Consider the following 230,686-nt stretch of genomic DNA (forward strand, 5'->3'; position numbering starts at 1 on the left):
TTATTGGTGCCGATACATTTGAATATCAAGTTTGTGATGGCGGAAACCCAGTGGCCTGTGATACGGCGATCGTCTACATCGAGGTGCTCCCAATAGGTAGCCCAGTTAACGATGCGCCGATAGCCAATGCCGATACGAATACCACGGAGACCGATATCCCGGTAAGCGGAAACGTACTTGTCAACGACTTTGATCCGGACGGCGATCCGATCACAGTAACGGGCAATACAAACCCGGCAAACGGTACGGTTGTAGTGAACCCTGACGGAACTTACACCTATACGCCAAACGCAGGATTTGAAGGCCAGGATACCTTTGAATATACAATTTGTGATAGCGGCACCCCGCCCTTATGCGATACGGCGGTAGTTACCATCCAGGTAATACCGAACGCCGGTAATATTACCGTTGCCAATGACGATGCTTACTTCGGGTATTTGAACGCTCCTATTGCGGGCAATGTACTGGACAACGATTCAGACCCAGAAGGGGACGCCCAGACAGTTGATGCCATCAGTCCGATTAGCGGACCATCAAATGGTACCTTGGTGATCAACGCCGATGGAACCTTTACCTATACTCCAAACACAGGTTATAGCGGCACGGACCAATTTGTATACGGAATCCTAGATAATGGTGCACCGGTAGCTTCAGATGTTGCCACGGTTTACATCAGCATCGATCCAAGTATAAATGGCGGTAACGAAATACTGGCCATCGAGGACATCAACGATACCTTTATGAACCTACCGGTAGGAGGCGATGTATCCACAAACGACCAGAACCCGGACGGTCCAGCGGGCACGGAAGTGTTCACGTTGGTAAACGGTCCAACCAATGGAACAGTAGTATTTAATGCCGATGGTACCTATACCTACACACCAGCTTTAGATTTTATTGGTGCCGATACATTTGAATATCAAGTTTGTGATGGCGGAAACCCAGTGGCCTGTGATACGGCGATGGTCTACATCGAGGTGCTCCCAATAGGTAGCCCAGTTAACGATGCGCCGATAGCCAATGCCGATACGAATACCACGGAGACCGATATCCCGGTAAGCGGAAACGTACTTGTCAACGACTTTGATCCGGACGGCGATCCGATCACAGTAACGGGCAACACAAACCCGGCAAACGGTACGGTAGTAATGAACCCTGACGGAACTTACACCTATACGCCAAACGCAGGATTTGAAGGCCAGGATACCTTTGAATACACCATTTGTGACAACGGCACCCCGGCACTATGCGATACGGCGGTAGTTACCATCCAGGTAATACCGAACGCCGGCAATATTACCGTTGCCAATGACGATGCTTACTTCGGGTATTTGGATGCAGAGATTACGGGCAATGTACTGGACAACGATTCAGACCCAGAAGGGGACGCCCAGACAGTCGATGCCATCAGTCCGATTAGCGGACCATCAAATGGTGCCTTAGTGATCAATGCCGATGGTACGTTTACCTATACTCCAAACACAGGTTATAGCGGAACGGACCAGTTTGTATACGGAATCCTAGATAATGGTGCACCGGTGGCTTCAGATGTTGCCACGGTTTACATCAGCATCGATCCAAGTATAAATGGCGGTAACGAAATACTGGCCATCGAGGACATCAACGATACCTTTATGAACCTACCGGTAGGAGGCGATGTATCCACAAACGACCAGAACCCGGACGGTCCAGCGGGCACGGAAGTGTTCACGTTGGTTAACGGTCCAACCAATGGTACAGTAGTATTTAATGCCGATGGTACCTATACCTACACACCAGCTTTAGATTTTGTTGGAGCCGATACATTTGAATATCAGATATGTGATGGCGGAAACCCAGTGGCCTGTGATACGGCGATGGTCTACATCGAGGTGCTCCCAATAGGTAGCCCAGTTAACGATGCGCCGATAGCCAATGCCGATACGAATACCACGGAGACCGATATCCCGGTAAGCGGAAACGTACTTGTCAACGACTTTGATCCGGACGGCGATCCGATCACCGTAACGGGCAATACAAACCCGGCAAACGGTACGGTTGTAGTGAACCCTGACGGAACTTACACCTATACGCCAAACGCAGGATTTGAAGGCCAGGATACCTTTGAATATACAATTTGTGATAGCGGCACCCCGCCCTTATGCGATACGGCGGTAGTTACCATCCAGGTAATACCGAACGCCGGTAATATTACCGTTGCCAATGACGATGCTTACTTCGGGTATTTGAACGCTCCTATTGCGGGCAATGTACTGGACAACGATTCAGACCCAGAAGGGGACGCCCAGACAGTTGATGCCATCAGTCCGATTAGCGGACCATCAAATGGTACCTTGGTGATCAACGCCGATGGTACGTTTACCTATACTCCAAACACAGGTTATAGCGGCACGGACCAATTTGTATACGGAATCCTAGATAATGGTGCACCGGTAGCTTCAGATGTTGCCACGGTTTACATCAGCATCGATCCAAGTATAAATGGCGGTAACGAAATACTGGCCATCGAGGACATCAACGATACCTTTATGAACCTACCGGTAGGAGGCGATGTATCCACAAACGACCAGAACCCGGACGGTCCAGCGGGCACGGAAGTGTTCACGTTGGTTAACGGTCCAACCAATGGAACAGTAGTATTTAATGCCGATGGTACCTATACCTACACACCAGCTTTAGATTTTATTGGTGCCGATACATTTGAATATCAAGTTTGTGATGGCGGAAACCCAGTGGCCTGTGATACGGCGATCGTCTACATCGAGGTGCTCCCAATAGGTAGCCCAGTTAACGATGCGCCGATAGCCAATGCCGATACGAATACCACGGAGACCGATATCCCGGTAAGCGGAAACGTACTTGTCAACGACTTTGATCCGGACGGCGATCCGATCACAGTAACGGGCAACACAAACCCGGCAAACGGTACGGTAGTAATGAACCCTGACGGAACTTACACCTATACGCCAAACGCAGGATTTGAAGGCCAGGATACCTTTGAATACACCATTTGTGACAACGGCACCCCGGCACTATGCGATACGGCGGTAGTTACCATCCAGGTAATACCGAACGCCGGCAATATTACCGTTGCCAATGACGATGCTTACTTCGGGTATTTGGATGCAGAGATTACGGGCAATGTACTGGACAACGATTCAGACCCAGAAGGGGACGCCCAGACAGTCGATGCCATCAGTCCGATTAGCGGACCATCAAATGGTGCCTTAGTGATCAATGCCGATGGTACGTTTACCTATACTCCAAACACAGGTTATAGCGGAACGGACCAGTTTGTATACGGAATCCTAGATAATGGTGCACCGGTGGCTTCAGATGTTGCCACGGTTTACATCAGCATCGATCCAAGTATAAATGGCGGTAACGAAATACTGGCCATCGAGGACATCAACGATACCTTTATGAACCTACCGGTAGGAGGCGATGTATCCACAAACGACCTGAACCCGGACGGTCCAGCGGGCACGGAAGTGTTCACGTTGGTAAATGGTCCAACCAATGGAACAGTAGTATTTAATGCCGATGGTACCTATACCTACACACCAGCTTTAGATTTTGTTGGTGCCGATACATTTGAATATCAAGTTTGCGATGGCGGTAACCCAATAGCGTGTGATACGGCCTTCGTTTACATTGAAGTATTGAATACCACATCGGGCAACGATGCACCGATTGCTAATGCGGATACCAATTTAACGGAAGTCGATATCCCGGTAAGCGGAAACGTACTTGTCAACGACTTTGATCCGGACGGCGATCCGATCACAGTAACGGGCAACACAAACCCAGCCAACGGTATGGTAGTAATGAACCCTGACGGAACTTACACTTATACGCCAAACGCAGGATTTGAAGGCCAGGATACCTTTGAATACACCATTTGTGACAACGGCACCCCGCCCTTATGCGATACAGCGGTAGTTACCATCCAGGTAATACCGAACGCCGGCAATATTACCGTTGCCAATGACGATGCGTACTTCGGTATGCCGAATACGGACATTACGGGCAATGTACTGGACAACGATTCAGACCCAGAAGGGGACAACCAATTTGTTGATGTTGCAATAACACCGATAAGCGGTCCGACCAACGGAGTCTTGACGATCAATGCCGATGGTACCTTTACCTATTCACCAAATACAGATTACGGTGGTCCAGATCAGTTTGTGTATGGAATATTTGATGATGGCGCACCAGTTGCTACGGATATTGCAACCGTGTATATCAGCATTGATCCAAATAATGGTGCCAATGAGATATTTGCTATCGATGATATTAACAACACTCTAATGAATTTACCAGTAGGTGGGGATGTATCCACCAACGACCTGAACCCGGACGGTCCAGCAGGAACGGAAGTGTTTTCATTAGTTAATGGTCCAACCAGTGGTACAGTAGTATTTAATGCCGATGGTACATACATTTATTCACCGGCACTAAATTTCGTTGGAACAGATAACTTTGAGTATCAAGTGTGCGATGGTGGAAACCCAATAGCCTGTGATACGGCAATCGTTACAATTGAAGTTGTTAGACCAACAGTAGATAATGATCCGCCAGTTGCTAATAATGATACTAATATAACTTTAGTAGATGTTCCCGTAAGCGGAAATGCTCTTGTAAACGATTTCGATCCAGATGGCGATCCTATATCAGTAACCGCTAATACCAATCCAACCAATGGTACGGTTGTAATGAATCCTGACGGAACTTACACCTATACTCCTAATGCTGGTTTTATTGGAGTTGATACTTTTGAGTACACCATTTGCGATAATGGCACCCCGGCACTTTGTGATACCGCAATAGTTACCATTTATATTATAGATTCTAATGTAAATATCACGGTGGCGAATGACGATGCCTATAATGGCGAATTAAACACAATTATTTCTGGCAATGTACTAGATAATGATACTGATCCGGAAGGAGATAATCAAACAGTAGACGTTACAATTAGTCCAATTAGCGGACCATCAAATGGTACGTTGGTTATTAATGCTGATGGTAGTTTCCAATATACGCCAACAACAGATTTTATAGGAACCGATCAATTTGTATATGGTATTTTCGACGATGGTAGTCCAGTGGCAACAGACAGAGCAACAGTTTATCTACTTGTACAGAAAACACCTGCTCCTGCAATAGCAGTAGTGAAAACGGGCGTTGTTAACGACGAAAATCAAGATGGTTGTGCAAATGTTGATGAAACTATTTCTTATACATTCACGGTTACAAATGAAGGTAACGTTCCTTTAAGTGCGATCGCAATTACAGATCCGCTATTGGAAGCGCCAAATCCAGTTGTTCCTATTGTTTTAGTTTCAGGCGATGACGGTGATGGAATACTTCAAGAAACTGAAACTTGGATATTTGAAGCAGATTATGCACTTACACAAGCAGATATTGATGCAGGACAAGTAATAAACCAAGCTACAGTACAAGGAACCGATCCAGACTTAACAGTAGTAAGCGATCTTTCTGACGACGATAGCGTACTTGAAGACGATCCAACAGTAACTGTAGTGTGCCAAAACCCAGTAATTGCTCTTATAAAAACGGGAGTACTTAATGACACTAATGGTGATGGTTGTGCAAATGTTGATGAAACTATTGATTATAGTTTCAAAGTATTCAACCTTGGAAATGTGACTTTGACAAACGTTACAATAACCGATCAATTAGTTAGCGTAGTAGGAGGGCCAATTACTATGGCACCTAATACTACAGATGAAACAACTTTTACCGCATCATATACAATTACACAAATTGATATAGATGCCGGATTTGTTGAGAATCAAGCTACCGTAACAGGTACTGATCCGTTAGGAAATACTGTAAGCGATCTATCTGATGATGATAGTGAGTTTGAGGATGATCCAACTGTTACCGTGCTTTGTCAGGATCCTTCAATTGCTTTAATTAAAGCTGGGGTTCCAAACGACGAAAATGGTAATGGATGTGCAGACCTTGGAGAAACAATCTCGTATAACTTCAGTGTTAAAAATACTGGAAACGTTGTATTGACAAATGTTTTAATAGTTGACCCAATGGTAGCTGTAGTTGGAGGACCAATTACTCTAGCCGCTGGAGAAGAGGATACTACCACTTTCACAGCAGTTTATACTATAACGCAAACCGATATAGATACAGGGTCTATTGAAAACCAAGCTACTGCAGAAGGAACTGCACCAAATGGCGACCAAGTATTTGATCAGTCTGACGATGACAGTTATCTTGAGAACGATCCAACAATAACAGTTGTGTGCAACAACTTGTCAATTGGTCTTGAAAAAACCGGTGTATTCAATGATGAAAACGATAATGGCTCATCAGATGTGGGTGAATCAATTTCATACGAATTCACGGTAACCAATACAGGAACGGTAACAATCTACAATATCACAATTGCAGATCCATTACCTGGTATTGAAATTACAGGTGGACCAATAACCCAATTGTTGCCCGGTGAAGTAGATAGTACTACATTTACTGCAACCTATTACATTACTGAAGATGATATAGAAAATGGCGAGGTGGTAAACCAAGCTACCGTTACTGGAGAGGATATAAATGGTAATATTGTTGAAGATGATTCTGATGACCCAACAGATTTAACTAATAATGATAACAATGGAGATGGTGAACCAGATGATCCAACAGTTGTAACACTTCCTTTAGTAGAATCAGTTACCTTTGAAATATTTAACGGTATTACTCCTAATGGAGACGGATTTAATGATTTCTTCCTAATACAAGGAATAAAAGATTATCCTAAAAATAATGTGAAGATTTTCAACAGATGGGGTGTACTAGTATTCGAAACAGATGGCTACGGAGGTTCTACAGATTCTGAGAACGTTTTCAAAGGAGTTTCTGAAGGACGTGTAACTATAGAAGCAAACAAGGAATTACCAACCGGTACCTACTTCTATATTCTTACCTTCCCAGAAGATAATCCTGGTCAGGCGAAATACAATGGATATTTATATATTAACAGATAGAGAAATCAAAAATTTTCCTGGGAGGAATTTCCCTCCCAGGATTAAAAATACATAACTATGAAACACAGTTATCTAACACTACTAATTTTGATTTTACTTGGCACGTTTTCAAGTAAAGCGCAGCAAGACCCACAGTACACTCAATATATGTACAATACGCAGGTGGTAAACCCTGCATATGCAGGAAATCGTGAAGTCTTAAGTTTTGGTTTACTCTATAGAACCCAATGGGTAAATTTTGGAGATGGAGCACCAAATACAGGAACATTTACTGTAAATTCACCTGTGGCCGATAATATGGGGCTAGGTCTATCTGTTGTGAACGATCGTATAGGTCCAGCAATTGAAACCAATTTTAACATAGATTATTCATATAGTATAAATACTTCAGCAGATGCCAAATTATCATTCGGTCTTAAAGCTGGTTTAGACATTCTGGATGTAGATTTTTCAAAACTGAATATATACGACCCCAATGACCCCTATTTTCAAGAAAATAATATAGACAATAAACTACAACCCCAAATAGGAGCTGGTGTATATTATAATACCGAAAGATTTTATGCTGGACTTTCAGTACCAAATTTTTTAACAACAAAACATTTTGACACCGGCAGTATTGAAAATACCCAAGTTGAAACTACCGCCGCCGAACGCATGCACTACTTTCTAATTGCAGGTTATGTATTTGATATTAGCGACGACTTAAAGTTTAAACCTGCAGCGCTCGTAAAACTTGTTAGTGGGTCGCCCCTACAAGCCGATTTATCTGCAAACTTTTTATTGTACGATAAACTTACTTTAGGAGCTGCCTATAGATGGAGCGCAGCAATGAGTGGGCTAGTTGGTTTTCAGGCCACAGAGAATATATTTATAGGTTTTGGATATGATTACCAAACAACCGATATAGAAGCTTATAGCGATGGATCTTACGAAATTATGTTTCGCTTTGAATTATTCAACAGACCAGAGCGCGTATTAACTCCAAGATTCTTCTAAAATTATAAAGACTATGAATACATTATTACGCAACATATTTATTTTCGCTTTAATTTTGCTCACCTCCGGTAGCGCTATTTCTCAAAAAAAGGATATTCAAAAAGCAAACAAAAAATTTGATAGATATGCGTATATAGATGCGCGTGAAATCTACTTAAAAGTAGTTGAGGATGGCTACGAATCTGCGCAAATTTTTCAAAATTTAGGAGATACCTATTATTTTAATAGTGAATACGGCAACGCAGCAAAGTGGTATCTTAAACTCGTAAATAAATATCCAGATGAAGCACAACCAGAGTATTTTTACAAAGCTGCGCAATCACTTAAGAGTTTGGGTAGGTACCAAGAAGCAGATGCATTATTACAAGACTATATAGCAAAAGGAGGAACTACCTTTATAGTAAAAACATACAATGACGATCCGGAATACTTAAAAAGTATAGTTTTTGATTCCAAGGAAATAGATATTGAAAAAGTTGCGGTTAATTCGCCAACTTCAGACTTTGGACCAGCATTCTATATGAATAATAGAATAATATATGCCTCAGCAGGAGAAAATGTAATCCCTAAATTTGACGACTGGACCGAAGAACCATATTTAGACCTCTTTATTGCAGATAGAGGCTCCGATGGCCAGTTGAGGAATTCCGTGCGTGTTGGGGGTGATGTAAACTCCGAATATAACGAATCAACACCATTTTTTACGAAAGATGGAAATACAATGTTTTTTACAAGAAATAGAATTATAGAAGGAAAAAAAGACTTCGATAAATCTAATAAGTTTAAAACCCTCCGACTAACCATCTTTAAAGCTACAAGAGCTGGCGAAAACACATGGAGAAATATAATAGAATTGCCATTTAACAGTGAGTCCTATTCTGTAGCACATCCCACCCTGAGTCCCGATGAAAAAAGATTATACTTTGCTTCTGATATGCCCGGAACCCTCGGAATGTCTGATATTTGGTATGTAGATATTCTTGGGAACGATACTTATGGCCCCCCAGTAAATATGGGTCCAGAAATAAATACCGGAGGGAGAGATTCGTTTCCGTTCATTAGCGACAATAACAACCTGTATTTTGCGAGCGACGGTCGTTCGGGAATGGGCGGATATGACGTATTTGTAGTATCTCTCGATGACTCAGGAAAAGCAGTCGGAACTGCGCAACATTTAGGGCCGCCAACCAATAGTGCTAAAGACGATTTCGGTTTTATTATAAACGAAAAGGAGCGGATTGCCTATTTATCTTCTAATAGAGGTGGAAATAGAGGTAGTGCCGATGACGATATCTATTTGCTCAAAGAAGGTTGTAGCATTACCGTAAAAGGTATTGTGTTTGACGTAGACACAAATGAACCATTGGCAGATGCTCAGGTTAGTTTATTAGATAATTTTAATCAATTGGTAAGCCAAACTACCTCAGGAACTGATGGAAGTTATAAATTTATTGCCGGATGTGGAATACAATATATTGTTAGAGGTATCAAGGAAGATTACACACCCTATGAAACATCTATAAAAACACCTTTCATAACAGGTACTGTGGATGTGCCAATTCCACTAAAACGTATTGGCTGTCCGCCAAACGATCTAAATTGTATCTTAGATTTACAGCCAATTTATTTTGATTTTGACAAATCTAATATCAGACCGGATGCCGAAATTGAATTGGCTAAAATACTGGCTGCTTTAAAACAATATGATCAACTAAAAATAAATATTGAGTCGCATACAGATTCACGCGGTAACGACAATTATAACCTTGCACTCTCTGAAAGACGTGCGCAATCCACACTTAAGTGGCTTGTTAAAAAAGGAATTGATAAGAGCAGACTTACTGCTAAAGGATTTGGTGAATCACGACTTATTAATAAATGTTCTAATGGCGTAAAATGTACGGCCGAAGAACACCAATTAAACAGAAGATCTATGTTCATCATACAAGATTGATGTCTGTATTGTAAATAATTAAGGCGTACCCTTAAATCTCCCCGATTTACAACTATAAACCTTTGTAAAAGCGCTACTTATTGCTATAAGTTAGTTGCCATTACATAAATGCCGCTATCCTAAAAAGATAGAGCGGCTTGCTCCCTAGTAATAAGGAATTTAATGTAAAACGTTTTTAAAAACTGCAGTTAATGACTTCACTTAAACAAATATGGTTAATTGGTTTTTTGTTGTTTGCAAATGCTGTGCTTTCGCAAGAAGTGAAAATAGCAAAAGCAAATGAGCAGTTTGATAAATACGGCTATATCAACGCAAGAAAAATCTATCTTAGAGTTGTTGAAAATGGCTACTCATCGGCAGAAATATATAAGAAACTAGGCGATACCTATTATTATAATAGTGATTATGTAAATGCTGAAAAATGGTATTATAAACTTCTTAAAGAATTTCCTGATGCGATAGAAACCGACTATTACTACAGAATTGCCCAAACATTAAAAAGTTCAGGAAAATATCAGGAATCTGAAGCTGTAATGAATATTTTCTTTACTAAAGGTGGCGAAGAAAAGAATATTAAAAAGTTTGATAACGATCCTGAATATTTGCAGAGTTTAGGGGTTCATCCTTTTAAATATGTAATAAATAAAGTTGCCGTAAATACAAAGTTATCTGACTTTAGTCCTATCTATTATAAAGATAAAATAGTTTTTTCCTCCACTGCGAGAAATCGAGATGATTTCAAAAAACACAATTGGAGCAATATGCCATTTTTAGATTTATATGTTGCCGAAATTGATAGCGATGGAGGCCTTTCAAACTCAAGACATCTTGATGGAGACGTAAATACTAAATTTCACGAATCAACACCTGTTTTTACAAAGGACGGTAAAACAATGTACTTTACCAGAAACAACTACCTCGAAGGTAAAAAGGGATTTGATAAAGGCAGGGTTATTAAATTAAAAATACTAAGAGCCGATCTAAAAGTAGGTAAAGACGGTAGTGAGTACTGGGGCGATATAACCGATTTACCATTTAACAGTAATAGTTTTAACAACGCACATCCCGCGTTGAGTCCAGACGGAAAACGCCTCTATTTTGCGTCAGATATGCCAGGTAGCTACGGACGTTCAGATCTTTATCGGGTAGATATAAAGAAGGAAAAGGATAGTACAATTACCTATGGCGTACCAGTAAACCTCGGCCCGGAAGTAAATACAAGATCTCGAGAAACCTTTCCGTTTATTAGTGAAAACAACACTTTGTATTTTGCAAGTGATGGCCATTTTGGTCAAGGTGGGCTAGACATTTATGTGGCAACATTAGATACAGATGGAAGCTTAAAACAAGTTTCCAATTTTGGACCGCCTATTAATACCAAAATGGATGACTTTGGTCTCATAATTAAAGAATCTCAAGGAAGTGGTTATTATACATCAAATGCCGCGGGTGGTCGCGGCGCTATTGACGACGATATCTATTATTTCTACGAAAAATGTGTAATGACCATTAATGGAATCGTAACTGATATTGATACCCAAGAACTTCTCCCAGGCTCCGAGGTGTCATTGCTCAATGCCGATAACATCGAAATTGAACGAGTAACCGTCGGTGAAGATGCTGCCTTCAGTTTTACAACTGAATGCGATACCAGATATATTATTAGAGCAACAAAAAAACTGTATTTTCCAAAAGAAGAAGTTGTCGAAACACCGGACCAGGGGGGTGTAATAGATTTAAATATTCAATTAAAATTGAAAGATCCGTGCCCACCAAACGATCTAGGATGTATTTTAGAACTTCAGCCTATTTATTTTGATTACGACGAAGACTACATACGCCCAGATGCCGAAATTGAATTGGCCAAAATACTGTATGCTATGGAGCTGTATCCTGAACTCGTAATTCATATTGAATCGCATACCGATTCAAGAGGAAGAGATAGTTACAATATGAAACTTTCAGAAAGAAGAGCGCAATCTACTTTAAATTGGATCGTAGAAAAAGGTATAGATGAGTCGCGCTTGACCGCGAAAGGATATGGAGAAACTATGTTAATAAACAACTGCGGAAATGATGCCGAATGTACCGAAGAAGAACATCAATTAAATAGAAGATCAATGTTTATAATACAGGATTAGGCTAACCAAGTTATATTCCTAAAAAGCGTTCAATACGTACTATTGAGCGCTTTTTGCTTTTAATACAGCCGCCCTTTTCGTATTTTTGAACCAAAAGATTTTTAATATGATTGAAGAACAAGTTATCCTGGTGAATGAAAAAGATGAGCAGTTGGGACTTATGCCCAAACAAGAGGCACATGAAAAAGGTGTTCTTCATCGCGCGTTTTCCGTTTTTATTTTTAATCATAAAAATGAATTATTATTACAACAACGCGCATTTCATAAATATCATACGCCAGGACTGTGGACAAATACTTGCTGCAGTCATCAGCGCCACAACGAATCATCGCTGGCAGCAGGGAAAAGGCGCCTTTTTGAAGAAATGGGCTTTACTACCGAATTAAAAGAGACCACAACCTTTATTTATAAGGCACCATTTGATAATGGACTTACAGAACACGAATTAGATCATATATTAGTTGGCAGCTTTAACGGAACACCTGAAATAAATCCTGAAGAAGTTGCAGCCTGGAAATGGATGGATCTCGAAGCTGTAAAAACAGATATAGCGCAAAATCCAAACATATATACGGCTTGGTTTAAAATTATTTTCGACAAATTTTACCAACATTTAAAAGTATGAGCCTAACCGTATATAGAAAAGCACATTTTAATGCGGCGCATCGCCTTTTTAGAGAAGAATGGGATGATGCCAAAAATCTTGAAGTTTTTGGAAAATGCAGCAATCCAAATTATCACGGCCATAATTATGAATTAGAAGTGGGCATTTCTGGCGAAATCGATCCTAAAACCGGCTTTTTAATAGATTTAAAAATCTTGCGGGATATTATAAAGGAAGAAGTGGAAGACCCATTCGATCATAAAAATTTAAATCTTGAAGTCCAGGAATTTAAAAACCTTAATCCCACTGTAGAAAACATTGCAGTTGTAATTTGGAAAAAAATTAGAACTCGAATCGATTCGAAATACGGTATTTCAATAAAACTTTACGAAACTCCACGTAACTTCGTTGTTTATAACGGTAATTAATGATTACAATTTCAACATTATATCCTTTAAAATTTTACCCTATACTGAAGGAAAAAGTATGGGGCGGTACGAAATTGTACGAACTTTTCCATAAAAATTCAAAAGATAATGTAGGGGAGAGCTGGGAGATATCTGGTGTTGAAAATAATATTTCAGAAATTGCAAACGGACCCTTTAAAGGCAAAACTTTAAATTGGTTGTTAGAAAACTATAAAGAAAAATTGGTTGGTGAAAAAGTATATTCAGATTTTGAAAATCAATTTCCATTGCTCTTTAAGTTTATTGATGCTTCCGAAAACCTCTCTGTGCAAGTACATCCCGACGATGCATTAGCTAAGCAACGACACAATTCCTTCGGAAAAACCGAAATGTGGTACATTCTGAATGTTGAAAAAGGAGGTGAACTTATTCTTGGTTTCAACCAAAAAATGGATAAGCAAAAGTATTTAAAATCGCTTTCCGAAAATAAAATTCCGGAAATTCTTAATTCTGAAACCGTTAAAAAAGGTGATGCGTTTATTTTAAATCCAGGTACGGTACACGCCATTGGTGCAGGGGTGTTACTGGCCGAAATTCAACAAACATCAGATATTACCTACCGAATTTACGATTGGGATAGACCAGATACTAACGGCCAAATGCGCCAATTACATACCGATTTAGCATTGGATGCTATCAATTTTAATCCGCCAAAATCAAGAATGACTTACGGACAAGCGAAAAATACTCCTGTGCATATTGGCACTACAGATTTCTTTGTTGTAAATAAACTCGTGCTGTCCAAAAGTTATCGTAAAGACCTAAAATCAATTGCCTCCTTTACGGTTTATATGTGTTTAGAAGGCAGCACAATAATTGAAACAGATGGCTATTCGGAAAAATTAAAAAAAGGTGAAACCATACTTATTCCTGCACAAATAGCTGAAATAAAATTTATTACCAATTCAGCTAGCTTTTTGGAGGTGTACATTCCGTAAATCTTCGTACCTTTGCCCGATTTAAAAAATATTGAAGTAAATAGATACAACAAATAATAAAGAAGAAAATGGCAAACGTAAGAAATTTAAAAAAAGATATTAATTATGTTTTAGGCGATATTATTGAAGCAGTTTATATTTGGGAATTAACCAATGCAGACAAGGATAATAAAAAAGCTGAAGCAATTATTGATGAAGCAATTACAACTTTTGATGAGCTTATTGCTAAGGTAAATCAAAAAGATGTGGAAAATAAAAAGAAACATTTCAAGGAGGTAAATGCCGAACTTGAAACACGTGGTAGAGAAATGATAAACAAAATTAACGCGTTATAAAATAGAATCACTTTTTTTACGCATTTCAATAAAAGACTCCAATTCCTTACCGTATTTGGAGTCTTTTATTTTAGGTGAAAGCGATTGATATACAGTGTCTAAATATTTAAGATTAGAACTGTATGCTTCACTTAAAATTAAATAGGGCGCAACCTCATAATCGCTGTGATTCATTGCAAAATTTATAGTGGTAAAATATTTACTCTTTATTAATGATTGCTGCTTTCTATTTAAATCCATTTCCAGAGAATCATTATTATTGTTGCCTTTTTTAAAGCGTTCTGAAATATATTCAAGATTCTTCGCTACATAACGCTGTCTTAATTTTTCAAACTCTCTAAAAATACTGTCATTGGCCGAACCTTTTACTATGGCTGCGCTACCAAAATTCTTTAAATTAGTTTGAATATGCATCGGATGGTTTTCTGCAAAAAATGCAATCCGATCATCCCGCAAAGTTCCATCTTTTAGTCTAACGTATAAATAATACATTTCTGGACTTACAATTTTTTCTGAAAATGCAAAATCTGAAGACCCATCAACAATCATCGAATCTACGGTAACCAAGAGCGTGTCATCAAATTTTTGAAGCAACAACGTGCCCTTTTTTAAGCCTTTTACTGTCCCCGTCAGATTCATTTTGTCAGAATCTGTTGAGCAACTAATAAAGCTTATAAAAAATATTAAAATAGTAAATAGGTAACGCATGTTAACTTTTTTAAACGGAATGCAAAGATGATATTTTTTTTTAAATATTTATGCACCCGAAGCTAATTGCATTAACACAGTGCATATAATTGCAGCAACGGTGCCAATAGCGTACCCAAAAACGGCTAATAGTACTCCAACCGTCGCCAATGAAGGGTGAAAAGCAGAAGCAACAATTGGTGCCGAAGCTGCTCCTCCAACGTTTGCTTGGCTCCCCACCGCCAAAAAGAAATACGGGGCACGAATCATTTTTGCAACTAAAATCATTAAGCCCGCATGTACGGCCATCCATACCAAACCAATTACGATTAACCACATATTTTCAAAAATTAGGGTTAAATCCATCTTCATTCCAATGCTGGCTACTAAAATATAAATAAATACACTGCCAAATTTGCTGGCGCCAGCACCTTCATATGCTTTTGCTTTTGTAAATGATAGTAGAACCCCAATTATAGTAGTTATTGTTATCATCCAAAAGAAACTGGAATCGAGAAAAGTAAATATATTTCGGGTTATTCCTTTAGGTATTTGATTTACAATAGAGGTGAAAAAGCCACTTAAATAATCGGCTCCAAAATGTGCAAAACTCACCGTTCCAAAGGCAATGGCTGCCAATATCATCAAATCCGTTAGAGTTGGATTTCTATCTACTTTTTTAGCATATTCTGAAACTTTATCCTTCAAACCATCTATTGCAGAAGTATCTGCCTTTAGCCATTTATCAATCTTTGCAGATTTTCCAATTCCGAAGAGAATAATTGCCATCCAGATATTTGCCACTACAATATCTACAAATACCATCCCTCCGTATAATTTTTGGTTGTAGCCGTAAATTTCAAGCATTGCAGTTTGGTTGGCACCACCGCCAATCCAACTACCTGCTAATGTTGAGAGTCCGCGCCAAACAGCGTCGGCACCTTCGCCACCTACTGCTTCTGGATGTATAGAGCCAACAATCAATACAGCCAAAGGCCCGCCAAGTACAATCCCGATGGTTCCCGCAAAAAACATAATAAGAGCCTTCGGACCCAGATTCAAAACGCCTTTTAAATCTATGCTTAGAGTCATTAACACCAAGGCAGCAGGTAATAAATACCGGCTGGACATATAGTATAAACTTGTACTGCCAGTAGTAGCTTCGCCAGTATCTGCGACGGTGGTCCATTCTGGCGAAATAACGCCCGCAGTAGTCAATAATGCAGGGAGGAAATAAGCCATAAATAACGCAGGAACAATACCGTAGAATTTATTCCAAAATCCTTCTTTGCGCGAAGACGTGTAAAAAATAAAGCCCAAGGCTAGCATTAATATTCCAAAAACTATCGTGTCATTGGTAAAAAGGGGAGTGGTATCCTTTAAAATTTCGGCAGTAGTATCTTGCATTTTTGATGGTTTTGCTGCAAAATACAATTATTTTTTAATTTCAATTATTTTTTAATAAAATCGCTAATAATACTAATTAATTTAGGCATTACCGGCAGGTTATAAATATTATACGACTTGCTGTTCTCCAGGTCGTTACCTTCAATTTCTTTAAAGATATGGTTCATCTTGGGAATAATTTCATATTTGGCATCGGGCTTAGCAGTCTTTAGTAATTCTGCTTCCGAAAGTTGAACCTGAATATCTTTTTCACCATTAATAAGTAAAACGGGAATCTTCAATTTTTGAATTTCTATTTTGGGATTGTACTGCATCCAAGTATAAATAAAAGGCTGAATTTCCTTTCGAAAAATTGAAGCCAATCCAGGACTGTAATTAGACGCCACACCATTGGCCCGAAGATCATCGAATGAAGAACGGGCATTATCAACCAAGCCTGGTGCTTGCTCCGCTAGTTGCGCTACAATTACGTCATCAATTTCCTGCCCCGCACCAGCTATAGAAATAAATCCGGCAGCGCCATTTTGTGCAGCTATCATTCCTACGAGCGACCCTTGACCGTGCCCAATGATATATATTTTTGAAAATCGTGGATCTTTTTTGAAATATTCAAGAATGGCAATTGCATCAGTAATAAAATCGTCAAATTGAATGTTTCTTTCGTTTAGCGCCCGGCTCTTCATTTGTTTTACAATTCTTTTATCGTATCTAAACGAAGCAATTTGGTTTTGGTAAAGGCCTTCGGCTAAATATTTTAAAGCATTGTTTACCATCATTTGTTGGTTTCCGTTTCTATCCGTGGGACCGCTATCACCAACAATAATAGCTAATACCGGTTCTTCAATATTTTCAGGAACCATTAACGTTCCATCAATAAGAGGTGTAATGCTAAGATTTTCGGTATGGTATTTATTAGTTTGGGCATTAACTATTCCTATAAAAAGAAGGAAAAAAAATAAACAATGTTTCATTTTAATGGGTGTTTTTACACGTTGGTATCATGCGTTTCTTTAACAAATAAATTCACTTAATATTGCTTTTCAGTTTTATTAAATTATAGTATTTGGGGCTATTTTACAGGTTTTTAAAAGTAGTGAAATGCATCAAATAAAAATTATTTTCTTTTTTTAATCGGCAGGAATCACTTTTGAATTTATGGATGCTATCTTTGCTGCGATTGAAATTGAAATATATAACGACATTTAAATATGAAAAAAACAGTTTTAGTTTTGTTGGTAGTATTATTTTCGAACGGACTTTTTGCCTCGGAAGATTGGGGGAAAACAGGTCATCGCGCGGTGGGTGAAATTGCCGATGATTACTTGAGTAGAAAAGCCGAAAAGGAAATTTTAAAATTGTTGGATGGCCATTCGTTGGCATTTGTTGCAAATTATGGCGATGATATAAAAAGCGACCGTAATTTTGATATGTACCGTCCTTGGCACTATGTAAGCTTTCCTTTTGGTGAAAAATACGAAACCTATCCTAAAAGTGAAAAAGGCGATATTATTCAAGGCATAAAAAAATGTGTTACTGTTTTAAAAGATAAAAACAGCTCTAAAGAAGACAAGGTTTTTTATCTTAAAATGTTAGTACATTTTATGGGAGACCTTCATCAACCATTGCATATTGGTTTGGCCGAAGATAAGGGCGGAAACGATTTTCAGGTTCGTTGGTTTAAGGATGGTACAAATTTACATACGGTATGGGATTCAAAAATGATTGATTTTTACGATATGTCTTATAGCGAATTAGCCAAGAATACAGATGTGCTTTCAAAGCAACAAATAGAAGCCGTTAAGAAGGGTACCGTTATAGATTGGATGTACGAAAGTCGGGAAATTTGCGAAAATATCTATCAAAACACCGAAGTGGGTGAAAAGCTAGGATACAATTATATGTATAAATATATGGATGTGTTGCGTTTTCAGCTTCAGAAAGGCGGGATACGATTGGCAACAGTTTTAAACGAAATTTTTAATTAATTTATAAAGTTGTTTTTACTACGTATATAAATACGCCCAGTACATGAGCCCAAGTTGTAGTGGCAATCTAAGAATAAGCAACCATTTTGGAAGTTTTATCGCGGCCTTTTCATTTTGAAGCATATAAATATGCACGGGAATAAACGCAAATAGCATTACAATAATACCCCAAGCGGCCTCAATTTGTGTGTTTTTATTAAGCAACATAAATCCGAGTATCATTTCAATAATACCGCTCAGCACTACGATTGTACCATGTGCAGGAATGTAAGGTGGCAAGACGCGTTCGTAGAGTTTAGGTTTTCGAAAGTGATTCATTCCGGCAAGCACTAAAAGTACGCCCAGTAAATATTGATGCCAAGGTAACATAGCTTAATTTTAATTTTTAAAAGTAATCTTTTTGAAACTTTTACCAACCTAGATATTCTTAAAAAGTGAAAGCCTTTCTATTTTTTAGAAAGGCTTTCTTTTTTAATTACTTATTTATGATAAAAATTAGTCTTTAATCAAGCGCTTAACAGTGCTTGCTTTTTCACCAATAATCTGTACCATATAAACGCCAGCCGCGAGCGATGAAACATCTACCGCTTTTTCACCCTGCATAGTGCGAAGGTCTATCTGGTTTACTAATTTTCCGTTTACATCGTAGATCATCATTTTCTCTAGTGAAATGTTGGTCTTGTTTACAAGGTTTACAACATGGCTCGCTGGGTTTGGATATAATGCCACGCCAGCTTCTAAAGTGTTTTGATTTACACCAAGAACAGATTCAACTGTAAGCTCAAAGTCACAGCTGGAGGTGTTTCCGTACTCATCGGTAGCGGTAAAGCTAACAGTGTAAACACCGTCTGGCAATGCCGTTCCTGGAGCAGGATCTTGTGTAGTATCCGTTACGGGATCAGTACAGTTATCGTCAGCGATCGCTTCGCCAGTTGCAAAGTAATCCGGTACAATATAGAAAATGTTGCCTGGTCCTGGATCTACTGTTTGGTCTGCAGGGCAAGTAAGCACCGGAGCCAATTTGTCAACCACGTGAACTTCGGCCACACAAGAGGCAAGGTTACCGCTTGTATCGCTTACAAATACAGTTACCATAACTGGGGTTCCTATATCTGCGCAAGTTACGGTTGGCACATCTACTGCAATAGTAGCAATGCCACAAGCTTCGTTTATATCAGAAAGCAAACTATAAGGATCGATAGTGGTCGTACCATCTGGTCCTAGTTCAATTTCTACAACGTTACCCGTGCTAACACCTTCGTAATCTATTTGGAAGTTATCTACACCGGCACCCCAGGCCCAGCCGCCTTCATCGTCGTAAGTAAAACGAACTTGGAAGTCAGCGTTCATATAAGCGGCCATATCTAAGGCTCCTGAATTGGTCGGATCGGTATCTACATCTACAAATAGTATTTGTTGCCAAGCTGCGCCATCGTATACTTCTACAGTTAAAGTACCATCACCTGCAAATTCCTGCAAGGCATAATCAAAAGAGATAGATGCCGTTACAGCTGCAGAGATATCATAAACTGGAGAAACAAGTGTTACGAGGTTTACTTCACCACTACCTGCCGCATCATCATCAAAGATCGCTGCGTTTGTAGGGAAATCGCCTCCTATTGGCATATCGCCCGACCCGAAGGCCCAGTCTGCAGAACCGCTGGTTACCACAGTAGTCCAACCCGTTGGTATGGTAGCATCTTCAAAATCTGTTAATTCTGAAGTAATGTTTGCAACCCCGCAAGTAATAACTGGCGCTATGTTATCTATAACATTTACTACCGCCATACAGGTAGAAGCGTTTCCACTGGCATCGGTTACGGTTACTTCAATGATGTTCTCGCCCAAATCTGCGCAAGTGAAATCTAATCCAGAGCCTGCACCGGTAGTATAGTGGATGGTTCCGTTAAAAACACGAGGTGCAAATATAGGAGTTGTGAAAGGTGTGTTGGAGGCAGCACCTAAACTCATTGACATATCGGCATTGGAATAATTTTGATTGCTTCCATCACCATTGGTGTAATAGTGTGAATGTCCGCCATCGAGAACTAAAGCCATTCCGTAAGTAGTGTTTGCACTCAACATCAAAGGAGTTGCCAAAACAGCATTTGAAGGTGCATCTAAGCCGGCTCCTGTTCCTGTTGCGGTTGCGGCTACAGCTCCCCAAGCACCAGGATTGGACTCATTACCTACATATGTGCCCACAAGCGTATAAATATCTAAAGTAAACCCTCCCGGATCGGCTGTATTTATATCAATTTCGCTCACTTCCAAATCGGCTGCTCCAACAGTGATGTCAAAATAAACCGCTCCTCCTGGAGATCCATTATTTCCAGAAGCAAATAGAGAGGTCAATGATCCTGCTGTTCCACCGCCGGTACCACCAGCGGTAATTGTGTATCCACAAGCTTCGTTTACTCCGGTAACAAGATCGTTAGGGCTAATTGAAGCCACACCGTTTACATCAAGGAAAACATCCAATCCACCGCCAGCGGCAGCTTCATAGGTCAATAGGAAGTTGTCTACACCAGCTCCCCAAGCCCAATCGTCTTCATCATCATAAGTATATCGCACTTGGAAGGCTGCATTTACAAACGCAGAAACATCTATATCGCCCGTGTTAACAGGATCGGTATCTACATCTACAAATAATATCTGTTGCCAAGCAGCTCCATCCCATACTTCAGCTTCAAATGTTCCTGAACCTGCAAAATCCTGCAATGAATAATCAAAAGATAGTTGCACGTTGCTTGCCCCGGTAAGATCGTATGCGGGAGAAAGAAGTCGCGCAAGGTTTGCCGGGCCACTACCTGCTGCATCGTCATCAAAAATAGCGGCGTTTGTTGGGAAATCTGCCCCTCCTGGCATATCACCGCTTCCGAATGTCCAATCTTGGCCTCCGGACTCAATTACGGTAGTCCATCCTGTTGGGATGGTAGCGCCTTCAAAGTCTTCAGATTCTGAAAAAATTCCAAATCCGCCAACACAGAATACCTCTGGTGCAGTTACATCTTGAACGGTAACGGTTGAGGTACATGTAGCGGTATTGCCAGCTGCATCGGTAACGGTCATCGTTACGGTATTTGCGCCAACCATTGAACAGTCAAACGAAGATACGTCTAATGTCATAGCTGTTATGGCGCAGTTATCGGTAGATCCGTTATCTAGATCGGCAGGAGTGATTGTTGCCATACCGGTTGTTGGGTCAAGGTCTATTGTAATATCCTGGCAAACTGCCACAGGATCTTCATCGTCAAGTACAGTAACCATAAAATCGCACGTTTCAGTATTGCCATCGCTATCGGTAACCGAAAGTGTAACCATAGTATCACCTACTGGAAAAACACTTCCGCTTGCAGGTGTAGCAACAATATCGCCAGAGATGTTGCCATCTTCATCGTCAAATGCAACACCCGCAAAGTTTACTACAGCGCCACAGGTTCCAGGGTCATTGTTAGCCGTAATGTTTGCAGGACACACTATGGTTGGTGGATTGCCTACCATAGTTATTTCTGTGAAATTAATACAGTAACTTAAAAGATTTCCTGAGTCGCCGCCAGAATCATCACAGATACTAAGCGTCCAATTTCCATTTATCGGTTCTCCAGCAAATGTGGCGGCAAAAGTACCGCCTTCAGCTTGAAACGTACCTGTAAAAGGAGCGGATCCTGTAGTTATACTGGGAGCGCCGTCCATAAATACAGTATTGGTATAATTGTCTCCACTGCCTCCATTATCGCTCGATAGATCCAGAGTGGTTCCATTAGGAGAAATCAGTGTAATATCTAAGTCAGAGTCCCAAGAATGGGTTAAATTTATCTCTACTGTGTCTAAGGTGTAATCTCCTGATCCTGTACCTATATTACCTGTTGCCGTAACAGCAGCAGGTGAGGTTGTGGGGCCACCAACGCATGGAAAGCCACCAGTACCAGTAACGGGAATAGGTTGTGGATTACCGGTTCCGCAAGCTGAAATTGGGCCACCGGCCGGCATGTCGCATTTAATAACGCCGCCATTGGGCGCAAAGCTAAACTGCACACTACAATTTGCTGCTGAACTGGTATTGGTAATTACCACTTCAAACCAACCTGGTTCTACTGTTACAGAGAATGGTTGTGTGTTTGAAGAACCCACATCTCCCAAATAATTCGTGCCTTGGTTCGCCGGATCGTATGGAGTTGTACTTCCACCTCCAGGTTCTTGGAAAACTAGCGCATGACCATTGGTAAGGCAGGGACTCGCGCCACTATTTGGGTCAAAATTGATGGTTATACAGGTAGGAGCCACATCAGAATTATAAAAACGAATAGCAGTGTAATTAAAAGTTGTTGCCGTGTTGAAATCGCCGGGATATACTTTTGATGGACAGGCACTGGCTACAGCATCTCTAAAGATTCTGCCCAATTGAGTTCCAGATCGTACAAAAAAACCAGATGGCTCTGCCGAGAGTCCAATTTGAGTTTCTATCGGACTGGTCAGATCGTTACAGTCACCTTGTGCAAAGGAACTGGTGTTAAACATAATAAGTAGTAAGAAGCTAAGAGCAGCGCTTACAAGATAATTTTTCTTCATAATTAATAATTATTTATAGTTAGACACATAAAAGTATGTTAATTAATTGAATTTATTACTATAATAACCAGATAATTATGCATAATTAAAAAAATTTAATCCAAAGGGTGAGTTATTAGTAATTCACAGAAACAAAAAAAGCCGCTAATGTATTATCATTAACGGCTTTTTAAATAATCTTGAAATATTCTTATTTAATCATCTCATAACTTCGTTTAATAAACGCTGTAAGCTCTTCACCTTTTAACAAATTTTTACTCAGTCTGGCCAAATCCAGAGCCTGATTCACCAAGCGCTCTTTTTTCTTTTCAGTTTTTGTATTTAAGATTTCGCCTACCAATTCGTGATTGGTGTTTACAATCAAATTATACATTTCAGGGAAACCGCCCATTCCAAACATACCGCCACCACCGGTTTTTTGCATATCCTTCATCCTTCGCATAAATTCTGGCTCGGTGATAATAAACGGATTTGCATTGCTGTCCATAGCCTCTAATTGTACGCTGAACTTTTCCTTCGGAATAACCCCGTCAAGGAATGTTTTTAAACTTTCCTTTTCTTCATCAGATAGTTTTGAAATCTGCTCATCGTCTTTTTTGATAAGGTTTTCAACGTGGTCGCTATCTACGCGTACAAACGAAAGTTTCTCTTCCTTACTTTCTACTTTTTGAAGTAGGTGCGCTACTATAGGCGAATCCAGAAGTAATACTTCGTATCCTTTTTCTTTGGCTGCTTCAATGTAGCTGTGCTGTTCTTCTTTATTTGAAGCATACAGAATAACGAGATTACCATCTTTATCGGTCTGCGCATCTTTTATCTTTTCCTTCAATTCTGAAAAAGTGAAATACGTATCGTTTACCGTTGGGTACAGTGCAAAATCCTGCGCTTTATCAAAGAATTTATCTTCGGTAAGCATTCCGTATTCAATAACTATTTTTATGTCGTTCCATTTCTTTTCAAAACCTTCGCGGTCATTGTTAAAAAGGCTTTTCAGCTTATCTGCAACTTTGCGGGTAATGTAGCTCGAAATCTTTTTTACCGCCCCATCGGCCTGTAAATAACTTCGCGAAACGTTTAACGGTATATCCGGACTGTCAATTACTCCGCGTAACATCGTTAAAAATTCAGGAACAATTCCCTCCACATTATCGGTTACAAAAACCTGGTTTTGGTAGAGCTGTATTTTATCCTTTTGAATGCTCATATCGTTGGTCATCTTCGGGAAATAAAGGATTCCCGTAAGATTGAAAGGATAATCAACATTTAGGTGAATGTGGAATAGTGGCTCCTCGAATTGCATGGGATACAATTCTCTGTAAAATGAATTATAATCCTTATCTTCCAATTCAGTGGGCTGCTTGGTCCACGCTGGGTTAGGATTGTTGATAATATTATCAACTTCCTGAGTAGGCGCTTCGTCTTCTTCTTTTGCACCTTCAGGTTTTGGAAGGGTTTCCGTTTTGGTTCCGAATTTAATCGGGATAGGCATAAACTTGTTGTACTTCACCAATAATTCACTGATGCGGTTTTCCTCCAAAAATTCGGTAGAATCATCGGCAATATGCAGAATTATCTCGGTCCCTCTTTCCTTTTTATCGGCTTTCTCAATAGTAAATTCCGGCGAACCATCGCACGCCCAATGCACTGCGGGCTCGTCTTTATAACTCTTTGTAATGATTTCTACTTTTTTGGCTACCATAAAAGCCGAATAAAAACCAAGTCCAAAATGCCCGATAATCCCGGCGTCCTTTCCGTTTTTGTCTTTGTATTTTTCAATGAATTCCTCGGCGCCAGAAAAAGCAATTTCGTTGATGTATTTTTCAACTTCTTCCTTGGTCATCCCAATTCCCTGATCTATTATGCGAAGCTGTTTCTTCTTTTTGTCCAACTTTACTTCAATCATCGGATTGCCGTATTCTACCCCTTCGGCTTCGCCAATATTGGCCAAATGCTTCAGTTTTAGGGTTGCGTCGGTAGCGTTCGAAATTAATTCACGCAGAAATATTTCGTGATCGCTGTACAAAAATTTCTTGATCAGTGGGAAAATATTGTCCACCGATACATTAATAGTTCCTTTGCTCATTTTTCTATTATTTATTACTTATTATTATTAATTTGTGAAACAAAACCTAATAGTCAAATAAAATACCAATGCCGAAATTTCTGCCACGTTGTCACTTCCCACTAAAACTTCCTACCAAACTTTAACACAACATTCTGTTTAAGTTTTACTTAATAAGGTTAAACAAGTGTTATCTTTGTATTTGTGTAACGACCTATTCCACACTTTTAAATAAATTATATTATGACGGCAACGAACAATTCTGAAAATACAGACAAAACAACTTCGAAAAAAAATGCTAGAGCTGAAAAGATTATTACGGCATATATGCAGGCGGTATTAACGAAGGAAAAGCCACCCCTCAGCGTTTTCAAATTCTGCAAGGAAAATAATTTTACCGAAGCAGAATTTTATAAAAACTTCGGTTCCTTTGAAGCCCTACAATCCGAAATATGGACTTCATTTTATGATGAAACAATTCGTCAAGCTAATAGAGATGAAGGGTACGAAACGTACAGCAATAAAGAAAAAATGCTCACCTTTTTCTACACCTTTTTTGAACTTCTCACCCTTAATAGAAGTTACATACTCGTTACCTTACGCGAGCATCAAAATATGATGAAAAACCTAGGCCAATTGAAAGAATTGCGTAAAAAAATAAAGCATTTTGCTTCACATTTAATTCGCGAAAATAACGAAGATAAAAAGCTGAAAATTTTAAAACAATCGGTAACCGTATTTTCTGAAGGCGCTTGGATACAAACCCTTTTTCTATTGAAATATTGGATGGATGATAATTCCGCAGGTTTTGAAAACACAGATATCGCAATCGAGAAATCGGTACGTGCCATTTTTGATGTTTTCGATACCCAACCATTGGAAAGTGTGCTTGATTTTGGAAAGTTTTTATGGAAAGAAAAAATGGCCTAATGAAGACGATAGATAAAATTCCCACTAATAAAATTCAACGCGCGTCAAAACTAATGACTACCGGCGTAAAAGTAGGCGGTAATTATTTAAAGTATTACGGTAAAAAACTCGTTAATTCCGAAACCACTAAAGACGAATTAAACGAAAGCAATGCCGAAGATATTTACGACGGGCTAAAAAACCTAAAAGGCAGCGCACTAAAAGTAGCGCAAATGCTTAGTATGGAAAAAAACATCATGCCAAAAGCCTATGTGGAAAAGTTTTCCTTGGCGCAATTTCAGGTGCCGCCACTTTCGGCACCCTTGGTGCGCAAGACTTTTAAGAAATATTTTGGCGATACCCCCGAAAGTCTCTATGATACCTTTAATGCAGAATCTGTTGCTGCGGCTAGTATTGGCCAGGTTCACAAAGCTACAAAAGATGGTAAAAACTTGGCGGTGAAAATCCAGTATCCGGGAGTTGCCGAAAGTATAAGTAGCGATTTGGCAATGGTAAAGCCAGTTGCAATGAAAATGTTTAATATAAAAGGTAAGGATGGTGATAAATACTTTAAGGAAATGGAGGGTAAATTGCTGGAAGAAACCGATTATCTGTTGGAAGTAGAACAGAGCAAGGAAATTACAAATGCTTGTAAAAACATTCCCAATCTAAAGTTTCCCAATTATTACAAAGAACTTTCCGGCGAACGTATTATTACCATGGACTGGATGACCGGACAGCATCTTTCGGAATTTACTAGTACAAATACCAATAAAGAAAAGGCAGATAAAGTAGGGCAGACGCTGTGGGATTTTTATATGTTCCAAATGCACCAATTAAAGCGCGTGCACGCCGATCCGCACCCCGGAAATTTTTTAGTAGACGAAGAGGCAAACCTCATTGCGATAGATTTTGGCTGTGTTAAAACCGTTCCCGAAGAATTCTACCTGCCGTATTTTGAATTGGCCAAACCTGAAAATATAAACAAACCTGAAATTTTCTTGGAGAAGATGTATGCTTTGGAAATTTTAAAGGAGGAAGACTCGCCTGAGGAAACCAAATTTTTTTCAGAATTGTTTCACGAAATGCTCAGTCTTTTCACACAACCATTCCATAGTGAAACGTTCAACTTTGCCGATGAGGAATTCTTTGGAAAAATTGCCGAGTTGAGCAATAGATATTCAAAAGATACTGAAATTAGAAAGATGAACGGCAATCGTGGTTCCAAACATTTCTTATATATAAATAGAACTTTTTTCGGACTTTATAATTTAATAAACGATTTGGGAGCGAAGGTGGCAATAAATAATTATAAAAATTACCTGTAAACTTTAACAAAACTTTGTTTAATCCTTTAACAATTACACTAAACAAAGTGTGGTATCTTTACAGAGAATAATCGAATATTAAATTGCTATGAAAAAGTAAAAATATTCTATTATTTAATTGGTTAGGTTGTTTAAGAAGGGCGCATCTTTTGCGCCCTTTTTTTAATGTTAAAAGTTATTGCTTTATTTCTTCCGAAACATTTACGGAACTTTCCATTTTGTTCTTCACGTATTTGTCTAACCATTGGTCCTGTTCCCACAAAACATGTAGTACGCTTTCTTTCGCGCTGTACCCGTGACTTTCTTTTGGCAACATTACCAGTCTGGCTGTTGCTCCCAAGCCTTTTAACGCATTAAAATAGCGCTCGCTTTGCAGCGGATAGGTTCCCGAGTTATTATCTGCTTCACCGTGAATTAGTAATAATGGCGTTTTCATTTTATCGGCATGCATAAATGGCGACATGATGTAATACGTTTCGGGAGAATCCCAATAGCTTCGCTCTTCACTCTGAAAACCAAATGGCGTGAGTGTGCGGTTATAGGCACCGCTACGTGCAATTCCCGCTGCAAACAAATTGGAATGGCTCAATAAATTTGCAACCATAAACGCGCCGTAGGAATGTCCGCCAACGCCCACGCGGTTTCTGTCTATATAACCCATTTTGTCAACGGCATCAATCGCTGCTTTGGCATTGCCCACCAATTGGGTTCTAAAAGTATCGTTTGGTTCTTCATCGCCTTCGCCCACAATTGGAAAGGCTGCATCGTCTAAAACCACATAGCCTTGCGTTACCCAATAAATTGGCGAACCGTAATACGGATAAATAAATTCATTGGGGTTTGTGGTATTTTGCGACGCACTGGCTTTGTCTTTAAATTCACGCGGATACGCCCAAAGAATCATTGGCATTTTTTCTTTCTTTTCTACGTTATAACCTATTGGTAGGTATAAGGTTCCCTCAAGTTCCAAACCGTCATCTCGTTTGTAGGTAATTACTTCTTTATGAACATTTTGAATACTCTTAAAAGGATTTTCAAATGAAGTTACAGGCGTTAAATCATTTTTCTTTTTAATATTTCTGAAGTAATAATTAGGATACTCATTCTGCGATTCTATACGAACCAGAATTTTCCCTTTCTTCATATCGATTGCAGCATTTAGATTTTCAAGCTTATCGGTGTATTCAGATTTGTAGATGCGTTTGGTTTTTTGGGTTTTTAAGTTGAATTCATCTATAAAAGGAAATTGTCCCTCGTCCGAAAAACCATCGCCCATAAGAAAGGCATTGCCTTCAACCAATTCTAGAACACGCTCATCAAAATTGTTTCGGGTGGTTACAAAATTTCCGGGATCATTGTACCGGTCCTGATAATTTCTGTCAAAAATAATCTTCGGCGTTTCCGAAACATTTGATGGATTAAAAATATACGATTTTGTATTACGATCATTCCACCAATAATCTGAAGCAATGGCGAGCTTATCATTCCCCCAAATAATTCCGGAATAACGATTTTTTGTTTTTAGCAACAAGTTGCCCTTTCCGTTAAAGGGAGCTGGCAATTCATATACGGCATCGCGAAAATCTACTTTTACTTCCGGATCACCTTTATCCAAGGCTTCGGCCCAGTAAATGGTTGCAGGTTTATCTGCGCGCCAATTCATTCTTCGCTTTCCCATTCGGGTTGCCATAAAACCTTTTGGTTCTACTTCGTTTAGCGGTACGTCGTTTACTTTTTGAATCAGTTTGCCTTCGTTATTATAAATATTGGTTTCAAAAGGAAAACGGCTATAAGGCACGATATAGGAAAATGGTCTTTTAATTGTTGAAACCATGATATAATTGCCGTCGGGCGAAAAATCAAGTTCGTCGTACATGGCTGTCGGAAGAAAATCTTCAACCTTGCCCGCAGTAGAAATCTTCTTTATTTCCGAACGTGCCAATTGCTCAAAGTTGTATTCGTCGTTCGGGCTGCTTAGCAAATCCTGATAGGTTCTGTTTTGCGCCTTTTCGCCATCGCTTACTGTAATGGTTGGGCCATCGGGCACGGCTTCATCGGTGTTTATTAATTGCTTTCTATCGTTGGGGATAACGTTTACAAGTAGCGCACTGCCATCTTTAAACCAATTAATAGGGTTGCCCATATTTGCATTTATCTTTAACGTACTAAGCTGTTTGGCGGTAGCGTTTTCAATATCTGCCAACCAAAGTTGTACACCATCATCTACTGTATTTAAAAATGCGACCATTTTTTGGTCTGGTGAAATAGTAAAACTGGAAAGTCTAGGGTTTTCGGGAAAGCCCGATACTTTCCGAGCGTCTTTTTCCGAAGCTTTTTTTACTTTTATATTATTGTAAAACCTGGTACGGCTACCAATATTTGTTTTGGGGTTTATTCGCAATCCGCCTAGGCGCAATTCTGGTTCCGATAGTTCGGCAATAGATTTGTAGGCATCGCGATAAAAAAGCACTACATTTTCACCATTGCTGTCAATCCAAACCGAAGGTGCCAAGGGCGCATCTACAAGTTCAAGAATTTCTTTTGGGGGTTTCTGGTAGGTGAGTTTTTCCTGTGCTATAAAGTTGGCACACGTAAAAAGGAATACGATAATCGCAATGGTTTTTTTCATGATAAAATTTTTAAGAGCTAAAGATATTCAAAATAAATAGAAATAATTTGTTATGCGCGCATACTATATAAACTGTAATTTGTTTCCTTAAAAAGCGGTATATGTTTATCTTTCCAAACTATTTTAAACTGAAATAAATGTACACTTCAAAAATTACTGGTTTGGGATCTTACGTGCCCGAAAATGTGGTTACCAACGACGATCTTTCAAAATTAATGGATACCAATGATGCGTGGATTCAAGAACGCACGGGTATAAAGGAACGCAGGCATATTAAAAAAGGCGATGGCAATTCTACTTCGGTAATGGCCGTAAAAGCTTCTACTATTGCTTTGGAACGCGCCCAACTGCAGCCAAACGATATAGATATGATTGTGTTTGCCACTCTAAGCCCAGATATGTATTTTCCGGGCGGTGGAGTAGAAGTACAGGAAATGATGGGGATGCGCACCATTCCAGCTTTAGACGTCCGCAACCAATGTAGTGGTTTTGTATATGCCCTGTCGGTGGCCGATCAATTTGTGAAAACGGGAATGTATAAAAATGTCTTGGTGATTGGAAGTGAAAACCATAGTGGTGGCTTAGATTTTTCAACACGTGGCCGCAACGTTTCGGTAATTTTTGGCGACGGTGCCGGAGCTGCTGTAGTTTCAAGAAATGAAACGGGAAAAGGTGGAATTCTTTCTACCCATCTTCACAGCGAAGGGCAATATAAAAACGAACTTTCACTAAAGGGTCCGAGTACCGAATATTGGGTGCCACAGATTATTGAAGAAAACCCACAAGAAAACATACCCTATTACCCAGTGATGAATGGCCAGTTTGTTTTTAAACACGCCATTGTTCGTTTTGCCGAAGTAATCCAGGAAGGCTTGGAAGCAAATAAGCTTGCGGTACAAGATATTGATATGTTAATACCGCATCAGGCCAATCTTCGTATTTCGCAATTTATTCAACACAAATTAAAATTGAATGACGAACAAGTTTTTAATAACATCCAGAAATACGGAAATACTACTGCAGCTTCAATTCCTATTGCTTTAACCGAAGCTTGGGAACAAGGAAAAATCAAGGAAGGCAATTTGGTGGTCTTAGCAGCTTTTGGGAGCGGATTTACTTGGGGAAGTGCTATTATTAGATGGTAATATTGCTTCGGCAGAAAAAATAAAAAAGCCTTTCAGCAAAACTGAAAGGCTTTTGTTTTACCCAAAAAATAGGTATAATTTTTTAAAGGCTAATTCAAATAAATTATAAAATGAAATTTTAGGTATTGTATTATAATAGACGAAATGATATTGCCAATAGTTTCACCCCGAATGGCTTTTTAACAAAATAATAACGGACTAGAAAATTCCTCCGCCTCCAGACGAGGTGTTGTCGTCTCTGTTTTTTCTGCCCTTGGCGCGGTAATTACTTCCTCCGAATCTATAGGCCAATCCTACATAAATGGTATTGCTTTCATTTTTAAATTCCCCGCTCTGTGGATAGGGTGTATTTCCACTAAAAGCAAACTTCATGGAATTAAAAACATCATTATAATTTATACTAAAAGTTCCGCGGCCTTCCCATAAACTATATCGCGCGCCCAAATTCACAAAATAGAGGGGTTCAGATTCAAACTGAATTCCCTTGTTTTTTGCTCGGTAAAGTCCAAAGCCCGATAAAGTAAGGTTTTTGGTAACCGTAAAATTATTCGACATTCTAACATTCCAGGCAACGTTATCTGTTTCTACAACTTGTGTTATTATATCGTCCACAGTTGGAGTTCCCGTAGCGTTTTCAAAAGTTTCGGTAATACCTTTTTGAGTTTGTTTGTATAGCTCAAAACTGGTGTTAAAACTCCACCATTTTGTGGGTTTGTAGTTTGAAGAAAGTTCAATTCCGTATAAATCGGTACTGCTGAAATTTTGAAAGGTAAGAATAGACCTATCTAAATTTGTGCGATCTATGAGTATTGCACGGTTTATTTCGTTATCCACCAATCGGTAGAACAATCCGCCAGTGAAACTTCCCATTTCAAAATTACGGGTGTAATTGGCCTCTATTGAATTGGTAAACTGAGGCTCCAAGTTTATATTTCCGAAAGAAGAAATTAAGGGTGTACTAAACTCACGAATGGGATTTACCTGATCAAGTCCCGGACGATCTACCCTACGGCTGTAACTAAGTTGGTACTGATTTTTTTCGCTGGGAGAATACGTTACAAAAGCACTGGGATACACCTGAAAATAATCATTAGTGAAGGCACGCACTTTGTTGGTATCGGCTTTTACGCTAACGTTTTCCACTCGTGCACCTAGCTGGTATGACCATTTTTCATAGGTTTTTCCAAAAGTGGCATAAAGTGAATAGATGTCGCGAAGGTATTCAAAGCGCGTTGACGGCGTATCTGTTAACTCGCCATTGGCATTGTAACTTTTGCCGTTGGAGGCATAATCTATGGTGGTTTCAAAAAGCCGTGCCTCGACCCCTGCTTCAATTTTTATACTTTCTGAAATTGGATTTACATAATCAAGATTCACGGTTAGTTGATTGCGGTCCGTTTCATCATTGTCCGAAAAATTTTCTAAAGGTGAAGCTCCGCGAAATTTATATTTTCCGATGGTTTCATTTGAAAATATATTATAATCTGCTTCTAGCTCAAGACTGTGATCCGCTTTTTCAAAATTTACTTTATAGTCGAAATTATATTGTGATGATACATTTTCATTGGCAAAATAGAATAATTGTTGTTGGTTGAGAGATGGTTGATCCAAATAAAAAATTGTGGAACTTCCGTCGCCTTTTCCTTCGTATAAATTTTGATTGGTAAAGAAGGATATCGTGTTTTTGTCATTTAAATAATAATCCATTCCCACTTTAAAAAGGTTGGATTTACTATCGTCCAAAAAATGTATCACTTCTTTTGAGTTGTTCAGGGAACGTGTAATGAGTCCGTCATTCTCGTTTTTGGAAACATTATTACTAAGGTTGGCATAGAAATTAAATTTTCCATTTCTGTAATTCATATCCAAACCCGCATTGAATTTTGCGTTTTCCCTATACGTTAGCCCAACAGAAGCATTCCCGTTAAAACCCACGTTCACATTTTTATGAAGAATAATATTAATTAGACCGCTCATGCCCTCAGGATTGTATTTTGCCGAAGGATTGGTAATAAGTTCAATTTGCTTTATGGATGACGACGGAATCTGCTTTAGCAATTGCGCTACTGGAATGTTTGAAAGTTTGCCATCTACCATGACCCGCACATTTTGGTTGCCCCGCATAGAAAGTTCGCCTGTTTGTTGGTCAATACTCACGGTGGGCAGGTTATTCATAATATCTGAAGCAGTAGGCCCAGCGGTTGAAAGATCCTTGCCCACGTTTATTACTTTTTTGTCTAACCGTTGTTCAATAGTAGATCTTTCGGCCACGATATTTACCTCGTCCAGCGAAGCAATGTCTTCCTCCAGCAATATATTGCCAAGATAAATAGATTCATTTCCTTTCGTGATGTTAATTTCGGTTGTAAAAACTTTATAGCCAATATATTGAATCATTACTTGGCATTGGCCTTCCGGTATTTTGTGGATTTCAAATTTACCGGTATCATCGGTTACTGCGCCGGTAATTATTTCGCCCTTTAAATTTTTTACTACAACAGTAACGTAGGGAAGGGGTTGGTTTAAAATTTTGTCTGTTACACTGCCATAAATGTGGCCGCGTTTTTCCGTTGGGTCGTTAACGGCATGGACCGCACCGAATACGACGAATGCAATTAATACTAAAATGTTTTTCATTTGTGTGATTGATTGATGTTATTGATTGATTTATTAAAAAATAAGACAGTATTTTCCATTAGATAGTATCTTGTATAACATACTAACTTTGCAAATGTTACCGCGCTTATATATACAAGACGATTTAATTTTTTTTCTGTTACACTTAAAGTGAAGAAATTTTAAAAAAAACAAACCCGAAGCGAGCGCCCCGGGTTTGAATCTTTACTGCTATTATTAACACTAACCATCAACGTAAAAATTTCGCAGTAAAGAATTAATCTACTATATAGACGTTGAAAAAGGCAAATTGTTTCAAAACAATTTCATTTTAACGAACTTTTATGACTTCTTGGAAAGAAGAATTGTATTTTTCATAAAAAACATTTAAGATGAAGAAAACATTAGTACTCGGCGCCAGCCTTAATCCCAGCCGTTATTCAAACCTCGCCATTAACAGATTGGTAAATCACGGACATCCTGTTGAAGCTATAGGCTTAAAAAAGGGTATAGTAGCCGGGATTGCCATTGCCACAGAAAAAGTAGCGTTTAAGGATATTAACACCGTTACACTCTATTTAAACCCCAAACGGCAGGCGGAATATTATGAATATATTATTTCATTAAAGCCCGAACGCGTAATTTTTAACCCTGGAACTGAAAATCCGGAATTTTACGAAGTCCTCAAAAAAAATAATATTAAAAATGAAGTTGCCTGTACTTTAGTTCTTTTGGGTACGGATCAATATTAAGCCGAAAAAGGTTAGGGCGCCGTTTAGAATAAGTATAAAAAAACCAAATTCAAAATTTAAATATGCTGCGCTCATTGCACTTATGGCATATCCTATAAAAGGCGTTGCAATGGCAATAAGTGGTACAAACTTATCTTTAACATTCCACTTTGTAAATAGGCCATAGGCATATAGCCCGAGTAGCGGACCGTATGTATAACCCGCGTACACAAATAGCTTGGATATTACAGAATCATCAGCAATAACATATTTAAATATAATGATTACCAAAATTAAAAGAAGCGAAAATAAAATATGAATTCGCTTGCGCATAATAACCTGTTTCCTTTCGTCGTATTTTTTTTCAATATCCATAATATCAATACTAAACGAGGTTGTTAAAGCAGTTAAAGCGCTATCGGCACTACTGTATGCTGCGGCAACCAATCCTAAGAGAAACAAAATGGCCACGCCAATTCCAAAACGCGTTTCCTGGGCGGCGAGCGTCGGAAAAAGCTGGTCTTTGTGGGCGTCTATTCCATTTTGCTGTGCGTAAACAGTTAGAAGCAATCCCAATGTTAAAAAAACAAAATTTACGATTGTAAGCACAATCGTAAACCAAAACATGTTTTTTTGTGCATCCTTTAAATTGCGGCAGGTGAGGTTTTTTTGCATCATATCTTGGTCTAATCCCGTCATTACAATGGCTATAAATGCACCGCTTATAAACTGCTTTACAAAATGATCGCCCGATTTCCAATCGTCAAAAAAGAAAATCTGGCTCATATCGCTATCTGCAATAAAAGTAAAAAGATTACCGCCGGACAATCCTAAATCGGTTGCCACATAATATACCGCCACCCCCACGGCAACTAACATAAAGAGCGTTTGCAGCGTATCAGTCCAAACAATTGTTTTTATCCCGCTCTTAAAGGTATATAGCCAAATAAGCAGGATTGTAATGGTAACGGTTATCCAAAAAGGAATATTTAAATCGTCAAATATTAAACTTTGCAACACTACTGCAACCAAGTATAATCTAAAGCTTGCGCCAACAACTCTTGAAAGCAAAAAGAAACTGGCACCTGTTTTATACGAAGCATTTCCAAATCGTCCTTCTAAATACGTATAAATAGAAGTAAGATTTAAACGATAATACAGCGGAAGTAATACCGTGCCAATAACTGCATAGCCTACAACATACCCCAACACTACTTGAAAATAACTAAATTTTGAAGCTTCTACCCAGCCCGGAACTGAGATAAATGTTACCCCGCTCAGCGAGGCACCAATCATACCAAAAGCTACCAAATACCATGGCGATTGTTTCCCAGCTTTAAAGAAATCTGCATTGCTGCCACCCTTATTTGTAAAATAGGAAATAAGTATTAAAACTATAAAGTAACCAAGAATAAGGAGCAGAATATGTAGCGGTTGCATGGAATGTTAGTTGTAATTTTTTAGGTTTGCTTTTCGGCGTAAAAATACAAAGTTTGATTTCCCCACCATTTTTATTTTTAATACTTTTGGAAACTTTGAAAAAAATTACTCGTAACACCTTAAAAATTAATTATATGCGGTTTAAATTACTTCTTCTTACGGTATTGCTTTTTGGTTCTTTTACCAGTCAAGCGCAAGAATACCTTCACATGATTGACGCAGGTACCTATAAAGTACAGGATATTATTGACAGTGCCGAAACCTACTTCGCCGATAAAGACAAAGGCAGAGGATCTGGCTACAAACAATTTAAGCGCTGGGAATACAACGCCTTGCGAAGAGTCAAGGAAAATGGATTTCTCCCTACTACACAAGAGCGTTTAGACGAATTACAGCAATGGAACGCATATTTAAATGAAACTTCAGCAAATAGAGGTGTTCTTACCGATAACTGGGAAGAATTAGGTCCTGATTATATGAATGCAACCTCAAGCTGGAATCCGGGCGTAGGTAGAATTACTGGGCTCGCAATAGATTTGGCCGATGCAAACCATATGATAGTTGGTGCGAATACCGGCGGGGTGTGGAAAACTACAGATGGCGCCCAAACATGGACGCCCCTATGCGATTATTTCTCTAATCTTTCGGTCTATTCGGTAGCTATAGACCCTGCAGATTCCAATACTTATTTCTTTGGATCAACCAATGGAAATATTTTTAAATCTACAGATGCCGGGGCCACATGGACACTCTTAGGAACCATTGGCAACAGTATTGTAAACAAGATATTAATTCATCCTACAAATTCCGATATAATGTTTGCTACCGCAGACAATGCAGGTATTTATCGTTCTGTTAATGGTGGTGTTACTTGGATAAAACCCGCTACAGATAACAGAGGCTACGATGTAGAATTTAAACCCGGCGACCTATCGGTGGTTTACGCCTCCGGAAGCGGTTTTCATAAATCTACAGACGGTGGGGCTACTTTTACAACTATAAGTGGTTTCTCTAGTGGCGCAAAAATGATTGGTGTTTCTGATGCAGATCCAAGTGTGGTATATGTTTTAGAAGCTGCCGGCGGTAAATTTGGAGGATTTTATACCTCTAGCGATAGTGGCGATAATTTTACGAAACTTAATCACGGCGGACTCAATTTCTTTGGTTATAGCACCAGTGGAAATGATAATAGCGGGCAGGCTCCTCGAGACATGGCTATTGCAGTAAACCCAACAGATGTAAACGAAGTTCATATTGCGGGTATTCTTACTTGGCGATCTATGAATGGAGGCGTTAATTTTTCCTGTACTTCAGATTGGATTCCTGGAAACGCCGCTTCACAAAATATAGGATATTGCCACGCCGATGTAGATGATCTTCAATTTTATGGTACCGCATTATTCGCAGTTACCGATGGTGGCGTTTTTAAAGCCGCTAATACGGTAACGGTTACTGCCAATTACTACGAAGATTTAACCGAAGGTCTTGGAATCCGTCAATTTTATAAAATAGGTGTTTCTCAAACAGCAGACGTAATTGTATCCGGAGGTTCTCAAGATAACGGTACTTCGGCATATACCGCAGTAAATGGTTGGAAAGACTGGTTGGGTGCCGATGGAATGGAATCGTTTATAGATAAATCTAATAGTAATCTGTATTACGGTACTACCCAAGGAGGGCAATTGTACCGTACAAGTAATGGCGGTAATACATATACGGGGCTTAACGAACCGGGAAGCGGTTCTGGAAACTGGGTTACACCCTTTGAACAAGACCCTATTGACGACAATGTAATTTATGTGGGCTATAATGTGGTGTATAAATCTATCAATTTTGGTTCAAGCTGGACGGCGGTTTCCCAAAACCTCGGCGCTAATTTAAATAACTTAAAAATTGCACAATCTAACAATCAGGTAATGTATGCTTCTCGTGCTGCATTTATATACAAAACTACCGACGGTGGAGCAACAAATTGGACGCAGATTACCAGTCCGGGAGGTTCAATAAATGCAATTGCTATACATCCAACCAATCCAGATAAGGTAGCAGTAGCAGTAGCTTCCGGAAATAAGGTTATGGTTTCGGACGACGGCGGAAATACTTGGACAAGCTATAAAAAGAATCTTCCAAACTTTAGTGCTTTTGCCTTGGTGTGGGATAATAACGGAGAAGATGGCCTGTACTTGGGTATGGATTACGGAATATATTATATAGATAACACCTTTACAGATTGGCAACCCTATAGCAATTTATTGCCAAATGTTTACGTAAACGAACTGGAAATTAACAAAGTAGATGGCAAAATATACGCAGGAACTTACGGAAGAGGCTTATGGGCATCCCCATTGGTTGCTGGCACTGCAGGAGTTGAAGACAGAATTTCTGCAAATAGCGTATCCCTGTACCCAAATCCAGCTTCGGCACAGTTTACCATCGCATTGCCAAAGGCTTTAAATGCTGAAGTACGCGTTTTTGATATTTCAGGAAAACTACTTATTTATCAAGCTGAAACGTTAATTTCATCAAAACATTCGGTTGATGTTTCGGCACTGTCAACGGGAACTTATTTTGTTCGAATTAACAGTGAAGAGGGTACCGTTACCAAAAAACTTCTTATAAAATAAACATCATTTTTATATTAGAAATGCTTCGGGAAAAACATCTTTTTCCGAAGCATTTTTTTTATAACTTCGCAGCAGGAATTAGGCTATGGAATTTTCTTCAAAACTTCTTGAAAATGCAGTAAACGAAATGTCTCAACTTCCCGGTATCGGTAAACGGACCGCCTTGCGTTTAGTACTGCACTTACTAAAACAACCCAACGAGCAATCGCAAAAATTGGCCAGTAGTTTGGTTAAAATGCGGGAGGAAATTAATTTTTGCAAAAACTGCCACAATATTAGCGACTCAAAACTGTGCGAAATTTGCGCTAACCCTCGCCGCGATGAACAATTAGTTTGCGTGGTGGAAGACATTCGCGATGTTATGGCTATTGAAAACACCAGTCAGTACCGCGGACATTATCACGTTTTGGGTGGCAAAATTTCACCAATGGACGGGGTGGGCCCGGGCGATTTAACCATTCCATCGCTAGTTGAAAGAGTAAAATCAGGAAAAGTTCGCGAACTTATTTTTGCTTTAAGCTCAACGATGGAAGGCGATACCACCAACTTCTATATTTATAAACAAATAGAACCTTATAATATTGCCACTACAACCATTGCACGCGGAATTGCCGTGGGCGATGAACTTGAATATGCAGATGAAGTAACCTTAGGAAGAAGTATCTTGCATAGAATCCCTTTTGAATCCTCACTAAAAAACACCTAAGATTGAAACTTTCTGTTGTTATTCTCAATTATAATGTTCGTTATTTTTTAGAACAATGCATTCGTTCGGTTAAAATAGCCACCGCAAATTTGCACTCCGAAATTATTGTTATAGACAATGATTCTGAAGATGATAGTTGCCAAATGGTGAAAACGTTGTTTCCAGAGGTAATCTTAATTGAAAATAGCGAAAACGTTGGTTTTAGTAAAGCGAACAACCAAGCTGTGGCTGTAGCACAAGGCGAATACATTTGTATTTTAAATCCAGATACTGCAGTGTCTGAAGATACTTTTATCAATACATTAAAATACGCCGAAAGCATTACTAATATTGGGGCTTTGGGAGTATATTTAATGGATGGCACGGGAAATTATCTTCCCGAGAGCAAACGCAATCTGCCCACCCCAAAAGTCTCCCTTTTAAAACTTACAGGCTTTCCCCAAAAATATTACGCCAAACAGCTTTCCGAAACTGAACAGGGCGAAGTAGGCGTATTGGTAGGCGCTTTTATGCTTATTAAAAAGAATATTTACGATGAGGTGGGAGGCTTTGACGAAGATTATTTTATGTACGGTGAAGACATAGATTTGTCTTATAAAATTACCAAAGCGGGTTATAAAAATCACTATCTCGGAAACACCACCGTCTTACACTACAAAGGCGAAAGCACCAAAATAGACGATGCGTATTTTAAACGCTTTTATGGTGCTATGCAGATTTTTTACAGGAAGCATTTTAATAAAAATTTTCTGTTAGAGGGTTCCGTAGCAGCAGGTGTGGCCTTGGCAAAAACCGTCAGAAAGTTTTCCCCAGTAGCTAAAACCAAACCGCTTCCAACCTTGGAGCGAAATTATTTTTTTACTGAAAATATCGAGCTATTGGAAAAACTTTCAGCCAGCACTGTAACCGTTTTTCAGATGGTTTCAAAAAACATGCATCCGCGTATTGAGCTCGAAAACAGCTTGTTGGTTTTTGATGTTGACTATATTTCATACCGTGAAATTTTCAAAATCATGAAACAGTTAAAAGGAAAGAACAACCTTTTTCGTATTCGGCCAGCTGGATGTAATTTTATAATAGGTAGCGACCAAAGCGACGAAAAGGGCGGGGTAGTACTTTTTTAAGAAAATTGAAACCTTAATCGAGCAAATTTTAACTAATTTTGCAACGTTTTTAAAATAGGCACGCGGGTGCGTCCAAAATAAAACATTGAAAAAATATTATGGCAAAATTTGAATTGAAATTGCCCAAAATGGGCGAAAGTGTTGCAGAAGCAACCTTAACCAACTGGCTAAAGGAAGTAGGAGATACTATAGAGGCAGATGAGGCAGTGCTTGAAATTGCAACCGATAAGGTAGATAGTGAAGTGCCAAGTGAGGTAGATGGGGTTTTAGTTGAAAAGCTCTTTAACGTTGATGATGTGGTACAGGTAGGCCAGACCATCGCCATAATTGAAACCGAAGGTGGCAGCGCCAAAACAGATACGCCTGCTGCAGAAACCAAGCCTTCTCCAGAAGTAGTTAACCAAGTTGAAAAACAAGTAGAAACTGCTAAAGAAACGGTAAAAGCCCCGATTGAAAATACAGGCGATCGCTTTTATTCTCCTTTGGTAAAAAATATTGCATCAGCCGAAGGGATTTCGCAGGATGAACTTGATGCAATCTCCGGTACCGGAAAAGACGGACGGGTAACCAAAGACGATATTTTAGCATATGTAAAAAATAGATCTGCAGTAAAAACAGAGGCAGAACCGTCTAAAACTACGGAAACGCAAAAGCAGGAGCCTGCAAAACCAAAAACTCCGGTATCTGTTAATGGTAACGATGAAGTTGTTGAAATGACTAGAATGGGCAAACTTATAGCCCATCATATGATAGAAAGTACCCAAACTTCAGCTCACGTACAATCCTTTGTAGAGTGCGATGTAACCAATGTTTGGAATTGGAGAAATAAAGTAAAAGGCGCATTTGCTAAGCGCGAGGGTGAAAACCTAACTTTTACACCTATATTCATGGAAGCAGTGGCAAAAGCCCTAAAAGACTTTCCGATGATGAATATTGCAGTAGATGGCAACAACATCATAAAGCGAAAAAATATAAACTTAGGAATGGCGGCAGCGCTTCCTGACGGAAATTTAATTGTACCTGTAATTAAAAATGCAGATCAGTTAAATTTACTCGGTATGAGCAAAGCCGTAAACGATCTCGCTAATCGCGCTCGCGAAAATAAATTAAAGCCAGACGATATTCAAGGAGGTACCTATACTGTTACAAATGTGGGAACTTTTGGTAGCATTATGGGCACACCAATTATAAACCAGCCGCAAGTGGGTATTTTGGCCCTGGGCACTATTAGAAAAGTGCCGGCGGTAATTGAAACCCCGGAAGGCGATTTTATTGGTATTCGATATAAAATGTTTCTATCGCACAGTTATGACCATCGCGTTGTAAATGGTGCTTTAGGCGGACAATTTGTAAAACGCGTAGCCGATTATTTAGAAGACTGGGACCTTAATAGAGAAATTTAATATACTGTAAAATACTGTGTAAGGGGGTTTTGTTGTCAAAATCCCCTTTTTGGTTTTTATCTTTTTTCTAAGGTTTAATAAGCGGTATATTTACCTTTTTTTAAAATACAATAATGGAGCTCAACTTAAAAAAACCAATCTGCTTTTTCGATCTTGAAACTACGGGAATTAACGTAGCTTCCGATAGAATAGTAGAAATAGCCATCTTAAAAATTTACCCAAACGGAAATAAGGAAAGCCACACCTGGCGCGTAAATCCTGAAATGCCAATTCCCGCAGAATCTTCAGCAATACATGGCATTACAGATAAAATGGTGGCAAATGAACCCACATTTAAAGAGCTTGCACCAAAAGTTTATGCCCTGATTAAAGATAGCGATTTGGGCGGGTTTAATTCCAATCGTTTTGATATCCCACTGTTGGCCGAAGAACTGCTGCGCTCCGAAATAGATTTTGATATGAAAAAAGCACTATCTGTAGATGTGCAGACCATCTTTCATAAAATGGAGAAACGCACGTTAGAAGCGGCTTATAAATACTACTGCAATAAAGATTTAACCGATGCCCATAGTGCGGCTGCCGATACCCACGCAACCTATGAAGTATTAAAGGCACAACTGGAAAAATACGACGAGCTAAAAAATGATATCGGTTTTTTGGCAGACTTTAGTTCGCATCGGAATCACGCAGACTTTGCTGGCTTTATTAGTTATAACGACGATGGCGTTGAGGTTTTTTCCTTCGGAAAATACAAGGGAAACTTGGTTACCGAAGTTTTGGAAAAAGATTCCGGATATTTTGGGTGGCTGTTAAATGCAGACTTCCCCTTGTACACAAAACAGGTTTTAACCCGTATTAGATTGAATACCTTAAATACAAAATTTTAGCAGCTATATGAAAATAATCTGCATTGGTCGCAATTACGCCGATCATATAAAAGAGCTCGATAACGCCAAACCCACCGAGCCAATTATCTTTTTAAAACCCGATACGGCAATATTATTAAAGAAGCAGCCGTTCTTTATTCCAGATTTTTCAGACAACGTGCAGCACGAAGTAGAATTGCTAGTGCGAATCAATAAAATTGGAAAACATATCGATAAAAAATTCGCGCATAAATACTATGACGAAATTGGATTGGGTATAGATTTTACAGCCAGAGACTTACAGCTTCAATTAAAGGAAAAAGGTCTGCCGTGGGAAAAAGCCAAAGCATTTGACGGCGCTGCGGTTATTGGAAATTTTATAAAAAAAGAAAAATTTAACGACCTGAATAACATTGATTTTAGCCTGGAACGCAACGGAATAACGGTTCAAAAGGGCAATTCTATGTTAATGATGTGGAAAATTGATGCGTTAATCGAATATATTTCGAAATATTTTACCTTAAAAATTGGAGACGTTATCTTTACAGGAACTCCCGCTGGAGTAGGTAAGGTTGAAGCAAACGATGTATTGACGGGATATATAAGTGAAACAGAAATGTTTTCAATAAAAGTAAAATAGTATGACAAAATATTATGAAAGAGAGAATCTAAACGAAATCGCCGATGGCGATCCAGATTTTTTACAGGTATTGGCACAGACATTTTTAGATGAAATCCCACCGGATTTATATTCTATGAAAGAAGCCATCGAAAATGAAAATAGGGATTTAGCCTATCAATTTGCACACAAAATGAAGCCGAATATTGAGATGTTCGGCATAGATGCGCTTAAGGATATTACAAGCATTGAAGCTTGGTCTAAAACATCTAAAAATAAAGCCAGTGTAATTCCGCATTTAGAAAACGTGCTAACTACATTAGATAATGTTTTTGAGGAGTTGAAGAAAGACTTCGATTTATAACATGCTTGCAGAAATTATTACCATAGGCGATGAAATTCTCATCGGTCAAATTATTGATACCAATTCGGCCTATATTTCAAAAGAGCTGAATAAAATAGGGGTAAAGGTCTATCAAATTACTTCGGTTCAAGACGACCGTCACCATATTCTACAGGCTTTTGAGGACGCCAAAAAACACGCCGATCTCGTAATAATTACGGGCGGTTTAGGCCCCACCAAAGACGATATTACCAAACAAACTTTCTGCGATTTTTTTAATGATGTTTTAGTCGAAGATAAACGCGTTATTGAAAACGTGGCACAACTTTTCAAGAAATATCAGCTCAACAAACCCTTGCCGGCCAATTTTCAACAAGCAATGGTTCCGTCTAAAGCTACCATTTTAATGAATGCGTTTGGTACGGCACCCGGAATGTGGATGGAGAAAGACGATGTGGTTTTTGTTTCCTTGCCCGGAGTGCCCTACGAAATGAAACACCTAATGCAGCAAGAGGTTTTGCCACGTATTATTAAGCGTTTTAACAGGCCACATATTTACCACAAAACCCTTTTAACCTATGGTTTGGGCGAAAGTGCCATTGCAGAGCGCATCGCCGCGTGGGAAAACAATCTGCCCGAAACAATTAAGCTCGCCTATCTGCCCTCCTTAGGGAAAGTGCGATTGCGACTTTCTTCTACAGGAAACGATGAAGTTGCGCTAAAGGAAACCGTAGATTCCCAAATGGAGGTTTTAAGCCAAATGCTTTCAGATATTGCCGTGGGGTTTGAGAATGAAACTTCCATGGTAGAATTAATCGGAAAAATTTTAACTGAAAAAGGAATGAGTTACAGTGTTGCCGAAAGTTGTACTGGAGGTAGAATTGCTTCTGAAATAATTCAGTCTGCCGGAGCATCCAATGCATTTATGGGCGGCATAATTCCTTATGATACTAATTTAAAAACCAAGATTCTGGGGGTTCCGAAAAACATAATTGAAACGTATAATGTGGTTAGTATCCCAGTGGCCGAAGAAATGGCAAAGCGATGTTGTGTGCTTTTTGAATCGGATTACGCAATTGCAACTACAGGAATTGCGGGCCCAACCAAAGGCGATGGTAATGATGAAGTAGGCACGGTATGTATTGCTATTGCTGCGCCTAGCGGAATTACCTCAGAAAAATTCAGTTTTGGGCAGGACCGTTTTCGCGTTATAGAAAAGACCACCAATAAAGCTTTGGAGATGCTCCTAAAAGAAATTTTAAAAAACTAAATTTCTTTTGTTGTACATCCCAAAAGAATTACTTAAATTTGCACCCTGTTTTAAAAATAACTTAAAAAGGTTAAGGAATGTCAAGAGTTTGTGAACTTACCGGAAAGAAAGCGATGGTTGGAAATAACGTGTCGCACGCAATGAATAAAACCAAACGTAAGTTTGATGTAAACTTGCTAAAAAAGCGCTTTTATATCCCAGAGGAGGACAAGTGGGTTACCCTTCGTGTTTCGGCTTCTGCTATAAAAGACATCAATAAAAAAGGTATTTCTGCGGTTATGAAAGAAGCTCGCGAAAAAGGCTTTTTAACAAAATAATTGCAATAATCAATAAAGTCTGTTACAATGGCTAAAAAAGGAAATAGAGTACAAGTAATTTTGGAGTGCACTGAGCACAAGGAATCTGGACAACCAGGAACTTCTCGTTACATCACGACCAAAAACAAAAAGAATACACCGGACAGAATGGAGTTGAAGAAATTCAACCCTATTTTAAAGAAAATGACGGTTCATAAAGAGATTAAATAATATAAGTCATGGCAAAGAAATCAGTAGCATCGTTACAAACAGGATCAAAGCGTTTAACCAAAGCAATTAAAATGGTTAAGTCGCCAAAATCGGGGGCATATACATTTACTGAAGCTATTATGGCTCCAGAATTGGTAAACGACTGGTTGAACAAAAAGTAACCAGTTTAAAATATTGAAGAAAAGCCACTTTTTTGCGAAGGTGGCTTTTCGTATTTTTACCATCTCAAAAAAATAACTTTGTCAAAAGCTTAAAACTTTTTTCAAAGTTGACGAACCGACAACAGTTAACCGATAACCGAACCATGAGTCTATTCAAAAAAATATTTTCGAAAGAGAAAAAAGAAACGCTCGATAAAGGACTTGAAAAAACAAAGACTTCCTTTTTTGATAAACTGAGCAAAGCAGTTGCCGGAAAAAGCAAGGTTGATGACGATGTTTTAGACAACCTTGAAGAAGTTCTTGTGTCTAGTGATGTGGGCGTAAATACAACACTTAAGATAATTGATAGAATTGAAGCGCGCGTAGCCCAAGATAAATACTTGGGAACAGATGAGCTCAATAAGATTTTGCGCGAGGAGATTGCAGGTCTTCTAAGCGAAATAGATTCCGGAAACGCTACAGATTTTGAAATTCCAGCAAATAAAAAACCATATGTTATTATGGTAGTTGGTGTAAATGGGGTAGGGAAAACAACCACTATTGGCAAACTGGCATATCAATTTAAAAAAGCTGGAAAGAAAGTGGTATTGGGTGCAGCAGATACCTTTCGCGCCGCCGCCATTGACCAATTACAAATTTGGGCCGATAGAACCGATGTCGAAATTGTAAAACAAAGTATGGGCAGTGATCCTGCAAGCGTAGCTTTTGATACCCTCCAAAGTGCGGTAACCCAAAATGCCGACGTGGTGATTATAGATACTGCCGGACGTCTTCACAACAAGGTTAATCTAATGAACGAGCTTACAAAGGTAAAACGGGTAATGCAAAAAGTAGTTCCGGATGCACCGCACGATGTGTTGTTGGTCTTGGATGGTTCTACAGGTCAAAACGCGTTTGAACAAGCAAAACAATTTACTGCTGCCACCGAAGTAACTTCCCTTGCCGTTACAAAACTTGACGGTACAGCCAAAGGCGGTGTAGTAATAGGAATTAGCGATCAATTTAAAATTCCTGTAAAATATATTGGCGTAGGTGAAGGCATGGAAGATCTGCAGGTTTTTAATAAATTTGAATTTGTAGATTCATTCTTTAAGTAGATGGAAGAAAAGGCAAATAATAAACCCAGCAAAATTTATCAGTATATTTTGCTCGCCTTGGTTGGCTATATCGGAATTCTTACCGGGTATCATACATTCAAAATTATTCAGTATTTTTTTAAATCGGTGCCAAATCCGTTAATGCCTTTAGATTTATATAAATACATAGCTTTTCCGTATTTATCTTTTATTCCTTTTCTTTTGGGATTGCTGATTTTAGGTCTCTATTTTGCAAGAAGGAAATATTTCAAAAAAAAACACGTAATTCTGTACGTAATACTAATTCTTGTTTTCCATCTTTCACAAACCAGCCTGCTCGAATTGTTTGACGGTTTTAATCCGTACGGTGGATAAAATAGTTTAAATCGAAACATAAAAAAAACCTACAAGGTTTTGGAAACCTTGCAGGTTATTTGACTTTATTCTTTATACGAAAACGTGGCTTATTTAGTCCTACGTCTTTCAGCGCAGCAGTCTTACGTCTTTTTGAAAGCGTTTCCTCCGTGACTAAAACAAAACCACGAATCCACAAATATTTTTTAAGTATCATTCGTGAATTCGTGGCTAAAATTAAACGCTACAGTCTTTTTACCCGAATTGTTTGACGGTCTTAATCCGTACGATGGATAAAATAGTTTAAATCGAAACATAAAAAAAACCTACAAGGTTTTGGAAACCTTGCAGGATATTTGACTTTATTCTTTATACGAAAACGTGGCTTTTTTAGTCTTAAGTCCTACGTCTTTCAGCGCAGCAGTCTTGCGTCTTTTTGAAAACGTTTCCTCGGTGACTAAAACAAAACCACGAATTCACAAATATTTATTGAGTATCATTCGTGAATTCGTGGCTAAAATTAGAGGCTAAAGTTCTAGCTTCTTTTTAAAGAGTTTCCTTCAACCAATTAAAAAACTCGCGTTGCCATACTAAAGCATTTTGCGGTTGCAACACCCAGTGATTTTCTTCGGGAAGATAGAGGAGCTTACTTTTTATACCTTGCAATTGTGCAGCCTGAAAAGCCCCTAAACCTTGTTCAATAGGAACGCGGTAATCCTTGCCTCCTTGAATAATCATAATTGGGGTGTCCCATTTATCAACATATGTTATTGGGTTAAATTCATTAAAAGCTTTTTGCGCAATGGCATTGTCTTTTTCCCAATAGGCACCACCCATATCGTAGTTTACAAAAAATAATTCTTCGGTTGTTCCGTACATGGCGCGCGTGTCAAAAACTCCGTCGTGGGCGATAAAAGTTTTAAAACGACCTTCGTGATTTCCAGCCAGCCAAAAAACAGAATATCCGCCAAAACTAGCTCCTATTGCACCTAAACGATCTTTATCTACATAGGGTTCTTTAGCAACATCATCAATCGCATCGAGGTAATCCTGCATAGCGCCACCGCCCCAGTCGCCGCTAATTGCTTCATTCCATTCCACGCCGTGACCTGGCATTCCGCGACGGTTTGGCGCTACAATAATATACCCCTGAGATGCCATAAGTTGAAAATTCCAACGTGTGGAATAAAACTGCGACAGCGCCGATTGTGGCCCGCCCTGTGCGTAAAGCAAGGTTGGGTACTTTTTATTTTTGTCGAAATTTGGCGGAAGAATAACCCAAACCAGCATTTGCTTACCATCTTTTGTAGTTACCATTCTCTTCTCAACCGTAGGTAAGGTTAACTTTCCGTAGAACTCGGTATTTACTTGTGTAAGTTGCTTAAAGGTGTTGCTCTTTAAATTGAAAGAGAATATTTCGGTTGCGTGATTCATATCGGTGCGAGTAACAATTAACTGCCCATCTATTTCTGCAACAATCCCAGTTACATCAAACTGCCCCTTTGATAGTTGTTCAACAAGCGGCATTTTTCGAGTCTTCCCAGGATAATCAACCTTAAAAATTTGTTTGGTTCCGTCAACTGGAGCGGTAAAATAAATATCCTTGTTGTTTTTAGCCCAGGTAAATCCGTTTACCGTGCCATCCCATTGAGCGGTTAAGTTTTGTTTTACGCCGTTTTCCAGTACAACAATATCGTTTTTATCGGCTTCATAACCATCGGTTTTCATTTGAAGCCACGCCAAAGTACCATTTTCTGAAAAAGCTGGCTGCGTATCGTATCCTTTGTTTTCTTCGGTTATATTTTCAGTTTGTTTACTAGCAAGGTTATACTTGTAAATGTCTGTATTAGTACTAACCGCATAGTCGGTTCCAGCTAACTTTTTACTTACGTAATAAATGTTTTCGCCTTTTGGCCCCCAGATATAATCCTCATCACCGCCAAATGGTGCTTGTGGTGTGTAGTACGGTTGTTGTGGCGTAATATCGGTTTCGGCACCTGTGTTTACATCTTTGTAAAAAACGTGGCTGTAACTACCGTCGTTGTATTTATCCCAGTGGCGATAATCCAACGAAGTATAAACGTACGCATCGCTTTTGGGAAGGTCGCTGTAAATATCCTTCGCCATTACATCTTTTACGTGTACCTCTTTGTCTATTAAAAGAAAGTTGCCATCGGGCGAAAGGTTTTTATCGGCTACTTTGGCTTCTTCTTTTGTAACTTCGGCAAAATTGCCACCCGAAACGCGCATTGCGTAATACTTAGAGTCGAAACTGTTTTCCGGTATATTTGGCGTGGTTACTTTATAAAAAAGCACTTCGCCGTTTTCAGAAATTCCAATCGGACTTACTTTTTTCACCTGCCATAAAAGCTCGGGAGTCATTGTGTTTTGCGCAAACAAAAAGCCAGCACAAAGAAAGGCCAGCAGGAAAGTTATTTTTTTCATCTGAATAAAATTATTGAATTTTTAACGAGTGTAAAGTTACTTAAAATAGTTGGTAGCGTAAATGAGATTTAGTAATTGTGAATAGGGTGGTTTTTTAATGGTATCTTTGCACCCCGATAATAAAAATTTTATATGCGTACCAAATCCCTTAAAAAGAATAAGATAAATGTTGTAACCCTCGGTTGCTCTAAAAATGTGTATGATAGCGAGGTGCTTATGGGCCAATTGCGAGCCAGTAAAAAAGAGGTGGTTCACGAAGAAGAGGGCAATATTGTAGTTATTAATACCTGCGGTTTTATTGCCAATGCAAAGGAAGAAAGTATAAACACCATTCTGGAATACGTTCAAAAAAAGGAAGAAGGAACGGTTGATAAAGTTTTTGTAACAGGCTGTCTTTCGGAACGGTATAAACCCGATCTTCAAAAGGAAATCCCCAATGTAGATGAGTATTTTGGCACCACTGAACTTCCAGGTTTACTAAAAGCTTTGGGCGCAGATTACAAACACGAATTAATTGGCGAGCGAATTACAACCACCCCTAAAAATTACGCCTACTTTAAAATAGCCGAAGGCTGCGACCGGCCGTGCTCGTTTTGTGCAATCCCGATTATGCGCGGAAAGCATAAAAGCACCCCAATGGAAGATTTGGTAACCGAAGCCGAGAAACTCACTGCAAAAGGGGTAAAGGAATTGATTTTAATAGCCCAAGATTTAACATACTACGGGTTAGATTTATACAAAAAACGAAACCTGGCAGAGTTACTTCAGAAATTGGTAAAAGTTGAAGGTATTAAATGGATACGTCTTCATTACGCATTCCCAACGGGCTTTCCGATGGATGTTTTGGAGGTAATGCGCAACGAACCAAAGGTGTGTAATTATATAGATATTCCACTGCAGCATATTTCAGATTCAATATTGAAATCCATGCGCCGTGGAACTACAAAAGCAAAAACCACTAAACTCTTACAAGATTTTAGAGCTGCCGTCCCGGAAATGGCAATCAGAACTACGCTAATTGTTGGGTATCCCGGCGAAACGGAAGAAGATTTTCAAACCCTAAAACACTGGGTTAAAGATATGCGTTTTGAACGCTTGGGTTGCTTTACCTACAGCCACGAAGAAAATACACACGCCTACAATCTCGAAGACGATGTGCCGGAAGAAGTAAAAATAGACCGCGCCAACCAGATTATGGAAATTCAATCACAAATTTCTTGGGAATTGAACCAGCAAAAAATTGGTAAGGAATTTAAAGTAGTGATAGACCGTAAAGAAGGTGGCTATTTTGTAGGTAGAACCGAATTTGATAGCCCCGACGTAGATAACGAAGTTTTAATAAATGCCGAAGACGACTATCTGCGAACAGGCGAATTTTTCAACGTAAAAATTACCGCCGCGGAAGATTTCGACCTTTATGCTGAAGTTGTTTAATTGGTAACCCTGAGCAGCTTGTCCTAAACGTAGACAACCGGTAGCTGTTAATTACAAGGAAAAATCACGCCTCGGGAAGTATATTTCAAAAAAAGTAACTTTTTACAAATATGCTGTTGAATTGTTATCTTTGAAAGAAACTCGCTATTATGAGAAACTCCCAACGTTTTACATTTCCGAAAACGGTCCTCTTCGGGATAACTACGCTGTATGTAGTGTTAATGCTGGCAACCTATTTTCTGTATTATAAAGAACCCACCGTAATTTGTGCACAGCGTATGTTGACTGCGCAAACCATTGCCTTGCTTTTTCAAGTGGTGCTTAATTATATAAATTATCACGCAAAAAATAAAATCGTAATTCTGGGCACTTTGTTCGTTAGTGCAATGATTATTTTTGGAGCCATTACTGCCTTTTTTAACCTTACAATTATGTGCGAATTTTATGGATTTTAAAAAAATCTAAATACGTTAACCTGAACGCTACAATTTTGAAAAAACTGCTCATCATCGGTCACACTTTTCCGGAGCCCAGCACAACAGCTGCAGGTAGCCGAATGATGCAGTTGTTACAGTTATTTGAAGCTGAACAGTATGAGATAACCTTTGCGAGTACAGCTTCGGTTTCGGGACATACTGCTAAACTGGAATTACGAAACATTTCGGTAAAAAACATTCTTTTAAACGATCCTTCTTTTGATGAATTTATAAAAAACCTAAATCCTGAAATCGTACTTTTTGATCGATATATTTCTGAAGAACAATTTGGTTGGCGCATTTCAGAAAACTGTCCGAATTGCCTTAAAATTCTCGACACCGAAGATTTACATTTTCTAAGGAAGGCGAGGGAAGAAGCAATAAAAGCAAACCTTTCGGTTTCTGATGCAAATTTATTTTCAAATTTGGCCAAGCGGGAATTGGCGAGTATTTTACGTTGCGATCTGTCGCTAATTATTTCAGAATATGAAATGGAGCTGCTTCAAAATACCTTTAAAATTTCCGGTGAAATACTTCACTATTTACCTTTTTTAATTGAATCGGTTTCCGAAGAAATACAGACTTCTTCATTTAAAGAACGCCAAAATTTTATTGCGATTGGCAATTTATTGCACGCGCCGAATGTAGATTCGGTTTTGCAGTTAAAGCAAATCTGGCCCGAAATTAAAAAGCAACTTCCAAAGGCAGAGCTGCATATTTATGGGGCATATGCTTCGCAACAAATTCTTCAATTAAATAATAAAAAAGAAGGTTTTATTATCAAAGGCTGGGCTAATAACTTGGAAACAACACTGCAAATGTATCGCTTGCAATTGGCGCCCTTACGTTTTGGCGCCGGCCTTAAAGGCAAATTGCTCGATGCAATGCGTTTTGGGTTGCCCTCTGTAACCACAAAAATTGGAGCAGAGGCCATGGGAGGAAAATATCCTTTTGGTGGCGCAATTACTGATGAACAAACCAATTTTATCACGCAAGCTATACACTTGTATTCTGATGAAAATACATGGCAGGAAGCCCAGAAAAATGGGTTTGGAATAATTAAAAACCGTTTTCGAAAAAATCTTTTTTCCAAACAATTTATGTCGCGTATAAATGAGCTTCTGGCTAGGCTCGATGCACATCGGCAGCATAATTTTACAGGACAAATTTTACAGCACCATACGCTACAAAGTACAAAGTATTTGAGCAAGTGGATTGAGTCTAAAAGCGTGATTGCACACAATGCGTCGCCAGTTTGTTTTGCCAATTCCGATGAGGTGCGCGAAGATTACAAGCAGTAGTTTTTCTGAAATTTTAATTAGTTTTGCTTTTTTATCCCCTCAATATGAAAGACAATTCTAATCGTAAACTCGAAGAAACAGCCGTAGAGCGCAAAGCCCTTTTTGATAAAATAAATAACTTTTCCGAAGCATTTTTAGAAGGTCTTCCCGAGCGAAAGGCTTTTCATTATAATACGCATCAAACCACCGACGCCGATTCATTTTTTAATATAAATTCTGAAAAAACTTCTTTAGACAATATCTTAAGTTTTTTTGAGGAACGGGTTTTAAACGTTGGACTAAACCCCACTTCCGGGGGGCATTTGGGCTATATTCCCGGAGGAGGAATATACAGTGCCGCCGTTGCAGATTATCTGGCCGCCGTTACCAATAGATATGCTGGCGAGTTTTATGCCTCGCCCGGTGCCGTACGGATGGAAGATGCGCTAATAGATTGGGCTGGCAAATTAATGGGATTTACGGAAGATTTTGGCGGTAATTTGACTTCTGGTGGGAGCCTAGCCAACCTTATTGCGCTCCATACTGCCAAACACCACAAAAAAGTAATTGGTACTGCCATAGCTAAAAACGTGGTTTATTGCACAGCACAATCACACCACAGTATTTATAAAGCATTAAAAATTATTGGGCTGGAAGACTGTATTGTTCGCGAAATTGCTTTGGATGATAATTTTAGAATTTCGGTAAAAGCGTTCGAAAATCAATTAAAAGCTGACGGTGCAATGGGGCTAAAACCTTTTTTGCTCATTGCAAACGCCGGCTCTACAGATGTTGGTGCCGTAGATCCGTTGGAGGCATTGGGGAAACTTGCAAAAAACTACAATCTCTGGTTTCACGTTGATGGAGCGTACGGGGCATTTTTTATGCTAACGGCTTCTGGCAGGGCAAAATTAAAAGGTATTGAAATGGCCGATTCCATTATACTTGATCCGCATAAAGGTATGTTTCTACCCTATGGTTCGGGAATCGTGTTGGTAAAGAATAAAAAGCATCTCGCGGCCGCTCATAGCTATACCGCCAATTATATGCGCGATGCCTATATTGAGGACCAGTACTCTCCATCTAATTTATCGCCAGAACTGAGTAAACATTACCGCGGCTTACGTATGTGGTTGCCATTAAAATTATACGGAGAGCAGATCTTTACCGATTATTTAAACGAAAAATTGCAATTAACTACATACCTGTCGGATGAATTGTTAGCCCTAGGTTATAAATTAGTCTGCAAACCAGATTTAAGCGTTGTAGCTTTTAGATTGGCTTTAAAGAAATACGATAACGACACGCAAAATAAAAGGGTTTTAGACTATATTCAAAAAGACGGACGTATTTTCATTTCTTCCACAATTCTTGATGATAAACTCACTTTGCGCGCTGCAATTTTATCTTTTAGAACCCATAAAAAAGATATTGACCTTTTCTTAAAGCTTCTTAAGGAAGCAAAGCAAAACTTGATGAAATAACGCGGAAGGCGCTGTGCAAATAATCGCAGCAAATATTAAATATAACTACTCCTTTGTAACCTAATTTAATAAAACTCATCCAAAATGTGAACAGAAAACAATTGGATATGGGTTTTATCTTTCCGTATAGAGTAAAAGTTTTAAGCGTTGAAACTATAAATAACAACGTAATTCTTTTAAAAATTGAAAAGCCTTTTAGATTTGAATTCCAACTCGGACAAGTAGTTGACTTAAGTATTTTTAAACCCGGATTTGAACTTTCGGTAGCTTCGTTTACAATCGCCAATACGCCTTCGGAAAATCATTTGGCTTTTATAATTAAAGTGTATCCGCGAAAGGGACTTACCGAAGCGATTTCAAAATTAAAACCGGATGAAATAGTTCAAATTTCTACCCCTTGGAATTCGTACGCATACAAGGGTAGTGGAACTTTTATAGCGGCAGGCGCGGGAATAACGGCCTTTTTGCCAATTTTTGAAACCATTGAAGACAAAGGTATAGATGTAAAGCAGGAACACAGTTTAATCTATGCAGACAAAAGTAAAAGCGATGTTTTATACTACAATAAATTAAAAAAAACCTTTAATAATAAACTGTCTGTTATTTTAAGTAGGGCAAAATCTAGAAATCTTTCTTTTGGGAAAATTGACGAAGATTATCTTTCAAAATTAATCAGCAGTACAGAACAATATTTTTATATCTGTGGCCCCCGAAGTTTTGAAAAGGAAGTTAAAACGCATTTGGTTACCATTGGCGTTAAAAAACGAAATATTCAAACAGGTTACAACCTATAATACGTGTGATAGGTTTTATTTTAATTTAGAATTATTGTCTTTTTAACAACTTCAACCTTCTTGGTGGTAATACTTCAATATTGCTCTTTCAATATTTAACATAACTAAAAAATGATCTGGATTTTTTTGTAACCGGATTCAATTTTATGAATCTAAAACTAAAGAATCGAAACCTCGAAATTGATTTTTCGAAATAGGGAGAGATTATTAATTCACAAATAAAACCTAAAGATTATGAGAAAAAAAATTATGATTTATATGTTGCTGCTCGGCGTATTTACGTCGCTGGGCTTATACAGTTGTAGCAATGATGACGATGGCGATACCGGTAGGTTGGCACCTGGAGAAGGCAGTTTAAACCTACCTCCCTTAGATGCCCAATTGGTACAGGAAGGGCAAGATATATTCCGTTACGACACTTTTGGCGATGAAACGTTTTGGACAGATGTGTTACAGATGAATGAAGTTGTAGAAGCTGCCGTAAGTCCGAATACCGCATTGGCAGTAGGGTTAAAAGTAGATGCCGAAGCATTGCCACCTGCCGTTGTTGAAGCCATCCAAAATGGACAAGTTGATTTGGACGATCCACAAACTACGCTCGTGCTTTTACAGCTTAATGCCGTGGTTGGGGTGCAAGGTGAAGTAAGCGAAAATGCCGATGGCTCTTTAAAGCTAGATAGAATGGGAATAACCTGTGCATTATGCCATTCCACAGTAGATGATTCTTTTGCTCCGGGAATAGGAAGCCGATTAGATGGTTGGGCAAATCGTGATTTAGATCCCGGGCTCATTATATCATTATCACCAGCCTTAGATCAACAAACAAAAGATGTTTACGCCTCTTGGGGTCCGGGTATATATGATCCCAGATATAGTAACGATGGGTTAAATAACCCTGTTGTAATTCCGCCAGCTTATGGTTTATATGGTTTGCCAAAGGCAATTTTTACCGGCGATGGTGATGTTGAACACGAACCAGCAGGACCAGTGGCGTACTGGAATAGATACGTGGCGGTAACGCAAATGCGTGGCCATGGGTATTTTGCAGACCCACGTCTTAACTTAGAAGTAGATCACAGAGAAGGCGATGATTTAGTTACAGACAAACTCCCTGCTTTACAGGCCTATCAGTTTTCAATTTCCGCACCAACGCCACCAGCAGGTTCGTTTGATGTTGCTGCCGCTGCACGTGGTAAAGAACTATTTTCTGGAAAAGCGCAGTGTGCGAGCTGCCACAACGGACCATTATTTACAGATGTTGTAGATGGTGGAAAACTTCATCCTCAAAGTGCATCGGTAGCGGTAGATAAAGATTATGTTAAACGATCGGCTACCAAAAAATGGAGAGTTAGCCCGTTAAAAGGATTGTGGCAACATCCACCGTATTTTCACGATGGTTCTGCCGCAACCTTAGGTGATGTGGTTACTAGATATAATGAAGTAAATAATCTCGCCTTAACCGGTTCTGAAAAGGATGACCTTACTGAATATTTGAAATCGTTATAAGAAATTAATAGTCTAAAGGTTGAAACACACTTAGAATTTTCAGATCCACTTTTTTTATATGCATCTCTTTTAGAGGAGTCTATCCCCAGTTAAACTGACCTCTAAAGAGATGCATTTTTAGTAAATGAACTAATGATTGTTCAACTTATTATCGTGTTTTTAAAATCCAAAATTAGCAATCACTTTATATCAAAATATATGTAAAACGATGACCAAAAAGAAAGGCGTCATTGAAGATCAATCTAAAAGTACAAATATGAAACTTAATAGAATTCTTTATATAATTCTGGTTTTGATATTATTTACAAGCTGCAAAAGTAAATTGATATATCAAAGTATCGACTTTGAAAACAATTATAAATTCAATTCTGAAATTCAAGAAGAACTTGTTAAAGATACCGTGGCCTGGAAATATCAAATTTCAGCAGGAGAATATGCAATCAATGGAGATTATAAAAATGCATTAGAACAATGGGATGTCGCATTTCTAGGAAGTGCTAAAACACTTTCTCAAAAGCAAATCGATTCAATTATTGCCAAATACAAAATTGTACCAGCAATAAATTATATTGTTGAACGAGCAAAATCAAACCAAGTTGTCATAATAAATGAAGCACATTATAATTCGTCTCATCGCGCCTTTACTGAAAAACTACTTCAAAAATTATATGAAATTGGGTACACAAATCTCGGACTTGAAGCCTTAACCAACGGCGAAAATGTAGATTCCCTACTCAATAAAAGAGGCTACCCAATTCAAGAAAGTGGCTATTACACCAAAGACCCAAAATTTGGAAATTTAGTTAGAACCGCTCTAAAAAATGGCTATACTGTTTTTCCCTACGAACGAACGTCTACGTCAAACGGAAAAGAAAGAGAAATTGAACAAGCAGAAAACATAAAAAGTATTATTGATAAAAATCCCAATGAGAAATATATTATCCATTGTGGTTTTGGTCACGTATTAGAAGGAGATGTTCAAAATTGGGAAAAGGCTATGGCAGGAAGACTGTATGAATTTACAGGAATAAATCCACTGACAATTAACCAAACCAAGTATAGTGAAAGAAGCAAATCAGAATTAAATAATCCATTATTAGAAGTTTTGAATTTAAGTGAAGCCTCTGTACTACTCGACGAAAACGGCAAACCACTAAAATATACCAAAGAAGAAAGTTATACCGATATAGCAGTCTTTCATCCAATTACGAACTATTTAAATGACAGGCCAAACTGGCTATTTGATTCAGATAATAAAGAAATCAAGATTGATTTAAAGGATGTAAACATTTCATTTCCGGTGATGGTTTTGGCTTATTTTAAAGATGAGGATACTACTAAAGCTGTTCCTACAGATATTATTGAAATTCAAAATAAAAATGCTCTTGGACATCTCGCTCTAAAAAGTGGAACCTATGTTATTGTAGTCACTAATAAAATGCGAAGATCATTAAAGTTTGAATTGAAAGTGAAATAAATATTTCAGTCTAAAACGAAAACAAAATGCACATCCCCAATTATTTTAAAAACGAAAATTTAGAAGAGGTTAAAAACTTCCTGATTCAAAATAGTTTTGGGATTTTGATAAACCGGACGGAGGAAAGATTGACCGGAACCCATATTCCAATGGAAATCGATAAAAATGAATATGGAGAAGATGTACTGGTGGGGCATGTTTCAAAAGCGAATCCGCAATGGGAAAATTTTAATGACAAAGAGGAAATACTAGCAATTTTTAACGGGCCACACGCCTACGTTTCTTCTTCTTGGTACGAAAAAGAAAATGTTCCTACTTGGAATTATATTGCAGTACACGTTTACGGGGAAATCAGAATTATTGAAGGCGATGAATTATTAGATTCTTTAAGGAAATTAGTAAACAAGCACGAAAGGAATTCTGAAAATCCAGTTTCTGTAGAAAACATGTCAAGTGAAACGCTTAAACAAATAAATGGAATCGTTGGGTTTAGTATAAAAATAAATGAAATTCAAGCCGCCTATAAACTTTCGCAAAACAGAAACCAAACTGATTATCACACTATCATTGAAAAGCTCGAAAAAAATGGAAACCCTATTTCAGATGAAGTTGTGACTGAAATGAAAAAAAAATCAATTAACTGTAAATTAAGGCGATGAACTATTTAATAAAACAAGCAAAATTTATTCCTTTATTATTCTTTGTTCCAGTCACTATAGCCGGGTTTTTAGTCCCAGGTTACAGCATGATAAAACAACAAGGAAGCGAAATTACATTGACAACCTATAAAACCGCAATTTTTATTTTAGAAAGCGGGGCGCTTTTGTCGGGCTTATCCGGTATTTTATTGGCTTTGGGAATTATGCTTAAATACAAGAGGTTCTATCTCTCAAGCGTAATATTAATTGTATTTAGTATTTCCATGATGTCTAATGGATTGTTCCCTATGGGTAGTCCAATGCACGGATTTTATGGAATTGGTCTTTCACTTATGTTATTGCCATTTATTAGTTGTTATGAATTAAAAAATGAAATGGTAAGAAAGACCTTTTTTAAGATATCTATAATTTCTGGCTTTGTAATGTTCATATATTTCTGGTCAACGATCGTTGGTTTGGACCCTCAAGATTATCAGGGGTTAACACAAAGAATAGCAGCCATATTTATGTTTGGATGGATTGCATATTTGGCATACGAATTAGAGAAAAGCGTTTCGATGTAACTTAGATATTGCATAGAACGAGTCATTGGAAATTCAAGCCGCCTATAAACTTTCCCAAAACAGAAACCAACCTGATTATCACACTATCATAAAAAAGCTCGAAAGCACAGGATATCCTAACCCAAAAGGAGTAACTGAAGAAATGAAAAAAAAAATCAAATAACTATAATTTTAAAATCAAAAACTGTAACCAATTTAAAATTTTTATTGCCTTATCTATAAAATAATGAAAGAAATAAATCGAAGTATCAGACCACATTTTTTAATACTTTTTATGCTTTTTGCATTTTCTTGCAAGACAGGAATACATTCTACATTTCAAAACACAAGCAAATTCCAAGAAGAACATCCCAACTTTTCATCAAAATTTGAAAACCAAGTAAAAGACATCTACAAAGAAAAAGAATTGTATGGAGATTTTATTTTTGCTGTAGTTGATGAAAATGGATTGGCTTATTCATTTGCTCTCAACAGAGATATTCTAAATGGAAAAGTATCATCTCTTGACAATAATTCCCCTATTTATATTGCATCTAGCACAAAAGCATTTACAGGAACGCTACTCAAAATATTAGAACAGAAAAAGATACTCGATTTAAACAAATCACTTAATGATTACCTGCCACAACTTGATTACAGTGACAGTATAGACACAAAGAAAATCACAATTAAAAGCCTTTTAAATCACACTCACGGCACATTTAGCACAAGTATGACGTGGAAAACAGCTTTTTTGGGTTATAGCGGTAAAAATGAAGAATTAATCAACGATTTAAATACAGACTTTCTTTATGACCCATCAGGTAAATTTCGATATTCGAATGTTGGACCAATTATCGCAGCTATGGTCGTAGAAAATGTTGTAGGAAAAACCTGGAAAACAGAAATGAAAGACTATATTTTTAGACCATTAAAAATGGAAAACACTAGTGCGAATGTTAGTGATTACAACTTAAAAAACATTCGTCCATCACTTACCATTTCCGAAGAAAGAGGGATTATTGAAAAAGGTTTTTATAAAAAAGACATTACAATGCACGCAGCAGGCGGTATAATTTCAACTATAAATGACCTTTCAAAATGGTTAAGTGTAAATATTAGAGAAGACAAGATTTTGCTGAATAAAAATTCTTGGTCAGAACTTCACACTTCTACCACACCTCAAGACAAAGAGTATTTCAATTACAATCGCACTGGTTACAGTTTAGGTTGGGATATTGCTGAATATCAGAAAGAAAAGATATTAACACGTTTTGGAAACTTGGCGGGAATAAGTTTTCATATGTCATTTATGCCGAATAAAAAAATTGGAATTATTGCATTTTCAAATGATAACAGAGCATATCTATTGCCTCATCTAATGGCAGATTATGCTTACAATATAATAAATGGATTATCAGCAGACAGTATTTTCAAGAGTGAGAAACCAAAATTTGAAAAAGGTTTTGAAAGGGAGAATGAAATTTCATATCCTAAAGATTCACAACTTTTAACAGAAAGTAAGGTTGCGGACAAAATATTGGGTACCTATCAAAATACAGAAAATTGGCCAGCCATTTCCATTGACAAAAAAGATAATCATTACATTTTAAAGTGGGGAATTTTGGATGGAAACATCTATAAAAAAGAAGAAGGTAGTTACTTTAGTAATTTAGGTGTGCTAACAAGAGATTTTGAAATAAAAAATGATTCCCTTGTAAGTGGATCGCTAATTTTCAAAAAATCGGAGGAATAAAAACTGCATACAATTACTTCAACTACAGATTTAATAGACCCTTCAAAATAAATCTTGTAACCTTTTACTGCTAAAATCATCAAATATGAGGAACTTGACTTTCGCAGTCTTAAAACTCTATCCATTTTATTACCTCCTGTTTGCCATAGCCTTTAGGTTGTATTAATAGAGAAATGATGATCGCGAAAGTAATAAATTCGCATCGCGCTTAACGGATAAACAACTGCTCTTTTACATATTACGAGACACATATAAATTCGATGCTCACAAAACAAATTAACAAATGTCAAGTTTAAAAAAAATTCTATTCTCCACCCGTACCATGACGGTTCTTTTGCTGCTATATGGCATTTCCATGGCTGTGGCAACTTTTGTGGAAAATGATTTTGACACGCCCACCGCGAAAACACTAGTTTACAATGCAACTTGGTTCGAAATTTTAATGCTTTGGCTGATACTCTTATTTGTTGCAAATATTAAAACCTACAACCTTACAAGACGAGAAAAATGGCCAATACTGGTATTTCACTTGGCGTTTATTTTTATGTTTATTGGTGGCGCAATTACACGCTACGTCAGTTTTGAAGGGCAAATGCCGATAAAGGAAGGACAGACCACCAACGAAATTATCAGCGACCTCACTTATTTCAAACTCAATGTAAGTGATGGAAGTAAAATGCGGATTTATGACAAGAACTCATATATGATGTCTTATTTTAATTCCAAAGACACCAAATGGCCATTCAAAAGAACATTTGAACAAAATTATCGGTTTGACGACAAGGTTATTTCTTTAAAAACCCTAAACTATATTCCACTAGCCAAAGACTCGCTTCAAATAACCGAATCGGGAAAGAAGATGCTCAACATCGTAACCATAGGGGAAGGTGGTAGAGTGAATAATTATATTCCCGAAGGTGAAATCAAAAATATTGATGGTACAATGTTCAGTTTTAACAAACCGGATCAAGATGCGGTTCAACTAATGGAAAAGAATAGCGTTTTAATGCTTACCCTCCCAACAGATGGGCGATACATGTCTATGGAAGGGCAGCAAAAGGGCGTAGTAACTGATGCTACATTATTGGCGCAACAATCGGGAAATATTAAAGCGAATAAAACGGATACGCTGAATCACAGAACACTTTACACGGTAAGCAACACTAATTTTATTATTCCCGAAAGTGCTTTTAACGGAAAAATAGTTTATTACAAAGGCGACAAAAACAATCCGATGGACAAAAATCTTTTGGAAGTTATTCAGGTAGAATTAAAATCGGGCAATGAAATTGATACGCTATTGATAAAAGGTGGAAAAGGCGTTACCGAACTAAACAAAACTTTAAAAATTAATGGGCTAGATGTTTCTTTAGGATTTGGGTCGAAGATACTTAAAACGGAATTTGAATTGCGTTGCGACGACTTTCTTTTAGAGCGTTATCCAGGTTCAAATAATCCCTCATCTTATGAAAGTAAGATAACGGTAATTGATAAGGGATCAGAGAATCAGCACCATGTATTTATGAATAACGTTATGGATTATCGTGGATATCGGTTTTTTCAAGCGAGTTATTTTCCAGATGAAAGCGGCACAATTCTGTCTGTAAACGCCGATTGGTGGGGAACAAGAGTAACCTATTTTGGATATTTCCTTTTATTTTTAGGAATGTTTTTTACACTTTTTTGGAAAGGCACTCATTTCTGGAGTTTAAATAATACACTAAAGAAAATGCATAAAAAAAATAGCTCCCTTCTGTTTTTTTTATTCTTCTTCGGAATAGGTCTTGCTACAACGCCTAGCTTTTCACAGGATTACACAGGGAAAATTGCAGATACTACGTTGCAGCCGAAACAAAAAATTGGTCCCGATGCTCAATTTGCATCCCGTGAAGCATTAGGTTCTAATCGAATAATTAATTTAAAACATGCAGAAAAATTTGGACGTCTTTTAGTGCAGGATTTTCAAGGACGAATTAAGCCTGTTAATACCCATTCGTTAGAGTTGCTCAGAAAAATCTACAAAAAGGACACTTATAAAAAACACAAGATCACTATAACTCCTGAACAATGGTTTATTTCTATGCAAATAGATCCGGGATTTTGGGCAAATGAACCTATTATAAAAGTAGGTTTAAAAGGAGGAGAAAAGCTCTTAAGAGAAACCGGAGCCAATGCGGCGGGATATACCACATATACCAATCTCGTAAATCCAAGTACAGGGGTTTATAAATTAGACGCACAAAATAACGCATCTTTTAGCAAACGAAAGGCCGACCAATCTAAATATGACAAGGCGGTGATAGCGGTTACGGAACGCTTTAATATTTTTAGTAACATCGCATTTGGGTATTACACCAATATTATTCCTGTAAAAAACGATCCACGACAAACTTGGAGAAGCTGGATTTATAGTACGGAGGAAAACGCCGTTACCATAGACGAAAACGCCTATAGCCTATTAACCCCCTATTTTGAAGGTGTAAAAAAAGGTTTAAAATCCGGCAATTGGAGTAAAGCCAATAACAGTATTGAAACTATAAGCAAATTTCAGCAAGTTTGGGGAAAAGCTATTGTACCGTCGCCATCAAAAGTTAATTTGGAAATTATTTACAATCGTATAAATATATTTTTTTGGCTGATGATAGGGTACAGCATTTTAGGTGTATTTATGATTATACTCGGATTTGCTGAGGTATTTTCTTCGGAAACAAAATATAATAATTTTATTCGCCTCTTAACCAAAATACTGCTGGGAATAATGGTTTTTGCCTTGACCATTCAAGTGATTGCCTTAAGCATTCGCTGGTATCTTTCCGGGCATGCTCCTTGGAGCAACGGTTATGAGGCGATTGTATTTATTTCGGCAATTGGAGTGCTTTCTGGCTTGCTTCTCTATAGAAATAGAAATGCTTTTATACCTGCCGCTGGAGCTTTGGTAGCCATGATAATGATGGGATTTGCCCACGGCGGATCTATGTTAGATCCTCAAATTACCCCGCTGGAACCAGTGTTAAAATCGTACTGGCTTATGGTTCACGTGGGTATCATTACCTCCAGTTATGGCTTCTTTGGACTCTCGGCCGTATTAAGCGCCATTGCCTTAACACTATTGAGCGCTAAACCTACCCAAAAAATTAAACGTGCGATAAAAGAATTAACTATTGTGAATGAAATGGCTTTGACCGTGGGAATTTTTGCCCTCGCTGTAGGTACTTTTTTAGGCGGAATGTGGGCAAACGAGAGCTGGGGACGATATTGGAGCTGGGATCCCAAAGAAACGTGGGCTTTTATTTCGGTTATATTTTATGCCGTGGTTCTCCATTTGCGATTAGTTCCAAAACTTAGGGGAAAACTCATCTTTAATGTTGCGAGCCTTTGGGCTATATGGTCTATTATATTTACTTATTTCGGAGTGAATTACTATCTGTCCGGATTACATTCATATGCTGCTGGCGACCCCATGCCAATTCCGGCTTGGATTTATAGTACGGCTGCGGGGATGCTCATATTATCTTTAGTGGCTTATTTCAGAAATAAAGCAAATACGAAAACAAAAATCAGTAAAGCACCACGGAAAAGCTTAGGGTAAATAAATCAAAGAATTAAAACAATAGAATATGAACACTTCATTTAAAATTTGGAAGAAAAATAGAGAGCAATTGTTGGCATACTTCAACAATTATTCCTTGGAACAATTAAATAAGATTCCGTCGGGGTTCAGTAATAATTTAATTTGGAATATCGGACATGTAATTGTTGTACAACAAGCGCTAGTTTATAAAGGTTCGGGTTTAGAAGGTTACGTTTCGGAAGAATTATTCAAATTATATATGCCAGGAACAAAACCCACGGGAAATACGTCACAACAGGAAGTTGATGATCTTAAAGGGCTCTTAATGCTTCTTTTAGAAAAAACAGAAGCTGATTTTCGGAATGGAAAATTTGTAACCTATAATGAAAGAAAGGTTGGTGAAGGATTTATTTTGTCATCATTTGAAGATGCACACCAATTCAATAATTATCACGAAGGGATGCACTTCGGATATATGATGAACATAAGAAAATTTGTGTAACCTATTTCCGATTGAGGTTGGGTTGTAAATACGCGAAAGGACTATTTAAACGCGAGTTAAAATTTTAAGCACTTAAACCCCAACCTTTGGTAAAAACTTGATAAGACGAATGCAACCAGTATAGATGCGGACTTCATTTTTTTTCGTTACAAACAATTGTAGAAACTATTTTTGAATCGAATTCAAAAACCTATTTTTCATTTTATTCTTCGCAAATTTTCCACCAAAAAAAGTGGTTGAGGTTATACTGTTGTTGTCTTTAACCCCGCGCGAAGCTACACATAAGTGATTGGCTTCAATATAAATGGCAATATCGTCAGTTTGTAAAAGCTCCTTAAATTTTTCACCAATTTCCATAGTAAGTCGCTCTTGTATTTGGGGTTTACTGGCAACAAATTGTACGATCCTATTAATTTTTGACAATCCTATTACCCGGTCCTTTGGAATATATGCCACGGCGGCTTTTCCAAAAAAAGGTACAAAATGATGCTCGCAATAAGAGTAAATTGTGATATGATCTACCAAGATCATTTCTTTATAATCGCTGGTGTTCTCAAAAAAAGAAACCTTTGGAGAATTGTTTTTATCCAATCCTTTAAAAACATCATTCACATACATTTTTGCCACCCTTTCTGGGGTTTTTTGCAAGCTTGGGTCAGCTAGGTCTAAACCCAACGTCTCCATTATTTTACCGAAATGGTATTTTATGGATTCCATTTTTTCTTTATTGCTGTCATCCTGAACGTCAATACATATTTTATTGTTCGGAAAGAATGCTGTTTCGATATTTTTTTCTCCGTTGATTTTCATGTCTTTACTATAATGTTCTATTGGTTTTTGTGAATTCTAAAAGTTAGCCCGTGCTGGTAACTTTTAGATGAAAACCCATGAAAAAGGTTACAAAACTGTAACCGAAATAGGCTATTAGCATCTAAATTAAAACAACCTCTTATGAAACTTAAAAACGTAGATCAAAAGGAACCTACAGAAGCATTGATAATAGAGAAAATTCTCGACGGACAAATTGAACTTTTTGAAATTTTAATGAGACGTTACAACGAATTGCTATATAGAACCATTAGAAGCTATATAAGTACAGAAAGCGATGCGGAAGACACTATGCAAGATACTTACATCAAGGCATTTCAGAAACTGTATCAGTTTAAAAATGAAGCAAAATTTTCAACTTGGCTCATCCGAATAGGAATAAACGAAGCACTGCAAAGAAAGCGTAAAGCGCAAAAACTTAGAACTATTGCCATACAGCAAGAAGACAGAGTGCTACAGATTGAAGATCGCACAATTATGGATCCTGAACGCAAAACTATGTATAAAGAATCGTCACATTTTATGGAAAAAGCGATAGATACGCTGCCCGAAAAATACAAAATCGTGTATATGCTAAAAGAAGTGGAAGGCATTGGTATTTCAGAAATTTCCAGCAGCTTAGATCTTACCAACAGCAACGTTAAGGTGCGCTTACACCGAGCCCGTATCATGCTTCGCGATTCAATATTGTCGCTTACAGATCATACCACTGTTTTTGATTTTGGCAATTCAAAATGCGATAAGATTGTTGCCAATGTAATGGACTATATTTTTAACCTGAATCCGCAACATTAAAAGGACATTGTTAATAGCTACATACTTTTAATGAAAGAAGATATTATGGAGTCCGAGGATTCTGTATTGCATAAATCGAAATAAAATCATCATAAAATTATAGTAGTTACCTAATAAACATATAAGGCTATGAGTTTATTTTCCGATGAATTAAAACGTGTTATTATTTTTGGTTTCCTTATTGTCAACATTGTTAGCTATAGTCAGAAGACTTATACTGGAACTGTTTTAGATCAAAATGGACAGCCATTATCAGGAGTGGAAATTATGTTGGAAAAACACTCTTCTAAAGGAACTATAAGCGATTTCCACGGGAATTTTAAAATTAATTTAGAATCTGAAACCCTTGTTAAAATAACGCATTTAGGATATAAACCTGTACGCTTAACTCTTTCCAAAAAATTTACTACCATTATCCTTGAATTGGATTCCGAACTTTTGAATGAAGTTGTTATTTCTGCAAGCCGCGAGCAGCAAAATAGGCGCGATATTCCAGCTGCTATCAGCGTGCTAAGTCCAACTACTATTGAAAACACTAAAGCGGTAGAGCTGGAGCAGCTTGTTAATCAGGTGCCCGGGGTCTTTATGTCTGCATCTACCGTGGCGAGCAATGAAGAACATATGATGGCCGTTCGTTCACCAATTACTACCAAGGCGCTTTTTCTTTATTTGGAAGATGGTATTCCCATTAGGATAACGGCAGTATTTAACCACAATGCATTATTGGAAATGAACGGAACATCTTTCCAAAAAATAGAAGTTTTAAAAGGACCTTCATCTAGTATATATGGCAGCGATGCCATTGGAGGCAGTTTTAATTTTATAACGAAATCCCCAACTAAGGATTTCCGTTCAAGTGTAGGTTTTGAAATCAATGATATGGGCCTTAAACGTTACGAGCTCGAAATGTCTCAATACACCACTGAAGACTTTGGGTTTTATATTGGGGGACATTATGTAGAAAGAAAAAACGGACCAATGGCGCACAGCGATTATGAAAAATTTGCGCTCACCTTTAAAACGGTCCATCACGTTAGTAAGACAACATCTTGGAGCAATGTTATTGATTTAATCGATTATCGCTCAGATTCCAATGGCGATTTGAGTACTGTAGATTATGAAAATGGAAACTATGAAAGCGATCAGACTTTTACCGAAAGAGTAGCTAAAAGTTTTCGCTTCAGAAGTACGCTCACTAAAACATGGTCTTCAAAAAATAAAACAAACTTCAACTTTATATTTAGAAATAATGTACTTGGCCAAATACCCTTCTATCGGATAACGCAATTTAAAGATGATGGCCAGTTAACTGGTGAAGCAATAGGTGAAATAAACTCAGATCGGTTTAGGAGCATAGTTGGCTTGATACAGCATAAATTGGATTTCGATTTTAAAGAATCTACCCTTATTATCGGAGCGTCCTTGGATTTTACCCCGCAGGAATACACTGCTAACCCAATTGATATAATTGTGGACACAGAAACTGGACAGAACTTAGATTATCAATTAAACCCAGACAAGTTTATATTGAATTATACCGCTGATATTAACAATTTTGCGGGTTATTTGCAATACGAAATCTCCCCAGTAAACGCTTTAAAAATAACTACAGCTTTACGTTACGATAAGTTTGAATACAATTACAACAATCTAATTGAAAGCAGCGCTGGAGCAAAGGACACCTATTCAACATACAATCATTTTTCCCCGAAATTTGGTGTAAACTATAATATCTCTAATGCCTTTGGCACATACGCCAGCTACTCAAACGGATTTACACCACCCCAAGCATCAGATCTTTACCGCAATAATTTTGTGGAAACGGGAGGTAATGTTTTTAAACTTAAACCGAGTACATACCACAATTTTGAAGTTGGAGGATATTATCAACCAAGCGTTAAGTTTAAATTTGATTTGTCGTTATACCTTTTAAATGGTGAGAATACATTGGTTAGTTTACGGGATGACAGCGACAATTTTTTTAACGCTAATATAGGGTCAACCCAATCGATGGGAATTGAATACGGTTTTAAATATCAATTTCTCCCTCAGTTTTCTATAGCACATAATGGTAGTTTCGCCTCCCATCGCTACATTGATTTTTTTGATCGTGGCGTAAACTATTCGCACACTGACATGGCCGCTGCACCAAAAATCTTAGGTCAATCTCGCCTGAATTACACCCCAACATACTTTAAAGGATTTTCAATTGGGCTGGAATACGAAGTTGTTGGTGGCTACAATACCAGTTTTGAAGGACAGGCAATTACAAATCAAAATTTACCGACCACTGCAACCTATCCCGGTCATCACGTTTTTAATTTGACTGCCTTGTTCAGAACTAAAAAAATTGAGCTATGGGGGCATTTATTAAATGTTTTTGACACTCTTTATGCAGTCCGCTCAAGCTATAATGTATTTCGGAAGGAGAACACATTTACAGTAGGTAGTCCGCGTGCCTTTCACTTTGGTATTAAATATCATTTTTAACGTTGGGCTTAATAAAAATGAGGTTTAACCACCTTGAAATTTTTTATGAAAAAGAACCTTAAATTACACCAATGGTTGATGAAATGGCATTTTATTTCAGGAGTAATTATTCTCCCATTTGTCTTGATACTATCAGTTACCGGATTTATATATCTTTTCAAGAATACCTATGAAAGCCCACAGATTAGTGATTATCGGAACTTAGATGTAAAAAATGAGCGCCTCACTTTTCAGGAGCAATGGGAAATTGCCGGAAGAAATAGTAGTGTTAAACCACATTCCGTAATTCTTTCTGGTAAAACAGATGAAGCAACTGAATTTATTTCAGGAAAATTCGCAAATGTGTCTCATCTATTTGTTAATCCATATAATGGAGCCATCACTGGTGAATTTATCGAAAATGAAAGCCCAATGGGGGAAGTTCGTAATATGCACGGATCGTTGTTTCTGGGTGTTTGGGGTGGCAGAATTATAGAGCTTGTTGGCTGCTGGTTATTCGTAATGCTGCTAACGGGAATTTACATTTGGTGGCCAGTTAAGAAATGGAGTGTATTTGGTTTTTTTATTCCGAGAATAAAGCGAGGGAGGCGTACGTTTTTCAGGGATATTCATGCAATTTCAGGTTTTTGGATTTCAATCTTACTCGTAATGATTCTGGCTGGAGGATTACCTTGGACGGAAGTTTTCGGAAATAATTTTAAAAAGCTCCAAAAAATCACGAACACGGGTTATCCTGCTACTTGGGACGGACAAGGACTGCAATCGTGGCCTACTAAAAATGCAATGTCGCTTGATGAAATGATTCTAGTTGCAAAAAAATACCCGCTACTAGGAACAGTGAGTTTGCGTTTTCCCAAAGGTAAAGATGGAATATTTAGTGTTTCAAATACATATTACAAGAATCTAAACGCCCAAAAAGTTATCCATTTTGATCAGTATTCTGGCAGGGTGCTAGCCCTCCATAAATGGTCGGATGTGGGATTTTTAATGCGAGGTAGAATGTGGTTAATGGCCTTCCATCAAGGTCAACTAGGAGCTTGGAACTTTCTACTTATTGCTTGTACCGCTTCCCTGTTGTTTATTATGAGTCTTGCGGCTATCATTTCATATCTATTGCGAAAACCGAAGGGAAAGCTACAGGTTCCTAATGTGCCTTCCAATTTCCACCCTGGGAAATATATTTTCTTAAGTATTGTAATTTTAGGGCTTATACTCCCTTTATTTGGATTGAGCGTATTGCTAATTGCCTTACTTAGCAGATTGCCATTAAGAAAAAAACAAGCTAAAAATTCTTGATTTCTTTTGGGTGCATTCATAAATATACTTAAACTTTGGTCGTGGTAATCGGTATTAAATACGATGTGTGAAAGCTTAAAGCTAAATGACTAAAATTATTATTTCTAAAAATTTTATGATGCTATATTATTTATACTGCAAAAATTAAACATTGTCAATTATAAGTAATTTAGAAGTTTAAAGGACAATTGCGGCTTATGAAATATATTTCAGACAATATTTTCTATAATTTTTCACATAAAAACTAAGGCTACAATTAAGAATGCCATTATCTTTAGGGTTTTTCAAAATAATATGAGGCAAACCCTTTTTGAATTTATTGTGAAACTGGGAGCTTTCCTAAGACACACCTTTAGGAAAGATAATCCAAAGCTTCCGTATATTCTTATAGTGTTGGCAGCGTTAATTTTAGTAATTGCTGGAACGAGTATTTTTATTGAATTAACCGAAACATTAAAGGAAGAGGAATTAGATCTTTTTGATCAACAAATTGCAGAATTTGTAATTTCATTTCGTTCAGATACACTAACTAAGTACTTTGTTTTTATAACGAATATAGGTGATTTATACGGCTATATTATAATGCTTATACTTGCAATTATAGCCTCCGTTTTATACTTTAAAAACTGGAAGTATATTCTTCAAACTGTTTTTGTTTTACTGTTGGCTTCAATCTCTAATGTAATGTTAAAGCGCTTGGTAGATCGAGCACGCCCAGGTGGTGAACATTTGGTGGTTGTAGAAACCTTGAGCTACCCCAGTGGGCACGCTATGAGCGCCATGGCCTTTTATGGTTTTTTAATTTATTTATTCTCCAGATTTAAAATAAATAGATGGCTTAAATACCTTATTATCGCCGTATTGATAACCATGATTTTAAGCATAGGCCTTAGCCGAATTTATCTCGGCGTCCATTTTCCCTCCGACGTTGCCGGTGGATATATTGCAGGGTTAATTTGGGTGTTTTTCTGTATTTTGCTTTTTAATCTCGCCGAAGTATTTAGAAGAGATCCAAAAGTGTAATCTGTAAATACGTCTCTAAAAATTAAACCCTCCCCGTAGGATTCCCGTGCCTACTAAAACCTTCAATATTTTGTCTAAAATACACGTTCAGATAGTAAGGGTTCCTTAGCTTTGTACTGCAAGAGGGGAGGGCTTATATTATTTTAGTCATAGCTATTCTAGCAAGGCTTAACCACAACGTCAATAGATTTTTGAGATAGCATTACAATGATCAAAAAACGAATATTACAATTATTAGGCTTAGGCGTTTTTGGAATGCTGCTGTTAATCTTCATTTCAAATTATACCATTGCGAAAACAACCGAAAACAAAACATTTTCGAATGTTTCAACTATACAAAAAAATAGAGTTGGGCTATTATTGGGTACAGCCAAATACTACAAAGAAGGTGGGATAAACCTATATTTTCAATATAGAATTGATGCCGCTGTGGCATTGTATAACAACAACAAAATTGATTTTATTTTGGTGAGTGGCGATAATAGAACGCTAAACTATAATGAACCTATAACCTTTAAAAAGGAATTAATTAAACGGGGAATCCCCGAAGAGATAATTTTTTTAGACTATGCAGGTTTCCGAACTTTAGACTCTGTAGTGCGCGCCAATGCAATTTTTGGACAAACCGAAATCACCATTATTTCGCAACAGTTTCACAATGAAAGAGCTATTTATATTGCCGAAAAAAAAGGAATCAACGCCATTGGGTTTAATGCCCGGGATGTTGATGGTGCTAATGGCATCAAGGTAAAATTGCGCGAATACTTTGCGCGAACTAAAGCTTTTTTAGATATAATATTTCACGTTGAACCTAAATTTTACGGAGAATCCATTGAAATTAAAAGAGTAAAAAAAGTAGATACAATACTAAAAGTAGATAGTCTTGAAATAAAGCAAGCTGAAAATGAACTTTAAGTATATAGACGAACAGACGTTCGCACATATTAATTATGCCGAAAAACGATTGGAAATTGCCGAATATGAATATTGCACTTTTAACAATTGTAATTTTTCAAACAGTTTGCTCTCCGAAATCAAGTTTTCGGAATGTGAGTTTATTCAGTGCAATTTCAGCAATGCTAATTTGGCAAACGCTTCTTTTCAGGATGTAAAGTTTGCAAATTGCAAAATGCTCGGTTTGCAATTTGAAGCATGCAGTCAATTTGGTTTCGCCGCAACTTTTCAGAGCTGCCAATTAGATCATTCAATTTTCTTTAAAGTGAAATTGAACAGAAGCAACTTCTTAAATTCGCAATTAAAAGGGGTAGATTTTAGCGAAGCAGATTTAAAAAAATCGAAACTCATTGGCTGTAACTTGCAAGATGCAACTTTTCAAAATACAATTCTGGAGTTGGCAGATTTCCGAAACGCGACTAATTATTCCATAGATCCCGAACAAAACCGAATAAAAGCAGCAAAATTTTCGATGCCAGATGTTGTAGGGCTTTTGGATAAATATCTGCTTAAAATTGAAAACTGATTTTTTCGAAACTACTTTTTACAGAAAAATTTTAATTGCCCTTAAAATCCTACTTCTTTCTAAAACACTGAGTTTTTATAGTGAAACTGATTTCCATTTTTAAGAACTTTAGTACCCGCGGCCGTATAAAACCATAAATATAGTTTGATTTCATTTCGGCATCTATCGCTTTGTTTCCTCGATTATCAGAAACTGAATATTGCGTACTTGTAAATTCAAATAAATCGCTAAGATTTAATACGCTTTGTAGCTTTAAAATTGTAAAGACTAATTAGAATGATTATCTTTGTAACTAACTAATTTTAACGCATATGGCAGCGATTTACTTTCTAAATACCAAAAAAAATCCTTCGGGGTTAGCGCTGTCATTATCTTATCTGCACGACGATATTTTTTTAAAAAATTCCAAAGAGTTTATTGATTAATCCCTGTTTCGACTCAGAACAGGGCTACTCATTATTATTCTTAAAATTTAATCTGTTTTCTTCTTAACACTACTGTACCATTTACAAAAAGCAGCTCAATATATTGTGCGCTATTTTGAATGATTGAGTCACAACTACGCAGTATGGAGAAGAGAATTTAAAAAAATATACTATGTCAAAAAATGTAATTTTAACAACCGGAATATACGACATGATTAAAGATCATGTTCGACGAAATAAAGTAACCAAACAAGAAGAAGAACTTTTAGTTCTAGAATTAAAAGACGCCGAACAGGTTTATAGACGAGACCTGCCAAATGATATTGTTACAGTTAATCGACGTGTAAAAATTAAAGATCATACGGTAAACAAAGAAAAGGAATATATGTTTGTGTCCTCTAATAAAGCAAATAATAAAAAAGGGAAAACGTCTATTTTATGCGATGTTGCCGTTGCCACAGTTGGGAGGCAGGTAGGCGATATAATAAATTGGCCCTTTAAGGATGGAGAAAGAAAACTGGAAATTTTAAAGGTTGAAAATATTTAACCTTCAAGAAAAAGGGCCTTTGCTGTAAAAATGCATAGGCCCTTTTTTAATTGCTTACTTGGCCACGCGGCTAAAAATACACAACTTCATTAGCCTTTACTTTCTAATAAACCGCTGTGATTTTGAATGGTTGTTGTCGTAAATTTTTAAAATATACTTTCCCGTTGCCAAATTTGAAACGTCAATAGTATTTAAATCTACTTTGGCAGCCATTACTTTTTTCCCTTGAACATCATAAATCGTAAATGCTGGATTTGTAAAATGGTTTAAATCACCGAGGTTTAAAATATCTTGGGTTGGATTGGGATATAGAATAAGAGGGTTCGCCAAGTTTTCGTTTAAACCTAAAACTGTAGATCCTTCCACCACAGAAAGCACCTGATCTACTGCAACATCTTCTAGAATATCCACAATTCCCGATGGCCATGAAATGGTTATATTGCTAATGGTTGTATTTGTTCCCAAACCAAAATGGGTATTCAGGGTGCTCATATATTTAAAACCTTCACCACTTCGCACTTCTCGAATTTGCGTCCCCATATCCGATGAAATTGTTACACGGGCGCCAATACCGTTTATATTGCTCTCTACTCCTATAGTGTTTATGGTTATCCAATGGTTTGCGTTAGCGTTGTTGTAGTAAACGTTGCCACCCGTAAACGAGTCGATAAAGCCGTCGTTGTTTAAATCGCCAAAAGATCCGTTGTTATTTGGAAGCGCTAACGGGACTAACGTAAAGGTTAGATCGCCATTGTTTAAAAGTATATTTCCATTGGAAGCGATATCTACATACCCATCGTTATTAAAATCGTAACTACAGTTTTCAATTCCTGTAATCGTTAAAGCGTGTATTCCTGTAGTAGCAGAAATATCGGTAAACGTACCGTCGCCATTATTTCTATTTATTTTATGGGTAAAATTACTGTCGCTACTTCCTACGAAAACATCTAAAAAGCCGTCGTTGTCAAAATCGGCCCACGTAGCAGACCAAGTTTGCATCTCGTCTTTTAATCCAGTAGCATCACCCACTTCAATAAAGTTGCCAGCACCATCGTTTTGATAAATTTGATTTTCACTTCTTTCATTTACATCTCCATTTACGTTGCATTTTGCAATAAACACATCCATATCGCCATCGTTGTCATAATCTATCCAAACAGAACCGTAATTTCCTCCCGTGGGATAATCACCAATATCTCCTTGGTGAAAGGTGAACGTTCCGTCACCGTTGTTAATATAGTAAACACTCGGCGCCACGTCGTGACAAACAAATGCGTCTAAATGCCCGTCGTTATTAATATCAACAAAATTAGAACGCTGCGAGAAAACATATTCCGGAAACGATATTTCTTCATAGGAGGTCCCGTTATTCTTAGCCTTCATAAATGTAACGCCATTTGCACCACCGTAAAGTAAATCGGCAAATCCGTTCTTGTCAAAATCTGCGGCAGCAAGACTCCACGAAGGGGTGTTGGCAACAGGGGGAGTAGCTATATTTGTTTCTATAAAACTACCGTCTGTTTGCTGATAGTGAATTTGAATATTGGTAGCAGTCACCGAAACCAAATCGTCTAGAAAATCGCCATTCATATCAACGGCGGCTCGTTCAGCACCCGTGGTTGAAATTGGAACAGCAGTAAATGATACCTGTGCATTTACGGCTCCGGTTAAAGCGAAGAATAATAATAGCATAATAATTTTTTTCATCTAAAATAATATTTAATGGTTAGTCGCAAGGTTCTGTGAGTGAGTTTATCCATTCTTCTAACACTGGCAGAAATGCTTCATCCGCCAGCGAACGCCCAATCATGGGCATGGCATATTCCTCTAAGGTAGTTGCTACCCTAAAATACAATATTGAGTTACTAGCATCGCCCGGGGTTATAAGTTTTGCACCGTCGTATCCCGGAACTTGAAGATCCGGATCTGTACATACACCTAAGTTGTCGTGATCGTGACTTTCTCTAAACGCCAATCGCAACGACCGTGCTCCGCAATGTCCTCCAACAATATGGCAGTGGGCGCAATTCATATCAAAATACGAGCGCACTCGGGTTTCCAAACTTTGGGAGATATCCTTCCAACTCGGTACGGTTTCAATTGTAGTGGGCAGATTGGTATTTGAAAGGTATCCTATTTCCTTCCATTTTTCAAGTTGATTTTCAATCCCGTCTGCATATTCATAAATAGCATTTAAATTTTGGGGTTTTGGACCAATAGGAAAAATTATATCGTTGAATTTATGGCAAATAAAACATTCCAAATCTGAAGGTATTCGGTAATTAACCCACTTGGTTTCTCCGTTTTCTACCCACTCTACCGGCACATTAAAACCATAACCTGTGGTGTTGAGGAAAGCTTCCTCTTGAGCCTCATCCCAAATATAATTTGCAAAAATCCAACCGTCATCCTTTTTAATTAATACTCGGGTTTCTATATTTTTTGTGGTATTATCGGGTAAAACATTTTCGTAATAGAAGGTTTTTATCAACGCACTACCCGTTGGAAAATCTAAAACATCGCCATCGCTAACATAAGTAGCCTGTACATTATAGGGCATCCAAACAAAACGTTTTTTATGAGCGTAATCTGAAAACAAAGCATTTATTGGTTCATAAGGCAAAACACCATAAACAGGAGATAATTCGGCTAAGTTTCCTTCAAAAAAATTATAATCAGAAAGTTTATCAAAAGGAACCGTACTAATATCAAAGTTTACTGGCGAAAACGGCAAAACCTGTATGGTAACTGTGGCTGTGGCGCAACTCTGACCGGTAGGATCGCAAACTGTATATTCAAAAGAAACCTCACCTTCAAAAGTTTCGTCGGGGGTGTATTGCAGGGTGTCGTCCAAAATTGTTGCGGGGGTGCCATTGTTGTTGATTATTACTAGTCCACTTTGAGGTGCAGTAAGTGAAATTTCACCATCCTTTGGAATATTGCTGTCGTTGTTTAACATGGCAATCGTTACTGAAGAATTTTGAAAAACTTCCCCAATATCTGCGTTGGCAGTAATATTTAAAGGAATGTAATCTGAATTTTCATCATCCTTACAGGCATTAAAAATCACGAGTAAAAAAAGGAATATACTAATTCGAAAGACATCAAATTTCATAAACGGTTTGGGGTAAATTATTAGTAATAGATAATTGTAAAAAAAAATAAACTTAAGAAAATTTTATGATTTATGGATACAATTGTTAATATTTTGAGAAATTAAAGAAAACGCAAACTAAGTCATCTTATGTGTAATTTGGAAATATCGGGTATTACGCCAGCAAACGTTGTAAAATTGTTTATGCCTTTGGCAACAATTTTGATAAAGAGCCATTGATTTGCGTTTACGTTTATAGCACGGTTTATAATGCATACCGCTCACCGCTATTTTTCGTACTTTTGTAACCTATTGAAAAAGAAAATATGAACTTTAAAATTGCCTCAGAATTTAAGCCTACGGGCGATCAACCCACGGCTATAAAATCCTTGGTGGACGGCCTTGTTTCAGGCGAACAATATCAAACCCTTCTGGGGGTTACCGGCTCTGGAAAAACTTTTACTGTGGCCAATGTGGTGCAGGAGGTGCAAAAGCCTACCTTGGTTTTAGCTCACAATAAAACGCTGGCAGCACAATTGTATACAGAGTTTAAAAATCTATTTCCCGAAAATGCGGTGGAGTATTTTGTGTCGTATTACGATTACTATCAACCTGAAGCTTTTATTCCGAGTAGTGGTACTTATATTGAAAAGGATCTTTCAATTAACGAGGAAATTGAAAAAATGCGTCTTAGTACAACTTCTTCCTTGCTTTCGGGTAGGAGGGATGTTATTGTGGTTTCTTCTGTTTCCTGCCTATACGGTATCGGAAACCCTGTTGAATTTCAAAAAAACGTAATTAAGTTAGAAAAGGGACAAACTATTTCGCGAACCAAATTATTACATCGGTTGGTTCAGAGCCTCTATTCACGGACAGAAGCAGAGTTTAATCACGGTCGTTTTCGCATAAAAGGCGACACGGTAGATGTGTATCCAGGGTATGCAGACGACGCTTTCAGAATTCATTTTTTTGGAGATGAAATAGAAGAAATTGAAGTGTTTGATCCACTTAATAATAATATAAAGGCTAAATACGACCGACTCAATATTTATCCGGCAAATATGTTTGTAACCTCCCCCGATGTGCTGCAAGGGGCGATACGCAATATTCAAGATGACTTGGTTTTACAGATAGAATATTTTAAAGAAATAGGAAAGCATCTGGAGGCAAAACGTCTTGAAGAACGTACCAATTTTGATCTCGAAATGATTCGTGAACTAGGCTACTGTAGCGGTATTGAAAACTATTCGCGCTATCTGGATCAACGCTTGCCGGGTACACGTCCGTTTTGCTTATTGGATTATTTTCCGAACGATTATTTAATGGTTGTTGATGAAAGCCACGTGTCCATTCCACAGGTTAGCGCTATGTACGGCGGTGACCGTTCGCGAAAGGAAAACTTGGTAGATTACGGGTTCCGATTGCCCGCAGCAATGGATAACCGACCGCTAAAATTTGAAGAATTTGAAGCCTTGCAAAACCAAGTTATCTATGTAAGTGCAACCCCCGCAGATTACGAATTGGAAAAAAGCGGCGGAGTGTACGTAGAACAAATAATAAGACCAACAGGATTGCTGGATCCTCCGATTGAAGTGCGCCCAAGTTTAAATCAAATTGACGATTTATTGGAAGAAATACAGCTTCGAATTGAAAAAGACGAACGTATTTTGGTTACTACCTTAACCAAGAGAATGGCGGAAGAATTGACAAAGTATTTAGAAAGAGTGCAAATTAGAACGCGTTATATTCACAGTGACGTAGATACGCTAGAACGTGTGGAAATTATGCAGGATCTGCGGCTCGGATTATTTGATGTTTTGGTCGGGGTGAATTTATTGCGCGAAGGATTGGATTTACCCGAGGTTTCATTGGTTGCAATTCTGGATGCCGATAAAGAAGGATTTTTAAGAAGCAACCGTTCGTTAACCCAAACAGTAGGCCGTGCAGCGCGGAATTTAAACGGAAAAGCAATTATGTACGCCGATAAAATTACCGCGAGCATGCAGGCTACAATTGATGGCACCCAATACCGAAGAGAAAAACAGATTGCCTATAATAAAGAACACGGAATTACACCAACGGCGATTAAAAAATCTTTTGAAAACTCCCTGACAAAAGCCAAACAAGCTGCCTACACCTTTGAAACTGCCGAAACGCTAGCTGCAGAATCTGAAGTAGAATACCTTACGCAAGCACAGATTGAGAAAAAAATACGCGATACCCGCAAAGCGATGGAAAATGCTGCTAAAGAGCTTGATTTTATGATGGCCGCAAAACTTCGGGATAAAATAAAAACATATCAAAAACAATTGGAAACACTTTAAAATCATATCTAAAGAACCCAAACTTTACAATGCTCTTAACGTCTTTCATAAAACCTATTTTGTACTTTTCCCTTTCTATGGCTACAGCACAAAGCATTAATTTAGAGAATAAAATTATTCCTGCAGATATTAAAAGCGAAGTAATTGAGGCATTAACCTTTTATCCGGAACTCTACGATACCGCAATTGAATTTAAGTATAAAACAAACATTAAAAAATCTACCATGCAGGCGCAGCCTCGGTTTACAAGTTTTTTTAAAAGTAAGGAAAACAGAGAGTACATTATTTTAATTAGCCGAAGCATTCAAATAGAAGGTGAAATCTTTACAATGGATGATATTCCATCTGATGTTAAAGTTGGGTGGCTTGGTCACGAACTCGGACATTTAATGGATTACAGTGCACGCACAAATTTTGGAATGATCATTTTCGGAATAAAATATCTTTTCTCTTCTGCCCATATCAAGGAAGTGGAACGCACTGCAGATACCTATGCGATTGCCCACGGTATGGGCGATTATATTTTAAAAACTAAAAATTTTATATTAGATAACGCCAATCTATCCGAAAAATACAAAGAGCGAATTCGAAGATTATATATTTCCCCAGAAGAAGTAATGGAGCTCATCAATGAAAACAAAGTTGAGGACGATCCCGAAATAGTTGGTAAAGACGATTAGTTATACATAATAGTTAATCATTGCAAAAGGCTGCGACTCCATTCAGGATACCCAAATTTACTAATCGGCAATTCGTAATGGGTTAATTTGCAGTTTTTTCTTGGTCTTACCCAATTTGCGTTTTTACAAAATCTTCCCAAGTGGCAAATTTTTCTTCATCCATTACTTTTTCCATCTTTACTTGGCCGCCTTTCTTTTTGTTCTTGGCATTCCATTCGTGAAATATTTCGGGATTTATTGTAGTAACCTTAACGCCCTTTAATGCTTTGGAACGAGCGACGGAATAATTTTTATTCGCTTCTTTTAATGCACTATCCAAAGCTTCGGCTATTTTTTCTGCGCTAATTTTAGTTTCCGTGCCCAAATACCAATGGTGGTAAAATGCATCGTTAATTTTTACGGCGGCTAATGTGAATTCTGGGATTTCAATATCAAATTTTTCTTCCATTTCTCGTAAGGCTACCTCCATTTTATTCACTGAAAGCTGCGACCCCACTACATTTAAAAAGAATTTTGTACGTCCGGTAATTTTAATTTCGGCTTTTTCAACATCTGTAAAAGCTATAGTATCACCAATTAAATAGCGCCAGGCGCCAGATACCGTACTAATTATTAAAACATAATCTACTCCGGTTTCAACTTCAGAAAGGGTAAGAGCGGGAGCATCCTGCCAAAGCGATCCGTCTTCATTAATATATTCTGGTTTAAAGGGCACAAATTCAAAGTAAATTCCATTGTCGGTAACTAATTTCATTGAAGTGGTTCCAGGTCTATTTTGAAATGCTAAAAATCCCTCCGAAGCCAAATACGTATCAATTACAGTAATGGGATGCGCCAATAATTGATTGAAACTCTTTTCGTACGGCTGAAATGCAACGCCTCCCGAAGTATAAACCTGCAAGTTTGGCCAGATTTCGTGTATGTTCTTTGCATTGTGATAATCAATTACTTCTTTCATCATTAACTCCATCCACGAGGGAATACCGCTTAACGCACCAATATCCCAATTGCGAGCGTTTTTCGCAATAGTTGCAACCTTTTGGTCCCAGTCATCCATTTGTGCAATTTCCTCGCCCGGTTTGTAATATCCGCGGAACCAAAACGGAATGTTGCTAGCGCTTATTCCGCTAATTTCACCTTCCAAAAATTGATCCTGTTCCTCCAAATCTGTGCTGCTGCCGAGCATCATTATTTCCTTTTCAAAAAAATCTGAAGGAATTTCAAAATTCGTCAAAGCCCCAACTTGCTTTATACCCGTTGTGCGAATTGCTTCAATCATTTCGGTTGTAACGGGTATTTTTTTTGAAGTTTTACCTGTGGTGCCGCTGCTTCGTGCAAAATACTTGGGAGTTCCCGGCCAGCTAATATCTTTAAGTCCTTTCTGGGTTTTGCACCACCAGGCGCCTTCCATTTGGTGATAATCAAAATAAGGCACGTTACCGGCAAATGCTTCCTGCAAATCTTCGGATTCCAGAATTTTTTCGAAACCGTAATATTTTCCGAAAGCAGTGTCTTTTGCTTTTTCCAAAAGATTTTTTAAAACTTCGCGCTGGGATTCCACAGGAGATTTTTCAGAAATAATTGCCCCGCGAAGGTCTATTGCCGTTTTGATGATTGAACCGAGTATTGCCATTTTTTAAATTTGGTGGAAACTACAATAATTTGGAAAATTTGATGAAATAATTAATTCAAATTTAACCTTTTCCTTATGCGCTTCAATAATGGTATCTTTGCAAAAAAGAAGTGATGCACCACCCAGATTCTGTACGTTTAAATAAGGCAATAAGCGATAGTGGATACTGCTCCCGACGAGAGGCCGATACCCTAATTGATAACGGTAGAGTAACCATAAATGGCGAAAAAACTGGACTTGGCGATCGTGTAATGCCCGGAGATGAGGTACGCGTAGATGGAAAACTAATTACTAAAAATGATACCGAAGTTTTTATAATGTTGAATAAGCCCGTCGGGATAACCTGTACAACAGATACAAGATTTGACGATAATGTAATAGACTTTGTAAACCATCCCGAACGCATTTTTCCGGTGGGAAGATTAGATAAGCCCAGTGAAGGTTTGCTTTTATTGACCAATGATGGCGATATAGTAAACAAAATACTACGCGCCGGAAACGCACACGAAAAGGAATATATTGTAAAAGTAGATAGACCCGTTACCGATGAATTTATAGTACGAATGGGCGCCGGAATACCAATTTTAGACACCGTAACCAAGCGTTGTAAAGTTGAAAGGATTAGCAGATTCGAGTTCCGTATTTTTTTGGTACAAGGACTAAACAGGCAAATACGAAGAATGTGCGAATACTTAGGTTACGAGGTAGTTGCATTACAGCGAATAAGGATTATGAATTTGGTTTTAGGAAATTTACCCGTTGGCCAATGGCGCGATCTTACGGCAACGGAACTAAAAACTTTAAAGGAGGCCGTAAAGGATAGCGACGGACAACCAAAGATTTATAAAAAGGAAGATCGCCAAAAAGCTGCGGAAACAATAAAACCGGAAGTGAAACGCCGCGAAGAGCGCAAATTAAAGCGCGAACAAAGAAGTACGGGCGGTAGAAGAAGGCGAGGCCCAAATTAAGCCCATGAAAAAACCGCGCACCGATTGAGTAGCACGCGGTCAATTCAACTAACTAACCAAATTAAATTTCAATTATGAAATCTCAACCATTTTCTTAAATGCTTTCTTTTCTTCCAATTTTGGAAGCGTAATTTTTAAAACGCCATTTTCGTATTTGGCTTGAATATCTTCTATCTTAATCGTTTCTGGAAGCGTAAAAGAACGCTCAAAATTACTGTAATTAAACTCCCGTCTCGTATATCGAGTTTCGGTATCAGTCTCTTCCTTTGTTTCTATTGTCTTTGAAGAAACTTTTAGTGTATCTTCCTCAGCCTCAATAGTAAAGTTTTCTTTTTGAAAACCTGGAACAGCAATTTCTAGTACAAAATTCGTCAAATTTTCAATGATATTTACCGCGGGAATGCTAAATGTTTCATAATTATTATTAAAAACATCCAGTTTATTGTCAAAAAGTAAATTATCTAATATTCCGGGCAACCAAACGCCATCTTTATTAACTGTTTTCATAGTTATATTATTGTTTTTAATTTGTTATTTTTTTAATTCTTTTTTCAATAACAATTCCAAATATTTAAAAGCGACATTCTGACTGTAAATATGTAAAAAATCTGACGATGTGTCATTAACAATGAGGGCGAATGCAACATTAATTCATTTTTAAGAAATAGAGAACTTGGTTTCAGTACTTTTAAACCACTAATTGTTCCATTTTATGAAAAAGATCTTCGTTCGCATTTTCGACTTTTTTAATACGGTAGAAAGTAAAATTGCATTTTATCCAACCTTGCTGGCAATTACTGGATTTTTTGTTGCCGCCTTAATGATGTATTTGGAAGGGCAGGGCATTTCGAAAGAAATAATGGATGTGTTGCCTTTGTTGATGGTAGAGGATGGCGATACGGCCTTGTCGGTGCTGAGTGCCTGTCTTGGAGGGTTAATTTCGCTAATGGTCTTTAGCTTCTCCATGGTGATGTTACTGCTGAGCCAGGCGTCTAGTAATTACTCACCACGCCTGCTTCCGGGGCTAATTAGCGATAAACGCCATCAGTTTATTTTGGGGATTTATTTGGCGACAATTCTATATAATATTTTTACGCTATTTTCCATCGAGCCCAGTGAAGATAAATACACCCTTCCTGGATTTTCAGTGCTATTGGGTATTGTTATGACCATTATTTGTTTGGTGGCGTTTATTTATTTTATTCATAATATTTCACAGAGCATACAGATAAATAATATTCTAGATACCATTTTTGAAAGTGCCGAAATACGACTTAAAAAACTGATTAAATCGGAAGAAGACCAAAATAAAACCTTTCCCGATACTTCAAAATGGCATGCATATCCTGCCGGAAGTAGTGGCTATTTTCAAAATCTTTCAATAAATAATATCTTGCAAATTTGTGAAGAAGAAAAAACTAAGATATACATTACTATTCCCAAAGGATTATTTGTACTAAAAAACGCTACTTTCTTAAAATCTGAAAAACCTTTGGACGATAAGGTTGTAAAAGCATTTGTGTCGAATATTAGTTTTGCGCGCGGCGAATTAATTGAAGACAATTACACCTTGGCCTTTAAACAAATTACCGAAATAGCGGTTAAGGCAATGTCTCCGGGAATAAACGATCCGGGGACCGCTATTAACGCCATAGATTATTTAACAGATTTGTTTGCGCTGCGAATGCAAAAACAAGACAACGGAATTATTGTACACAACAAGAAAACAAACCTAAGGGTTGCCGTAGTAACTTTTAAAGAATTGCTCTTTAACGTAATGGCATCACTGCGGACGTATTGTAAGCACGACCCAATTATGGTTTCAAAATTATTGTGGATGCTAAAATATTTGCAAAACCAACCCGCGGCCGAAGTAAATTATCATACACAGGTTAGTGAAGAAATGGAAACCCTCTTAAAACAAGCCAAAGATTCCCTGGAAAGTGAAACGGATGTGGCGGCAATCGAAAAAATATACAAAGCCTAGTTGTAGTAAATTTTAAAAATGTTTAATAATTCTTCGGCGGGAAGCGTTTGTTCTTTAGACTGCTCCATTTTTCTTAATATTTGATCTGCTACTACAGGGCGAATGCCCATTTTAAGTCCGAAATTCTTTAGGGCTACCAATTCGGTGTGATGGGTTTCATTATCAATTTTCATCACCAAAATTAGTTTGTAAAAATGGGTGATACGTTCCACTTCGCTGTAAACGGCTTGAGATGGCGCTGGATCTTCAATAAGGTTGATTAATTCCTTATCCGAAATATTCATTCTCGTTGCCATTTTCTGGATAAATTGAATTTCAGAATTTTTAATTTTTCCATCTACCTTAATCATTTGTATTAAATCACTAAGAAGAGCTCGATCTTTATTCTCCATAATTTTTTAATTCAAAAAAAAGCCCTTGCAGTTGCGAAGGGCTTTTTACTTTATACTGCTCTTTTTTTTTAAGAAAGTACTGCCTTCACTTTATCGGCAGCTTCCTGAAATTCAATGGCACTTTGAACGTCTAAGCCACTGCTGTCTATTAATTCTTTTGCAATATCGGCATTGGTGCCTTGCAGGCGCACAATAATAGGTACGTTTATGGTTCCCATATTTTTATAGGCATCAACAATTCCTTGGGCCACACGATCGCAACGAACAATCCCGCCGAAGATATTTACTAAAATTGCCTTTACATTCGGATCTTTTAAAATAAGTTTAAAAGCTGCTTCAACGCGTTCGGCATTTGCGGTACCGCCCACGTCAAGGAAGTTTGCGGGTTCGCCACCAGCTTGCTTTATAAGGTCCATCGTGGCCATTGCAAGTCCGGCTCCATTTACCATACAACCAACGTTTCCGTCAAGGTCAACGTAGTTTAAGCCTTTTTCTTGAGCCTCAACCTCTACAGCATTTTCTTCGCGAATGTCGCGCATAGCCATATAATCTTTATGACGGTAAAGCGCATTGTCGTCTAGACTCACCTTCGCATCAACGGCAATTATTCTATCGTCGCTTGTTTTTAAAACTGGATTGATTTCAAACAAAGACGAGTCAGACTCGCTATAAGCTTTGTAAAGCGCGCTAACAAATTTTGTCATTTCTTTAAACGCTTTTCCGCTCAACCCAAGGTTAAAAGCTACTCTTCGGGCTTGAAAACCTAAAAGGCCTACGGCTGGATCAATTTCTTCGGTAAAAATTAAATGAGGCGTTTCTTCGGCAACTGTTTCAATATCCATTCCCCCTTCGGTAGAATACATAATCATGTTTCTTCCAGTGGAACGGTTTAAAAGAACGCTCATATAATATTCTTCCGGCTCATTGTCGCCGGGATAATAAACATCTTCGGCAATTAGTACCTGATGTACTTTTTTACCTTCGGCAGAAGTTTGCGGCGTTACAAGGTTCATTCCAATTATATCGCCGGCAATAGTTTCAACTTCTTGCAAGTTTTTTGCAAGCTTTACACCGCCACCTTTTCCACGGCCACCAGCGTGAACTTGTGCCTTTATAACGTGCCAGCCCGTTCCGGTATCTTTTGTAAGTTTTTTTGCGGCTTCCACAGCTTCTTTCGGAGTTGTTGCCACGATACCGCGCTGTATTTCAACGCCAAAACTGTTTAAAATTTCTTTTCCCTGATATTCGTGTAAATTCATAGTATCGGTTTTGTACTTGTTTATGGAATGCAAAAATAACAAATGTGATAGGATTGCGCTAATGTTTTTTAAGGCATTAATTCACAACCTTCAGAATGCTTTTTTAAAATTGAAAAATTATGGAAGTATTCGCTAAATATTAAAGGGTTCATCACTATTTTTACGCCCTAATTTTTAAAAATTTATTCTTTAACAATGAAAAATCAAGACCTTTTGGCAATTGCCCAAGAATTCGGAAGCCCTGTTTATGTTTATGACGCCGCAAAAATTGAAAAGCAGTATAAACGTTTAACCAGCGCTTTTGAAAAGGTGGAACGTTTAAAGATAAATTATGCCGTTAAGGCGCTCTCAAATATTTCAGTATTAAAGTTGCTCATTAATATGGGGAGTGGTCTAGATACTGTTTCAATTCAAGAAGTGATGCTTGGTTTGGAAGCTGGTGCAAAACCTGAGGACATTATTTACACACCCAACGGAATTTCGCTCGAAGAAATTGAAAAAGCGGCGCAACTGGGCGTGCAGATTAATATTGACAATCTTTCCATATTAGAACAATTTGGAACCAACCACCCGCAAACACCTGTGTGTATTCGTATAAACCCTCACGTAATGGCTGGTGGAAATGCAAATATTTCGGTAGGGCATATTGATAGTAAATTTGGAATTTCAATCCATCAGATGCCGCTCTTAAAAAGAATTGTTGAAAATACCGGAATGAACATCAACGGAATCCATATGCACACCGGTAGCGATATTTTAGATATTGATGTTTTTCTTTACGCCTCGGAAATACTTTTTAATGCGGCCGAAAATTTTGATAATTTAGAATTTATCGACTTCGGAAGTGGTTTTAAAGTACCTTATAAAGAAGGCGATATTGAAACAAATGTAGAAGAATTGGGTGAAAAGCTGAGCAAACGATTTAACGATTTTTGTAAAAAATACGGAAAAAATCTAACCCTCGCTTTTGAGCCAGGCAAGTTTTTAGTTAGCGAGGCAGGACAATTTTTGGTGAAAGTAAACGTGATAAAACAAACTACTTCTACCGTATTTGCGCAAGTTGATAGCGGATTTAACCATTTAATCCGGCCAATGTTATACGGCTCACAACACGAAATAGTAAATATTTCCAGACCGAAAGGTAGAGATCGCTTTTATACAGTAACAGGTTATATTTGCGAAACCGATACCTTTGCCAACAATCGCCGTATTCCAGAAATACAGGAAGGCGATATACTTTCATTTCATAACGCCGGTGCGTACTGCTTCACTATGGCCAGCAATTATAATTCTAGATATCGCCCCTCAGAAATACTTTGGTATAATGAAAAAGCACACCTGATACGAAAAAGAGAAACTTTTGATGATATTTTAAAAAATCAAATTGCAATTGAATTATGAGCCACTCGAGCAAAAAGAATTGAGTAATTGGCACAGAAAGCGTTAAATTTTGGAGATTTTTGTATTTATTTTCAATCAAAAAATAAATATTCTAAAAAAGCTTATATGTAAATAAAAACCCTATCTTTGCCGCTTATATTAATTATTTATTTAAATACAATGAACAAAGGAACAGTAAAATTCTTCAACGACACCAAAGGTTTTGGTTTTATCACTGAAGAAGGAACCAACAAAGAACATTTTGTACACATTTCAGGCCTAATCGACGAAGTTCGCGAAGGTGACGAAGTAGAATTTGATCTTCAAGAAGGTAAAAAAGGATTGAACGCGGTTAACGTAAAAGTACTTTAATACACACAATTTTTTTAAGTCAAAGCCTCCCAATCGGGAGGCTTTTTTTATGGATTCATTTTAAGGAAATGTTTTTTTTAAAATTTATTACTCATAACACATTGATTGTTAATATTTTGTTATAAATTTATACAACTAACAAAATAATTTCTTAATTATGAAAAAATTAACACTTCTCTTATTAGTGTTAAGCGCGATGCCTATTCAACTTTGCGCACAACACAAAAATCCCGAAAAAGAAAAGGAAGTAGCTCAATACGCTACAGAGTCTTCAACCATTTCGCTAAATCAACTTATTAAACAAAAAAGTAATACGTATGTTATTACGCAAGAACACGTAAGCCTCTTAAGTGGTATACGCCACGTTTATTTACGTCAGGCTATTAACGGTGTGGAAGTATTCGGTACCGAATCTAGTGTACATTTAGATAAAACCGGAAAAGTTCTGATGGAGCACAATTCCTTTTTAAATGATGTAAAGGCTACACTTAAAGGTAGCTCGCAAGGAATTTCAGCAAGACAGGCTATTACTTCTGTAGCCGGCCAAATGGGTTATAAGATTTCAAACCTACAAGAATTGCAAAATAAAGGTGGAAAAAATAAAGCCGCCGTATTTAATAAAGCTGGAATATCATTGGTAGAAATACCGGTAAAATTAATGTACTATTATAGAGAAGGAGCTGGCACCCAACTAATTTGGGAACTTTCTATCGCAGAAACAACGTCAACCGATTGGTGGAATTTCCGCGTAGATGCTTCAACCGGAAAAATAATAGATAAAAATAATTGGACCGTTTCCTGTAACATTATGGATAAACATAATGAGCATTATCACGGTGAAAACGCAGTAAATTATACTACATTAATTGGTCCGATTACCGAAATTGAGGCCAGTTATATTTACGATGAAACACCTAAAAACCTAATCTCGGAAGTACCCGAAGCACTCGCGAGCGGATACCGGGTTTACGCAATGCCTGTTGAGTCTCCTAATCACGGTGCACGTTCCATGCAAGTTGATCCTGATGACGCGGTAGCTTCTCCTTTTGGATGGCACGATACAGATGGGGTAGCGGGACCAGAATTTACAGTTACCACAGGTAATAATGTAGATGCTCATAAGGGTATAGATCGCCCCGACGGAACAGCAGCATTAAACTTCGACTTTCCAATAGATTTAACACAAAACCCAGCTTTAAATACAGCGCCATATATAACTAACTTGTTTTATTGGAACAACATTATGCACGATGTACTGTATCAATATGGGTTTGATGAGGCTAGTGGAAACTTTCAGGAAAACAACTACTTACGCGGAGGGCTAGGATCAGACAGTGTAAATGCCAACGCTCAAGCGCCGGGTAACTGTAACGCTAATTTTGGTACGCCGGTAGATGGTTCTAACCCTACAATGAATATGTTTTTATGTAGCAATTCAACTCCAGCCCACGATGGCTCGTTAGATGCAGGCGTGGTAACTCACGAATATGGCCATGGTGTTTCTAACAGACTAACCGGTGGTGGTGGTAACGTTAGTTGTTTAAATAACGCAGAGCAAATGGGTGAAGGTTGGAGCGACTTTTACGGCTTGTTATTAACTATTGAACCTGGCGATACAGGTACAGATGCCCGTGGTGTAGGAACCTATTTATTAGGTCAACCAACAACTGGACCGGGTGTAAGAACCCAACGCTATAGTACCGATTTTGCTGTTAACAATCATACTTACGATGATATAAAAACCATGGCAATACCTCATGGTGTTGGTGAAGTTTGGGCAACGATGCTTTGGGATATGACTTGGGGCATTATAGCAACAGTTCCTTTTGATCCCGATGTTTATTATGGTAATGGAGGAAATAATGTGGCATTGGCCATTGTTACCGAAGGTTTAAAACTACAACCTTGCAGTCCTGGGTTTGTTGATGGTCGTGATGCTATTTTAGCTGCAGACCAAGCCTTATATGGCGGTGCCCATGTCTGCGCTATTTGGGAAGCTTTTGCAAGAAGAGGTCTAGGCTTTAGTGCGAGTCAAGGTTCATCTAGCAGTACAACGGACGGTACAGAAGCATTCGATTTACCACCAGGTTTTTCAAACTTAGATGTTATTGACGAAGTATGTATGTCCGCAGGAATTCAAACAGGATTAACCGGTGGAAGCCCTACGGGAGGTCATTATACTGGTTCGGGTGTAACAGATGATGGTAACGGTACTACTTTTACCTTCGACCCAACTTTTGGAGGTCCAGGCTTGGTAACTGTTACCTATACCGTAAACGACCCTTGTACTGGCAATCCAACAACACTTACCGATGATATAAATGTAACTAACGATCCACCTGTAATAATATGTAGAGGCTCTGGCGCGATTCCAATGACTGGATCGAGCTCAGATAGTCCTGGCTTGCCGATTCCAGATAATAACCCAACAGGCGTAACCGCGACAATGAATGTTACAGAAAATGTAACTATTACCGATTTAGATGTAGATATAAATATAAGCCACACTTGGGTAGGTGATATAATAGTTACATTAAAATCACCTGCAGGAACAACAGCCACAATTATAGACAGACCGGGAAGAACCACCAGTGGAGCAGGTTGTAGTAGAGATGATATTGATGCTACTTTAGACGATGAAGCTGCGACACCAGTTGAAACCGAATGTGCTACGGCAACGCCAACTATAGATGGGTCCTTTATACCAAACAATCCACTGTCTATTTTCGATGGTGAAAATACGGCTGGTATTTGGGAAGTTACCGTTTCAGACAACGCAGGTGCAGATACCGGAACATTAAATTCTTGGGCTATACATTATGACTATGAAGAATTAGCCCCAGTTTTAGATGTTACATTAGATGCTACTGGGAATGCAACGGTGAACGCAGCCGACTTCCTGTACAGTGTTACCGTAGATTGTGGAGGATATACAGTATTGGCCGGAGCTCCGTTGGGTGCAACCGTTAGTTTTACTTGCGCAGATATTGGTATGAATACCATCCCTGTTGAAGTTACCAATGATAATGGCGCTACTTCAACTTGTTCCGCACTTGTAAATGTAATAGGAGTAGCGGTTCCGAGCACTTTAACCTGTCCAGCAGATATTACCCAAAACAATGATCCTGGCACATGTGGCGCAAATATCACGGTGCCTATGGCAGTATTTGGTGCTGGATGCGGGTCTGGTAGTTGCATTCAAGTTGATGATATTGAAAGTTATACCCTAGGGCCAATTTTAGGTCAAAATGCAAATTGGGAAACTTGGACCCCAGGTACACCATCAGAAAGTGCCGAAGTTTCAACAGACCAAGCCCAAAGCGGAACAAAAAGTGTTAAAATTACTGGAGTTCCCGCCGGAGGACCGGTAGATCAAACCTATAGATTAGGCAATCTAGCCAGTGGAGTTTGGGAAGTAAAATATTCCATGTACATCCCTGTAGGCAATTCAGCATTTACCAACATTCAAAAATCTGAAACTTCAGGTACTGAATGGGCACATCAAATTCAATTTAACTCTGATGGAACAGCAAATTATCAAGTTGAAAATACGCTAAACCCATTTGTTTACCCACAAGGAGGCTGGTTTGAAGTTATGTTTTACATCGATTTAACAAATGATACCTGTGAGTTTTTTATTGATGGAACATCAATTATTACACACCCTTACAGTTCATTTAGTACCGGGATCGGAGGTTTAAGTACTATTGGTTCTATAAATTTTTTCCCTAGAACTAACGAATTTGGAACTGATCCAAATCCAACCGCCACTCCATTGTTTTATATAGACGACCTAAGTTTATGTGTTGTTCCTATTAATGATTATAACAATACAGCAGATGCCAGTGATACATATCCAGTTGGAAGTACAAACGTGGTTTGGACAGCCATAGATCAAGCAGGCGCTAGTTATTCCTGTACTCAAGTAATTACTGTAAATGATGTAGAGGATCCGGTAATTTCTTGTCCAGCCAATGTGATTGTTAATAACGATCTAGGAAGTTGTGGCGCTATAGTTAATTATACTGCGCCTACAGCAACAGATAATTGTGGCGTTGCCAATACTTGCACAACCGAAGATTTTGAAACTTATGTATTGCCAACAGGAACTTCTGAAGTACTACCGGGAGTTACAACTTTAGATGAAAACACCGTTGCAAATGGGCAGGGTCCAGGTCTTGTTCAAGATGGTTGCGTATATCAAGTTCCATCCGGGTATTTTCAATGGAACGCTGCGGGATATTTTGGACAGGTAAATAAAAATATTGTAGGGAATACTACCAATACAATGAACCTTGTATACGATACTCCTGTATACTCAGTTAATTTTAATCTTAGTGCATTTAACGGCTTTGCCGACTCTGCCACGATAGAAGCTTTTGATGCCGGGGGTGTTTCGCTTGGAGTAGTAGGTCCTGTGGCAATTCCGGATGCTACACCCGTTCCGGTTTCTTTTGCTATTCCAGGTATTAAAACTATTACAATTGTCGGATCACGGGGGTGGACTCCGTTGCTTAACGACCATGTATTTTGTTTTAGTAGCGTACTTGTTCCCGTACAGACCGCAGGTTTACCTAGCGGAAGCAATTTCCCAGTAGGAACAACTACAAATACATTTGTTGTTACCGATGGTGCTGGAAATTCAGCAACTTGTAGTTTTGATGTAACAGTAAACGATACCGAAGCGCCAACTGCTAGTTGTGTTGCACCCTTTACTTTACAATTAGATGTTAATGGAGATGCAAGTATTACTGCTGCAGATATTGATGCTGGAAGTACAGATAACTGCGCCATTGCGTCAGTAAGTATCGCGCCGAGCAACTTTACTTGCGCAGATGTAGGACCAAATACAGTAACACTCACCGTAACCGATACTAGCGGAAATGTTTCAACCTGTACAACTATTGTAACAGTTGAAGATAATGTGGCACCAACTGCCGTATGCCAACCATTTACCGCCCAATTAGATGCCACAGGTAATGTAACAATTACTGGCGCCGACGTTGACGGTGGGTCTGCCGATGCCTGTGGAATTGCTTCACTTTCAGTTTCCCCGAACGCATTTACCTGCGCAGATGTTGGACCAAATACGGTAACACTCACCGTAACCGATGTAAACGGCAACGTTTCAACCTGTACAACAACGGTCACCGTTGAAGATAACGTTGCGCCGGTTGCAAACTGTGCTGCTCCGTTCACCCTTCAGTTGGATGCTTCGGGTAATGCAAGTATTACCGTTGGCGACATTGATGCCGGAAGCACCGATGCCTGTGGCATAGCGAGCACCACGATAGACAAATCCACGTTTACCTGCACGGATGTTGGACCAAATACGGTAACACTTACCGTAACCGATGTAAACGGAAACGTGTCAACCTGTACAACAACGGTTACCGTTGAGGATAGCATTGCGCCAACAATTATTTGCCCAGCAGACATTACCGCCAACACAGATGTGGGAGATTGTGCTGCAACGGTAACCTTTGTTACTCCGGTGGCTTTCGATAATTGCGGCATTGCAAGCGTCGTCCAAACAATGGGCGACCCAAGCGGAAGCAGTTTCCCGGTTGGCGTAAACACCATTGAATTCATCGCGACCGATGTAAACGGAAACACCAGCACCTGCAGTTTTACCATTACCGTAACGGATAACGAACCACCCACTATGGTCTGCCAGAATATCACCATTCAACTTGATGCGGCCGGTAACGCAACAATTACCCCGGCAGATGTTGATGGAGGTAGTTCCGATAACTGTGGAATAGCGACTTCATCAGTAAGTCCAAGTACGTTTGATTGTAGCGATGTTGGTACCAACAACGTGACGCTAACGGTGACCGATGTTCACGGAAATACGTCAACCTGTACCGCAATAGTAACCGTTGAGGATGTTACGGCGCCAGTAGCTGTTTGCCAGGACATCACGGTAGCGCTTGATGCGTCGGGCACGGTAACCATCGCAGGAATAGATGTTGACGGTGGAAGCACCGATGCCTGTGGCATTGCGAGCTACGACCTCGACATAGATACTTTTGATTGTTCAAATGTTGGTGACAATATTGTAACATTAACAGTAACCGATGTCAATGGAAACACGTCAACTTGTACCGCTACGGTAACTGTGGAAGACAATACCAGCCCGGTGTTAGTGTGTCAGGACTTCACCCTTGAACTTGGTGCCGATGGTACTGCCGTTCTTGACCCAAGTGATGTGATAGCCTCTAACGATGACGCCTGCGGAATCTTTGCCTCGGCAGTAGATATTACAAACTTTAGCTGTGCCGATATAGGAGCGCCAATTACGGTTCAAGTATTTACGATGGATGTAAACGGCAACCTTGCAACTTGTACAGCGCAAGTTACAGTGGTAGATTTATTAGCGCCGGTTATTACCTGCCCTGCAGATCAGACCGTTGATCCGGGACCTGGCAACATTTTCTATATCCTTCCAGATTACTTTGCAACGGGTGAAGCTACAGCAATAGACAACTGTACAGATCCGGTTACGTTAACCTCTCAGAGTCCGGCGGCAGGAACGCCACTCGCCGATGGTACGTACACCATTACATTTACTGCAGAGGATGCATATGGAAATGTTTCAACTTGTGATTTTGAACTTATCGTAGAAAGTGTATTGGGTGTAGGCGATAACAACGCAAATATTGGAAGCGTGCAAATGTATCCAAACCCAGCTAAAAACACAGTAATGATTGGAAACCCACAAAGCCTTTCTCTCGAAAATTTAAACATATTCGATATTAGAGGAAGAGTAGTGAAAACAATAGACCTAAGGAATATGGGCTCCGAAAAGGCTATTGATATTTCTGAATTAGCTGCGGCAACCTATATTGTAATAATAGAAGGTGAAAACGGCAGAATAACCAAAAGGCTTATAAAGGAGTAAGCGCTTAATTTTAATTTAATGGGAAACCCTTCCGAATTTATTCGGAAGGGTTTTTTAATATGCTTATTTCTCCACGCTTAACAGTGCTTGTAAGAGTTTTAACTTGCTTTAATATTTTTTTTAAGGATATATGATGACATGTTTACTCTTTTTTCGATGTAATACTATAACCAAATTATTAATTCCTGTCAATTATGAAAAATATACTCCTTCTTCTTCTATTCTCTTTCAGTATTTGTACCAATATACAAGCCCAAACCATCACTTGGACAGGCGCAATAGATGCAAATTACAGCAACGTCAATAATTGGAATCCAGCACAAGTGCCAACGGCCGTGAATGATGTTATAATACCTACAGCTAGTAATGTAGATGTAAATATCGACGCCTCCGTGAAGTCTATAACTATTCAAGGTACAGCGGTAGTTAACTTATTCAGTAATTTAACCTTTACTTCTCCTTCCTCTTCAGATACGGGCAGTGTAGTGAACTGGATTAGTTCTAGCATTTCGGGGGGAAGTACTTTTACGAATAATGGAACCTTCAATTTAACCACAACGAGCAATAAAAGCATAGTGGGCTCAACCACTATTAATAATGAAGGAAATTTCAATATTACAACTAGTGGCGATTTGTATATTACAGATGGCATATTCAATAACCAACTCTCGGGTGTAATAGATCTGCAGGAAGCAAATGGAAATATTACCTATTCAGGAGGAGGCAGTCATACATTAAACAATTATGGCCGAATAAAAAGAACAACCAATACGGGCACCGTTTATATTCAAACAGTTCTAAACAATAACAATGGGGTAATAGACGTAGAAATAGGTGACCTTATTTTAAACAGTCTTGTCCAAAATTTAACAGATGGAACTTATAATGTAAATGCCGGAAGTGTTTTACAATGGGGTTCTAACGCTACTTTAGCAGGTACCTTATCGGGAGTATTGGACGGAGAAATTGATTGGATCAATACCGTAACAGTGGCATCTGCTACAACAGCAACTTTTAATTTTACCGGAAATAGTGGTGTAAGCTGGTCTAATGGTGATCTAACTGGAGGTGGGACCTTAATTAATAAAAGTATAATTTTCTTACCCGGCACGAGTAATAAATTTATTTTCGGACTTACAAACCTAAATAATGAAGGTGATTTCAATATTACCGGCAGCGGCGATTTGTATATCACCGATGGGGTTTTTAACAACCAAATTTCCGGAGTTATTGATATGCAGGCAAACGACGGAAATTTTACCTATTCCGGTGCGGGTTCCAGAATATTAAACAATTCGGGGCTTATAAAACGAACTGCTACCACAGGTAATGCTCGAATCAATAATATCTTAAACAATAACGGGGGTACAATACGTGTAGAAACTGGTAACTTAATACTCGATGGTCTTGAAAATTACCTCAATAGCGGCACTTATAATATATTTAATGGAGCTATATTACAATGGGCGTCTAATACGTATTTAACGGGAACACTAACCGGTAATTTGGATGGTGAAATTAGCTGGATATCTAATGTGTTGGTTGCCAATCCAAATTCTGCCACCTTTGATTTTACTGGACCCAATGGTGTAAATTGGTATTCAGGTACCTTAAACGGTGGAGGCACTTTAATAAACAAAAGCCTTGTTTTTCTTACCAGTACTAACAACCGAATAATTACAGGACTAACAATTTTAAATAATGAAGGAGTTTTGGAAATTAAAGACAGTGGAGACTTGTATATTTCGGATGGTATTTTTAACAACCAAAATTCGGGTGTTATTGATTTGCAAGCAGCTGCTGGTAATATTACCTATTCCGGAGGTGCTTCAAGAGTGTTGAACAATGCAGGCCTTATTAAACGAACAACAACCTTGGGAGACGTAAAAATTGGCACCATTTTAAATAATAATAACGGAACCATATCTGTGGAAACTGGAAACTTAATTTTAGAATCGCTCGATAATAATTTAACAGATGGTACATATAATGTAGCTTCGGGAAGTGTTTTTCAGTGGGCGTCTAATACAATTTTGACGGGAACACTATCAGGGGTTTTAAATGGGGAGATAGCTTGGACAAGTTCGGTAACAGTGCCTGCTTCCATCTCAGCTACTTTTAACTTTACAGGAAGTAGTGGTGTACATTGGTCTAACGGAATACTTACAGGAGGTGGCACCCTAATAAATAAGAGTCTTATTTTTCAACAAACCACTAGTAACAAGCAAATTGTTGGACTCACAAATTTAAACAATGAGGGACTTTTCAATATAATGGGTAGTGGAGATTTATACATCTCTGATGGGGTTTTCAACAATCAAACTTCGGGCATTTTAGATTTACAAACAGCTGGGGGTAATATTTATTATTCTGGAGCCGCGTCACGGGTGCTAAATAATTTTGGACTCATAAAAAGAACAACAACCCCTGGAGATGCAAAAATTGGTGTTCTTCTAAATAATAATGACGGCACCTTAACCGTAGAGACTGGTAATTTAATTTTAGAATCGCTAGACAATAATTTATCCGATGGTACATATAATGTAGCTGCCGGAAGCATCTTGCAATGGGCATCAAATACTAATATTGCAGGAACTTTAACAGGTCTCTTAAATGGTGATATTTCTTGGATTAATACGGTAACAATTCCCGTTTCAACTACTGCAATATTTAATTTTTCGGGAACTAATGCGGTAAATTGGAGCTCAGGAAATCTTACAGGGGGTGGAACCTTAATAAACAAAAGTGTTATCTCTAGATCGACAACTAGCAATACTTCCATTCTTGGACTTACAACGATTAACAACGAAGGGAATTTCAATATGACGAGCTCAGGCGATCTTTATATTTCCGATGGTATTTTCAACAATCAGACTACTGGGGTTTTAGATTTTCAAGCAGATGCTGGAAATTTCACCTATAGCGGAGGTGGATCAACAGTCCTCAATAATTACGGCTTGATGAAAAAATCTGGAGGCACTGGATCTACTTATATTTATACCGATACCAAAAACTTTGGCAGTATTGATGTACAGTCTGGTACCTTCGATTTTGCAGATTCCGATCCATTTTCAAATAAAGTGGCTGGAGTCATCAAAGGGGTGGGTACAATAAATATTTCCAACACACCAAATTATACCAATGAAGGTATCTACGCCCCCGGTGCATCTCCCGGGAAATTAACCTTTGTGGGAACATATATCTCTGATGCAACTTCAGTTTTAGATATTGAAATAAACGGTTTAACACAAGTAACAGAATACGATTTGTTGGAAATTGTTGGAACCAATGCAATTTTTAATGGCAGTGTAAACCTTTCCTTAGGATTTGATGCCAGTGTAGGCGATTCGTTTACCATCGCTACGGTGAGTGGAACTATCGCTACTAAAAATTTGCAATCTCCTATTTATGCCGACTTTGGTTGTAAGCAACTTACTTTTAATATTACTTATCCGGGCGATAATGCGGTAGTGCTTACAGTTTCGGAGAAAAAGGATGTTATTCCGCCAGTAGTTATAACTCAGGATATTAGCGTGCAATTAGATGCTTCAGGAAATGTTTCAATAACGCCTTCGCAAATTGATAATGGATCTACCGATAATTGTACACTTCCCGCAAATCTAATTTTTAGTTTAGACCAAACCAGTTTCACTTGTGCCAATTTGGGCAGTAATACAGTTACACTTACAGTAACCGACGAAGCAGGCAATTCTGCTTCTGCGACTGCAATTGTAACGGTAGAAGATAATCTTCAGCCTATTCTGCAAGTTCAAAATATTACCGTACAACTGGATTCTAACGGGGATGCCACAATTACAGCCAACGATATTGATAACGGTACAACTGATAATTGTACAATTACTTCCCTAAGTATCGATATAGACACATTCAATTGCTCAAATATTGGCGCCAATACGGTCAATTTTTCTGCCGAAGATCAAAGTGGAAATATTTCTACAATTTCAGTAACAGTAACTGTAGAAGACAATATTGCGCCAACGGCGGTCTGCCAGAACATTACAGTTCAGTTAGACGCTACAGGAAACGCTACTATCGCAGCAGCCGATGTTGATGGCGGTAGTAGTGATGCCTGTGGCATTGCCACTATGAGTGTTTCTCCAAGCACTTTCACCTGTGCAGATATAGGCCCGAATACGGTTACATTAACCGTAATCGATGTTAACGGCAATTCAAATACATGCACTGCGGTAGTTACTGTAGAAGACAACATTGCGCCTACGGCGGTCTGCCAAAACATTACAGTTCAGTTAGACGCTACAGGAAACGCTACTATCGCTGCAGCGGATGTTGATGGTGGTAGTAGTGATGCCTGTGGCATTGCCTCTATGAGTGTTTCACCAAGCACTTTCACCTGTGCTGATATAGGTCCAAATACGGTTACATTAACCGTAACCGATGTAAACGGCAATACAAATACATGTACTGCAGTGGTTACAGTTGAAGACAATGTTTCACCAACGGTGGTCTGCCAAAACATTACAGTTCAGTTAGACGCTACAGGAAACGCTACTATCGCTGCAGCCGATGTTGATGGTGGTAGTGGTGATGCCTGCGGCATTGCCTCTATGAGTGTTTCACCAAGCGTTTTTACCTGTGCTGATGTAGGTCCAAATACGGTTACATTAACCGTAACCGATATAAACGGCAATTCAAATACATGCACTGCGGTAGTTACTGTAGAAGACAACATTGCGCCAACGGCGGTCTGCCAGAACATTACAGTTCAATTAGACAATACAGGAAACGCTACTATCGCTGCAGCCGATGTTGATGGGGGTAGTAGTGATGCCTGTGGCATTGCTTCTATGAGTGTTTCTCCAAGCACTTTCACCTGCGCCAACATAGGACCCAATACGGTAACACTCACCGTAACCGATGTAAATGGCGACGTTTCAACCTGTACAACAACGGTTACCGTTGCGGATAACGTTGCGCCGGTTGCAACCTGTGCCGCACCGTTCACCCTTCCATTGGATGCTACGGGTAATGCAAGTATAACCGTGGGCGACGTTGACGCCGGAAGTACCGATGCCTGTGGCATTGCGAGCGCTACGATAGATAAATCCACGTTTACCTGCGCGGATGTTGGCTCGAACACTGTTACACTCACCGTAACCGATGTAAACGGCAATGTTTCTACCTGTACTTCAACCGTTACGGTAACCGATCCGCTATCTGCCTGTAATCAATTTCCTGTGGCCGTATGTCAACCCGTAACCGTAAATGCCGATACAAGTTGCCAGGGTACAGCAGTTGCCTCAGACTTTGACGGAGGTTCCACCGACCCCAATGGCGATCCACTTACATTTTCGGTTAGTCCAGCAGGACCCTATCCACTGGGGATTACCAATGTTACCCTATCTGTGAGTGATGGCACCAATACCTCAACCTGTACAACTACTATTGAAGTACTGGATAATACACCCCCGGCAATTGTATGTCCAACTAATATTATTAAGAGTAACGACCCAGGAATCTGCGGTGCGGTAATAATCTATACCACTCCCGTTGGTACCGACAATTGTACCGGTGCCACTACTTCGCAGACCGCTGGCTTGCCTTCAGGCGCTACCTTCCCCATTGGAACAACCACCAACACTTTTGTGGTTACCGATGGAGCCGGACTTCAATCTACGTGTAGTTTTGATGTAACAGTAAACGATACCGAAGCCCCCGTAGCAAACTGCGCTGCACCGTTCACCCTTCAATTGGATGCCAGTGGAAACGCTTCAATTACCGTTGCCGATATTGAAAATGGGAGCACCGACAATTGTGGTATTGCGACTACTTCCATAGATAAGTCAACATTCAGCTGCGCCAACATAGGACCTAATACGGTGACACTCACCGTAACCGATGTAAACGGTAATACTTCAACCTGTACAACAGTTGTAACCGTTGAAGACACCGTAGCCCCAGTAGCAAATTGCGCTGCACCGTTTACAATTCAATTGGATGCAACTGGAAACGCCAGTATCACCGTGGGCGACATTGACGCCGGAAGTACCGATGCCTGTGGCATTGCGAGCGCTACGATAGATAAATCCACGTTTACCTGCGCGGATGTTGGCTCGAACATTGTTACACTCACCGTAACCGATGTAAACGGCAATGTTTCTACCTGTACTTCAACCGTTACGGTAACCGATCCGCTATCTGCCTGTAATCAATTTCCTGTGGCCGTATGTCAACCCGTAACCGTAAATGCCGATACAAGTTGCCAGGGTACAGCAGTTGCCTCAGACTTTGACGGAGGTTCCACCGACCCCAATGGCGATCCACTTACATTTTCGGTTAGTCCAGCAGGACCCTATCCACTGGGGATTACCAATGTTACCCTATCTGTGAGTGATGGTACCAATACCTCAACCTGTACAACTACTATTGAAGTACTGGATAACACACCCCCGGCAATTGTATGTCCAACTAATATTATTAAGAGTAACGACCCAGGAATCTGCGGTGCGGTAATAATCTATACCACTCCCGTTGGTACCGACAATTGTACCGGTGCCACTACTTCGCAGACCGCTGGCTTGCCTTCAGGCGCTACCTTCCCCATTGGAACAACCACCAACACTTTTGTGGTTACCGATGGAGCCGGACTTCAATCTACGTGTAGTTTTGATGTAACAGTAAACGATACCGAAGCCCCCGTAGCAAACTGCGCTGCACCGTTCACCCTTCAATTGGATGCCAGTGGAAACGCTTCAATTACCGTTGCCGATATTGAAAATGGGAGCACCGACAATTGTGGTATTGCGACTACTTCCATAGATAAGTCAACGTTCAGCTGTGCCAACATAGGACCCAATACGGTGACACTCACCGTAACCGATGTAAACGGTAATACTTCAACCTGTACAACAGTTGTAACCGTTGGGGACAACGTTGCGCCGGTTGCAAACTGTGCTGCACCGTTCACCCTTCAGTTGGATGCTTCGGGTAACGCCAGTATCACCGTGGGCGACATTGACGCCGGAAGTACCGATGCCTGTGGCATTGCGAGCGCTACGATAGATAAATCCACGTTTACCTGCGCGGATGTTGGCTCGAACACTGTTACACTCACCGTAACCGATGTAAACGGCAATGTTTCTACCTGTACAACAACGGTTACGGTAACCGATCCGCTATCTGCCTGTAATCAATTTCCTGTGGCCGTATGTCAACCCGTAACCGTAAATGCCGATACAAGTTGCCAGGGTACAGCAGTTGCCTCAGACTTTGACGGAGGTTCCACCGACCCCAATGGCGATCCACTTACATTTTCGGTTAGTCCAGCAGGACCCTATCCACTGGGGATTACCAATGTTACCCTATCTGTGAGTGATGGTACCAATACCTCAACCTGTACAACTACTATTGAAGTACTGGATAACACACCCCCGGCAATTGTATGTCCAACTAATATTATTAAGAGTAACGACCCAGGAATCTGCGGTGCGGTAATAATCTATACCACTCCCGTTGGTACCGACAATTGTACCGGTGCCACTACTTCGCAGACCGCTGGCTTGCCTTCAGGCGCTACCTTCCCCATTGGCACGACCACCAACACTTTTGTGGTTACCGATGGAGCCGGACTTCAATCTACGTGTAGTTTTGATGTAACAGTAAACGATACCGAAGCTCCCGTAGCAAACTGCGCCGCACCGTTCACCCTTCAACTGGATGCCAGTGGAAACGCCTCAATTACCGTTGCCGATATTGAAAATGGCAGCACCGACAATTGTGGTATTGCGACTACTTCCATAGATAAGTCAACGTTCAGCTGCGCCAACATAGGACCTAATACGGTGACACTCACCGTAACCGATGTAAACGGTAATACTTCAACCTGTACAACAGTTGTAACCGTTGAAGACACCGTAGCCCCAGTAGCAAACTGTGCCGCGCCGTTTACCCTTCAATTGGATGCAACAGGAAACGCAAGTATTACCGTTGGCGATATTGACGCTGGAAGCACCGATGCCTGTGGAATCGCAACAACTACAATTGATAAAATGAATTTCACCTGCGCGGATGTAGGTCCGAATACGATTACCTTAACCGTCACCGATGTAAACGGAAATACTTCAACCTGTACAACAACGGTTACTGTTGAAGACAATGTTGCCCCCGTTGCAACCTGTACCGCACCGTTCACCCTTCAGTTAGATGCTTCGGGTAACGCCAGTATCACCGTGGGCGACATTGACGCCGGAAGTACCGATGCCTGTGGCATTGCGAGCGCTACGATAGATAAATCCACGTTTATCTGTGCTGATGTTGGCTCGAACACTGTTACACTCACCGTAACCGATGTAAACGGCAACGTTTCTACCTGTACAACAGTTGTAACAGTTGAAGACAATGTTGCGCCGGTTGCAAACTGTGCTGCACCGTTCACCCTTCAGTTGGATGCTTCGGGTAATGCAAGTATCACCGTGGGCGATATTGACGCCGGAAGCACCGATGCCTGTGGCATAGCAACTACAACAATCGATAAATCCACTTTTACCTGTGCAGATGTAGGTCCGAACACGATTACCTTAACCGTAACCGATGTAAACGGAAATGTTTCAACCTGTACAACAACGGTTACCGTTGAAGACAATGTTGCTCCCGTAGCAAACTGTGCTGCGCCGTTCACCCTTCAATTGGATGCAACAGGAAACGCAAGTATTACCGTTGGCGATATTGACGCCGGAAGCACTGATGCCTGCGGTATCGCAACAACTACAATAGACAAGTCAACATTCACCTGTGCAGATGTAGGTCCAAATACGATTACCTTAACGGTAACCGATGTAAACGGTAATACTTCAACCTGTACAACAGTTGTAACAGTTGAAGACAATGTTGCTCCCGTAGCAAACTGTGCTGCACCATTTACGATTCAATTGGATGCGACAGGAAACGCAAGCATAACCGTTGGTGATATTGACGCCGGAAGTACCGATGCCTGTGGCATAGCGAGCGCTACGATAGATAAATCCACGTTTACCTGCGCGGATGTTGGGCCGAACACTGTTACACTCACCGTAACCGATGTAAATGGCAATGTTTCTACCTGTACAACAGTTGTAACCGTTGAAGACAATGTTGCGCCGGTTGCAAACTGTGCTGCACCGTTCACCCTTCAGTTGGATGCTTCGGGTAATGCAAGTATCACCGTGGGCGACATTGACGCCGGAAGTACCGATGCCTGTGGCATAGCGAGCACTACGATAGATAAATCCACGTTTACTTGTGCTGATGTAGGTCCAAACACGATTACCTTAACCGTAACCGATGTAAACGGAAATACTTTAACCTGTACAACAGTGGTAACCGTTGAAGACAATGTTGCACCAGTAGCAAACTGTGCTGCGCCGTTCACCCTTCAATTGGATGCAACAGGAAACGCAAGTATTACCGTTGGCGATATTGACGCTGGAAGCACTGATGCCTGCGGTATCGCAACAACTACAATAGACAAGTCAACATTCACCTGTGCAGATGTAGGTCCGAATACGATTACCTTAACCGTCACCGATGTAAACGGAAATACTTCAACCTGTACAACAGTTGTAACAGTTGAAGACAATGTTGCCCCCGTTGCAACCTGTACCGCACCGTTCACCCTTCAGTTAGATGCTTCGGGTAACGCCAGTATCACCGTGGGCGACATTGACGCCGGAAGTACCGATGCCTGTGGAATCGCAACAACTACAATTGATAAATCCACATTCACCTGTGCAGATGTAGGTCCGAATACGATTACCTTAACGGTAACCGATGTAAACGGTAATACTTCAACCTGTACAACAGTGGTAACCGTTGAAGACAATGTTGCTCCAGTAGCAAACTGTGCCGCTCCATTTACGATTCAATTGGATGCAACCGGAAACGCCAGCATCACCGTTGGTGATATTGACTCTGGAAGCACCGATGCCTGTGGAATCGCAACAACCACAATAGACAAGTCAACATTCACTTGTGCAGATGTAGGTCCGAACACGATTACCTTAACGGTAACCGATGTAAACGGTAATACTTCAACCTGTACAACAGTGGTAACCGTTGAAGACACCGTAGCCCCAGTAGCAAACTGTGCCGCGCCGTTTACCCTTCAATTGGATGCAACAGGAAACGCCAGCATCACCGTTGGCGATATTGACGCTGGAAGCACCGATGCCTGCGGTATCGCAACAACTACAATAGACAAGTCAACATTCACCTGTGCAGACGTAGGTCCAAACACGATTACCTTAACCGTAACCGATGTAAACGGAAACGTGTCAACCTGTACAACAGTTGTAACCGTAGAAGACAACGTAGCACCAGTAGCAAACTGTGCTGCGCCGTTCACCCTTCAATTGGATGCAACCGGAAACGCAAGCATTACCGTTGGCGATATTGACGCTGGAAGCACCGATGCCTGTGGCATAGCAACGACTACAATTGATAAAATGAATTTCACTTGTGCAGATGTAGGTCCAAACACGATTACCTTAACGGTAACTGATGTAAATGGAAACGTTTCTACTTGTACAACAGTTGTAACAGTTGAAGACAATGTTGCTCCCGTAGCAAACTGTGCCGCACCATTTACGATTCAATTGGATGCAACCGGAAACGCAAGCATCACCGTTGGCGATATTGACGCTGGAAGCACCGATGCCTGCGGTATCGCAACAACCACAATTGATAAATCCACATTCACCTGTGCAGATGTAGGTCCGAACACGATTACCTTAACCGTAACCGATGTAAACGGAAATGTTTCAACCTGTACGACAGTGGTAACCGTTGAAGACAATGTTGCTCCCGTAGCAAACTGTGCTGCGCCGTTCACCCTTCAATTGGATGCAACAGGAAACGCAAGTATTACCGTTGGCGATATTGACGCTGGAAGCACTGATGCCTGCGGTATCGCAACAACTACAATAGACAAGTCAACATTCACTTGTGCAGATGTAGGTCCGAACACGATTACCTTAACCGTAACCGATGTAAACGGAAACGTTTCTACCTGTACAACAGTGGTAACCGTTGAAGACAACGTTGCGCCGGTTGCAACTTGTGCTGCTTCGTTCACCCTTCAATTGGATGCTACCGGAAACGCAAGCATCACCGTTGGCGATATTGACGCTGGAAGCACTGATGCCTGCGGAATCGCAACAACTACAATTGATAAATCCACATTCACCTGTGCAGATGTAGGTCCGAATACGATTACCTTAACGGTAACCGATGTAAACGGTAATGTTTCAACCTGTACAACAGTGGTAACCGTTGAAGACAATGTTGCTCCAGTAGCAAACTGTGCCGCTCCATTTACGATTCAATTGGATGCAACCGGAAACGCCAGCATCACCGTTGGTGATATTGACTCTGGAAGCACCGATGCCTGTGGAATCGCAACAACCACAATAGACAAGTCAACATTCACTTGTGCAGATGTAGGTCCGAACACGATTACCTTAACCGTAACCGATGTAAACGGAAACGTGTCAACCTGTACAACAGTTGTAACCGTTGAAGACAATGTTGCACCAGTAGCAAACTGTGCCGCACCATTTACGATTCAATTGGATGCAACCGGAAACGCCAGCATCACCGTTGGCGATATTGACGCTGGAAGCACCGATGCCTGCGGTATCGCAACAACTACAATAGACAAGTCAACATTCACCTGTGCAGACGTAGGTCCAAACACGATTACCTTAACCGTAACCGATGTAAACGGAAACGTGTCAACCTGTACAACAGTGGTAACTGTTGAAGACAATGTTGCTCCCGTAGCAAACTGTGCCGCACCGTTTACGATTCAATTGGATGCAACAGGAAACGCAAGTATTACCGTTGGCGATATTGACGCTGGAAGCACCGATGCCTGTGGAATCGCAACAACTACAATAGACAAATCAACATTCACCTGTGCAGACGTAGGTCCAAACACGATTACTTTAACGGTAACCGATGTAAATGGAAACGTTTCTACTTGTACAACAGTGGTAACAGTTGAAGATAGCATTGCACCAACAATTATTTGCCCAGCAGACATTACCGCCAACACAGATGCGGGAGATTGTTTTGCAACGGTAACCTTTGTTACCCCGGTAGCATTTGATAATTGCGGCATTGCAAGCGTCGTCCAAACTATGGGCGATCCAAGCGGAAGCGGTTTCCCGGTTGGCGTAAACACCATTGAATTCACCGCGACCGATGTAAATGGAAACACTAGCACCTGCAGCTTCACCATTACGGTGACAGATAACGAACCACCCACTATGGTCTGCCAGAATATCACCATTCAACTTGATGCAGCCGGTAACGCAACAATTACCCCGGCAGATGTTGATGGAGGTAGTTCCGATAACTGTGGAATAGCGACTTCATCAGTAAGTCCAAGTACGTTTGATTGTAGCGATGTTGGTACCAACAACGTGACGCTAACGGTGACCGATGTTCACGGAAATACGTCAACCTGTACCGCAATAGTAACCGTTGAGGATGTTACGGCGCCAGTAGCTGTTTGCCAGGACATCACGGTAGCGCTTGATGCGTCCGGAACTGTAACCATCGCAGGAATAGATGTTGACGGCGGAAGCACCGATGCCTGTGGCATTGCGAGCTACGACCTCGACATAGATACTTTTGATTGTTCAAATGTTGGTGACAACATTGTAACATTAACTGTAACCGATGTAAACGGAAACACGTCAACTTGTACCGCTACGGTAACTGTGGAGGATAATACCAGCCCGGTATTAGTGTGTCAGGACTTTACGCTTGAACTGGGTGCCGATGGTACTGCCGTTCTTGACCCAAGTGATGTGATAGCCTCCAACGACGATGCCTGCGGAATCTTTGCCTCGGCGGTAGATATTACAAACTTTAGCTGTGCAGATATAGGAGCGCCAATTACGGTTCAAGTATTTACAATGGATGTAAACGGCAACCTTGCAACTTGTACAGCGCAAGTTACGGTTGTAGACTTACTAGCGCCGGTTATTACCTGCCCTGCAGATCAAACAGTTGATCCGGGACCTGGAAATATTTTCTATATCCTTCCAGATTACTTTGCAACGGGTGAAGCTACAGCAATAGACAACTGTACAGATCCGATTACCTTAACCTCTCAGAGCCCGGCGGCAGGAACGCCACTATCGGACGGCACTTATACCATTTCGCTTACCGCCACCGATGCCTATGGCAACACCAGCACCTGCGACTTCGAGTTAATCGTTGAGAGCGAACTGGGGGTTGGCGATAATAGCTACGACCTTGGAAGCATTACGATGTATCCGGTACCGGCCAAGAATATTCTAAACATCGGCAATCCGAAGTTATTGGAATTGGAGCGACTGGAAATTTACGATCTAAGAGGTAGATTGGTACAAAGTGCAGACCTTCGAGGTATGGGCAATGTTAAACCAATAAACGTTGACCAACTTGCCGCTGCTTCCTATTATGTGAAGATAAAGGGTAAATACGGACAGACAACCAAACGCCTTTTAAAAGAGTAGTTTTAAAAGTGAATATAGAAAAGAAAACCCTTCCGTTACTAAATGGAAGGGTTTTTTTTAACTAATGCTTTTTTTAATTTTAAAAATTTGCAACCTCTTTTTTTGCTATTTCGAACTCTAAAACCATATCTTTTAAAATTTCTGCTGCTGGTTTTATATCGTGAATAAGTCCAGCAATTTGCCCTATTTCCAATTCGCCCTCTTCCAAATCGCCTTCGAACATGCCACGTTTGGCACGGGCCCGACCTAAATGTTTTATAAGATCTTCTTTGGTAGGATTGGTAGTGTATAGTTGAACCACACTTTCAAAAAATTTATTCTTCAACATTCTAACAGGAGCCAATTCTTTTAATGTTAGTTGGGTGTCGCCCTCCTTAGCATCAACAACCATTTGTTTAAATGCACGGTGCGATGAAGCTTCTTCCGAAGCCACAAACCGACTTCCCACTTGCACTCCGTCTGCGCCCAAAACCATTGCGGCGAGCATTCCACGACCCGTGGCAATTCCCCCTGCGGCAATTAATGGCACCTTTAATTGCTCCTTCACCATTGGTATTAATGTAAAAGTTGTAGTTTCTTCCCGACCGTTGTGGCCACCGGCTTCAAAACCTTCGGCAACGATAGCATCTACACCAGCTTCCTGTGCTTTTAATGCAAATTTTACACTGCTTACCACGTGTACCACCGTAATTCCGTTTTCTTTCAATTTTGAAGTAAACGTTTTTGGGTTTCCTGCGGAAGTAAAAACAATTTTTACACCTTCTTCAATAATTATATCAATAATTTTTTCAATATCGGGGTAGAGCATTGGCACGTTAACGCCAAAAGGTTTATCTGTAGCTTTTTTGCATTTTACAATATGTTCGCGAAGAATTTCTGGATACATTGAACCTGCGCCCAAAAGTCCTAAGCCACCAGCATTTGACGCTGCTGAAGCAAGACGCCAACCGCTGTTCCAAATCATTCCCGCTTGAATTATAGGGTGTTCTATATTAAAAAGCTTGGTAATTCGGTTTTCCACTACTTCTTAATAATTTTGTAACTGGTTGTTTTGTTATCTGAAGTTATAGAGGCAATATACATACCTGAAGCTAGCCCCGAAACATCAACACTGTTTTGTACCGTGGTAATGTTTGTTATAAGAATTTTTTCACCTAACACATTGAAAAGTGCAAATTCTGCACTATCCGAATTTTTTGGAAACGATATATTTATTTGTGTACTAACAGGGTTAGGGTATAAGGCAAAATGTGTATCCTGCATTTCTTCTTCAACACTCAATAAAAGTAAGGCGTTTAGGGCCTCTCCAAAATTTGGAATACCATAACCCAACTTATCGGTAGGGTTGGTGTATCTGCTCGCTGACTCGCGAATGGCCTGAGTAACAACTTCATTTTTTAAATGCGGAACGGCACTCCATAACGAAGCTACTGCTCCTGCCGTAATGGGTGAACTAAAAGAAGTTCCACTGGACGTTGTAACATTTCCGTATTGATCAACTACGGCAGCACTTGAACCTTGGGCTACCACATCGGGTTTAATACGGCCATCAACGGTTGGTCCGTATGAACTAAATCCCGAAGGATTCCCTGAACTGTTTACAGAACCAATAGTAAAACTGCCAGGCGCATCTCCTGGAGTGGCAACATATCCAAAATCGCCCGGTCTGCCATCGTTTCCGGCAGAAGTAACATTTATCATTCCTTTGTCATAAGCGGCGTTGGCTCCTCTGGCAGCAATTGTGGTTTGTCCGTCTAAATCTTGGTAGGTATGATCGTAAGAAGAATTATCAAAATCCTGATACCCTAGGGAAGTATTGGTTACATACACTCCCAAACTATCGGCGCGTTCTAACGCCTCTACCCAATATGCTTCTTCAGCAGGAGTTTCATCGCTGTCTTCGGTAATGTATAAATAGTACGAAGCCCCGGGAGCAGTACCTACAAACTGACCGTTTAATAATCCAGCAGCATCGCTAAAAGTACTAGCGCCGTGACTGCCATTGCCATTCGGATTTTCAACACGTGCAGCAAAATCGTAGTATCCTAATAGCCTGCCTTCATTTCTCAGAGTGGCATATGCCGGATTCGTTAATACACCAGGATATCCATTATCCATAAAAGCAACCAGTATATCTTGCCCAATAAAATCGTTTTCGTGAAGATAATCCACGGCAATCATTTCGGTTTGGTTTGTTGCAGAACCATAATTATACACTACTCTAGACTGTAATTCGTTTTCAACTTCAAATTTGTCCTTTGTAAATTGCTTTCCGCTGGTGGGTCTGTTTAAAGTTTTATCTGCAAATTCAATATCTTCAACAAAAGGAAGATTTAAAAGATTGTTGATGTTGTTTTCCGTCCCGCGAACATAAACCGCATTTAACCATTTAGATTTAGCGAGAACAGTAATTCCGGTAGATGCGTTTATTTCGGCTTTTTGAGTTTCGTTTAAAGGAACATCGCGGTCGTCTATTGGAGTGCCTTGGGCGTATTTTCTATCGAGTGCCGCTTGTGTTAAAATGCTAAGCGGATTTGCCAAGGCCGCAGAAACTACTGCTGGATCCTTCGACTCTAAAAACACCAAGGCGTCTTCTACTTGTGAAAAACAGAGGGTGGTAACAAATACAAATACAAATAGGGATAATTTTTTCATCATAGATTTTTTTTAGGAAATTACTCCGCTTCCCAATAACTCGGCACCTTTATACCAGGCAACAAATTGCCCTTCAGTTATTGCAGATTGCGGGTTTTCAAATATAATATAAAGTCCGGAAACAGTGCGGTGCAATGTGGCTTTTTCTAAAGGTTGCCTATAACGAATGCGTGCATCCACTTCCATTTTTTCGTCTTCAACAAGCTCCAAGTCTTCGCGAACCCAGTGAATTTCTTCTTTTTTTACAAATAGCCCACGTCTGTAAAGACCGGGATGGGATTTGCCTTGCCCCGTGTAAATTACATTTTCATCTACATCTGTTTCTATTACAAATAGTGGCTCTTTGGTTCCGCCAACTGCCAAACCTTTGCGTTGCCCTTTTGTAAAATAGTGCGCTCCATGATGCACTCCCACTTGCTTGCCATCGGTTATGGAATATTTGTGTTTTGAAGATAAATATGCCAGTTCTTCTTCTTCGGAAGAAAAAGTAGGGGCGGCAATTTTATATTCTGAAAAACTAGCGGGAACTTCTACTATAGCACCGTCTTTGGGAGCTAATTTTTGCTGAAGAAATTCAGGCAATCTCACCTTTCCGATAAAACACAACCCTTGCGAATCGCGCTTTTCGGCGGTAATTAACCCTTGCTCAGCTGCAATTTTTCGAACTTCGGGTTTCAATAATTCGCCAATAGGGAAGAGGGTTTTTGCAAGTTGCTCCTGCGAAAGTTGACACAAAAAATACGATTGATCCTTATTCGGATCTTTACCGGCCAATAAATGAAAAATTTCTTTCGTTTTGCCATATTGGTCATTGTGCGAAGTTGAAGTGCCTTTGCGACAATAATGTCCCGTAGCTACAAAATCGGCACCCAAACCAAGCGCGATTTTCATAAAAACGTCAAATTTTATTTCACGATTGCACAACACATCGGGGTTTGGCGTACGGCCCATCTTATACTCTCTAAACATATAATCTACAATACGCTCTTTATAAGCTTCACTTAAATCTACAGTTTGAAAGGGAATGCCCAATTTTTCGGCTACGAGCATGGCGTCATTACTGTCCTCTAACCACGGGCATTCATCAGAAATTGTTACAGTGTCATCATGCCAATTTTTCATAAAAAGACCAATAACATCGTAGCCCTGTTTCTTTAAAAGATAGGCTGCAACGCTGGAATCAACTCCTCCGCTCAGTCCTACAACTACTCGTTTTTTCATAGCAATTAAATGTGTAATCGTTTGCCTTATTGGCTAAAACCCACCGAGGTGCAAAGATAAAAAATACTTTTTGATTATATCTGTCGATCGGGAGGGTGCAAACTTACCGAACAGGCTAATTTTTAGGGTCTTTGGGGTAGGTTTCTTCCAAAATTACTTCCCCGTTTTTGTAATATTTCCAAAGTCCGTGTTTTTTGCCGTCTTTGTAAAAACCTTCAATGAGTACAGCACCCGCAGCGTCGTAATAAGTGGCTGCACCGTGTAATTGGCCGTTGGTGTACTGCAGCTTTTTCAACAATACGCCTGTGGGGGAATAATAATTGTCTGCTCCCTCCTTTATGCCATTAATATATGTGGTTTCTTCAGTAATATTTCCGTTGGGATAATACGTAATTACTTTTCCGTCCAACTTGCCATTTGTGTACTGCTCGCGCGTCATTACATTTTTCGACTTTTCATGATAATAAACCCATTCGCCAATACGGTCCTTATCCCGCATTTGGCCTTCGCTTACCACTTTGCCCTTAATCGTAAAATACTTCACTTCCGCAACATTGTCTTTCCCGGTGAAGTTTTTAATTACCGTGGGCTTGTCTTTGCATTCTTCGCAATAAAACTTAAATGTTCCTACTTCTTTTCCATGCTCAAAAGTACCTTCGTACCGAAGTTGATTTGTGCCTTCATAGTTCTTTTTCCACACGCCATGACGTTTTCCCTGTGCGTCTAATTGATTAATTTCACCTTGTGAAAAACCATCAGTGGAGGTAAGAGCTATTCCGAAGAAAAGAATAAAAAGTAGTTTTTTCATTGTCTTGTTTTATTTCCCTAAAATGTAGAACGCCGTAATACAACTTCTATTTTAATACACCGTGATTATAGATTCTGGCATCCCAATCTTTACCTCTACAAAAAAAGGAGAGAAAGATTGGTTTTATTTTAAGAAAAAGCTGCGAGAGTTGGGGATTTTAAAAAATTCCTACTGCAGCCAAAAGGTTTTATTTTCCTCTTTTTTGCTGCTCAGCCTGTTCCATCATTTCAGCCATTTTACGCTGAAATTTATTCTGTTTTTTAGGCGTGGCTTTTTTCACTTGAATTTTAGCGTGAATTTTATCCTCATCAATAATAAAATTCTTTATCACAAGCATGATACCAATGGTAATCAAGTTTGAAACGAAGTAATACAAGGAAAGCCCACTGGCATAGTTGTTAAAGAATACCAACATAAACAAAGGCGACAAATACATTAGGAATTTCATATTTGGCATCCCCGGCTGTTGCTGCTGCTGCATATTCTGACCCATAGTCATCATCATATAAACAAAGATGGCAATGGAGGCCAAAATTGGAAATAAACTTACGTGGTCTCCGTAAAATGGTATGTGAAATGGCAACTCTGCAATGGTGTCATAACTCGAAAGATCGTCTGCCCAAAGAAAACTTTTCTGCCTTAAATCGAAGGCGGAAGGGAAAAACGTAAACAACGCATAAAACACGGGAATTTGAAGCAAGGCAGGTAAACATCCCTTTAACGGACTCGCGCCGGCAGAGTTTTGAAGCTTCATGGTTTCCTGCTGAATTTTCAGTTTGTTATCCTTGTACTTTGCTTTTATCTCGTCCATTTCAGGCTTTAAAACCTTCATTTTTGCCTGCGCCAAATACTGTTTGTACTGTACGGGTGATAGTAAAAGTTTTATTAAAATGGTTAAAACAATAATGGCTATTCCCGCAGGTAAAAAGTCTGTTAAAAAGCCAAATACAGGAATAATTATATATTTGTTTATCATTCCAAATATTCCCCAACCTAAAGGCATAGCCTCGTCTAAATTGCGATCGTATTTTTTGAAAATCTGATAATCAGACGGTCCAATATACATATTCATATGCTGGGCCAGAGCACCATTCTTAGGCTCTATTAGCATTTTTGCCCCGTATTGTTTGGTGAAAACCGTATCTATTTCTTCGTCTTTCACCAAATCTACCGAAGTAAGTTTTACCTCTTTAAACGGCGTATCGGTAAGCAACATAGAACTGAAGAAATGCTGGCGGAAGTTCATCCACGTTACATCCTTTTCCAACTCGTCATCTTCGCCAGTAGGGGAAAGTTTTGAATGTTTTTCGCCATCGTATTCATACGTTAAACGCGAATAACGGTTTTCGTACGAAATACTTTTCGCATGGCGATACCCCTTCAAATTCCAATCTAAATACATGGGTTGCGAAGTATTTATAACCCCGTCTAAACCTTGGCTGTTGATGCTAAAACCCATCATATATTCGCCCGGGTGCAGTGTATAGCGGTATTCAATAAATCCGTTTTCAGAAGTCTTTAGCTTCATTGAGAGCACTTGGTCCTCTCCATTGTTGCTCAGGGTAGGTTCAAAAAATAAATCTTGGGTATTTAGTGTTCTGTTTTCCGATGAAAACTGAAGGTTTAACGAAGCATTGCCATCCTTTATTAAATAAACGGGAACAGAATCGTACTTGGTAAAATTTTTCAGAAGCGCTTCGGCAATGTACCCGCCTTTATTGCTTACTTCCAAATACAACACATCGTTTTCAAAAACAGTGATATCGTCTGTAGCAGAAGGTAGCGTTCCCGAATATGCAAAGGAACCTAATTTGTTTTTTAACTGCTCGTACGCCAAAGAATCTCCAGGCTTAACAGATTTCATTGTATCGGCGGTTGCTTCAGAGAGCGTAACATCCCCGGCTATTTTTTTGGCTTCGGCTTCTTGCTTGGCAGCCGCTTCGGTTTTGGCTTTTTCAGCTTGAAGCTCGGCTTCGGTGGGTTTGTTCATATAGAGCATCCAGATTAGGATACCACCAATTAATAAAAAGCCTACGAGTGAGTTTAAGTCGAATTTTTTTTGTTCCATCTTTTGTTTCTTCTTTTGAAATATTTCAAAAGTGTATTATCGTTAATTTTATAAGGCAAAACAATAATCCCGCCTATTTTGGCTTTACGCCAAATTGTCTTATTTTTTCTTTAAGGAATGGTCGTGTACAGCTTTTACAAAGGCCACAAAAAGTGGATGTGGATTGGCAACCGTACTTTTGTATTCTGGGTGATATTGTACACCTACAAACCACGGATGACTGGGTATTTCAATAATTTCAACCAAACCGGTATCCGGATTTACTCCCGTGGCCACAAGCCCCGCCGCCTCCAATTGCTCGCGATATTTATCGTTAAATTCATATCTGTGGCGATGCCGCTCTTCAATGGTATTGGCCTTATAAACGTTTCTGGCAATACTTCCTTTTTTTAGATCGCATTTCCAAGCACCCAAACGCATGGTGCCTCCCATGTCTGTTATATTTTTCTGATCCTCCATAATACTAATTACAGGATCTTTGGTTTGTGTGTCCATTTCGGTGCTGTTTGCATCTTTAAGTTTTAAGACATTTCGTGCAAACTCAATTACCGCCATTTGCATTCCCAAACAAATGCCCAAAAAGGGTAAATTGTTTTCACGCGCGTAACGCACCGCAGCAACTTTGCCTTCAATTCCTCGTTCACCAAAGCCGGGAGCCACTAAAATTCCATCGAGTTTAGATAGTTTTTTCCCGATAGTTTTAGCATTTATATGTTCCGAATGAATAAATTCTAACTTTACCTTTACTTCGTTTTCCGCTCCTGCATGAATAAACGATTCTAAAATAGATTTATAACTGTCTTGCAATTCTACATATTTGCCAATTAACCCAATATGTACTTCCCCCTTTGGATTTTTATGTCTCTGTAGAAATTTATTCCACTGCTTTAAATCTGGTTTTTTTGAATTCTTTAAATTTAATTTCTGAAGTGTAACGGTATCCAACCCTTCATCGAGCATCATATTTGGCACATCGTAAATGGTTGAAGCATCTATAGATTGTATAACGGCTTCCTCTTTTACATTACAGAATAACGCCAATTTTCTTCTTAAATCAGAAGAAAGTTCGTGCTCCGTTCGGCAAACTAAAATATCTGCGCGAATTCCGCTTTCCATCAAGGTTTTTACCGAATGCTGTGTGGGTTTTGTTTTTAACTCGCCAGCAGCAGAAAGATAGGGCACAAGGGTTAAATGAATTACCAAGGCATTGTCATCGCCCATTTCCCACTTCATTTGGCGTACCGCTTCTATATAGGGCAACGACTCAATATCGCCCACTGTACCGCCAATTTCGGTGATAATAATATCGTACTCTCCAGTATTTCCTAGTAATTGTACGCGTTCCTTTATTTCGTTTGTAATATGTGGAATTACCTGAACGGTCTTTCCTAAAAATTCGCCTCGGCGTTCCTTTTGGATTACGCTCTGGTAAATTCGCCCCGTAGTTACGTTATTGGCTTGCGATGTATTTACATTCAAAAAACGCTCGTAATGCCCTAAATCTAAATCGGTTTCGGCTCCGTCATCAGTTACATAGCACTCGCCGTGTTCATACGGGTTTAAGGTCCCTGGATCTACATTTATATAAGGATCTAATTTTTGCAGGGTAACACGATATCCTCTGGCCTGAAGTAGCTTCGCCAGCGATGCCGCAATAATTCCTTTCCCTAAAGATGATGAAACCCCGCCCGTAACGAAGATGTATTTTGTAGTATTCATGAGTGCCTGTGCTGAAATGTCTATACGGGATGCAAAGTTACATTTTTATTGTGGAAAGGAGGAAACGATACTAGTTAATTGTTAACAGTTTCTCGAAGTAGTTTTTTTTTACTATAAACTGCCTTTTTGAGCCACCAATAAGGTGTTTGTTCCTTGTACTTTTTTATAATGCTGAAATTGAAAATCACTGCCAAAATTAGTGCTAACCGTTTCAATTGTTTTTGAGGTTTTAGCGAGATTGATACCCGCATTAAATATTAAATAACCCTCAGTTTGCAGTAATTTAGATACATTTATACAAAATTCCTTTCCGAAAAAAATAGGAGGGACCTCCGTGTCAATAAATAAATCGATGATGATTAATTGAAATTGGTCCTTAGAGTTTTTTACAAATTGAAAAGCATCTTCCTCCACAATTTGTAGCTTTTCAGACGCCGAAACTGCAAATTCCGCCTTGGCTATATGTATTATTTGTGGGTCTATTTCAACGGCAACAATATTATTTTTATAGTCAAATGTTTCGCGCAGCGATTTTATAATACTACCGCCACCCATCCCCAGCAACAGTAAACTGTCAACCTTATCTAAATCTACTTTTGTCAGGCCTATTTCTAAGATTTTTTGGAGCGAGCCATACGAGTAATTTGCGTTTTTTGTATCTAAAACTTTTTTACCATTAATATAGGTAACCTCCAAAATGCCATTTATTTCTGAAGAAAAACGACGCGTACTTGGCCAAAGATAGCTGAATAGCTTCTTCATTTTTTAATTAACTTTTGAAGTAATCCCTCCAAGCCATTTAATTTAAGCTCGTACATTTCAGCCATCATCCGTCCCAACTTGCCTTCGGGAAAGCCTTTCTGTTTAAACCACACAAAATAGTATTCGGGAATATTCGCCAAGTAATAACCTTCGTATTTTCCAAAAGGCATTTTGTAATTGGCAAGTTCTACCAAGTGGTTTGGGTCTGGGCTATTTCCAGGATTCATAAGCAGCGAGTTGTTGTGCGATGTACTTTTGCCAAAATGCTTCTTTATCTGCATTTCTGGAATGGTCCGTCTCAGCATCGAACTTGGTTTGCATGGCGCGTCTTTTTTGTTCTACTTGCCTGTAAATAGATTCGATTTCTGACTTAATTTTTTTTGAAAATTTTTTTCCCTCCAAGTTTTTTCGAAGCATACGTGCGTGCAATTCTGAAATATCAAAATGCGCTTGCTCGTGTTGTAAAATGTACTTGTTAACCTTTTCAGGAATAAACCAAGAACTTTCCGGGGTAAAAAAACTAGCTATGGTATAGGTTACATTTACAGCATTGTTTTTAATGGTATAGCTATATTCAAAACTTATCCCAGTATTGGTGCTGGCAACAAAACTAGCGCTTGCAATAGGCTTGCCGCGAAAATCTTCCCAAGTTAGTTTTTGATGTTCCCTCCAAAATATTTTTTCGGGCTTGTGCTGCGGAAAAAGCAACATAGAAAATACAAAAGCCAAAAATAGTTTCATAATCACGATATATCAAAAACAATACCTAGTTGGCCTCTTCAAAATAAGAAGTGTACGAAGCCTACCAATTAAATTTAATTACCTTCTCAATATCCGGATGCAGGCTGTAGAGTACAGGGCAGGTTCTACCTGTGTTTTCAAGTATTTTTCTCGATTTTTCATCTATTCCCTTGGGAAAATCCAAAATCACTTCCACTTTTGAAATACGGCGCGGATTGGCGGCCATGGTTTTTGTTACCATCGCTGTGGTGCCATCCATATTTACGTTTATATCGCGCGCTTTAATGCCCATAACCGTAATCATACAATTTGCAAGGCCCGTAGCCACAGTGTCTGTTGGGGAAAATGCTTCTCCCTTGCCATTATTATCGGTGGGAGCATCGGTAATAAATTTATTGCCCGATTTTAAATGTTCGTTTTCAGTTCGCAGGTTGCCCAAATAGGTTACTTTGGAAGTGCTCATTCTACTATGTCAAATTTAAGTTCGTCGTTGTATTTTAAAATATAGGCAGCTTCATTGTGATAGCCACGACTTTCCGAAGGTTCGTATCTAAACTTGTTTTCAATGTATGTTGTTTCGCTTTCAGGATAAACAGCGTCGTAAATATTGTTATCTGATGCCAAGCGCAGCAACACGTCGTATGTTACATCAAAACCTCGAATGGCGTACCTATTGGGTAAAACCCCATACTTGTTTTTATAACTGATCATAAATGGATTTTTATCCACTTCTGAAATATTCTTATTCACCGATGGAAATGTGAAATTTAGCTTTGCCAAGCGCCTGCTCGATACCTCGTGCCATTCAAAAGCATCGTTTTTATCTAAAGTAAACAATCGCGTTTTATAGTTGGCAGGCATTGCTGCAGCAGCATTTACCGCACTACTAATTAAAACCGGATTTTTTGATTCGAGAATAACCCAGTTTTCGCTGCCCTCCGTAGCGGCAGCAGTAATATCGCTCATTTGCACATAACCACCTCCGCGAGGGGTTACGGTTTTAGCCGATGGTAAGGCCGCTATAATCATATCTCGTTGCTGCGCGTGTTTTGCATCGGAAATTATAATAATATTTTTCCCTGCACTGTGCTGCTTTATATACCGAATCATCGTTTTTTGAAGAATGGCATCTGTTGGTAGGGTCTGGAAAAGATTGTCGTTCATGGCCATTTCCCGATTGCTTAAAGGTGAAAAAACTGGAATCTTTTCGTCTTTTAATAGATCGGAAGCTCGTTCTACATTTTTTTGAAGTAGCGGACCAATTACCGCATCCGCATTTTTAAATTTACCGCTGGAAACAATAGCAGCAACTTTGCTTTCGCTTTTTTCGGTATCATATACGTCCATCGTTACTGAAATGCCGTTGTCTTTGGCAAATTCAGCTGCCATTAAGGCTCCGCTATAAAAATCTAAGGCTACGCGAAGTGTGGGATCTCTTTTTAATAAATCGGTATTATTACTGGTGGAATCGCTCGGATTGCCCATTAATCGAAACGGTAACATTAAGGCAACCGTTTTCATTTTCTTATTCTTGATTCTGTTTTCTAGATTTATTTCTGAAACATCATCTTTGGTAATATCTGTATTTTCCTTGGGAAGTTTTAGGATCATACCTTCTTTTAATCCATCTTTTGCATATGGGTTTGAAGCGATAATTTCTTCCTCCGAAAGTCCAAATTTCACCTTCAGTCTATAAAATCCTTCTTTTGGGTTTACTTCGTAATACTGAAAGTTTTCTTCGTCTATTTCGGCATTTTCAAGTACAATTTTTTCGGGTACAACAAGTGTTGCGCCAACGTTTAATCCTTTTCCTAAATCTGGATTTAAATCCTCGAGTTCGGCAATGCTAATTCCAAATTTTCTGGCAATGCCAAACTTGGTTTCCTTTGCTTTTACAGTATAATGCTTAGTTCCTGGTGCTAAGTCTGTATCTTTTCCTGTAGTTTTAGTCGCCGCCGGAATTAGCAGCCTTTCGCCCTTTTTTAATCCACGGGAATACAATTCCTTATTCAGCTTTTTAATATCGTCCACACTTACGTTGTACATCTGTGCAATACCGTAAAGCGTTTCTTTTCTTTTTACCTTGTGGTCGCGATAATTATTTTTGTTTGTTCCGGAGCTAATTACACTGTTCGACGGAATTATTAACACGCTATTTACCTTGAGTTCACTTCTGGAATCTGGGTTGAGATTATAAATGGTCTCTTCCGAAATATTATATGCTTTGGCAATGCTATAAACCGTTTCGCCTTTTTGGACCGCATGACTTTTGTATTGTTGTTGAGCAGCGGAACCACAACTAACCATAAATAATAAGGTTACTGAAACGTATATTAAACACTTTAACATAGGGATAATCAATTTTTTAAATTTGCCAAACATAGTCTCTAATTTTAGTTATTCCCACTCAATGGTTGCAGGCGGTTTGGAGCTAATATCGTAGACTACTCTATTAACGCCTTTAACCCGATTTATTATATGGTTGCTCACTTCCTGCAAAAATTCATAGGGCAAATCTACCCAGTCTGCGGTCATGCCATCGGTAGATTGCACGGCACGCAGCGCCACTACTTTTTCATATGTACGTTCGTCGCCCATAACACCTACACTATTTATAGGTAATAAAATAGCTCCGGCTTGCCATACCTTGTCGTAGAGTTCCCATTTTTTGAGCCCGTTGATAAAAATTGCATCAACCTCTTGTAATATACGAACTTTTTCGGCCGTAATATCGCCTAAAATTCTAATGGCCAATCCAGGCCCTGGAAAGGGATGTCTTCCCAAAAGTTCTGCATCAATTCCCATTTCCTTTCCAACCCGGCGAACTTCATCTTTAAAAAGCATTCGCAAAGGTTCTACCACCTTCAACTTCATAAAATCGGGGAGTCCCCCAACATTGTGGTGGCTTTTAATTGTAACCGATGGCCCGTTTACCGAAACACTTTCAATAACATCGGGATAGATGGTGCCTTGACCAAGCCAATCTACTCCCGTTAATTGATGTGCTTCGTCGTCAAAGACTTCAATAAAGGCATTGCCAATGGCTTTTCGCTTTCGTTCGGGGTCGCTTTCGTTTCGCAATGCTTCCAAAAAACGCTCGGAGGCATCAACGCCTTTTACATTTAACCCCATGTCTTTATATTGGTGAAGCACGCTTTCAAATTCATTTTTACGAAGCAAACCGTTGTTTACAAAAATACAGTACAAGTTTCCGCCGATAGCTTTGTTCAAAAGAATCGCTGCTACCGTAGAATCTACACCCCCACTTAAACCAAGTACTACTTTGCCATCGCCAATTTGCTCTTTTAAGGTGGCAACCGTAGTTTCTACAAAAGCTGCAGGAGTCCAAGTTTGTGGTACTTCGGCAATGTTTACCAAGAAATTTTCAAGCAAGTGCTTCCCGTGGGTAGTGTGGTAAACCTCTGGATGAAATTGAATGGCATAGGTTTCTTCTCCTTCAATTCTATATGCGGCATTTAGCACATCTACCGTACTCGCCAAACGCACTCCGTTTTCGGGAAGTTTGGCGATGGTATCGCTATGGCTCATCCACACATTAGTGTTTTCTGGAATGCCTTGAAAGAAAGCTTCCCCAGATTTTATCATGGAAAGCTTTGCTCTCCCGTATTCGCGAATGTTTGAAGGCTCCACGCTACCGCCGCTAAAATGAGCCAAATATTGCGCTCCGTAACAAACTGCCAAAAGAGGCTTGTGGCCGCGAATTTTTGAAAGATCGGGGTGTGGTGCATCCTCCGCACGAACGGAAAACGGACTGCCGGAAAGTATTACCGCCTTAAAAGGGTCAAGGCTTTCCGGAATATGATGGTAAGGGTGTATTTCGCAGTAAATGTTCAGCTCCCGCACGCGTCTTGCGATTAATTGGGTGTACTGCGAACCAAAATCTAAAATGAGGACGTTGTTTTGCATAGGCAAAAATACTTTAAATATATAAGTTTGTAAATGGGTTGTGCGGAATTTTTTAATGGCTTTTCAACAGCGGTGTTTTCTGTCAATAATACACGAATAAATTTGAAATAATACTGCCGATTAAACCAAACAGGTTGTTTAAAACCTATTTGGTTTTGCCTTAATTTTGTATATTTATTCATAAAACAATAGTAATTATGAAGACAATCATCGTCCATGCTGTAAGCGATAAAATGAAAAAAATTACAGAATATTTGAAAGAACTAAAAGTTGCTTTTGAAACTGGAGACGAAGATAGTCCATACAACCCTGATTTTGTTGAAAAAATTAAAAAGAGTCGAAAACAGTATAAAGAAAGTAATTATTCAACCGTGGCTCAAGAAGATTTAGAGAAATATATTTAATATCGATTAAACCTAACAGGTCTTAAAGACCTGTTAGGTTTGGTTGTTCGAGCCGCAAAATAGAATAGTGTATGAAGTGAAGGAAAATAGAATTATTGTTCTATCATTAAATGGACATTATTGAATATATTGAAAAAATAGTTGATGAAAGTTCTTACTTCAATTGCTTTCTTAATTTCCTTGGATCCTGTCGAGTGTCGAAGAAAGTGATAATTTCAATTTCATTTAATTCAAAGCGTATTCGGTAATAAAATGTATTTTGTTTAGTAACAACACACTTATATACACCACCAGATTCTTTTGAAAATGGACAACTTTCTGGCTGTAATGCAATCTGTTCTATCTTTTTATTGAGTTTTAATAAAAAATCTTTTTTTACTTTATAACTCCATTTCGATAATAAATAAGTTGTTAGCTCTTCTAATTTAGTTTCGGCAATATCAGAAAAGTAGACATCCATCACGAAATTTTGTCTAAAACTTCTTTATAAGACTTTCTATTGCCTTGGTTTAACTGCTCAATCCCTCTTTTTATCTCTGCTTGTTCCTCTGCATTCAGTTCATTCCAGAAATCTGCCTTTTCATTATTTATAAAATCAGTTAATCTTTGAATAAATGTATCGTTCTCAATATTGAGAATCATTTTTACCAGTTCTATTTTTGAAGTTTTAATATCCATTGTTCGAGCTTTTTTCAAAGTTAAGGAATAAAATTTATTGAGCTAAATAGACCTATAGTTCTTATTACCCTGTTTGGGTTGTTATTACAGTTCCAAAACCGTAAAATTGAAATCCAGCGGATCCAAATTTTCTTTCAATAATGCCAGCAATTCTTCTTCGTATTCCAAGTAAAACTCCGAGAAATTAAGGTGCCGTTCCTGTAACCCCTGCTTCGGAAAAAGTTGGTTTTGAAGGTTTTTTAATCGGTCTAATTCTTCAGAGAATTTCCGTTTTTGGGCTTTTATCAAACGTTTTTCCAGATTGTCTAGCCCGTTTAACTGCTTTTTTTCTTGCGCGCCCACTGCTCCCAAAAAGGAAACATCGGTCTTTTCGGCCAAGGTGTACAAATCTTTAAATTGCTGCTGTAAAAATTCTTTTTGTTTAGAAAAATCTAGGTCTATTGCCGAAACTTTATGCGTGTGCCGCGTAATGAGCTCGTGCTGTTTCAGGAATAATTCCTCAATTTCGGTATTCAGTTTTTTTAATTTTTCAGAAATATGCTTCGGAATTAACAATGCCGAATTACGAAGCAACAGCATAGGGAAAGGAACTTCCACTTTCTGAAAATAATCTTTTAACTGAAACCAATACGCCAGCTCGCCCCCGCCGCCAATGTAACAGAGATTTGGCAAAATAACCTCTTGGTATAAAGGGCGCAGCAATGCATTTGGTGAAAAGCGCTCTGGATTATCGTGGAGTTCCGTTAAAATTTCTTCTTTGGAAAAGGAGATGTCTGTTTCATTTACATAAAACCGTCCCTCTTTTTCTATAATACGCTCTCGGAGATTTTCTTTTATATAAAACAAATTTATTTCGCGCGGATGTACCTGTTCCGGAAAACCTAAGGCGGTTAATTTTTTAGTGGTTTCAGAAATTAATTTAAAGCTGAGGTTTTCGGTTAGTTCCTTTTCGGCATAGGGAATAAATTCTTTTTTAAGTTCCGGATCGTTGCCATCTATTATTACCAACCCGTATTCCCAAAACATTAAATTGGCAAGATGGCGTGTGGCATCGGCAAGATTAGAGTTTTCTTTATATGCCTGCGCAAAATATGCGACCAATTTTTCGGCGTTTTTTCCGGGCCCTAATTTCTTTTTGAGAATTGCCTTTACTTCGTTTAAACCTTCGGTTGAAAGTTCGCCTACAGCCCCCGAGGCATCGCGATTCCATTCTACCTTGCTTCCAAATAGATTAAAATAGTTTATCTCGTCGAAATCGTGATCTTCCGTGGCCATCCAATATATAGGTACAAAATAATGCTTTGGATATTCCTTATTTAACTGTTCGGCCAAATTTATTGTTGAAAAAATTTTATACAAAAAATACAACGGCCCAGTAAATAGATTGAGCTGATGCCCCGTGGTTACAGTAAATGTATCGGGTTCGTACAGCAAATCTATATTGCTTAAAGTGCTTTGTGAAAGATTGTTATAGCCGTACTGAAACATGATGCGTTTGGCCAATGCACGTCGCTGGTCTAGGGATAACTGACTCCTTTTTTCCTCAAATTGGGCTCGAAAGTTTTCCAGCTTTGGAAACCTGTTGTAAAAAGGTGAAATAGTTGGGTTTTCATCCAGATAATCGCAGATTAATTTTGTGAAATAACCTGTTTTTTTATAGGGAAGGGAATGGGTTCGCATAGAAAGTATAAAACGATTAAAACAAAAATACATTTTAATTCAGAATCCTGAATCCTGAATATGGTAAAACTTTAGTAGTTTTAACCCTTTCTTTAAACTGTTTATAATGACGCGTATTTTCAGCATTTTCGTTTTCCTTTTTCCCATTGTATTTTTTGGTCAACTTAAATCTCCATCCGAATTTTTAGGATATGAAATTGGTACCCAGTTTTCTCGCCACGCAAACGTGGTTTCGTATTTTGAACACCTTGCGGCTAATAGTGAAATGGTGCAATATTCAGACTACGGCAAAACAAATGAACGCCGAAGGCTTACGTATGCGGTAATTTCTTCAAAAGAAAACCTAAATAACCTTGAACAAATACGCACCGACAATTTAAAGAAAATTGGGATTATAATCGGCTCGGCTACACCCGAAAAGGCCATTGTTTGGCTTAGTTATAACGTACACGGCAACGAAGCCAGTAGTAGCGAAGCCGCCATGAATACCGCTTATAAGCTAATTACCGAACACGGAGCTTGGCTAGAAAATACGGTGATTATTATGGATCCCAACGTAAATCCCGACGGTCGCGATAGATATGTAAATTGGTACAACCAAGTTAAGGCCAGTCCGTATAATTCGTCGCGCGACGCCGTAGAGCACAATGAGCCCTGGCCCGGCGGACGCCCAAATCATTATTTATTCGATTTAAACCGCGATTGGATGTGGGCAAGCCAAGTAGAAACCCAACAACGGTTAAAAATTTACAACCAATGGATGCCGCATATTCACGTAGATTTTCACGAGCAATTTATTAATAATCCATACTATTTTGCACCGGGTGCAGAACCTTATCACAGTATAATTACACCTTTCCAACGTGAATTTCAAACTAAAATAGGAAAAAACAACGCTAAATATTTCGACGACAACGGCTGGTTGTTCTTTACCCGCGAAAGTTTCGATTTGCTTTACCCAAGTTATGGCGATACCTATCCACTTTTTATGGGTGCCATTGGAATGACGTACGAACAAGCGGGCCACGGTATGGCAGGCCTGGGGATTATCAATGACGAAGCCATTGAACTCACCCTCATTGATCGCGTGGCACACCACACCACTACAGGACTTTCTACCATTGAGGTTGCTTCACAACAAGCGGCTTCGCTAAACGCCGAGTTTGGAAAATTCTTTAAAAATGAAAATTTAAAATATAAAAGCTTTGTGCTTAAAGGCAATCCCGATAACCTAAAGGCATTGACGCATATGCTGGATCGCCACCAAATAAAATACGGTTACGCCACGGGCGGTAAGGTCACTGGCTTCAATTATACCGACAATAAAAAGGGGACTATAGATGCTGCCGGGGCGTTGGTAGTAAGTACAAACCAACCAAAAGGAAAAATGGTACAGGTGCTTTTTGAGCCCAATGCGGCCCTTTCAACTCCCCTCACTTACGATATTACTGCTTGGAGTCTGCCTTATGCGTATGGGTTAGATGCAGTTGCCACAACTAGCTTACTTCCAGCAAATACTGAGGCTCCCGCCATTGCAGCTGTAAATGTTGCTTCCCCAACAGCAGCTGGATATATTGCAAAGTGGAATAGCTTACAAGATGCCGAATTTCTTTCCGCATTGTTACAGCAAAATATTAAGGTGCGTTTTTCAGAAAATGAACTCAGTTTTGGCGGGAATAATTTTGGCCGCGGAAGTTTAATTATTACGCGAAGCGACAATAAAAACAACGCAAATTTTGATAAAACTATTACTGAAATTGCCAACAAAATGGGACGACAATTATATGCTTCACCCACGAGTTTTGCAGATAGATTAACCGATTTTGGCTCGCAATATGTACATTTAATTAAAAATAAAAAGATTGCAATCTTACAGGGCGAAGGTACCTCCTCGCTTAGTTATGGTGCGCTTTGGCACTTTTTTGAAACGCAATTAAAATACCCTATTACAGCTATAAACACTGGCGATATTGGTAAAATACAATGGAGCGATTATGATGTTTTGGTGTTGCCTAACGGAAATTATAATTCTATTTTAAACGATGATGTTTTTAAGAATATAGAAACTTGGATTGCCGATGGAGGAAAGGTAGTGGCTATTGGCAGTGCATTAAAAGTATTTGAAAACAAGGATGGTTTTGAACTAAAAAAGAACGAAACTGAAGAAAGCAAAAAAGAAAGTGATAGTTTGGGAAATATGACTCCTTATGCTCAACGTGAAATGGAAAGCACAAAAAATTTTATTACTGGGAGTATTTACAAAATAGGGTTGGATAATACACACCCTTTGGCATTTGGCTACGGAGATACTTATTATACGCTGAAGCTTGGCAGCGATTCCTATAAATTTTTAAACGATGGTTATAATGTTGGCTATATTAACGAACCCGAAAGTGTGTCGGGCTTTTCTGGAGAAAATGCTAAAAATAAATTAAGCAATTCCATTGTTTTTGCCGAAGCCAAAAAAGGCAGGGGTAGTGTAATTTATATGGTTGACGATGTTTCTTTTCGTTCCTTTTGGCAAAATGGAAAGTTGTTTTTAGCGAATGCTGTCTTCTTCGTAAACGCGGGGAATTTCTAACAATTTCTGAAAGTTGTCGTGTAAATAAAAAAGGACAAAAAGATTTTCATAAAAATCACAAAGAAAATTTCGTGTACTTTGCGCCACCTTAGTATTTTCCGTGGTTAAATTGTTCGAGCCTCAACCAATTCAGTTAAAACTTGCTTAAATACAGCTACGGCTTGCGCTCCTGTAACGGCACTTGTTCTATTAAAAACGAAAGTAGGTACAGAGTTTACGCCTAAATCGCGCCAATAGTTCTCCTTGCTTTTTACCTCTTTCCGTGCATTTTCATCAGCTAATTTTGAGAGTGCCTCATCGGCATTTAAACCTACATCTAGCAATGCTTGTTTTAAAATGGCTCTATCAGACACGTCTTTTTGTTCACTAAAAAAGGCTGTTATAAGTCGTAAATTTAATTCTGTTTGCTTGCCAAAATCTTTGGCATAGCCCAATAAAACGTGCGCATCAAAGGTGTTTCCCATTCGCATTTCCTCATAATAATTAAAGGTAAACCCCAGTTCGGCACCGGCCTTCGCCATAAATTGCTGCGACTCTTTTTGCTGTTCTAAACTAGAACCGTATTTTTCGGCAATATGTTCGTGTACATTTTGGCCTTCATCTGGCATGTTTGGATTTAGCTCAAAGGGTTGCCATTCAATTTCAACCAAATCTTCAATGCCCATTTCAGAAATAGCCTTCTCCAAGCGTTTGTAACCTATAATGCACCACGGACATACTACATCTGAAACGATATCTATTTTTATTTTTCCATCCATATACTTACACTATTTATCAAACTTCAACAATAGCCTTTTGCGAGCTACTTTTTATTAATCCTTCTTTGGCTTTATAGGCTTCACCGAAATATCTTCAGTATTAATTTCTGAAAGAAAGGTGAGCTCATTGGCTTCAAACAGCTCACCAAGGGTTTGCATTTCTACCGACTTCCACGGTTCAATCTTGTAATTTTCGTAATCTACAAAACGCAGCCCATTAATTATTCTTGGATTAACTGCCTTTCTAAAGCGAATGCCACCTTTGCCCGTATAAAATTTATATGCCAAATAATCTACCGTAAAATCTTCTTTGGCAATCCAATACATATACACATCTTCGTGATCGGTTCCGCCTCCATTTTCTGAAAACGTAACTTGAATTTCGTAGTAGTCTTTCCCGTTAATTTTTGATTCCCCAACCAATTTTTTGTTTACCGCAGGATCGTTTAAACCATACGGCAATTGCACAAAATAATGTACCGAATTAACCGAATTGGAATATTTATTAACGGTAGAATCTGCCAAGGAGAGCTTGGTACCGTTCGCATACCGCTCAAAACTATTGTTGGTGAGCACATCGCGAGTTTCGCCCAAAGAATCTACGATGGTGCGCGTAAACTCAAAATCGCCGTTGTTTCTACGACTGCTGTATTTAATATCGCGAAAGCTAAACTGTATTGCTGCAGATTTGTATTTATCTCCCCCCGCATTATCAATGGTTTTATCAACTATTTGTTGGGCGGTGAGTTCTTTTGTTTCCTCTTTGCAGGAACCAAAAATTATTAGGAAACCGATTATTGGAAGGATTCGCATGGCAGGATTTTTATTTCAAAGATACGAATGAAGTTGCTATTTGTTGCGTAGATTATTTACAATTAGAACAATCTGCCTCTCCAACTAAATCGCCATTCTTATCGAACTCATATTTACAGCATTGACTAAATTTTTCTTTTAAAATGTCTTTTGACCGCCGGATGCGCGCCTTTAAATTTGCCAAGCTGATAGCTAAAATTTTTGCGGCTTCGTCCTGCTTTTTTCCTTTAATGTAAACCAATTCAACGCTCTCTTTGTAGATTGTGGGCAGATCGTTTATAAATCTATCAAAACAGCAGTAATCGTCTTTTTTATCCAAAAATATAGTTTCCCTTTCTTTAACGGGCGCTACGTATTTAGATTCATTTTTAAAATAATTTGCAATTTCATTCCGCGCAATTTGGAACACCCACGCTTTTACTTTTTCCTCCTCCTGTATCTGCTTTAGATTTTTGTGAACTTTTAAAAAGGTATTCTGAAAAATATCGCTGGTGCTGGTTTCATTTTTCACTTTTTTTAAAATAAAAAAATATAGTTCCTCGTGAAATTCCCGCCAAATTTTTTCTGTTTCCATATTCAAAAATAAAAACAAAGGTTAGCTTTTACACTAACCTTTGGGAATTTAACAACAACTGCATTTATTGCATTCGCATCTATCACAAGGACACGTATTTGCTGAGCAGTCTGTGCAATTGCATTTGGTGCAATCGCAATTGGTACATTTACAAGTATTCATAATATTGGTTTTTAATGTTTGTATAGTAGACTCAAAAACGGCAAAAAGGATACATTTTTAATACTGTTTTTTTCAATTCAACCAGCCGCTGCGTAAAAATTAGAGCGTTTTTATTACAAAATGTAATATATCACTTGGGTTATAAAGATAGTAAGCGCGCCATCGCTTATTTACAGGGGTATTTCTTATTCTTTCCCTATACTACTATACTCCAAATCCAAAATAATCCGTCCCTTCTTTTGGTCTTCTTCCCGCATCTTTTTACGATCTACTTTTACGTCCTTCCCAGCAAAATTAAGCGGAATGCGTATTTTTTCAATTTCAAAGGAAATGGTAAGATTGGTAGGCAAAATAGCTTTGCTATCGGGATATACCAGTTGTAAGGCATAGGTACCGTCTTTTTTGGTATTGATCTCTGCCCAATCTATTCGTGTGTTTTTCGTGTCTAAATGCAGGGTAGCAACGCTAAAATCTGCTTTGTCGCTAGTAGGCAGGATGGAAACAGCACGTAGATCGGTTTTATTAGAAACTTCACCTCTATCAACAACAATAAAAGGATGTTCAAACAATTCGCGAAACGAAAGGTCTAAACCGCGTTTGGGAATAAGTGTAAAATCTTCGGAAGTAACAACAATAGGTTTGCCTTTTGTAAATATTGCCGCAGCTACTTTATCGGGCATTTGGATAAAGGATATATCTGCGTGCAATTTTATAGTTGCCGAAAAACTTTCAATACCGTCTAGTCTGGCCTTTACCTTTAAAACATCTTCTTCGGCGGTCTGCGCTGTAACTGCTAGACCTGTAGTGATTGCTATTATAACCAATAGTTTTTTCATGCGGTATCATTTTTTTGAAATACAAAAAGCCCTATTCCCACCGTAACTAAAGTATATACCAGCAACAGTGATGTATTAACTAGTATTACTTGCCAGTCAATTGTAAACGTGAAAAAATTCTGCCAGGTATTGTTCAGTTTAAAATATGCTATTTGGTTTAAGAAATCGTTTGGCAGGTCTATCTTCAGCAAGAGCGTAGAAATAATCAAAAACAAGGCAGCTACAATCAAGGTTTTAAAGCTCTCTTTAAACAGCACTGCCAAAGTTAAACTCACCACCGAAAAGAAAACCAAGGATAGCGTCCCAATCAAAAACGCATAACACAACCGTAAAAAAGCTTCGTCCTGTTCAAAAAATGTGAGACCATCGCTATAAACCACTAAATCGCCCGTGCCGAATATAGCATACGAAAATACAAATGAAGTAGCCGCAAGAAAAAGCACTAAAACTACTGTAAAGAGGATGGCGGTTATATATTTTGCCAACAGGTATTTCCACTTTACAACGGGCTGCATAAGTACTGTTTGCAGGGTTTTATCTTCGTATTCGGTAGTGAATAATCCCGAAACTATAATCATACATAACAGCGGCACGTGAAACCAAAAGGAGTTAAGAATAAAATAAATAATTAAGTTGCCGTTGAGTAAATTTCCTTCAAAATAAAAGGTGTCTTTTAAATTCGCCAAGACAATATCTAAAATCTCCGCCCCCTGATAGTAACCGCTTACCAACACCACCGTTTCTATAAAGAGCAGCGCCAAAATTGCGTAGTAGGTGCGACTTTGTTTGCACAATTTGTAAATTTCTAAATACACCAATTGTCTCATACAGCTGTAGCCTTAAAAAGTTGCGCAACGTCTAACCGTGGTGTACAGGATGTAATTGCAATCCCCTGTTCGGACAATTTGAAAATGATCCCGGAAATTTCAGTTGCCGAGGCGGGAATAGTGATACAGTTGGCGTGGGGAGCCGCACTATATTTTTTTAAAAATGAAACTTTTTGAAGGTCATTTCCGCAAAGTGTATAACTCTTTACACATTTGCTCAATATAGCTTGCGTTGGGCCCTGTTGTAATATTTCACCATTGTGTATAACGAATAATTTTGAGCAGAGTGTACTTAATACTTCAACAATGTGCGAGGAAATAAGAATTGCCATTCCGTAATCTTTTGCCAAGCTAACAATCAGTTTTTTTAACGCCTGAATCCCTACGGGGTCGAGACCCGAAAAAGGTTCGTCCAATAGTAAACACGAAGGTTTATTGAGCAAGGCAACAGCAATCCCCAAACGCTGTTTCATTCCCATGGAATAGTTTCGGCTTGGGTCTTCTCTGTCAAGCGATAAACCCACTTGTAATAAAGCTTCGTCAATAGCTTTATTATCTGCCGCAGCATTTTGCATTTTTGCAAAAACCCTTAAATTTTCGCGCGCGCTTAAATACGGATATAAAGAGGGTTTTTCAATAATACCGCCTATTTTTTTTGCTCCTTCACCTTGAAGGGTTATTGTGCCACTATCTGCAGAAACCAACCCCAATAAAATTTTAAACAAGGTAGATTTTCCCGCCCCATTGGCACCTACCAATCCGCAGATCTCTCCGCTATTACAAGCTATACTAACGTTTTGGAGCGCTTGCAGTTTTCCGTAGCTTTTAGATATATTTCGTCCTGAAATCATACAGACTGTGTTTCGGCGAGAAGGTGGTAATTGTATTTTGGTTTGTAGTGATTTTCTAAAAATGTACGCGACCAAAATTTTTTCTTAAAGAGGAAAAATGGCTCTTGTATCATAAAATAGGGGATGTAATGAAACCATTTTACACCACATTCTTTGTATAAATCTTGCACCTGCTGCTTGATCCCCAATTCTTCGGCAGCAGTTTCAGCGGCCATTCGCTGACATTTAGACCCCATATATAACATTGCGATTTTAGGATGAAAGCCGTGTTCAAAAAATTGGTCCTTCGCACGTTTATAATTTTGGTATCGAGACCATCCGTCCATAATTACCAAATAGATATGTACGAATGAAAAGAGAAAAAAACTGGCCCAGAAAATTATTTTAATTGTCGATAACGACGAGACAGCCTTGCTTAATTGTATTCCGTATATCCAGGATTCCAATATAAAAAGCAGTAGAGCACCATACAAAAGCCTCCCAACCCTAAAATAGGAAACTAGGGGATGAGGCTGTTTAGGGATTACATTTATTTTCATTATTGCTAAGATAGGCTATATGCTTTCAAAGTGCAAGTGGATAGAGCGCACACACTAAATACAAAGTTTAAGCCCAAACAATTATTAGTGAATCCTTTTCGAGCGTAGCGAAGGAAAATAAAATTTGTGTATTTAACCAATTAACGAATCCCGATTCCCTAATATTCAACCCCCAAATTCTCAACCCCTACCGAGTTCGCACTCCTAAATAAATAATACGTTCCCTGCACCTCCTGATAAAATTTTAACCCAAGAACGGCTATCGCAGTACCGGCCACATCGGGTAAGTTAACTTGCATTTCAATGGAATTGGCACTGTAGCTTTTATCCAAATACAGCGGCGCACTGCTCTTTAATTGATTTTCAAGGCTGTTAAAATCAAAATGCAAAAGCCCCAAAGTAAGCGCCAAATGTGTGGCGCCTGTCGGAAATTGTACATTCCTCATATCAAAATTACTGATGTTCAAGCTACGTGTTGTAAAGTCAAAATTGCCTGAAGCCGCCAAAGTCTCCATAACGTTACACGAGGGCGTAAATTCAAAATCCTTTAACAATTGTCTGCCCCTGGGGGTTTCCACGCCAGGGCCAACGCCTCTCATTCCTCTGCTGTTGATTCTATCTTGATCCTTTATTCTGGTAAACAATTGTACCATCCGGCCGTGAAGATCCCCGTCTTTTCTCACGCATAAAAAAGGCGCAAGTGCCATTTTAAATGCTTTCTTCGTCTTGCTACACCTCCCGAATTCCGAAGCGTTTTCCATAGTTCGCACCGGCTTCTTCTTCTGATCTTTACTAAAACCGCCTCCCGCTTTTCGCGCTAAGGGTCCTGCATTTTTGGTTTTGTAAAAATTAAGATCTCCAATGGTTCCTTTTAACTTAATAATTCCTACCTGCTTTGCCATAATATAAAGTTTAAATAAGGTAAATATACTACGTAAATATCTAAAAGTCAAGTTTATAGTAAAAATATTGTATTGATACAGTAAGATTATAGTATGTTTATAGTAACTTTATAGTATTTTTATAGTAATTTTATAGTATGTTTATAGTATTTATTAAGTAGAAAATATTCTAGTTATTTACAACAATCTAATTATGTTTAATAGTTAAAAGGTGTTTTATTCTAATAATTGTAAGTTCAAGTACCCGTCTCTTTCCGCTCAAAAGAATTCACAAGGCTAAAACCATACAGACTGTACGCCAGTATCAGTAAAAATGGGGGAAGTGTTTAAGTAATTTACCCTGAGTTTAAGAATTATAGTGATATAATCTAAATCAACAAAAGTAAAATCAAGCCAATAATTAGTATTGTCTTGGTGAAAAGAATTGATTTTAGATAATATGCTAACCCTCTCTCCTGAATCCATTTTTTTACAAGTATAAACCAACTTGTAGCGGCAATAAAAATGGTTATAATGGATAGTTTAAATTCAAAAGTGCCTTTTATAATTTTTGCGTTACTGCCTTGAGTGAAGGTTTTATCAAGAAGCAAAAAAACCCAAGTAAACAAAAGCATAAGCGCAATTACATGAAATATAATTAATGCTATCTTATTTACTTCTGCAGTTTTCATTAAATTTTGGTGAGTTGTTTCATTACTTGTTAGTTGCGGTTAACGCTTCAAAATTCAGCAAACAGATATGCTTTTAAAACTTTAAATCTCCGAATTGTTGTTTTGTAGGGATGAGCTATTGTGCAGCTAACTTAACAATTACAAATTAAACTTTTCTGCGAGTTTGTGGATAATTGGCAAGGATGGGTGTTTAGATATTTGTAAGCAAGCGTGTGCTCACAATTATTTTTAGCCAGTGCTGGTTTTAGGTTTTGCTAAATTTAATTAATGGTTTGATGTTTCCGTCGTCTGCCGCTTGTAATGCAGTAATATATTTTTTTCTCGTGTCATCTACACTTGTCATATTTGAATTATGCCAACTGAAAATATCTTTTTTGAAAATAGATTCAATAATTATATCGGCCATCATTCTTGAGTGCCTACCATTTCCATTTGGAAAGCAATAAATTGAGACAATTCTATGCTTAAACCTAATTGCTATTTCTTCTGGCGAATACGTTTTATTTTTTATCCAGTATTTGGTGTCGTCAATGAGCTTTTTTAATTCTACACCAATTTGACTCCAATGTATTCCAATATTTTTGTCGGTCTTTCTAAATTCTCCTGCCCATTTCCAAACATCGCCATACATTCTTTTATGAAAGTCTTTTATAAATTTTTCAGTTAGTATTTTTTCTGGTTTTAAATTGGCGTGTATAGTCCATTCAACAGCCTTTTCAATGTTTAGCTGTTCAAATTGATCCAATTCTTTTTGCGTGGTTATAGACTTAATCTTAAGGCCTTCCTTTTCTTCTTCATCTAAAGGCGTTTGACTATCCTGGTCTTGCAATTCTAATCCCATAATGATTTTTTCATCTCGCGTTTTATTTCATTCGCCAGTTCTTTAATGGTTTCATTAATATTTTTATCTCCTATTCCTTGGTTTTCTAATTTCATATTTTGATTGGTTCTTAGCACTATTTTCTCAGCCAGTTTCTCAGCTTTTAAACTAATAAGATTATCAATGGTTCCATCTTTAGGGACAAATCCATAAACTAATTTTAAATCTAATGCTTCGCCCACTTCTTTTAATGACTTAATTGAAATAGAACCTTTTGCCTCGCTCTCTTCAATATTCCTAACACCTTGTCTGGTAATTTTAAGCTTGGCGCCAAGTTGCGCCATAGTCATATTAAGGGCAGTCCGAATTGTATTTATCCATCCTTTAGCAGGAACCAAAACCATTTCTGTTTTTTGAAAAGGCTGAAGTTTTTGGTCTAATTGTTCAATTAAAAGTTTCCTCTTATTTCTCATAATTTGTAATGAATTAGGTTTGCAAATTTTCTATAATGTAAACTAATATAATTACAAAAATATAAATAAGTAAAGATATATCCTTACATATTACAGAATAAGTACAGGTGATGGTTTACTTTTTTAGAATTTTTTGATTGTGCAAGGGGGGAATAATGGAGATTGGTTTAGTAATTAGGAAGCCAATTTTGTTGTAACTGTACAGAAATTTCGCAAGTTAAGAATCGTTGTGTACAATCCCGATAGCCCTTTTTTTTCTTAATTCTATGGTGAATTATAAATAACAATGCCCCAAGCAAAAGCGCAATAAATGCACTTCAAAAGCTTAAAAAGTTAGCCCAAACCCCAAATTCAAAATCACTAAAGAGTAACAATTTAATCTTTACCCCACTATCGTTCTAAATGTCAAATTAACCCTCGGAAAATCCACTTTTTTAGTTGGCGGTAAACGGTGTAGCCAGTGCTTTTGGGTGGTGCCAGCCATTATTAAAAGGCTACCGTGTTCTAAATTTATTGAAATTGTTTCCTTCGTCTCTTTGTGTTTAAAAGCAAATTTCCGCTCCGCCCCAAAACTTACTGAGGCAATAGCGCCGTTCTTTTTAAGATCCTTTTCAGCATCACTGTGCCACGTCATGCCCTCTTCGCCAGTGTGGTAAAGGTTTAGTAAACAACTGTTAAATGTTTCACCGCAAACGGATTCAATGTGTTTTTTTAGTTGAAGCAATTCAGGAGTCCACAAATGGGCTGTCTTGGTTACTTTGGAATACGTGTATTCAAATTCGCGTTCGCCATACCAAGCTGCCTTTCGTTTGGTAATAATCTTTTTTCCGAAAATAATTACTTCGTCATTTTTCCAAACAATTGTGTGTAACAATAAGTCGAAATAACGGTTTGCCGCTGCTTCAGTAAAAACCCTGCCGTAGTAATTTACCGTTCCGTCCTTGGGTAGCAAATTGCGATTGATATCCATTTTAAAATTGAACAATTCCATTTCTGTCAAAACTATTATATTTTTCTATTGATGGACAAATAAAATAGCGACTAATTCGGTAAATTCCATAATATATATGCCAGCTATGGATTGCAATGTTTAGCGCATTCCACTATTTCTTACTATTTATGGCCTTCGTTTAAATAATTCAATTACAATATATTATACCGCTATTTTTGGATGGATGTTTTCCACATTTTAAAAGAATTATAGTATCTTAGTTTTTCATTTTAAACTAACAACCAAATACTATGAGTACCATTCTACTTTTAATAGGCGTAATAGTTGTTGCGGGCCTTTTGCTCGTAATTGTTTACAACCGTTTTGTGAAAAACAAAAATATGGTAAAAGACGCCTGGAGCAATATAGACGTGGCCCTAAAACGTCGATACGATTTAATTCCAAACCTTGTTGAAACCGTAAAAGGCTACGCCGCACACGAAAAGTCAACTTTAGAAAACGTAATACAAGCCAGAAATGCAGCAATGGCAGTGCCTTCCGATGAAATAAATGCAAAGATAAAAGCCGAAAACCAATTGCAGCAAACCTTGCGAAGTATTTTTGCTTTAAGCGAAGCATATCCGGACCTAAAGGCAAATGCAGGGTTTATAGACCTACAGCAGAAACTCAACGAAATAGAGGAAAACCTTGAACGCAGCCGCAGATACTACAATGGCACGGTTCGCGAAAACAATACCTATGGCGAAAGTTTCCCCGGAGTACTGTTTGCCGGTATGCTAAACTATCAACACTTCGATTATTTTGAAGTTGACGAGGCTACCCGTGAAAACGTAAAAGTGAGTTTTAACTAAGGCCGTATCTACCTCATACCAGTTTTTGGGGCAAACCCAGTGAACAAAACTTGAAACTATTGCACTATTTTAATAACTGAAAAGGTGACTATAAGTAAAAAGCATAATTGTTATTATCGTAAAACCCTGTTGCTGTTGCTCTTTGCACTACTGCTTTGTTTAAAATCCATCGCACAGGGATTTACGGTAAATCATTGCCAAGTAGATATCTACATTCACGAAGAAGGTTATTTTGATGTAGTTGAAAAATACGATTTAACTTTTTCGGTTTACAAACACGGCATTTACCGAAATATTCAAACCAATTATGAGCTGCTAACAGAAAATGGAACCCAGGAAGAACGCCGTATTAAAATTAGGAACATAAAGGTGCCAAACCATAAGTTTGAAGCCGATTTCGATTTTGTACAAAAGCTTAGTGACAATCTTCAAATAAAAATTGGCGATAAGGATGTAACGGTTATCGGACCGCAACATTACGAAATAAAATACCGGGTTTACAACGCTTTCCTTTTCGAAAAGGAATATATACGGTTTTATTGGAACATTAAAGCTTCGGACTGGAGCGCCGCTTTCGATAAAATAGACTTCTCCATTCACCTTCCCCAAAACGTGGAATTAGGGTTAGATGATATATTTGTATATTCTGGGTTTACAGGTGAAACGGTGGAAAGTTCAAATTTTAATGTAGCCTATAATGATGGCGTGTTTACCGCTAAAAGCATTCCAGAGTTTAAATCCTACAGCGGTCAGAGTGTTACGGTTCTGGTAAACCTACCGTTAAATTCGGTAACGGAAATAAAACCCATGTGGCCTTTTTGGACGCATTACGGGTGGACCCTCATTTTGGGCGTATTACTGCTAGTGTTTTACGCAATTTGGAATAAATACGGGAAAGACGATAGGGTAGTGGCAACCACCAGTTATTTTCCACCAAATGGCATTGATCCGTCTATGGCCGGATTTTTAATTGACGATAGTGAAGATACGCAAGACCTAATTTCATTAATCCCATATTGGGGCTCACGCGGACTTATAACTATGGAGCAGATTCCCAAAAAGGGCTGGTTCGCGAAGGACGATACCAAACTTACCCGACTTAGACCCTTACCCGATGGCGCTCCGGATTATGAAGTAAAAATTTTTAGTGGCCTTTTTGGAAGTGCTTCCAATCACGGAAAGGAAGAAGTACTAATCAGCAGTCTTAAGGATACTTTTTACACTAAAATGGCTAGCGCCAAAACCATGCTAAAACAAAAGGCTCAAAAATATTACGATCCCAAAGCCAAAAAAATTCAAACACGAACCATCATTGGAGTCTTACTAAGTGGGGTAGTGCTATTTATGATATTTCTGTTCTCATGGGGCCTCCTTGAAGCTCTGGCAGTAATTCCTGTTGTTGTTTTCTTATTGTTTATGAGCGTACATTTAGTGAAGAAAAACGCCAAAGGCAACCAAATACTCTCCGAATTAAAAGGGTTTAGAAACTTTATAAAAATAGCCGAAGAAAACAAACTAAAAATGCTGCTTCACGATAGTCCTTCCTATTTTGAAACTACCATGGGCTACGCTCTTGCCTTTGGTTTGTTTGAACAATGGGCAAAGAAGTTTGAGGCACTCAACGTTCAACCGCCAAGTTGGTACACCTCGTCAACGGGTGCTTTTACTATGAATAATTTCTCTAATTCGTTTACTTCTTCTATTTCAGCCGCAAAATCTACCATGGTAAGCTCGCCTTCCAGCAGTAGTTCCGGAGGTGGTGGATCTTCGGGAGGTGGCTTTGGTGGGGGTGGTGGCGGCAGCTGGTAGTTGCGATAGCCTTAAAACACCAAATTAGCACAACAAGACACTCACACGAGCGAACTTTTTATAGTTTTATAAAAAACATCGGTTTTCACCTGTATAAAACATATGGCCATTCCTAATGTTACACCGCAACACTGTATTCGCGCAGCGCATCGTTTAACGAGGTTTTAAGGTTGGTGCTTTCCTTTCGCTGCCCGATAATTAAGGCGCAGGGCACTTGGTATTCCCCAGCGGGAAACTTTTTGGTATAGCTGCCTGGAATAACCACAGAACGCGGCGGCACGGCTCCTTTTAACTCAACCGGGGTTTCTCCCGTAACGTCTATTATTTTTGTTGAAGCCGTAAGCACCACATTGGCGCCTAACACAGCTTCCTTTCCAACGCGAACGCCTTCCACCACAATACAGCGCGAACCAATAAATGCACCATCCTCAATAATAACTGGTGCGGCTTGCAAAGGTTCTAAAACCCCTCCTATGCCCACACCACCGCTGAGGTGTACATTTTTACCAATCTGGGCACAACTGCCCACCGTGGCCCAAGTATCTACCATTGTGCCTTCATCTACATAAGCGCCAATATTTACATAACTCGGCATTAAAATCACTCCGCTCGAAATATAGGCCCCGTGTCGTGCAACCGCATGTGGCACTACGCGAATTCCTTTCGCCTCGTACCCGGATTTTAAAGGAATTTTATCGTGATATTCAAAAATACCAACCTCCATTGTTTTCATCATTTGAATAGGGAAGTAGAGCACAATTGCCTTTTTAACCCATTCGTTTACCAGCCACCCGTCTTCCGAAGGCTCGGCGCAGCGCAATTTGCCTTGGTCGCAGTAATTAACTACTTCACGTATGGCTACAATTGTTTCGGTTTCAGACAAAAGGGAACGATCGTCCCAAGCTTTTTCTATGGTTTTTTGTAATTCTTGCATGGTTATAAGGCTTTTATTATTGGTACATAAGCGTAAGATACGCATCTCCGTTACTATGGGGTAAAACTATTTTTGTGGGATAGTTTTCAATATTGTATTCAAAATTAAACGTTCCAATACCGTCTGCTGATTCAACCGAACTAATATTGTTTTTATTGAAATAGACAATCAGGTTATCGTCATCTCCGGGCGAATAACCCCCAAAATTAGGATGCGAATCTACAGCTTCAAGTTGTTTAATTGTTAACCCATTTGGAAGTTTGTAGTCAAAAACAAATAATGGGTTCAATTTATCGTCAAAAGTATAATTGAATGTACGGTAAGGATCGTTTCTACTGAAACGTTGCGACGCAACGGTTACATTGCCATTTGCATCATATTCAAAGTTTATAAAATTTATAAAATCCTGTACATCGTCATAAAACCTATCTGCAGATACAATATATCCAGCTGCATTTAAATTCATTCTAATGGCGTTAGTTGTACCTTCGTCTATATAAATCGCGTTGTTCCGGTAAGTGAAAGTTTGAGTGTAATCTGAATTATAACCCACGAAATGACGAGTCTTTAAGTTTCCATCGGAATAATACGTATAGGTAGTTTCCCTCGAAGGGAAGGTAGAAGTAGAGTGTATTTTGCTAATTTTAATTAACTCACCTGAATTGTTATAAATGAAATGATGATTATAATCTAGAAAATCTCCAACGTACTCTTTTCTAAGAATAAGGGTGTTGTTGGCATACACTAACGTGTCCGTGGTAGTTTCACCCACCGAAGTAAAAGCAGTAAGATACTGCCGTTCGGCTATTGGATCTTCGTTTTCTTCCTGCGTAATTGGGTCGTCAGTAGAGCTACAGGAAAGGAGTATAAGGCAACTAAGAAGTATATAAATTGGGGACTGCATAGTATATATTTAAGTAAAAGTACAAATATAGCTTCTGTTATTTAATTATAAAATGGAATTTTAGCATACTATTTCTTAATCCCTTATTTTTGCAGTCGGTATGGGACGGATTTTAGCTTTAGATTACGGTAGCAAACGCACTGGCATCGCCATTACAGACGAGTTGCAATTAATTGCTTCTGGTTTAACCACAGTAGCTACTCCTGAATTATTAGATTTTCTGAAAAAGTATTTTACTTCAGAAAAAGTTGAATTAGTTCTGGTAGGGGAGCCAAAACAAAAAGATGGCACTCCTTCCAACATCGAAGATGAAATTCAAAAGTTCTTAAAGAAATTTTCGAATGTTTTTCCCGACCTACAAGTTAAGCGGGTTGATGAACGCTATACCAGTAAAATGGCTTTTCAAACAATGATTGATAGCGGCCTTAAAAAAAAACAACGCCAAAATAAAGCCTTGGTAGACGAAATAAGCGCGACTATTATTTTGCAAGAATATCTTTATAACAAATAGATTGACGATTTTTCAATTCATTGAAGCCAAACAAATAACAATATCAATATACATTAAAAATGATTTTACCCATAATAGCCTACGGCGACCCTGTTTTACGAAAAGAAACCGTAGAAGTAACCCCAGATTATCCCAATCTGGATAAGGTAATCGAAAATATGTTCGAAACCATGTACGAGGCTCACGGCATTGGCCTTGCAGCGCCACAGGTAAATTTGCCAATCCGTTTATTTATAGTAGATGCCACCCCGTTTGAAGAAGACGAAGACCTTTCGGACGAAGAACAAAAATTTGTTTCTACCTTTAAAAGGGTTTTTATAAATGCGCGTATTATTGAAGAATCCGGCGATGAATGGGCTTTTAACGAAGGCTGTTTAAGCATTCCAGACGTGCGCGAAGATGTTTTTCGCCAACCCGATATTGTAATGGAATATCAAGACGAAAACTTCAAAAAACACAAAGAGACTTTTAGCGGTATTGTGGCCCGTATCATTCAGCACGAATACGATCATATTGAGGGAATTCTCTTTACAGACAAGCTTTCCCCCTTGAAAAAGAGATTGATTAAAAGCAAGCTGATCAACATTTCTAAAGGAAAAGTGGGCATAGATTATAAGATGAAATTTCCCAACGCAAAAAAGAAACGTTAACACGCTTGTTTATATTAACCAAACCAAAGATATTTGTATCCATTAAAACATTTTAAAGGTAATTTATGAGCTTAGAAAAAGTGCTTTCCATTTCAGGTAAACCTGGACTTTACAAATTAAAATCACAAACCCGAGCGGGCTTTTTGGCCGAATCGCTATTAGACGGTAAAACAATAAACGTAAGCGGTCGCCACAATGTGAGCCTGCTTTCCGAAATTGCTATTTATACCCTCACCGAAGAAGTGCCGCTTCGCGAAGTTTTCAAGAAAATTTCTGAAAAGGAAAACGGCAAGGAAACCATAAATCACAAAGCCTCCAAAGAGGAATTGGAAGAGTTCTTCTTCGGGGTTATGCCAGACTATGACGAAGATCGCGTATATGCAAGCGATATTAAAAAAGTGGTGCAATGGTATAATATGCTCATCAAAAACGGAATAACAGATTTCTCTGAAGCCGAAGAAAGTGAAGAAGACCAAACCGAAACTGACGAAACTAAAGACACAAAAAAGCCAGCCGCCAAAAAAGCCGCTGCGCCAAAGCCCGCAGCTCCTAAGGCTGCTGCGCCAAAAGCTTCTTCAGCTAAAAAAGGCGGATCTACTAAAAATGCAGCTTCACGCAAAACCTAAAATTTGGTTACTGAACTTTTAGGCTATTAAGTTATACAGTATAAATCCTCAAGTCCTAAATGGATTTGGGGATTTTTTGTTACGTTAAAACTGGGCAAACAAAGTAGTCGTTATTTAGTGGCAAATTATTTACATTGTAACCCACAAATCACGAATTCCAAATTAACCAATCCCGAAGCAAAATGAATTCCCGAAAAGACCAACTAAAAGCATTCGATAGATTATTAACCATTATGGATGAGTTGCGCGAGCAATGCCCGTGGGACAAAAAACAAACCATGGAAACCCTGCGCCATCTAACCATCGAAGAAACCTACGAGTTGGGCGATGCTATCTTGGAAAACAATCTGCAGGAAGTAAAAAAGGAATTGGGCGATGTGCTGTTGCATATTGTTTTTTATGCAAAAATAGGCAGCGAAACAAACCATTTTGATATCGCAGATGTATGCAATACTATTTGCGATAAGTTAATTTCGCGCCACCCACATATTTATAGCGATGTAAAGGTGAAAGATGAAGAAGAAGTAAAACGAAATTGGGAAAACTTAAAGCTAAAAGAAGGAAAAACAAGCGTATTGGAAGGCGTTCCCAAATCGCTTCCGGCCTTGGTAAAAGCCAGCAGAATTCAAGAAAAGGTCGCCGGTGTAGGATTTGACTGGGAAGAACCACAGCAGGTTTTTGAAAAATTACAGGAAGAACTCGGGGAGCTACAACACGAGATAAATGATAATAATCCTGAAAAAATAGAAGCCGAATTTGGCGATGTACTCTTCTCTATGATTAACTACGCCAGATTTCTGAATGTAAATCCTGAAAACGCGCTGGAACGTACCAATAAAAAGTTTATTAATCGCTTTCAATATTTGGAAGGCAAAGCCAAGGAAATGAACAAATCTCTAAAAGATATGACCCTGGCCGAAATGGATATATATTGGAACGAAGCCAAAAAATCAGATACCCCCTCGTCCCCCGCGTAGAGAAGCAGTGCGGTGCGTCTCTACAGGACAACAAAAATATATATTATTCCCGCACCTCTTTTATTTTCGATAATTTAGCCTTCCAAACCTCTAATTGTTCCTTGTGGCGTGCAATGTTATTATGCACTTCCTTTACCAACGGATTGCTTTCATCTACATGATGGAAAAAACCTAAATTGTTTTCCAGCTGTCTAATTTCATCCCGGGTTTCATCAATCTTTTTCGAAATAAAGAAATGCTCGTTTTGTAGTTTTCGTTCGTCTTCGCGATTTACTAACGTATTAAGTTTATTGTCAAATTTAATAAGCTCGGTTTCTTTTTTGCCCAAATCTAGCTTAGAGAATAAACCGTCTAATGTTTTATTAAATTTCTGCTCAATATTTCGCTTGTTATACGGTACGCGGCCTATTTCTTTCCAAGCGGTAATATGTTCCTTAATCGATTTTAAATCGACTTTATGGTCGCCACTCAATTCAAAAGAATTCAGTTTTTCAAGCATTTTTTGCTTAGTTTCAAAATGTGCAACTTCTTCTTTGTTAGCCTCGTTTTTCTGGGCGTGCAATCTGTCAAAATAATGATTGCAGGCTTTTTTAAACTGCTTCCAAATTTTGTCGCTGTCCTTACGCGGTACGTGCCCGATGCTTTTCCAATCGTTCTGAATTTTCTTCATCAATTGGGTGGTGGCGTCAAAATCTTCGCTGTCCTTATTTTCCTCTGCAATTTTTATAAGCTCGCGTTTCTTTTCCAGATTAGCGTATTGCTCCTTTTTCTGGTTTTTATAAAAACTGTTTTTTAAGTGATTAAAGTTTCCGGTGGCATCTTTAAATGCCTTCCAAATTTCCTTGTTGTTTGCGCGTGGTACTCTTCCGGTGTTAAAAAATGTATCCCGAAGTTCCTGAACATTTTTAATGGCATTTTGCCAGCCCTGATGACTCGGTTTTGCTTCTTCCGCAGCCTTCTTTATAGCTTCAATTAGTTCTTTTTTCTTTTCGAGGTTTTCCTCAAAATCCTTTTCCATGGCTGCCAATTGTTCTTGGCGTCTATCGTGGATTACCTTTGTGGCCTCACTAAATTTATCCCAAACTTCGTCGCGATATTCCTTAGCAACGGGACCAATATCTTCCTTCCACATTTTGTGAAGCATCTGCAATTCGCGGAATGCCTTATTTATATCGGCTTCCTGGGTAAGTTCTTCGGCACGGGTAATAAGCTTTAACTTGGCGTCGAGATTGTGTTTAAAATCTAAGTCGCGAAACTCGCGGTTTAAATGCAAAAAGTCGTAAAAATTCTCAACGTGATGATGGTACGTATTCCAAACGGTGTTGTACTTATCTCTGGGAATAGCGCCGGCCAAGTGCCACTTTTCCTGAATTTCCTTAAAGTGCTTATACGTAGTATTTATATTTTCCTCAGCGCCTAAAAGCCCTTTTAATTCCTCAATTAATTCCCAGCGTTTGTCTAGGTTAGATTGAAGATCCTTTTTAAGATTTTTATAGTGGTTGTTGCGCTTCTCTTTATAATCGAAATAAAGCGAATTAAATTCCTTTTTTAAAGGCGTTGTATAATGAAAGTCAATAATGTTTCCGCCGTCTGCTAAAAATTCTTCCTTTTTGCGTTCCAATTCTTCATTAAACTTGCTGTTAAATTCAGAACGGATTTCTTCAACATCGTGCTTTAATTCCTGTATTTTCTTGCTCTTTAAAAGTTTGTCGAACTCTGCCACCAATTCTTTTTCCGAAAGGGTACTGTAGTCTTTTTGAGCAGTTTCCTCGGCATGCTCATCTTCTTCTTCATCTTCAGACGAGGCAACTTCCTCTTCATCTTCCTCTTCCGAAGCTTCAGTTTCCGCAACGGTCGTTTCGGTAGTATCGCTATCTGCAGATTCTATTTTTTCGTTGGTAGTTGGCTCTAAAGTATCTTTTTCAGCAACAGCTTGCTTTTCATCTACCATAGCATTTTCAACAACGGTTCCCTTTTCCAATTTTTCCGCTTCCGTAGTAGTTTTATCAGCAGCGTCATCAGTTTTTAAGCTGTTTTCTGAATTTTCCTCAGAAGGTTTATCCGTTTCCGTTTTTACAGCAGTATCTTCAGTCGTAACTTCTTCTACCGTTTCTTCTTTTGAAGTTGCAGTATCTTCAGTTTCATCTTTTGTTCGCTCAGTGGTTTTGCTGGTTGAAATTTCTTTCTCGTTTTCTTCCTGTGGCAAGTTTTTGTCAGACATTTTTTTCAATGTTTAGGTTCTTTTTTCTTGGAGGGTCAATATACTAACAACTGCGCAATTGGCAAAGCACACAGCGGTTTTTTGAAATTTTTTATACGAATTTTATGAATTCCAGATTTCCCAGGCTTTCTCTGCTTGTAGCTCTAGCATTTTTAAGCCATTGCTGCATTTAGCCCCGTGTTGTTTTCCGCGTTTTAAAAATTCCGTCTCGGCGGGGTTGTAGATTAAATCGAAAAGTAAATGCTCTTTCGTAAGAAATTGATAGGGAATTGCCGGACATTCGCTTACATTCGGAAAAGTGCCCAAGGGCGTGCAATTAACAACTAAGGAGTGATTTTCAATTGTGCTGCGGTCTATTTCAGCATAAGTTAACCTATTTGTGCCCTGCTTTCTGCTTACAAATTTATACGTGAACCCTAACTTTTCCAACGCGTACGCCACGGCTTTGGAAGCCCCGCCCGTTCCTAAAATTAATGCCGTTTTTTGCCGAAGTGGCAAATAAGACTCCAGTGCCTTTTGAAATCCGAAATAATCGGTATTGTAACCCGTTAATCGTTTGTCTGAAGATATTTTAACAGTGTTTACAGCTCCTATTTTTTCTGCTTCAATATGTAAAGCGTTTAAATACGGAAGTATTGCCTGCTTATACGGAATAGTAACGTTTAACCCCTTTAATGATTGGTTTTTCTGCAAAACCTTTGGAAAGAGCTCAATTGTTTTTATATCGAAATTCAAATAAATGTGGGGAAGATCTTCTCTTTCAAATTTTTTGGAAAAATACGTTCTTGAAAATGAATAATCAATATTTCTGCCCAATAACCCAAACTTAGCCATGATGTCTGTTTTTATGATTGTCATACCAATCTAGGCTTAGCACGATTAAAATTCCTATAATTATAAAAACAATGGCATACATGGTTTCTGAATTAAATTCCGAAGGAAAATATCGGGTGTAGCCCACAATTATATCTCTACCATTGGCATCCACTTTTATATTGCCGAAGCTGTCAAAAACGTACTTTTCTTCCTTCCACGGCCAAACCACTCCCAACGAACCGGCAATAAACCCAATAATTACCGCGTACGTGGCTTTTTTAAATCGTTTTAAAACATAGGCCAAAAGGTGTGATAACGAAACTAAACCTACCAACGAACCCAACGAAAATACCGCCAAAACCTCTAGTAATTCAATGCGCTGTGTGTTATAAATCCAGCTAAAATCAAATTGAAATACATCTATAAACGTATCGAATAGGGCATTTACGGAATCTACCAAAAGCAGCACATAATTCCCCAAAAGCATAAGAATAAACGAACCGGAAAGCCCCGGAAGCGTCATCCCCGAAACACTGATTATTCCGCAGAAAAACACAAAAAAGAGATTGTTGTTTTCTTTGGCTGGTTCTAAGAAACTAATTGCAACTCCCGCAATTACCCCGCATAAAAGATAGGCTACGTACTTTCGATTCCAATCCCCAAAATCCTTCGCAATAAAATAAATGGAGCCGATAATCATTCCGAAGAAGGCACTCCAAACGTACAGTTCGTAATGCACTATAAGATAATCCAGAATTTTGGAAACGCTAAAATAGCTAATTACCATTCCTAAAATCAACAACCCCAAAAACTGTCCGTTTATATATTGGTAAAAACTTTTAAAACGGCCTCCCCACAGGAGCTTAAAAGCTTTCTTGTTTATTTTTTGAAGTGAATAAATAAATTCCTCGTAAAATCCAGCCACAAATGCCACTACTCCGCCCGAAACTCCAGGTACCTTATTGGCCGCACCCATCCCGAGCCCTTTTAGGACTAGCCAAGTTTTATCTGAAATGGAGCGATTTTCGTACAATGCGAATGTTTCTTGTTAAGCGTTTATAGCTACTTAATTATTGTATTTTCAATTGCCAATTGTTTCTTTTTTCGTTGCAACCCGTTCCAGTAAAAAGATTGTCAGAAAACCTATTACTGCGAAAATTAACGCGTATAAAATTTGTGGATTGCCATCAAAATTTTGAGGTAGCACACTCCGTTCAATAAATGGAACTTCCTGCCCAGCGTGATTCATTCTGTATTGCAGCACTTCTTTCCACGGCCAGATTTTGTTTAACGCCCCAATCATAAAACCGGTAAGTACCCCCAAAATTAGATTTTTATGATGTTTAAACATCCAGTTTAAGACTTTAGAAAATACTTTTAATCCTAAAATTGCACCCACGGCAAAGATTAATAGTTTCCCCAACGCCCCCATTATTAGCGAGCTGTTTAATGTTGTAACGCCTTCCCCAAATTGGGTTACAATACCAATAACGGTAGTGTATGCGCCCAATAGCAATAAAATAAAAGCGCCCGATATACCGGGAAGTATCATTGCTATAATTGCAATAAATCCTGCAAAAAACAGGAACCAAGTACTATCTGGCGAACCCACAGGATCTGCAATGGTAATTAAATATGATGCCACGGAGGCGAGTAATATTGCCACAATTACACTCCACCGCCAATTACTTATTTGATTGCCCACATATACAATACTGGCGATTACAAGACCGAAGAAAAACGACCAAACCAGTATCGGGTAAACGTCTAATAGATAGGTTATAAGTTTTGCAAGGGAGATTATACTTATAAAAACTCCCGAAAACAAGGCGAGTAAAAAGCCCAGATTGTAATGCTTCCATGCTGTTATAAAACTTTCGCTTTTCCAAATTTTGAAAAAGCCAAGATCTATGTTATGAATGGTTTCAATAAGCTCTTCGTAAATTCCGGAAATAAAGGCGATAGTACCGCCGGAGACACCTGGAACAACATCGGCAGCGCCCATTGCGAGCCCTTTGGCAGTTATTGTTAAATACTGAATAAAATTTCTTTGAGGCATAGGTTTTCTTTACAAATAACCCCAAAAATACAGAAATTAAATCGAAGGATTTTTGTGTTGTTTAATTATTTCCACAACCGATTTCATTTGGATTATCTGCGGGAACAGCTCTTCGATAATCATTAAAAATTCAGGTTCAGATTTCAAGGCATTTTTAAGGTGAAATGCGCCCTTGTCGCTTTCGCTTAGCGTGTAGTACAGTCCAGAAAGACGGTATTCTATCTCGGCGTGCTCGGGGTAAAATTCCAAAGCTTGGTTAAAATTGTTTACCGCTGCTTCAAATTCGCCGAGGTTAATTAATATATCGCCGCGGGTTAACCACGATTCTATTTCGTAATTGCCTAACTCCAATGCTTTTCTAAAACCAACTTCAGCTTCTTCAAAAAGGTTTAACTTGTTGTTTATTTTAGCATAACGCTTCCAATAATGAACGTTTTCACCATCAATGCTTATTGCTTTTTCAATATAATATAACGCTTTTTGAAACTGCTTATTTTTTAAATAGAAATCGGTTATGGCAATCCAGCCCTTGTCTAAGAGCGAATCCTCGGCTACACATTTGGTGTAAAATTGAATCGCCATTTCGGTATTGCCCAATTTTTCGTAACATTTCCCCATTCGCAATAGCGCATAGGAGGTAGGATCGTCTAAGCCCAAAGTAATGCTATAACTATCTACCGCTTCGGTATATCTTTTTAGTTTTTCGAGTACGCGGCCCTTTTCTAGATATGCGCCAATAAAACGGTCGTCGCTAATAATGGCAAAATCGTAGGCGGCAAGCGCTTTTTTATAGTCTTTAAGCTCGTAATACATTTTACCAACTTGGTGCCAAGCAACTTCGCAATACGGATTTTTATTTAAGAAATCGTTTAAATAATTTATGGCAGCTTCGTATTCATCAAGAAATTCAAAACAATAGATTACGTTGTAAAGCGCCGAATAATCTTCTTCGTCTATTTCCAAACACTTTATAAAACATTGTTTTGCGTTTTGGTAATCTTCCAGAAAAAGATGTTCCATTCCCAATAAGGACAAAACATCGGCCTTGTCGTCTGTAATTTCTAAGGCTTGTTCCAAAAGAAGGATTGCCTCTTTGTGCTTATCGCGGCGCGAAAAGATATTTGCTTTTTGAATGTAAATTTCCTCATTGCCCTGCTCTAATAAGTGGAGCTCGTCCAATAATTCATCTGCGATGTCTAATTGGTTTTCAAAAATGTACATTTCAATTCTAAAAAGTTTCAGATTGGTGGAAGATGGATGCTGCTCCAATCCTAATTTGGTGGCTTTTTTAGCTAGTGCAATTTTGCCGTTTTCTAGGTAATGGTGCACTATCTCTTCAAATTCCTCTGAGTCGAAAAATAGAACGCTGTTGGTTTTCAACATGGATTCAAATCTTTCCAGCGAGAAGTTGTTATGCTCGTTTGAACTTAATTGCATACGCACGTTTTAACGGGTTTCTTCTATTTTAAAGATAATAATGTATAAATAAGTTCAATAGTTATGCCGTGTTTCTTGTTAACGTACTTATCAACAAAAACGAAGCTTGTAAAAGCTTATATATAAAGGCTTTATGTGTTTTTTATTGCTGTTTTACCGCGTTTAAAACCTCTGTCAGTATTTTACAGCCTTCCTCAATTTCGTCAATACTGATTGTGAGCGGTGGCGTAATACGGATGGCGCGGCCTTCAAAAAGCAGCCAAAAAAGAACCAATCCGCGATCTTTGCAGGCGAGGATTACTTCGCTGGCAATATCTGCAGTTTCAACCATTGCCGCAAGCATTAAACCTCTTCCACGCACTTCTTTTATCATGGGGTGTTTAAGCAATTTTCTGAAAAGCTTTTCCTTTTGAAGCGTTTGCGCAATAAGATCTGTTTCGGTAATTTCCTGAAGTGTTGCCAAAGCGGCAGCGGCAATTACGGGGTTTCCGCCAAAAGTAGTAATATGCCCCAATTTAGGATTGTCCTGTAGCAAGGCCATTACCGCTCGTGAAGCCGTAAATGCACCAATTGGTAGCCCACCGCCCATTCCTTTTCCCATTACCAATATGTCGGGCGTAATGCCAAAATGTTGAAAAGCAAATAGCTTTCCGGTTCGGCCAAAACCGGGCTGTATTTCATCTAAAATTAAAAGGGTGCCGGTTTTATCACATTGCTGCCGTACTTTTTTTAGAAAATCATTCTTGGGTTCAATAAAACCGGCACCGCCTTGAATGGTTTCCAAAATTATGGCTGCCGTTTTCTCGGTTATCTTTTGGATAGCTGCTTCGCTATTAAAATTTATAGCAAAACAATCTGGCACCAATGGTTTAAATGCATTTTTGCGTTCCTCAAAACCCATCACGCTCATCGAGCCCATAGTATTGCCGTGATATGCGTTGTTTGCGTACAAAATTTGCGTTCTTCCCGTGGCACGGCGCGCGAGCTTTAAAGCGCCCTCAATTGCCTCGGTACCACTGTTTACAAGGTATGTAGTGTCTAAACTCTTTGGGAGATTATCTGCGAGCAACTTTGCAAGGGCCACCGGTTGGTTCTGAATATACTCGCCATAAACCATAACATGCAAATATTTTTCAGCTTGTTCTTTTATTGCCGAAACAACTCGCGGATGGCAATGCCCCAATGTGCAAGCTGAAACGCCCGCAACAAAATCTAAGTGCTTTTTACCGGAAGTGTCATAAATATAACTCCCTACAGCATGCGAAATTTCCAACGCCAACGGATGGGGTGTAGTCTGCGCTTGGTATTTGTAGAAATCGTCTTTCATTTAATTGGGTGTCAGCTTTTGCATAATCGAAGCCTTCTTTGAGATTCTTGACTGGGCTCGAACGGACATTATTAATTAATGTTTGGTATAGAATCATTCCCCTTCTTTTGGATGGAATCCCGTTTCGCTTCGCTTTCCAAAGTTTCGGGTTTGGGATCGTCGGGTCTATTTTGCAAATCTTTCGGACTCAGTTTTGATTCCTCGGGAAGTTCAATTTCATCTTCTGGCAGCTCCTCAAAAAATTCACCTTCATCTTTCGGTAACGGTATTCCAGTTATCTTCGGAAGTACGGGTGCAGGTTTTCCCTTAAATAAATCTTCTACAGCAAATAATCGTTCATCGCCCCGCCATTGAAAGCCCGGAAGCAATCGTGCATTTTCGGGTAGCAGGGAGGGCGGATACACTTTTCCATCAGCTTTTTTTATAAACCTAATTCCGGTAATTTGCTGCTCTTCCAAATACATTTGAATGGAACTGGAAACTGTATTGTTTATACCTACCAATTCGTCTTTGTCGTTTCGCGAATAATAGATTACTTGTGTGTTTTTATTGATATTTACGGTATCTAATTCATTATTTGTGAATAGCCCAATAAGCCGCTCTCCCTTTACTTGATTAAAGCCCATACTGTCCTTTTGCACCAAAAATGCATTGTTGAATACTTTAAGCGTATCGAGTTTATCGGTAATGGTATCTGAAAGTAAATGAATGGTGTCGCCAGTCATTTGGTTTTCGCCGCTCCAAAGTACAGGATTTCGCAAAAGTTTGGTAATTCCGCGTTTTTCATTCACATAAATAGAATCGCATTTTCCACTGGTTGGGTCGTCGCCAGCTTTCCCGGGTTTAAAAAGACGAGCGCGATAAAACCCTCTTAAAATTCTATTGTCCGGCTTACCGGTAACCCGCAAGGTATCTGCATGTACATAAATGGAATCTGTATCGCGTACCGTTATCGCTACAGCGCGTTTGGTAATAAAAACGGAGTCCTTTTCGCGGAAAACTTCTGCGTAATGCCCGCGGATTACACTTTTGTTGATAGTGTCTAACACGCGAATGTTATTGGTGGCAGAAGCAAAATTTTTATTGCGGTCAAAATAAATACTATCGCCGTACAAGGTTCGGTTCTCGTAATCTACTTTTGAATTTTTTACAAAATAACCCGTATCCCCACGCGTGTCGTAATATCCGCGTTCACAGTAAACAGTGCTAGTTTCGCTTACAATTGTGGAAGGGCCGTAAAGATACGCAGCTCCAGACTCCGAATAAAAATCTAATTGATTGCTGTTTACGGTATATTTCGGATTAACAATTTTTACATTTTGAAGGAATTGATATTTTTTACTTTCAGCAAAATACCTACCCGATCTACTTGTTAACACGCTGGCAGTATCCTGTACCGTGCCGCCGGTTCTGTAATAAGCCTGTTGTTTTATTCGGTCAAAATAGAGAGTATCTGTTTTTAATGTGGTTTTTGGCTCGGTTAAAACTACATCGCCAGTAGCGAATGCAAACTGTGTATTTCCGTTGTATTCGGCGTATTTGCTGTTCATAGACACCGTGTCGCCTTGACTTATACGCACGTCGCCATAAGCTTTTACAAAATTACTTTTTAAGTAAACAAACGCTTGGTCGCACCACATTTCTACCCCTTCGTGCACAATATAAACTTGGCCTGTCTCGTCTTTGGTATAAATAGCCGCGTCGGGAAATTCTGGTCGTAATTCCAGATAACCGGATTGTATATCTACCTTTTGTTTTTCCTGGGCAGTAAGGGTGGCTCCATATCCGAAAAGAAGAAAAAAAAGAAAAAAACTATATATCGAATTTACTCTCAAATAATATTATGTTTAAAATCCCAAGTTTCAAATCCCAAATCCCAAATTTCAAATCCCAAGATTTTCATCCTAGCGCAGTCGAAGGGCTAAATCTCAACCTAAAACCTCCAGCTTAATCCCGATGAATAGTCTGTTTTCTATCTGGCCCAACGGAAACTATTTTAATAGGCACTTCCAGTTCTTTTTCCAGGAAATCGATATAATCATTTAAAGCTTGTGGCATTTGTGAAGCGTCAGTCATTTGGGTTAAATCTGCATGCCAGCCTTTCATTTCGGTGTAAACCGGCGTAACATTTTCGGCTTCAATATTATATGGAAAATGATGAATGGTTTCACCATTATAATTATAAGCGGTACATACTTTTAGGGTTTCAAAACCACTTAAAACGTCGCCTTTCATCATTATTAACTGGGTTACTCCATTTACCTGCACCGCATAGCGTAGTGCTACCAAATCTAACCAGCCACAGCGTCTCGGACGCCCTGTGGTTGCGCCAAACTCATTCCCGATACGGCCCATGGATTCGCCAACTTCATCAAAAAGTTCAGTAGGGAAGGGGCCACTACCCACGCGGGTTGTGTATGCTTTAAATATTCCAAAAACTTCCTTTATTTTACCCGGTGCTACCCCTAAGCCTGTACAGGCTCCGGCAGCTGTGGTATTGGATGAGGTAACAAAAGGATAGGTTCCAAAATCTATATCGAGCAACGAACCTTGAGCGCCTTCGGCAAGAATTGTTTTACCTTCCTTTTGTGCTTGATGAAGGTATTCTTCACTATCAATAAATGTTAGGTTTTTTAAGACTTCAACAGCCTTAAAGAATTCGGCTTCAAGATCGGCTAAATCGTACTGCACATCTACATTGTAAAAACCAATCATCGCTTCGTGCTTATCGGCCAAAGCTCTATATTTTTCTTGCCAGTTTTCCAATTCCAGATCGCCTACCCGTATTCCGTTTCTACCTGTTTTGTCCATATAGGTAGGGCCAATTCCCTTTAAAGTAGAGCCTATTTTTGCCTTTCCTTTTGAAGCTTCGGAAGCCGCATCCAACAAGCGGTGAGTGGGTAATATAAGATGTGCTTTTCGCGAAATAAGTAAGCTCTTTTTAAGGTCTAGATTAAATTTCGCGAGATTGTCTAATTCCCTTTTAAAAATTACCGGATCAATTACAACCCCGTTGCCGACCAAATTGATGGTGCCTTCGTGAAAAATTCCACTCGGGATGGTGTGCAACACGTGTTTATGACCGTCAAATTCCAGTGTATGCCCAGCATTTGGTCCGCCCTGAAAACGTGCAATTATATTGTAGTTTTTTGTTAGAACATCGACAATTTTTCCTTTGCCTTCGTCGCCCCATTGTAGTCCAAGTAGTAAGTCTACTGCCATAATTTTTTATTGATTGTTCCCGTCATCGGATGTGGCGGGCGTTTTTTTAGTTCCGTAGAAATATAGTGAATGGTTTGTTATTTCAATATTAAAAACCTCTTCAATTGTTTTTTTGATGCTGTGGATGCGCGGGTCGCAAAACTCAATTACCTCGCCATCTGTAAGGATAACATGATCGTGATTGCGATCAAAATACGACTTTTCGTAATGAGCTTGGTTTTGGCCAAATTGATGCTTGCGTACCAAGCCGCACTCTAATAGTAATTCAATGGTATTGTAAAGCGTGGCACGGCTAACGCGGTAATTTTTATTCTTCATATTTATGTACAGCGACTCAATATCGAAATGGTCGTCGTGGTCGTAAATTTCTTGTAGAATAGCGTAGCGTTCAGGCGTTTTTCGGTGTCCCTTATCTTCGAGAAAACCGGTGAAAACATTCTTTACAATGGCCTGATTTGTTATGTCTGTTTTTGAACTCATAATTAAGTTTGCAAAGTTACTCAAATTTTAGATGTGGCATTGGCGAAATGATAGAAAATGAAAGTCATCCGTGAAATGGACCTAACCTTCACCCGACAACCCACAACCTCCAACCGATAACCGTCAACCCACAACCCACAACCGTCAACCGTCAACCGACAACCGACAACTGACAACCGTCACCCGACAACCGTCACCCGACAATTAAATTCGCGTAACCTTATCAATTCCATTAATTTTTTTAATGTTTTCAACAAGATTGTTTAGTATGGTTTTGTTTTTTACAACTACTACAATTTTACCTGTGAAAACCCCGTCGTTACTGTCAAAATGAACACTCTTCATATCTATGTGCAGGTTGTTCGAAATTACTTTTGTCACTTCGTTTACCAACCCAATGGTATCAATACCGCTTATGGTTAAAACTGCTTTAAATTCGCGTTGGGTGCTGTCAATCCATTTGGCAGGCATAATGCGATAGCTGTAATTGCTCTGTAATTGCAATGCGTTAGGGCAATTGGTTTTATGAATTTTAATACCTTCATTAACGGTTACAAAGCCGAAAACATTATCGCCCGGAATTGGGTTACAACAGTTCGCTATTTTATAATCCAGCTTATCTTCGTTTTTGCCAAAAACAAGTTGGTCAAATTTTTCGGTAATTTCCTCCTTATTAACATCTTCGGGCTTCTCTGGCTTGCGTATCCTATTTTTAAAGAAGCTAATAAATGCATTGCTTCGCGAAGCTGCAAAATCCTTCAGTTTCGGGTTGTCAATAATACCTGCCCCTACGCGGTAGTACAAGTCTAAACTCGTTTTTACCTTAAAGAAAACAACTAGTTGATTTAAGGTGTGTTCGTCTAAATTTATCTTTAAGGATTTTAATTTGCGCGCTAATATTATTTTTCCTTCTTCGGCAAGTTGTTTCTTTTCGTCTTTTAATGAAGATTTAATCTTGGAACGGGCGCGACCCGTAGTGGCATAATTTAGCCAGTTGGCCGTTGGCTTAGAGCTTTCGGAGGTTATAACTTCTACTTGATCGCCGCTTTTAAGTTCGTGGCTTAGCGGCACTAATTTTCCGTTTACTTTTGTGCCACGGGTGTGCATTCCTATTTCGGTGTGAATGTGGAATGCGAAATCCAAACCAGTTGCTCCTTTTGGAAGGGAATACAAATCGCCCTTTGGTGAAAACACGAAGATTTCCTTTGCATAGAGATTCAGTTTAAATTCCTCCACAAAATCCACCGCGCTGATTTCTGAATTCTCTAAGGTTTCCTGTAATTTGTTTAACCAATTTTCAAGACCTCCGTCGTCTTTTTCCTTGTTTTTGTATTTGTAGTGAGCAGCAAAACCTTTTTCGGCAATTTCATTCATTCGTTCACTGCGAATCTGTACTTCTACCCAGCGTCCTTTTGGCCCCATAACGGTAATGTGCAGTGCCTCGTAACCAGTAGATTTGGGTGAGGAAATCCAATCGCGCAAACGAATAGGGTTGGGGCGAAAATGATCTGTAACGATAGAATATATTTTCCAAGCAAAGAACTTTTCGTTTTCGGGGGCGCTTTTATAAATAATCCGAACGGCGAACTTGTCGTAAACCTCGTCAAAACTCACATTTTGAGCCAGCATTTTCCTTCGGATTGAAAAGATAGACTTTGGCCTACCTTTAATTTCGTATTCTAAATTTTCGGCGTCCAAAGTGTTTTTAATCACTTTTGTAAATGCTTCAATATATGCGTCCTGTTCTTCTTTGCTTTCCTTTATTCTTCCTAAAATATCTGCATAAACTTCGGGTTCGGTAAACTTTAAGCCTAAATCCTCCAATTCAGATTTTATGTTATAAAGCCCTATCCGGTGGGCTAGGGGAGCATAAATATAAAGCGTTTCCGAAGCTATTTTTTGCTGTTTATCCCGCGGCATGCTTTCCATGGTTTGCATATTGTGCAACCTATCTGCAATTTTTATGATAATTACGCGAATGTCTTCATTTAACGTAAGAAGCATTTTCCGAAAGTTTTCGGCTTGCATAGAAACATCTTCGGCCATGTTTATATGTGCAATCTTAGTGAGGCCGTCTACAATTCGTGCTACCACCACGCCAAACATTCGTTCTATGTCGTCTAGGTTGTAATCGGTGTCCTCCACCACATCGTGCAAAAGGGCAGCTGCAATAGATGTAGCGTCTAATCCAATCTCCGAAGCAACGATTTTAGCGACCGCAATGGGGTGAAAAATATAAGCCTCGCCACTTTTGCGGCGCTGGTCTTTATGGGCATCTACAGCCAAGTCAAAAGCACTGCGAATCAGTTTTTTATCCTCTTTTGTGAGGGTTCTGTAACTAATTTTCAGCAACTGTTTGTATTGCTTTGCGAGCTCCTTTTTCTCTTCTTCTATTGCGGCTTCTGTCATAAACCTAAATGTACTGATAACTAATTTAATTGGCAAGAAAATTATCGCGACGCCTTAAAATACCCAGATTCGTAAAAGCACGGCTAATTCTTCAACTGAAAAGAGAAATGATAGCGGTACGCATGATTTAATCGTGAGTTATAGGATTGTTTTACCGCTCTAATAGTTTGTTCGAAACTTTATAAGTAGCCGAATATGTAAGCTCAGCCTGCGAAGTTTTAAAAGTTAAATACGCTTTATTATACCATCTTGGGTCGGTGGCTTTTTTCTTAAAATCGGTATGTGCAGCAGTTGTGTGCATTTTATTTTGCTCCCAAGTTTCAATAGTGTAAACGCCAATTCCGAAGTAGGCAACACGCTCAAGAACAATTTTGAAATCGGCTTCAGAAAATCGATGCACATCCACATCGTCGTTGTTCAGGTTTTCTAAATCTACAAAAATGTTCTTTTCTAAAAACTCTGATTGTTCCATATGCTAACGGTTGTGTTGTTTTTATAATTGCTAATTAAATGTAAAACTAGCATTCTTTAAATAAAATAAGAGGTTGAATTAATGGCTTATTCCAAAACAATTTTTTTAACTACCCGATAATTTTCGGACTGAAATATTCCGAAGTAAATTCCTCTTTTTAAACCAGATATGCTAATGTAGTTGGTTGAATTGTTTAAGGGGTTGTTATAAACCATCTTTCCCAATACATCAAATACGGTAAGCTCAATTTTTTCCGCTGGAAGTGCGCTAAATGAAACCGTAAATTGGCCCTTGGAAGGATTGGGAAAAATAACAATATTTTTAGTAAAGTCATTTTCAAAAACACCTAACGGTTCGCGTCCCAACGCAAAATGTAGAGCCGATCCCAAAGCTCCTTTGGTTACTTCAAAAACGTAATTGAGATCCATGTTTTCAATAACATCGTCTGGAGTATGCGGATAAGGCGATTCATTTGCTTCGTATAAACCGGTAATTATTTCACCATTATTTTCAAATGGCACATAGTCTGATCCGTATGCGTTTGAAATTGTAGTTTGCAAACTTGAATAAAGCCCAAAGCAGTTAGCCATTTCTTGAGTGGCCTGCGCAGATGCAGCATTGTTTGAGTTAGGCGCACTTTCGTCGCGTTCGCAAACAATTGTATTGTTGTTCATACCGGCAACACCTCCTACTTCATCTATGTTTAAAACCAATTTTATATCTAGATTTTCTGGTATTACAGTGTTGTTTACATAGTACTCACTGCCAATTAAACCTTCTTCCTCGCCGCTAAAGTGAATAAATTTGATGGAGTATTCGGTATCTACGTTTTTTAGCAGTCTTGCCAATTCTAATAAAAGTACCGTGCCACTGCCATTATCATTGGCACCAGGGCCATTTAGGGTGTCGTAATGGCCGTCTAGTATTAAAAAGGTATTTGGGTAAACGCTCCCTGTTTTTGTAACAATTATATTTGATGTTACCTGGCCGTAAACGGTAAAGGGTTGCGTTTCAATGTCGGTATATCCCAAGGTTTGGTATCTGTTAATTATCCAGTCCTTCGCATTTTCAATAGCATTGGTTCCGGGCTCTTTAACGCCAAAATTGACCAAAGTTGTAAGGTCGTTACTTAAGTTGGCGGCTGATACGTTTTCAGCAATTTCGTTGTAAAAGGAGTTAAAAACCTGTGCCTTGCTAACCGAAATTGAAAAAACCAGAAGACAAAAAGTTAAGCGGAATGCAAATTTCATTTTAAATTATTTTTTGCGAAAGTATTTCTTTTTCAGTTAAAACTGAACCGGGATGTCTGTTTTTCTGGAAGATAATTTAAAATATGCATAAAGTTATACGCCGTTTGCAAACTTTTTTTAAGTTCGCTAATTCTGGATGGCAGCAATTTCACGGTTGCGTTGGGTGCCGGTTACTTTATTTTGGTAAAATAGAAGTCGGTTATATCGCTTAAAAGCAGATGTCCTTCTTCATTTACCGCATAAGACGTGGTTTTAATGTCGCCATTAAAATCTAGGGTTAGGGTGCTGTCATCCATAGTCCATTCAAAAGTCATTGCGCTGGAAATTCCTTGGGTGCTGTTTCCTTCGCGCTGAAATCTAATGCCGCTATTGTTGGAGTGAAAAGTTAATTTGTACTCAAATTCATCGTTAAAATCGCTACGACGCCATTCCCCTATTAAATCTACGGTTTGCTTTTCGTCTTTTGGATCGTCATTACACGCTATTACGGAAATTGCAACAATTATAAGAAGACTTAAGTTAAGTAATTTAAAAATTTTCATGCCGTGTTTTTTCGAAATTACCATACTGCTTTAATGGGTTTTTACTTTTTTTCAAATGTAATCAAAAGACATTGTTTTTTTAGATTTATTTTTAGAATTCAGTATCGCTATGTTATTCTTTTATGAAATATAATTCCAAATATTCCGATATTTCACAAGCTGTGCATAGGTGTTCTTTATAGGAATATTTTCCGTGGAAGTGAGGTTGGGGTCTGCTTTTAAGATTTGGGCGGCATAGCTTCGGGCTATTTTTAATATCTCTGAATCTTTTACAATATCTGCAATGCGAAGGTTTAATACGCCGCTTTGCTGGGTGCCCATAATATCGCCGGGGCCGCGTAGTTTTAAATCTACTTCGGCAATTTCAAATCCGTCGCTGGTACGCACCATGGTGGCCAAACGGGTTTTTGCGTCTGCCGAAAGTTTGTGGCTGGTCATTAAGATACAGTAGCTCTGTTCCGCACCGCGACCCACACGACCACGCAACTGATGCAATTGCGAAAGCCCGAAACGTTCCGCGCTTTCAATAATCATTACACTGGCATTTGGTACATTCACGCCAACTTCAATTACCGTGGTGGCGACCATAATATGGGTTTCGCCTTTTATAAATCGGTTCATTTCGTATTCCTTGTCGGCAGGTTTCATCTGTCCATGCACAATGGATACTTGATACTTCGGCTGTGGAAATTCGCGCACAATACTTTCGTACCCGTCCATCAAATCCTTGTAATCCATTGTTTCGCTTTCCTGTATTAAGGGATACACAATATACACCTGCCGGCCCTTGTTAATTTCATCCTTTATAAAGCGAAAAACCTTTAGTCTATTTGCATCAAAACGGTGTACGGTTTTAATGTCTTTTCTGCCCGGCGGAAGCTCGTCAATTACACTAATATCCAGGTCGCCATAAACGCTCATGGCGAGGGTGCGGGGGATGGGGGTAGCGGTCATAACGAGGATGTGTGGGGGAATAGCCCCAGCCCCTCCAACCTCCACGGAGGGGAGGCTTTTCAAAGCAGTATCTATTTTTTTTAACGAGGCATCGATATTGCCTATTATTTCTTCATTTGTGAACCGTAGTACTTTAAACTTCAGTTCTTTTAAAATTTGCGTTCTTAGTTCATCAGCTTCTTTTTGTTGTGGGTGGTTGTGATAGCCTCCATCTACTTCAATTATCAGCTTTTTTTCGAGACAGACAAAATCGACAATAAACTCATCAATAATATGTTGTCGTCTAAATTTATAATCAAGTTTTTTGGTCCGTAAACAATCCCATAAAATTGCTTCTGCTTGGGTTGGTTGCTTCTTGTTTTTTTGCTGAAGCTCTTTCAGCAAGTTATAAGTAGATGACCTAGCTGTCATGTACTTTTTACGCACCCTAGCTGCTTCCTCCCTCAGGGAGGATTGAGGTGGGCCTCCCTTATGCCATAATTTACTTCTTTGTTCAACTCCAAAACGGTGTTGCTCATCCACAATTGCAAGCCCTAAATTTTTGAATTTCACCTTTTCTTCCAATAGGGCGTGAGTGCCAATTAAGATGTTTAATTCGCCGTTTTCCAATTTTTCATGAATATCTCTTCTCTTTGAAGTTTTAGTTGAACCAGTTAAAAGTTCTATACTGGTATTGAGGTTTTTACATAAATCAATTAAACCGTTATAATGCTGGACTGACAAAATTTCAGTAGGCGCCATTAAACAGGCTTGAAAACCATTGTCAATAGCTATTAACATTGACATGAGCGCTACAATTGTTTTGCCAGAACCCACATCGCCCTGCAAAAGTCTATTCATTTGCGCATGGCTACCCAAATCATTGCGAATTTCTTTAACAACTCGCTTCTGCGCATTGGTTAAATTAAAGGGTAAATGTTCTTTGTAAAAAGTATTAAAATTATGCCCTATTTTATCGAAAGTATGGCCCTTGATTTTTGATTTATGGATGAGGTTTTTCCGAATTAATTGCAGTTGAATATAGAATAATTCTTCAAACTTTAATCGGTATTGTGCCCGTGCTAAATGCGCCTGACTTTTTGGAAAATGTATATTGAAAAGTGCTTCCTTTTTCGACACCAATTTTAGCTGTTCCAAAAGTGTTTTTGCAAGTGTTTCGGCGAAGGCATTTTTGCTCTCTAAAAACAGTTGTTGCATCAATCCGTTTATCACTCTATTTGTAATCCCACTATTGCTTAATTTTTCGGTTGAAGGATAAACGGGCTGCATGGCAGAACGAATGCTTTTTTCATGTGCCTCCAGCAATTCCATTTCGGGATGGGGCATGGAAAAACTACCGTTGAAATAATTGGTCTTTCCGAAAACTACATACGGAACGTTGAGCTTTAAATTGTCGCGAATCCATTTTTGACCACGGAACCAAACCAATTCCATGCTGCCTGTTTCATCAATAAAAGTTGCAACCAATCGCTTTCCTCTTTTCTGTTCCACACTTTTTATGTGGGTAATCTTTCCCACAATTTGCACCTCGGCATTGGTTTGTTGCAATTGACCAATTTTGTAGTATTGCGTTCGGTCCAAATATCTATTCGGAAAAAGATTCAGCAAATCCTGAAAGGTATGAATGCCCAATTCTTTTTTTAGCAAATCGGCCCTATTCGGTCCTACGCCTTTTAAATAATCTATTGGGGTTTGTAAAAAATTATTATTCATAAATTTGGCTTGCAATTTTCTCCAAATAAAATCGCGCTAATTGCAACTAATGTACTTAAAAAGATATATTTGTTAAAACATTGGCTAATTTAAACATTCCAATTCACCCAAAGTCCATCGTAAAAACATAAACTATTTCAGGAAGTCTATTTGGACCTTGCAACTTCCTAAAAATCAAACCTTATTTAAAGATGAAAAAAAACTACTTTCTTTTTGCTTTAACGCTTTTGCTCCAAATGTCGGTATTTGCGGCAGCGCTAAGTACTCCGGAACTAACAACCAGGCTAACGGAAGATTATCCCCTCGAAATGCCCGTTTTAAAACCGTACCCAATTTATATGAATGCATCGGTAGATTTGCCTGATAGCATTTCGGAAGTGATTGTAAACATTAATGGCACAGATTACCCCGCAGTGGCTGAAACAGGGTTTTATTATTATTTATGGACTCCCGCTAATTACGGAGCGCATACAATTGTAATTACCGCGAAAACTACTAACGGCGATGAAGCTACACTAACGCGAAATATTACCGTGAATGAAACTTCAACAACCCAAGTAGTGCGAAGTTTGGAAGATGTAGTAATTGAATTTACCGGTCAAAACGACCGTTGGTACTACGGAATGCACACCTTTCCGCAATTTGTTGGCGCATACAACGATTTAAATGCTTTTTTAGAAGTTGAATGTCCAAATATTTCAGGTGGTTGCGACGACTGGGATCGTTGGGCCTTTATAGATGTAAAGGCACCGGACGGCAATTGGATTCAGCTTATTAGATACATCACACCTTTTGGAGTAGGGTGCAATCACCAATTGAATATTACTGATTATTCGTCTCTGCTGCAAGGTGAAGTAGAAATACGCGTGTTTATTGATACGTGGGGCACTGGTGGCTGGCAGCTTACCTTAGACACAGAATATACCGCTGGCGCGCCTCAATACGCTTACAGCAATGTAGTAGAGGTTTGGGACGACGGTTACGCCTTTGGCGATCCTGCAAACTTGCAACCTGTTGAAACGTTTAGTGTAGCTATTCCTGCGCAGGTTGAAGCTTCGCATTTGCGTGTTTCTAACACGGGTCATGGCTGGGGCGCTAACAATACTGCAAATGCAGCAGAGTTTTTTAATGCATATCACTACTTTGATATTGATGGGGTTGAAACCTTTGAGCAGCATCTTTTTAACTCCTGTAATCCCAATCCGGATAACTGTACGGGCCAGCAGGGAACGTGGCAGTACAACCGTTCGGGATGGTGCCCGGGAGCAATTTCGCCACCACATATTTACGATTTTACACAGTATGCAGGAACTACATTTAATTTAGATTACCGCTTTCACCCATCGTATCAGGATTTTTGTCACCCAAACAATCCCGATTGTGTTTCGGGACAAACTTGCCCCGATTGTAACGATGGCTATAACCCAATTTATTATGTAGATACACACATAATTAACCAAAGTAACAACCCAATGGTTTACGGCAACATTTTGGGTGTGAACAGCATAGACAATACCCAGATTTACGATATTTCTGTATTTCCGAATCCTTCAAATGGAATATTTCACATAAAAACCAAGTATCCTGAAACCATTTCACGATTGACCATTAATACTGTTGATGGCAAATCTGTAAAGGCTTATTACTTTAATTCGGTTGCCGAATTAAACAATTATTCTTTCGATGTTTCTAACTTATCAAGCGGTGTTTACTTCATCAATCTTGAAAATAGTTACGGTACCGGCGTTAAAAGGATTATATTAGAATAGAAATATATTTCACAGACTTTTAAAAAGGTTATTTTTGAATATCAAGAATAACCTTTTTTTATGCTTTATTTTTTGAAATTAAACGCGACTAAGTTGCAGCGAAGATTTTCGGCAATACTATTTCTGCTAGTTCTTGTGTCTGCAACAAACTCAAGATTGCAAGCGCAACAAACAGCGGTTGTAGATTTTTTAAAGATTGATGCTTCCATCGGTACGGATGCTGCTGAAAAGAAAGTTGAAGGAAGATTTCTTGCCACCTTTAAGGTTTTAAAAGAAACAGACTCCATTTTTATGGATGCCGTACAAATTCAATTAAACGATATAAACTCTAAAGATTTCAGTATAACTTCCACAGAAAATAAGGTTTGGTTTATTGGTGATTTTAAAGTAGATAAAACATACAAAGCAGATTTTTGGTACGAAATGAAGCCGAAACAAACGCTGTATTTTTTTGAAGACCAGATTTGGACGCAGGGCCAGGGAAAGTACACTTCGCATTGGTTGCCAAGCATTGACGATGTAAACGATAAAATTGAGTTCGATTTACAACTTTTGGCACCAAGTGATAAAGTGGTAATTGCCAATGGAAAATTAATAGATGTACAAAAAATACACGAAATTAATGCTTGGCGTTTCAATATGAAAAACGCAATGTCCAGTTATTTGGTAGCCTTCGCAATTGGCGATTTCAACAAAAAAGAACTTCTTTCAAACTCTGGAATTCCTATTGAATTATACTTCAATCCGAAAGATTCACTTAAAGTTGAACCAACCTATCGTTACAGCAAACAAATTTTCGACTTTTTAGAAACGGAGATCGGCGTGCATTATCCGTGGCAAAACTACAAGCAAGTACCCGTACGCGATTTTCTGTATGCAGGAATGGAAAACACAACCGCCACCTTTTTTTCCGAAGCATTTATGGTGGATTCCACAGGTTATAGCGATAGAAATTACGTAAACGTAAACGCCCACGAATTGGCGCATCAATGGTTTGGGAATTTGGTGACCGCATCGGCAAACGAGCATCATTGGCTGCAGGAAGGGTTTGCAACCTATTACGCGCTGCTGGCGGAAAGAGACGTTTTTGGCGATGATTATTATTACTGGCAATTGTACCAAACCGCAGAGCAGTTAAAGGCAATGAGCGACGAGGGCAAAGGTGAATCGCTACTAAATCCGAAAGCCAGCTCGCTTACCTTTTATCAAAAAGGGGCGTGGGCACTCCATATTTTAAAAGAATTGATTGGTGAAGAAGCGTTTAAACTAGCTGTAGCAAATTATCTTTTAAAATACCAGTTTACCAACGTTACCACCGAAGATTTTTTGGAGGAAGTGCGCGCTGCTACCTTTGTTGATATTACCCAATGGGAAGAAAATTGGTTGTATCAATCGGCTTTTCAAAGTGAAGATGCCTATCAAGCTTTGTTGAAATCGCCTTTTATAAAAAACTATTTTGAAATTTCTGCGCTTCGGGCAATGCCTATTTCAGCTAAGAAATTGCAGTTAAAAACAGCACTTACCTTTCCAAATGATTTTATTGGGCAGGAAGCCGTGTATCAATTGCTGGACGAACCGCTTTCTGAAACGCTTCCGTTGTATAAAGCTGCTTTTAACAGCAATAATCTATATGTTCGGCAGGCTATTTCACTTTCGCTCCAAACCATTCCGAAGGAGCTTCAAACCGAATACGAAAGTTTGTTAAAAGATGAATCTTATGTTACCAATGAAACGGCACTATATAACTTGTGGATGCAATTTCCCGATAAAAGAGTAGATTATCTTAACCAAACAAAAGGTGTTGAAGGTTTTCAAAATAAAAATATTAGGCAGTTGTGGCTTGCCTTGGCATTGATTACAGAAGGATATGAAACTTTAAAAAAGGAAGAGTTTTTAATTGAATTAAAAAAATATTCCTCCCCAACCTATAGTTTTGAAATTCGTGAAAAAGCATTTAATTATATAAACGAGCTTCAATTGTGGGATTTAGAAACACTTAAAAATTTGGTTGAAGCAACTGTGCACCCCACTTGGCGTTTTGCAAAAACTTCCAAAGAATTGTTGGGGGAGCTGCTTCAAAATGAAAAATATCACAATCAAATTAAAATTTTGGGCAAACAGGTTTCAGAAAAAGCGGCAAATTATTTAAATTCAATGATAAAGGAATGAGAGCGTTGGTAATATCAGGAGGAGGGAGTAAGGGCGCCTTTGCAGGGGGCGTGGCGCAGTATTTAATTCAAAAACTAAATTATAAATACGATCTTTTTGTTGGCACATCTACGGGTAGTTTGCTTATATCGCACTTAGCGCTGGACAAGGTGGAAAAAATAAAAAACGTATATACTTCGGTAAACCAAAAGAGCATTTTTAGCAGTTGCCCATTTGTGGTAAAGAAAGATAAATTTGGCGGAAAACAAATTGGTATTGACCACCTAACGGTACTTCGAAATTTTATTAAAGGCAAAAAGACTTTTGGTGAAAGTTTAAATTTGAGAAAACTGATAGGAAAAACAGTAACCGAAGAAGAATTCAATATTTTAAAGTCTTCTGAGAAAGAAGTAGTTGTAACGGTTTCGAACCTATCGCTAAATCAAGTAGAATACAAATCGGTTAACGATTTTGAATACGCAGATTTTTTAGATTGGATTTGGATTTCTTCAAATTACACCCCTTTTATGAGTCTTGTAAAAAAAGACGGTTGCGAATATGCCGACGGCGGTTTTGGGAGTATGGTGCCAATTGAAGAAGCCATAAATCGCGGAGCTACTGCCATAGATGTAATTATTTTGGAAACGGAGATTACCTACTACAATCGCTTGCCTTCTAAAAATGTGTTTTCGCTCCTCACTAATATGCACAATTATATGGCAGACCGTATTGAAAAACAAAATATTAGAATTGGAAAATTTGTGGCTACTAACAAAGATGTAATAATAAACCTCTATTATACCCCAACGGTATTAACGACCAATTCGTTAATATTCGACAAGAATATGATGACCAAATGGTGGGAGTTGGGCTACCAATACGCCGACCATAAAAACAATGAGTTAAACGAAATACGTACTCTCGACGATTAGTTTGTGGAAAATTATTTAAAAAAGTTCGCTAACTTCTTTTTTTACAAAGGCCATGGCTTTTTGCGAGGGCGAAATTTCCTCCATAAAATGCTGTAATAACCATTCGCGCATTTTATCTACATCGCTGTTTTTTTCATTCATCGCAGCCTGACGGATAATGTGAATTGTCGCGTTTTTAGCAGCATTTATCAAATTCCAACATTCTGGCGTAATATATATTTGTTGGGTTAAATTATGGTCGTATTCCTGTTCAATATTTTTTACCAACAAGCTTTCATAATCGTCCTTTGCATCGGAAAAAGGCTTTACGCGAATTAGCAACTTTTTAGGGTCAATGCGTTCTAAAAATAGGGTTATGCGCTCGTAGGCCTGAAGTCTAAGAGGCAATACTTGCTTTTGGGCTTCTTTCTGAATTAAATACCTTCTTCGGCCTTCTTCATTGGCCGTATGGCCCTTAAAAAAAAAGTAGGCGATTAACCCTACAACAATTGCTGGTAAAAGGTAGACTACATAGCTAATAACTTGGGTTGCTTCTTCCATTTTATTTTTAAATTAGCAACAAACTTAAGTTGTTTGCGGCACTTTGGCAAAACAGTTTACAAAAATATCAATACCTAACTTTGTTTTCTTTCTTCATTGCCTTTACTTCTTTTTTAGCTTCTTTTTCGTGGAAATTACCTCCTAAGAATTCGCATTGAGAAAGTGCCTTCATACTTTCAAAGGGCACCGCGCACTTATGATACATGAACGATTGCGATAAGGTTTTAATTAAGTTTTTATCACCGACGGTCAAATCTACATCGTCCATCGTAAATTGGCAGGGATGTTCGTAGCCGCAGGCGTGGGTCATTTCTAACAATTCCTTACTAAAGTTCTTAAAATAGAAATGTGCCCGCACAGATTTGTCTTCTATATTTATACCGCGCTGTAGCCACTTGTTTTGCGTGGCAACTCCACTGGGGCATTTATTGGTGTGGCACAGCTGCGCTTGAATACAGCCAATGCTCATCATTGCTTCGCGGGCTACATTTATTAAATCTACCCCCATGGAAAATGCCATGGCAGCTTTTGCGGGAAAGCCTAATTTGCCACTTCCTATAAAAACTATTTGTTGGCAGATATCGTGCTTTTTAAAAATTTTATAAATTTCTGCAAAGCCGAAAAGCCACGGAAGCGAAACGTGATCTGCAAAACTTGGTGGCGAGGCTCCGGTACCGCCTTCACCGCCGTCAATAGTTATAAAATCTGGTCCTTTGCCAGTTTCTTTCATAATTTTTGCCAACTGTTCCCATTCGCCTAAACGACCTACAGCCGATTTAATACCAACCGGCAAGCCCGTTGCTTCTGCGATACTCTCTATAAACTCAACCATGCTTTTAACGTCAGTAAAGGCCGAATGGTTTGGCGGAGAAAGCACATCTTTGCCCAAGGGTACGTGCCTAATATCTGCAATTTCCTGTGTAATTTTTGAACCCGGTAAAACGCCTCCTTTACCAGGTTTTGCACCTTGTGAAAGTTTTACTTCAATGGCTCGTACTTGTGGATTGCTATTGACGAGTTTTACTATTTTTTCCATGGAAAAATTTCCATCTTCATCACGTACACCAAAGTATCCAGTTCCAAAATGGAAAACAACATCGGCCCCAGTTTTATGATAGGGAGAAAGTCCGCCCTCACCTGTGTTATGGTAAGCGTAGGCCATGGCGCAACCTTTGTTTAAAGACTCTACGGCGCGGGCCGAAAGGGAACCAAAACTCATAGCTGAAACATTAATAATTGATGCTGGACGATACGGTCTGCGGCGTTTATGGAATTCGCCCATAACTTTAGCACAGGGTAAAAAATAAGGGTTTTTATAGTTGGGATTATGTTTTTCAACTTTAAATGGAAGCATGGAGTTATTTATGAAAATGTAGTTGGGTTCATAAATATCGCGATCGGTACCAAAGCCTTCGTAATTGTTCTCGTTTTTTGCCGAAGCGTAAATCCATCCGCGTTCAATACGGTTAAAAGGAAGTTCCTCGCGGTTGTTGGCTACAATATACTGCCTTAACTCGGGCCCAATACTTTCGAGCAAATACCGAATATGCCCAATTAGCGGAAAGTTATGGCTAATAGTATGCCGCTTATTAAAAAATATATCGCGAATTACAACAATCGCTAAAAAAAGTAGAACCCAACCCCACCAAGGAATTTGGGAAAGAAAAGACAAGATAGAATCCATTGCTAGTTTTTTTATAAAGATATTTAAAAATATATGTTTCTAGAGAATTGTTTGGAAGTAAAAATTAGCTTGGCAACAAAATATTTGTTTATAATTAATACCAAATCCTTTTTCGAGAATGTTTCATAATAGCTATTTTCACACCTTGAAGAAAATGAAGTTTTGGAAAAATATTTAGAACAACTTAACGAAGCTCAACTTGCGCCAGTACTGCAAAAAGAAGGTGCCATGATCGTAATTGCAGGCGCCGGATCTGGGAAAACACGAGTGCTAACTTTTCGTATCGCGTATTTAATGTCTAAAGGTGTGGACCCGTTCAATATTTTGGCATTAACTTTTACTAACAAAGCGGCCCGCGAAATGAAAAAGCGTATCTCGGAAATTGTAGGGGCGAGCGAAGCAAAAAACCTTTGGATGGGTACATTCCATAGTATTTTTGCAAAAATTCTTCGTTTTGAAGCAGATAAGTTGGGCTACCCTTCAAATTTCACCATTTACGATACGCAGGATTCACAAAGCGTTATTCGCGCGGTAATAAAGGAAATGCACCTCGATAAAGACGTGTATAAATACAAACAAGTTTACTCGCGTATTTCTTCGTATAAAAACAGCCTGATTACCGTAAAAGCATACTTTAATAATCCTGAATTGATGGAGGCCGATGCGATGGCCAAAATGCCGCGATTGGGCGATATTTACCAAGCCTATGTAGATAAATGCTTTAAAGCAGGTGCCATGGATTTTGACGATTTATTGTTAAAAACAAACGAACTGCTTACCCGTTTTCCCGAGGTTTTGGCAAAATATCAAAACCGTTTTCGCTATATTCTGGTAGATGAGTATCAAGATACAAACCACAGCCAATATTTAATAGTACGGGCACTATCAGATAAATTTCAAAATATTTGCGTGGTAGGCGATGATGCGCAAAGTATCTATGCTTTTCGTGGAGCGAATATCAACAACATTTTAAATTTTCAGAAAGATTACGACCAAGTAAAAGTGTTCCGTTTGGAGCAAAATTATCGTTCTACCAAAAACATTGTAAACGCGGCAAACAACGTAATTGAAAAAAATAAAACCAGACTCGACAAAGTGGTTTGGACTGCAAACGACGAGGGCAATAAAATACTCGTAAACCGTACCATGACCGATGGTGACGAAGGAAGGTTTGTAGCGAGTTCCATTTTTGAAAATAAGATGAACCATCAATTACACGATGGCGATTTTGCAGTGTTGTACCGAACCAACGCACAAAGTCGCGCCATTGAGGATGCACTGCGTAAAAAGGACATTCCGTATAGAATTTATGGGGGTCTGAGTTTTTACCAACGGAAAGAGATTAAAGATGTTTTGGCATACCTCCGATTGCTGTTAAATCCTAAAGATGAAGAAGCGCTAAAACGCGTTATTAATTATCCGGCTCGCGGTATTGGAGGCACCACTATGGAGCGATTGATTGTGGCATCAAATCATTACAATCGATCAATTTTTGAGGTGATGAAAAACATTGAGAAAATTGATTTAAAAATAAATTCGGGTACCAAATCTAAGTTACAGGATTTTGTAACGATGATAGAAAGTTTTCAGGTGTTAAACCAAAATTACGACGCTTTCACCATAACAGAACATGTGGCGAAAAAAACCGGTTTGCTCCAAGAACTTAAAAAAGACGGTACGCCAGAGGGTATTGCTCGCATAGAAAACATAGAGGAATTGCTAAACGGAATGCGCGATTTTGTAGAAGAGCAAAAAGAAATAGCCGATGCTACAGGATCGCTTGCCGAGTTTATGGAAGATGTAGCCCTGGCTACCGATTTGGATAACGACAAGGGCGATGCGGATCGCGTGGCCTTGATGACGGTGCATTTGGCCAAAGGCTTAGAGTTTCCATATGTATATATTGTCGGGATGGAGGAAGAATTGTTCCCAAGCGGAATGAGCATGAATACGCGAAGCGAGCTGGAAGAGGAGCGACGTTTGTTTTATGTAGCCCTTACCCGTGCCGAAAAACAAGCATATCTTACCTATACACAATCGCGCTATCGTTGGGGGAAATTAATAGACGCCGAACCCAGCCGTTTTATTGAGGAAATAGACGAAAGCTTTTTAGAATACTTAACGCCAATTACCGAAAATAGATATAAACCTCTTTTAGATGCCGATATTTTTGATGAAGTAGATCATAGCAAACTCAGATTAAAAAAACCAGTTGCAGGACGGGCTCCTACCGGTCCAACCGAGGAACAACTTCGAAAGTTGCGACGATTAAAACCTGTAGCCAGCGATACGGATAAAAATTTTAGTGCCAAAGACGCCAATTTAGAGGTAGGTACTATGGTAGAGCACGTGCGCTTCGGAAAAGGAAAAATCTTAAAAGTTGAAGGTGTAGGTGCAGACACAAAAGCTGAAATCGATTTTGAAAACGGCGGTTTAAAAAAATTACTGCTTCGCTTTGCAAAATTAAAAGTGTTGGATAATTAATTGCATTTACTGCGCAACCGCCAAATGCGTATCTATATACGTACTTATTTGCTCCTTCATATTTTCTATAGCCATTGGTGCCCAATCGCCATGGCCGCCTTCGTAAACCGTAAAATTATGATCTATTTGAAAAGCAATTAAAGCTGTGTTTAACGTGTTGCCATTTGTAAGTGGCACCAAAGGATCTTCACTTCCATAAAAAAGTAGGGTGGGACTACTATCAGCAGAGACGCGTAAAGCTGGACTTAAAACTTCCATATAATTTGTTCCCGAAGGGTACGCACTTTCATCCACCAAAGCAGCCATTAAAACAGGGAAGTTAGGGTTTTCGCTGTAAAATGGATCGGTAAAATCTGTAGGGCCAACAATATCGCCCACCATTTTAACTTGATCATCTGTATCGTACACATAATCGTACATCAGCGAGATATGCGCTCCCGCACTGGCGCCAATTAACGCAAATTCTGGCAATATCTGCAGTTCGTCTTTTTCTGAAGTTAGTTTGTTAATAACCGCATCAACATCTAAAAATTGATTTGGAAAGGCAGGAGTATCTGCATCGGCAAGTACATAGTTTATATTAACTATTGCATGGTTTGGATGCCGAAGTTTTATATACGGAATAAATAAATCCATATCGCTTTTATCGCCTTCAACCCAACCGCCGCCGTGAATTAATAGTATTACTTTAGTTTTAGATACAGATCTGTTTGCGGGTAAGTATAGATCGTATTTTTGTTGCGGGTCATTGCCATAGGAAACGTTTAAGGAAATTGTTTCGGTTAAAGTTTCGGCTTCATTGTTTTCACTGTCTTTTGAACAGGAAATAAAGCTATATTGAATTCCAAAAAAGAGAAGTAGTATAAAAAATTTTTTCATTGCGTGATTTTGCTTTGACGATAACGCCAAAAATCATATTTTATGCGAAGAACGATACCGGAAATTTTCTTTTTATAAAATTTCGAGTAATTTTAAATAAAATTAATTGCAATGGCAGAATTCATAAAAATCTACGAAGAAAATCCAAACCCGAAAGAAATAAAACGCGTTGTTAAAACACTTCGTGAGGGGGGCGTAATAATTTATCCCAGCGATACGGTTTATGCCTTGGGATGCGATATTAAAAATAACCGGGCAATGGAGCGAGTAGCCCAGCTGCGCGGGGTAAAGTTAGAGAAGGCAAACTTTTCCTTTGTATGCGAAAACTTGAGTAATTTAAGCGATTATGTAAAACAAATAGATACGCCGACCTTTAAATTATTAAAAAGAAACTTGCCTGGGCCGTACACATTTATTTTGCCCGGCAACAATAATTTGCCAACTGTATTTAAAAAGAAGAAGGAAGTGGGTATTCGCGTTCCCAATAATGCAATAACCTTAGCAATTGTTCGCGAATTGGGCAATCCCATAATTAGTACCTCTATTAAAGATGAAGATGAGGTAATAGAGTACACCACCGACCCTGAACTGATTTATGAAAAATGGGACAACCTAGTAGACGTAGTAATAGATGGCGGTTATGGCGGTAATATTGCTTCAACGGTTGTAGATTTAACGGGGCCTGAGCCAATAGTTGTACGAGAGGGTAAGGGAAGTTTGGAGCTCTAAATACCGGTATTCTGTTTTCTTTGAAATTCCAAAAGCAAGGATTGTGTTTGGTTGCGTAATTTGTTTTTAAAGAATGGCGTCCAACCAATTAAAAATCCTTTAAATCCCAAGGCTTGTTTAGACCAATTGTAAAGATTGAAACTATCCTTATGGTTTATAATTTTTCCGTCTTTCAATTTAAAGGTCGCATCAATTTTATTGTGTATTTTTCTACCTGTGCTACTAAAAGTATAAAAGGCTTCCCAATGCGCTTTTCCGGATTCTGAAGTACATACTATGTTAGTCGCTATAACTTGAAACCTTTTGTTCTGTTGGGATTTACAGAGCATACGCCACATGTTTTTGGCCTTTTCGCCTTGAATTTTGCCAAAGGCAGGATCCTCAAAAGTTATTTCGTTGTGATAAAAGGCCACCATACGCTCAGCATCTAAATCTGCAAAAGCCTGGTAAAAATTTTCAATAATATTTAATTTGGTGTGGCTAATAGTTAGAATTTATTTTTTTAATAAATGTTTTAGTCCGCGATAGAGGTTTTTTTCTAAAATATCCATTTCGCCGTCCGCGAGGAATAATTTTTTTATACTGCGGAATGCTTCGTCTATTTCTTCTTTAGAATATTCAAATCTTTCTATGGCAGCATTTATTTTTTGAATTTGCTGGTAGTCATTATCATTTTCAAATTCCTTTAGAACCTTGTGGTATTTTTTGTCGCCAATTCTCGATTTAATGTATTCCTTTTCTTCTTTTGAAACATTAAAATCTGCGTGTGCACAATATAATAACATATAGCCCTTTAACTCTTCGTGGGTCCAATTGGTGGTGAATTCGTCCATTGCGATTTTCTTTTCTAATTAATATATACGCTATACAAGATACAAAAAGCTACCCAAATATTTCAGGGTTTTATAAAAACAAAAAACCCAACCTTTTAAGGCTGGGTTTTGATGTTTTAAGCATTCAGATTTATTATCCTCCAGCTTCAAGATTTTTCATTTCTTTTTCAATCATATCGTAAAACTGGTCTATTTTTGGAAGAACCAAGATACGAGTACGTCTGTTTTTCGCTCTGTTTTCTGCGGTTGTATTAGGTACTAACGGATCGTATTCGCCACGTCCCGCTGCCACTAAACGCTCTGGTGCAATACCAAGGTCTTGCAATGCTCTAACAATTGCAGTTGCGCGTTTTACACTTAAGTCCCAGTTGTCTAACAACTCGCCTCGCTTACCGTAAGGCACATTATCTGTGTGGCCTTCAACCATAGCTTCAAAATCAGGCTTGCCGTTAATTACTTTTGCAACTTTACCTAAAATTTCGTTGGCTCTTGACGAAATTTGGTAGCTACCGGTTTTAAATAAAACTTTGTCTGACAGTGAAATGTAAACCACACCTTTTTCAACGTTTATCTCAATATCTGGATCGTTTATACCAACTTCTCTTTTTAAACTGGTAACCAGGGCCAAAGTAACGCTATCTTTCTTGTTAAGCGCATCCTGTAAACGAGTAATCTTTAAATCTTTTTCTTTAAGGCTCTCCAACGATTTTTCAAGATTGGTTGCTCCTTTAGACGTTAACATAGTAAGATCTTTTGAGCTTTGAATAAGCTCCTCATTGGTTTTTTTCATGTCGGCCAAACGCGCCTCAAGTTGAGAAGCTTTAGCATTTAGTGCTGCTCTTTCTGCAAGGCAGTCATTAAGTTTAACAGTTGCCGTGTTCAGCAAATCTTGAGTAGTCTGTTGTTTCGCTTCAAGCTCAGCGTATTTCTTCTTAGATACACAAGAAGTAAATGCAAGACTTGAACATACGGCTAAAATCAATAGTTTCTTCATAGTTTAATAAGGGTTATAATTAGATTGTTGTTTCAACATTTTCGAACCAAAATTATTAAATTACCACTTAGTGTAATAACGATTAACAATACTTTAGGTTATAATTTGTTAAAAATCTTCTTATTCTTTATAAAATATTGAAACACAATAGATTTGGTTGTGAAATATGCAATGTTAGTAGCATGAATTTTACGTTTACCGAGAAATTTTGGAACTAATAAATAAAAGCTGAAGTGTGCTTTTAGCACCGCAAAAAAGTGTTTGGGTTTACCTTGAAACAAAAATTGAAATGCAGCCAATGCATCCAAAATCATTCGCGTAAAAATTACGACAAATGCGTTAATACCTGCAATGTTCTTTAGAAGATTTAAAAGTGAATTTCGAAAATTGTAAAAGGTTTTACGCGGATTTAAAGCCGCTAAGGTTGCGCCCCCAACGTGAAATATTTCCGAAGCTCCCACATATAGTATTTTTCCGCCATTTGCTTGCAAGCGCCAGCAAAGATCAATTTCTTCTTGATGTGCAAAATAATCTTCGTCTAATGCACCTGCTTTCCAAAAGGCATCGGCTTTTACGAATAAACAAGCTCCGGAGGCCCAAAATATCTGCGATACATCGTTGTATTGCCCGCTGTCTTTTTCTAACGTATTAAAAATTCGTCCGCGACAGAACGGATACCCGTACTTATCTATAAAACCACCGGCGGCACCAGCATATTCAAAGTATTCCTTGTTTTTGTAATCGAGAATTTTGGGTTGTGCGGCAACTATAGAGGAATCTTTTTCAAACTCTGAAATAATGGGTTGCAGCCAGTTTTTGGTTACTTCCACATCACTGTTCAACAAAACGAAAATGGATTCGGAAAGGTGTTTTAAAGCGTCGTTATATCCTTTTGCATACCCGCCGTTTACCTTGTTTTGAAGAATCTTAACACTCGGAAATTTTTCTGAAACAAATAGAACCGAATCGTCGGTAGAGGCATTATCGGCGACATAAACAGTGGCGTTGGTAGAAAATTTCACTACCGAAGGCAGAAACTTTTCCAACAAATCTTTTCCGTTCCAATTAAGAATTACTACGGCTACACTCACGTTGCAAAGATAGATTTTTGAAGGGGTTTTACGCACTCATTTGTAAACGGGAATATCTTTTAAAAAAACATACTTCTCCGCCTGCAAATCCATTTGGCAAAAATAATGCTCCAAACCGTTGGAGACCATTAAAAATTCGGCATCCAACACAAGATTATAGCGCGCAATTTGATCGAAGGTTAGCTGTGTAATCTGGATTGAAGGTGCTTTGCATTCCACGATTAAAAAAATACTGCCATCGTTTTTATAAACAACCACGTCATAACGTTTGGTGGTGTTGTTTAGTTTTAGTTGTTTTTCAACATTTATAAGGCTTTTGGGATAGTTTTTTTCTTTTAAAAGAAACTGAACAACGTGCAACCGAACCCATTCCTCGGGTGTGAGTATCACAAATTTTTTTCTAATTTCATCAAAAACCAACGTTTTATTTTCGCTACTTTTGAAGCGGAAGGAATACTGCGGAAAATTGAGTTTTTGCATAAAACAAAGAAACAAATTCTGAATGTATTTCCTTTTATAATTTAATTTGAAATTCCACCCGAGCGCAGTCGGGAGACTAAAAAACAATACCACTGCACTCGAACAGATATACTACTACCAATGCCGCTGGACAAAGTAAAAGCTATTATTACCGATATTAAAAATGGAAACACCAAACCTATCTATTTTTTAATGGGAGAGGAGCCGTATTATATAGATGGTATTTCAAAATACATTGAAAATAACGTGCTGTCCGAAGAAGATAGGGGTTTTAACCAAATGGTACTTTATGGCCGCGATGTTTCGGTAGATGATATTATTAGCCAGGCCAAGCGCTACCCGATGATGGCCGAAAAGCAAGTGGTAATTGTAAAGGAAGCGCAAGATCTTTCGCGTTCAATTGAAAATTTAGCCGGTTATGCCGAAAATCCCCAACCCACTACCGTCTTAGTACTTTGTTACAAGTATAAAAAGATTGATAAACGAAAATCTTTGGCCAAAAAAATTGTAGAGAAAGGTGTTCTTTTTGAAAGTAAAAAACTGTACGATAACCAAGTGCCGGATTGGATAAAACGCGTTTTGGCAGGGAAAGGGTACACCATTACACCAAAGGGAGCACAGATGCTAGTTGAATTTCTTGGCAACGACTTAAGCAAGGTAAACAACGAGCTCGAAAAACTTCAACTTATCTTAAAACCTGGTCAACAAATTACGCCACAAATAATTGAGGAAAATATTGGGATTAGTAAAGATTTCAACAATTTTGAACTTCAGAATGCCATCGGAAACAAGGATGTTAAAAAAGCTTTTGCAATCATCCAATATTTTTCACAAAACCCTAAAAACAACCCGATGCCAATGACTGTGGCATTATTGTATAGTTTCTTTTCAAAAGTATTGAAATATCATGCACTTTCCAATAAAGGTGAAGCCGCAAAGGCACTTGGAGTTAATCCCTATTTTGTAAAGGATTACCAAACCGCGGCGCGTAATTACCCAATGAGACAAGTGAGTGCCATAATTGCTGCAATTCGCGAAATAGATATGAAAAGTAAAGGTGTGGGTGCTGCCAACCTTTCGCAAGCCGATTTGTTAAAAGAATTATTGGTGAAGATTTTCAACTAACACCTTTAATATTTCTACTTTAAGCGTATTCTCATCGTTTATCAACAGCGTATTTTCCTGAACCTAGAAGAGAAATAGCTGTAAAGCCAAACATATAAAGTATAGCCATTTCTTTTGTTCCCAACGGATCTGCCGCGTGTACAATAAAAGCGGCAACAGCCATAGTAACAATTATCGGAATCGCGGCTATTCGTACTCTAAAACCTATTATTACCAAAAGTGGAAAGAAAACTTCGCAAATTACCGCTATAACTAAAGTAGCTGTAGTACCAATGCCAATGGGGTCGCCAAATGCGAAATCGCCCGAAAACATTTGTAATAGTTTTGGTATGCCATGAGTAAGCATCATTCCGCCAAAACCTATACGTAACAGTAGTAATCCGATATTAGAACTAGTTGAAATTTGCATAATTTAGTTTTTAATATTCTGAAAAGCTAATTTAATAAAATATCGGTAGCTTAATTAAATGGTAACCTGAATTCATAAAAATTGGTACAGCCCTTTTTTAAAATGTATTTTTGCCAACCAAAAATTAGTGAATGAAAAAATTTAAAGCTTGGTTTGCCGCTGCACGATTGCGAACTCTTCCGCTTTCGGTATCTGGTATTATTGTAGGGGCCAGTGCTGGGATTTTTGAAAAAAACAGACTTTTGCAATCGCAATTGGATCTAGACTACAACGGGTTAGTTTGTTTGGCAGGCAGATCTATTCTGGAATCGCCCATGTTTTGGCTTGCTATTTTGGTTACCGTTGGTTTTCAGGTATTGTCCAATTTCGCTAACGATTACGGCGATGGCATTCGCGGAACCGATGCAAAGCGAGCCGGTGAAAAACGCATGGTGGCATCCGGGATTATTTCGCCAAAACAAATGAAAATTGGAATGATAATTACAGGTGTACTTACGTTCTTTTTGGCAACAATATTAATTTTTATGGCCTTCGGAAATAAAAACTTTATAATTTCATTTGTATTCTTCAATCTTACAATTGTTTCCATAATAGCAGCCGTAAAATACACCGTTGGCAAAAAAGCTTATGGTTACTCCGGTTTGGGCGATGTTTTTGTGTTTCTGTTTTTTGGCTTATTGAGCGTTTTGGGAAGTTACTACCTATTTACGCATACTATTAATTGGCAGCTCCTGTTGCCGGCCATTGCAATTGGCAGCTTTAGTACAGCCGTTCTAAATTTAAACAATATGCGGGATATTAACACCGATGCCGCAGTTGGGAAAAATACTTTGGTGGTAAAAATGGGCAGCGAAAAATCAAAACGGTATCACGCCTTTTTGTTGCTCGTCGGAATGTTTTGCGCTATTTTATATACGCTGATAAATTATAAAGAACCCCTGCAATTTGTGTATTTAATAGCGTTTATACCATTTTTACTAAATATTAAGACGGTTTTTAAAAATAAGACCCCAATGCTGCTCGATGCCGAATTAAAAAAGGTTGCACTCAGCACTTTTTTGTTTGCAATCTTGTTTAGTATATTTATATATTAAAAAAAATTTAAAATGAAAATTACATTCTACGGACAAAACTGCTTAGGCATTGAAATAAAAGGAAAGCATATTTTGGTTGATCCTTTTATTAGCGGGAACGATCTCGCCAAAGATAAAATAGATGTGGATTCCTTAAAAGCAGATTACATTTTACTTACGCACGCCCACCAAGATCACACTTTAGACGCGGCCCGAATAGCGCGAAGAACAGGCGCTATAATCGTGAGTAATTTTGAAATTGCAACGCATTACGAGGCCAAAGGCATTGAAGTTCACCCCATGAATCACGGAGGAAGTTGGAAGTTTGAATTTGGAAAGGTAAAATACGTAATTGCCCTACACACCAGTAGTTTTCCCGATGGTAGCTACGGCGGCCAGCCTGGCGGATTTGTAATTGAAGGCGAACACAAAAATATTTACATTGCCGGCGATACCGCTTTAACGATGGACATGAAATTAATCCCGATGCACACAAAATTAGATTTGGCCATTCTCCCCATAGGCGATAATTTTACTATGGGAATTGAAGATGCAATAATTGCCAGCGATTTTGTACAATGCGATAAGGTTCTGGGCGTACATTACGATACTTTTGGCTATATTGAAATAGACCACGATGAAGCGAAGCGCAAATTTTACGATGCCGATAAAGATTTGATGTTGCTCGAAATAGGAGAGTCTATTGAGTTATAAACCAAATGTCGTCCTGACAAGCCTGTACTAATCGCAGTCAAAGGGTAGTTTTACAATGCTAAAAGCAACATTTCAAAAATACATCCTAAACTTTAAACGGCCCAGCGGCACTTCGAGGGGAGTTTTAAATATCAAGGAAACCTATTTTCTTATTCTAAAAACTGAAGATGCTTTTGGGGTGGGCGAGTGCGGTTTGCTTCGTGGTTTAAGTATTGATGACCGCGCCGATTACGAAGAAAAACTTCAGTGGGTTTGTGATAATATTTCAATGGGAAACACCAATTTGGTAGAGGCGTTAACCGAATTTCCATCCATGCAATTCGGAGTTGAAACCGCTTTTAAATCGTTGCGATCAAAAAATCCTTTCGAAACATTTCCTTCGGAATTTTCGCGTGGCGAGGCGTCAATCCCAATTAATGGTTTGGTTTGGATGGGCGATAAAGCGTTTATGAAACAACAGATTTCAGAAAAATTGAAAGAAGGTTTTACTTGTATTAAAATGAAAATTGGCGCTATAGACTTCAAAACTGAAATTGAACTTTTAAAATCCATTCGGAAAGAATTTTCGACAAAGGAAGTTGAACTACGCGTAGATGCCAACGGCGCTTTTTCACCCCAAGAAGCGTTGGAAAAACTGAAAGTACTTTCAGATTTACAATTACATTCTATTGAACAGCCCATAAAACAGGGCCAATGTCAGGAAATGGCACGCCTTTGTGAAGACAGTCCGTTACCAATTGCGTTAGACGAAGAGTTAATCGGCATTTTTTCCGAAGAAGAAAAAAACAATCTACTGGATACCGTAAAACCACAATTTATAATCTTAAAACCCTCATTAATTGGTGGTTTCCGCGGAAGCGATACTTGGATTAAACTTGCCGAAAAATACAATGCTGGTTGGTGGATTACTTCCGCTTTGGAAAGCAATATAGGTTTAAATGCAATTTCGCAATATACCTTCACAAAAAACAGTAAATTGCCGCAAGGTTTGGGCACTGGTAGCCTTTATACAAATAATATTGAAAGTCCGCTGGAAGTTATAAGCGGTGCGTTACACTATAATCCAACTGTTGATTGGAACTTTCAAGTTTAAACCTTTTACATTAATTTAATGTCTTACATCTAATATCTCAAATCTAAAAAATGTATATACAACAAGCTTTTAAATCGCTTCACGAATGGTGGCGTTATCTGGTAGGTTTTATCATTATTTTTGTGGCTAGCCAAATAGGAACCGTACCACTAATTATTGCGGTGATTCTAAAAACGGTTTCGGAAGGCGGCTCTATTTTTTCAATACAGGACCAAAACGTATTAATGACCGTTCTGGATTCAAACCTGACATTATTTTTAATGTTGTTGAGTTTTGCAATTGGTTTGTTGGGAGTTTATTTGGTTGTAAAATACCTACACAACCAACCCTTCGTTCAACTTACTACTTCGCGTAAAAAAACCGATTGGGGACGTGTATTCTTTGGTTTTGCAGTAATTACCATAACTACTTTGATTGCTACTGGAATAGATTATTACAGCAATCCCGAAGATTATGTGGTTCAGTTTAATTTGGTGCCGTTTATTATTTTGGTGGCAATTGCCGTTGTAATGATTCCGCTACAAACCAGTTTTGAAGAGTATCTTTTTAGAGGCTATCTAATGCAGGGAATAGGCGTTTTGGCAAAAAACCGATGGCTGCCTTTGATTATTACTTCGGTAGTTTTTGGAGCACTTCATCTCGCGAATCCGGAAGTTGAAAAACTTGGAAACATAATAATGATCTATTACATCGGTACGGGCTTCTTTTTGGGAATAATAACGCTAATGGACGAAGGTATGGAACTTGCACTTGGCTTTCATGCGGGCAATAATTTAATTTCTGTACTTTTGGTTACCGCAGATTGGACCGTTTTTCAATCCAATTCTATTTTAAAAGATGTTTCTGAACCTTCGGCTGGGTTTGATGTTATTGCGCCTGTATTAATACTGTATCCAATTTTCTTGTTAATTATGGCGTATCGTTATAAATGGAAGGATTGGGGCGGAAAGCTCTTTGGAAAAGTAGAAGAACCCATTGCTTTAGCTGAAGAAAATACCCAGAATTCAACTTATATTGAATAGTGAAAACCTTGCTACATTCCAAGTTTAGATTAAATGGCCAAGCTTTTGCTTCTTCCGACGTTTTGTTGAAATATGCAAAACAATTAGTTGAAACGGGAAAGGACAACGAAAGTGCCATCGGTAAATTTATCGTGGAATGGCTTGATGAAAATAATTTTATAACGGTAAAAACTTCAGGTTCTACAGGGTCTCCAAAAGAAATTAAAATTCAGAAAAAGCACGTAAATAACAGTGCTGAAGCTACCGTAAATTATTTCAATTTAAAAGAAAGTACGAAAGCATTACTTTGTTTGCCGGCAGAATATATTGCTGGCAAAATGATGCTGGTACGTGCAATGATTGTGGGCTGGGATTTGCACACAGCTGCGCCCGGAAAGAACCCGTTGGAATATCAAGACAGTGATTTCGATTTTTCTGCCATGGTGCCCTATCAGGTTTTTCATTCGTTAGAAAACTTGCGCAAAGTAAAGATGCTTATTGTTGGTGGTGGAGCAGTTTCTGCGGAATTGGAACAACAATTACAAAATGTGAATACAAGTATATTCGCTACGTATGGAATGACCGAAACCATTAGTCATATTGCCGTCCGACCAATAAATGGAAAGGAGAAATCAGCTGTTTTTTCTGCGCTTCCGAAAGTGGGTTTTTTACAAACTGAAAATGGTTGTTTGCAGATTCACGCTCCTGAAATTTCTGAGGAATTGGTTGTTACAAATGATGTGGTGGAGTTAATTTCCCCAACTTCGTTTAAATTTTTGGGAAGAATTGATAACGTTATAAATACTGGTGGGGTAAAAGTTTATCCCGAAATGATTGAAGAAAAGCTTTCGCTATACATAAACAAACCGTTTTTTATCGCTTCGGAAAAGGATGATGCCTTGGGCGAACGTATTATTTTAGTAGTTGAAAGCGAAAGGCAGTTGCAATTTGAAGATTATTCAGATGCTTTCGGAAAACTCTCAACCTATGAAAAACCCAAAAAAATATACGCCACACCTGAATTTGTTTATACTGAAACAGAGAAAATAAAACGTACTGCGGTTTTAGATATGCTTGCCTTAAAAAAGCGGTTATAGCAATGGTTTTTCTTCTTGCTGAAATTCACTTTTTAATTTGCCTTCCAATTGCAAATCTGTTTCAATCCTGTCGCGGGAAGGTTTTTGTACTAAAAGCCACCCGAGTAAAATTAAAGAAATTATTAAAAAATACTGGTTTCCCTTATTTATAAATGCCACAATCGCCAAGAATGCTGGAGCTTCCAAAAGAGCATATTTTACTAAAGAAGCTGTTTGGAAACCACTTAATTTTTCTTTTAAAGTTACTTTTTTAGTCAAGGCCTTTAGCATATTTGTGTATAAAAAGTTTGCTATTAAAATACAAACTACCGCTATTATTGGAACGACAAAAATCATACTGTCTTCCATGTAATCTATTGAGAAGTTTTGGTTTTCAGATTGTAAATACATCACAATTATAAAAAGTGATACTCCCATAACCAATGCAAAATGAATTATGGAGATTGTTTTTAAAAATGATTTCGGAGTGAAGGCAGGAGTGATGTGCGACATAATTTTTACTACTTTTTAAATTACGGAATAGTATTAGAGGCTTTGCGATATTTATTCCAAATAACGAATAATTCAAAAGGGGCGAATAAAAAATTCTTCAGCTTTAATTTTGAACCGGGAATATCGGTCCATTTAGACAATGGATGTTCGTAAATCATATTCATATTATTTGGGAAATACACTTTCCACCTAAATAGCAATTCAACGTCAAATAACCATTTGCTTACAAACTCAGCTTCAAAAAGTTTAAAAACCGCCGAACTATCAATAAGTTTAATCCCGCATTGGGTGTCGTAAACCGGCTCGTTGAGCAATGAACTTACAAAAGTTGCGAAAACCCTTCCCAAATAATGTCGCCTTTTTTTCCGTTTTATATTGGCACCCAACCGTGCCAGTCTAGCTCCCATTAAAAACTTAATGTTTTTGTTTTGATGAAGAATATTTAAAAATTCGGGTATTTCTTCCAGTGGTACAGACAAATCTGCATCTAAATAACCAATAAATGCATAATCGTCTAAGTTGTTTTTAGTGACGAGTACACCAGCTCTAATAGCTTCTGCCTTGCCTACATTCTGCTGGAGATTTAGTGAAGTAGCGTGCTCCGTGCTATCGCATATTTTTTGAATTACTTTTGCCGTATTGTCTTTACTGCCGTCGTTTACAAATAAGAAATGTACGTGGGGATTATTATTTCCAAAGTGCGAAAAAACTTCGGTTTGCAACCTATTTTCTTCGTTATAACACGGTATAACAAACATAACCTTCATAACTGTATCGTGGGGGCTATTCAATATATAATAGTTTGCAAGTTAATTTTCTTACACTTTAAATTAGTGGGAAAAATAATCAAATTGGAATGATTTGGTGTTTTTTTAAGGATTTAATTTCTGTTCAAGTTCACCAATGATAGTCGCTACTTGGGTTTTGGCATCGTAAGCTACCAATACGGTAGTGCCCACTTCAAATTTATGGATTTGTAGTCGCGAGATAAGTTGCTCTGTAGAGGTATAAAATTTTGGTGCGTTTTTGGGCATCACTTCCAAGTCAAAACCCACCATATACGAATTGTTCACGGTGGTGCCAGTTTCATATACCCGTTTTATTATTGCGGGAGCTTCCTTTCCCGATTGTAGCAATCTATTTTTGGATATTTTGGAAATTATTACCGACCCGATAAAAAAGACAAATGTAAGGATAAATAAAATTGACAATGCAATTAGAGAGTACTGTGTAAGTTGCGGCAATTCATTAAAATAATAGGAGCCACTAGGCAGTTTATACAGCCCAGCGAACATAGTAAAAAAAGGAATCCACATAAGCCCAAAACAACTCCAGCCCAATTTGCGGAGCGTGGTAGAACGGATTTTCATAAACAGCTGGTTTTGAAATTTTATAATTAAAGATTATAAAACCAAATGTAGTGAAAATCAAGCGATTAATGCGCTATGGCTTCCGTGGAATAAAAGCGTTTACAATAATTAAACCTGGATGACACCCAAATTAAAGGGTTTTTCAATAGGTGCATGATTAGCGGCTTCAATTCCCATCGAGATCCATTTTCGGGTATCTAACGGGTCAATAACGGCATCGGTCCAAATTCGTGACGCTGCATAATACGGCGAAATTTGTTTATCATATCGCGCCTTAATCTTGTCGAATAATTCTTTTTCAACTTCGGGCGTAATTGTTTCACCCTTCTTTTTTAGGGAAGCAGTTTCAATCTGAAGCAACACTTTTGCAGCACTATTGCCGCTCATTACTGCAAGTTCTGCACTGGGCCAGGCCACGATTAATCTGGGGTCGTATGCTTTTCCGCACATAGCATAATTTCCGGCGCCATAACTATTACCAATTATAATTGTGAATTTTGGCACCACACTATTGCTAACGGCATTTACCATTTTGGCACCATCTTTTATAATTCCGCCGTGTTCACTTTTACTACCTACCATAAAACCGGTAACGTCTTGCAAAAAAACCAATGGAATTTTCTTTTGATTACAATTTGCAATAAAACGTGTGGCTTTGTCTGCACTATCGCTATAAATTACGCCCCCGAATTGCATTTCGCTGGGCTTTGTTTTTGCTTTTGTAGTTTTTACCAATGTACGTTGGTTGGCCACTATGCCAACGGCCCAACCGTCTATACGTGCGTAACCGGTTAAAATAGTTTGTCCGTAACCTTCTTTGTATTCTTCAAAATCGCTATCGTCAACAAGACGTTTTATTATTTCGCGCATATCGTATTGTTCTGCGCGCGATTTTGGTAGTATACCGTATATTTCGTCTTGCTTTTCTTTTGGCTTTACAGCCTTTTCTCGATTAAAGCCGGCTTTATCGTAATCGCCAATTTTAGAGACAATATTTTTTATTTTATCGAGAGCGTCTTTATCGTCTTTGGCCTTATAATCTGTTACGCCGCTAACTTCGCAATGGGTGGTTGCGCCACCTAGCGTTTCGTTGTCAATAGTTTCACCAATTGCAGCTTTTACCAAATAACTTCCGGCAAGAAAAATGCTCCCGGTTTTATCTACAATTAATGCTTCATCACTCATTATAGGAAGATATGCGCCCCCTGCAACGCAACTGCCCATAACTACTGCTATTTGGGTTATACCCATACTGCTCATTACGGCGTTGTTTCTAAAAATTCTTCCGAAGTGTTCCTTATCGGGAAAAATTTCGTCCTGCATAGGGAGATATACCCCTGCGCTATCTACCAAATAAATAATTGGTAGGCGGTTTTCAATTGAAATTTCCTGCGCGCGAAGATTCTTTTTGGCAGTAATCGGAAACCAAGCGCCAGCTTTTACTGTGGCGTCGTTGGCAACAACTATGCACTGTTTGCCTTTTACATAACCTATTTTTACAACTACGCCGCCGCCGGGTGCTCCGCCGTGCTCTTCGTACATGCCTTCTCCTGCAAAAGCACCAATTTCTACCGTTGGTTTTTTATCGTCCAACAAATACGCAATGCGTTCTCTAGCAGTGAGTTTTCCTTGCGCGTGCTGTTTATCGATACGTTTTTGGCCACCGCCAAGTTTAACTTTTGCTAGTTTGTTTTTTAATTCTGAAACTAGAAGTTTATTGTGATCTTCGTTCTTATTGAAGTTTAAATCCATAGTAAAAATATGTTTGGGCTAAAATACAAAATGCTACCAACCCGCTTCCTAAACTAAAGTAAAAAAATCTGTCTTTCTTCGGTCTTTTTCATCTTTTCGGAACTATGACATTTTGTTAACGAAATTCTACGATATATTGCCGATATTTGTTTTTGCGCGTAAATTTGCGACAAAAAAAATCAACCAAACTAAAATAAACTATGGGAATGAATAAAAATACTGTATTAGCATGGGCCACATTTATAATGATTTTAATGGGTTGTGTTTTAATTGCACTTGGAGCCTTTCGTTATGATGATGTTGCTGGTTGGGGTTTCGCCGCGGTAGGGATTGGTTTTTTCGCTATTGCGTGGGTTTTTAATGCGCTCAAAGGAAGGGTGTAATTTCCAAATATGAATCCCGCAGTAAGCCGCATTAACAGCTGTATAACCAATAATTTTCAGAACCGTGTTAGAAGAAATACAAATACGCAAACGCTTAGCGAAACACCTGGAAGGAGGCGAGGCTTTTATGCCCGTGACTGAAATGTTAAAGAAAATTTCTTTTGAAGATGTTAATACACGTTCGTCTAATTTGCCGTATTCATTTTATGAATTATTTTATCATGTAACATTTACGCAAAAGGATATTGTAAAATTTACTTGCTCCCTTGATTATACTGAACCTAAATGGCCGGACTATTATTGGCCCAAGGAAAAAACCTGTAAAAATTTGGAGCAATGGGAAACCCTGAAAGCCGAATACACAACAGATCGCGAACGATTAAAAAACTTTCTTTTAAGTGAAGAAAACCAATTAACGCAGCCTGTAAAAAACGGTAAGGACCAACAAACCCTTTTGCGCGAAGTACTGCTGGTTATTGAACATACAGCATACCATACAGGGCAGATGCTTGTGCTGTTAAGGCTGCTGAATCTTCATTAACATCGAATCTCGAATTAACCAATCCCGAAGTAACGAATTAACCAATAACCAAATAACAATTAACAACAAACACATATGGCTGACGATAAAAAAGTAATTTTCTCAATGTCTGGGTTGACCAAAACCTATCAAAGCGCCCAGACTCCTGTACTTAAAAATATATATTTAAGCTTCTTCTACGGTGCCAAAATTGGTATTCTCGGTCTAAACGGAAGCGGTAAATCCACCCTGCTTCGAATCATTGCCGGCGAAGAAAAAAACTATCAAGGCGATGTGGTTTTTGCACCCGGCTATACCGTAGGGTATCTGGAACAAGAACCTAAACTGGACGAGTCCAAAACTGTTTTGGAAGTAGTAAAAGAAGGCGTACAAGAAGTGGTTGATGTATTAGATGAGTACAATAAAATAAACGACATGTTTGGCCTACCGGAAGTTTATGAAAATCCGGCGAAGATGGATGAGTTAATGGAAAAACAGGCCAAGCTTCAAGACAAAATTGATGCAACCAATGCTTGGGAATTGGACACTAAACTAGAAATTGCGATGGACGCCCTGCGTACGCCAGAGCCTGATAAACTTATCAGTGTACTTTCCGGCGGGGAACGCAGAAGAGTGGCACTCTGCAGATTGCTTTTAAAAGAGCCCGATGTATTGTTGCTCGATGAGCCTACAAACCACTTAGATGCCGAAAGCGTACATTGGCTGGAGCATCACCTTGCGGAATACAAAGGGACCGTAATTGCAGTAACGCACGATAGATATTTTCTAGACAATGTTGCAGGCTGGATTTTGGAATTGGACAGGGGAGAAGGTATTCCGTGGAAAGGAAATTATTCGTCTTGGTTAGATCAAAAATCGAAGCGTTTGGCGCAGGAACAAAAGCAAGCTGGTAAACGACAAAAAACTTTAGAGCGTGAGCTAGAGTGGGTGAGGCAAGGGGCCAAAGGCCGCCAGACAAAGCAAAAGGCCCGTTTGCAGAATTACGATAAACTTTTAAGCCAAGACCAAAAACAATTGGACGAAAAACTTGAAATATACATCCCCAACGGACCGCGATTGGGAACCAATGTAATTGAAGCCAAAGGGGTTTCAAAAGCATTTGGCGATAAATTGCTTTACGAAGATTTAAATTTCAAACTGCCACAGGCGGGTATTGTGGGCATTATTGGACCAAATGGCGCCGGTAAAACCACTATTTTCAAAATGATTATGGGTGAGGAAACCCCCGATAAAGGAACTTTTGAAGTGGGTGAGACTGCAAAGATTGCGTATGTAGATCAGGCACATTCAAATATAAACCCAGATAAGACCATTTGGGAAAATTTTAGCGATAGTCAGGAATTAATTATGATGGGCGGGCGCCAAGTTAATTCACGCGCCTATTTGAGCCGTTTTAATTTTAGCGGAAGCGAGCAAAACAAGAAGGTATCTATGCTTTCCGGTGGAGAACGAAACCGTTTGCATTTGGCAATGACCCTAAAAGAAGAAGGCAACGTGCTTTTATTGGATGAGCCAACAAATGATTTGGATGTAAACACCCTCCGTGCTTTAGAAGAAGGTTTGGAAAACTTTGCAGGTTGTGCCGTAGTTATCAGTCACGACCGTTGGTTTTTAGACAGAATCTGTACACACATCCTTTCTTTTGAAGGAAACAGCCAAGTGTATTATTTTGAAGGTGGTTTCAGTGAATATGAGGAAAATAAAAAGAAACGTCTTGGTGGCGATTTAATGCCGAAACGAATTAAATACAAAAAATTAATACGCTAAGCTATGTGGAAATATTTAGTCATACTTACATTGTTAATTACTTTTTCTTCCTGTGGAAGCAAGAAATCTGCAGTAAAAACTTCCGAAGATTCAAAGGAAATCGTCCTCGGGAAAAGTGAGACGGTTTCCTATAAAAGTTTAGGAAATGGAGTGGCTTCAATAGCAATTCATCTATTTGAGAATAACACTTTCAAGTTCAACTTTAAAAGTATTCCACAACCGGGTACGGATGAGAAACCGATACGAATTTCAGAAAAAGGAACCTACACCTCTGATGGAAGCTGGAAAACCTTACAATTTAAAAACCCGAAATTTTCACTGGCAGCAATCTTTGATGCACAATATGCAGCTGCATCAGATTTTAAAGTAATTGACAAAGAAAGTGTAAAGATAAATACTTCAAAAAACGCCCTGTCTATTTGGGGCGTAGTTTGTGAGAAGCAATAAATTAATAGATCAGGCACAGTTGAAACCTATTTTAAAGTTTCAAATGTGCCTGAATAAATAACATTTTTATTTATTGATTATCAATTTCTTCGTAGCAGATTGCTTCCCACTATTTACTTTTACTAAATAAATTCCCGCTGCAATTCCATCGGTTTTTATTGGGATGCTTTTATTTATGCCGAAATTTCCACGGAACAATTCCTTTATCTTTTTTCCTGAAATATCAAAAAGTTGCACATTTCCTTCCGAAGAAAGATTATGCGTTATTGTAAACTCTGATTTCGCAGGATTTGGATAAACTTTAATTGAATGTGAAGCCAATTCATTTTCACCAACACTTAAAATATCGCTTACGTCATAGCTGTGCATTGCTCTTCCGAAAGTTCCGGCAAAGAGCGTTTTGGTTGGTTCGTGAAATTTTAAATCCATTACCACCGTCATCGGTAGGTTGTTTCCTAAAATAGTCCAATTGCCACCGTCGTCTTTCGAGTACCAAACATTTAAATCGGTAGCTACAAAAAGTATGTTTTCGGCTGGATAAGTAATTATATCATTAACAGGAATGTTAGGTAAATTTGAAGAAATATCCGTCCAATTTTGTCCGCCGTCAATAGTTTTAAAAACCCGTGGAGTATAATCTAAATATTTAAATCCGGAGACGGTTACATAAGCCGTTAAATCGTTATCGGGAACCATCGCGATAGAAGTTATGTATTGGTCGGGCAAACCAACGCTAACGTTTGTCCACGTTGTGCCGCCGTCAAAAGTTACATGCACATTTCCATCATCGCTGCCTGTGTAAATTACATCAAGATTATTGTAAGATGCAGCGATTGCTGTAAGTGTTCCAAAAGCTAAAGAGCCGCTAGGGTGGAGTCCATCGGTTAAATCTGGACTAATTACCGACCAATTTGCCGCTTTGTTCGAAGTGTAAAGCCTATTGGTACCATAATAAAGAATTTCATGATTAAAGGGTGAAATTATTACGGGGGTATTCCAATTATTTCTATCGCCTGAACTAATGCCGCTAGTAGCATTGGTAAAACTGTTTCCGCCGTTGGTACTGCGTCCTAAATTTCCATATTGCGATTCCACATAAATATAATTATTGTCCACCGGATCTACATTTACGTGAAAACCATCGCCGCCCCAAATTGCGTTCCAATCGCTTGCGCCGCCGGTTATGGTTCTAATTGTGTTGTTGTCTTGCGTACCGCCGTAAAGTCTTTCTGGCTGTGTTTTATCAACTTCAATATTGTAAAATTGTGTAATTGGAAGGTTTACAAACTTTGTCCAACTGCTTCCCCCGTTTGTTGAAATATAGGCTCCACCATCATTTCCAGAAAGCATAAAATTGCTATTTGTTCTAGAAAAATCTAACGCGTGATGGTCCACGTGCATGCCCGGTAAGATTTGCCACGAAGCGCCGCTATTAGTAGATTTTGCAATATCGAAACCTATAATATATACTTCGGAAGAATTACTTGGGTTAACGCGAACATTTCCAAAGTACCAACCAAAATTGGCATCAATATTACTCAGGGCGTTTGGCGGCGTTACTTGCGACCAGTTTTCACCATTATCGGTAGATTTATACAAGCCATTGAAAACATTGGTTATTTGGTTTGTGGTAAAACGCGCATAAACTGTTGAAGGATCAGATTCCGAGACAGCAATACCAATACGTCCTGTTTGTGCATTTGGAGCGGGCAGTCCGTTTGTAGCGCCAAGTTCAGTCCACGTTGTGCCACCATCCATAGAACGATGGATTGCCGAGGTAACACCCCCATAATCGCGTTCCCAAGGTTTGCGGGTACGTTCCCACATTGCGGCATAAATAATATTTGTATTTGCCATATTCATGGCTACATCAATTGCGGCGGTGGAATCCGTAACAAATAGCACGCGTTCCCAATTTGTTCCGCCGTTAGTAGTTTTATAAATTCCTCTTTCAACATTTTTGCCGTATAATTCGCCTGTAGCAGCTGCAAAAACCCGATCGGGATTTGTGGGATCTACCACAAGACGGCCAATATGATTGCTTTCTGGCAGACCAACGTTTGTCCAGGTATCACCAGCGTCATTACTTCGGTAGATTCCATCGCCAAAATAGGCACCATCTGTTGCGCTTCCATTTGCTTCACCAGTTCCAGCGTAAATAATTTGTGCATTTGAAGGAGCAATGGCAATATTGCCTATAGATAGTCTGGATTCATCATCAAAAATAGGTGTCCAGTTTACCCCGCGGTCGTAACTTCTAAAAATCCCTCCTGTGGCTGTTGCCACGTAAAGATGGTCGTCGTTATCTGGCGAAATGGCAACATCGGTTACGCGCCCACCGGTATTTAGGGGGCCAACAAAAGTCCATTCGCCAGCCGCTTCGGGCGACCTGTTAGCCAGAATTTGTTTTGTTTGATACACGGCTTCATTATATGCCTCTTTGTTGATGTAGTTGTTTGGATAGGCGCGCTGGTTGTACATCCACTCAGCGGGATATTCCATCTTTCCGGTTTCTTTGGTAATTATTTTTTCTTCGGGAGTATTTTTACAACTAAAAAAGAGAAGTGCGACAAACACGGTTGATAAAGCGTAGCTAAAAGATATTTTAAAGTTTCCCATCGCAAAGATTTAGATTTTTAAAGATTGAAATTCACAATTCGTTGATAGTAAATATCGTAATTATTTTTTTTGATTCTATCCTATTCAAAAAACTCTTTTTAATATGTAACTTTAATGGGCTACAATATCGCTCACCAAATACCCAATAGCCTTCCCAACTTGATTCGGAAAAATAGCCGCTGTGGGCGAACCCTCGCAAATATGAAGATAACGTGCGTTTTTGTTTTTCGAAAAATAGTGAATAAATTTTCGAGCTTCCGTTAAAGTAAATCCGCTGGGCGTAATGGCGCTACTGCCCATCATTTCTATGGCGTCCATATCCAGCTCTATACCAAAGTTTTCGTTACAGCAGAAATTTTCGGCTTCTTGCATTGCTTCGGAAAAGGATTGCTTTTGTTTTACTGAAATATCCTCAAAAAGATTGAATTTTACCCTTTCGGAATTCTTTTCAATTGAATTGAATACTGCCTCCGAAGTATAATTTCCATGAAGTCCGAAGATGAAATATTTTTCTAAAAAACCGTCCACAAAAGCATACGAAAACCCATTGCCGCTATGCCTGTGTTCCAAGGCTCGAAAATCTGTATGCGCATCAAAATTGATGCAATTAATTGGTTTTTTCAATGCTTCAGAAGTGCCTTTTAAATTTCCAAAACTATTGTTATGGCCGCCGCCAATGATGATTGGAAACTTGCCAGCTGCAATAACTTTTTTTACAACTTCGGAAACTTTATGGTCTATTTGGGTAACGAGTTCGCCAAGTTTTTCAACGGCATGGGGTTCTTGTTTTGAAATGTTGTCAGCCTGTTTCATTTGGGTTTCGCAATCAATTTCGCCCAAAAGAATCACGTTTTCAGCATTTGTTAAATGGTTGTGTTGAATATTCAAAAGACTTCCCAAAGCCGCTTCCCAAGCTTTTGAAGTTCCCGGTATGCCGTAATTGGCACGAACGCCAATATCTTCTGGAATTCCAAAAAGCACATATTTTGCGGAATGGTTCTTTAAATCTTCGAGCGTTTTAACAAAGTTTATTTTTTCGCCAAACTTTGTCTCTCCTTTTCTTTTTCTTAGAAATGAAGAAATATCTTTTTCGGAATAAATTTTTAAAACACTCATTTTACTTCCTTTCCATCTATAATTACTGAATCAATTAAATTACTGCCAAATGCGTAGGGCAAATATCCGTACGATGGTACTGGTTTTGTAATGATGAGGTTTGCTTTTTTACCTTTGGTAATGCTGCCGTGGGTTTTGCTCAGGCCCATTGCATAAGCTCCGTTGATGGTAGCGGCGTTTATGGCTTCTTCGGGAGTTAAGCGCATTTTTATACAAGCTGTGGCTACCACAAAATTCATATTTCCGCTGGGGGTGGAACCCGGATTGTAATCGGTTGCAAGCGCTAATGGCAATCCCGTATCAATCATTTTCCGGCCCGGGGCGTATGGGATGCTTAAAAAATACGAGCAGGAGGGAAGTGCCACCGGCATGGTTCTGGAGTTTTGGAGCGCAGCAATATCTTCATCGGTCATAACTTCTAAATGGTCAACGCTTAAAGCTTGATATTTTACTGCTGAAGCAATTCCCCCAATACTGTTAAACTGATTTACATGTACTTTGGGGATAAGGTTGTATTTTTTTCCTTCGGAAAGAATACGCTCCATATCTGCTACTGAAAAATACCCTTCTTCGCAGAATATATCTATGTATTCCGCCAACTTTTCTGCGGCTACTTTGGGCATCATTTCGTCGCACAGTAAATCTAAATATCCGTCTTTATTGCCCTTGTATTCGGTGGGAATAGCGTGTGCGCCCAAAAATGTGGTTTTAATTGAAATGGGATATTCTTCGGCAAGCTTTTTTGCAACGCGGAGCATTTTTAGTTCGGCGTCCGTGGTTAATCCGTAACCACTTTTTATTTCTATGGCTCCCGTACCAAGGCGCATCACTTCTTCTAAACGTGCTGCCGATTGGTGATAGAGTTCTTCCTCCGAAGTATTTTGCAATTTTTTTGCGCTGTTTACAATACCCCCGCCATTTTCGGCAATTTCCTGATAGCTTAGTCCGTTAATTCTATCTACAAATTCCTGTTCTCTATTGCCGGCATACACAATATGGCTATGGCTATCGCACCAGGCCGGAAGTACTGTTTTTCCGCTGCAATTTAAAGTTTTAAAACCTTGATGTGGTCCCATTTCGTCCATGGTTCCATAATCTTCAATTATGCCGTGATTTATGAAAACCCAAGCGTTTTTTAATGTCGGGAGATTTTTCATTTCTAAACCGCTTACCTTTTCGGGGCAGTTTTCGCGTACTTGAAGCAATTCTTTTATGTTTGTGAGTAGTAGTTTCATTTGCGTATTTTTATTTCTGAAATTAGTGTGTCGCCAAAATACAGCTTTCCATTTGTAAGGCCATTCGGAACTACAAAAAATACATCGAGCACGTTTTTATCTACTGTATTCGGACGGAAATAAATAGTGTGTATGATTGGCTTTTTATTGGTTCCAAAATTAAGGTCTAATGGGCAGTCTAAGTAACCTTCAATGGAAAAATCCTTAAAAGTGTTTTTTATTGAAGGATCGTACTTTGCGAAAACGGGTTTCTCGGTATTATTTGTAGTTAACATCTGAAATCCTTTCGATCTAAAAAAAGTGGCAAAATATATTTCCGAAACACTAAAACGAGCTTTATAGCCTTCGCTTACAAGGGAGAGTTTATTTGGGTCAAAATCTATTTCGCCATCATTTAGTGATTTTGCTTTAAGCCGCACTTGAACTCTCTTATGGTCTTTCCCGGAGTTTATAAAATATGTACCTCCAAATTGAACCGAAAGCACGCCAATTTTTCGTGCTTTTACCATTTTTAATGAAAGCTCTGCCTCTGGAATTTCAACCTGGCCATACGCAACAAAACTAAGTGATGTAAAGAGAAGCAAAACAAGTATTCTAACCATAGTATAAAGATAGAAAAAAACAATGGTTCCGGTTTAAAATTCCGAGCTGTCTAAAATATAATTTATACCTTAGTCCTTCAAAAATAAATCACGGAATGAAATCAGAAAATCTTGGTATAAACACCATCTGTACGCATATAGGCGAAGTAGAAGACAAGCAATTTAAAGGCGCAATTTCGCCATTATTTATGTCGAGTAGCTATGCTTATGAAGATGTAGAAGTAAAGCGTTACCCGCGTTATTTTAATACACCAAATCAAGAGGCGCTATGTAAAAAAATCGCCAAGCTTGAAAAATGCGAAGCCGCACTTATTTTTGGAAGCGGTATGGCTGCAGTTAGCACAACCATGCTCGCATTTTTGCACAAGGGCGATCACGTGGTACTGCCACAGACTTTGTACGGTGGAACGTATAATTTTGTAGTTGAGGAATTTCATAAATTTGGAATTGAATATTCGTTCGCCGAAGGATTTTCCGAAACGGATTTTTCTGAAAAAATTCAGCCAAATACCAAAGTAATCTTTATTGAAACACCTTCTAATCCGCTAATGCGAATAACCGATCTGGAAATAATTTCAAAATTGGCTAAACAACACGGAGTTATAACAATGATTGACAATACATTCGCTTCTCCGGTAAACCAAACCCCGGCCGATTTTGGAATTGATATTATGATTCATAGCGCCACAAAGTATATGGGTGGCCATAGCGATATTTGTGCAGGTGCCGTCGCGGCAAGCGAGGAACACATTAAAATAATCTGGAATCTTGCCAAAAATCTTGGTGGAAGTTTAAGCGATTATACCGTTTGGTTATTGGAACGAAGTATGAAAACCATGGTGCTTCGGGTAAAAGCGCAGAACAAGAATGCTAAGAAAATGGCAAAATGGTTGGAAAAGCACGCGATGGTTGAAAAGGTTTATTATCCGGGATTAAAAAATCATCCCGACAACGCGTTGGCAAAAAAACAGATGACGGGTTATACGGGAATGCTTTCGTTTGAAATTGACAATTCCTTGAATGTAGATGAATTTTTAAAGGCTTTGAAATTAATTAAGCCGTCCATGAGTTTGGCAGGTGTGGAATCGACCATACTTTCACCGGCCAAAACATCGCACGGATTGTTATCTCCCGAGGCGCGGAAAGAGCAAGGGATAGGAGACGGTTTGCTTCGATTTTCGGTGGGAATTGAAGAAGTTGAAGATTTAATTGCAGATTTAGAAGAAGCTTTTCAAAAAGTTTCAAAAATGGAAAAAATTTAAAAACACTTTTATGAAGATTGATATATTGGCCATAGGCGCCCATCCAGACGATGTAGAATTGGGCTGTTCGGCTACTTTGGCAAAAGAGATTAGTGCTGGAAAAACAGTAGGAATTTTAGACCTTACCCGTGGGGAACTTGGAACACGCGGAACTGCGGAAATTCGAGATAGCGAAGCGGAAGCGGCTGCTAAAATTTTGGGTGTTAAGTTTCGTCATAATCTTGAATTTTCGGATGGTTTTTTAGTGAATAATGCTGCCTCTCAGTTGGAAATAATAAAGATAATAAGAAAGTACCAACCCGAAATGGTGCTGTGCAACGCTATAGACGATAGGCATACTGACCATGCAAAAGCCAGCAAAATGGCCAGCGATGCTTGTTTTTTAAGCGGATTGCAGAAAATTGAAACTATTTATGAAAGCAACCATCAAAAAGCTTGGCGTCCAAAATACGTTTACCATTATATTCAATGGAAAAATATTGAACCAGATTTTGTGGTAGATGTTACCGGATTTTTGGATAAAAAATTGGAAACTGTTTTCGCGTATAAAAGTCAATTTCACCAAAAAGAAGCCAATGAACCCGAAACACCGATTACTTCAACAAATTTTAGAGATAGTATTACGTACCGGGCGCAGGACTTGGGAAGGCTTATTGGCACTGAATATGCCGAAGGTTTTACAACAGAACGGTATCCTGCAGTAAGCTCTATTTTCGATTTAATTTAATTTTCTTCAAAAAGAGTGTTGCGCAACCGTTATAATTGATTTATATTTGCGTCCGCTTAGCGAAATTGTGTTTTAAAGCACAATAAATGGTGGTTGTAGCTCAGCTGGTTAGAGCGCCTGATTGTGGTTCAGGAGGTCGCCGGTTCGAACCCGGTCTTCCACCCGAAAGTAAAATCCTCCCTTTTTTGGGAGGATTTTTTCGTTTAGAAAAGGTTTTATTATTTCTTAGAATTGTTTTTAAACGCTGCCTTTAATCTATAGTTATTCTGTTTTCGCGATTGGCAATTTCCCAAGCGGTATGAAAAATTAGCTTGGTGCGTTTTTCCAATAAATCGTATTCAATTTTATCGGGGGTATCGGTTATTTTGTGATAATCTTCGTGTACTCCATTAAAATAGAAGATAATTGGAACATTATTTTTGGCAAAATTATAATGGTCACTTCGGTAATAAAAACGGTTGGGATCATTTGGATCATCGTATTTGTAATCCAATTCCAATTGAGTGTATTTTTCATTCACTTCCGAAGAAACATCTTGTAATTCCTGACTTATTTTATTGCTTCCTATTAAATAAATATAATTAGGATCTTCCTCTTTATCGGGATCAATCCTTCCTATCATATCAATATTTAGATTGCACACGGTATTTTCTAAAGGAAACAATGGATTTTCGGTATAATAGCGCGAGCCGTACAGACCAATTTCCTCACCTGTAACATGTAGAAAAAGAATAGATCGTTTTGGTGGGTATCCGTCTTTTACAGCCTGTTTAAAAGCTTGGGCAATCTCCATGATAGCCACAGTGCCACTGCCGTCATCGTCGGCTCCGTTAAAAACATTGCCGCTATTGTCTACCCCCACGTGATCTAAATGTGCGGAGATAACGATAATTTCATCAGGTTTTTCACTTCCTTTTATAAAGGCGACAACGTTTTCAGTTTCCTTCGGATCTCTGCGGCCTTCAAAAAAACTGGCGGGAATGTATTGGTAATAATCTTCGGTTCCTGGAGCAGCGGCTATTCCATTCTCCTTGTAAAAATCGCGAATAAAATTTGCAGCCATTTTCTGCCCTTTTGAGCCGGTCATTCTACCTTCCATCTCATCACTTGCGTACACGTACAAAAGGTCTTTTAGCTTTTGTGCGGTTATTGTGTTCGCGTATTGAACGCTTTTTTCTTTGGTGTTTATGGATTTCTGTGCGGTACTGCACGAAAATATTAACGAGGAAATTGCTGCTAAAAATAAAATTTTCATAAATAAGTTAACTGTGATTATTCAAAAGAGGTTAATTCATAATCTTGTTCTGAGAGACCGCCTTCGCCTATTTTTTTATAGTTAAAGGTGTGTGTTTTAACAATTTCGTTGCCATCGCGATCTTGCGATTTTACAGTTATTTTTACAAGATACGTTACACCAATGGCTCCTTCGCCATCAGCGGTTTCGGTAACGTCTATATTTTCATCGCTGAATTTTGTGCCTTCGGGAAGTTGCAGTTTTTCAATAGCATCTTTTTTGGCTAATTCGCGAATTACTCCTTCTTGTTTGTCCTGCGTAGAACAGGAAGCAACCAATACAGTTATTAGAACAAGCATTAATTTTTTCATAATTAATTTTTTATGGTTAACGGGTAAAGATAAAATAAGTTTGAAGTCTAAATGCAAAATTTTTGTGAAAATGGATACTTTGAATACGAAGGCTTTAATTATGGAAAATACAATTGGTATATTTGCCAAAAAGATAAAATAATGAAGGTAGAACAAATTTATACAGGATGCCTTTCTCAGGGCGCCTATTATATTGAAAGCAATGGTGAAGTTGCTATAATTGACCCGTTGCGCGAAACCAAACCATATTTGGAACGCGCCCAAAACGATAACGCAACGATAAAATATATTTTTGAAACTCACTTTCATGCAGATTTTGTGAGCGGCCACGTTACACTGGCTGAACAAACGGGTGCCGCAATAGTTTACGGACCACTTGCGAACCCTTCTTTTAAAACCATAATTGCGAAAGATGGTGAAGTATTTAAGTTGGGCAATGTAACCATTACCGCATTGCACACCCCGGGGCATACTATGGAAAGTACCACATATTTACTGAAAGACGAAAGTGGAAAAGATTATGCTATTTTTAGTGGCGACACCTTGTTTTTGGGCGACGTTGGCCGGCCGGATTTGGCGCAAAAGGCCAATGAAATGACGCAGGAAGATCTCGCAGGCATTCTCTTCGACAGTCTTCGAAATAAAATAATGCCTCTCGCAAACGATGTAATTGTATATCCTGCCCACGGTGCCGGTTCTGCCTGTGGAAAAAATATGATGAAGGAAACGGTTGATACTTTAGGCAATCAAAAGAAAATGAATTATGCGCTCCGTGAAGATATGACCCGTGCCGAGTTTATTAAAGAAGTTACCGATGGTTTAGCGCCACCGCCACTCTATTTTCCGATGAACGTTAAGATGAATCGAGAAGGATATACTAATTTTAATGAAGTGGTATCGCAAGGCACAACACCGTTAAACCCAGATGATTTTGAAAAAATAGCGAACCAAACGGGTGCCGTAATTTTAGATGTTCGCCATCAGTCGGCCTTTATTGAGGGCCATATTCCTCGATCTATTTTTATTGGATTGGATGGTGGTTTTGCACCATGGGTTGGTGCGTTACTCGCCAATGTGGAACAAGAAATACTGCTGGTGGTTTCACCGGGAAGAGAAGAGGAAGCCGTAACCAGATTATCAAGAGTTGGTTTTGATAGAACGCTGGGATATTTAAATGGAGGAATAGAAGCTTGGCAAAACGCCGGTAAGGAAATAGATACTTTAGAATCTGTTGAAGCCGATGTTTTTAAGGAAAAACTGGAAAACAACATTCCCGTTTTTGACGTTCGCAATGATGGCGAATTTGCCAATGGTCGTATAGCCTGCGCTACCCACGCTCCTTTAGGATTTTTAAACCAATATGTAAGCGCTTTTCCCGATGGGAACAAATGTTATTTATATTGTGCCGGCGGATATAGATCAGTAATTGCTGCTTCAATTTTAAAGGGCAGAGGTATTCACAACGTGGTAAACGTAGCCGGTGGCTTTGCCGCTATAAAAAATGTTGGCATCCCGGTTTCATAGTTTTTAGAATAATATTTTACAATTTAAAGCAAGCTCTCATCAATTGAGGGCTTTTTTAATGCGCTTCGGTTTCGGGCGCGATGCTTTATCTATTAGTATTATTAATACAATTGAATATTTGAGTTGTTTGTAATCAGCTGTAAATCAATTGAATTAATTATTTTGTTAAACTTTTTCTAAAAAAGATTAAACAAAATAATTTATTTTTAGTTTTACCTCGAACTAAAAACGTTATATAAGATGAAAAAAGGATTACTAATTATTTCAATTGCCTTACTAACAGGCAATTTATTCGCACAAACAGCCCGTGTACAAGTGATACACAACTCAGCCGATGCAGCTGCAGCAGAAGTAGATGTTTACGTAAACACAGATTTAGCATTAGATGATTTCGCATTTAGAACAGCTACACCTTTTTTAGATTTACCGGCAGGAGTAGAAATTAATATTGGAATAGCTCCGGGGAACAGTACTGGAGTGGGAGACGTACTTTTAAATGTGCCAGTTACCCTTACTGAAAATGAAAAGTATATTGTAGTAGCAGACGGAATTGTAAGTGCGTCTGGTTACAACCCTGCTCCGCCCCTCAGTTTACAGGTTTTTCCGATGGCACGGGAAATGGCTACCAACCCAACAAATGTTGATGTACTCGTACACCACGGATCAACCGATGCTCCTACAGTAGATGTAGTTGAAACCGGAGTTGGTGCAGGTACAGTGGTTGACAATATTTCTTATACGGAATATCAAGGTTATTTAGAACTTCCAACGGCAGATTATGTTTTAGATATTACAGATGAAACAGGTACCGTAACCGTAGCTCGCTATCAAGCGCCTTTAGCAACCTTAGGCTTAGACGGAGCTGCACTAACTGTGTTGGCTTCAGGATTTTTAGATCCTGCGCAAAATTCAAACGGTCCTGCTTTTGGATTGTATGTTGCAAGTCCTGCTGGTGGGGCATTGCTGGCATTGCCATCTGTACCGCTAAGTGTTTCTGAATTTGATTCTACTGAGTTTGTAATTTACCCGAATCCGGTAAACGACAGACTTACCATTAATGCATCTGGAATAGATATGAGTGAATATTCGGTTGCCATTACCGACATGCTTGGTCGAATAGTTTTAAATGGAAACATAAACACCAACAATACAATTGATGTAAATAATTTAAGTGAAGGGGTTTATAATCTCACCCTACTGCGTGGCAATAACGTAGTGATTAGTAAGAAGTTTGTAAAAAAATAATTTTTATAATCTTCCAGTTAATTTAAAAGCCCTGCGAATTATATCGCAGGGCTTTTTTTTCTTTTTCTTTTTCAGAAATGCCAATTAAAAATTAATCATCGGCTAGATCTTCCAATGTTTTTACTCGGTTTAAGGTTGCGTGAATTTCAGCCGCTTGTTTGTGGATTACACTAGAAATAGTTGGCGGGAAATTTTCTTCCTTTAACTTTTCATCATACTCTTTCCAGCTGGCTTTTTCGCCTCTAATGCACTCTTCCAAAACCGCTTCGTCTGTATTTCCGGCAACGGCACTTTTAATATCTATCCAGGTTCTGTGCAGATCGCCTGTAAAACTTCCGCTTTCTTTTGGCGTTTCATTTAAACTGCGGATTTCGTGATCGAGCTCCGTAGCAAAGCGATTGCGTTGCGCAGCCTGATGCTTTAAAAAGTTTTTAAGCTGTGGACTCTTAGCATCTTCCATGGCTTTTGTAAAACCTTTTTGGGCATCATAATTTTTTTCCAACAATTCTTGTAGGTTGTCAACAAGTTTGTCGTGGTTGCGTTCTTTAGCTTTTTCGTTTGTAGTCTTCATAGTTTTCTTTTTTTGTTTATATCGTAAAAATAGATTTATAACGCCCATTAAAATCTTATAGAATTCACAATTTAGAGGTGTTTAACGTATTTGTTACTAAATTTTAAGAAAAGACTTCCCATTCATTAAATAAATATTAAAATGGAATTTGTAACAATTAAGTTTTCTAACTTTAGAAAAAGTTTACACTATGAACGTTCGCTCCAACGAGCCTTTTTGGCTAATTAAAAATGCATTACCACAGAGCTATCCTTCACTTAAAGAATCAATTTCTTCGGAAGTATTACTAATAGGTGCCGGTATTACGGGTGCGTTGGTGGCTTTTCAATTATTAAAAAGTGGAAAGAAAATAATAATGGTAGATCGTCGCGATATCTGCAACGGTAGCACTGCTGCCAGCACTTCTATGCTTCAATATGAAATTGATGTTCCACTTCACAAATTAATTGAAAAAGTAGGGCTAACCTGTGCCGTATCGAGCTATCAAAATTGTGAAAAATCTATCAGCGATATAAAGAAAATTATAAACGAAGTAAAGAGCGATTGTGGTTTTCAACAAAAGTACAGCGTGTATTTTGCCTCGTCTAAAAAAGATGTAGATTTTTTAAAAGATGAATTTAATGCCCGAAAAGAACATGGGTTTAGCGTAAAGTGGCTTTCAAAGGAAGCATTGGAAAAATTGGGCTTAAAAGCATATGCCGCCATTGAATCTAAGGCTGGCGCCGTAATGGACGTGTATAGATTGGCCAATGATATTTTAAAATATTGTACCGAAAATGGTGTAAAAATCTACGACCGAACCAATATTGAAGGTATAAAGCATGAAAAAGAAAAAGTAATAGCAAAAACAGATTCGGGATTTACTATTACTGTAGAAGATGTAGTGCATTGTACCGGTTACGAAAGCGTTGAAACAATTAAGGAAAATATAGTAGATTTAAAAAGTACTTTTGCCCTCGCTTCCGAATCGTTTAAGAAAATACCCGACGCTTTTAAAAAACATATTTATTGGAATACGGATTCGCCTTACCTCTATTTTAGAAGTACCGACGACGGAAGAATTATAATGGGCGGAGGCGACAGTGATTTTAAAAATGCCGCTCGGCGCGATGCATTGCTTCCCAAAAAGGAAAAAGAATTGACTGCAAAATTTTCCAAGTGTTTTCCCGATATACCTTTTGTGGCAGATTATTCGTGGGCGGGAACTTTTGGCGAAACAAAGGACGGACTGCCTTATTTTGGAAATCCCGATCCAATTAAGAGAGAACATTATATTTTAGGGTTTGGCGGAAATGGAATAACTTTTAGCGTTATGGGAATGGAGGCAATTTTACATGCCATCAACAGAACCCCACACCCGTATTTAGAGTATTATAAATTTAACAGATAGAAATTATTAATTAAAAACTACCAAAATGAAAGCATGGTTTGAAGCATCTTCCACCTCCCTAATTGCAATTGTATTAACTACCATAGGAATTTATGTAGCTGTAATTCTATTTACCCGATTGGCTGGTAAACGCAGTTTTTCAAAGATGAGTAGTTTCGATTTCGCTATGACCGTAGCAATTGGTTCGGTTATAGCAACTACCATTTTATCAAAATCGGTAAGTTTATTGCAAGGCCTTGTGGGTTTGGCTGCTGTGTATGTTCTTCAAATTACGATGGCAATGCTCAGACGTTTTAATACCGTGCAAAAAATTATAGACAATCAGCCGTTACTTTTAATGGAAGGCGAACAAATATTTCACGATAATTTAAAGAAAGCCCGTGTTACCGAATCTGATCTTCGCGCCAAACTTCGAGAAGCAAATGTTTTAAAATTATCGCAAGTACGAGCCGTTATTTTTGAATCAACCGGCGATATTGCGGTTTTGCACACAAAAGATGATAACGTACAAGTAGAAGATTGGCTATTAAAAAATGTAAATAGATAAATGTTAATTCTGTTTTAAACTTTTGATTTTCAATATTGTGTTGCGCAACTTTTCCTTCGGATAAAAAAATAACGCTATGAAAAACAACGAAAAAAACATTGAAAAAGAAAAGCAGAGTAAAAAGGAACAGGCAATAAATAAAAGTGCCACACAAGGAAAAGATATTAATCATCAAGTAAAGGAACGTAAAGAAAAACATCAGCCGCGCGATACTGCGTAGCTCGGTAGCTTTACAAAGTGAGAGGCTGTTTTAAGAAGTTTATTAAACTTTTTAAAACAGCCTCTTTCAATTAAAAATTCAACTTTTAGCAGACTGAATCTTTCAATTAACAATTAAAAGTTAAGATCCGCAGCCATAGTAATAATTAAAGTTGTCTGCAGCTTTTGGTTTGATTGATAATTTTACTTTGTGCGTATTTTTTTTGTTGTTTGTAGGCGTTATACATTCTTCTTCCGTTAATAAAACCTCCATCAGAACCCGATGCGATGAGGCAACGTATTTTTTGGTATTACCGTTAATTTCAGGTTGGGGGATTGGCGCTACAAAAGAACGGAGTGTTTCGCCGGGAGCGGTGAAATAAATTTGACCATCTTTAAACTCAACCGTCCAAGAAGGATCTGCGCCGCCGCCACTAAAGGTAAAATCTTCGGCGCTTTCAGATTGTTTTGGAACGCTGTCCAGCCGGTTTTCATTGTACTCCATTGTAGCACGTGTATCTGCTGGAACAACGGTTTCAGATTGTTTATTGTTTGGCTCTTTGCAGGAAACAGCAATCATTAAAGTGAAAAAAGGGATTAGTAGTACTTTGTATTTCATTGTATTAATTTTTTAAAGATTTGTAAAGCTAAAAAATATTCAATTTTATAAAAAGTGATAGACTTAATTTTAACTATTTCGGTAAATTTTATTTAAGTAGTTTTAGGATTTTACGAGCTCTGGCTTGGTATCCCGCACTTTTGTTTGGGATGTTTTGTAGTAATATTTGTTTTAATTCTGGATAGATCCACTTTTCATCTTTATCTGCTCCCAAATAAAAAAGACACTGCATAGCGTGTGCTTGGCACGCTACTTTTTGGTCTGTAATAAGCCAATCAAAACAGCACTCTGTTATTGTTTTGCGTTCCTCTAAATTTAGAACTTTATAAAATAAGCCCAAGATTTTCCTAAAATGATAATAGCATGTCATTTCACAAATTTTAGAACAGGAGCGCAAGGCCGAATCAGTTTTGATTGTTGGCAATTTTTCAAAAAACAGGTACTTGTATTTAATGAAATTTTTTGGTTTGTATTGACAAATAATTTCTAATACCCAGGCAGATGACACTAAAAGTTCATTGCCCTCAATAAAACAATATTGTAGGGTTTCCCGAACATAATGGGGTTTTTTGGTAATCCAAAAGGCAACCTCGAGCCTTTTGTTCAGACTGCTATCTACCTCCATTAATTTTTCGTTTAAATCTTCGGGAAGCATGCTTTTTATTTTAAAAGTTCTACAACTTTTGGAACACCGGTAGAAGCCTTTTCAGGAAAAATGGTAATTCTATTATTTTCTGAAATAGATGGGTTGGGATCTACAAAATATATATGCGCTTCGGGTTTTGCATATTGCATTAAGCCCGCTGCGGGATATACCTGCATGGAGGTTCCTATAATTAAAATTGCGTCTGCCTTTTCCACCACGGCAGCAGCAACTTCAATCATGGGCACCATTTCGCCAAACCAAACAATATGTGGACGTAGTTGGTGTTTATTTTTGCAAAGATCGCCCAGATTTAAATCGGTTTTCCAGTCCATTACCAGGTTTTCGTCATAAGTACTTCTCACTTTTAGCAATTCTCCGTGAAGATGAATAACGTTTTTACTACCTGCTCTTTCGTGCAAATCGTCTACATTTTGTGTTATAATGGTAACGTCGTGCGTTTGGTCCAGTGTTGCTAAAGCCAGATGTGCAGCGTTGGGTTGTACGGTTAATAACTGTCTTCGTCGTTGATTGTAAAAATCTAACACTGAGGCAGGATTGCGTTGAAAACCTTCTGGCGAGGCAACTTCCATTACGTCGTGACCTTCCCAAAGTCCGTCACTATCTCTAAAGGTTTTTATTCCACTTTCCGCGCTAACGCCAGCGCCTGTTAATACTGCAATTTTCATTATTTTATAATTGAGTTACTAAAGTATTCAAAAATTGCGATTTTTAAAAAGATACTATTAATTGAATAACTTTTATCTTAGCAAAATCAAAATTAAATTCGAAACTGAATTTTATTCGAACAAGCATTTTTTAAATACCGAATAATCAATAACCAATACTATTTTTTCTTGGATTTAGAATTATTTCAATATTTACAAACCTATCTCACCGAACGAAGAACAGCCCTGTTCAAACAAGTACTAGCGGAGCGCACCCGCCATTTTACCGTTGCCACCGAAGATGTTTATCAACTGCACAACACCAGTGCCGTAATGCGAACCTGCGACGTATTTGGGATTCAGGATTTGCACGTGGTGGAAGAGCGTTTGGGAAAGCGAGTTGACAAAGAAATTGCGATGGGCGCCCAAAAATGGGTGAGCTTAAATCGGTATAATTCAATTACTGATTGTATTGAAAATTTAAAAAAATCGGGCTATCAAATTATTGCTACCACGCCGCACGATAATTCTACTATGCTTCACGAATTTGATGTTACCAAAAAGAGCGCTTTTTTCTTTGGAAAGGAAAGCGATGGACTCAGCGATACAGTGATGGATGCTGCCGATGGTTTTTTAAAAATACCGATGTACGGTTTTACGGAGAGCCTGAATATTTCGGTTTCTGCGGCAATTATTTTGCAAAGTGTGGTTTCAAAATTGAAACAGAGCCCAGTAAATTGGAAGCTTTCTGAAGACGAAAAACTGGAAATTGAATTGGCGTGGATGAAGAAAACAATTAAAGCTTCAGAAGAAATAATTGAACGATACTATTCTGAAAATCCCAAATCACAAGCACCAAATAATAAATAAAAATTCAAAATAAAACATGCAAAATTTAAAATTTTCATCTCACGTCTCACGTCTAAAAGCTCACGTCTAAAATGAAACTCGTCTTCGCAACCCACAATAAAAATAAATTTGCCGAGGTAAAATCGATGCTGCCGAAACATATTGAATTATTAAGCTTAAAAGATATTGGCTGCAATGAAGATATTGCAGAAACCGCAGATACTATTGAAGGTAACGCGATTTTAAAAGCCAATTATGTGCGTAATAAATACGGTATTAACTGCTTTGCGGACGATACGGGTTTAGAGGTAAAATCTATAAATAACGAGCCCGGTGTTTTTAGTGCGCGGTACGCTGGAGATTCCAACAATTCAAAAGCGAACATGGAAAAACTTTTAAAAAATTTGAAAGGCAAGGAAGATCGCTCGGCAAGATTCAAAACCGCAATCGCTTTAAATATGGAACGCGAGGAAATTATGTTTCTCGGAATCTGCGAAGGCAAAATAACCAAAGAAGCCCGCGGTAATTCTGGTTTTGGCTACGACCCGGTTTTCCAGCCTAAAGGCTTTACAACAACCTTTGCAGAAATGACGCTGCAACAGAAAAGTGAAATAGGCCATCGCGGAAAAGCAATGCGCCAACTAATAGATTATCTTTCCCAATAGGACGTAGTTTTTGGTTTTTCATAAAAAAAGCCCAACAATCACTGTCAAATAAAAACTTTAGCTTACTTTTGCGCCCTTGAAAAATACGAGGCCCCTTGGTGGCATCTTGTTTCAAGAAAATTCCTCAGGGTGAGGAGTGCTATAGTGAAGCTGTCCGTTTTTTATATGTCCAGTCGCTTCCCGTTAGCACATATAAAAATATATATTACAAAAAAATGACAGCATTTAAAGCACTCGGCTTGGAAGAGCATCTTCTAAAAGCCATCGCCGACATGGGTTTTGAAACTCCATCGGAAGTACAAGAAAAAGCAATCCCAATTCTTTTAGATCGCGAAACCGACATGGTTTCGTTAGCGCAGACAGGAACGGGAAAAACCGCAGCATTTGGTTTCCCGATGTTGCAAAAAATTGACGTAAACAGTCGTACAACTCAGGGTTTAATCCTTTCGCCAACCCGCGAACTTTGCCTTCAGATTACAAATGAAATGGTTGCGTACGGCAAATATATGCCGGGCCTTAACGTTACCGCTATTTACGGGGGTGCCAGTATAACAGACCAAGCGCGTCAAATTAAGAAGGGTTCGCAAATTATAGTTGCCACTCCGGGACGAATGAAAGATATGATTGGCCGTGGTTTGGTTGACATTTCAAAAATAGAATATTGCGTGCTCGATGAGGCCGATGAGATGCTCAATATGGGCTTTTATGAAGACATAACCGAAATTCTTTCGCACTCGCCAAAAGATAAAAGCACCTGGCTTTTTAGCGCAACCATGCCGAAAGAGGTTTCTACAATTGCTAAAAAGTTTATGCACACTCCCGTGGAAATCACGGTTGGAACTAAAAACGTTGGTTCGGATCAGGTTACGCACGAGTATTATTTGGTAAACGCTCGCGACCGTTACAATGCTTTAAAGCGTTTGGCAGATGCGAACCCAGAGATATTTTCGGTAATTTTTTGCAGAACTAAGCGCGACACCCAAAAAGTTGCAGAACAATTAATAGAAGATGGGTATAACGCGGCGGCAATCCACGGAGATTTAAGTCAGAGTCAGCGCGATACCGTAATGAAATCCTTCCGCAATCGGCAAATACAAATGCTAGTTGCAACCGATGTAGCAGCTCGCGGAATTGATGTGGACGATATTACCCACGTTATAAATTATCAGTTGCCCGACGAAATAGAAACTTATACACACCGTAGCGGGCGTACCGGTCGTGCGGGAAAGACGGGTATTTCAATGGTTATCGTTTCAAAAAGTGAAGTGCGAAAAATTCACACAATTGAAAAGATGATTCAAAAGAAATTTATTGCAAAGGAAATTCCATCGGGTATGGAAATTTGTGAAGTGCAAATGTTTCACTTGGCAAATTCTATTAAGGATACAAAAATAAATCCCGAAATTAATGCCTACCTTCCCAATATAAACGAAGTATTGGCAGACTTTTCAAAGGAAGAACTTATTCAAAAAGTGTTTTCCGTAGAGTTTACGCGCTTTTTAAATTACTATAAAAACAGTAAAGATTTAAACATTTCTAACGATCGCAATTTTTCGGATGAAGACGCTAAAGATAGTACGCGCTACTTCGTGAATATTGGTAACAAAGACGATTTTGATTGGATGAGTTTAAAAGATTTCCTTCGCGATTTACTTCAATTGGGAAAGGACGATATTTACAAAGTTGACGTAAAGGATAGTTTTTCATTCTTTAATACAGACACCAAGCACCAGGAAATGGTGATGGGTATTTTTAAGGACTTTAAGCTAGACGGCAGACAAATTAATGTTGAAATATCTAAAGACACCGGTCGCGGCGGAAGAAGCAGCGGAGGTGGAAGAGATCGTGGAAAGCGAAGAGGCGACCGCAGTGGGAGCGACCGCGGAAATAGAGGCGATAGAAGCGGCGGGTTTAAAAAACGCAGCGGCGGCCGTGGAGACAAACCAGCTTTTAAAGGCAAAAGCCGTAGAAGCCCCGATCGTCCAGATACAAAGGGAACTGGCGGAAGACGCAGAAGAAAGTCGTAAGAACAAACAAGTTTTGGGATTTAATAATCAGGGAGAAAACCACCGGTTAGCAATTCCCTGTAGCGATTAAGTATTTTCGCTCTGCAAAAGATTAAACTTTCGTTCATCTTTTGAGTCTATATAAGTATATTTACGGGCCTTTTATATCGAGGCCCGTTTTTTTTAAACTTATGAAAACCTTCAATTTTCTAACGGAACATATACTGGAAAATAACCGTGTGCAACTTAGTCCGTTGCATCGGGAAGATATTGATAGGATTTTACACTTTTCTGTGAAGGAGCCCGAACTATGGGAATATTCGCTTCAGCCGGCCAATGGTTTAAAGAATTTGCAAACGTACGTAGATTTTGCCCTAAATGGAAGAATGCAGGGAACTGCATATCCCTTTTTAATTTTCGACAAACACTGCCAAAAAATTGCAGGTAGCACCCGTTTTTACGATTATCAAAAAACGCACAATACTACGCAATTGGGTTACACGTGGATTGGAAATGAATTTCAGGGAACCGGACTCAACAAACAGTGTAAATTGTTAATGCTGGAATTTGCTTTTGAATCGTTAAAACTAGATCGCGTTGAGTTTCGGGCAGATGCCAAAAACAGCCGGAGTATCGCGGCCATGAAAAGCATTGGCTGTATTGAAGAGGGAATTTTAAGAAGCAATTGTGCCTCCCCAACCGGCAGACGCGATAGCATTGTTTTAAGTATTTTAAAAGATGAATGGTTTGGAGGGGTTAAAGAAAAATTGAAAGCTAAAATTGAAAAAGAAAGGAACATTTCATCTCGGTGAAATTTTTCCGTATATTATACTTTATATGAAAAAATATATCCTCATAGCCTTTTTGTTTATCGTAGCAAACACGGTTGCGCAAGACAATAACATAATTAAAGGAACTGTTATGAACGATGCAACCGACGCTATTTTGGAAAATGTAAATATTGTAAACCTAAATCAGGTAATAGGTACTACAACCAACGACAAAGGGGAATTTGCAATAAAGGCAGCCGTTAACGACACGCTTTATTTTTCGTATCTCGGGTTTAAGTCGCTTCGGGTTCGAGTTACCAATGACTGGTTAAAATTTGGCGATATAAAAGTGAAAATGACCGAGCTTGGCATTGCGTTGGAAGAAGTGGTTGTAAAACCCGTACAACTCACGGGCTATGTAGAGATTGATGCAAAATTAATTCCAATTTACGACAATTACCGCTACCGAATTTCGGGACTAAGCACTGGATATGAAGGCGGTAGCAATCAACCCGGCGCAGTGAGCAAAGTGCTGAGTTCAATTTTTAATCCCGCCGATTTTCTCTACAATGTTTTCGGAAAACGACCCAAACAGATGCGCAAACTCCGCAAAATGAAAGAGGATGATGAAATTAGAAATCTTCTTCAAAGTAAATTTGATCGCGAAACCTTGATGGCGGTACTGCAATTGGAACGGGTAGATATAGATGAAATATTGAATAAATGCAGTTATTCCAAAGATTTTATCCGTACGGCAAACGATTTGCAAATTCTAGACGCTATTAGTGGCTGTTATGAAGAATACAAGATTCTAAATCGCGAGAAGTAACAATTTTCTTCTTTTTTTAACAACATTCAATTTCTTTAAAAGTATTTTTAAGGAAAATTGATTTTATGAAAGAAATAGTCGAAAAACAGCGCAAGTTCTATAATTCGAATGCCACAAAACATATTCGGTTTAGAAAAGCGCAACTAAAGACGCTTCAAAATGCCTTGCAGGAAAATGAAACGCTCTTGCACGATGCAATTTACAAAGACTTCAAAAAATCAGAATTCGATAATTATTCTACAGAAATCTCGCTGCTTTATAAAGATATAAAGGAGGCCAGAAAAAATTTATTTCAGTGGGCGCGGAGAAAACATGTTTTTACGAGCATTTTAAACTTTCCGGCTTCCAGTTATATTGTTCCCGAACCTTTGGGCGTGTGTTTGGTAATTGGAGCGTGGAATTATCCCTACCAACTTTCCTTCGCTCCGGTAATAGCCGCAATAGCAGCGGGAAACACAGTGGTGTTAAAACCCAGCGAATTGCCCACCCACACGGCTGCGGCAATGACTAAAATTGTTAAAGAAAATTTTGATCCGGCATTTTTCACCGTGGTTGAGGGTGGGGTAGAAGAGACCCAAGAATTGTTAAAACAAAAGTTTGACAAGATATTTTTTACCGGCAGCACCAAAGTGGGCAAAATAGTTTACAAAGCGGCTGCCGAAAATTTAACCCCAGTAACCTTAGAATTGGGCGGAAAAAGCCCAGCCATCGTTACTGAAAGTTGCAATCTTAAAATTTCAGTGAAACGATTGGTTTGGGGAAAATTTCTCAATGCCGGTCAAACCTGTATTGCGCCAGATTATGTCCTGGTTCATAACAGTATTGAAAAGAAATTTTTAGAGCAGACAAAACAAGAAATTATAAGTCAGCATTTTGCTTTTGAAAACGATAACTACCTTCAGATAATAAACAACGTTAATTTTGACCGACTCACTAAATTAATCGATTCGGAGAAAATATATTTTGGAGGCGAATCAAATTCTGAAACGCGCTACTTTCAACCTACAGTTATGCAGAATGTAACTTTAGACGATGCTGTTATGCAGGAAGAAATATTTGGTCCTATTCTTCCAGTTATTTCTTATAACACCATTGAGGAAGCTATTTCAATTGTAAACAGCTTACCGAAACCACTATCGTGTTATGTATTTACCAAACGCGATTCAATTAAAAGAAAAGTTTTAAAGGAAATTTCGTTTGGGGGCGGGGCAATAAACGATACTGTGATGCATATAACAAATTCTAACCTCCCTTTTGGTGGCGTGGGCCACAGCGGTATTGGCAACTATCACGGCGAGGCCGGGTTTAAAGCATTCACCCATTACAAAAGCGTGATGGATAAACCTACGTGGTTGGATCCGTCAATTCGCTATTATCCCCACACACCTTTTAGATTGAAGTTAATGCGGTGGTTTTTAAAATTATAAATTGAAATATAATAAATTAGCAAAAGCCGTTTTTTTAAATTTCGTTAACTTACCGAGCAGAATCACAAACCCATACCTATGAAAAACCTTTACATAATTGTATTACTGTTTAGCACCTATAGCTCGTTAGCCCAAATACGCTTTCAGAACATTCCCGAAAACGCAATATTTCCCGAAAGCCAAGCGGTTGAAACAATTACGGCAAACATAGCTTATCAAGGATATGAAGAAACTCAAGCCTATTTCGGGCAGGGGGAGTACGAAATATTTTTAGATAATGTTGATGGTGTTTTAGACCACCCAATTATTGTTCTGGACGGTTTTGATCCCGGAAACTCAAGAGATATTCCTGGGCTGTATGCCAGCTTAAGTTTTGGCGGGCAAAACATGGCAGATATTTTACGAGATGAGGGTTTTGATATTGTAATTTTAAATGCACCGGTATATACCACTGATGGGAAAACCATAGACGGTGGCGGCGATTACATTCAGCGAAATGCTATGGTTTTAGTGGCCATGATACAGCAACTAAATAACGACAAAGTAGGCAATAACGAGCTTGTTGTTCTTGGCCCAAGTATGGGAGGGCTTATTGGGCGCTACGCACTTTCGTATATGGAAAACAATAGTCTAGACCCTGAAACCCGTCTTTATATTTCATTTGACTCGCCACATCGCGGGGCGAACATTCCTATTAGTCTGCAATATTTAATTAACTATTTTGCAGAACAGGTGGGCGATGCAACGGCACAGCAAGTTGTTGCCCAGCTATTAAACTCACCCGCAGCCAAGGAAATGCTCACCGATCATTTACTCGGTCATCTTTTGGCGGGTTCAACCTATGAGCAAGACCCAACAAAATTATTGCCTTTGGGCGCTCCGGGATTTAGAAATGAATTTCAAGCAGAGCTCGATGCTCTTGGTTTTCCGAGTTCGGTACGCAATGTAACCATGATTAATGGTGCCGCCAATGGAACTACCACGGGAAGTCCGGGGATAACTATTGTTGATACCAATTTACAGATAGATGCATTTACCGATGTAGATGTAGCTTTAAAATTTACACCCGATGCTGGCCAAACCAACACCGTTACCGATGTAACGGTAAACTTTTTTGGTGCTCCAATTAATACATTTCAAACCACGGCACAATCACCAAACAATAGTGCTGGCGTTGATAGTGCTCCGGGTGGAACCGGTAGTATTAGCGACGCTCTTGGCGATGGTGGTGGCAACCAGGTGTTAATAGATTTTATTAATGCACTGCAACAAGATTTATATAGTTTTATTCCTACCATGAGTGCTTTGGCGATAGACAATCCGGATTGGTTTGCCACACCTAATTTGAGCGATTCGCCATTTGTGAATTTTTATATTCCCGATGAAAATGAAGACCACGTTACCGTTACGGCAGCAAGTGCCCAATTTGCTTTAGAGGAGATAAGAAATGGCGCAATGTCGGTTAGTGAGAATCAATTTTCCAATTTATTTATACTTGCACAGAATCCTGTTCAAAATACCATTCAAATTTTAATTCCGAATAATATTTCAGCAAACAACTTAACTACCAGTGTTTATAGTGTTACTGGTCAAAAATTGATGAAAAGAACTTGGGTGAATAAAAATGGTACGCTGAGTTGGAGTCACGATCTTTCCGCAGGAATTTATATTTTGAAATTGGACAATGGTACTTTTGTGCAAACTATAAAAATGATTGTTGAGTAAGCATTTATAATTTATGAAGAAATATTTTATCGCCGCAGCAATTGCTTTCGGGCTATTGTCTTGCACTACAAAAGAGAAAAATATAATTGCAGTAGATGTGCTTTTAATCCCTTCGGAAGAAATGCAGGCGCAGGCCTTTCAGCTAAATTCACTAATTTATAAAAACAATCCCGAAACCATAAAGCTAGACGAAAATCACGTGCCGCATATAACCTTGTTGCAATGTTTTATAAATGAAAGCGATTTGCCTAAAGTGAATAAAGCTTTGGAAGGTTTATTTGAAACTATTAAAGAAGAAAATTTTAAAGCTGAAAGTCTGTTTTATTACGAAGAAAAGGAGGAAAGTTTTTCGATGATTCGAGTGGAAAATTCAAAGGCATTGATGGAAATTCACAAAAAATCCATCGAACTTTTAAAGCCATTTATTGTCGCTAACGGCTCTGAAAATTCTTTTGTACAAAACCCCGACGGCAGTGCAATTAGCAAATCTACCGTAACGTATGTACCGGCATTTGTGTTAGAACATAGTTATGAAAATTTTGATCCACACATAAGTCTCGGTGTTGCAGATGTTTCTCTTTTAGACAGCCTCGCCGCGCACATTTTTGAACCTATAGAATTTAAGGCGGCTTCGGTTAGTTTATATCAATTGGGCGATCACGGTACTGCCCAAAAACTGCTTTGGACATCTGAGTAATTTAAAATATCATTTCACAAAAAAAGCACTTGGAACTAACCAGGTGCTTTTTTAATGGTAAGGTTTAAATTTTAGATCTTTTCGAGTGCCGCTTTAATATACGTTTCGCCTTTTAAAATTTCAAAAGTTTTATTATTTGCAACTGAATCTTCTAGCGAGCCTACCAAGGTTTCTGCAACATCACGACGCGGTATTTCGCCACTTTTATTTAGTTTATTGTCTATTTCAATTTTCCCGTTTCCATCATCATTTGTAAGCGCACCCGGACGCACAATTGCGTAATGCAATCCCGATTGTTTTAGATGTTCATCGGCATTGTGTTTTGCTCTTAAATACTCCTGTAAATCAGATGCCTGTTCCGGATTATCGGCACCCATTGAGCTTAGCATTACAAATTTCTTAACGCCATCATTTTTAGAGGCATCCATCAATTTTTTGGCGCCTTCCTGATCAACTTCCTTTACTTTTTTTCCACCTGAACCTGCGGCAAAAATTACGCGGTCAATTCCTTTGGTAGTATTGCTCACATCTTTTTCAAGATCTGCCAAAACTGTTTCCACACCTTCGTTTTTAAAATGTGAAACTTGCTCTTCTTTTCTAACCATTGCAATTGGTTGGTATTTATCAGAATGCTGTAAAATTGAAATTATCTTTTTTCCTGTGGTGCCGTTTGCACCTGCTACTAATATTTTTTCCATAGCTCCAAGATAAGTCACTTTAAAAGGAACTTAATACAATTTCACACCCTTTAACCTTTTAAAAACTGTTTTTTGTAGTTTCATTAACAAGCGAAAGTTTAGCGGTAAAACTTGGCTTTAAATCTTTAAGGAGCGCTATTTATTAATAACTAATTCTTCAATCATAATTTTACTGCTTATCTTTACAGTAAAACAAAATATTTTATGGATTATACTTCAAAAATGCTGCGTGACGACGCACTAAAAGGAAAAACAATAGTGGTAACTGGCGGCGGTAGCGGGTTAGGAAAAGCAATGACAACTTACTTTTTGGAGCTCGGCGCCAACGTGGTTATAACTTCCCGCAATTTAGAAAAGCTACAAACCGTAAAAAAGGAACTCGAAGATGCTACTGGCGGAAAAGTGTTGCCGGTACAATGCGATGTGCGAAATTATGACGAAGTAGAGGCCATGGTAGCAGCCGCAATTGAAGAATTTGGCACTGTGGACGTATTGTTAAACAATGCTGCGGGTAATTTTATTTCTCCAACCGAAAGACTTTCTGCAAATGCTTTCGATACTATAATAGACATTGTTTTAAAAGGAACAAAAAACTGTACCCTAGCTTTTGGGAAACATTGGATTGATAAAAAAGAAACCAATAAAACGGTTTTAAACATAGTTACTACCTATGCTTTTACGGGGTCGGCTTACGTGGTGCCAAGTGCAACTGCAAAGGCTGGTGTTTTGGCATTAACGCGTTCTTTGGCAGTTGAGTGGGCAAAATACGGCATTCGATTTAACGCTATTGCACCGGGGCCATTTCCTACAAAGGGCGCTTGGGACCGATTGCTTCCGGGCGATTTAAAAGAAAAGTTCAATCCTGCGAAAAAGGTGCCTGTAAAACGTGTAGGCGAACATCAGGAATTAGCAAATCTTGCGGCTTATTTAGTCTCCGATTTTTCAGCATATATAAATGGTGAAGTGGTTGTAATAGACGGTGGCGAATGGCTAAAGGGCGCAGGACAGATGAATCTTTTAGAAGAAGTGCCGCAACAAATGTGGGATATGCTGGAGGCGATGATTCGTGAAAAGAAATCGAAATAATTTATCTTACAGTTCACATTTTCAGCATTAAATAACCATTTTTATAATTTGGAAAGAACGCCAAAATTTGTGGATATAGCATATTGAAATTTACTTGGAATTTAGAGATTTAAAGTTTGAAATTTTCTGGAAAGGGCAGTGTTCACTTCATGTTAACAAAAATGATTTTCTATCCACATAATTAATTGTACTTTTATCTGCTAAAATCGCAAGTAAATTAATGGGTAAAATAATTGCAATTGCAAACCAAAAAGGAGGTGTTGGCAAAACAACGACCTCAGTAAATTTAGCGGCCTCATTGGGCGTTTTGGAAAGGAAGGTTTTACTTATAGATGCAGATCCGCAAGCCAATGCCACCTCCGGTCTGGGTATTGATGTAGAGGGGGTTGAAATTGGCACATATCAATTACTCGAGCACAGTGCTTCGGCAAAAGAAGCTATTGTTGCTACCAATTCACCCAATTTAGATTTAATTCCGTCGCATATAGATTTGGTGGCTATTGAAATAGAATTGGTAGATGTGGAAAATCGGGAATATATGCTAAAAAATGCTGTAGAAGCATTAAAAGCAGATTACGATTACATACTAATAGATTGCGCCCCATCTTTGGGATTGTTAACCTTAAATGCCTTAACCGCAGCAGATTCGGTAATTATTCCAATACAATGCGAGTACTTTGCTTTGGAGGGCCTCGGAAAACTTTTAAACACTATTAAGAGTGTTCAAAAAATACACAACGTAGGTCTTGATATTGAAGGGTTGTTGCTTACTATGTACGACCAGCGGTTGCGACTTTCCAACCAAGTTGTTGATGAGGTAAAAAAGCACTTTGACGAAATGGTTTTTGAAACAATCATTCAGCGCAATGTGCGTTTAAGTGAAGCGCCCAGTTATGGCGAAAGCATTATTAGTTACGATGCTTCGAGTAAAGGAGCCGACAATTACTTAAGTTTGGCGCAGGAGTTAATAAAGAAAAACGAAATAGAATAAATGGCGAAAGCGACCAAAAAACAAGCATTAGGCCGCGGACTTTCAGCTTTGTTGAAAGACCCGACTAATGATATAAAATCTGTAGCAGATAAAAACGCCGACAAAGTTGTTGGGAGTATCGTAGAGCTAGATTTGGGCAGTATAGAAGTAAACCCCTTTCAGCCACGAACCAGTTTTAATGAAGAATCGCTTCGCGAATTGGCTTCGTCTATAAAAGAACTCGGCGTAATTCAGCCTATTACAGTTCGCAAATTAGATTTTAACAAATACCAATTGGTAAGTGGGGAACGCCGTTTTCGCGCTTCAAAATTGGTGGGACTGGAAACCATTCCAGCTTATATTCGGATTGCAAACGATCAAGAATCTTTGGAAATGGCTTTGGTTGAAAACATCCAAAGACAAGATTTAGACCCTATTGAAATTGCACTTTCGTACCAACGATTAATCGAAGAAATTAGTGTTACCCAGGAAGAATTGAGCGATCGCGTTGGAAAAAACCGATCTACAATTGCCAACTACCTACGTTTACTAAAACTAGACCCAATAATCCAAACCGGAATGCGCGATGGCTTTATAAGTATGGGGCACGGGCGGGCACTTATAAACGTTGAAGACTTAAGCGATCAGTTAGATATTTATGAAAAGATTTTAAGTCAAAATTTATCCGTGCGCGACACTGAGGCTTTGGTACGCGGTTATAAAAACCCGAAGGAGAATTCAAAACCGCAGAAAGCGAGCGCGCCTCCATTTGCAAAAAAAGCAAAAAGGGAACTAACCGATCTTTTTGAGACATCGGTAGCGATAAAAGTTTCTAAGTCGGGTAAAGGGCAATTAGTAGTTCCTTTTAAAAGCCAAGAAGACTTCGAACGTATTTTGAAGCTAATAAAAAGTGAAAAATAACTTTCTATATATTCTCTTTACATTCTTCGCCACCTCGCTGTTTGCGCAGACCTCAGATTCTTTGACGGTTAAAAATGAAGCAAAGGCAATCGTGGTTAACGATACTATTTCGGCAAAAGATGAATATAGGCCTTTAGCGCCGGCAAAAGCGGCATTTTATTCTGCCGTTGTACCAGGATTGGGACAGGCCTACAACAAGAAATATTGGAAAATTCCTATTATCTACGCAGGAATGGCGGCGGGAGTTTACTTCTACAAACAGCAAGACGACGATTACAACCGGTTTAGAGATGCGTATAAACGCAGACTGGCCGGTTATTCCGACGATGAGTTTCAAGGTATATCTAATGATCGGCTCATAAATGCGCAGAAGTCTGCGCAAAAAAACAAAAGCATTAGTGTAATCGTTACCATTGCATTCTATTTATTAAATGTGGTTGATGCCAATGTTGATGCCCATTTAAAGCAATATGAAGTAAGTGAGGATCTTTCGTTGCGTCCCAACTTTAATTATAACGAATTTAATGCGAAACCGCAGTATGGAATGTCGCTAACGTATCGTTTTAAGTAAAAAAGGATAGAGAGAAAAGGATAAAGATGAAAGAATAGAGAATATAGAGTAAAGAGTAGAGAATACGGGTGATACGTATTTTTTAAGCTGTAATTTATTCGTCATTAAGTATTTAAATTATGAAAATAGCACTTCTCGGTTATGGTAAAATGGGTAAAGTCATTGAGAAATTGGCTTTGGAAAAAGGGCATTCGGTGGTTTTTAAAAGTACGATTGATTCTTCTGAAGGAAATTTTAAGGAAGCCGATGTTGCCATTGAATTTTCGGCACCCGAGGCGGCGGTTAGCAATATTTCAAAAGCATTGGAAGCAGGAATACCGGTAGTGTCTGGCACTACGGGATGGCTTGCGAGATATCATGAAATGGTAAACTTATGTGAAAGTCGTAACGGAAGTTTTATTTCGGCGTCCAACTTTAGTGTTGGGGTAAATCTTTTTTTCAGTATTAACGAATACGCAGCAAAACTAATGGCCCCTTGGAAGGAATACGATGTTTCGGTTGAGGAAATTCATCATACCGAAAAGAAAGATGCGCCCAGTGGCACGGCAATTACAATGGCCGAAGGGATTTTAAAACACAGCGATAAACGCGATTGGCAGTTAGATTCTTCCGACGAAAAAAGTTTAAAAATAACCGCCAAGCGGGAAGAAGATGTAAAAGGTACGCATACTGTTAGTTACAATTCAACAATAGACGCTATTTCGTTAGAACACGTAGCACACAGTCGCGACGGATTTGCAAAGGGCGCTATTTTGGCAGCGGAGTTTTTAAAGGACAAAAAGGGAATATTTACAATGAAGGATGTGCTTGGGATTGAGGATTAACGATTGAGGATTAACGATTGTTGATTGGTGATTTTTGATTGTTGATTGGAGAATAACGATTGTGGATTAACGATTTTTGATTGTTGATTGGGGATTAACGATTGGAGATTAATGATTTTTGATTGAGGATTAACGATTGTTGATTTTTGATTGATGAATTATGTGGCTGGGTAAATTTCTGTTTGTGAAGTAAATCAGAAATTTGTATCGAAGCCGAATTGAATTTCAATAAAAAATAATAATAAAGAATAAATACTAAATAATGAGTTGGACAGAATGGTTTGTGTTTTTTATAATAGTTCAGGTAATCCATTTTGCTGGAACGTGGAAGTTGTACCAAATAGCAGGTAGAAAAGCTTGGGAAGCCGGAGTACCCGTGTACAATGCTGTGGTTTTAATGAAAATCATTAACCGTCCGTGGTGGTGGACAATTTTACTTTTTGTTCCCATTGTAAATTTAATAATGTTCCCAGTGGTTTGGGTAGAAACCTTGCGCAGTTTTGGCCGTAATTCTACTACCGATACTATTTTAGGACTTGTAACTTTTGGATTGTATATCTACTACATCAACTACACTCAAAAAGTAACGCACATCAGCGATAGAAGTTTAAAACCCCGAACATCAACCGGAGAGTGGGTAAGTTCTATTTTGTTTGCGGTAGTTGCCGCAACCATTGTGCATACCTATGTAATGCAACCATTTACCATTCCTACCTCTTCCTTGGAGAAAACACTGTTGGTTGGCGACTTTCTCTTCGTAAGTAAGTTTCATTACGGTGCGCGTACGCCCATGACGCCAATTGCATTCCCGATGGTTCACGATACCATTCCTGTAATACATACAAAATCGTATTTATCGGAGCCCCAAATTCCCTATTTTAGGCTGCCCGGGTTTCAGGATATAAAGCGGAATGATATTGTAGTTTTTAACTGGCCTGTAGATACGGTGAATGCCTTTCAGCAGTATGGCGACGGAAAATATTATTACAAGCCTATTGATAAAAAATCGAATTACGTAAAGCGATGCGTAGGGCTTCCCGGCGATTCTTTGGAAGTACGTGATGGCTATGTTTTTATTAACGGAAATCAAAACGAGTTGCCAGATAGGGCGAAGCTACAGTTTAGTTATGACGTGCAAGTGAACAGTCAGCTAAATCCTGAAATGTTATACAACCGTTACGATATTACCGATAGGTACGGCTTCGGAAATAATACCTACCGCTTTGGTGGGATTTCGGATGAATCGTTAAAGATGTTGAAGAACAATCCGAATGTGGTTAATGTGTCCCGTTTCCGCGGTGAAAAAGATGAATGGGATCAAGGTATTTTCCCAAATAACCCTAACTATCCGTGGAACAACGACTTTTTTGGTCCGTTGTATATTCCGAAGAAAGGCGCTACTGTGGCCATTACTCCGGAAACACTGCCGTTATACAGACGGGTAATTGAAGTTTATGAAGGAAGTGAATTGGGAATAAACAATAAAATTACGCAAAATGGAAACCAAGTTTTGCTAAACGGAAACCCACTTACAAATTACACTTTTAAAATGAATTACTACTGGATGATGGGCGACAACCGAAACAACAGTGAAGATGCCCGTACGTGGGGCTTTGTACCGTTTAATCACGTGGTGGGCAAGCCTGTTTTTGTATGGATGAGCTGGGATGGCGTAAACAAGAAAGTACGTTGGGAGCGGCTTTTTACCACCGTTGGCGGTAGTGGGAAACCAGTTTCGTATTTAATGTATTTTGTAATAGCGGTAATTGGTTGGTTTGCTTTTGACTTTTATAGAAAAAGAAAAAAGGGAGCTAAGAAATAAAATGTAATAAGCCGCGAATTCACGAATATTCTAATAAATAATTCGTGAATTCGTGGTTTAAAACTACTCGGGAATCAATCTAAAAATCCCCTGCCCTTCAACGGCAATATAGATTAATCCATCAGGCCCCACTTTTACATTTCTGACGCGTCCGATATCCTGTGCGATTTTTTCACGATTTGTTACTTTTTCGCCGTCTAAAGTAAGTAATTCAACATAAGCGAATTTTAAGGAGCCTACTAATAACTTCCCTTCCCACGCGGGGTATTTACTGCCTGTAACAAAATCCATTCCGCAGGGAGCAATGGAGGGTACCCAATAATAAATAGGGGGTTCAATGCCGGGTCTGGTTTTTTCGTCGGTAATTTTAGTGCCACTGTAATTAACGCCGTAAGTAACTTCCATCCAGCCGTAATTTGCGCCTTTTTTTACAATATTAATTTCGTCGCCGCCTTTTGGTCCGTGTTCGTGCATCCAGATTTTGCCAGTTTCGGGATGTTTTGCCATTCCCTGCGGATTGCGGTTTCCGTAGGTAAAGATTGCTTTTTTTGCATTCGGCTCGTTGTAAAATGGATTGTCCTCTGGAATACTCCCATCATCATTTAATCTGTATATTTTTCCGCCATCGCGTGTTATGTCTTGCGGGTTTACTTCCCGTTCCCCGCGTTCGCCAATGGAGAAATAGACAAAACCATCATTGTCAAACTCAATGCGCGAGCCAAAGTGTTGCCCCGCCGTTGTATTGGGTTCGGCTTTATAGAGGGTTTCAATATTTACAAGGGAATTATTTTCCAATTTGCACCGCATTAAAGCTGTGTGACCGCCTTTTCCGGGTCCTGCCACTGAGGCGTATGTAATATAAATCCAACCATTTTCGCTGTAATTTGGATGCAATTCTATATCGAGCAATCCACCTTGTCCGCTATTATAAACCTCTGGCACATTAGCTATTTCTGTTTTTGAATTGTTTTTAAAATGAATTAGCCTTCCGTCCTTTTCGGTAATTAACATACTGCCATCCGGCAACCACGTCATTCCCCAAGGGTTATTGAGGTTTTTTACCACTTCTTCAATTTTATACGATTGTGGTTCAGTAATTAAAGCCACATCGTTTTTCTTTTTCGGTTGGCCGCAAGAGGTTAAAAATGCAAGCACCGCGATATACAAAAGATTAAATTTCATAATTGATATTTTTTAAAAGAGTACTGAAAATATAGTGAAAATTTAATTGTCCGCTGTAATTATTTCAAAATCAAAAAGAAGGATTATCTGTTTGCTAAAGCTGGATAGAGAAATTATTTTCAGGTTTCAAAAATTATCGTAACTTTTTAATCTCCTCACTCAATGCTTTTTGAAGTATTTAAAGCACTTACAATCAATAACTTAACGCAAAAACAATTAATGTATTAATTATTTTGCATACCTATATCAATCTGTTTTTGAGTGATATAGGTGAAATAATAAGTGTTTTATTGAAGAAGCAGTTACAAAATTTACAACTAAACCAATACGCAATACTATGGAACCACTTAAAAAACTTGTAGTTTACGGCAATAGGGAAACCGACGAAGAGGGAGCAATTGTTTATAATCTACAGACCACAAATAGGGATGCCTCCAACCAACATGAAGTACATTTAGAAGCAAACGATAAACTGTTGCAATTGGTTTTGGCAGATGGCACGTCTTGGATGTGCGATGCATCAACTATGCACGAAGTTTTTCCGGAGCTCGATCCTGCCTTAAAACCTCCCGGAAGCCGCGATGCCCAACCCGAAATTTTTGTGCTCCCGGATTCGGTGGAAACTCCAGCGACCGAACGTGGAATTATTGGTAAGATTGCTTTAAAGCTGTTAAAGGTATTTGCGAAAAAAACCATAGGAAAAGGAGTGGTGGAGCTCGCGAAAAAACTGGAAGATAAGCATTTGCAAAATGAAGTAAACAGCGATATTCTTCCTGCCAAATTTTTAAGTACAGGCGCCGCACTATTTACGGTGAATCGAGATTTTAAATTTGGCACTTTTGATGGAAAACCTTCCAACAGGCCCTTTTTTCTCTTTATTCACGGAACAAATTCAGACACTTTTGGAGCGTTTCAGGACTTAAAGGGGGCGCCGGTTTGGGACACCTTGCATGAACAGTACGGGAAAAACGTTTTGGCATTTCAACATAGAACGTTAACTGAGAGCCCTTTATTAAACGCTGTAAAATTAGCCAAAATGCTGCCTGATAATTCGGTGGTACATATGCTTACCCATTCTAGGGGTGGAATTGTTGGCGATATTTTGAATAAATACAGCAATAATAACGATGCCGCTGCTATCGGGTTTAACAATACCCATATTTCACTTTTGGAGCAAGAGGATGATAGGGAAGAAGACATTAAAAATATTGAAGCGCTCAATCGGATTTTTAAGGATAAAAAAATTACCGTCGCCAAGTTTATCAGGGTTGGCTGTCCGGCTGCGGGTACAAAACTCGCTTCAAAGAGATTGGACCATATTTTAAATGTTTTTTTCAATTTAATAAACATTGTTGGCGGGGCATTTGGTGATGTTTTAAAAGAACTGCTCTCTGCCGCCGTGGAAAGCAAGGACGATGTAAACGTACTACCGGGATTGGAAGCCCAAAGGCCCGAATCGCCTTTTATTAAAATATTAAACGATCCTTCGCCCGAAAATGCAATTAACGGGGAACCACTAGCAATTATTTCGGGAAATGGGAGGGTGAGTTTTTCGGGGCAGGGACTTTTTGTAATCCTTGGAAAGTTGTTTTACTGGCAACGAAATGATTTGGTAGTGAATACAGATTCTATGTATTTGGGAGCCAAACGGAAAGATAATATTCAGTATTTCTTTGATCAAGGTGCCGATGTAAACCACGTAAAATATTTTGAAAACAAGAAAACCCGCGAAGCGATAAACTTGGTTTTAAAGACTGCGGAAGGACAGCTAATACCCGGTTTTAAATGTATTCCACAAAACCAAATCCCCGGCAGCGATAGAGCGCTAATAGAATCTGGAGAGTTATATCCGTCGCCAACGCCCCCTTCGGGTACAAAACCTATTGTAGTAATGCTTCCCGGTATTATGGGCTCCAACCTTACCCAAAAAGATAAGGAAATTTGGCTTCATTACGGGCGAATTCTCAGCGGTGGATTGTTAAACCTTGGATATTCCAATGTAAATAAAATTGTTGCAGATTCAGTTGTAAAAACTTCATATTACAAGTTGTACAAATGGCTATCCGGCAAATACGATGTAGTGGTGTATCCGTTTGATTGGAGAAAACCGTTACCGGAGTGTGCGAGCGAATTCAATACAAATATTAAGGGGTTGATGAAAATTGGGCAACCCATTAAAATCATCGGGCATTCTATGGGCGGGGTTTTGGTACGCGACTTTATAATTAATCACGACGATACCTGGCAGGAATTAAAAGCAACCAAAGGCTTTAGAATGCTTTATCTGGGTTCGCCACTCGGGGGTTCGTTTAGAATTCCATCGGTGATTTTTGGGGAGGACCCCATTATTAAGAAGTTGAGCAAGTTAGATTTATTTCATTCAAAAAAGAGGTTGCTGAAAATGTTTTCGAAATTCCCCGGAATTTTAGCCTTATTACCCTTAACTACCGACCCCAAAAACGATTTCGCAAAAATGGAAACTTGGGAAAATATGCGAACGTATTTCGGTAAAAGCAATTGGCCTTTACCGCTTAAATCGGATTTGGAATATTTCAAAAAATACCGTGATAACATCTTAAGTAAACGCGATGCCATAGATTATTCGAGTATGGTATATATTGCTGGAAAGGATAAAATGACTCCCTGTGGGTATTATTTAGATAAAATACCGCCAAAAAAGCAATTGTATTTTCTGTTTACCAGTGAGGGAGATCAAAGCGTAACCTGGGCATCGGGGATTCCTAAGCAGCTTATCGAGGCAAATGCCGTTTATTATTCGCGTGTAACCCACGGGGCATTGGCGAATGAACCAGATTTGTTTAACGCCATAGAGGAAATACTGAGTACGGGGCAAACAAATTTAATACAGAATACCAAGCCCTTGTTACGGGGAGAAGAAAAAATATTTAGAGCCGAACCGGATATAGATTTTGATCTTTCGGAAGCCGGATTGGAAAAAACCATTTTGGGTCTCGCAGACGAATCGGAAGCTGTAGGAAGCCAAATTCCCGTTACCGTTACGGTTAGCAATGGCGATTTGCGCTATGCTTCATATCCGGTAATTGCCGGCCATTTCTTAAACGATGGTGTGCTTTATGCTGAAAGGTCTATAGATCATTATTTACAGGGAAATTTAACATCCAAACACAGATTGGGGCTTTATCCCGGAGAAATTGGCACCAATGCAATTTTCGGAAAAACGAAAAACAGCGATTTTGAAGGCGCAATAATAGTGGGGCTTGGAGAGCCAGACCAGCTTACTTCCTTTCAACTTTCAAAATCTATAGAGCAAGGTGTTCTCAATTATTTATTGAGTCTGCGTGGTAGTATAATTCCCAAAAGGGGAATAGGAATTTCGTCCTTAATAATTGCTACAGGTTATGGCGGCCTCTCGGTTGAAGGGTCACTTAAAGCTATTATAGACGGGGTAAACCGTGCCAATGAAAAGATTAAATTACTGGGCGATGATGGCTATAGAACCGTTCAATTTATTGAAATAGTAGAACTATATGCGAGTAAAGCGCTTAATTGTATGTATGTGCTAAACAAAATAGCACATAAAGAAAATACCACATATAATATTATACTCGGTAGCAAACGCATTAAAAATTTATTGGGCATAAAGAAGAGAACGCCACTGGATACGGCAGAAGATTGGTGGAACCGAATTACCGTTAAGCACAAAAAAGCGAACGAGCAAACCGGAGAACCTGCCAGTATGATTTTTGGTTCATCTACGGGCGATTCGCGCGAGGAGGAGAACGAACTTTACAGCAGTACCCCGTTAATAGATTTGTTTATTCAAGAAGTGTCCAGCAGTAATCAATGGTCGCCTTGCACGGCAAAAACACTCTTTGAATTATTGATTCCGAATAATTTAAAAGAAAAGCTTAAACGAAAAGGCAATATTTCCTGGATACTCGATACCGAAACGGCATCCTACCCTTGGGAATTGCTTCAAGATAATACTACCAATGCCAAGCCACTTTGCATAAATGCCGGAATGATACGGCAACTGTCTACCAAAGATTACAGGATTAATATTAAACGCGTTGCCGAGAAGGGGGCATTAATAATTGCCGATCCTATTTTAAACGGGTTTATCTCGCAATTGCCCGGGGCAAAAGAAGAGGGAATGGTGGTAAAGGATACTTTGGAAAATGTAGGGTATCCTACTACTCAGCTTATCGGTACAAATGCCGAAAGTATTGTTAAGAATTTTTTCTGTAATGATTATACAATTATACATTTAGCGGGACACGGTGTTTTTAATCCAAAATCTCCAAAAAAATCAGGGATGGTTATAGGAAAGGATATATTTTTAACTGTATTCGAAATCCAGCAAATGCCCGTTGTACCCGAGCTGGTTTTTGTAAACTGTTGCCATTTAGGTTATACCAATGCCGAAGAGGAGCGTTTTTATCAAGACAGGTATAAGTTGGCGGCCAATATAGGTACGCAACTTATTAGCATAGGGGTAAAGGCTGTAATTGCTGCAGGTTGGGCGGTAAATGATGCAGCCGCATTAGATTTTGCACAAACATTTTACAGCAGTATGTTTGCCGGCGATAATTTTGGCGATGCCGTAAAGAATGCCCGAAATTACATCTATGAAAAACATCCGGGCAACAATACTTGGGGGGCATACCAATGTTACGGAGATCCATTTTTTAAATTAAAAGGTATATCCGGAAGTAAAGGTTCGTGGTCGCCAAGCTATATTGTACCGCAGGAGGCCGAGATAGATTTAGATAATTTGCTCAATCAATTACAGATGGCAACGAGTGCTGGCAAAAATCATTTAGCCGATCTAAATACCATAATGACGGCTGTAAATAGGGACGTTACGCGAACACCGCAAATAGTTGAAAGAGTAGCCAAAATATATCAGGAATTGGCAATGTATGTGGAAGCCACTGGAAATTTCGAGGAACTTCTTAAAATGGAGCAGGCAGATTTCTCTTTTTCTTGTATGGAAAAATACTGTAATACGCGGTCTAAACTGTATATCCGCAATATTTTTGAAAACGAAAATGCTTCCAAAGATGCTATAATGGAGGCTTACGAGAATACGGAAGGCGTAATTAACGACCTTACCGTGTTGTTAATTGCAGGCGAAACCGCCGAACGCCACAATCTTTTAGGTAGCGCCTATAAGCGTTTGGCCATGTTAGCCCCCGACTTAAAAAAGCGCGTTAGTGCCTATAAAGCGGCATATTCACATTACGAAAGGGCGTATAACCATAAGTTTAATTCGAATAAAATTTACTCTTTGGTCAATGCGATTGAACTGGCCTGTTTATTGGTTTTTAATGAAGCTGTAAGTGACGGTGGGGAGTTTACCGTAGCGAAGAAAAAATACAAATTGAGAACCTTTTCCGAAGCAAAAGAACAGCTTAGCGAATTGGAGAAAAAGTTAGTGGAAAAATCGAATGACGACGATTTGGACTACTGGGATTTAATAGCTTCCCTAAACATAGATCTATGTTTGCTCTTTTTAATTAAAGATGAGGAAATAGAACCAAAATGGACAAAGGTTATTCAGAATTTTAATACAATATGGCGAAAGGCGGGGAGCGATGCCAAAAAAGTAACCGAGCTGGAACATCTCAGCTTTTTAACCCATGCCCTAAACGTTGCCACCGGAACAAAAGGTGAAGGTTTTAAACCGAATAAAGATTTAGAAATGCATATAAACGAGTTGAGAACGGCCTTGAGCGGAATACGAAAAAAGATGAAGGCAAAGGAAACAGCCAATACTAAATCGAACGCGAATGCTAAAAAAAGGGCGAAATCTAAACCAAAGCCTAAACCGAATAGCTCCAAGAATAAAAAGTAAGTAGTTTTATGTACTAATTTAAATTTTGAAACTGGTTAAAAAGTATCGCGCAAGTTTGTAATAAAGCCTACTTTTTAGCCAGCTTTCGTATTTATAATATTTCCTATTGGTATAATCGTACCACAAATATTACCTTTATCAAAATTTCTGTTTATGAAAGAAAAATTTAAGGCGATTGTAAATGAAAACTTTGAGTTTTCGCTGCATTCGAAAGATTTGGAAGCATTGGATGTTATTTCGGACAATAAAATTTCCAACATTATCTACAAAAACAAGTCGGTTGCGGTGGAAATGATCGCGGCAGATTTTCATAAAAAAACATATACTTTATCAATAAACGGCAGTCGTTTTCAAGTTAAAATTGAAAATGAACTGGACGCTTTAATTACTAAAATGGGGCTTTCGTTGGGCAATGCTTCGGTAGAAGATGAAATACACGCGCCTATGC

At 38.8% G+C, this 230,686-nt stretch carries 184 protein-coding genes and 1 tRNA gene (2 of these 185 cut by a window edge); 100 read left to right on the plus strand and 85 right to left on the minus strand.

Annotation, left to right across the window (positions count from 1 at the left end; translation table 11 throughout):
- From QCQ61_RS08895 to QCQ61_RS08930, 8 genes are all read left to right on the plus strand, one after another.
- On the plus strand, window positions 1–7,028 hold the final stretch of the coding sequence (locus tag QCQ61_RS08895) for an Ig-like domain-containing protein (protein WP_279447280.1). 12,811 nt of this gene lie to the left of the window's left edge; the window shows 7,028 of its 19,839 coding nt (coding positions 12,812–19,839); its start codon lies off the left edge, out of view; the stop codon is at window positions 7,026–7,028.
- Window positions 7,029–7,085: 57 nt separating this feature from the next.
- Window positions 7,086–8,027, plus strand: coding sequence for a PorP/SprF family type IX secretion system membrane protein (locus tag QCQ61_RS08900; RefSeq protein ID WP_279447281.1), 942 nt, complete (start codon window positions 7,086–7,088; stop codon window positions 8,025–8,027).
- A 13-nt stretch (window positions 8,028–8,040) separates the two neighbouring features.
- Complete coding sequence (locus QCQ61_RS08905; protein ID WP_279447282.1) at window positions 8,041–9,981, plus strand: OmpA family protein; 1,941 nt, start codon at window positions 8,041–8,043, stop codon at window positions 9,979–9,981.
- A gap of 191 nt (window positions 9,982–10,172) precedes the next feature.
- Window positions 10,173–12,122 carry an OmpA family protein gene (locus tag QCQ61_RS08910; protein ID WP_279447283.1) on the plus strand — a complete coding sequence of 650 codons (1,950 nt, stop codon included), beginning with the start codon at window positions 10,173–10,175 and terminating at the stop codon, window positions 12,120–12,122.
- A gap of 106 nt (window positions 12,123–12,228) precedes the next feature.
- The gene (idi, locus tag QCQ61_RS08915; protein WP_279447284.1) at window positions 12,229–12,747 is read left to right on the plus strand and encodes an isopentenyl-diphosphate Delta-isomerase; all 519 of its coding nucleotides are present in this window, start codon (window positions 12,229–12,231) and stop codon (window positions 12,745–12,747) included.
- A complete protein-coding gene (locus QCQ61_RS08920) occupies window positions 12,744–13,154 on the plus strand; it encodes a 6-pyruvoyl trahydropterin synthase family protein (RefSeq protein WP_279447285.1) in 411 nt (136 codons plus the stop codon). The genes idi and QCQ61_RS08920 overlap by 4 nt, the downstream gene beginning before the upstream one ends.
- The gene (locus QCQ61_RS08925; protein ID WP_279447286.1) at window positions 13,154–14,131 is read left to right on the plus strand and encodes a type I phosphomannose isomerase catalytic subunit; all 978 of its coding nucleotides are present in this window, start codon (window positions 13,154–13,156) and stop codon (window positions 14,129–14,131) included. Before QCQ61_RS08920 ends, QCQ61_RS08925 begins: the two co-directional genes overlap by 1 nt.
- A 68-nt stretch (window positions 14,132–14,199) precedes the next feature.
- Window positions 14,200–14,466 carry a hypothetical protein gene (locus tag QCQ61_RS08930; RefSeq protein WP_279447287.1) on the plus strand — a complete coding sequence of 89 codons (267 nt, stop codon included), beginning with the start codon at window positions 14,200–14,202 and terminating at the stop codon, window positions 14,464–14,466.
- Here QCQ61_RS08930 and QCQ61_RS08935 read toward each other — a convergent pair.
- Genes QCQ61_RS08935 through QCQ61_RS08945 form a run of 3 tightly spaced genes read right to left on the minus strand, consistent with a single transcriptional unit; the run spans window position 14,461 to window position 17,531 of the window.
- Complete coding sequence (locus QCQ61_RS08935) at window positions 14,461–15,174, minus strand: DUF4369 domain-containing protein (RefSeq protein WP_279447288.1); 714 nt, start codon at window positions 15,172–15,174, stop codon at window positions 14,461–14,463. The two genes, QCQ61_RS08930 and QCQ61_RS08935, sit on opposite strands and share 6 nt — an antisense overlap.
- A gap of 48 nt (window positions 15,175–15,222) precedes the next feature.
- Window positions 15,223–16,560, minus strand: a complete 1,338-nt coding sequence (locus QCQ61_RS08940) for a DUF819 family protein (RefSeq protein ID WP_279447290.1) — start codon at window positions 16,558–16,560, stop codon at window positions 15,223–15,225.
- A gap of 44 nt (window positions 16,561–16,604) precedes the next feature.
- Window positions 16,605–17,531 carry an alpha/beta hydrolase gene (locus tag QCQ61_RS08945; RefSeq protein WP_279447291.1) on the minus strand — a complete coding sequence of 309 codons (927 nt, stop codon included), beginning with the start codon at window positions 17,529–17,531 and terminating at the stop codon, window positions 16,605–16,607.
- A gap of 237 nt (window positions 17,532–17,768) precedes the next feature.
- On the opposite strand from QCQ61_RS08945, the gene QCQ61_RS08950 reads away from it, so the two are divergent.
- Window positions 17,769–18,545, plus strand: coding sequence for a S1/P1 nuclease (locus QCQ61_RS08950; RefSeq protein ID WP_279447292.1), 777 nt, complete (start codon window positions 17,769–17,771; stop codon window positions 18,543–18,545).
- An 18-nt stretch (window positions 18,546–18,563) separates the two neighbouring features.
- On the opposite strand, the gene QCQ61_RS08955 is transcribed toward QCQ61_RS08950, so the two are convergent.
- From QCQ61_RS08955 to htpG, 3 genes are all read right to left on the minus strand, one after another.
- Window positions 18,564–18,914, minus strand: a complete 351-nt coding sequence (locus QCQ61_RS08955) for a DoxX family protein (RefSeq protein WP_279447293.1) — start codon at window positions 18,912–18,914, stop codon at window positions 18,564–18,566.
- Window positions 18,915–19,040: 126 nt separating this feature from the next.
- Window positions 19,041–23,117: an HYR domain-containing protein gene (locus QCQ61_RS08960; protein ID WP_279447294.1), complete on the minus strand. Its 4,077-nt coding sequence runs from the start codon at window positions 23,115–23,117 to the stop codon at window positions 19,041–19,043.
- Window positions 23,118–23,307: 190 nt separating this feature from the next.
- Window positions 23,308–25,200: a molecular chaperone HtpG gene (htpG, locus tag QCQ61_RS08965; protein WP_279447295.1), complete on the minus strand. Its 1,893-nt coding sequence runs from the start codon at window positions 25,198–25,200 to the stop codon at window positions 23,308–23,310.
- A gap of 222 nt (window positions 25,201–25,422) precedes the next feature.
- Between htpG and QCQ61_RS08970 the strand changes: the two genes are divergently transcribed.
- Complete coding sequence (locus QCQ61_RS08970; protein ID WP_279447296.1) at window positions 25,423–26,109, plus strand: TetR/AcrR family transcriptional regulator; 687 nt, start codon at window positions 25,423–25,425, stop codon at window positions 26,107–26,109.
- Window positions 26,109–27,416, plus strand: coding sequence for an ABC1 kinase family protein (locus QCQ61_RS08975; RefSeq protein ID WP_279447297.1), 1,308 nt, complete (start codon window positions 26,109–26,111; stop codon window positions 27,414–27,416). The genes QCQ61_RS08970 and QCQ61_RS08975 overlap by 1 nt, the downstream gene beginning before the upstream one ends.
- 175 nt (window positions 27,417–27,591) lie before the next feature.
- On the opposite strand, the gene QCQ61_RS08980 is transcribed toward QCQ61_RS08975, so the two are convergent.
- Window positions 27,592–30,045 (minus strand): alpha/beta hydrolase family protein, encoded by a 2,454-nt coding sequence (locus QCQ61_RS08980; protein WP_279447299.1) that lies wholly within the window; start codon window positions 30,043–30,045, stop codon window positions 27,592–27,594.
- Window positions 30,046–30,182: 137 nt separating this feature from the next.
- Between QCQ61_RS08980 and QCQ61_RS08985 the strand changes: the two genes are divergently transcribed.
- On the plus strand, window positions 30,183–31,190 hold the full coding sequence (locus QCQ61_RS08985; protein WP_279447300.1) for a 3-oxoacyl-ACP synthase III family protein: 1,008 nt from the start codon (window positions 30,183–30,185) through the stop codon (window positions 31,188–31,190).
- A gap of 198 nt (window positions 31,191–31,388) precedes the next feature.
- On the opposite strand, the gene QCQ61_RS08990 is transcribed toward QCQ61_RS08985, so the two are convergent.
- Window positions 31,389–33,827 carry a TonB-dependent receptor gene (locus tag QCQ61_RS08990; RefSeq protein WP_279447301.1) on the minus strand — a complete coding sequence of 813 codons (2,439 nt, stop codon included), beginning with the start codon at window positions 33,825–33,827 and terminating at the stop codon, window positions 31,389–31,391.
- A gap of 371 nt (window positions 33,828–34,198) precedes the next feature.
- Between QCQ61_RS08990 and QCQ61_RS08995 the strand changes: the two genes are divergently transcribed.
- Window positions 34,199–34,558, plus strand: coding sequence for a CoA-binding protein (locus QCQ61_RS08995; protein WP_279447303.1), 360 nt, complete (start codon window positions 34,199–34,201; stop codon window positions 34,556–34,558).
- Here the strand turns inward: QCQ61_RS08995 and QCQ61_RS09000 are convergent.
- Window positions 34,529–35,977, minus strand: coding sequence for a sodium:solute symporter (locus tag QCQ61_RS09000; protein WP_279447304.1), 1,449 nt, complete (start codon window positions 35,975–35,977; stop codon window positions 34,529–34,531). The two genes, QCQ61_RS08995 and QCQ61_RS09000, sit on opposite strands and share 30 nt — an antisense overlap.
- 134 nt (window positions 35,978–36,111) lie before the next feature.
- Between QCQ61_RS09000 and QCQ61_RS09005 the strand changes: the two genes are divergently transcribed.
- From QCQ61_RS09005 to QCQ61_RS09065, 13 genes are all read left to right on the plus strand, one after another.
- The gene (locus QCQ61_RS09005; protein WP_279447305.1) at window positions 36,112–38,601 is read left to right on the plus strand and encodes a T9SS type A sorting domain-containing protein; all 2,490 of its coding nucleotides are present in this window, start codon (window positions 36,112–36,114) and stop codon (window positions 38,599–38,601) included.
- A gap of 85 nt (window positions 38,602–38,686) precedes the next feature.
- A complete protein-coding gene (gene recR, locus QCQ61_RS09010) occupies window positions 38,687–39,307 on the plus strand; it encodes a recombination mediator RecR (protein WP_279447306.1) in 621 nt (206 codons plus the stop codon).
- A gap of 2 nt (window positions 39,308–39,309) precedes the next feature.
- The gene (locus QCQ61_RS09015; RefSeq protein WP_279447307.1) at window positions 39,310–40,431 is read left to right on the plus strand and encodes a glycosyltransferase family 2 protein; all 1,122 of its coding nucleotides are present in this window, start codon (window positions 39,310–39,312) and stop codon (window positions 40,429–40,431) included.
- A 98-nt stretch (window positions 40,432–40,529) separates the two neighbouring features.
- Window positions 40,530–41,834 (plus strand): dihydrolipoamide acetyltransferase family protein, encoded by a 1,305-nt coding sequence (locus QCQ61_RS09020; RefSeq protein WP_279447309.1) that lies wholly within the window; start codon window positions 40,530–40,532, stop codon window positions 41,832–41,834.
- Window positions 41,835–41,947: 113 nt separating this feature from the next.
- A complete protein-coding gene (locus tag QCQ61_RS09025) occupies window positions 41,948–42,721 on the plus strand; it encodes a 3'-5' exonuclease (protein ID WP_279447310.1) in 774 nt (257 codons plus the stop codon).
- 7 nt (window positions 42,722–42,728) lie between these two features.
- Window positions 42,729–43,340: a fumarylacetoacetate hydrolase family protein gene (locus QCQ61_RS09030; protein ID WP_279447311.1), complete on the plus strand. Its 612-nt coding sequence runs from the start codon at window positions 42,729–42,731 to the stop codon at window positions 43,338–43,340.
- Window position 43,341: 1 nt separating this feature from the next.
- Window positions 43,342–43,683, plus strand: coding sequence for an Hpt domain-containing protein (locus QCQ61_RS09035; protein WP_279447312.1), 342 nt, complete (start codon window positions 43,342–43,344; stop codon window positions 43,681–43,683).
- Between the two features lies 1 nt (window position 43,684).
- Window positions 43,685–44,932, plus strand: coding sequence for a competence/damage-inducible protein A (locus QCQ61_RS09040; protein WP_279447313.1), 1,248 nt, complete (start codon window positions 43,685–43,687; stop codon window positions 44,930–44,932).
- A gap of 77 nt (window positions 44,933–45,009) precedes the next feature.
- Window positions 45,010–45,249: a 50S ribosomal protein L28 gene (rpmB, locus tag QCQ61_RS09045; protein WP_014782807.1), complete on the plus strand. Its 240-nt coding sequence runs from the start codon at window positions 45,010–45,012 to the stop codon at window positions 45,247–45,249.
- 27 nt (window positions 45,250–45,276) lie between these two features.
- Entirely contained in the window at window positions 45,277–45,459 is a 183-nt protein-coding gene (gene rpmG, locus QCQ61_RS09050) for a 50S ribosomal protein L33 (protein ID WP_081211513.1), read from the plus strand.
- A gap of 8 nt (window positions 45,460–45,467) precedes the next feature.
- Window positions 45,468–45,620 carry a DUF4295 domain-containing protein gene (locus QCQ61_RS09055; RefSeq protein ID WP_279447318.1) on the plus strand — a complete coding sequence of 51 codons (153 nt, stop codon included), beginning with the start codon at window positions 45,468–45,470 and terminating at the stop codon, window positions 45,618–45,620.
- Window positions 45,621–45,763: 143 nt separating this feature from the next.
- Window positions 45,764–46,717 (plus strand): signal recognition particle-docking protein FtsY, encoded by a 954-nt coding sequence (ftsY, locus tag QCQ61_RS09060; RefSeq protein WP_279447319.1) that lies wholly within the window; start codon window positions 45,764–45,766, stop codon window positions 46,715–46,717.
- Window positions 46,718–47,071: a hypothetical protein gene (locus QCQ61_RS09065; protein WP_279447320.1), complete on the plus strand. Its 354-nt coding sequence runs from the start codon at window positions 46,718–46,720 to the stop codon at window positions 47,069–47,071.
- A gap of 525 nt (window positions 47,072–47,596) precedes the next feature.
- On the opposite strand, the gene QCQ61_RS09070 is transcribed toward QCQ61_RS09065, so the two are convergent.
- A complete protein-coding gene (locus QCQ61_RS09070) occupies window positions 47,597–49,495 on the minus strand; it encodes a S9 family peptidase (protein ID WP_279447321.1) in 1,899 nt (632 codons plus the stop codon).
- Window positions 49,496–49,627: 132 nt separating this feature from the next.
- Between QCQ61_RS09070 and rimO the strand changes: the two genes are divergently transcribed.
- The 12 genes from rimO (at window position 49,628) to QCQ61_RS09130 (ending at window position 64,976) form a co-directional block, all read left to right on the plus strand.
- On the plus strand, window positions 49,628–50,929 hold the full coding sequence (gene rimO / locus QCQ61_RS09075) for a 30S ribosomal protein S12 methylthiotransferase RimO (RefSeq protein WP_279447322.1): 1,302 nt from the start codon (window positions 49,628–49,630) through the stop codon (window positions 50,927–50,929).
- A gap of 149 nt (window positions 50,930–51,078) precedes the next feature.
- Window positions 51,079–51,384 (plus strand): hypothetical protein, encoded by a 306-nt coding sequence (locus QCQ61_RS09080; RefSeq protein WP_279447323.1) that lies wholly within the window; start codon window positions 51,079–51,081, stop codon window positions 51,382–51,384.
- A gap of 35 nt (window positions 51,385–51,419) precedes the next feature.
- Complete coding sequence (locus tag QCQ61_RS09085; protein ID WP_279447324.1) at window positions 51,420–52,706, plus strand: glycosyltransferase; 1,287 nt, start codon at window positions 51,420–51,422, stop codon at window positions 52,704–52,706.
- Between the two features lie 44 nt (window positions 52,707–52,750).
- Window positions 52,751–54,169 carry a pyridoxal phosphate-dependent decarboxylase family protein gene (locus tag QCQ61_RS09090; RefSeq protein WP_279447325.1) on the plus strand — a complete coding sequence of 473 codons (1,419 nt, stop codon included), beginning with the start codon at window positions 52,751–52,753 and terminating at the stop codon, window positions 54,167–54,169.
- 86 nt (window positions 54,170–54,255) lie between these two features.
- A complete protein-coding gene (locus tag QCQ61_RS09095; protein ID WP_279447326.1) occupies window positions 54,256–54,963 on the plus strand; it encodes an FAD-binding oxidoreductase in 708 nt (235 codons plus the stop codon).
- A 234-nt stretch (window positions 54,964–55,197) separates the two neighbouring features.
- A complete protein-coding gene (locus QCQ61_RS09100; RefSeq protein ID WP_279447327.1) occupies window positions 55,198–56,469 on the plus strand; it encodes a c-type cytochrome in 1,272 nt (423 codons plus the stop codon).
- 208 nt (window positions 56,470–56,677) lie between these two features.
- Complete coding sequence (locus tag QCQ61_RS09105) at window positions 56,678–57,946, plus strand: hypothetical protein (protein ID WP_279447328.1); 1,269 nt, start codon at window positions 56,678–56,680, stop codon at window positions 57,944–57,946.
- A 26-nt stretch (window positions 57,947–57,972) separates the two neighbouring features.
- Window positions 57,973–58,605, plus strand: a complete 633-nt coding sequence (locus QCQ61_RS09110) for an FMN-binding negative transcriptional regulator (protein WP_279447329.1) — start codon at window positions 57,973–57,975, stop codon at window positions 58,603–58,605.
- Window positions 58,602–59,168 (plus strand): DUF998 domain-containing protein, encoded by a 567-nt coding sequence (locus tag QCQ61_RS09115; RefSeq protein ID WP_279447330.1) that lies wholly within the window; start codon window positions 58,602–58,604, stop codon window positions 59,166–59,168. Before QCQ61_RS09110 ends, QCQ61_RS09115 begins: the two co-directional genes overlap by 4 nt.
- A gap of 226 nt (window positions 59,169–59,394) precedes the next feature.
- Window positions 59,395–60,903: a serine hydrolase domain-containing protein gene (locus QCQ61_RS09120; protein WP_279447331.1), complete on the plus strand. Its 1,509-nt coding sequence runs from the start codon at window positions 59,395–59,397 to the stop codon at window positions 60,901–60,903.
- A gap of 283 nt (window positions 60,904–61,186) precedes the next feature.
- Entirely contained in the window at window positions 61,187–64,492 is a 3,306-nt protein-coding gene (locus QCQ61_RS09125; RefSeq protein ID WP_279447332.1) for a cytochrome c biogenesis protein, read from the plus strand.
- A 28-nt stretch (window positions 64,493–64,520) separates the two neighbouring features.
- On the plus strand, window positions 64,521–64,976 hold the full coding sequence (locus QCQ61_RS09130) for a DinB family protein (RefSeq protein WP_279447333.1): 456 nt from the start codon (window positions 64,521–64,523) through the stop codon (window positions 64,974–64,976).
- A 165-nt stretch (window positions 64,977–65,141) separates the two neighbouring features.
- Here the strand turns inward: QCQ61_RS09130 and folE are convergent, their stop codons facing one another.
- On the minus strand, window positions 65,142–65,786 hold the full coding sequence (folE, locus tag QCQ61_RS09135; RefSeq protein WP_279447335.1) for a GTP cyclohydrolase I FolE: 645 nt from the start codon (window positions 65,784–65,786) through the stop codon (window positions 65,142–65,144).
- 141 nt (window positions 65,787–65,927) lie between these two features.
- Here folE and QCQ61_RS09140 point away from each other — a divergent pair, with 141 nt between their 5' ends.
- The 7 genes from QCQ61_RS09140 (at window position 65,928) to QCQ61_RS09170 (ending at window position 73,860) form a co-directional block, all read left to right on the plus strand.
- On the plus strand, window positions 65,928–66,599 hold the full coding sequence (locus QCQ61_RS09140) for an RNA polymerase sigma factor (RefSeq protein WP_279447336.1): 672 nt from the start codon (window positions 65,928–65,930) through the stop codon (window positions 66,597–66,599).
- Between the two features lie 129 nt (window positions 66,600–66,728).
- Window positions 66,729–69,089 (plus strand): TonB-dependent receptor, encoded by a 2,361-nt coding sequence (locus QCQ61_RS09145; RefSeq protein ID WP_279447337.1) that lies wholly within the window; start codon window positions 66,729–66,731, stop codon window positions 69,087–69,089.
- A 45-nt stretch (window positions 69,090–69,134) separates the two neighbouring features.
- A complete protein-coding gene (locus QCQ61_RS09150) occupies window positions 69,135–70,385 on the plus strand; it encodes a PepSY-associated TM helix domain-containing protein (RefSeq protein WP_279447338.1) in 1,251 nt (416 codons plus the stop codon).
- A 294-nt stretch (window positions 70,386–70,679) separates the two neighbouring features.
- Window positions 70,680–71,408, plus strand: a complete 729-nt coding sequence (locus QCQ61_RS09155; RefSeq protein WP_279447339.1) for a phosphatase PAP2 family protein — start codon at window positions 70,680–70,682, stop codon at window positions 71,406–71,408.
- 207 nt (window positions 71,409–71,615) lie between these two features.
- A complete protein-coding gene (locus QCQ61_RS09160; RefSeq protein ID WP_279447340.1) occupies window positions 71,616–72,323 on the plus strand; it encodes a SanA/YdcF family protein in 708 nt (235 codons plus the stop codon).
- The gene (locus tag QCQ61_RS09165) at window positions 72,313–72,888 is read left to right on the plus strand and encodes a pentapeptide repeat-containing protein (RefSeq protein WP_279447341.1); all 576 of its coding nucleotides are present in this window, start codon (window positions 72,313–72,315) and stop codon (window positions 72,886–72,888) included. Before QCQ61_RS09160 ends, QCQ61_RS09165 begins: the two co-directional genes overlap by 11 nt.
- Before the next feature lie 597 nt (window positions 72,889–73,485).
- Entirely contained in the window at window positions 73,486–73,860 is a 375-nt protein-coding gene (locus QCQ61_RS09170; protein WP_279447342.1) for a GreA/GreB family elongation factor, read from the plus strand.
- 96 nt (window positions 73,861–73,956) lie between these two features.
- On the opposite strand, the gene QCQ61_RS09175 is transcribed toward QCQ61_RS09170, so the two are convergent.
- Window positions 73,957–75,567 (minus strand): T9SS type A sorting domain-containing protein, encoded by a 1,611-nt coding sequence (locus tag QCQ61_RS09175; protein WP_279447343.1) that lies wholly within the window; start codon window positions 75,565–75,567, stop codon window positions 73,957–73,959.
- 19 nt (window positions 75,568–75,586) lie between these two features.
- Window positions 75,587–76,975: an Ig-like domain-containing protein gene (locus QCQ61_RS09180; protein WP_279447344.1), complete on the minus strand. Its 1,389-nt coding sequence runs from the start codon at window positions 76,973–76,975 to the stop codon at window positions 75,587–75,589.
- Between the two features lie 305 nt (window positions 76,976–77,280).
- Here QCQ61_RS09180 and uvrB point away from each other — a divergent pair, with 305 nt between their 5' ends.
- Both uvrB and QCQ61_RS09190 read left to right on the plus strand, forming a co-directional pair.
- Window positions 77,281–79,278: an excinuclease ABC subunit UvrB gene (gene uvrB, locus QCQ61_RS09185; RefSeq protein WP_279447345.1), complete on the plus strand. Its 1,998-nt coding sequence runs from the start codon at window positions 77,281–77,283 to the stop codon at window positions 79,276–79,278.
- 77 nt (window positions 79,279–79,355) lie between these two features.
- Window positions 79,356–79,958: a hypothetical protein gene (locus QCQ61_RS09190; RefSeq protein ID WP_279447346.1), complete on the plus strand. Its 603-nt coding sequence runs from the start codon at window positions 79,356–79,358 to the stop codon at window positions 79,956–79,958.
- Between the two features lie 106 nt (window positions 79,959–80,064).
- Here the strand turns inward: QCQ61_RS09190 and QCQ61_RS09195 are convergent, their stop codons facing one another.
- Window positions 80,065–81,591 (minus strand): GH3 family acyl-acid amido synthetase, encoded by a 1,527-nt coding sequence (locus QCQ61_RS09195; protein WP_279447347.1) that lies wholly within the window; start codon window positions 81,589–81,591, stop codon window positions 80,065–80,067.
- Between the two features lie 113 nt (window positions 81,592–81,704).
- On the opposite strand from QCQ61_RS09195, the gene rluF reads away from it, so the two are divergent.
- Complete coding sequence (rluF, locus tag QCQ61_RS09200; protein ID WP_279447348.1) at window positions 81,705–82,559, plus strand: 23S rRNA pseudouridine(2604) synthase RluF; 855 nt, start codon at window positions 81,705–81,707, stop codon at window positions 82,557–82,559.
- 72 nt (window positions 82,560–82,631) lie between these two features.
- Here the strand turns inward: rluF and QCQ61_RS09205 are convergent, their stop codons facing one another.
- Window positions 82,632–83,066, minus strand: coding sequence for an Hsp20/alpha crystallin family protein (locus QCQ61_RS09205; protein ID WP_279447349.1), 435 nt, complete (start codon window positions 83,064–83,066; stop codon window positions 82,632–82,634).
- A 205-nt stretch (window positions 83,067–83,271) separates the two neighbouring features.
- On the opposite strand from QCQ61_RS09205, the gene QCQ61_RS09210 reads away from it, so the two are divergent.
- Window positions 83,272–84,546 carry a DUF2254 domain-containing protein gene (locus tag QCQ61_RS09210; RefSeq protein ID WP_279447350.1) on the plus strand — a complete coding sequence of 425 codons (1,275 nt, stop codon included), beginning with the start codon at window positions 83,272–83,274 and terminating at the stop codon, window positions 84,544–84,546.
- On the opposite strand, the gene QCQ61_RS09215 is transcribed toward QCQ61_RS09210, so the two are convergent.
- Window positions 84,543–84,938: a TerB family tellurite resistance protein gene (locus tag QCQ61_RS09215; RefSeq protein WP_279447351.1), complete on the minus strand. Its 396-nt coding sequence runs from the start codon at window positions 84,936–84,938 to the stop codon at window positions 84,543–84,545. The two genes, QCQ61_RS09210 and QCQ61_RS09215, sit on opposite strands and share 4 nt — an antisense overlap.
- A gap of 68 nt (window positions 84,939–85,006) precedes the next feature.
- Window positions 85,007–86,197 (minus strand): ADP-forming succinate--CoA ligase subunit beta, encoded by a 1,191-nt coding sequence (gene sucC / locus QCQ61_RS09220; RefSeq protein WP_279447352.1) that lies wholly within the window; start codon window positions 86,195–86,197, stop codon window positions 85,007–85,009.
- Window positions 86,198–86,392: 195 nt separating this feature from the next.
- Between sucC and lysA the strand changes: the two genes are divergently transcribed.
- From lysA to QCQ61_RS09240, 4 genes are all read left to right on the plus strand, one after another.
- Complete coding sequence (lysA, locus tag QCQ61_RS09225; RefSeq protein WP_279447353.1) at window positions 86,393–87,598, plus strand: diaminopimelate decarboxylase; 1,206 nt, start codon at window positions 86,393–86,395, stop codon at window positions 87,596–87,598.
- A gap of 159 nt (window positions 87,599–87,757) precedes the next feature.
- Window positions 87,758–87,949 carry a cold-shock protein gene (locus QCQ61_RS09230; RefSeq protein WP_026451656.1) on the plus strand — a complete coding sequence of 64 codons (192 nt, stop codon included), beginning with the start codon at window positions 87,758–87,760 and terminating at the stop codon, window positions 87,947–87,949.
- Window positions 87,950–88,106: 157 nt separating this feature from the next.
- The gene (locus QCQ61_RS09235; RefSeq protein ID WP_279447355.1) at window positions 88,107–94,853 is read left to right on the plus strand and encodes a M36 family metallopeptidase; all 6,747 of its coding nucleotides are present in this window, start codon (window positions 88,107–88,109) and stop codon (window positions 94,851–94,853) included.
- A 194-nt stretch (window positions 94,854–95,047) separates the two neighbouring features.
- Window positions 95,048–108,373: an HYR domain-containing protein gene (locus QCQ61_RS09240; RefSeq protein WP_279447356.1), complete on the plus strand. Its 13,326-nt coding sequence runs from the start codon at window positions 95,048–95,050 to the stop codon at window positions 108,371–108,373.
- A 79-nt stretch (window positions 108,374–108,452) separates the two neighbouring features.
- On the opposite strand, the gene QCQ61_RS09245 is transcribed toward QCQ61_RS09240, so the two are convergent.
- The 12 genes from QCQ61_RS09245 to guaA all read right to left on the minus strand — a co-directional run bounded on the left by QCQ61_RS09245 (window position 108,453) and on the right by guaA (window position 122,274).
- Entirely contained in the window at window positions 108,453–109,394 is a 942-nt protein-coding gene (locus QCQ61_RS09245) for an NAD(P)H-dependent flavin oxidoreductase (RefSeq protein WP_279447357.1), read from the minus strand.
- The gene (locus tag QCQ61_RS09250) at window positions 109,394–111,031 is read right to left on the minus strand and encodes a S8 family peptidase (protein WP_279447358.1); all 1,638 of its coding nucleotides are present in this window, start codon (window positions 111,029–111,031) and stop codon (window positions 109,394–109,396) included. The genes QCQ61_RS09245 and QCQ61_RS09250 overlap by 1 nt, the downstream gene beginning before the upstream one ends.
- A gap of 9 nt (window positions 111,032–111,040) precedes the next feature.
- Window positions 111,041–112,249, minus strand: coding sequence for a tRNA 2-thiouridine(34) synthase MnmA (gene mnmA, locus QCQ61_RS09255; RefSeq protein WP_279447359.1), 1,209 nt, complete (start codon window positions 112,247–112,249; stop codon window positions 111,041–111,043).
- 115 nt (window positions 112,250–112,364) lie between these two features.
- Complete coding sequence (locus QCQ61_RS09260) at window positions 112,365–113,057, minus strand: toxin-antitoxin system YwqK family antitoxin (RefSeq protein WP_279447360.1); 693 nt, start codon at window positions 113,055–113,057, stop codon at window positions 112,365–112,367.
- A 187-nt stretch (window positions 113,058–113,244) separates the two neighbouring features.
- Window positions 113,245–115,125: a membrane protein insertase YidC gene (gene yidC / locus QCQ61_RS09265; RefSeq protein ID WP_279447362.1), complete on the minus strand. Its 1,881-nt coding sequence runs from the start codon at window positions 115,123–115,125 to the stop codon at window positions 113,245–113,247.
- Window positions 115,126–115,224: 99 nt separating this feature from the next.
- Entirely contained in the window at window positions 115,225–116,844 is a 1,620-nt protein-coding gene (gene pyrG / locus QCQ61_RS09270; protein WP_279447363.1) for a CTP synthase, read from the minus strand.
- A 111-nt stretch (window positions 116,845–116,955) separates the two neighbouring features.
- Window positions 116,956–117,606 (minus strand): spermidine synthase, encoded by a 651-nt coding sequence (locus QCQ61_RS09275; RefSeq protein ID WP_279447364.1) that lies wholly within the window; start codon window positions 117,604–117,606, stop codon window positions 116,956–116,958.
- Window positions 117,603–117,833 carry a DUF3820 family protein gene (locus tag QCQ61_RS09280; RefSeq protein WP_279447365.1) on the minus strand — a complete coding sequence of 77 codons (231 nt, stop codon included), beginning with the start codon at window positions 117,831–117,833 and terminating at the stop codon, window positions 117,603–117,605. Before QCQ61_RS09280 ends, QCQ61_RS09275 begins: the two co-directional genes overlap by 4 nt.
- Window positions 117,817–118,347, minus strand: a complete 531-nt coding sequence (locus tag QCQ61_RS09285) for a DUF922 domain-containing protein (RefSeq protein ID WP_279447366.1) — start codon at window positions 118,345–118,347, stop codon at window positions 117,817–117,819. Before QCQ61_RS09285 ends, QCQ61_RS09280 begins: the two co-directional genes overlap by 17 nt.
- A 61-nt stretch (window positions 118,348–118,408) precedes the next feature.
- Window positions 118,409–118,810, minus strand: a complete 402-nt coding sequence (locus tag QCQ61_RS09290; protein WP_279447367.1) for an OsmC family protein — start codon at window positions 118,808–118,810, stop codon at window positions 118,409–118,411.
- Window positions 118,807–120,696 (minus strand): LysM peptidoglycan-binding domain-containing protein, encoded by a 1,890-nt coding sequence (locus tag QCQ61_RS09295; protein ID WP_279447368.1) that lies wholly within the window; start codon window positions 120,694–120,696, stop codon window positions 118,807–118,809. The genes QCQ61_RS09290 and QCQ61_RS09295 overlap by 4 nt, the downstream gene beginning before the upstream one ends.
- A gap of 48 nt (window positions 120,697–120,744) precedes the next feature.
- A complete protein-coding gene (guaA, locus tag QCQ61_RS09300; RefSeq protein ID WP_279447369.1) occupies window positions 120,745–122,274 on the minus strand; it encodes a glutamine-hydrolyzing GMP synthase in 1,530 nt (509 codons plus the stop codon).
- Between the two features lie 197 nt (window positions 122,275–122,471).
- Between guaA and QCQ61_RS09305 the strand changes: the two genes are divergently transcribed.
- Window positions 122,472–122,678, plus strand: a complete 207-nt coding sequence (locus tag QCQ61_RS09305) for a DUF2683 family protein (protein ID WP_279447370.1) — start codon at window positions 122,472–122,474, stop codon at window positions 122,676–122,678.
- Between the two features lie 154 nt (window positions 122,679–122,832).
- Here QCQ61_RS09305 and QCQ61_RS09310 read toward each other — a convergent pair whose 3' ends face one another.
- The 3 genes from QCQ61_RS09310 to bshC all read right to left on the minus strand — a co-directional run bounded on the left by QCQ61_RS09310 (window position 122,833) and on the right by bshC (window position 125,036).
- On the minus strand, window positions 122,833–123,138 hold the full coding sequence (locus QCQ61_RS09310; RefSeq protein WP_279447371.1) for a type II toxin-antitoxin system RelE/ParE family toxin: 306 nt from the start codon (window positions 123,136–123,138) through the stop codon (window positions 122,833–122,835).
- Complete coding sequence (locus QCQ61_RS09315; protein WP_279447372.1) at window positions 123,138–123,356, minus strand: hypothetical protein; 219 nt, start codon at window positions 123,354–123,356, stop codon at window positions 123,138–123,140. Before QCQ61_RS09315 ends, QCQ61_RS09310 begins: the two co-directional genes overlap by 1 nt.
- Window positions 123,357–123,440: 84 nt before the next feature.
- Window positions 123,441–125,036: a bacillithiol biosynthesis cysteine-adding enzyme BshC gene (gene bshC / locus QCQ61_RS09320; protein ID WP_279447373.1), complete on the minus strand. Its 1,596-nt coding sequence runs from the start codon at window positions 125,034–125,036 to the stop codon at window positions 123,441–123,443.
- A 106-nt stretch (window positions 125,037–125,142) separates the two neighbouring features.
- Between bshC and QCQ61_RS09325 the strand changes: the two genes are divergently transcribed.
- Window positions 125,143–127,617 carry a M14 family metallopeptidase gene (locus tag QCQ61_RS09325; protein ID WP_279447374.1) on the plus strand — a complete coding sequence of 825 codons (2,475 nt, stop codon included), beginning with the start codon at window positions 125,143–125,145 and terminating at the stop codon, window positions 127,615–127,617.
- 104 nt (window positions 127,618–127,721) lie between these two features.
- On the opposite strand, the gene QCQ61_RS09330 is transcribed toward QCQ61_RS09325, so the two are convergent.
- The 12 genes from QCQ61_RS09330 to QCQ61_RS09385 all read right to left on the minus strand — a co-directional run bounded on the left by QCQ61_RS09330 (window position 127,722) and on the right by QCQ61_RS09385 (window position 136,834).
- Window positions 127,722–128,375 (minus strand): DsbA family oxidoreductase, encoded by a 654-nt coding sequence (locus QCQ61_RS09330; protein ID WP_279447375.1) that lies wholly within the window; start codon window positions 128,373–128,375, stop codon window positions 127,722–127,724.
- Between the two features lie 54 nt (window positions 128,376–128,429).
- Complete coding sequence (locus tag QCQ61_RS09335; RefSeq protein WP_279447376.1) at window positions 128,430–129,188, minus strand: DUF6503 family protein; 759 nt, start codon at window positions 129,186–129,188, stop codon at window positions 128,430–128,432.
- A gap of 52 nt (window positions 129,189–129,240) precedes the next feature.
- Window positions 129,241–129,762, minus strand: a complete 522-nt coding sequence (locus QCQ61_RS09340) for a sigma-70 family RNA polymerase sigma factor (protein ID WP_279447377.1) — start codon at window positions 129,760–129,762, stop codon at window positions 129,241–129,243.
- 347 nt (window positions 129,763–130,109) lie between these two features.
- A complete protein-coding gene (locus tag QCQ61_RS09345) occupies window positions 130,110–130,760 on the minus strand; it encodes a hypothetical protein (protein ID WP_279447378.1) in 651 nt (216 codons plus the stop codon).
- Window positions 130,757–131,587, minus strand: coding sequence for an ABC transporter permease (locus QCQ61_RS09350; protein ID WP_279447379.1), 831 nt, complete (start codon window positions 131,585–131,587; stop codon window positions 130,757–130,759). The genes QCQ61_RS09345 and QCQ61_RS09350 overlap by 4 nt, the downstream gene beginning before the upstream one ends.
- Window positions 131,584–132,438: an ABC transporter ATP-binding protein gene (locus QCQ61_RS09355; RefSeq protein WP_279447381.1), complete on the minus strand. Its 855-nt coding sequence runs from the start codon at window positions 132,436–132,438 to the stop codon at window positions 131,584–131,586. Before QCQ61_RS09355 ends, QCQ61_RS09350 begins: the two co-directional genes overlap by 4 nt.
- Window positions 132,435–132,653: a hypothetical protein gene (locus QCQ61_RS09360; protein WP_279447382.1), complete on the minus strand. Its 219-nt coding sequence runs from the start codon at window positions 132,651–132,653 to the stop codon at window positions 132,435–132,437. Before QCQ61_RS09360 ends, QCQ61_RS09355 begins: the two co-directional genes overlap by 4 nt.
- A gap of 482 nt (window positions 132,654–133,135) precedes the next feature.
- Window positions 133,136–133,879: a hypothetical protein gene (locus QCQ61_RS09365; protein ID WP_279447383.1), complete on the minus strand. Its 744-nt coding sequence runs from the start codon at window positions 133,877–133,879 to the stop codon at window positions 133,136–133,138.
- A 368-nt stretch (window positions 133,880–134,247) separates the two neighbouring features.
- Window positions 134,248–134,550, minus strand: coding sequence for a hypothetical protein (locus QCQ61_RS09370; RefSeq protein ID WP_279447384.1), 303 nt, complete (start codon window positions 134,548–134,550; stop codon window positions 134,248–134,250).
- A 244-nt stretch (window positions 134,551–134,794) separates the two neighbouring features.
- Window positions 134,795–135,391, minus strand: a complete 597-nt coding sequence (locus QCQ61_RS09375) for a mobile mystery protein B (protein ID WP_279447385.1) — start codon at window positions 135,389–135,391, stop codon at window positions 134,795–134,797.
- Complete coding sequence (locus QCQ61_RS09380; protein WP_279447386.1) at window positions 135,382–135,843, minus strand: mobile mystery protein A; 462 nt, start codon at window positions 135,841–135,843, stop codon at window positions 135,382–135,384. Before QCQ61_RS09380 ends, QCQ61_RS09375 begins: the two co-directional genes overlap by 10 nt.
- Before the next feature lie 382 nt (window positions 135,844–136,225).
- On the minus strand, window positions 136,226–136,834 hold the full coding sequence (locus tag QCQ61_RS09385; RefSeq protein ID WP_279450250.1) for an alpha-ketoglutarate-dependent dioxygenase AlkB family protein: 609 nt from the start codon (window positions 136,832–136,834) through the stop codon (window positions 136,226–136,228).
- A 251-nt stretch (window positions 136,835–137,085) separates the two neighbouring features.
- Here QCQ61_RS09385 and QCQ61_RS09390 point away from each other — a divergent pair, with 251 nt between their 5' ends.
- Entirely contained in the window at window positions 137,086–137,646 is a 561-nt protein-coding gene (locus tag QCQ61_RS09390; RefSeq protein ID WP_279447387.1) for a LemA family protein, read from the plus strand.
- Between the two features lie 135 nt (window positions 137,647–137,781).
- Complete coding sequence (locus tag QCQ61_RS09395; protein ID WP_279447388.1) at window positions 137,782–139,455, plus strand: DUF2207 domain-containing protein; 1,674 nt, start codon at window positions 137,782–137,784, stop codon at window positions 139,453–139,455.
- A 118-nt stretch (window positions 139,456–139,573) separates the two neighbouring features.
- On the opposite strand, the gene QCQ61_RS09400 is transcribed toward QCQ61_RS09395, so the two are convergent.
- Complete coding sequence (locus QCQ61_RS09400; protein ID WP_279447389.1) at window positions 139,574–140,389, minus strand: 2,3,4,5-tetrahydropyridine-2,6-dicarboxylate N-succinyltransferase; 816 nt, start codon at window positions 140,387–140,389, stop codon at window positions 139,574–139,576.
- Between the two features lie 16 nt (window positions 140,390–140,405).
- Window positions 140,406–141,293: a hypothetical protein gene (locus QCQ61_RS09405; protein WP_279447390.1), complete on the minus strand. Its 888-nt coding sequence runs from the start codon at window positions 141,291–141,293 to the stop codon at window positions 140,406–140,408.
- Window positions 141,294–141,393: 100 nt separating this feature from the next.
- Between QCQ61_RS09405 and ruvX the strand changes: the two genes are divergently transcribed.
- From ruvX to mazG, 4 genes are all read left to right on the plus strand, one after another.
- Window positions 141,394–141,804 carry a Holliday junction resolvase RuvX gene (ruvX, locus tag QCQ61_RS09410; RefSeq protein ID WP_279447391.1) on the plus strand — a complete coding sequence of 137 codons (411 nt, stop codon included), beginning with the start codon at window positions 141,394–141,396 and terminating at the stop codon, window positions 141,802–141,804.
- A 59-nt stretch (window positions 141,805–141,863) separates the two neighbouring features.
- Entirely contained in the window at window positions 141,864–142,454 is a 591-nt protein-coding gene (gene def / locus QCQ61_RS09415) for a peptide deformylase (protein ID WP_279447392.1), read from the plus strand.
- Window positions 142,455–142,519: 65 nt separating this feature from the next.
- A complete protein-coding gene (locus QCQ61_RS09420) occupies window positions 142,520–143,080 on the plus strand; it encodes a DUF5606 family protein (protein ID WP_347814818.1) in 561 nt (186 codons plus the stop codon).
- A 182-nt stretch (window positions 143,081–143,262) separates the two neighbouring features.
- Window positions 143,263–144,057 (plus strand): nucleoside triphosphate pyrophosphohydrolase, encoded by a 795-nt coding sequence (gene mazG, locus QCQ61_RS09425; RefSeq protein WP_279447393.1) that lies wholly within the window; start codon window positions 143,263–143,265, stop codon window positions 144,055–144,057.
- 43 nt (window positions 144,058–144,100) lie between these two features.
- Here mazG and QCQ61_RS09430 read toward each other — a convergent pair whose 3' ends face one another.
- The 14 genes from QCQ61_RS09430 to QCQ61_RS09495 all read right to left on the minus strand — a co-directional run bounded on the left by QCQ61_RS09430 (window position 144,101) and on the right by QCQ61_RS09495 (window position 162,959).
- Entirely contained in the window at window positions 144,101–146,278 is a 2,178-nt protein-coding gene (locus QCQ61_RS09430) for a DUF349 domain-containing protein (RefSeq protein WP_279447394.1), read from the minus strand.
- Window positions 146,279–146,380: 102 nt separating this feature from the next.
- The gene (locus tag QCQ61_RS09435) at window positions 146,381–147,112 is read right to left on the minus strand and encodes a shikimate dehydrogenase family protein (protein ID WP_279450251.1); all 732 of its coding nucleotides are present in this window, start codon (window positions 147,110–147,112) and stop codon (window positions 146,381–146,383) included.
- The gene (locus tag QCQ61_RS09440) at window positions 147,105–148,127 is read right to left on the minus strand and encodes a DUF368 domain-containing protein (protein ID WP_279447395.1); all 1,023 of its coding nucleotides are present in this window, start codon (window positions 148,125–148,127) and stop codon (window positions 147,105–147,107) included. Before QCQ61_RS09440 ends, QCQ61_RS09435 begins: the two co-directional genes overlap by 8 nt.
- A gap of 48 nt (window positions 148,128–148,175) precedes the next feature.
- Complete coding sequence (locus QCQ61_RS09445) at window positions 148,176–149,153, minus strand: DUF368 domain-containing protein (protein ID WP_279447396.1); 978 nt, start codon at window positions 149,151–149,153, stop codon at window positions 148,176–148,178.
- Between the two features lie 36 nt (window positions 149,154–149,189).
- Window positions 149,190–150,590 (minus strand): tetratricopeptide repeat protein, encoded by a 1,401-nt coding sequence (locus QCQ61_RS09450; RefSeq protein WP_279447398.1) that lies wholly within the window; start codon window positions 150,588–150,590, stop codon window positions 149,190–149,192.
- A 142-nt stretch (window positions 150,591–150,732) separates the two neighbouring features.
- Window positions 150,733–151,917, minus strand: a complete 1,185-nt coding sequence (locus QCQ61_RS09455; protein WP_279447399.1) for an aspartate aminotransferase family protein — start codon at window positions 151,915–151,917, stop codon at window positions 150,733–150,735.
- A 71-nt stretch (window positions 151,918–151,988) separates the two neighbouring features.
- Window positions 151,989–153,752, minus strand: coding sequence for an OstA-like protein (locus tag QCQ61_RS09460; protein ID WP_279447400.1), 1,764 nt, complete (start codon window positions 153,750–153,752; stop codon window positions 151,989–151,991).
- A gap of 112 nt (window positions 153,753–153,864) precedes the next feature.
- Window positions 153,865–155,139: an adenylosuccinate synthase gene (locus QCQ61_RS09465; RefSeq protein WP_279447401.1), complete on the minus strand. Its 1,275-nt coding sequence runs from the start codon at window positions 155,137–155,139 to the stop codon at window positions 153,865–153,867.
- Window positions 155,140–155,145: 6 nt separating this feature from the next.
- Complete coding sequence (locus QCQ61_RS09470; RefSeq protein WP_279447402.1) at window positions 155,146–155,619, minus strand: Fur family transcriptional regulator; 474 nt, start codon at window positions 155,617–155,619, stop codon at window positions 155,146–155,148.
- 204 nt (window positions 155,620–155,823) lie between these two features.
- On the minus strand, window positions 155,824–158,028 hold the full coding sequence (locus tag QCQ61_RS09475; protein ID WP_279447404.1) for a RelA/SpoT family protein: 2,205 nt from the start codon (window positions 158,026–158,028) through the stop codon (window positions 155,824–155,826).
- 151 nt (window positions 158,029–158,179) lie between these two features.
- Window positions 158,180–158,500 carry a hypothetical protein gene (locus QCQ61_RS09480; protein WP_279447406.1) on the minus strand — a complete coding sequence of 107 codons (321 nt, stop codon included), beginning with the start codon at window positions 158,498–158,500 and terminating at the stop codon, window positions 158,180–158,182.
- A gap of 86 nt (window positions 158,501–158,586) precedes the next feature.
- Entirely contained in the window at window positions 158,587–159,750 is a 1,164-nt protein-coding gene (locus QCQ61_RS09485) for a M28 family peptidase (protein ID WP_279447409.1), read from the minus strand.
- Window positions 159,751–159,920: 170 nt separating this feature from the next.
- Window positions 159,921–160,292 (minus strand): hypothetical protein, encoded by a 372-nt coding sequence (locus QCQ61_RS09490; protein ID WP_279447410.1) that lies wholly within the window; start codon window positions 160,290–160,292, stop codon window positions 159,921–159,923.
- Window positions 160,293–160,412: 120 nt separating this feature from the next.
- Window positions 160,413–162,959, minus strand: a complete 2,547-nt coding sequence (locus QCQ61_RS09495) for a DUF559 domain-containing protein (protein WP_279447411.1) — start codon at window positions 162,957–162,959, stop codon at window positions 160,413–160,415.
- Window positions 162,960–163,150: 191 nt separating this feature from the next.
- On the opposite strand from QCQ61_RS09495, the gene QCQ61_RS09500 reads away from it, so the two are divergent.
- From QCQ61_RS09500 to QCQ61_RS09510, 3 genes are all read left to right on the plus strand, one after another.
- A complete protein-coding gene (locus QCQ61_RS09500; RefSeq protein WP_279447412.1) occupies window positions 163,151–164,728 on the plus strand; it encodes a T9SS type A sorting domain-containing protein in 1,578 nt (525 codons plus the stop codon).
- A 93-nt stretch (window positions 164,729–164,821) separates the two neighbouring features.
- Window positions 164,822–166,897, plus strand: a complete 2,076-nt coding sequence (locus QCQ61_RS09505) for a M1 family metallopeptidase (protein ID WP_279447413.1) — start codon at window positions 164,822–164,824, stop codon at window positions 166,895–166,897.
- Window positions 166,894–167,808, plus strand: coding sequence for a patatin-like phospholipase family protein (locus QCQ61_RS09510; RefSeq protein WP_279447414.1), 915 nt, complete (start codon window positions 166,894–166,896; stop codon window positions 167,806–167,808). The genes QCQ61_RS09505 and QCQ61_RS09510 overlap by 4 nt, the downstream gene beginning before the upstream one ends.
- A 15-nt stretch (window positions 167,809–167,823) precedes the next feature.
- On the opposite strand, the gene QCQ61_RS09515 is transcribed toward QCQ61_RS09510, so the two are convergent.
- Window positions 167,824–168,348, minus strand: a complete 525-nt coding sequence (locus QCQ61_RS09515; RefSeq protein WP_279447415.1) for a DUF7935 family protein — start codon at window positions 168,346–168,348, stop codon at window positions 167,824–167,826.
- 67 nt (window positions 168,349–168,415) lie between these two features.
- The gene (locus tag QCQ61_RS09520) at window positions 168,416–170,032 is read right to left on the minus strand and encodes an FMN-binding glutamate synthase family protein (RefSeq protein ID WP_279447416.1); all 1,617 of its coding nucleotides are present in this window, start codon (window positions 170,030–170,032) and stop codon (window positions 168,416–168,418) included.
- Window positions 170,033–170,194: 162 nt separating this feature from the next.
- On the opposite strand from QCQ61_RS09520, the gene QCQ61_RS09525 reads away from it, so the two are divergent.
- Window positions 170,195–172,516 (plus strand): ATP-dependent helicase, encoded by a 2,322-nt coding sequence (locus tag QCQ61_RS09525; RefSeq protein WP_279447417.1) that lies wholly within the window; start codon window positions 170,195–170,197, stop codon window positions 172,514–172,516.
- 6 nt (window positions 172,517–172,522) lie between these two features.
- On the opposite strand, the gene QCQ61_RS09530 is transcribed toward QCQ61_RS09525, so the two are convergent.
- The gene (locus QCQ61_RS09530) at window positions 172,523–173,395 is read right to left on the minus strand and encodes an alpha/beta hydrolase fold domain-containing protein (RefSeq protein ID WP_279447418.1); all 873 of its coding nucleotides are present in this window, start codon (window positions 173,393–173,395) and stop codon (window positions 172,523–172,525) included.
- Between the two features lie 111 nt (window positions 173,396–173,506).
- Here QCQ61_RS09530 and QCQ61_RS09535 point away from each other — a divergent pair, with 111 nt between their 5' ends.
- Window positions 173,507–174,124 (plus strand): L-threonylcarbamoyladenylate synthase, encoded by a 618-nt coding sequence (locus QCQ61_RS09535; protein WP_279447419.1) that lies wholly within the window; start codon window positions 173,507–173,509, stop codon window positions 174,122–174,124.
- Here QCQ61_RS09535 and QCQ61_RS09540 read toward each other — a convergent pair.
- The 5 genes from QCQ61_RS09540 to QCQ61_RS09560 form a co-directional block, all read right to left on the minus strand.
- Window positions 174,121–174,618, minus strand: a complete 498-nt coding sequence (locus QCQ61_RS09540; protein ID WP_347814833.1) for a nuclear transport factor 2 family protein — start codon at window positions 174,616–174,618, stop codon at window positions 174,121–174,123. The two genes, QCQ61_RS09535 and QCQ61_RS09540, sit on opposite strands and share 4 nt — an antisense overlap.
- Entirely contained in the window at window positions 174,619–174,957 is a 339-nt protein-coding gene (locus QCQ61_RS09545) for a tellurite resistance TerB family protein (protein ID WP_279447420.1), read from the minus strand.
- A gap of 133 nt (window positions 174,958–175,090) precedes the next feature.
- Entirely contained in the window at window positions 175,091–175,951 is an 861-nt protein-coding gene (locus tag QCQ61_RS09550; RefSeq protein WP_279447421.1) for an OmpA/MotB family protein, read from the minus strand.
- 98 nt (window positions 175,952–176,049) lie between these two features.
- Window positions 176,050–177,042, minus strand: a complete 993-nt coding sequence (locus QCQ61_RS09555; protein ID WP_279447422.1) for a glycosyltransferase family 2 protein — start codon at window positions 177,040–177,042, stop codon at window positions 176,050–176,052.
- Between the two features lie 36 nt (window positions 177,043–177,078).
- Window positions 177,079–177,522 (minus strand): type I restriction enzyme HsdR N-terminal domain-containing protein, encoded by a 444-nt coding sequence (locus QCQ61_RS09560; RefSeq protein WP_279447423.1) that lies wholly within the window; start codon window positions 177,520–177,522, stop codon window positions 177,079–177,081.
- Between the two features lie 120 nt (window positions 177,523–177,642).
- On the opposite strand from QCQ61_RS09560, the gene holA reads away from it, so the two are divergent.
- Window positions 177,643–178,647: a DNA polymerase III subunit delta gene (gene holA / locus QCQ61_RS09565; RefSeq protein WP_431605785.1), complete on the plus strand. Its 1,005-nt coding sequence runs from the start codon at window positions 177,643–177,645 to the stop codon at window positions 178,645–178,647.
- A 31-nt stretch (window positions 178,648–178,678) separates the two neighbouring features.
- On the opposite strand, the gene QCQ61_RS09570 is transcribed toward holA, so the two are convergent.
- Window positions 178,679–179,056: a DoxX family protein gene (locus QCQ61_RS09570; protein WP_279447424.1), complete on the minus strand. Its 378-nt coding sequence runs from the start codon at window positions 179,054–179,056 to the stop codon at window positions 178,679–178,681.
- Between the two features lie 131 nt (window positions 179,057–179,187).
- Between QCQ61_RS09570 and menA the strand changes: the two genes are divergently transcribed.
- Genes menA through QCQ61_RS09595 form a run of 5 tightly spaced genes read left to right on the plus strand, consistent with a single transcriptional unit; the run spans window position 179,188 to window position 184,034 of the window.
- Complete coding sequence (gene menA / locus QCQ61_RS09575; protein WP_279447425.1) at window positions 179,188–180,150, plus strand: 1,4-dihydroxy-2-naphthoate octaprenyltransferase; 963 nt, start codon at window positions 179,188–179,190, stop codon at window positions 180,148–180,150.
- Between the two features lie 12 nt (window positions 180,151–180,162).
- Complete coding sequence (locus QCQ61_RS09580) at window positions 180,163–180,843, plus strand: metal-dependent hydrolase (RefSeq protein ID WP_279447426.1); 681 nt, start codon at window positions 180,163–180,165, stop codon at window positions 180,841–180,843.
- A 55-nt stretch (window positions 180,844–180,898) separates the two neighbouring features.
- On the plus strand, window positions 180,899–181,936 hold the full coding sequence (locus QCQ61_RS09585; protein WP_279447427.1) for an o-succinylbenzoate synthase: 1,038 nt from the start codon (window positions 180,899–180,901) through the stop codon (window positions 181,934–181,936).
- Window positions 181,937–181,986: 50 nt separating this feature from the next.
- Window positions 181,987–182,958 carry a CPBP family intramembrane glutamic endopeptidase gene (locus QCQ61_RS09590; RefSeq protein ID WP_279447428.1) on the plus strand — a complete coding sequence of 324 codons (972 nt, stop codon included), beginning with the start codon at window positions 181,987–181,989 and terminating at the stop codon, window positions 182,956–182,958.
- Window positions 182,958–184,034: an AMP-binding protein gene (locus QCQ61_RS09595; RefSeq protein WP_279447429.1), complete on the plus strand. Its 1,077-nt coding sequence runs from the start codon at window positions 182,958–182,960 to the stop codon at window positions 184,032–184,034. The genes QCQ61_RS09590 and QCQ61_RS09595 overlap by 1 nt, the downstream gene beginning before the upstream one ends.
- Here QCQ61_RS09595 and QCQ61_RS09600 read toward each other — a convergent pair.
- From QCQ61_RS09600 to QCQ61_RS09615, 4 genes are all read right to left on the minus strand, one after another.
- Window positions 184,029–184,526, minus strand: coding sequence for a hypothetical protein (locus tag QCQ61_RS09600; RefSeq protein WP_279447430.1), 498 nt, complete (start codon window positions 184,524–184,526; stop codon window positions 184,029–184,031). The two genes, QCQ61_RS09595 and QCQ61_RS09600, sit on opposite strands and share 6 nt — an antisense overlap.
- Before the next feature lie 20 nt (window positions 184,527–184,546).
- Window positions 184,547–185,293, minus strand: a complete 747-nt coding sequence (locus tag QCQ61_RS09605; protein ID WP_279447431.1) for a glycosyltransferase — start codon at window positions 185,291–185,293, stop codon at window positions 184,547–184,549.
- 105 nt (window positions 185,294–185,398) lie between these two features.
- On the minus strand, window positions 185,399–185,896 hold the full coding sequence (locus QCQ61_RS09610) for a hypothetical protein (protein ID WP_279447432.1): 498 nt from the start codon (window positions 185,894–185,896) through the stop codon (window positions 185,399–185,401).
- Window positions 185,897–186,004: 108 nt separating this feature from the next.
- Entirely contained in the window at window positions 186,005–187,648 is a 1,644-nt protein-coding gene (locus QCQ61_RS09615; RefSeq protein WP_279447433.1) for an acyl-CoA carboxylase subunit beta, read from the minus strand.
- A gap of 200 nt (window positions 187,649–187,848) precedes the next feature.
- Here QCQ61_RS09615 and QCQ61_RS09620 point away from each other — a divergent pair, with 200 nt between their 5' ends.
- The 4 genes from QCQ61_RS09620 to QCQ61_RS09635 all read left to right on the plus strand — a co-directional run bounded on the left by QCQ61_RS09620 (window position 187,849) and on the right by QCQ61_RS09635 (window position 190,786).
- Window positions 187,849–188,031, plus strand: coding sequence for a CAL67264 family membrane protein (locus QCQ61_RS09620; protein WP_279447434.1), 183 nt, complete (start codon window positions 187,849–187,851; stop codon window positions 188,029–188,031).
- Between the two features lie 64 nt (window positions 188,032–188,095).
- Window positions 188,096–188,572 (plus strand): DinB family protein, encoded by a 477-nt coding sequence (locus tag QCQ61_RS09625; protein WP_279447436.1) that lies wholly within the window; start codon window positions 188,096–188,098, stop codon window positions 188,570–188,572.
- A gap of 75 nt (window positions 188,573–188,647) precedes the next feature.
- Window positions 188,648–190,339 (plus strand): energy-dependent translational throttle protein EttA, encoded by a 1,692-nt coding sequence (ettA, locus tag QCQ61_RS09630; protein WP_279447437.1) that lies wholly within the window; start codon window positions 188,648–188,650, stop codon window positions 190,337–190,339.
- A 3-nt stretch (window positions 190,340–190,342) separates the two neighbouring features.
- Window positions 190,343–190,786: a hypothetical protein gene (locus tag QCQ61_RS09635; RefSeq protein WP_279447438.1), complete on the plus strand. Its 444-nt coding sequence runs from the start codon at window positions 190,343–190,345 to the stop codon at window positions 190,784–190,786.
- A gap of 66 nt (window positions 190,787–190,852) precedes the next feature.
- Here the strand turns inward: QCQ61_RS09635 and QCQ61_RS09640 are convergent, their stop codons facing one another.
- From QCQ61_RS09640 to QCQ61_RS09655, 4 genes are all read right to left on the minus strand, one after another.
- Complete coding sequence (locus QCQ61_RS09640; protein WP_279447439.1) at window positions 190,853–193,405, minus strand: T9SS type A sorting domain-containing protein; 2,553 nt, start codon at window positions 193,403–193,405, stop codon at window positions 190,853–190,855.
- Window positions 193,406–193,516: 111 nt separating this feature from the next.
- Window positions 193,517–194,521 (minus strand): formimidoylglutamase, encoded by a 1,005-nt coding sequence (locus QCQ61_RS09645; RefSeq protein WP_279447440.1) that lies wholly within the window; start codon window positions 194,519–194,521, stop codon window positions 193,517–193,519.
- Window positions 194,518–195,756 carry an imidazolonepropionase gene (gene hutI / locus QCQ61_RS09650; protein ID WP_279447441.1) on the minus strand — a complete coding sequence of 413 codons (1,239 nt, stop codon included), beginning with the start codon at window positions 195,754–195,756 and terminating at the stop codon, window positions 194,518–194,520. The genes QCQ61_RS09645 and hutI overlap by 4 nt, the downstream gene beginning before the upstream one ends.
- Window positions 195,753–196,358 (minus strand): hypothetical protein, encoded by a 606-nt coding sequence (locus QCQ61_RS09655; RefSeq protein ID WP_279447442.1) that lies wholly within the window; start codon window positions 196,356–196,358, stop codon window positions 195,753–195,755. The genes hutI and QCQ61_RS09655 overlap by 4 nt, the downstream gene beginning before the upstream one ends.
- Before the next feature lie 95 nt (window positions 196,359–196,453).
- Here QCQ61_RS09655 and QCQ61_RS09660 point away from each other — a divergent pair, with 95 nt between their 5' ends.
- The 3 genes from QCQ61_RS09660 to QCQ61_RS09670 all read left to right on the plus strand — a co-directional run bounded on the left by QCQ61_RS09660 (window position 196,454) and on the right by QCQ61_RS09670 (window position 198,511).
- Window positions 196,454–197,620: a trans-sulfuration enzyme family protein gene (locus QCQ61_RS09660; protein ID WP_279447443.1), complete on the plus strand. Its 1,167-nt coding sequence runs from the start codon at window positions 196,454–196,456 to the stop codon at window positions 197,618–197,620.
- A 10-nt stretch (window positions 197,621–197,630) separates the two neighbouring features.
- Entirely contained in the window at window positions 197,631–198,347 is a 717-nt protein-coding gene (bshB1, locus tag QCQ61_RS09665; RefSeq protein ID WP_279447444.1) for a bacillithiol biosynthesis deacetylase BshB1, read from the plus strand.
- Window positions 198,348–198,435: 88 nt separating this feature from the next.
- Window positions 198,436–198,511: transfer RNA gene (locus QCQ61_RS09670), tRNA-His, on the plus strand.
- An 86-nt stretch (window positions 198,512–198,597) separates the two neighbouring features.
- Here the strand turns inward: QCQ61_RS09670 and QCQ61_RS09675 are convergent.
- Together QCQ61_RS09675 and QCQ61_RS09680 are read right to left on the minus strand one after the other, a co-directional pair.
- Window positions 198,598–199,602 (minus strand): M28 family metallopeptidase, encoded by a 1,005-nt coding sequence (locus QCQ61_RS09675; RefSeq protein WP_279447445.1) that lies wholly within the window; start codon window positions 199,600–199,602, stop codon window positions 198,598–198,600.
- 17 nt (window positions 199,603–199,619) lie between these two features.
- Window positions 199,620–199,952: a hypothetical protein gene (locus tag QCQ61_RS09680; RefSeq protein ID WP_279447446.1), complete on the minus strand. Its 333-nt coding sequence runs from the start codon at window positions 199,950–199,952 to the stop codon at window positions 199,620–199,622.
- Window positions 199,953–200,093: 141 nt separating this feature from the next.
- Here QCQ61_RS09680 and QCQ61_RS09685 point away from each other — a divergent pair, with 141 nt between their 5' ends.
- Together QCQ61_RS09685 and QCQ61_RS09690 are read left to right on the plus strand one after the other, a co-directional pair.
- Window positions 200,094–201,476, plus strand: coding sequence for an MBL fold metallo-hydrolase (locus tag QCQ61_RS09685; protein WP_279447447.1), 1,383 nt, complete (start codon window positions 200,094–200,096; stop codon window positions 201,474–201,476).
- 240 nt (window positions 201,477–201,716) lie between these two features.
- Window positions 201,717–202,721, plus strand: a complete 1,005-nt coding sequence (locus tag QCQ61_RS09690; RefSeq protein ID WP_279447448.1) for a T9SS type A sorting domain-containing protein — start codon at window positions 201,717–201,719, stop codon at window positions 202,719–202,721.
- 91 nt (window positions 202,722–202,812) lie between these two features.
- Here the strand turns inward: QCQ61_RS09690 and QCQ61_RS09695 are convergent, their stop codons facing one another.
- The gene (locus QCQ61_RS09695) at window positions 202,813–203,292 is read right to left on the minus strand and encodes a ferritin-like domain-containing protein (RefSeq protein WP_279447449.1); all 480 of its coding nucleotides are present in this window, start codon (window positions 203,290–203,292) and stop codon (window positions 202,813–202,815) included.
- A 190-nt stretch (window positions 203,293–203,482) separates the two neighbouring features.
- On the opposite strand from QCQ61_RS09695, the gene QCQ61_RS09700 reads away from it, so the two are divergent.
- The 3 genes from QCQ61_RS09700 (at window position 203,483) to QCQ61_RS09710 (ending at window position 205,449) form a co-directional block, all read left to right on the plus strand.
- On the plus strand, window positions 203,483–204,682 hold the full coding sequence (locus tag QCQ61_RS09700) for an NAD(P)/FAD-dependent oxidoreductase (protein WP_279447450.1): 1,200 nt from the start codon (window positions 203,483–203,485) through the stop codon (window positions 204,680–204,682).
- Window positions 204,683–204,707: 25 nt separating this feature from the next.
- Window positions 204,708–205,229 carry a DUF421 domain-containing protein gene (locus QCQ61_RS09705; protein ID WP_279447451.1) on the plus strand — a complete coding sequence of 174 codons (522 nt, stop codon included), beginning with the start codon at window positions 204,708–204,710 and terminating at the stop codon, window positions 205,227–205,229.
- Window positions 205,230–205,305: 76 nt separating this feature from the next.
- Window positions 205,306–205,449, plus strand: a complete 144-nt coding sequence (locus tag QCQ61_RS09710) for a hypothetical protein (protein ID WP_279447452.1) — start codon at window positions 205,306–205,308, stop codon at window positions 205,447–205,449.
- 120 nt (window positions 205,450–205,569) lie between these two features.
- Here QCQ61_RS09710 and QCQ61_RS09715 read toward each other — a convergent pair whose 3' ends face one another.
- From QCQ61_RS09715 to QCQ61_RS09725, 3 genes are all read right to left on the minus strand, one after another.
- Window positions 205,570–206,046 (minus strand): hypothetical protein, encoded by a 477-nt coding sequence (locus tag QCQ61_RS09715; RefSeq protein ID WP_279447453.1) that lies wholly within the window; start codon window positions 206,044–206,046, stop codon window positions 205,570–205,572.
- Window positions 206,047–206,134: 88 nt separating this feature from the next.
- Window positions 206,135–206,701: a hypothetical protein gene (locus QCQ61_RS09720; protein WP_279447454.1), complete on the minus strand. Its 567-nt coding sequence runs from the start codon at window positions 206,699–206,701 to the stop codon at window positions 206,135–206,137.
- A gap of 5 nt (window positions 206,702–206,706) precedes the next feature.
- Complete coding sequence (locus tag QCQ61_RS09725; protein ID WP_279450254.1) at window positions 206,707–207,381, minus strand: SIR2 family NAD-dependent protein deacylase; 675 nt, start codon at window positions 207,379–207,381, stop codon at window positions 206,707–206,709.
- Window positions 207,382–207,546: 165 nt separating this feature from the next.
- On the opposite strand from QCQ61_RS09725, the gene QCQ61_RS09730 reads away from it, so the two are divergent.
- The 8 genes from QCQ61_RS09730 to QCQ61_RS09765 all read left to right on the plus strand — a co-directional run bounded on the left by QCQ61_RS09730 (window position 207,547) and on the right by QCQ61_RS09765 (window position 216,325).
- The gene (locus QCQ61_RS09730; RefSeq protein WP_279447455.1) at window positions 207,547–208,227 is read left to right on the plus strand and encodes a TrmH family RNA methyltransferase; all 681 of its coding nucleotides are present in this window, start codon (window positions 207,547–207,549) and stop codon (window positions 208,225–208,227) included.
- 71 nt (window positions 208,228–208,298) lie between these two features.
- Window positions 208,299–208,871 carry a non-canonical purine NTP diphosphatase gene (locus QCQ61_RS09735; protein WP_279447456.1) on the plus strand — a complete coding sequence of 191 codons (573 nt, stop codon included), beginning with the start codon at window positions 208,299–208,301 and terminating at the stop codon, window positions 208,869–208,871.
- A gap of 215 nt (window positions 208,872–209,086) precedes the next feature.
- Complete coding sequence (locus tag QCQ61_RS09740) at window positions 209,087–210,898, plus strand: DEAD/DEAH box helicase (RefSeq protein WP_279447457.1); 1,812 nt, start codon at window positions 209,087–209,089, stop codon at window positions 210,896–210,898.
- A 170-nt stretch (window positions 210,899–211,068) separates the two neighbouring features.
- On the plus strand, window positions 211,069–211,689 hold the full coding sequence (locus QCQ61_RS09745; protein ID WP_279447458.1) for a GNAT family N-acetyltransferase: 621 nt from the start codon (window positions 211,069–211,071) through the stop codon (window positions 211,687–211,689).
- Window positions 211,690–211,714: 25 nt separating this feature from the next.
- Window positions 211,715–212,476, plus strand: coding sequence for a carboxypeptidase-like regulatory domain-containing protein (locus tag QCQ61_RS09750; RefSeq protein ID WP_279450255.1), 762 nt, complete (start codon window positions 211,715–211,717; stop codon window positions 212,474–212,476).
- Window positions 212,477–212,541: 65 nt separating this feature from the next.
- Window positions 212,542–213,903, plus strand: a complete 1,362-nt coding sequence (locus QCQ61_RS09755) for an aldehyde dehydrogenase (protein ID WP_279447459.1) — start codon at window positions 212,542–212,544, stop codon at window positions 213,901–213,903.
- A 78-nt stretch (window positions 213,904–213,981) separates the two neighbouring features.
- The gene (locus tag QCQ61_RS09760) at window positions 213,982–215,628 is read left to right on the plus strand and encodes a T9SS type A sorting domain-containing protein (RefSeq protein WP_279447460.1); all 1,647 of its coding nucleotides are present in this window, start codon (window positions 213,982–213,984) and stop codon (window positions 215,626–215,628) included.
- Window positions 215,629–215,641: 13 nt separating this feature from the next.
- Window positions 215,642–216,325 carry a 2'-5' RNA ligase family protein gene (locus QCQ61_RS09765; protein WP_279447461.1) on the plus strand — a complete coding sequence of 228 codons (684 nt, stop codon included), beginning with the start codon at window positions 215,642–215,644 and terminating at the stop codon, window positions 216,323–216,325.
- A gap of 71 nt (window positions 216,326–216,396) precedes the next feature.
- On the opposite strand, the gene QCQ61_RS09770 is transcribed toward QCQ61_RS09765, so the two are convergent.
- Window positions 216,397–217,023: an SDR family oxidoreductase gene (locus QCQ61_RS09770; protein ID WP_279447462.1), complete on the minus strand. Its 627-nt coding sequence runs from the start codon at window positions 217,021–217,023 to the stop codon at window positions 216,397–216,399.
- A gap of 204 nt (window positions 217,024–217,227) precedes the next feature.
- On the opposite strand from QCQ61_RS09770, the gene QCQ61_RS09775 reads away from it, so the two are divergent.
- The 6 genes from QCQ61_RS09775 (at window position 217,228) to lepB (ending at window position 223,217) form a co-directional block, all read left to right on the plus strand.
- The gene (locus QCQ61_RS09775; RefSeq protein WP_279447463.1) at window positions 217,228–218,109 is read left to right on the plus strand and encodes an SDR family oxidoreductase; all 882 of its coding nucleotides are present in this window, start codon (window positions 217,228–217,230) and stop codon (window positions 218,107–218,109) included.
- 220 nt (window positions 218,110–218,329) lie between these two features.
- Window positions 218,330–219,100, plus strand: a complete 771-nt coding sequence (locus QCQ61_RS09780) for a ParA family protein (protein ID WP_279447464.1) — start codon at window positions 218,330–218,332, stop codon at window positions 219,098–219,100.
- A complete protein-coding gene (locus QCQ61_RS09785; RefSeq protein ID WP_279447465.1) occupies window positions 219,101–220,000 on the plus strand; it encodes a ParB/RepB/Spo0J family partition protein in 900 nt (299 codons plus the stop codon).
- Window positions 219,990–220,571 (plus strand): DUF5683 domain-containing protein, encoded by a 582-nt coding sequence (locus QCQ61_RS09790; protein WP_279447466.1) that lies wholly within the window; start codon window positions 219,990–219,992, stop codon window positions 220,569–220,571. The genes QCQ61_RS09785 and QCQ61_RS09790 overlap by 11 nt, the downstream gene beginning before the upstream one ends.
- Window positions 220,572–220,690: 119 nt before the next feature.
- Complete coding sequence (dapB, locus tag QCQ61_RS09795; RefSeq protein ID WP_279447467.1) at window positions 220,691–221,395, plus strand: 4-hydroxy-tetrahydrodipicolinate reductase; 705 nt, start codon at window positions 220,691–220,693, stop codon at window positions 221,393–221,395.
- A 262-nt stretch (window positions 221,396–221,657) separates the two neighbouring features.
- Window positions 221,658–223,217, plus strand: a complete 1,560-nt coding sequence (gene lepB / locus QCQ61_RS09800) for a signal peptidase I (RefSeq protein WP_279447468.1) — start codon at window positions 221,658–221,660, stop codon at window positions 223,215–223,217.
- Window positions 223,218–223,280: 63 nt separating this feature from the next.
- Here the strand turns inward: lepB and QCQ61_RS09805 are convergent, their stop codons facing one another.
- Entirely contained in the window at window positions 223,281–224,399 is a 1,119-nt protein-coding gene (locus QCQ61_RS09805; protein ID WP_279447469.1) for a PQQ-dependent sugar dehydrogenase, read from the minus strand.
- Between the two features lie 337 nt (window positions 224,400–224,736).
- Here QCQ61_RS09805 and QCQ61_RS09810 point away from each other — a divergent pair, with 337 nt between their 5' ends.
- Window positions 224,737–230,238 carry a CHAT domain-containing protein gene (locus tag QCQ61_RS09810; protein WP_279447470.1) on the plus strand — a complete coding sequence of 1,834 codons (5,502 nt, stop codon included), beginning with the start codon at window positions 224,737–224,739 and terminating at the stop codon, window positions 230,236–230,238.
- 153 nt (window positions 230,239–230,391) lie between these two features.
- A protein-coding gene (locus tag QCQ61_RS09815; protein WP_279447471.1) for an acyl-CoA carboxylase biotin carboxyl carrier protein subunit crosses the window boundary here: on the plus strand, window positions 230,392–230,686 show its 5' portion. 197 nt of this gene lie beyond the right edge of the window; only the first 295 of its 492 coding nucleotides appear in the window; it begins with the start codon at window positions 230,392–230,394; its stop codon lies beyond the right edge, outside the window.

The sequence above is a fragment of the Aequorivita marisscotiae genome (assembly GCF_029814825.1).
Taxonomy (GTDB): Bacteria; Bacteroidota; Bacteroidia; order Flavobacteriales; family Flavobacteriaceae; genus Aequorivita; species Aequorivita marisscotiae.

Bases quoted from the DNA above. Each gene is read 5' to 3' on its own strand.
- QCQ61_RS08900 (WP_279447281.1), top strand. From the start codon at position 7,086: ATGAAACACAGTTATCTAACACTACTAATTTTGATTTTACTTGGCACG.
- QCQ61_RS08905 (WP_279447282.1), top strand. From the start codon at position 8,041: ATGAATACATTATTACGCAACATATTTATTTTCGCTTTAATTTTGCTC.
- QCQ61_RS08910 (WP_279447283.1), top strand. From the start codon at position 10,173: ATGACTTCACTTAAACAAATATGGTTAATTGGTTTTTTGTTGTTTGCA.
- idi (WP_279447284.1), top strand. From the start codon at position 12,229: ATGATTGAAGAACAAGTTATCCTGGTGAATGAAAAAGATGAGCAGTTG.
- QCQ61_RS08920 (WP_279447285.1), top strand. From the start codon at position 12,744: ATGAGCCTAACCGTATATAGAAAAGCACATTTTAATGCGGCGCATCGC.
- QCQ61_RS08925 (WP_279447286.1), top strand. From the start codon at position 13,154: ATGATTACAATTTCAACATTATATCCTTTAAAATTTTACCCTATACTG.
- QCQ61_RS08930 (WP_279447287.1), top strand. From the start codon at position 14,200: ATGGCAAACGTAAGAAATTTAAAAAAAGATATTAATTATGTTTTAGGC.
- QCQ61_RS08935 (WP_279447288.1), bottom strand. From the start codon at position 15,174: ATGCGTTACCTATTTACTATTTTAATATTTTTTATAAGCTTTATTAGT.
- QCQ61_RS08940 (WP_279447290.1), bottom strand. From the start codon at position 16,560: ATGCAAGATACTACTGCCGAAATTTTAAAGGATACCACTCCCCTTTTT.
- QCQ61_RS08945 (WP_279447291.1), bottom strand. From the start codon at position 17,531: ATGAAACATTGTTTATTTTTTTTCCTTCTTTTTATAGGAATAGTTAAT.
- QCQ61_RS08950 (WP_279447292.1), top strand. From the start codon at position 17,769: ATGAAAAAAACAGTTTTAGTTTTGTTGGTAGTATTATTTTCGAACGGA.
- QCQ61_RS08955 (WP_279447293.1), bottom strand. From the start codon at position 18,914: ATGTTACCTTGGCATCAATATTTACTGGGCGTACTTTTAGTGCTTGCC.
- QCQ61_RS08960 (WP_279447294.1), bottom strand. From the start codon at position 23,117: ATGAAGAAAAATTATCTTGTAAGCGCTGCTCTTAGCTTCTTACTACTT.
- htpG (WP_279447295.1), bottom strand. From the start codon at position 25,200: ATGAGCAAAGGAACTATTAATGTATCGGTGGACAATATTTTCCCACTG.
- QCQ61_RS08970 (WP_279447296.1), top strand. From the start codon at position 25,423: ATGACGGCAACGAACAATTCTGAAAATACAGACAAAACAACTTCGAAA.
- QCQ61_RS08975 (WP_279447297.1), top strand. From the start codon at position 26,109: ATGAAGACGATAGATAAAATTCCCACTAATAAAATTCAACGCGCGTCA.
- QCQ61_RS08980 (WP_279447299.1), bottom strand. From the start codon at position 30,045: ATGAAAAAAACCATTGCGATTATCGTATTCCTTTTTACGTGTGCCAAC.
- QCQ61_RS08985 (WP_279447300.1), top strand. From the start codon at position 30,183: ATGTACACTTCAAAAATTACTGGTTTGGGATCTTACGTGCCCGAAAAT.
- QCQ61_RS08990 (WP_279447301.1), bottom strand. From the start codon at position 33,827: ATGAAAAACATTTTAGTATTAATTGCATTCGTCGTATTCGGTGCGGTC.
- QCQ61_RS08995 (WP_279447303.1), top strand. From the start codon at position 34,199: ATGAAGAAAACATTAGTACTCGGCGCCAGCCTTAATCCCAGCCGTTAT.
- QCQ61_RS09000 (WP_279447304.1), bottom strand. From the start codon at position 35,977: ATGCAACCGCTACATATTCTGCTCCTTATTCTTGGTTACTTTATAGTT.
- QCQ61_RS09005 (WP_279447305.1), top strand. From the start codon at position 36,112: ATGCGGTTTAAATTACTTCTTCTTACGGTATTGCTTTTTGGTTCTTTT.
- recR (WP_279447306.1), top strand. From the start codon at position 38,687: ATGGAATTTTCTTCAAAACTTCTTGAAAATGCAGTAAACGAAATGTCT.
- QCQ61_RS09020 (WP_279447309.1), top strand. From the start codon at position 40,530: ATGGCAAAATTTGAATTGAAATTGCCCAAAATGGGCGAAAGTGTTGCA.
- QCQ61_RS09025 (WP_279447310.1), top strand. From the start codon at position 41,948: ATGGAGCTCAACTTAAAAAAACCAATCTGCTTTTTCGATCTTGAAACT.
- QCQ61_RS09030 (WP_279447311.1), top strand. From the start codon at position 42,729: ATGAAAATAATCTGCATTGGTCGCAATTACGCCGATCATATAAAAGAG.
- QCQ61_RS09035 (WP_279447312.1), top strand. From the start codon at position 43,342: ATGACAAAATATTATGAAAGAGAGAATCTAAACGAAATCGCCGATGGC.
- QCQ61_RS09040 (WP_279447313.1), top strand. From the start codon at position 43,685: ATGCTTGCAGAAATTATTACCATAGGCGATGAAATTCTCATCGGTCAA.
- rpmB (WP_014782807.1), top strand. From the start codon at position 45,010: ATGTCAAGAGTTTGTGAACTTACCGGAAAGAAAGCGATGGTTGGAAAT.
- rpmG (WP_081211513.1), top strand. From the start codon at position 45,277: ATGGCTAAAAAAGGAAATAGAGTACAAGTAATTTTGGAGTGCACTGAG.
- QCQ61_RS09055 (WP_279447318.1), top strand. From the start codon at position 45,468: ATGGCAAAGAAATCAGTAGCATCGTTACAAACAGGATCAAAGCGTTTA.
- ftsY (WP_279447319.1), top strand. From the start codon at position 45,764: ATGAGTCTATTCAAAAAAATATTTTCGAAAGAGAAAAAAGAAACGCTC.
- QCQ61_RS09065 (WP_279447320.1), top strand. From the start codon at position 46,718: ATGGAAGAAAAGGCAAATAATAAACCCAGCAAAATTTATCAGTATATT.
- QCQ61_RS09070 (WP_279447321.1), bottom strand. From the start codon at position 49,495: ATGAAAAAAATAACTTTCCTGCTGGCCTTTCTTTGTGCTGGCTTTTTG.
- rimO (WP_279447322.1), top strand. From the start codon at position 49,628: ATGCGTACCAAATCCCTTAAAAAGAATAAGATAAATGTTGTAACCCTC.
- QCQ61_RS09080 (WP_279447323.1), top strand. From the start codon at position 51,079: ATGAGAAACTCCCAACGTTTTACATTTCCGAAAACGGTCCTCTTCGGG.
- QCQ61_RS09090 (WP_279447325.1), top strand. From the start codon at position 52,751: ATGAAAGACAATTCTAATCGTAAACTCGAAGAAACAGCCGTAGAGCGC.
- QCQ61_RS09100 (WP_279447327.1), top strand. From the start codon at position 55,198: ATGAGAAAAAAAATTATGATTTATATGTTGCTGCTCGGCGTATTTACG.
- QCQ61_RS09105 (WP_279447328.1), top strand. From the start codon at position 56,678: ATGACCAAAAAGAAAGGCGTCATTGAAGATCAATCTAAAAGTACAAAT.
- QCQ61_RS09110 (WP_279447329.1), top strand. From the start codon at position 57,973: ATGCACATCCCCAATTATTTTAAAAACGAAAATTTAGAAGAGGTTAAA.
- QCQ61_RS09115 (WP_279447330.1), top strand. From the start codon at position 58,602: ATGAACTATTTAATAAAACAAGCAAAATTTATTCCTTTATTATTCTTT.
- QCQ61_RS09120 (WP_279447331.1), top strand. From the start codon at position 59,395: ATGAAAGAAATAAATCGAAGTATCAGACCACATTTTTTAATACTTTTT.
- QCQ61_RS09125 (WP_279447332.1), top strand. From the start codon at position 61,187: ATGTCAAGTTTAAAAAAAATTCTATTCTCCACCCGTACCATGACGGTT.
- QCQ61_RS09130 (WP_279447333.1), top strand. From the start codon at position 64,521: ATGAACACTTCATTTAAAATTTGGAAGAAAAATAGAGAGCAATTGTTG.
- folE (WP_279447335.1), bottom strand. From the start codon at position 65,786: ATGAAAATCAACGGAGAAAAAAATATCGAAACAGCATTCTTTCCGAAC.
- QCQ61_RS09140 (WP_279447336.1), top strand. From the start codon at position 65,928: ATGAAACTTAAAAACGTAGATCAAAAGGAACCTACAGAAGCATTGATA.
- QCQ61_RS09145 (WP_279447337.1), top strand. From the start codon at position 66,729: ATGAGTTTATTTTCCGATGAATTAAAACGTGTTATTATTTTTGGTTTC.
- QCQ61_RS09150 (WP_279447338.1), top strand. From the start codon at position 69,135: ATGAAAAAGAACCTTAAATTACACCAATGGTTGATGAAATGGCATTTT.
- QCQ61_RS09155 (WP_279447339.1), top strand. From the start codon at position 70,680: ATGAGGCAAACCCTTTTTGAATTTATTGTGAAACTGGGAGCTTTCCTA.
- QCQ61_RS09160 (WP_279447340.1), top strand. From the start codon at position 71,616: ATGATCAAAAAACGAATATTACAATTATTAGGCTTAGGCGTTTTTGGA.
- QCQ61_RS09165 (WP_279447341.1), top strand. From the start codon at position 72,313: ATGAACTTTAAGTATATAGACGAACAGACGTTCGCACATATTAATTAT.
- QCQ61_RS09170 (WP_279447342.1), top strand. From the start codon at position 73,486: ATGTCAAAAAATGTAATTTTAACAACCGGAATATACGACATGATTAAA.
- QCQ61_RS09175 (WP_279447343.1), bottom strand. From the start codon at position 75,567: ATGAAAAAAATTATTATGCTATTATTATTCTTCGCTTTAACCGGAGCC.
- QCQ61_RS09180 (WP_279447344.1), bottom strand. From the start codon at position 76,975: ATGAAATTTGATGTCTTTCGAATTAGTATATTCCTTTTTTTACTCGTG.
- uvrB (WP_279447345.1), top strand. From the start codon at position 77,281: ATGAACTTTAAAATTGCCTCAGAATTTAAGCCTACGGGCGATCAACCC.
- QCQ61_RS09190 (WP_279447346.1), top strand. From the start codon at position 79,356: ATGGCTACAGCACAAAGCATTAATTTAGAGAATAAAATTATTCCTGCA.
- QCQ61_RS09195 (WP_279447347.1), bottom strand. From the start codon at position 81,591: ATGGCAATACTCGGTTCAATCATCAAAACGGCAATAGACCTTCGCGGG.
- rluF (WP_279447348.1), top strand. From the start codon at position 81,705: ATGCACCACCCAGATTCTGTACGTTTAAATAAGGCAATAAGCGATAGT.
- QCQ61_RS09205 (WP_279447349.1), bottom strand. From the start codon at position 83,066: ATGAAAACAGTTAATAAAGATGGCGTTTGGTTGCCCGGAATATTAGAT.
- QCQ61_RS09210 (WP_279447350.1), top strand. From the start codon at position 83,272: ATGAAAAAGATCTTCGTTCGCATTTTCGACTTTTTTAATACGGTAGAA.
- QCQ61_RS09215 (WP_279447351.1), bottom strand. From the start codon at position 84,938: ATGGAGAATAAAGATCGAGCTCTTCTTAGTGATTTAATACAAATGATT.
- sucC (WP_279447352.1), bottom strand. From the start codon at position 86,197: ATGAATTTACACGAATATCAGGGAAAAGAAATTTTAAACAGTTTTGGC.
- lysA (WP_279447353.1), top strand. From the start codon at position 86,393: ATGAAAAATCAAGACCTTTTGGCAATTGCCCAAGAATTCGGAAGCCCT.
- QCQ61_RS09230 (WP_026451656.1), top strand. From the start codon at position 87,758: ATGAACAAAGGAACAGTAAAATTCTTCAACGACACCAAAGGTTTTGGT.
- QCQ61_RS09235 (WP_279447355.1), top strand. From the start codon at position 88,107: ATGAAAAAATTAACACTTCTCTTATTAGTGTTAAGCGCGATGCCTATT.
- QCQ61_RS09240 (WP_279447356.1), top strand. From the start codon at position 95,048: ATGAAAAATATACTCCTTCTTCTTCTATTCTCTTTCAGTATTTGTACC.
- QCQ61_RS09250 (WP_279447358.1), bottom strand. From the start codon at position 111,031: ATGATGAAAAAATTATCCCTATTTGTATTTGTATTTGTTACCACCCTC.
- mnmA (WP_279447359.1), bottom strand. From the start codon at position 112,249: ATGAAAAAACGAGTAGTTGTAGGACTGAGCGGAGGAGTTGATTCCAGC.
- QCQ61_RS09260 (WP_279447360.1), bottom strand. From the start codon at position 113,057: ATGAAAAAACTACTTTTTATTCTTTTCTTCGGAATAGCTCTTACCTCC.
- yidC (WP_279447362.1), bottom strand. From the start codon at position 115,125: ATGGAACAAAAAAAATTCGACTTAAACTCACTCGTAGGCTTTTTATTA.
- pyrG (WP_279447363.1), bottom strand. From the start codon at position 116,844: ATGAATACTACAAAATACATCTTCGTTACGGGCGGGGTTTCATCATCT.
- QCQ61_RS09275 (WP_279447364.1), bottom strand. From the start codon at position 117,606: ATGAAGAAGCTATTCAGCTATCTTTGGCCAAGTACGCGTCGTTTTTCT.
- QCQ61_RS09280 (WP_279447365.1), bottom strand. From the start codon at position 117,833: ATGAATCCTGGAAATAGCCCAGACCCAAACCACTTGGTAGAACTTGCC.
- QCQ61_RS09285 (WP_279447366.1), bottom strand. From the start codon at position 118,347: ATGAAACTATTTTTGGCTTTTGTATTTTCTATGTTGCTTTTTCCGCAG.
- QCQ61_RS09290 (WP_279447367.1), bottom strand. From the start codon at position 118,810: ATGAGCACTTCCAAAGTAACCTATTTGGGCAACCTGCGAACTGAAAAC.
- QCQ61_RS09295 (WP_279447368.1), bottom strand. From the start codon at position 120,696: ATGTTAAAGTGTTTAATATACGTTTCAGTAACCTTATTATTTATGGTT.
- guaA (WP_279447369.1), bottom strand. From the start codon at position 122,274: ATGCAAAACAACGTCCTCATTTTAGATTTTGGTTCGCAGTACACCCAA.
- QCQ61_RS09305 (WP_279447370.1), top strand. From the start codon at position 122,472: ATGAAGACAATCATCGTCCATGCTGTAAGCGATAAAATGAAAAAAATT.
- QCQ61_RS09310 (WP_279447371.1), bottom strand. From the start codon at position 123,138: ATGGATGTCTACTTTTCTGATATTGCCGAAACTAAATTAGAAGAGCTA.
- QCQ61_RS09315 (WP_279447372.1), bottom strand. From the start codon at position 123,356: ATGGATATTAAAACTTCAAAAATAGAACTGGTAAAAATGATTCTCAAT.
- bshC (WP_279447373.1), bottom strand. From the start codon at position 125,036: ATGCGAACCCATTCCCTTCCCTATAAAAAAACAGGTTATTTCACAAAA.
- QCQ61_RS09325 (WP_279447374.1), top strand. From the start codon at position 125,143: ATGACGCGTATTTTCAGCATTTTCGTTTTCCTTTTTCCCATTGTATTT.
- QCQ61_RS09330 (WP_279447375.1), bottom strand. From the start codon at position 128,375: ATGGATGGAAAAATAAAAATAGATATCGTTTCAGATGTAGTATGTCCG.
- QCQ61_RS09335 (WP_279447376.1), bottom strand. From the start codon at position 129,188: ATGCGAATCCTTCCAATAATCGGTTTCCTAATAATTTTTGGTTCCTGC.
- QCQ61_RS09340 (WP_279447377.1), bottom strand. From the start codon at position 129,762: ATGGAAACAGAAAAAATTTGGCGGGAATTTCACGAGGAACTATATTTT.
- QCQ61_RS09345 (WP_279447378.1), bottom strand. From the start codon at position 130,760: ATGAAAAAACTATTGGTTATAATAGCAATCACTACAGGTCTAGCAGTT.
- QCQ61_RS09350 (WP_279447379.1), bottom strand. From the start codon at position 131,587: ATGAGACAATTGGTGTATTTAGAAATTTACAAATTGTGCAAACAAAGT.
- QCQ61_RS09355 (WP_279447381.1), bottom strand. From the start codon at position 132,438: ATGATTTCAGGACGAAATATATCTAAAAGCTACGGAAAACTGCAAGCG.
- QCQ61_RS09360 (WP_279447382.1), bottom strand. From the start codon at position 132,653: ATGGCCGCTGAAACTGCTGCCGAAGAATTGGGGATCAAGCAGCAGGTG.
- QCQ61_RS09365 (WP_279447383.1), bottom strand. From the start codon at position 133,879: ATGGCAAAGCAGGTAGGAATTATTAAGTTAAAAGGAACCATTGGAGAT.
- QCQ61_RS09370 (WP_279447384.1), bottom strand. From the start codon at position 134,550: ATGAAAACTGCAGAAGTAAATAAGATAGCATTAATTATATTTCATGTA.
- QCQ61_RS09375 (WP_279447385.1), bottom strand. From the start codon at position 135,391: ATGGGATTAGAATTGCAAGACCAGGATAGTCAAACGCCTTTAGATGAA.
- QCQ61_RS09380 (WP_279447386.1), bottom strand. From the start codon at position 135,843: ATGAGAAATAAGAGGAAACTTTTAATTGAACAATTAGACCAAAAACTT.
- QCQ61_RS09385 (WP_279450250.1), bottom strand. From the start codon at position 136,834: ATGGAATTGTTCAATTTTAAAATGGATATCAATCGCAATTTGCTACCC.
- QCQ61_RS09390 (WP_279447387.1), top strand. From the start codon at position 137,086: ATGAGTACCATTCTACTTTTAATAGGCGTAATAGTTGTTGCGGGCCTT.
- QCQ61_RS09400 (WP_279447389.1), bottom strand. From the start codon at position 140,389: ATGCAAGAATTACAAAAAACCATAGAAAAAGCTTGGGACGATCGTTCC.
- QCQ61_RS09405 (WP_279447390.1), bottom strand. From the start codon at position 141,293: ATGCAGTCCCCAATTTATATACTTCTTAGTTGCCTTATACTCCTTTCC.
- ruvX (WP_279447391.1), top strand. From the start codon at position 141,394: ATGGGACGGATTTTAGCTTTAGATTACGGTAGCAAACGCACTGGCATC.
- def (WP_279447392.1), top strand. From the start codon at position 141,864: ATGATTTTACCCATAATAGCCTACGGCGACCCTGTTTTACGAAAAGAA.
- QCQ61_RS09420 (WP_347814818.1), top strand. From the start codon at position 142,520: ATGAGCTTAGAAAAAGTGCTTTCCATTTCAGGTAAACCTGGACTTTAC.
- mazG (WP_279447393.1), top strand. From the start codon at position 143,263: ATGAATTCCCGAAAAGACCAACTAAAAGCATTCGATAGATTATTAACC.
- QCQ61_RS09430 (WP_279447394.1), bottom strand. From the start codon at position 146,278: ATGTCTGACAAAAACTTGCCACAGGAAGAAAACGAGAAAGAAATTTCA.
- QCQ61_RS09435 (WP_279450251.1), bottom strand. From the start codon at position 147,112: ATGGCTAAGTTTGGGTTATTGGGCAGAAATATTGATTATTCATTTTCA.
- QCQ61_RS09445 (WP_279447396.1), bottom strand. From the start codon at position 149,153: ATGCCTCAAAGAAATTTTATTCAGTATTTAACAATAACTGCCAAAGGG.
- QCQ61_RS09450 (WP_279447398.1), bottom strand. From the start codon at position 150,590: ATGCAATTAAGTTCAAACGAGCATAACAACTTCTCGCTGGAAAGATTT.
- QCQ61_RS09455 (WP_279447399.1), bottom strand. From the start codon at position 151,917: ATGAAAGACGATTTCTACAAATACCAAGCGCAGACTACACCCCATCCG.
- QCQ61_RS09465 (WP_279447401.1), bottom strand. From the start codon at position 155,139: ATGGCAGTAGACTTACTACTTGGACTACAATGGGGCGACGAAGGCAAA.
- QCQ61_RS09470 (WP_279447402.1), bottom strand. From the start codon at position 155,619: ATGAGTTCAAAAACAGACATAACAAATCAGGCCATTGTAAAGAATGTT.
- QCQ61_RS09475 (WP_279447404.1), bottom strand. From the start codon at position 158,028: ATGACAGAAGCCGCAATAGAAGAAGAGAAAAAGGAGCTCGCAAAGCAA.
- QCQ61_RS09480 (WP_279447406.1), bottom strand. From the start codon at position 158,500: ATGGAACAATCAGAGTTTTTAGAAAAGAACATTTTTGTAGATTTAGAA.
- QCQ61_RS09485 (WP_279447409.1), bottom strand. From the start codon at position 159,750: ATGAAATTTGCATTCCGCTTAACTTTTTGTCTTCTGGTTTTTTCAATT.
- QCQ61_RS09490 (WP_279447410.1), bottom strand. From the start codon at position 160,292: ATGAAAATTTTTAAATTACTTAACTTAAGTCTTCTTATAATTGTTGCA.
- QCQ61_RS09495 (WP_279447411.1), bottom strand. From the start codon at position 162,959: ATGAATAATAATTTTTTACAAACCCCAATAGATTATTTAAAAGGCGTA.
- QCQ61_RS09500 (WP_279447412.1), top strand. From the start codon at position 163,151: ATGAAAAAAAACTACTTTCTTTTTGCTTTAACGCTTTTGCTCCAAATG.
- QCQ61_RS09510 (WP_279447414.1), top strand. From the start codon at position 166,894: ATGAGAGCGTTGGTAATATCAGGAGGAGGGAGTAAGGGCGCCTTTGCA.
- QCQ61_RS09515 (WP_279447415.1), bottom strand. From the start codon at position 168,348: ATGGAAGAAGCAACCCAAGTTATTAGCTATGTAGTCTACCTTTTACCA.
- QCQ61_RS09520 (WP_279447416.1), bottom strand. From the start codon at position 170,032: ATGGATTCTATCTTGTCTTTTCTTTCCCAAATTCCTTGGTGGGGTTGG.
- QCQ61_RS09530 (WP_279447418.1), bottom strand. From the start codon at position 173,395: ATGAAAAAATTTTTTATACTACTTCTCTTTTTTGGAATTCAATATAGC.
- QCQ61_RS09535 (WP_279447419.1), top strand. From the start codon at position 173,507: ATGGCAGAATTCATAAAAATCTACGAAGAAAATCCAAACCCGAAAGAA.
- QCQ61_RS09545 (WP_279447420.1), bottom strand. From the start codon at position 174,957: ATGGACGAATTCACCACCAATTGGACCCACGAAGAGTTAAAGGGCTAT.
- QCQ61_RS09550 (WP_279447421.1), bottom strand. From the start codon at position 175,951: ATGAAGAAACTATTGATTTTAGCCGTATGTTCAAGTCTTGCATTTACT.
- QCQ61_RS09560 (WP_279447423.1), bottom strand. From the start codon at position 177,522: ATGCAAAAACTCAATTTTCCGCAGTATTCCTTCCGCTTCAAAAGTAGC.
- holA (WP_431605785.1), top strand. From the start codon at position 177,643: ATGCCGCTGGACAAAGTAAAAGCTATTATTACCGATATTAAAAATGGA.
- QCQ61_RS09570 (WP_279447424.1), bottom strand. From the start codon at position 179,056: ATGCAAATTTCAACTAGTTCTAATATCGGATTACTACTGTTACGTATA.
- menA (WP_279447425.1), top strand. From the start codon at position 179,188: ATGAAAAAATTTAAAGCTTGGTTTGCCGCTGCACGATTGCGAACTCTT.
- QCQ61_RS09580 (WP_279447426.1), top strand. From the start codon at position 180,163: ATGAAAATTACATTCTACGGACAAAACTGCTTAGGCATTGAAATAAAA.
- QCQ61_RS09585 (WP_279447427.1), top strand. From the start codon at position 180,899: ATGCTAAAAGCAACATTTCAAAAATACATCCTAAACTTTAAACGGCCC.
- QCQ61_RS09590 (WP_279447428.1), top strand. From the start codon at position 181,987: ATGTATATACAACAAGCTTTTAAATCGCTTCACGAATGGTGGCGTTAT.
- QCQ61_RS09600 (WP_279447430.1), bottom strand. From the start codon at position 184,526: ATGTCGCACATCACTCCTGCCTTCACTCCGAAATCATTTTTAAAAACA.
- QCQ61_RS09605 (WP_279447431.1), bottom strand. From the start codon at position 185,293: ATGAAGGTTATGTTTGTTATACCGTGTTATAACGAAGAAAATAGGTTG.
- QCQ61_RS09610 (WP_279447432.1), bottom strand. From the start codon at position 185,896: ATGAAAATCCGTTCTACCACGCTCCGCAAATTGGGCTGGAGTTGTTTT.
- QCQ61_RS09615 (WP_279447433.1), bottom strand. From the start codon at position 187,648: ATGGATTTAAACTTCAATAAGAACGAAGATCACAATAAACTTCTAGTT.
- QCQ61_RS09620 (WP_279447434.1), top strand. From the start codon at position 187,849: ATGGGAATGAATAAAAATACTGTATTAGCATGGGCCACATTTATAATG.
- ettA (WP_279447437.1), top strand. From the start codon at position 188,648: ATGGCTGACGATAAAAAAGTAATTTTCTCAATGTCTGGGTTGACCAAA.
- QCQ61_RS09635 (WP_279447438.1), top strand. From the start codon at position 190,343: ATGTGGAAATATTTAGTCATACTTACATTGTTAATTACTTTTTCTTCC.
- QCQ61_RS09640 (WP_279447439.1), bottom strand. From the start codon at position 193,405: ATGGGAAACTTTAAAATATCTTTTAGCTACGCTTTATCAACCGTGTTT.
- QCQ61_RS09645 (WP_279447440.1), bottom strand. From the start codon at position 194,521: ATGAGTGTTTTAAAAATTTATTCCGAAAAAGATATTTCTTCATTTCTA.
- hutI (WP_279447441.1), bottom strand. From the start codon at position 195,756: ATGAAACTACTACTCACAAACATAAAAGAATTGCTTCAAGTACGCGAA.
- QCQ61_RS09655 (WP_279447442.1), bottom strand. From the start codon at position 196,358: ATGGTTAGAATACTTGTTTTGCTTCTCTTTACATCACTTAGTTTTGTT.
- QCQ61_RS09660 (WP_279447443.1), top strand. From the start codon at position 196,454: ATGAAATCAGAAAATCTTGGTATAAACACCATCTGTACGCATATAGGC.
- bshB1 (WP_279447444.1), top strand. From the start codon at position 197,631: ATGAAGATTGATATATTGGCCATAGGCGCCCATCCAGACGATGTAGAA.
- QCQ61_RS09675 (WP_279447445.1), bottom strand. From the start codon at position 199,602: ATGAAAATTTTATTTTTAGCAGCAATTTCCTCGTTAATATTTTCGTGC.
- QCQ61_RS09680 (WP_279447446.1), bottom strand. From the start codon at position 199,952: ATGAAAAAATTAATGCTTGTTCTAATAACTGTATTGGTTGCTTCCTGT.
- QCQ61_RS09685 (WP_279447447.1), top strand. From the start codon at position 200,094: ATGAAGGTAGAACAAATTTATACAGGATGCCTTTCTCAGGGCGCCTAT.
- QCQ61_RS09690 (WP_279447448.1), top strand. From the start codon at position 201,717: ATGAAAAAAGGATTACTAATTATTTCAATTGCCTTACTAACAGGCAAT.
- QCQ61_RS09695 (WP_279447449.1), bottom strand. From the start codon at position 203,292: ATGAAGACTACAAACGAAAAAGCTAAAGAACGCAACCACGACAAACTT.
- QCQ61_RS09700 (WP_279447450.1), top strand. From the start codon at position 203,483: ATGAACGTTCGCTCCAACGAGCCTTTTTGGCTAATTAAAAATGCATTA.
- QCQ61_RS09705 (WP_279447451.1), top strand. From the start codon at position 204,708: ATGAAAGCATGGTTTGAAGCATCTTCCACCTCCCTAATTGCAATTGTA.
- QCQ61_RS09710 (WP_279447452.1), top strand. From the start codon at position 205,306: ATGAAAAACAACGAAAAAAACATTGAAAAAGAAAAGCAGAGTAAAAAG.
- QCQ61_RS09715 (WP_279447453.1), bottom strand. From the start codon at position 206,046: ATGAAATACAAAGTACTACTAATCCCTTTTTTCACTTTAATGATTGCT.
- QCQ61_RS09720 (WP_279447454.1), bottom strand. From the start codon at position 206,701: ATGCTTCCCGAAGATTTAAACGAAAAATTAATGGAGGTAGATAGCAGT.
- QCQ61_RS09735 (WP_279447456.1), top strand. From the start codon at position 208,299: ATGAAACTCGTCTTCGCAACCCACAATAAAAATAAATTTGCCGAGGTA.
- QCQ61_RS09740 (WP_279447457.1), top strand. From the start codon at position 209,087: ATGACAGCATTTAAAGCACTCGGCTTGGAAGAGCATCTTCTAAAAGCC.
- QCQ61_RS09745 (WP_279447458.1), top strand. From the start codon at position 211,069: ATGAAAACCTTCAATTTTCTAACGGAACATATACTGGAAAATAACCGT.
- QCQ61_RS09750 (WP_279450255.1), top strand. From the start codon at position 211,715: ATGAAAAAATATATCCTCATAGCCTTTTTGTTTATCGTAGCAAACACG.
- QCQ61_RS09755 (WP_279447459.1), top strand. From the start codon at position 212,542: ATGAAAGAAATAGTCGAAAAACAGCGCAAGTTCTATAATTCGAATGCC.
- QCQ61_RS09760 (WP_279447460.1), top strand. From the start codon at position 213,982: ATGAAAAACCTTTACATAATTGTATTACTGTTTAGCACCTATAGCTCG.
- QCQ61_RS09765 (WP_279447461.1), top strand. From the start codon at position 215,642: ATGAAGAAATATTTTATCGCCGCAGCAATTGCTTTCGGGCTATTGTCT.
- QCQ61_RS09770 (WP_279447462.1), bottom strand. From the start codon at position 217,023: ATGGAAAAAATATTAGTAGCAGGTGCAAACGGCACCACAGGAAAAAAG.
- QCQ61_RS09775 (WP_279447463.1), top strand. From the start codon at position 217,228: ATGGATTATACTTCAAAAATGCTGCGTGACGACGCACTAAAAGGAAAA.
- QCQ61_RS09780 (WP_279447464.1), top strand. From the start codon at position 218,330: ATGGGTAAAATAATTGCAATTGCAAACCAAAAAGGAGGTGTTGGCAAA.
- QCQ61_RS09785 (WP_279447465.1), top strand. From the start codon at position 219,101: ATGGCGAAAGCGACCAAAAAACAAGCATTAGGCCGCGGACTTTCAGCT.
- dapB (WP_279447467.1), top strand. From the start codon at position 220,691: ATGAAAATAGCACTTCTCGGTTATGGTAAAATGGGTAAAGTCATTGAG.
- lepB (WP_279447468.1), top strand. From the start codon at position 221,658: ATGAGTTGGACAGAATGGTTTGTGTTTTTTATAATAGTTCAGGTAATC.
- QCQ61_RS09805 (WP_279447469.1), bottom strand. From the start codon at position 224,399: ATGAAATTTAATCTTTTGTATATCGCGGTGCTTGCATTTTTAACCTCT.
- QCQ61_RS09810 (WP_279447470.1), top strand. From the start codon at position 224,737: ATGGAACCACTTAAAAAACTTGTAGTTTACGGCAATAGGGAAACCGAC.